Raw genomic sequence first — 190,716 nt, 5'->3', positions numbered from 1 at the left:
ATATCTCGTCGCCGAACCTAGCCGCTTCGAACATGAGGGGTTACTCCTGTTCGCCAGATACGGGACAACGTGCGACCCGGTCGAGTCGATCCATGATCATGGGCATCTCCCTGAAATGCACGGTGAGCGTTTCAATCCAATTGCCGTGTAATCTTCCGTGAAAGGTGTCAAGTAAATAGACCCGTGCGCCGCGCTGTCAACGATGCGAAAGCCAAGTATGGCAAGGGTTATGCGCGGTTTAGCGTGGTGTCATAGAGCCACGTCCCGGGAGTTTTCTGGGTTGTAGAGAGGGGAGGGGCTTTGCGCACGAAGTCTGAATTTTTTTGAGTTTCAGAGGCGCCTGTCAGAAAAGTCGTAGTTGTTGGAGGAGTTGCACTCAGCATCAGTAATGCATCATTCCTTATCAGCGTTTCGATGAAGGGGACCGAAGACTGGAGCAGTTCACACTACCCCGGCAGCCTCATCGGCTTTCTCGTCCCCTTCGCGTATCACCTCACAAGATTAGAGAAACTGCTCGGCATAGTGACAAGCCACCTGCCGCGTACTCACCTGCCTCAGCGCCGGCACCTCCTTGGCACACCGCTCGGTCGCATACGGGCAGCGTTTGTGAAACGCGCACCCATCCGGCGGGTTCAGCGGGTTGGGCAGCTCCCCGACGATGCGAATCTTCGGCTTCAACGGGTCTGGATGAATCGCCGGTGTCGCCGACAGCAGCGCCTGGGTATAGGGATGCAGCGGCTTGTTGTAGATGTCCTCCTTCGGCCCCATCTCCGCCGGCCGCCCCAGGTACATCACCAGTACCTGATCCGCCACATGCCGTACCACCGCCAGGTTGTGCGAGATGAACACGTAGGCAGTGTTGAACTCCTTCTGCAGATCCATGAACAGGTTCAGCACCTGCGCCTGAATCGACACGTCCAGCGCGGAGGTCGGTTCGTCGGCCACCAGCACCTTGGGCTGCAGCATCATCGCCCGGGCCAGGGCGATACGCTGGCGCTGGCCGCCAGAGAACATGTGAGGGTAGCGCTGGTAGTGCTCGGGGCGCAGGCCGACCTGCTCCATCATCTTCTGCACTTTGTCGCGGCGCTCGGCCTTGCTCAGCGAGGTGTTGATCAGCAGCGGTTCGGCCAGTTGGTCACCGATCTTCTGCCGTGGGTTGAGCGAGGCGTAGGGGCTCTGGAACACCATCTGCACATCGCGGCGCAGTTGTTTGCGCTCTGCCTTGCTGGCGCCCTTCACCTCGGTGCCGGCAATTTGCAGCGAGCCGGACGACGGTTCTTCGATCAGGGTCAGGGCGCGGGCCAGGGTCGACTTGCCGCAGCCCGACTCGCCGACCACGGCCAGGGTCTTGCCGGCCTCCAGTTCGAACGACACGCCATTGAGCGCGCGCACCAGCGCATGGCCCTTGAACAGCCCGCGGGAGACTTCGTAGTGCCGGGTCAGCTCCCGGGCAGATAGAACGACGGCCATCACGCCACCTCCTGATTCAGCGGGTAGAAGCAACGCACCAGGCTGTGGGCCTGTGGGTCGAGGGGCGGGCGCTGGCGCCGGCAATTGTCCTGTACATAGGGGCAGCGTGGTGACAGCAGGCAGCCGACCGGGCGGTCGTAGCGGCCGGGGACGATGCCAGGCAGTGTGGCCAGGCGCTCGGCGCCAATGCTGTGCTCGGGGATCGCGGCGAGCAGGGCTTCGCTGTAAGGGTGGGCGGGCACATCGAACAGTTCTGGCACCTGGCCCACTTCCACGGCTTGGCCGGCGTACATCACGCACACCCGCCTGGCGGTTTCGGCGACCACGGCGAGGTCGTGGGTGATCAGGATGAGCGCCATGTTGCGCTCCTTCTGCAGGTTGACCAGCAGTTCCATGATCTGTGCCTGGATGGTCACGTCGAGGGCCGTGGTCGGTTCGTCGGCGATCAGCAGCTTGGGCTCGCCGGCAATGGCCATGGCGATCGCCACACGTTGGCTCATGCCGCCTGACAGCTGGTGCGGGTAAGCGTCCAGGCGGCTTTCGGCGGCCGGAATCTCGACCTTCTTCAAGAGCTCCAGAGCACGCTGGCGTGCAGCCTTACCTTTCAGGCCCAAGTGCTGGCGCAGCACTTCCTCTATCTGGAAGCCCACGGTGTAGCTGGGGTTGAGCGCGGTCATCGGGTCCTGGAAGACCATGGCGATGTCCTTGCCCACCACCTTGCGCCGCTGACGGCCGCTGAGCTTGAGCATGTCGGTGCCGTCGAAGGTGAGGGCGTCGGCGGTGATGCGCCCGGGCGCATCGATCAGGCCCATCAGGGCCATCATGGTGACCGACTTGCCCGAGCCAGACTCGCCGACGATGGCCAGGATTTCGCCGGCATCCACCGCCAGGTCCAGGCCATCGACCACCGGTACCGCGTTGGCGTCGCCGAAGCGCACATTCAGGTTGTTGATCTGCAACAGTGACATGGCGTTCTCCTCAGGCGGCGTTCTTGAGTTTCGGGTCCAGCGCATCGCGCAGGCCGTCGCCCATCAGGTTGATTGCCAGCACACTGAGCAGGATGGTCAGGCCGGGCAGGCTTACCACCCACCAGGCGCGCTCGATGTAATCCCGGGCCGAAGCCAGCATGGTGCCCCACTCGGGGGTAGGCGGCTGCACGCCGAGGCCGAGGAAACCCAGCGCAGCGGCGTCGAGGATCGCCGAGGAAAAACTCAGGGTCGCCTGCACGATCAGCGGTGCCATGCAGTTGGGCAGCACGGTGACGAACATCAGTCGGGGCAAGCCGGCGCCGGCCAGGCGGGCAGCGGTGACGTAGTCGCGGTTCAGTTCGCCCATCACCGCGGCGCGGGTCAGGCGCACGTAGGACGGCAGGGAAACGATGGCGATGGCGATCACGGTGTTGATCAGGCCAGGGCCGAGGATGGCGACGATGGCCACGGCCAGCAACAGCGACGGCAGCGCCAGCATCACGTCCATCAGGCGCATGATCGACGGGCCGAGCAACTGCGGGAAAAAGCCGGCCAGCAGGCCAAGGAGAATGCCCGGGATCAGTGACATCACCACTGACGACAGGCCGATCAGCAGCGACAGCCGTGCACCTTGAATCAGCCGCGAAAGCAGATCACGGCCCAGTTCGTCGGTGCCCAGGATGAACTGCCAGGTGCCGCCTTCCAGCCACACCGGCGGGGTCAGCAGGAAGTCGCGGTACTGCTCGCTCGGGTCATGTGGGGCGACCCAAGGCGCGAACAGCGCGCAGAATACCACCAGGCACATGAAGGCCAGGCCCATGACCGCGCCTTTGTTGCGCGCGAAGGCTTGCCAGAATTCTTTGTACGGGGAGGGGTAGAGCAGGCTCTGGTCCACCGGGCTGGCCGGTGACACGGATTTTGTAATCGGGCTAGTCATGGCAAGGGCCTCAGCGCTGATGACGGATGCGTGGGTTGGCCAGGCCGTAGAGGATGTCCACGACGAAGTTGACCAGAATCACCAGGCAGGCGATCAACAGGATGCCGTTCTGGACCACGGGGTAGTCACGGGCACCGATGGCTTCGATCAGCCATTTGCCGATGCCCGGCCAGGAAAAGATGGTTTCGGTCAGCACCGCCCCGGCCAGCAGCGTGCCGACCTGCAGGCCGAACACCGTCAGCACCGGGATCAAGGCATTGCGCAGGCCATGGACGAACACCACACGGGCCGGCGACAGTCCTTTGGCGCGGGCGGTGCGGATGTAGTCTTCGCGCAGTACTTCGAGCATCGACGAGCGGGTCATGCGGGCGATCACCGCCAGCGGGATGGTGCCGAGCACGATGGCCGGCAGGATCAGGTGCATCACAGCGTCCTTGAACGCGCCTTCTTCATCGCTGAGCAGGGTGTCGATCAGCATGAAGCCGGTTTTCGGCTCGATGTCGTAGAGCAGGTCGATGCGCCCGGAAACCGGGGTCCAGCCAAGGCTCACGGAGAAGAACATGATCAGGATCAGGCCCCACCAGAAAATCGGCATCGAGTAGCCGGCCAGTGATATACCCATGACCCCGTGGTCGAACAGGGAACCGCGCTTGAGTGCGGCGATTACACCGGCCAGCAGGCCGACGACGCCGGCGAACAGCAGGGCGGCGAAGGCCAGTTCCAGGGTGGCCGGGAACAGGGTGAGGAACTCGCGCCACACGCTTTCGCGGGTGCGCAGCGATTCGCCAAGGTCACCCTGGGCAAGTTTGCCGACGTAGTCCAGGTACTGGACCGGCAGTGGCTTGTTCAGGCCCAGGCGTTCCATGGCCTGGGCATGCATTTCGGGGTCGACCCTGCGCTCGCCCATCATCACTTCCACCGGGTCGCCGGGGATCAGGCGTATGAGCGCGAAGGTCAGCAAGGTGATGCCGAAAAAGGTCGGTATCAGCAGGCCAAGGCGCCGGGCAATAAAACTCAACATTGTCGGGGTTACCTCATCAGGCCGTGGGGCGATCAGCCCGGTACGGCAGTGCCGCCGGTCCCCGTGTGGGTCGCCGGCGGTCGTTGTTGTTCTACTTCACCTTGGTGGTGGCGAAGTTATTGTTGGTCAGAGGGCTGATCACGTAGCCCTCCACGTTGTCACGCATGGCCGTGAACACCTTGGGGTGGGCCATGCTGATCCAGGGTTGGTCGTCATCGTACACCTTCAATGCCTCGCTATAGAGCCTTGCGCGCTCGTCGTTGTCGATCACCTCGCGGGCACGGGTGATCAGCTCCTGGAATTTCGAGTTGCACCAGCGCGCGTAGTTCTCACCGTTTTTGGCGGCCTCGCAACTGAGCAGCGGGCCAAGGAAATTGTCCGGGTCGCCGTTGTCGCCTGCCCAGCCGGTGGACACCAGGTCGGCTTCGCCCTGCTTGGCGCGGCGCAGCATCTCGGCCCATTCCATCACGCGAATATCCAGCTTCAGGCCGATCTGCTTGAGGTCGGCTTGCAGCATTTCGGCGGACAGGCGCGGGTTAGGGTTGGTCATGCCGCCGCCGTTGCGGGTGAACAGGGTGATTACCGTGCCCTCGGGTACACCGGCCTGCCTGAGCAGGGCGCGGGCTTTGTCGAGGTCGCGCGGTGGGTTCTGGTTGTGGGTGTTGTAGCCGATCATGGTGGGTGGGTAGGGGTTTACACCCACCAGTGCGTTGCCTTTGCCAAACAGTTGGTTGACATGGGTCTGGCGGTCGAAGGCCATGTTGATGGCTTTACGCACGCGCACGTCGTTGAGGTATTTGTGCTGGGTATTCATGGCGATGTAGCCGGTGACCAACGCTTCGGTCTCTGCGACCTTGAGCCTGGCGTCGGCCTTTATCGACGGCACATCCTCGGGTTTGGGGTACAACGCCACCTGGCACTCGTTGGCGCGCAGTTTCTGCAGGCGCACGTTGCTATCGGTAGCGATGGCGAATATCAGGGCGTCGGCTGGCGGCTTGCCGCGAAAGTAATCCGGGTTAGGTTTGAAGCGGACCTGCGCATCCTTGTTGTAGCGCTGGAAGATGAACGGGCCGGTGCCGATCGGCTTGCTGTTCAGCGCTGCGGTCTTGCCGGCCTTGAGCAACTGGTCGCCGTATTCGGCAGAGTAGATCGAGGTGAACCCCATCGCCATGTCCCGCAGGAACGGCGCTTCCGGGCGGGTGAGGGTGATCACCACCGTGTGGTCGTCGGTTTTGTCCACCGACTTGAGCAGTTGCTTGAAGGCCATGCTTTCGAAGTACGGGTAGCCGACGCTGGTCTTGTCGTGCCATGGATGGGCGGGGTCGAGCTGGCGGCGCAGGCTCCACAGCACATCGTCGGCGTTGAATTCACGGGTAGGGGTGAAGTACTCGGTGCTGTGGAACTTCACCCCCTGGCGCAGGTGAAACGTGTAGGTCAGGCCGTCGGCTGAAATGTCCCAACGCTCGGCCAGGGCCGGCTGGATATCGGTGGTGCCGGGCTTGAAGTCGACCAGGCGGTTGAACAGCGTTTCGGACGCGGCATCGAAAGTGACCCCAGTGGTGTACTGAACCACGTCGAACCCTTCCGGGCTGGCTTCGGTACACACCACCAGCGGCTTGGCGGCCAGATGCGTGGCGCTGCCCAGTATCAGCGCTGCCAGGGTAAGGCGCAGCATTGGCGTTTTCCTGAAAGCTATCTGCATAGGTTGAAGTCTCCCTGCGTGCATTGATTCCAGCGTAGCTGCCACGGCCCGCAGCGAAGCAGGCCGTGGCGCCCGCGCTCAGAGAATGTTGAACGGAATGGTGGTGACCACGCGGAACTCATCCAGGCTGCCATCGCCCTGGGCCTTGCTGGCGCGATGGGTGGTGTAGGTGGCGCGGATGCTGGTGTCTTTCAGCGGCCCGCTCTGCAGCGCGTAGCTGGTGCCGATACCCCACTCATAGTGGGTTTCGCCATCCAGGCCATTCACGTCGTAGGCAGTGCCGCGGTAGTGGGTGCCGTCGATACCCCAGCCGCGGGCGTTGTACAGGTTGAACTTCAGGCCTGGCACGCCATAGGGCGCCATGTTCAGCACATAGGAAATCTGCAGCGATTTCTCGTTGGGGCCGTTGAAGTCCGACAGCAGCGAGTTGGCCAGGAAGATGCCGTTGGTTTCGTGCAGGTAGTCGAAGTACTCATTGCCGTTGACCTGCTGCCAGGAGGCGCTGAGGGTGTGGGCCTGATGGGTCAGGCCCAGTGACAGGCTGTAGGTGTCGTTGTCGATCTTGCCCATTTTCTGGCTGCCGGCGTCGACGGTCTTGTAGTAGTTCAGGCCGGTGCTCAGGCTGAGCACTGCGCTGTCGCCGAGCACATGGTTGGCGCCGAAGTAGTACTGGTTCCAGAAGTCGTCGACCTTGGTGGCGTACAGGCTGGTACTCAGGCTCTTGAACGGCTGGTAGTTGATGCCGGCGGTGCTGGCGCGGTCGGTTTCCACGCCGGTGGCGCTGTACTCGCTGCGGAACTTGCTGAGGCTCTGTTCGGTACGTGGCGAGACGCGGTCGAAGGTGCCCAGGTCGAGGCTGAGGTTGTCGAATTCAGCGCTGTGCAGGAACGCGCCCTGGAAGCTCGAGGGCAGGGCGCGGTTGCCGATGTAGGCGATCATCGGCGTGTCCACCGACTGGCGGCCAAGGGTAAGGGTGGTGTTGGACACGCGCGCCTTGATATTGCCCAGGCCCAGTTTGCTCCACTGGCCGACGGGGTCGCCATCGCTGTGGGTGAGGGTGCGGTTGTTGGGGCCGGCGATGGCTTCGCGGCTCTGCTGCAGGGCGATGGCGTTGTAGCCGGCAGCCTCGACGGCGAAGCCCACGGTACCCTGGGTGAAGCCGGAGCTGTAATTGAGGATGGTGCCCTGGACCCAGTTTTCACGGCTGTGGGTGTCGTGGCGGGTGCCGTCGTTCTTGTAGTACTTCCACAGCGGGGCGCGTGCGGCACGTTCGCGGGCATACCAGTTGCGGGTGCTGCCGGACAGGCTTTGGCCGTCGATGAAGCCGCTGGCTTGCGCTTGCTCGCTGCTGCTTTTGAGGGTGAGCGGGAGGTAGTCCTGGCTCTGCGAATCTGCCTGGGCCACCGTGGAAAAGGCACCGATGGATAACGCCAGTGCGGTCAAGGTGAATACTTTCAAGGTTAAAGCTCCCTTTCTTTTCTAGTTATGGCCGGCCTTGTGGGCCGGGTGATTGCTGCGGTGTTGCCAGGGGTGCCGCGGGATCGCCGGGCAGAATCGGGGCGTTGTGTTGGCCGTTCTGGCCTCGTCGCGGGCAAGCCCGCTCCCACAGGTAGGGCGCAGTGTCCGAACCTGTCGAGATCCTGTGGGAGCGGGCTTGCCCGCGAAGAGGCCGGTACTGGCTAACGCTTAATCAACACTCACACCGGAAAAATCATTGCGCCCAAACGGGCTGACCTTGAACTGGGAAACCTTGACGCTAAGCGGCTGGCTCACGGTGGAATGCGCCACCGGCGTAATCGGTACCTGCTGCTTGAGCCGCTGCTGGGCCTGCTGGTACAGGGCGGTGCGTTGCGTACGGTCGGTCACTTGCTTGGCCTGCTTGACCAGGCTGTCGTACTGCGGGTCGCACCACTGCGAGTAGTTGTTGCTGCCGATGGCATCGCAGCTGTAGAGGGTGCCCAGCCAGTTGTCCGGGTCGCCGTTGTCACCGGTCCAGCCGATCAGGGCGATGTCGTGCTCACCGTTTTTCATACGCTTGAGGTATTCGCCCCATTCGTAGCTGACGATGCGCACCTTGAAACCGAGTTTGCTCCAGTCGGCCTGGAGCATTTCGGCCATCAGCTTGGCATTGGGGTTGTACGGGCGCTGCACCGGCATGGCCCACAGGGTGACCTCGGTGCCAGGTTTGACACCCGCCTGCTGGAGCAGCTGTCTGGCCTTTTCGGGCGCGTACGGGGCGTCCTTGATGCTGTCGTCATAGGACCACTGGGTTGGTGGCATGGCGTTGACCGCCCGTTGGCCGGCGTCCTGATACACCGCCTGGAGGATGGCTTTCTTGTTGACCGCCATGTCCATTGCCTGGCGCACTTCCAGGCGGTCGAAAGGTGGGTGCTGGGTGTTGTAGGCGATGTAGCCGAGGTTGAAGCCTGGTTGCTGGAGCACCTGCAGTGTGCTGTCGGCCTTGAGCGCCGGCAGGTCAGCCGGGCGGGGGTGCAGGGTGACCTGGCATTCGTTGCGGCGCAGCTTCTGGATGCGCACCGACGGGTCGGTATTGATCGAGAACACCAGGTTGTCGATCTTCACCTCGTTCGCTGCCCAATAGTCCTTGTTGCCCTTGTAGCGGATCTGCGAATCCTTCTGGTAGCGCTGGAACACGAACGGCCCGGTACCGATAGGCTGCTGATTGATGTCGCTGGGGCGTCCACTGGCCAGTAGCTGTTCGGCGTATTCAGCGGAGAGGATGGAGGCGAAACTCATGGCCAGGTTCTGGACGAACGCGGCATCGACGGTGTTCAGGGTGAACACCACGGTCAATGGGTCGGTCTTCTCGACGCGGGCGATGTTCTTGTCCAGGCCCATGCCGTTGAAATAGGGAAACTCGGTAGGGTAGGCCTGACGGAACCGATGACCCTTGTCGAGCATGCGGTTGAAGGTGAACAGCACATCGTCGGCGTTGAACGTGCGGCTCGGGCTGAAGGCCTTGTTGCTGTGGAACTTGACCCCTTCACGCAGGTGGAAGGTGTAGCGCAGGCCGTCGTCGGACACCTCCCAGTGCGTCGCCAGGGCCGGGTGCACGGCGGTGCCGCCACGTTCGAACTCGACCAGGCGGTTGTAGATGGGTTCGGCGGCGTCGTTGTCGGTGGCGCTGGTGTACTGGGCGGTGTCGAAGCCGGCGGGGCTGCCTTCAGAGCAGAACACCAGGTTGTTGGCCAGCAGGACCGGGGATTGGCTGACCAGGCCCAGAGCCAGCAGCGCGGAAAGGCGGGTAACGTGGCGCATGGCAAATCCTTTTTCATCTGTTCGCGCCGCCTCCGGGTACGAATGGCGGCAACAGTTCGCCGTCCCCGCAGCGTATGGCCGCAGGACGACATGAAGAGGTGGCGGGGGTGAAGGGCACCCGCGATTCAGCGGGTGCCTCAGTCAGCCTATTTGTCCACGCTGACGCCGTAGAAGGAATTCAGCGCGAACGGGCTGATCTTGAAGTCCTTCACCTTGGCGCTCATGGGCTGGTAGACAGTGGAGTGGGCGATCGGGGTGATCGGTACCTGCTCCTTGAGGATATGCTGCGCCTTCTGGTACAGCTCGGTGCGCTTGGCCTGGTCGGACGTGGCCTTGGCCTGCTTGATCAGGTCGTCGTAGGGCTTGTAGCACCACTTGGAGAAGTTGTTGCCATCGACGGCATCGCAACCGTAGAGGGTACCCAGCCAGTTGTCCGGGTCACCATTGTCACCGCTCCAGCCAATCAGCATGGCACCCTGTTCGCCACCTTTGGAGCGCTTGATGTACTCGCCCCATTCATAACTGACGATCTTCGCCTTGATACCGATCTTGGCCCAGTCGGACTGGAGCATTTCGGCCATCAGCTTGGCATTGGGGTTGTACGGGCGTTGCACGGGCATGGCCCACAGGGTGATTTCGGTGCCTTCCTTGATGCCGGCTTCCTTGAGCAGTTGCTTGGCTTTCTCGGGGTCGAAGGCGGCGTCCTTGATGCTGTCGTCATAGGACCACTGCGTGGGCGGCATGGCGTTGACCGCCAGCTGGCCGGCGCCCTGGTATACCGACTCGATGATCTTTTTCTTGTCCACGGCCATGTCCAGCGCCTGTCGGACTTTCAGCTGGGCCATGGGGTTGGCCTCGTTGCTGCCCTTGATCTTGTCCATCACGTTGTAGGCGATATAGCCGAGGTTGAAGCCGGCCTGCTGCGGCATTTGCAGGTTCTTGTCGGCTTTTAGCGGCTCGATGTCGGCCGGGCGTGGGAACAGGGTGACCTGGCACTCGTTCTTTTTAAGCTTCTGCATGCGCACCGAGGCGTCGGTGGTGATGGCAAAGATCAGGTTGTCGATCTTCACGTCCTCGGGCTTCCAGTAGTCCTTGTTGCCCTTGAAGCGGATCTGCGCGTCCTTCTGGTACTTGCTGAACACGAACGGGCCGGTGCCGATCGGCTTCTGGTTGATGTCGGCGGCCTTGCCGTTCTTGAGCAACTGGTCGGCGTATTCGGCGGACTGGATCGAGGCAAAGCTCATGGCCAGGTTCTGGATGAACGCGGCGTCCACCTCGTTGAGGGTGAACTTCACCGTGTGCTCGTCAAGCTTCTCCACCTTGGCAATGTTCTTGTCCATGCCCATGTCGGTGAAGTATGGAAACTCGGTGGGGTACGCCTTGCGGAACGGGTTGTCCTTGTCGAGCATGCGGTTGAAGGTGAACAGCACGTCGTCGGCGTTGAACGGGCGACTGGGCTTGAAGTAGTCGGTGGTGTGGAACTTGACCCCTTCACGCAGGTGGAAGGTGTAGGTCTTGCCGTCGTCGGACACTTCCCATTTGGTCGCCAGGCCCGGGATGACCGCAGTGCCGCCGCGCTCGAACTGGGTCAGGCGGTTGAACACGGTCTCTGCCGAGGCGTCGAAGTCGGTCCCGGTGGTGTACTGCCCCGGATCGAAGCCGGCTGGGCTGCCTTCGGAGCAGAACACCAGGTTGGATGCGGCAACGGCCGAAGGTGCGCCGCTGAGCAAGCCTGCACCCAGCAGGAACGGAATGACTGCGTGTTTGAGCATGGTGGCCTCATTGTTGTCATTTTTTGGATGAGGTGGCCTCGTGAGCCGACCTGCGGATACTTATGCAGGGGGTGTTCCCAATGCAACAGGTACAAGGATAGTTGGCGTCAGAAAAGTGGTACGACCGTACATGGATGTCGCATCGGTATAACTTTTGGCGAAGTTAAACGTTTGCGTAGGCAAAATGATGGCGTTTTGCGCGATGTTTCTAGGCAAGGATAAACGTAGGACGCACCTTGATGGTGCGTAAGAAAGGTCTGAAAATCGTGAAAATGGCGCGTTCACCTGTAGGAGCGGGTTTACCCGCGAACACGGGCGAAGCCCGTGCCATCCACCGCCGTGTCTTGCTCGCGGGCTCCCACAGATGATGCGTGGACGCCTTATGGCATCTGCACTTCGATCAGGCCATCGGCATTCATGCTCACTTCACTGGTGCCCGCCTCGATATCTGGCGCCGGTGCTGCTTCATCAGCCCCCATGGCCTTCATCGCCATCGGCGCGCTACGCAAGTACGGGCGCGGGTAGCCGCTGCTGTTGAGGTTCAGGCTCACCACTTTGTAGCCTTTGCCACCCAGCGCTTCAGTCGCCAGTTGCGCGCGTGCCTTGAAGGCATCGACCGCATCCTTGAGCAGAGCATCCTCGCTGGCCTTGCGCGTGGCCGGGGCGATGGAGAAGTCCATGCCAGCCATTTTCAGCTCTTGCAACAAATCGGCGGTAAGCTGGGACAAGGCCGGGAAGTTGGCGCTTTCAAGGCGCAGTTCGGCGCGTTCGCGCCAGCCGGTAATTTTCTGGCCCTTGCTGTCATACACCGGGTAGCTGTTGCGGCTGCCTTGGCTGATCTTCACGTCCTTGACCTGGCGTGACTGCTGCACGGCCTTGTTCATGGTTTCGGTAATCTGCTTGGCGAGCTTGCCCGGGTCGCTGTTCTGCGCTTCGCTGTACAGGGTCACGACCATCAGGTCGCGCGCCACTTCCTTGCTGACTTCGGCACGCAGCGATACCTGGTTGAAACGCGGTTCATCGGCGGCCAGTGCCGGCAGGCTGGCGAGCAGGCCGCAAGACATGATCAGGGCAGCGCCGCGACGTGGGATTTGCATGTGGTACTCCTTGGCATTTAAAGGCGTGGGGGCTGGTCATCCATTCCACGCATGGCCCATAAGACCGGCAACAGTGTAGTGGGTTCAAAAGTGCCATCATGAACCTGTGACAAAGTGTGGCGCTTTGCCGCATCGCTGCAGCGAGGCGCCAGGCTTCGGTATACTCCAGCCGATTTTTCTGGAGCACTCATCAGGAGAGCTCATGCTCGCCGCCGTACAACCGTTGTCCGCTACCCGCCAGAACCTCTGGCGCCTGACCGTCATTCGGGTCCTGGTCCTGGCTGCCCAGGCCGGCTCGGTGGGCGTTGCCTACTGGACCGAACTGCTGCCGTTGCCCTGGCTGTCACTGGCCGGCACCTTGGCCTTGTCTTCGTTGCTGTGTGCCTTCACGGCCCTGCGCCTGCGGCTGTCGCTGCCCGTCACCGAAATGGAGTACGCCCTGCAGCTGGCCTGTGACCTGCTGATCCACAGTGCCTTGCTGTATTACTCCGGCGGCTCGACCAACCCGTTCGTGTCGTATTACCTGGTGCCGCTGGCGATTGCCGCGGTGACCTTGCCGTGGCTGTATTCGCTGATCCTGTCGGGCATTGCGCTGACGGCCTACAGCTTGCTGCTGGTGCAGTTCTACCCGCTCGAAGGGCTGCCGATGGCGCGGGACAAGATGCAGGTCTACGGCATGTGGCTGAGCATTGCCCTGGCGGCGGCTGTGATCACCTTCTTTGCCGCGCGCATGGCCGAAGAGCTGCGCCGGCAGGAGCAGCTGCGTTCAGAGCGGCGTGAAGAAAGCCTGCGCGACGAGCAACTGCTGGCTGTGGCTACCCAGGCCGCCGGTGCCGCCCATGAACTGGGTACGCCGCTGGCGACCATGAGCGTGCTGATCAACGAAATGCGCCAGGACCACACCGACCCGCTGTTGCAGGAGGACCTGCAGATCCTCCAGGACCAGGTAAAGCTGTGCAAAGAGACCTTGCAACAGCTGGTGCGCGCAGCCGAAGCCAACCGGCGCCTGGCCATCGTGGAGCAGGATGTGACCGCCTGGCTGGACGAGGCGCTCAACCGCTGGCACCTGATGCGCCCGGAAGCCAGCTACCGCTTCCAGCGCCTGCGTGACGGCAAGGTTCCGCGTCTGGCGCCGCCGCCAGACCTGACCCAGGCGTTACTGAATCTGTTGAACAATGCCGCCGATGCCTGCCCTGATGATCTGGAGGTTCGCCTGGACTGGGACGCCCAGGACATCGTCATCAGTATCCACGACCATGGTCCTGGTGTACCGCCAGCCATTGCCGAAGCCATTGGCAAACCTTTTATTACCACCAAGGGCAAAGGCTTCGGCCTGGGCCTGTTCTTGAGCAAGGCCAGCGTGACCCGTGCGGGCGGCTCGGTGAAACTCTATAGTCATGAACAGGGTGGCACCCTGACCGAACTGCGCCTGCCCTATGGCAAGCGAGGAGATGAATGATGAGCGAAGAAAACCAGGTCGAAAGCGAAGAGCTGCCGCACCTGCTGCTGGTGGATGACGATGCCACCTTCACCCGGGTCATGGCCCGGGCCATGAGCCGTCGCGGTTTCCGTGTGAGCACTGCCAGTTCTGCCGAAGAAGGCTTGATTCTGGCCCAGCAGGACCTGCCGGACTACGCCACGCTGGACCTGAAGATGGATGGCGACTCCGGCCTGGTGCTGCTGCCCAAGCTGCTGGAACTGGACCCGGAAATGCGCGTGGTGATCCTGACCGGGTACTCGAGCATTGCCACCGCAGTGGAGGCGGTCAAGCGCGGTGCCTGCAACTACCTGTGCAAGCCGGCTGACGCCGATGATGTGTTGGCAGCACTGCTGTCGGAGCACACCGACCTGGATACCCTGGTGCCGGAAAACCCGATGTCGGTCGATCGCCTGCAGTGGGAACACATCCAGCGCGTGCTGAACGAGCATGAAGGTAATATCTCGGCTACCGCGCGGGCGCTGGGCATGCACCGACGGACGTTGCAGCGCAAGCTGCAGAAGCGGCCGGTTCGGCGCTGATTCTGTATTGATGATGTTGGCCTGTTCGCAGGGGCATCCGCTCCTGCAACTGTGAGCGCGGGCTTGCCCGCGAAGGGCTGCAAAGCAGCCCCCATCAAGGCGAGCACGATGAAGGTACTGTTGGTCATCCTTGCGCTGGTTGCAGGTAGCGCCAAGGCGGAGGACTGGCCTGACCCGCAGTGGCAGAACGACCCCGCCACCCTCGACTGGCAGGCCGTCGACGCTTACGCCTTTCCTGCACGCTACCCCTCGGAGCGCAGCGGCATCCGCACGGACGCTCTGCTGATCATCCGCGACGGGCGTATCCTCCACGAGCGCTACACCGCGCCCACCCGTGCCGCCACCGCGCACCTGACCTGGTCGGTAAGCAAGAGCGTACTGGCCACGATAATGGGCGTGGCCCAGGGCGAAGGCCGCTTCCAGCTGCAAGACCCGGTCAGCCGCTTCTATCCACCCATGCGCGCCCACCCAGGCGTGCGCGTGGCCGACCTGCTGCACTGGGCCAGTGGCCTCGAGTGGCAGGAAGACTACGAATACGCGCCGCTGAAGTCCTCGGTGGTGGCCATGCTGTATACCCGTGGCCGCGCAGACATGGCTGCCTACGCGGCGGCGCAGGGTGTTGCCGCCAGCCCCGGTCAGCGATTCCTCTACTCCAGCGGCGACAGCAACCTGCTGGCCGCCGCGCTGCGCGGCATGCTCGATGCCGGGCAGTACCCCGACTACCCCTGGCACGCACTGTTCACCCCGTTGGGTATCGGCAGTGCGGCGTGGGAGCGTGACCGGGCAGGCACCTACGTAGGCTCTTCCTATCTCTACCTCAGTGCCCGTGATTTGGCCCGAATTGGCCTGCTGATGCAGCGCGACGGGCGCTGGCAGGGCCGACAATTGCTGCCCAAGGCCTGGGTCGCCTTCAACCGCACCCCGTTTGCCCTGGCCCAAGCGCTGCCTGGCGAGGCCGTCCCTGGTGGCCATTGGTGGCTCAACCAGCCGCTGGCTGGCGCCGAACGGCCTTGGCCCAGTGCACCGGCAGACACTTTCGCCGCCCTTGGCCACTGGGGGCAGGCGTTATATGTGCTGCCTGAGCAAAAGCTGGTGATCGTGCGCTACGCCGATGACCGCGACGGCAGCTATCGACACGACGAACTGCTCAAGCGGGTGCTGGCGGTACTGGCCGGGGAGGGGGCATGAAGCGGCTATTGCTGCTGGCGCTGGCAGGGCTCCTGTTCTGGGCATGGCAGGAACGCCAGGCGCTGGCGGACTTCCCCGGCATACTCTCGGCCTACTCGGCCAAGGAATACTGTTCCTGCCGCTTTGTCATGGGCTTCGACAAGGTGTACTGCCAAGGGTACGTGAAGCAGTGGCTGCCACTGAGCCTGCTGGAGGAAAACAGCCAGCAGCGGCGAGTCACCGCTGAAGGCCTGGGGCGACGCAGCCAGGCGGCCTGGCAAGGCGCGCGTGAGGGCTGCCGCTTGCTGCCATGAATGCAGGCGGGTAAGGTTGGCGGCCTGGTTTCACGAGATCTGTCATGTTCAAGTTGCCCCGTCTGCTGCCTGCCTTATTGCTGGCTTTGTGCCTGCCCGCTCATGCCAATTGGCACCTGGATGGCGAATCCTCACGGCTGTCATTCATCACCGGCAAGAACGGCGACACCGCCGAAGTGCATCGCTTTCTGGTGTTGCATGGCACGGTCGATCGCAAGGGTATGGCCGGGTTGAGGATCGAGATGGACTCGGTGAGCAGTGGTATTCCGCTGCGTGACGAGCAAATGCGCGACAACCTGTTCGAGGTCGAGCGCTTCGCCGAGGCCACCGTGAAGGCGCAGATTGACCTGCAGCCGATCAATGACCTGGCCGACGGTGCACAGATCGAATTGCGCCTGCCGCTGACGGTCACCCTGCATGGCCAGTCGCACAGTTACAGTGTTCTGTTGCTGGCTACCCGCCTGGATGCGCGGCGCTTCCAGGTGGTGACCCTTGAGCCTCTGGTGCTGCGCGCCGAAGATTTTGGCTTGCTGCCGGGGCTGGAAAGCCTGCGCAAGTTCGCCAGGTTGAAGTCCATCAACCCGACGGTACCGGTTAGCGCGGTGCTGATCTTCACTGCGCGCTGACATGGCGGGGCCGGTCTTCCCCTGGCGTGATGGCAATCAGTTCGAACTGCTTATCGACGGCCCTGTGTTTTTTCCGCGCATGCTCCAGGCGATCATGCGTGCCGAGTTCCAGGTTGACCTGGAGCTGTACCTGGTCGAGGCCGGGGCCTGTGCCGATGCAGTGGTCGACGCGCTGGAGCAGGCTGCCCGGCGTGGCGTACGGGTGCGGTGCCTGTTTGATGACTACGGTTCATTGGCCTTCAACAGCGCGTTGCGTCAGCGCCTGCTGGACGCTGGCGTGTACTTGCGCTGGTATAACCGCCTGCGCTGGAAGCGTGGCCTGCGTAATCTCTACCGTGATCATCGCAAATTGCTGCTGGTTGACGAACGTTGGGCCGTGGTGGGGGGGGCGGGCGTTACCGACGAGTTCTGGACGCCCGGTGAGGCGACCAGCGAATGGCACGAAGTGATGGTGCAGATGCAGGGGCCGGTGGTGAGCGACTGGCAGTTGCTGTTTGACCGTCAGTGGCAAGCCAACAACCGCCGCACCGCCTGGCGCCCTGCTGAAGGCTTTGGTCTGCCGCGTCTGCCCAAGGTGCCTGCGCAGGGGCAGGGCATGGGCCGGGTCGCTTATGCCGACGCCCGCCAGCACCAGGACATCCTTCACGCGCTGGTACGGGCGCTGAACAGCGGAAAGAAACGGGTGTGGCTGGCCACGCCGTACTTCCTGCCGACCTGGAGCGTGCGCCGTTCATTGCGTCGGGCCGCCAGCAAGGGGCTCGACGTGCGTCTGTTGTTGACCGGTCCGCGCACCGATCACCCCTCGGTACGCTACGCCGGGCATCGGTACTACCCGCGTCTGTTGCGTGCGGGCGTGCGGATTTTCGAGTACCAGCCGTGCTTCCTGCACCTGAAGATGGCTGTGGTAGACGACTGGGTCAGCGTCGGTTCGTGCAACTTCGACCACTGGAACTTGCGCTTCAACCTTGAAGCCAACATCGAAGCGCTGGACCCGCCGTTGACAGCGGCGGTGGTGGCCAGCTTCGAGCGCGACTTCGCCCAGAGCGAAGAAGTCGACCTCGCCCACTGGCATGCGCGCCCTTTGTGGCGCAGGGTGAAGCAACGGATCTGGGGCTGGCTTGATCGGTTGGTGGTCAACTTCCTCGACCGCCGTGACTGACAGCGGCTATCGTGCAGTGACTATTCACAGTTAACCGAAGGAGTGGGCGAGATGACGGCGAAGAAAATTCTCATGCTGGTGGGCGACTACGTCGAAGATTACGAAGCGATGGTGCCGTTCCAGGCCTTGAGCATGGTGGGCCACACGGTGCATGCGGTGTGCCCGGAAAAGCTGGCGGGGCAGACCGTGCGTACCGCGATTCATGACTTTGAGGGTGAACAGACCTACAGCGAAAAGCCAGGGCACAATTTTGCCCTGAATTATGATTTCGTGCGGGTGCGGCCCGAGAGTTATGACGCGCTGCTGATCCCAGGTGGCCGCGCGCCGGAGTACCTGCGCCTGAATGAAAAGGTGTTGGACCTGGTGCGGGCGTTCGACCAGGCCGGCAAGCCGATTGCGGCGGTGTGCCATGGTGCCCAGCTGCTGGCGGCGGCAGGGGTGCTGGAGGGGCGTGAGTGCAGCGCGTACCCGGCATGTGCGCCAGAAGTGCGCCTGGCGGGTGGCACGTTCATCGACATCGCGGTGGACCAGGCGCATGTGGATGGCAACCTGGTGACCGCACCGGCATGGCCCGCGCACCCGGCCTGGCTGGCGGCGTTCCTTCAAGTGCTGGGCACGCGTATTGTCTGACAGGCTTGATTGAATGGGCAGCGGGTTGCTTCAGGCAACCTGCTCAACCCAGTCATTGAGGTTGTAGTAGTTGGTCACCCGGGCAATCTTGCCACAGTGAATATAGAAGAACGCCCCCGCCGGCAGCACATAGGTTTGGCCGTTTGCCGTCGGCAGCCCTTCGTCATCGGCCAGGTATTGGCCATGCACGGTGAACTCCGCCGCCGCGCGGCTGCCATCGGCGTTCTGCATCACCACGATGTCGGCCAGGCGCTCGCGGTAGCAGCGGTTCATCTTGTCCATGAACGCGGCGAACCTGGCCTTGCCCATCTGACGCTCGCCCTGATTGATGTCGTGGATCACGTCTTCGCTGAGCAGCGCCAGAAAGCCCGGCATGTCACCCGCGTTGAAGGCGGCGTAGTAAGCATTTACCAGTTCGGTTGCGGTCATGGAACATTTCCTGTCGTGTAGGGAAAAGGCGGGTCGTTACCTCGGATGATAGGGTTTCCCCTCAAGCCCGGCTTAGCCGAGCGCGTCATCCACATCGACAAAACGACCGCCAAACATGGAAATACGCCTGTTGCACGGTGCCGCTATCGCGCCTTACATCGATGACCTCGCTCGCCTGCGCCTTACTGTGTTCCGCGAGTTCCCCTACCTGTACGACGGCACCCCGGAGTACGAGGCCGACTACCTGGCCAACTACGCCCGCTCCGGGCGCAGCCTGGTTGTGCTGGCGCTGGACGACGGCAAGGTGGTCGGCGCCTCTACCGGCCTGCCGTTGGTGGATGTCGCGCCCGAATTCCAGCAGCCATTCCTGGCCCAGGGGCGCGATCCGGCCAGTGTGTACTACTTCGGCGAGTCGCTGGTGTTGCCGGCATACCGCGGACAGGGCCTGGGGGTTCGCTTCTTCATCGAGCGCGAGTCCTACGCACACAAACTGGCCGAGTTCGATTACTGCGCGTTCTGCGCGGTCGAGCGACCCGGTGCGCACCCGCGCCGGCCAGCCGAATACAAACCCCTGCACGGCTTCTGGCGCAACCGCGGCTTCCTGCACGACCCATCGCTGCGTACCACCTACGCCTGGCGCGACCTGGACGAGCAGGAAAGCTCCGACAAGCTGATGTCATTCTGGCTCAAGGCACTGCCGATATGATTCGCCTGGCGGCCTGCCAGTACGCCATCGAGCTGCACGAAACCTGGGACGCCTACGCCGACCACCTGCAAGGCCTGTGCGCCGAAGCGGTGGAGGCGGGGGCACGCTTGCTGCTATTGCCGGAGTACGCCGGGCTGGTGCTGAGCGGCCAGCTGAGTGCCGGGCAGCGGGAAGACCTGAAGGCTTCGATTGCCGGCATCCAGCCGCTGATCGAACCCTGGAAAGCGTTGTGCGAGAGCCTTGCCCGACGCTGGGGGATCTACTTGCAACCGGGCAGTGTGCCGGTGCTGGACAACGATGGGCGCTACCGCAACCGTGCCTGGCTGTTCGGCCCCCAAGGTGTGCTGGGTTATCAGGACAAACTGATGATGACCCGCTTCGAGCGCGAGCAGTGGGACATCGCTGCAGGCCAGGGGCTGCAGGTGTTCGAAACCGAACTGGGGCGCTTGGGCATTCTGATCTGCTACGACAACGAGTTCCCGATGCTGGCCCGCCGCCTGGCCGAGTGTGGTGCCGACCTGATCCTGGCGCCGAGTTGTACCGATACCGAGGCCGGTTACCATCGGGTGCGTATTGGCGCCCAGGCGCGCGCCCTGGAGAACCAGATTGCCGTGTTGCAGAGCCCTACGGTGGGGGTGGCGCCCTGGTCGCCGGCATTGGACGAGAATATCGGCCGGGCAGGCTTGTTCGTGCCGCCGGATCACGGGATGCCGGGGGATGGGGTGGTGGCGTTGAGCGAGCAGTTGAACCCGGACTGCAGCCAGTGGCTGGTGTGTGAGGTAGATCTGCAGGACGTGCGTCGGGTGAGGCGGGAAGGGCAGGTGTTTACCTGGCGGGACTGGCCGGAGCAGTTCGAAAGAGTCCTGTGATGACAGTGCGGCCTCTTCGCGGGCAAGGCCGCCCCACAGGTAACGCGTAGCCTTCTGGCTTGCGCTGTACGTGTGGGAGCGGGCTTGCCCGCGAAGCCGCCGCCGCAGTTACATCAGGTTACTTCACTTCGACGGCCAGGCTTTCGGCAATCTTGCTCTGCCACAGGGCAGGGCCAGTGATGTGTACCGACTCGCCGTTGCTGTCCACAGCAACGGTCACCGGCATGTCCTTGACCTCGAACTCGTAGATCGCTTCCATGCCCAGCTCGGCGAAGGCCAGTACCTTCGACTTGCGGATGGCCTGGGCGACCAGGTAGGCAGCGCCACCAACAGCCATCAGGTACACGGCCTTGTTGTCCTTGATCGCCTCGATGGCGGTCGGGCCACGCTCGGACTTGCCGATCATGCCCAGCAGGCCAGTCTGCTCAAGGATCTGGCGGGTGAACTTGTCCATACGGGTAGCAGTGGTCGGGCCGGCTGGGCCTACCACTTCGTCACCCACCGGGTCGACCGGGCCGACGTAGTAGATGAAGCGGCCTTTCAGGTCTACCGGCAGCTCTTCACCACGGTTGAGCATTTCAACCATGCGCTTGTGCGCGGCATCGCGGCCGGTCAGCATCTTGCCGTTGAGCAGGATGGTTTCGCCCGGCTTCCAGCTGGCCACTTCTTCCGGTGTAATGTCGTCGAGGTTGACGCGACGGGCGCTTGGGCCGGCTTCCCAGACGATTTCCGGGTAGGCGTCCAGCGACGGTGCTTCCAGTTCTGCCGGGCCGGTGCCATCAAGCACGAAGTGGGCGTGGCGGGTAGCGGCGCAGTTGGGGATCATGCACACCGGCAAGGACGCCGCGTGGGTCGGGTAATCCATGATCTTGACGTCGAGCACGGTGGTCAGGCCACCCAGGCCCTGGGCGCCGATGCCCAGCTGGTTGACCTTGTCGAACAGCTCCAGGCGGATTTCTTCCAGGCGGTTCTGTGGGCCACGGGCTTTCAGTTCGTGAATGTCGATGGACTCCATCAACACTTCCTTGGCCATGACCGCGGCCTTCTCGGCGGTACCGCCGATGCCGATGCCGAGCATGCCAGGCGGGCACCAGCCAGCACCCATGGTCGGCACGGTCTTCAGTACCCAGTCGACGATCGAGTCGGACGGGTTGAGCATGGCCATCTTCGACTTGTTTTCCGAGCCGCCGCCCTTGGCTGCGACATCGACTTCCACCTTGTCGCCGGGGACGATGGAGTAGTGGATCACTGCCGGGGTGTTGTCCTTGGTGTTCTTGCGGGCACCGGCCGGGTCGGCCAGGATCGAAGCGCGCAGGACGTTTTCAGGCAGGTTGTAGGCGCGACGCACACCTTCGTTGATCATGTCGTCGACGCTCATGGTGGCGCCGTCCCAGCGCACGTCCATGCCCACGCGGATGAACACGGTGACGATACCGGTGTCCTGGCAGATTGGACGATGGCCGGTGGCGCACATGCGCGAGTTGATCAGGATCTGGGCGATGGAATCGCGTGCAGCAGGCGATTCCTCACGCAGATAGGCCTCGTGCATGGCCTGGATGAAATCGACGGGGTGGTAGTACGAGATGAATTGCAGGGCGTCGGCGACGCTCTGAATCAGGTCGTCTTGCTTGATCACGGTCATGCAGCGCGCTCCTCTTAAAGACGGGAACATTCAAAAAGACGCTCGACATAGCCGACCAGCACGTCGAAGCGCCTTGCAAGGCGCCGGCAGGTCAGGCCGACGGAAAAAGGCGCGGCAGTATAGCGCGCATCCGTGCCCGGCACACCTGCGGCCGGTCTGGACCATGGTCGGCAGCGTGTAGGCATCTATTTTGCTGGTGTGCGCTGCTTGGCTTACAGTGAGCCTTGGATAGCAGGAGATGTACCGAACATGCCCGAAATTTGCGTGGGCGAGCGCCGCTGGGTGGTGCCCATTGGCAGCAACCTGCTCGATGCCCTCAACGAGGCGGGGCTGAATGTGCCTTACAGTTGCCGCGCCGGCAGTTGCCACGCCTGCCTGGTGCACTGCCTGGACGGGCAACCGGCAGACGCTTTGCCCGAGGCATTGGCGTTGGAGAAGCACGCCCAGGGCTGGCGCCTGGCTTGCCAGTGCCGGGTGGTCGAGGACCTGCGTGTGGCGCTATACGACCCCTTGCTGGGTGGTGTACCGGCACAGGTCTGTGCGTTGGACTGGTTTGGCGATGTATTGCGCCTGCGGTTGCGCCCCGATCGGGTGGTGCGTTACCAGGCGGGGCAGCACGTGGTGCTGTGGCTAGGCGCGGTTGCTCGGCCTTATTCCTTGGCCAGTCTGCCGGGTGAGGACGATTTTCTCGAGTTTCATATCGATTGTCAGCGGCCTGGTGCCTTTTGCGACAAGGCGCGTGGTCTGCAGGTCGGCGATCAGATGCGTTTGGGGGAGTTCAGAGGCGGAGCCCTTCATTACGACCCTGATTGGCAGGAGCGGCCGCTGTGGTTGCTGGCTGCGGGAACCGGGCTGGCGCCGCTCTGGGGTATCTTGCGCGAAGCGTTGCGCCGGGGGCATCGGGGCGAAATCCGGGTGGTGCATGTGGCGCGGGATCCGGCTGGGCACTATCTGGCGGACAAGCTGCTGAAGCTGCCCGGGGTGAGTGTCGAGCTGGTGCTGGTGGAGCATGTGGATGAAGCGTTGGCTGGGATGCGGCTGTTGTCGCGCCAGACGGTGGCGCTGCTGTGTGGGGCACCGGCGAGTGTCGAGCGGTTTGCCCGGCGGATGTTCATGGCAGGGGTACCGCGGGGGCAGGTGTTTGCTGATGTGTTCGTCGAGCATGCCTGAGGGTCGCCTTGAAGTGCGAAGGGCCGCAAAGCGGCCCCTCTTTCATGCGGCGCTGCGCTCGGCGACGGGTACCTCGGCCAGCCCCCGCCGATAGAGAACCAGGTAATACGACCCCAATCCGATCAACCAGCAGAACACTGCCGTCCACATATTGTGCGACAGGAAGTGCGCCCCCTGCATCATCCTGCCCACCGACAGTACCGACCCTGCTATCAAGGCCACTACAAATGCCACCCGCGCCAGGCGCGGCTTGCGATCACGCAGCATGAAGAACAAGGCGAACAGGCAGAAACCGGTCGCTGCATGCCCGCCCGGCCAGCACAGGCCAGGCTTGTCGGTAGGCGGCCGTGGTTCCAGCAGCTTGCTGTAGGTTTCGGTGCCGCCAAACTGGGTCAGGCTCCAAGGGCACTGCACCTGGGTGACTTTTTTCAGCGGTGTGACAAACGCCGTGGACAAGCCCAGTGCCAGCGCCAGGCAGCCCAGTTCACGGCGCCAGCCAAACAGGCGCTTCCAGAAAAAGCTCGCGGCAAAGGTCAGCAGCGATATCACCCCCAACAGGATCACCACTTGCTTGACCCGGTCATGCAGGATGTTTTCCAGCAGGTAACTGTGGCGGCCAATGAACTGCCCGGCAGCGGGGTCGAAGAACAGGTTGGCGACATCCATGTCGACTGAAGTCAGCTCCAGCAGGATCAAGGCCAGCGCAGTCGCCAGGGGAATTCCCAGGTACAGCCAATAGTTGATCGGGCGAGGGGAGGTGCGTTGCTGCATGACGGCTCCAGGGCGCGAAAAAGATCGGGTATTGTCGGCCGCCCGCTATCCTGTGTCCGTGAAGGATCAGTGAAAAAACCGTCAAGTGCGGTGAATTTTCCCCAGGGCTGGCACCGTGCAGGCATAGGCCTTAAGCTGCGCCTGCCGCGCACCACAGCGAAGAGCGCCGCACAGGAGAAACCGATGCGCATTCTTTTGGTTGAAGACAACCGCGATATCCTGGCCAACCTGGCCGATTACCTGGGCATGAAAGGCTACACCGTCGACTGTGCCCAGGATGGCCTGTCCGGGCTGCATTTGGCCGCCACCGAACACTACGACCTGATCGTACTCGACATCATGCTGCCAGGCATCGATGGCTACACCCTGTGCAAGCGCTTGCGCGAAGATGCCCGCCGTGACACGCCGGTGATCATGCTCACTGCCCGTGACCAGCTGGACGACCGCCTGCAGGGCTTCCGCTCTGGGGCTGACGACTACCTGCTCAAGCCATTTGCCCTGTCGGAGCTGGCGGCGCGCATCGAAGCGGTGCTGCGCCGTGCCCAGGGCGGTGGGCGCCGCACCCTGCAGGTGGCTGACCTGAGCTACGACCTCGATACCCTTGAGGTAACCCGCCAGGGGCGCCTGCTGAAGCTTAACCCGGTCGGCCTAAAGCTGCTGGCGGTACTGATGCAGAAAAGCCCGCACGTACTGCGCCGCGAGGTGCTGGAAGAAGCCTTGTGGGGCGATGACTGCCCCGATAGCGACAGCCTGCGCAGCCATGTGCATCAGCTGCGCCAGGTGATCGACAAACCGTTTGAAAAACCGTTGCTGCATACCGTCCATGGCGTCGGCTATCGCCTCGCCGAGGGCCGCGATGGAGTTTAAGCAAAGTCTTGCCCAGCGCATCATCATCGCTTTTGCCCTGATGAGCGCGCTGGTGGCCGGGGCCTTCGCATTCGGTATCGTCGGCACGGTGCACCTGGTCGAAGAGCGACTGATTTCCTCGGTACTGGGCGGTGACCTGCAGCGTCTGTTGCGTATGGACAGCGTCAGTGACTGGAGTCATCGGCCTCGCCCAGACCAGCTGTTCTATTTCAGTGGCGGGCGTGACGACTTCGAGCTGCCCAAGGACCTGCGGCACCTCGACCGCGGTTTCCACGAAGTGTTCCGAGACCAGCTGTCCTACCACGCCATGGTCGAGATTGTTGATGGTCGCCGCTATGTACTGCTGCAGGACCAGAGCGACTTCGAGGAGCGCGAGCGCGTACTGTTTGCCGTGGTTGTGGTGGGCTTTGTGCTCAGCCTGGTGTTGGCGGTCATCCTTGGCTGGCTGGTTGCACGTCGGGTAATGGCACCGGTCATCCGCCTGGCGCGTCAGGTGCGACACCGCGATCAACTACTGGGCCTGGCCCCGCCGCTGGCTCCGGATTATGCGGCAGACGAAGTCGGCCAGCTTGCAGTGGCTTTCGACGACACCCTGGGCCGCCTGCGTGATGCGCTGACCCGCGAGCGGCTGTTCACCAGCGACGTCAGCCACGAGCTGCGCACGCCTTTGATGGTGTTGGCGACCTCGTGTGAGCTTCTGATGGAAAACCCCGGCCTCGATGCCCGTGCGCGTAGCCAGGTGGAGCGCGTGGCGCGGGCCACCGAAGAAATGCGCGAGCTGGTCAAGACCTTCCTCATGTTGGCCCGCGCGCAGCGTGATGAGGGGGCAGTGGCGTCACGGGCGACCCTGCGCGAAGTGGCCGACGAGCTCATCGGGGTGTGGCGCGACACCATCGAACAGAAAGGCCTCACCCTGTATTTCGATGGCCGCGTGAGCGCTAGCCCTGTGCTGTACAACGCCACCTTCCTGCAGTCGGTGATGGGCAACCTGCTGCGCAATGCGGCGCACTACACCGACAGTGGGTATATCCGCCTGAGCCTGGAAGCCAACGGTTTCAGCGTAGAGGACAGCGGCGTGGGTATCCCCGAAGAGCAGCGTGAGGCCATGTTCAGGCCGTTCGTGCGCGGCGATGAACGGCGTGGCGAGGGCCTGGGGCTAGGGCTTTCGCTGGTGCAGCGGATCTGTGACGACCAGGGTTGGCGTGTCACCCTGACATCCACCTTGCCGCATGGCTGCCGCTTCCAGGTGGACCTGAGCAACACCGTGGCCAAAGGCGACCCGGACGCCCTGGCCGAATAATTTCTTGTATCAGGTCAAATGGTGTTCAACGTTTTTTTCACATTGGCATGACCTGATTCCAACGCTTGCATACCTAATGTGGGCGCAATGGAGTCAGGAGATGTCCAATGCGTAGCCCCATCAAGCTTGAATTTTCCGAGAAGTACGACAAAGACCATGCGCGCGAGTACTTTCTCAAGCACCAGGACGGCCTGGCGCGACGCCTTTCCCACAAGCGAGATGAGCAGTTGGCGCGCCGCGCCCTGGCATTGGCGGGCGAGCCTGGTTTGGTACTGGACCTGCCATGCGGAGCGGGCCGTTTCTGGCCGCTGTTGGCGGAAAAGCCCAATCGGGTAATCATCGGTGCCGACAACTCCGAGGCCATGATCGAGACCGCCTGTGCGGCGCAACCGCCAGAAGTGGTGGCACGGGTACGGCCTTTGCAGACTTCGGCATTTGCCATCGACCTGCCAGATAACGCCGTGGACAGCATTTTCTGCATGCGCCTGTTCCATCACATTGGCGAGTCGGCGCACAGAAAGACCATTCTTTCGGAATTTCAACGGGTTAGCCGTGATAGCGTGATCCTGTCACTGTGGGTGGATGGCAACTTCAAGGCCTGGCGCCGGAAAAAGCTGGAGCAGCGCCGTAGCGCCAAGGCCGAACAGGATAATTACCAGAACCGTTTCGTGTTACCTGCCGAAACGGTTGAAGAAGAATTCAGGGCCGCCGGCTTCAGAATCCAGGAACGCCTGGACTTTTTGCCGTTCTATGCCATGTGGCGGGTCTATGTATTGCGTAAGGGGTAGTGTTTGATGGCTGTAGCCCATAAAGGGGAAGCGCAGTTCGATTTTTACTGGCGCCAGCAAGGCGAGTGGGTCGAGGAGCCTAACCAGCGTCGCGGCGGCGAGAGTGGCGTGCAACGCCTTAACGATGCCGATGGCAAGCTGCTGTATGCCAAACGCCAGGTCGGGCATATCTACCGCAGCCTGTTGCACCCTTTTGGTCGGCCGACCGTGTTGCGTGAACTCGATGCGCTGAACAGTTTCGAGCAGTTGGGCGTGCGTGTACCGCGCATCGTCTTCTGTGGCGCACAGCGTGATGCCGAGCACCAGTGGCGCGCGCTGCTGGTCAGCGAAGCGCTGGACGGTTTTGTCGAACTCGACACCTGGCATGCCGAAGGTGCCCGCGAGCGTTACCCGCAGGTGGTGCATGAGCGCATGCTCAAGGACCTGGCGGACAACCTGGCGCGGATGCACCTGGGGCACTGGCAGCACGGCTGCCTGTATGGCAAGCACGTATTTATCAAGGTAATCGGCGAGGGCGAGCAGGCCCGCGTCGAAGTGGCGCTGCTGGACCTGGAAAAGTGCAGGCGGCGTATCAGCTGCCAGCGTGCGGCCGGCAATGACCTGCGTCAGCTACGCCGCCATTCGTCGCTCAATGACGCGGAATGGCAGACACTGCTCTACTTTTACAAGATGGCGTTTGGCAGCGCTGTCAAAGGGTTAGAGTAATGAAACTAGAAATTGCTCGAGCTTTGTTCCTGGTAGCGGGCCTGGCGGTGACCACCGTGGCGGTGGCTGCCTGGGAAGAGCCGAGGCCGACCGTGTTCAGCAAGGCTGAGATGGCAGACCAGTGCGCGTTGCCGCGGGATGCAAAACCGCAGCAGCAGGCCCAGAGCGAGCCGGACCAGGACCTTTTGCTGTTCCTGTTTGGCCTGCGTCAAGGGTTGCGGCCATTTGGATGAACCCTGCGTTAGCTGAAAAAGCCAGAGGCCTCGCGATTGCGGGGCCTTTGGCTTTTTGCGTCTGCGTTGCCGGCCTCTTCGCGGGCAAGCCCGCTCCCACAGGTCGGTTCAAGCGATTGCAGGTGCATTGGCGCTCGCCTTGTGCGCCAGCAGGGTGTAGACGCACGGCAACACAAACAAGGTAAACAGCGTGCCAATCGACATCCCGGTGGCAATCACCATACCGATGTCAAATCGGCTGACCGCTCCCGCCCCGGTTGCCAGAATCAGCGGCACCATGCCGAACACCATAGCCGCAGTGGTCATCAGCACCGGCCGCAGGCGAATGGCCGCTGCTTCCTCGATCGCTTCGCGCACACTCAGGCCACGCTCATCGCGTAGCTGATTGGCGAACTCGACGATCAGGATTCCGTGCTTGCTGATAAGCCCGATCAATGTCACCAGCCCGACCTGGGTGTAGATATTCATGCTCGACACACCCAGGAACAGCGGCAAAAGCGCGCCACAGATCGACAACGGCACGGTCACCAGAATCACCAACGGGTCGCGGAAGCTTTCGAACTGTGCAGCCAGCACGAGGAAAATGATCGCCAGCGCCAGGCCGAAGGTGACCCACAATGCGCTGCCTTCCTGCACATACTGGCGGGCCGCGCCGGCGTAGTCGAAGGCAAAGCCTTCCGGGGCCTCTTCGCGAGCGATGTCCTGCACGGTCTTCAGCGCTTCGCCCAGGCTGACCATGGGCACGCCCTGGATGATCGCAGCGTTCAGTTGCTGAAACTGGTTGAGCTGGCGTGGGCGAGCGCGGTCGGTGAGGGTGATCAGGGTCGACAGCGGCAGCAACTGGCCCTGGTCGTTCTTCACGTAGTAGTTGTTCAGCCAGCCGGGGTTGTCGCGGTAAGGCCGTTCAACCTGGGCGATCACCTTGTAACTGCGGCCTTCAAGGGTGAAACGGTTGATTTCCGCCTCGCCCAGCAGTGTCGCCAGGGTGCCGCCGAGGGTGTCCATCGACACCCCCATCTGCGCCGCCTTTGCCCGGTCGATGTCCACCACCACTTCGGGTTTGTCGAAGGCAAGATCGATATCGAGGAAGGCGAACTTGCCCGATGCCTGAGCGCGCGTCTTGATGCGCTGGGCCACGTCCAGCAGTGCCGGGTAGTCGCCAGCGGTATTGATCACAAACTGGAATGGCAAGCCCTCGCCAGTGCCGGGCAACGACGGCAGGTTGAAGCCGAAGATCTGCAGCCCGCTGATTTCCATGAGTTTGGCCTGCACCAGCGGCAGTAGCTCCATCTGTGTGCGTTCGCGCTCGTTCCAGGGCTTGAGCAAAAAACCACCGATACCAGTCTGCACGCCGTTGAAGCCGTTGATCTGAAACGACGAGTAATACTCGGGGAAGGCCTTGAACAGCGGTGTGAACTGGTCGGTGTAGGCGTTGAGGTAGTCGAGGTTGGCCGGTTGAGGCGAGCTGCTCATCATGAAAATCACCCCCTGGTCCTCGTTGGGCGCCAGTTCGTTCTGGGTGAATTTGAGCAGCACCGGGATCAGGCACAGGATGATCACGGCAAACACCAGCACCACCGGCCGGCTGTCGAGGGTGGCGTGCAGCACGCGCTGGTAGCGCCCTTTCAGGCGTTCGAACAGCTGGTCGAGGCGGTGGGCCAGGCCGCTCGGGTTCTGCTCCCGGCGCAGCAGCAGGGCGCACATCATTGGTGACAGCGTCAGGGCAACGATACCGGAAATGACCACCGCCCCGGCCAGCGTCAGGGCAAACTCCTTGAACAGCGCGCCGGTGAGCCCGGTGAGGAAGCCGATCGGTGCATACACGGCAGCAAGGGTGATGGTCATGGACACCACTGGCATGGCAATTTCGCGCGCGCCTTCCAGGGCTGCGTCGAACGGCGACTTGCCTTCTTCCATGTGCCGGTGAATGTTTTCCACCACCACAATGGCATCGTCCACCACCAGGCCGATGGCCAGCACCATGGCGAGCAGGGTCAGCAGGTTGAGCGAGTAGCCCATCATCTGCATGAAGAACAGTACACCGATCATCGACAGCGGTATGGTCACCACCGGAATCAGTACCGAGCGCAGGGCACCAAGGAACAGGAACACCACGACGATGACGATCAGCACCGCTTCGCCCAAGGTCTTGATCACTTCGTCGATCGAGGCCTGGATGAACCGCGTGGCGTCGTAGGCAATCGACACTTTCAATGCCGAGGGCAGCTGGCTTTCCAGCTCAGGCATGATGCGCCGCACTTCCTTGATGACATCCAGTGGGTTGGCGGCCGGGGTGGCCTTGATGCCGATATAGACCGACGGGGTGCCGTCGAACGAGCTGACCGTGTCGTAGTTTTCTGCGCCCATCTCGACCCGCGCCACATCCCCCAGCAGCACGCGGCTGTCACCGCTGGTCTTGAGCGGCAGGGCGGCGAACGCCTCGGCCGACTTCAGCTCGGTGCTGGCGTTGACGCTGGTGACCACGTATTCGCCCTTCACCTCGCCAGCGGCGGAAAGGAAGTTGTAGCGGCGTACGGCATTGGTCACATCGGTAGCCGAAAGGCCGAAGCCGGCCAGCTTCACCGGGTCCAGCCAAAGGCGCATGGCGAACACCTGGTTGCCGAGGATCTCCGCCTCGGCCATGCCCGGCAAAGTGGCCAGCTTGGGCTGGATAACACGTGACAGGTAGTCGGTGATCTGCGGGTTGCTCATTTCCTTGCTGTAGAAGCTGACGTACATCAGCGCCGAGGCGTCGGCAGCTTCCTTGCTCAGTACCGGGTCTTCTGAGTCCTGGGGAAGCTTGTTACGCACCTCATTGGCCTTGGCCAGCAGTTCGGTGAACAGCCGGTCGCTGTCGGCGCCAACGCGCGCGTAAATGGAAATGATCGAGAAGTTCTGCCGGCTCACCGAGGTCATGTAGTCAATCCCTTCGGCGCTGGCCAGGCTTTGCTGCAATGGCTGGGTGATATAGCCCTGAATGGTTTCGGCGTTGGCCCCGGGGTAGGCGGTGGTGACCGTGATCAGGGCGTTTTCCATTTGCGGGTACTGGCGGATCTGCAGCTTGTTCCAGGCTTGGAAGCCGAGCAGCAGAATCAGCAGGCTGACCACGCTGGCCAGCACCGGGCGGCGGATGAACGGGTCGGTGAACGCCATGCCAGCCTCCTGTCAGTCCTTGGCCGCCGCGCCCGGTTCGGGCTTGAGGGCGTTGTCCTGGCCAATGCGTATCGCGGCACCGGGTGTGAGTTTCAGCTGCCCGGCGGTGACCACCTGTTCCCCGGCCTGCAGGCCTTCGCTGACTACAACCACGCCGTCTCGGCGCTCGCCAGTCTTTACCGTGCGCTGTTCGGCGACCAGCTGGGGTTGGCCCTTGTCGTCGTACTCCGGCTTGCCGTCCTTGTCCTTTTTCGGTGAGGCGATATACACCGAGTTGCCATACAGGGTGTAGGTAATGGCGCTTTCCGGCACCACCACTTGTGGCTGCGGGTTGGGCAGCAGGATCAACAGGCTGGCGAACATGCCTGGCAGCAGTTTGCCGTCGGGGTTGGCCATGGTGGCACGTACCAGCAGGTTGCGCGTGGTTTCCTCGACCTTGGGGTTGATGGCGCTAAGGCTGGCGGGGAAGCGCTGGCCGGGGTAGGCGGCCACTTGCACCAGCACCTGCTGGCCCAGGCTCAGGCGTGGCAGGACCTGTTCCGGCACGTTGAAGTCTACGTACAGGCTGGACGTGTCTTGCAGGGTGGCGATCACAGCCCCGGCGGCCAGGTACTGGCCGATGTCCACCTGGCGGATGCCGATGGTGCCGCTGAAAGGCGCATTGATGCGTTTCTTGATCTTCTGCGCCTTAAGCTGCTCGACCACTGCCTGGTTGCGCCGGTACTGGGAGGAAAGGCGGTCGAACTCGCCGCGGGAGATGGCCGAATCGCCCACCAGCTGGCTGCCACGGCCGAAGTCGACCTTGGCCAGGCCCAGGTCGGCCAGGGCGGTACCGAGCAGGGCTGTTTCCTGATCGTCGTTGAGCTGCAAGAGCAGTTGCCCGGCCTTGACCTGCTGGCCTGAGTCGAAGTGCAGGGATTTGACGATGCCTTCCACCTCCAGGCTCAGATCCACACCCTGCAGCGCCTTGAGGCTGCCGACAGCGGGCAGGCGCTCTTGCCACGGGCGCTGTTCAGCCATGGCAGCCGCCACGGTGATAGGGGGCTTGGGGGCAGTGAACATCTGGATCTGCTGGTAGATCGAGAAGGCTTTGTAACCCCCCAGGGCCAGCACGATCAGCAGAACCACGGCCAACATGATGAGCATGCGGCGGCGCAGCATAGGTCCGGTTCCTTGGATGCAGTTGTTATTCGCTTCTACACGACAACGGGCGATCCTGCCCACGTGTGGATGGAGGAAGTATTGACTGTTTTTCCGGAGATGGGGGGGTGAAATGCCTGTGCCGGCCTCTTCGCGGCTAAAGCCGCTCCTACAGGGACTGTGTAGAACCCTGTGGGATCGGCTTTAGCTGCGTGAAGGCCAGTGAGTGCAACAGAACAATCAGACGAGATGCAGGTGGTTGTCCCAGAAGCCGGACGGCAGGTTCATCGGTTGCCCGACCAGTTCGGCCTTGCGGCAATCGTAGAACCGGCAGCGGCCCTGCCCGGAGGTGACGACAAAGCCGTCCTTCACCGCGCCAACGCCTGCGCAGTCGGGCATCGGGGCATCCAGCCGCACCGCGCCGCTGTCCAGGTCCCAGACGAACAGGCGGTTGGCCCGCGGTGCCGTCAGCGCCACCAGCCGCAGCTCGCTGTGGATGGCAACGCTTGCGGTGTATTGGGCCATGGCTTGCAGTTGCCGCTCTGGCACCGGGAAGGCCTTGAATGGCTCGCCCGGGCGCTTGATCGCCAGCAGCTCGGCAGTTTCATCGGCATCGCCCATGAACTGCTGGCAGGCGGCGATGGTGCCATCGCTGGCCACTGCCAGGTGTCGCACGCTGTTCATCTGCTGGGTCAGGGTTTCCTTGCTCAGCAGGGTGCCGTCGCGCTGCATCAGCACCAGGCTCGGTTGCATGGCGTCGAGGTTCATCTCGACACGGCTTTCGGCTTCGGTACGGATACCGCCGTTGGCCACGACCAGCGTTTCACCGTCAGGCAGCCAGGCAACCTCGTGCGGGCCGATACCGTGGGTCGGGATCTCACCGGTGTGCACCAGGCGTTCGCCTTCGAAACGGTACACGCCAAGCACACCGCGCCCGGGGTCGGTGGTGTCGTTCTCGGTGGCATACAGCCATTCGCCGCCTTTGTGCACGACGGCGTGGCCATAGAAGTGCCGGTTCGGCTGCGAGGTTACTGTTTGCAGCAGGCGCCCGTCACGCAGGTCGATCAGGTAGCTTTCGGTGCCTGGGCGGCGGGCGACGAACAGGGCGATGGGCAGCTCGGGGTGGTGGATGATGGCATGGCAACGCTGAGCGACCTGGGTGCTGAACACCTGTGTGCCGTCCAGGCGAAAACCTACGGCAAAGTGCTGGCCGTTGCCGTTGTCACGCGCCGAGAGCAGCAAGGGTTCGCTGCCTTTGTTGCGGAACAGGCTCCAGCCGCCCAAGGTGAGGGCACTGAGCAATACGCTACCGAGTTTGAGTGCCTGGCGTCGCAGCATGATCAGTCACCGTCGTTGGCATTGAAGCCCAGCTGGATGTTCAGCGCCTTGGCCAGATCGCCTTCGTGCAGGCGGTGGACGACGTTCAAGCTGTCGTAGATCTGGTTGAGGGTTTGCTGACCGGCGTCGTCGGCCAGCAGCTCACCGAGCGTTTTCTGGTTGTCGGCAAGCAACTTGAGCGAATTAGCGTAGGCGGCGTCGATCTTGTCCACCAGCGCTTTCTGATCGCTGGGCAACAGGCCGCGCAGGCCCTTGTTGTCTACCCCGACCCAGACAGCTTCGGCGGCCTTGAGGCTGGCCTGCAGGCTGTTCATCGAGTTGTGGCTGCGCCAGGCCTCGGCCTGCAGCGGCTGCGGGATGCCCTTGCTCTGACGGCCCATCGGTGCGCCGAGCTTTTTCTTCAGGGTGTCCAGGGCGGTCACCTGGGCGCGCAGCAGATCGGCGATAGCCTCGTGGGAGTCGGCGTAGCGCTGGTTGGGGAACTTGGTCAACTGCGAGAGCATGCCGTCGGTGCTGTTCCAACCTTTGAGAATCTCCTCTGCCAGGGCTTTCTGGTGTGCGCCGATGGCCACCAGCAGCGGGCAGTAGCGGGCTTTCTGTTCGGCAGTGGCGATGTCCGGCTTGCTGTCGAACAGGATGTACTCATAGGCCGACAAGCCACGTACCACTACGCTGGACTTGCCCAAAGCCTCAGCATCAACCGGCTTGTCGCCGTTGACCAGCTGCTCGACCTGACGGCCGACCAGGTTTTTCTTGTCAGGCCAGAATTGGACCTGCCAGGCGCGGTTGCCTTCAGCCAGCGGGCCGACCAGTAGCGGTTGCAGCTCGGCCCAGGCTTTTTGTGCATTGAGGAAGTCGGCGCGGGCTTTGTCCAGGCTTTCCTTGCCTTCGCAATACGCCAGGGCACTGGCAGCCAGCGTACGATCGGCCTCGACCCAGCGGCTGTAGGTAGGCAGGATCACCTGGTTGGCGATGGCGGCGGAGGTCACTGCTTGCGGGTCTTGTGGCGAGCAGGCACCGAGGGCGAGTGCGGCGAGGCTGGTGAACAACAGTTTGGGTCGGAACATGCCCGGCTCCTTTGCGCGTTTAAAGTGAGTTCAGGAACGCCAGCAACGCGGCGCGCTGCTCGGCATCGAAAGTGAGTACGAAATTGCGTGCCGCCTCGGCTTCGCCACCGTGCCACAGCACGGCTTCAAGCAGGTTGCGGGCGCGGCCGTCATGCAGGAACTGGCTATGGCCACTGACCGTTTCGCTCAGGCCGATGCCCCACAGTGGCGGCGTACGCCAGTCCTGGCCGTTGGCGGCGAATTCGGTGCGCTCGTCGGCCAGCCCCGGGCCCATGTCATGCAGCAGCAAGTCGCTATAGGGGCGGATGACCTGGTTGGCCAACGCGGGTTCGGTGGCGTCCGCGGCGGTGGTGAACTGCGGTGTGTGGCAACCTTGGCAACCCGCCTGGTAGAACAGGTTCTTGCCCGCCAGTACCTGTGGCGAGCCGACGTCGCGGCGGGCCGGCACCGCCAGGTTGCGGGTGTAGAACGTGACCAGGCGCAGGATGTTGTCGCTGACTTCTTTCTCGCCATCGGCACCGTCGCCGTTGGGCGCAGCCAGGCAGCCGGTTTGTGCCGGAGTGCAATCGTCGTTGGGCAGCAGGGTGCTGGTCAGGCCCATATCGCCGGCAAAGGCGTGCACGTTCTGCTGGTTGACGTTGGGCTGCCCGGCTTTCCAGCCGAAGCGGCCGATCACTGTTTTGCCCTGGGCGTCGTCCCATACACGGTTGGCCCGCCCGCGGATGCCATCGCGGTTACGGTCGTCCGGGTCTTCGTTGGCCAGCAGGTCGGCTTCGGGGATCGCTTCAAGCAGGCCCAGGCCGATCATCGGTGGTGCCACCCGCGCAGAAAAGCGCGTGTCGGGGTGCATCACTCCATAGCCGAGCTGGGTGATTTGCAGGGCTGGCTTGCGCAGCTCGACCTGATGGCCGTCCTTGAATGACACGGTTTCGCGGGTGTAGCTCACCCGCACCTTGCCTTCGGGCGCCACGCCGGGAATGGCCATGTCCTGCAACTGGGTACCGTAGACAGGTTCTGGCACCACGCCGAGGCGCTCGATCACTTTGGCCAGGTAGGGTTGGTCGGGGATCGACAGGCGTACCAGCATACCCACCGCGTTGCTGTCGCCCGGCTCTGGCGGGTGGCCACGGCCATCGCGCACGTGGCAGTTCTGACAGGCGTTGGTATTGAACAGCGGGCCCAGACCATCACGCGCGGTGGTGGTTGACGGCGCGATCACCCAGGGGTTGCGAAAGAAGCTGTTGCCAACGGCGAAGTCCAGGCGCAGCGCTGGCGAGAGGTTGGCCGAGGGCAGGGAATAGGCATTGCGGTCGCTGCGCTGCACGGTCGCCTGGCCACCCGACAACGTTTCGCCGGGCTCGGCGTGAGTGAAACGCGGGGCGTCGTCACAGGCGGCCAAGGCCAAGGCCAGCAGCAAGGGAAGGAGTCGGGACAGCGACAAGGACATCGAGAATCCTGGGCGTGAGCGAAAAACCGGCGTGCAGCTTAGCAGGCCCAGGATCATTGAATAAGAGCAATTTGCGTTTGCTTGATGAAATCGCTGCCAGCGCGGTTGCTCAGGCCATATAGAGCATGAAGTGTCGGTTGACCAGGTTGACGATCAGGTTCTTGTTGCCGCCACCGCGATTATCGCCGATGACTTCGATGACGTCTTCGCTGGTGTACTCCATGGAGGAGGCGGTAATGCACTTGACCGCGTCCATGTGTGCAGGTTGCCAGTAATCCTGGAATAACCAGATGTTGGTGTCGGCAGACGGGCCGAGGATCAGGCGCAAGGCCTTGTGGTTCTCAGTCGATCTGCCGATCCACGGGATGGCCAGCGAGCCATTCCAGACGTGCTGGGCGCCGACTGCCAGGCTGTTGCTGCGGTTTTCACCGTCGATCAGGGTCAGGGTATAAGGCGTGTTATTGGCGATGGAGCGCAAGTAGGTGACGTTGGCCATGTAGTGTTTCCTTTCAATGTTCAGTTTTCGGGCGTGGCAACGGGCTGGTCGGGGCGCGATAGACATAGGCCGCGAGCAAGGTGATTTCGTTGAACGGAGGGTCGAGCTCGGCGGGATGAAAGCGTCCGAGCAGCTGCATCCCTTGGTCAATGGCGACTGCCTCGAACATACGGCGGTCGGTTTCGTTGGGGTCGTACAGGTAGATCTTGCCGGGGCGGGCAACTACCCGGCACATTTCCTCGGCCACATGCCGGGTGATCGGAGCGCCCATCAGCGTCACGTGAGGGACTGCATGGTCGTCGAGGGGAAAGTCCGGAGCATCGTATTCGTATACGACAATGAGGTTGGGAATGTGCCCGCCAGCGAACGGCCCGTTGGAGATGAGCTGGCCAGCCTTGTTCAGGTTGTACGCATCGTTGAATCCGGTGATGAGGTCTTCCCCATTCATGCGCTGGACGATTCGGCCTTCGCCCCAGACATCAAGAATCTGCAGCACTGTGCCTCCTGTTAGCTTTGATCGAAGGCCTACAGGATGAGCATCTGCATGCACGCCAGGCAGCGGGAAGCGTTTTACCCGGCAGCAAACGAAAACGCCCGGCACAAGGCCGGGCGTTTTCGATGAAGCGCTACAGCAGGATCAGAACTCGTGATCCGCAGTGTCCGGGTTCAGGTTGGCAATGCCCAGCTTGCCCGCGGCCTGCTCGATCGAGCCGGTCTGCTTGACCAGGGCGGCGATGGCGTCACGCACGATCTGGTTGCCGGCAGCGTTGTCGGCGGCGATCAGCTGGTCGTAGTGCTCGCCTTTGAGGGCGTGGTCGACGATCACCTGAAGCTTGGCCTCAGTGGTTTCCAGATCGGCCTTGAGGGCTGCATCGGCGGCCGGGTCAACCTTGGCGACCAGCGACGACAGGCTAGGGCCGGTCAGCTTGGTGCCGTCCGGGCGGGTGTACTCGCCCAGGTAGACGTTGCGGATGCCCTTGGCGTCGTAGAAGTGCGAATAGTGAGTATTGTCGCTGAAGCAGTCTTGCTCGTCTTCTGGCGAGTTGGCTTCCAGCGAAACTTTCATGCGCTCGCCAGCCAGTTCGCCCAGCGACAGGCTGCCCATGCCGAACAGCATCTTGCGCAGGCCGTCGTTGACAGGCTCGGCTTCCAGCTTGGCGCGGTAGTTGTCGGCGACGTTCGGTGCCCAGTTGCCGACCATCTCTTCGAGGTCGGTGACCAGCAGGTCGGTAACCGCTTTGAGGTAGGCGCGGCGGCGGTCGTTGTGGCCGCCGGTAGCGCCCTGGCCTTCCAGGTAGTCGGATGCCGGGCGGTTGCCAGCGCCAGGGCCGGTGCCGTTCAGGTCCTGGCCCCAGAGCAGGAATTCGATGGCGTGATAGCCCGTGGCAACGTTGGCCTCGGAGCCAGCCAGCTCGTTCAGGCTAGCCAGTTTTTCGGGGGTAATGTCCTTGACGTCGACCTTCTCTTCGCCCACCTGGATCTCGGTGTTGGCGATGATGTTGGCGCTGGCCCCCGGGTTGCCCAAGGCGTGCTCGTAGCTCTTGTCGACGTAGTCGATCAGGCCTTCGTCCAGGGGCCAGGCGTTCACCTGACCTTCCCAGTCGTCGATGATGGTGTTGCCAAAGCGGAAGGTTTCGCTCTGCAGGTACGGTACGCGCGCGGCGAACCAGGCTTCCTTGGCGGCTTTCAGGGTTTCGTCGTTGGGCTTGGCCAGGAACGCGTCGACTGCGCTCTGCAGCGTCTTGGCAGTGCTCAGCGAGTCGCTGTACACGGCGTAGACCATGTCGGTGTAATGCTTGACCACGGCTTTGCCGGCGGCTTCGTCGACAGCCCCTGGCGCAACAGCGGTGGTGGCGGCAGCAGGTGCCTGGGCTTGCGGCGCGGCGGCTTTTTCGTCCTTGCCTTCACCGCAACCGGCGAGGGCGATGGCAATGGCCAGCAGACTGGCGGAGGCCAGAGGCATTCGAATCATTATTGGTTTTCCTGCATCGTGTGGTTGGACCAAAGGGGTGGACCGTGCGCCGTGGCACGCGAAACTACAACATCATGCGAAAGATTTGCATTTGCTGTAAAGGGGCGGGCGCGCAATTCATGTAAATCAGGGGGCACGGCCTGTAACCGGGCAGGTGGCCTCAGGACACCGAAACCCGGTTGCGTTGCGCTTGTTTGAGGAAGTGGGTCAGTTCACGGGCCGAAAGGGGCTTGCTGTAGTGGTAGCCCTGGCCCTCGTGGCAACCCTGGGCAACGATGTAGGTTTCCTGCTCGGCAGTCTCCACGCCCTCGGCGATGACCTGCATCCCCAGGCTCTTGCCCAGCTGGATGATGGCGCGAACGATGGTGGCGTCGTCATCATCGTCGAGCAGGTCCTGAACGAAGCTCTTGTCGATCTTGATCTTGTCCAGTGGCAGCGACTTCAGGTAGCTGAGGGACGAGTAGCCGGTGCCGAAGTCGTCGATGGCAATCAGCGCCCCGGAGCGGCGCAGGCTCAACAGGTGCTGGGCGGCGGTGCTGATGTCTTCCATCAGGCCGGTTTCGGTGACTTCCAGTTCCAGGCTGCGCGGTGGTAGGCGATAGGCTTGCAGCAGGTTGTTGACCACCCGTGGCAGCTCGCTGTGGTGCAGTTGCACGGTAGACAGGTTGACCGCCATGCGCAGGTCGCTGAAGCCTTGGTCGTGCCATTCGCGCAGTTGCCGGCAGGCCTGGTCAAGCACCCATTCGCCGATGCTGATGATGCTGCCGTTCTGCTCGGCCAGGGGGATGAACTGGTCGGGTGGCACCATGCCCAGTTCCGGGTGCTGCCAGCGCAGCAGGGCCTCTACGCCAACCACCCGGTGGTCGCGGTAGCTGATCTGTGGCTGATACACCAGGTAAAGCTGGTTGCGGGGCAGGGCTTCACGCAGGTCCTTTTCCAGTTCGCGACGGCGACGCATCTCGCTGTCGACGCTGGCGATATAGAACTGGTAGCGGTTGCGCGAGCGGGCCTTGGCCAGGGTCATGGTCTGTTCGGCTTTCTGCAGCAGTTTTTCGGTGCTGTCACCGTCTTCGGGGAACAGGGTGATGCCGATGGTCGCGCGCAGGCGGATTTGCTCGTGGTCGAGGTCGAACGGTACTTCCAGGTCATCAAGGATGCTTTGCGCCAGTTCGGCAGCCTCGTAGGGCTGCTCGATATTGGCCTGTACCAGGGCGAACTGGTCGCCGCCCAGCCGCGCCAGAGCGCCCAGGCGGCCGCTGTGGGCGCGTAGTCGATCGGCCAGGGCCAGCAGCAACTGGTCACCGACCTGGTAGCTGAACTGTTCGTTGATACCCTTGAAGTCGTCCAGGCCAACGCACAGCACTGCCACACGGTGCTGCAGACGGCCGCCGTCGACGAGGATCTTGTCCAGTTGCTGCTGCAGTTGCTGGCGGTTGGGCAGGCCGGTAAGGAAGTCGTACTGGGCCATGCGTTGCAGGCTGTTTTCCGCCTCGTGGCGCAGATGGGTGTTGCGCTCGATCGAGGCCAGCAACTGGTTGGCGGTGTTCACCCACAGGCCCAGTTCGTTTTTCTCGTGGCCCTTGAGCAGCGGTATCTGGTGCTGGCTGGGGCGGTCAGGGTTGATCTGGGTGAGGTGCTCGATGATCTTCGACAGCGGTTTGGTCAGCAGCCAGTGGTAGACCAGGTAAAGCACCAGGCCCATGGCCATGGCCCGCAGCACGCCGGATATGAAGATGATCACCGCGTTGATCAGGAAATCTTTGCCGTAGGAGGAGGTATCGAGGGTAATGCTGAGGTCGCCGTAGTATTCGCTGTAAGGGCCACGGCCGACCAGTTGCGTGGTGTAGGTGCGCTCCTGGCCGAGGATGAGGTCGGTGAGCCAGCGCATGGACATGTCCTGCAGCGGGCGGGACTTTTCTGCCAGCATGGTTTCGTTGGGGTGGCCAATGGAGGCCATGCGCACTGATTCGTCCTGGAACAGGCCTTCCATGACCTGCATGCCCATTTCACGGTCGAGGCTGTAAACCGCCTGGGTCGAGGGATCGCGGAACATGTCGAGGATGCGCTGGGCATCGTTGTCCACGGCCTGGCGGGTCTTGTAGGTGTCATAGACGATTTGCGCACAGCTGAGCACGACGCCAACCGCCAACGCCGACAGCAGCACGACCCTGAGCAACTTGACCGACAAGCTGTTCCGCAATTCCAGCTTCAATGGGGTTTCCTTAATCCATGCGCATGGCATCATTTTGCCATCAACGATGACGATACACTACCGGCCGACCGTTAGCAGTGTATCGGTTGCCTGACCCCGCAACTTGAATGCGCTGTATCAATCTTCCAGAGGTTTGATGTTAGCGCGCTATGCGGGCTGAGCAAGCAAAACCGTGCCAGCCTGTTTGCGGCAACACAGGCACAAAAAAACCCGGCACATGGCCGGGTTTCTCGTTCAAGGCCGAATGACTCAGGCCTTGAAGGTCTTGCCTTCGAACTGCTCGGCAACGAAGGCCCAGTTGACCAGGTTCCAGAACGCCTCGACGTACTTCGGACGCAGGTTGCGGTAGTCGATGTAGTAGGCGTGTTCCCAGACGTCGCAGGTCAGCAGCGGGGTGTCGCCGCTGGTCAGTGGGCAGCCGGCGCCGATGGTGCTGGCCAGGGCCAGGGAACCGTCAGCTTTCTTCACCAGCCAGCCCCAGCCGGAACCGAAGGTGCCAACCGAAGTCTTGGTGAACTCTTCCTTGAACTTGTCGAAGGAACCGAAAGCGGCGTTGATGGCGTCAGCCAGTGCACCGGTAGGCTGGCCGCCGCCGTTTGGCGACAGGCAGTTCCAGTAGAAGGTGTGGTTCCAGACTTGAGCGGCGTTGTTGAAGATGCCGCCCGAAGAGCTCTTGACGATCTCTTCCAGGGTCTTGCCTTCGAATTCGGTGCCTGGGACCAGGTTGTTCAGGTTCACGACATAGGTGTTGTGGTGCTTGTCGTGGTGATACTCCAGGGTTTCCTTGGAGATGTGCGGCTGCAGGGCATCATGGGCGTACGGCAGCGGCGGCAATTCAAAAGCCATGGTGGATCTCCTGATTCAGGTCTGTTTGCGGTTTGCGCAAGGCCGATCACGGGCGGCCCGATAAGCGTCGGCGAGTCTGTACTCTTTGCGACGCAAGGGCTGGATCATAGCACCGGGCCCGGCGCATAACCACGCAACAAACATAGGGAATAGAGGTTCCGGAGGGGTTGGTCTGTGCCGACCGGCGGCTCGGCGTTGCGCGGGTGTTGCCTGCAAGACCGCGTGCCGCTCGATCTTGCCGTTGATGAATATGCCGCGCCCCGAGGTCAGTTGAAGATCAATTGCGCCGCCACCGCGAACATCATCACCGCCACCATCAGGTCGAGCATGCGCCAGGTCGCCGGCCGCGCCAGCCACGGTGCCAGCCACGCCGCGCCAATGGCCAGGGTCGAGAACCACAGCAGCGAAGCGCTGGCCGCACCGGCCACGTAGGCGCCAGGGGCGGACTGTTGGGCGCCCAGCGAGCCGATCAGCAACACCGTATCGAGGTACACGTGCGGGTTCAGCAGGGTCACCGCCAGGGCGCTGAGCAGTACGGCGCGACGTGAGCGAACGCCCTGGCCTTGCTGGTGCTGCAGGCTCTGCTTGGAGCAGGCACTGCGCAGCGCCTTGGCGCCGTACCAGATCAGGAACACTGCGCCGCCCCAGCGGGCGATTGCCAGCAAGGTCGGGTTGTGTGCCAGCACGGTGGCCAGGCCGAATACCCCGGCGGCCACGAGGATGGCGTCACAGACGATGCACAGCGCTGCCACCGGCAGGTGATGCTCACGGCGCAGGCTCTGGGCGAGGACGAAGGCGTTCTGGGCGCCGATGGCCATGATCAGGCCGAAGGCCACCAGCATGCCATTGAGATAGCTTTGCCACATGGCAGGGCTCTCCAAAAAGGGTCACGGAAGATGCTGGCCATTGTGATGTTCGGCGCTGTATAAGAAAAACAAATAAAGCTGATCGCCCATTAGGAAAATCGATGTTCGACTACAAACTGCTGGCTGCCCTCGCGGCCGTGATCGAACAAGGCGGTTTCGAGCGTGCGGCGCAGGTGCTGGGCTTGTCGCAATCGGCCATTTCCCAGCGCATCAAGTTGCTTGAGGCGCGGGTCGGTCAGCCCGTGTTGGTACGTGCCTCGCCGCCCGGCACGACCGAAGTCGGTCGGCAGCTACTCAACCATGTGCAGCAGGTGCGCCTGCTTGAACGCGACCTGCAGCGCCAGGTACCGGCGCTGGATGAAGAGGGCATGCCGGAGCGCCTGCGTATCGCCCTCAACGCCGATAGCCTGGCCACCTGGTGGGCCGGCGCGGTGGGCAACTTCTGCGCACAACAGAACGTGCTGACCGACCTGGTGGTTGAGGACCAGGAAGTGGGCCTGAAACGCATGCGTGCCGGCGAAGTGGCGGCCTGCCTGTGTGGGAGCGAGCGGCCGGTAGCCGGCGCACGCAGTTTGCCACTGGGGGCCATGCGCTACCGGGCATTGGCCAGTCCCGTGTTCATGGCGCGGCACTTCCCCCAAGGTTTTGTCGCCAGCCGCCTGGCCCGTACGCCAGCGATCGTGTACGGCCCGGACGATTTCCTGCAGCATCGCTACCTGGCATCGCTGGGCATAGAGGGTGGTTTCCTGCACCACCTGTGCCCTTCATCCGAAGGCTTCCTGCGCATGACCGAGGCCGGGTTGGGATGGGGCCTGGTGCCCGAACTGCAGGCCCGGGAGCAACTGGCCAGTGGGCAATTGGTGGAAATCTGCCGCGATACCCCTATCGATGTGCCGCTGTACTGGCATCATTGGCGCAATGGCGGGCAATTGCTCGCGCAACTGACCGACCACCTGCGGCACACCGCACAGCATTGGCTGGTGCCCTTGTAGCCGTGGCTGGCGTCAGTTGCATCTGAAATCTGGCAAGACGGAGTGTTACATGCGAATTCTGGTCACCGGCGCGAGTGGCTTCATTGGCGGGCGTTTTGCGCGTTTCGCCCTGGAGCAAGGCCTGGACGTGCGCGTCAGCGGCCGCCGTGCCGAAGGGGTCGAGCATCTGGTCAAGCGTGGCGCACAGTTCATCCCGGGTGATCTGGGTGACGCCGAGCTGGCCCGGCGTTTGTGCCAGGGTGTCGAAGCCGTGGTGCATTGCGCTGGCGCGGTGGGTAACTGGGGGCGCTATCAGGATTTCTACCAAGGCAACGTGGTGGTGACCGAGAACGTGGTCGAGGGCTGCCTGAAAGAGCACGTACGGCGCCTGGTGCATCTGTCTTCGCCGTCGATTTACTTCAATGGCCGTTCGCGTCTGGACGTCCGTGAAGACCAGGTACCGCGTCGCTTCCACGATCACTATGGGCAAACCAAGTACCTGGCCGAGCAGAAAGTGTTCGGTGCCCAGGAGTTCGGCCTGGAAGTGCTGGCGCTGCGTCCGCGCTTCGTTACCGGTGCGGGCGATGCCAGTATCTTCCCGCGGCTGATGCAGATGCAGCGCAAAGGGCGTGTGGCGATCATCGGCAACGGCCTGAACAAGGTCGATTTCACCAGTGTGCACAACCTTAACGAGGCGCTGCTAAGTGCATTGTTCGCTGATGACCGGGCGCTGGGCCAGGCTTACAACATAAGCAACGGCCAGCCACTGCCGCTGTGGGACGTGGTCAACTACGTGATGCGCCAGATGCAGCTTTCCCAGGTGACCCGCTACCGTTCCTATGGCCTTGCCTATAGCCTGGCCGCGCTCAACGAGGCGGCCTGCATGTTATGGCCAGGGCGCCCGCAACCGACCTTGTCGCGCCTGGGGATGCAGGTGATGAGCCGTGATTTCACCCTGGATATCAGCCGTGCCCGGCAGTACCTGGACTACCAACCCAAGGTCAGCCTGTGGACGGCGCTGGATGAATTCTGCGGCTGGTGGAAGCATTTGCCGCCCGGCTGACAATGGTCATCAATGCGCCGCGCTGGCGGTTTATACTCGTGCCTCTTTGTGACTACCGCGGTTGAATGTATCCATGCGTAACCATGCTCACGATGACTTTGATGACGTGCCTGCCTTGCGGGCGGGCACCGTTGATGATGACGAACTGATGCCGGCGCATGTGATGCGCAGCCGCCAGAAAGCCGCCCGCGGGGCTAGCACGGCGCCGTTGTGGGCGTTGATCGGTGCCGCGTTCATCGCGTTGGCGGGCCTGGGTTGGTGGAGCTTTCAGCAGATCTCGCTGATGGAGCAGCAACTGGTGGCGACCCAGGAAAGCTTTGCCCGCATCAGTGAAGAGGCGGCTGGCCGCCTTCAGGCGATCAGTGGCAAGGTGGCGGCCAGTGAGTCTGGCGCCACTACCAGCAGTGAGGCATTGAAGCTACAGCTGCGCCAGTTGCAGCAGGGTGTTGCCGGGCAGACCGGCGACCTGGGCAAGCGTCTGGAGCAGGTGCTGGCCGATACCCGAGAACAGCAGAAGGCTGTGACCGAGCTGCAAAGCCAGTTGCAGGCGCAACTGAAGCTGGTGAATGGCGAGTTGGCGGCGCTGCGTTCGGGCCAGGTCGATGGTGGCAAGCTGGATGCCCAGTTCAAGAGCCTGAGCGAGCAGGTTGCCGCGCTGAAAGCCTCACAGGTGGATGGCGGCCAGCTGGACGGCCAGCTCAAGAGTTTGGGTAGCGAGGTGGCGGCCTTGAAGAAACAGGGCAACCCGAGCGCTGAGATTCAGAGCCTGCAGCAGGACATGCTGGTGTTGAAGAGCCAGGTCGACAACCGCCCGGCCGCGGCGTCATCCAGTGGTGCTTCGGTGCAGGAGTTCGATGCCTTCCGTGCGCAGATGACGCGTAACCTGAATACGCTGCAGAGCCAGATTCAGAACCTGCAGCAACAGATCAACGCTCGGCCGTGACGCCGCAGGGGAGGGCGTTGCCCTCCTATCGCGACACAAGGCCGCTCCCACTATGTACGGTGTACGCCGATTGAGCTGCGCCCCGGCAATCTTGATTACAACCGCGGGTAATCGATGTACCCCACCGGCCCCTTGCCATAGAAGGTTTCGGGATGTGCCTCGTTCAACGGCGCATCCGCTGCCAGCCGTGCCGGCAGGTCGGGGTTGGCGATGAATGGCACACCAAACGCCACGGCATCCGCTTTGCCACTGGCCAGGGCCGCGTTGGCACTGGCCTTGTCGAACCGCTCGTTGACGATGTACAGGCCACCGAATGCCTCTTTGATCAGCGGCCCGATGCTGTCGTCGGCTTCCCGCTCCCGCGAGCAGATGAAGGCGATGCCGCGCTTGCCCAGCTCTCGGGCCACATAGGTGAAGGTCTCGGCGCGGTCGGCGTCGCCCATGTCATGGGCGTCGGCTCGCGGTGCCAGGTGCACACCTACGCGCTGCGCGCCCCACACTTCAATGGCCGCATCGGTCACCTCCAGCAGCAGGCGCGCGCGGTTTTCCAGCGAGCCACCGTAACGGTCGGTGCGCTGGTTGGTGCTGCTTTGCAGGAATTGGTCGAGCAGGTAACCGTTGGCGCCATGGATCTCCACACCATCGAAACCGGCAGCCTTGGCATTTTCGGCACCGCTGCGGTAGGCCTCGACGATGTCGTTGATTTCTTCGGTTTCCAGCGCCCGCGGGGTAGGGTAGTCACTCAGCGGGCGCACCAGGCTCACATGGCCCTTGGGCTGGATCGCGCTGGGGGCCACAGGCAGTTCGCCATTCAGATAGCTGGGGTGGGAGATACGACCCACGTGCCACAGCTGCAGGAAGATGCGACCGCCCGCGGCATGTACGGCCTTTGTCACATTGTTCCAGCCACGTACCTGTTCATCGTTCCAGATGCCAGGGGTATCTGGGTAGCCGACGCCCATTGGGCTGACCGAAGTGGCCTCGCTGAGGATCAGCCCGGCGCTGGCACGTTGTACGTAGTATTCGGCCATCAGCGCATTGGGCACACGGCCCTCATCGGCACGGCAGCGGGTGAGCGGGGCCATGATGATACGGTTGGGCAGTTGCAGGTCGCCCAGTTTGATCGGATCGAAAAGCGTGGTCATTGTGGTTACCTGCCTTGTCAAAGTGCTTGGCGTAGTTGTTCGAGGAACGCCTGGATGGTGGCTTCGTCGCGTTTGAAGAAGTGCCATTGGCCAATCTTCTGGCTGCTGATCAGCCCGGCGCGCTGCAACGTGGCCAGGTGGGCAGAGACGGTCGACTGCGACAGGCCGCAGCGTTGGTCGATTTGCCCCGCACACACACCGTTTTCGGTGCTGTGGTACTGGTCCGGAAACTGGGTTGCCGGGTCTTTCAGCCAGCTGAGAATTTCTCGCCTGACCGGGTGGGCCAGTGCTTTTATGATTTCGTCGAGATCGAGTGGCATGGTTTGAGGCTCGTTGTAGCGGTATATCGCGATAAGCCGAAATATAATTCGCTGAATTCCGATATACAAATACGAAGGCGTTCTGAGCTGAGCACGAATCGATATATCGCGTTATAACGATATGCTGGGTGGCGATGCTAGACTGCGCTCATGAACTACCTCGCACACTTGCACCTGGGCGGCGCGGCGCCGCAACAACTGCTTGGCAGCCTGTATGGCGACTTTGTCAAAGGCTCCTTGGAAGGGCGCTTTCCGCCTGCGCTGGAGGCGGCCATCCGGCTGCACCGGCATATCGACAGTTACACTGACCAGCATCCGTTGGTGCTGGCGGCTCTGGCACGTTTTCCGCGCGAGCGGCGGCGCTTTGCCGGCATCGTCCTGGATGTGTTTTTCGACCATTGCCTGGCACGGCACTGGGGCAACTACGCCGATCAGCCGCTGGAGCAGTTCACTGGCGCGTTTTATCGGGTATTGCTGGCAGAGCCCGAGCTGCCTGGGCGGCTGGCGCGGATTGCGCCGTTCATGGCAGCGGATGACTGGCTAGGGGCGTATGGCGATTTCGACACGCTGGAGCAGGTGTTCAACGGCATTGCCCGGCGCTTGTCACGGCCTGAGGGGATGGCCGGGGTGATGGTGGAACTGGAGCGACTGTATGAGCCGCTGCTGGCGGATTTTCGCGAGTTCTACCCGCAGTTGCAGGCGTTTGCGGCGGTAGGGCGGATGTCTGACAGTTAGAGGTGTGTGGGTGATACTGGCCCCTTCGCGGGTAAACCCGCTCCTACGGGCAATGCGCTCGGTGTAGGAGCGGGTTCACCCGCGAAAGGGCCAGAACAGGCAGTACACGCATTCAGGCAGCCCGCGCCTGTCGACGTGGCGCCATCTCCACGTCTTCAACCCCAAACAGCGCCAGGTGAATCGCCTGTTGCGCCTGCAATGCCAGCACCGCACGTTCCTTGCCCACGCTACCTATTGGCTGCAGCAGGTGGATGCACACCTCGCCCCGCGGCTGGGCGAACAGGCGCATCAGGTGCGACACCAGGTCGTCCTCACCAATGAACGGCGCTACCGGGTCGATCTGGCCATCACGCCGGTACTGGATAGCGACTGGCTGCACTGCCACGCCACGGTCGATGGCACCTGCCAGCAGGCGGCCATGAAAGGTGCGCAACGAGCGGCCGCTGGTAGTGGTGCCTTCGGGGAATATCAGCAGCGGGCGGGCCAGCCCCAGTTGCCCGGCGATCTGTTCGCGCAGGCGCTGACTGTCGCCACCACCACGGCGAATGAACAGCGTGCCGGCCTTTTCCGCCAGCCAGCCGGCCACCGGCCAGTGGCGCACTTCGGCCTTGGACAGGAAAGACAGCGGCGTGAGCATGCCAAGCAGGGGGATGTCGGTCCAGGAAACATGGTTGCTGACCCACAGCATCGGTCGCTGTGGAAGTTCGCCAACTACCTTCACGTCGAAGGGCAGGGCGGCGACCAGGCGCTTCATGAACAGGCAGGTCCAGCGCTGGCGCCGTTCGATCGGCGCCTTGAAGCCCAAGCGTTCGCCCAAGGCGATAATGCTGGCCATCAGCATGCCCTGCGCCAGCACCAGCAGCAGTCGGATGAGGCGGGCCAGTACCCGCAACTTCGGCATCAGACCGCCGCCTTGAAGTGGCGGGCGTAGCGTGGGCACAACTCGTCGCGTTTGAGCAGGATGAACACGTCTGCCACCTGGAAGTCTTCGTCCCAGCATGGCTCGCCGCAAATCTTCGCGCCCAGGCGCATATAGGCCTTGAGCAGCGGTGGCATTTCGGCAATGACGTTATTGGGCAGGGCCAGTTTCGGCAGCGGGTTCTTCGGCTCGGCACGCAGGTGTTCGGTGCACAGGTAACGTTCACGCAGGCGCTGCATCACTGCATGGGCCTGCACGCCGCCGTCCTGCATGGGGATACTGGCACAGCCCATCAGATAGCTGTAGCGGCCCTCGTTGAGCACCTCGGCCAGTTCGCCCCAGAGCACGGCGATGGTACCGCCGTTGCGGTAGTCGGGGGCGACGCAGGTACGGCCCAGTTCGAGGATTGGGCCTTGCAACTGCAACAGGCCGTGCAGGCTGAATTCTTCTTCGCTGTAGAAACGGCCCAGGCTACTGGCGGCCTGGTGATCGAGCAGGCGGGTGGTGGCAACCAGTTCGCCGGTGCTCAGGTCGCGTACACCAATGTGGCGGCAGTGCACATCGTAGTCGTCCATGTCCAGGCCCTGCTCGGCACCTTTGAGCTTGGCCTTGAATTCTGCGCTGAATACGGTGTAGCGCAGAGCCTGGGCTTCTTGCAGCGCCGCGGCGCCAACCAGGCGTTCGGCTTGCAGACGGCGTTCGGTGCTGTAGTCGCCAGCGGTAGCGATCCGAGTCATTACGAGTCTCCATAAGCCAGCCAAGAAGGGTTGCGGCCGGTCGGCTTTGTTGTGCAAAGTCAGCCTAGGTAGACCCAGTGTCACCCCTGTGAATGTTTGGTGATGCTTGCGTGACACACCCTGAGCCTTAACTGAAAGCCCTCCAGCAAGGAGCTGTTCCATGGCCTGGTTGCAACGACTCAACGATCCGCTTCGCCTCGCGCCGACAGGCACCCTGGGCGAAACCTACGCCGCGCTGCTTGAGCGCCTCGGCCCGGTTGCCCCGTTCGAATTGGCGGTACTGGGTGGGCGTGCAATGGCCACCCCGGGCCTGGCCTTCCTGGTGGGTTACCAGGCTGCCCTTCGCGTGCTGTGGCCCAGTGCGCCGCACAGCCTTGGCGCCTTGTGTGCCACCGAGCGGCGCAGCGTGCGGCCGGCAGACATGCACACACGGCTGGACGCTCTGCGGCTGTCGGGCTGCAAAGACTTCGTTACCGCAGGCCTGGAGGCGGAGTGGTTGCTGGTGGCAGCGCGTAGCGAAGCGGCTGGCGCGGCGCCGCAATTGAGCCTGGCGGTGGTTTACCCCGGGGAGCCTGGGGTGACACTGGAGCCATTGCCGACCCTGCCGCTGATGCCGGAAGTCGGGCACGGCCGACTGCTGCTGGAGCAGGCATCGTGCGAGTTGCTGGCCGGTGACGGCTGGGATGCCTACGTGAAGCCGTTCCGTTCGCTGGAGGATTTGTATGTGCTCACGGCGCTGACCGCTTGGTTGTATGGCGTTGGGCAGGAGTGCGCTTGGCCGCAGGGGCTTCGCCTGCAGTTGCTTGGGCTGTTGGCCGGCTGCGCCGAGGGTAGCCGGCAGTGTGCCGATAGCACGGGTTGTCACTTGTTGCTGGGCGGGTTGTTTGCACAGTTCCAAGCGTTGCGGGGGGAGATCGATGCGGCGTTGGCGACAGGGCCGGGGCATTGGGCGCACATCTGGCAGCGTGACCAAGGGGTGATGGCGCTGGCGGCGTCGGCACGGGAGAAGCGGCTGAACAAGGCGTGGGTTGCTGCGGGATTGTCATGAATGGCTGACAGGTTTGTGTGAACCGATGAGCCGCGGCGTGGTACCTGTGGGGGCGGGGTTAGGTGCAAAGCGGCCGGTACTGGCAGCAGAAAACCTGAAAGACATGTCCTTTTATCGCGCTTGATCCCCGCAAATCCCAGCCGTTGACGTATCATTGGCCGCCTGACGGCAACCCCTCCAGGATCGCTTGCGCATGCTCGCCCTTCTTATCCAGACCCTGAACATCACGGCACCGGTTTTCGCCATGCTGTTCATGGGCGTCCTGCTCAAACGCATTCACTTGATCGACGACAACTTCAACCGCGTCGCCTCGCAGCTGGTATTCAACGTCTGCATGCCGGCGCTGCTCTTCCTCGGCATCTACCACGCCGACCTGGCCGCAGCGGTCAAGCCCGGTGTCATCCTGTATTTCATCGTCGCCACCCTGGCCGGTTTCGCCCTTGCCTGGGGCATGGCCATCTGGCGCAGCCCGATGGCCGACCGAGGCATCTATACCCAGGGCGCCTTCCGCGGCAACAATGGTGTGATCGGCCTGGCCCTGGCCGCCAGCCTGTACGGTGACTATGGTATTTCCCTGGGGGCGGTGCTCGCAGGCCTGGTCATCCTCATGTACAACTCGCTGTCAGCGGTGGTTCTGGCGGTGTACAGCCCGGACCTCAAGTCCGACCCGTGGAGCATCTGCAAGAGCATTTTCAGCAACCCGCTGATCATCAGCGTGCTGGTGGCCGCGCCGATGGCTTACGGCCAGGTGCCATTGCCCAACTGGCTGCTGACCTCAGGCGACTACCTGGCACAGATGACCCTGCCGCTGGCGCTGATCTGTATCGGTGGCACGCTGTCGCTGGCAGCGCTGCGTAACTGTGGCCGGCTGGCCATCGATGCCAGCCTCGTGAAAATGCTCTGGCTGCCGCTGCTCGGCACCCTTGGGGCCTGGTTGTGCGGGTTTCGCGGGGCGGAACTGGGCATCCTGTTCCTGTACATAGGCAGCCCGACCGCTGCGGCCAGCTACGTGATGGCGCGGGCGGCCAACGGCAATCATGAACTGGCCGCGTCGATCATCGTGATTACCACGCTAATGGCGGCGATCACCACCAACATTGGTATTTTCATCTTGCAGTGGGGCGGATGGATCTAGATCCTTGACTGCAAATAACAGCAACAACACTGCCTCACTGAGCTAAAGGACACTTCATGCAAGACCAGAGCACGCCCGAGCGGTTACAGCGCGGGCTGAAGAATCGCCATATCCAGCTGATCGCGCTGGGCGGGGCCATCGGTACCGGGTTGTTCCTGGGCATTGCCCAGACCATCCAGTTGGCCGGCCCCTCCGTGTTGCTGGGCTACGCCATCGCCGGCCTGATGGCCTTCCTGATCATGCGCCAGCTGGGTGAAATGGTGGTGGAAGAGCCGGTCGCCGGCAGCTTCAGCCACTTCGCCCACCAATACTGGAGCGAGTTCGCCGGCTTTGTCTCAGGCTGGAATTACTGGGTGGTGTACGTGCTGGTCGGCATGGCCGAGCTGACGGCAGTCGGTATCTACGTGCAGTACTGGTGGCCGGACTTCCCCACCTGGGCCACGGCGGCGATCTTCTTCGTGGTGATCAACCTGATCAACCTGACCCAGGTGAAGGTCTATGGCGAGATGGAGTTCTGGTTCGCCCTGGTCAAGGTAGTAGCCATCGTCAGCATGATCGGCTTTGGTGCCTGGTTGCTGGGCAGCGGTCATGGTGGCCCGGATGCCAGCGTGGCCAACCTGTGGCAGTACGGCGGCTTCTTCCCTAACGGCGTCACGGGTCTGGTAATGGCCCTGGCGGTGATCATGTTCTCGTTCGGTGGCCTGGAGTTGGTCGGCATCACGGCTGCCGAGGCTGACAACCCGCGCGAGAGCATCCCCAAGGCCACCAACCAGGTGGTGTACCGCATCCTGATTTTCTACATCGGTGCCTTGGCAGTGCTGTTGTCGCTGTACCCGTGGCAGAAGGTGGTGCAGGGCGGCAGCCCGTTCGTGATGATCTTCCACGAACTGGACAGCGACCTGGTGGCGACCATCCTCAATATCGTGGTGCTGACGGCTGCGCTCTCGGTGTACAACAGCTGTGTGTACGCCAATAGCCGTATGCTGTTCGGCCTGGCCAGCCAGGGCGATGCGCCGCGTCAGTTGCTGAAGGTGAGCCGTAGCGGCGTACCGCTGACTGCGCTGGCCGTGTCGGCTTTTGCGACCGGCCTGTGCGTGCTGATCAATTACCTGATGCCGGGCGGGGCCTTTGGCTTGCTGATGGCGTTGGCAGTGTCCGCGTTGGTGATCAACTGGGCGAGCATCAGCATTACCCACCTCAAATTCCGCAAGGCCAAGCTGGCCGCCGGGATCACCCCCTTCTACAAAAGCCTGGGGCACCCACTGACCAACTACCTGTGCCTGGCGTTCATCGTGCTGATCCTGGTGGTGATGTACCTGACGCCGCCGATTCGCATCTCGGTAATGCTGATCCCGGCATGGATCGCTGTGCTGTGGGTGGCCTTCAAGCTGAAGAAGGCTCGCCAGGCCAAGGGCTGATCGGGTTTGTTCGTAAGGGGTATGCCGTTAGGTTTTCGGCGCCTGTGAGATCGAGCGCCGCCCGCGCGGCGCTTCGCCGGTAAACCCGCTCCTACGTTTGTTTCGGGGCAGTCCGTTCTGTGCCAGGCGCGCGCGACCGCCTTGTTTGTACGACGCGATATCGAGGTATGCGCCAAAGCGTTCGCGCGCAAATCCCACAGGAATAATTGGCCCGAAACAAACGTAGGAGCGGGTTTACCCGCGAAGCGCCGCGCGGGCGGCGCTCGATCTCACAGGCGATGAAAGCCTAAAGGCATGCGTCTGCGGCCCTGACGCGTGCCCCTTCCATGCCCCTCAATGCTGCCTCCGCCAGGCACGCACAGTGGTGTACAGCAACACCGCAGCGAGCACCGGCAGTACATAGAACAGCATCAATCGCTCCAGGCGGCCAGCCAGCGGCATACCCATGGTAAAAGCCGCCACATGAAGGCCGTAGGCCAGGTACAGGCAAAGAAACACCAGGCCTTCGGCGCGAGTGATGCGGTAACCGGAATAGAACACTGGCAGGCTCAGGACAGCAACGCCGAGCATTACAGGCAGATCGAAAGACAGCGCGTTAGGCGAGATCGACAGGGGTTCCGGGGTGATCAGTGCGGTCAGGCCCAGTACGGCCAGCAGGTTGAACAGGTTGCTGCCGATCACCGTGCCCACGGCGATCTCCCGTTCGCCACGCAAGGCGGCGATCAGCGCAGCGGCCAGTTCCGGCATGGAGGTGCAGATGGCGACGACCGTCAGGCCGATAATACGCTCGGACAGGCCCAGGTCGGTGGCGACCTCGATGGCAGCTTCCAGTAGCAAGTGGCCCGCCAGGCTCAGCAGGCCAAGGCCGACCAGTATCTGCAGCAGCGTACCTGACCAGAAGCGCCCGGCCCCGGACCTGGCGGCGTCCGGGGCCGGGTAGGTGCGTGCGTAATGGCGCGACTGATGCCAGAGCATTGCCAGGTAACCGGCCAGCCCCAGCAATAGCAGTGCCCCTTCCACCCTACCCAGGTGGGCATTGGCGGACAGTGCATACACCAGCCCGCTGGCGACGATCATCAAGGGAAGATCCAGGCGCACCAGCTGACGAGACACCCGTAGCGGGATGATCAGCGCGGCCAGGCCGAGAATGACCAGCACGTTGAAGATGTTGCTGCCGATCACGCTGCCTACTGCCACATCCGGCGCGCCCTGGTAGGCAGCCTGCAGGCTTACGGTCAATTGTGGCGCGGTACTGCCGAAGGCCACCAGGCTCAGGCCTATGATCAGCGGGCGAACGTGCAGGCGTTGCGCCAGGCGCAAGGCGGAGCGCACCAATAGCTCGGCGCCACCGATCAGCAACAACAGGGCAACGCCCATTTGCAGCAGGCTAAAAGTGGGGAGGGTGGCCAGGTCGAAAATGGTCGGACTCCTGTCGCGTCAGTCGCTAAGCCCTTGTACGCGCACGCGCGCTGTTCCGCTACGGAGCATACCGATTTTTTCTGCTGCTGCGCGAGACAGGTCGATCAGGCGGCCGCGGGTGTGCGGGCCACGGTCGTTGATGCGTACCACCACACTGCGCTGGTTGGCCATGTTGGTCACCCGTACACGTGTGCCGAACGGCAGGCTGCGGTGTGCGGCGGTGAGGCCGTGCTGGTTGAACGGTTCGCCACTGGCGGTGCGTTTGCCATGGTGGCGCGAGCCGTAGTAGGAAGCGGTGCCCGTCTGGTCGTAGCCGCGCGGGTCGATGTCATGGCTGGCGCAGCCGGCCAGGAAAGAAAACAGGGCGAGGGTGCCGAGGGAACGTTTTAGCAAGTCAGGTGCTCTCCGGTGCGACCATTCGCGGGTAAACCCGCTCCTACAGGGAAAACGCTGGCTTGTGTAGGAGCGGCTTCAGCCGCGAACGAGGGCGAAGCCCTCGCAGCATTACAGGGGTAAAACCATCACCCTTCGAGCTTGGCCTTGAGCAATTGGTTCACCTGCCCCGGGTTGGCCTTGCCTTTGGAAGCTTTCATGGCCTGACCGACGAAGAAGCCGAACATCTTGCCGCGCTTGGCCTCATCGGCTGCGCGATATTGTTCGACCTGCTCGGCATTGGCTGCCAGCATTTCGTCGAGCATCTTGTCGATCGCACCCGTGTCGGTAACCTGTTTCAGGCCTTTGCTCTCGATGATGCTGTCGGCATCGCCTTCACCGGCGGCCATGGCCTCGAACACGGTCTTGGCAATCTTGCCGCTGATGGTGTTGTCACGAATGCGCAGCAGCATGCCGCCCAGTTGCGCAGCGCTGACCGGCGCCTGATCGATTTCGACACCCAGCTTGTTCAGCAGGCTACCCAGTTCGACCATGACCCAGTTGGCCGCCAGCTTGGCATCACCACCGATCTTCACCACTTCTTCGAAGTAGTCAGCCTGTTCGCGGCTGGAAGCCAACACGTTGGCGTCGTAGGCCGACAGACCGTACTGAGTCTGGAAGCGTTCGACCTTCTGTGGCGGCAGCTCCGGCAGGCCGGCGCGAATGGTTTCGAGGAAGCTCTCCTCGATGACCACCGGCAGCAGGTCGGGGTCGGGGAAGTAACGGTAGTCGTTAGCTTCCTCTTTGCTGCGCATGGAGCGGGTTTCGTCCTTGTTCGGGTCGTACAGGCGTGTTTCCTGCACGACTTTGCCACCGTCTTCGATCAGGTCGATCTGGCGCTGGATTTCGCTGTTGATCGCGCGCTCGATGAAACGGAACGAGTTGACGTTCTTGATTTCGCAGCGAGTGCCGAACTCGGTCTGGCCTTTCGGGCGGATCGATACGTTGCAGTCGCAGCGCAGCGAACCTTCGGCCATGTTGCCGTCGCAGATGCCCAGGTAGCGCACCAGCGCGTGGATTGCCTTGACGTAAGCCACGGCTTCCTTGGCGCTGCGCATGTCAGGCTCGGAGACGATTTCCAGCAGCGGGGTGCCGGCACGGTTCAGGTCGATGCCGGTGGAGCCGCTGAAGTCTTCGTGCAGGCTCTTGCCGGCGTCTTCTTCCAGGTGCGCGCGGGTTACGCCGATGCGCTTGATGGTGCCGTCTTCCAGCGCGATGTCCAGGTGGCCCTTGCCGACGATCGGCAGGTCCATCTGGCTGATCTGGTAGCCCTTGGGCAGGTCGGGGTAGAAGTAGTTCTTGCGTGCGAACACGTTGCGCTTGCCGATTTCGGCATCGATGGCCAGGCCGAACATGCACGCCATGCGCACGGCCTCCTCGTTCAGCACCGGCAGTACACCGGGCATGCCCAGGTCAACCAGGCTGGCCTGAGTATTCGGCTCGGAGCCAAAGGTGGTAGCGCTGCCGGAGAAGATCTTCGACTGGGTGGCGAGCTGAGTGTGGATTTCCAGCCCGATCACAACTTCCCATTGCATGTGTGAATTCCTCAGAAGCCGTTGGGGGCGCGGGTATGCCAGTCGGTCACCTGTTGGTAGCGGTGCGCGACGTTGAGCAGGCGGCCTTCCTGGAAGTAGGGCGCCAGCAGTTGCACGCCGACCGGCAGGTCGTCGACGAAGCCCGCAGGCATCGACAGGCCAGGCAGGCCCGCCAGGTTGGCGGTGATGGTGTAGACGTCTTCGAGATAGGCGGCAACCGGGTCGCTGCTCTTGGCGCCAAGCTTCCAGGCCGGGTTTGGCGTGGTCGGGCCGAGAATCAGGTCGACATCGTTGAAGGCGGCCATGAAATCGTTCTTGATCAGGCGGCGGATTTGCTGCGCCTTCACGTAATAGGCGTCGTAGTAGCCGGCCGACAGGGCGTAGGTACCGACCATGATGCGGCGCTGTACTTCAACGCCGAACCCTTCGCCGCGTGAGCGCTTGTACAGGTCGGTGAGGTCTTTCGGCTCTTCACAGCGGTAGCCGAAGCGTACGCCGTCGAAACGCGACAGGTTGGAAGAGGCTTCAGCCGGGGCGATCACGTAGTAGGCCGGAATGGCATGCTGCATGTTCGGCAGGCTGATTTCCTTGACCACTGCGCCGAGCTTTTCCAGCTCTTTGACGCTGGCCTGGACCAGGTCGGCGATGCGTGGGTCTAGACCGGCACCGAAGTACTCTTTCGGCAGGCCGATGCGCAGGCCCTGCAGCGAAGCGTTCAGGCTGGCGCTGTAGTCCGGCACCGGTTCTTCGATGCTGGTGGAGTCCTTGGCGTCGAAACCGGCCATACCTTGCAGCAGCAGCGCGCAGTCCTCGGCGGTGCGGGCCAGTGGGCCGCCCTGGTCGAGGCTGGAGGCGTAGGCGATCATGCCCCAGCGCGACACACGACCGTACGTCGGCTTGAGGCCGGTGAGGTTGGTCAGTGCCGCTGGCTGGCGGATCGAGCCGCCGGTGTCGGTGCCCGTGGTGGCGGGCAGCAGGCGCGCGGCCACAGCAGCGGCCGAACCACCGGACGACCCGCCCGGAACGTGCTCGAGGTTCCACGGGTTCTTCACCGCGCCGTAATGGCTGGATTCGTTGGCCGAACCCATGGCGAACTCGTCCATGTTGGTCTTGCCCAGGGTGACCATGCCGGCTTCGGCCAGCTTGGCGACCACGGTGGCGTCATAGGGCGCCTTGAAGTTGTCGAGCATCTTCGAGCCGCAGCTGGTGCGTACGCCGTTGGTGCAGAACAGGTCTTTGTGGGCGATCGGTGCACCCAGCAGCGCGCCGGTTTCGCCAGCGGCGCGACGGGCATCGGCGGCACGCGCCTGAGCCAGGGCCAGGTCGTCGGTGATGCTGATGAAGCTGTTGATCTGCGGGTCGAGCTGTTTGATGCGCGCCAGCAGGGCGCCGGTCAGCTCTTCGGAAGAAAACGATTTGTCGGCGAGTCCGCGGGCGATCTCGGCCAGGGTCAATTGATGCATGGCAGGCTCTATCCCTTACTCGATGACTTTGGGAACCAGGTACAGACCGCTTTCGGTCGACGGCGCGATGGCCTGGTAGGCATCGCGCTGGTTGCTTTCGGTGACTTGGTCAGGACGCAGGCGCTGGCTGGCCTCCAGCGGGTGGGCCAGGGGCTCGATGCCAGTGGTATCGACCGCTTGCATCTGGTCGACCAGGCCGAGAATGCTGTTCAGGGCGTCGGTAATGCGTGGCAGTTCGCCATCATTCAGGCCCAGGCGGGCCAGATGGGCGATCTTTTCCACGTCGCAGCGTTCAAGCGCCATGAGGATCTCCAAGGGAAACAAAGAACGGAATTTGGGTCCGCGGTGAGGAACATGTCAGCTTTCTGGCGGTCTAATGGCCGCGAAATTCTGCTGGCGTGCTCGGAAAAACAGCCAATTTAACATATTGGCTCCTTGCCCAAAATCCCTGCCATTGTTAGAGTTTGCCGCACTTTTTTACCCACGCTTTCCCCAGGGTCACTTTCCCATGTTCAAGAAACTGCGTGGCATGTTTTCCAGCGATCTTTCTATCGACCTGGGTACTGCCAACACCCTTATTTACGTGCGTGAGCGCGGTATCGTCCTGAATGAGCCCTCGGTTGTTGCCATCCGTACCCATGGCAACCAGAAAAGCGTCGTCGCCGTCGGTACCGAAGCCAAACGCATGCTGGGCCGTACGCCTGGCAACATTGCAGCCATTCGTCCGATGAAGGACGGCGTCATTGCCGACTTCAGCGTCTGCGAAAAAATGTTGCAATATTTTATCAACAAGGTTCACGAGAACAGCTTCCTGCAGCCGAGCCCGCGCGTGCTGATCTGCGTGCCGTGCAAGTCGACCCAGGTCGAGCGCCGCGCCATCCGTGAGTCGGCCCTCGGTGCGGGTGCCCGAGAAGTGTTCCTGATCGAAGAGCCAATGGCCGCTGCCATCGGTGCCGGCCTGCCGGTTGAAGAGGCCCGCGGTTCGATGGTCGTCGATATCGGTGGCGGTACCACTGAAATCGCCCTGATCTCGCTGAACGGCGTGGTCTATGCCGAGTCCGTCCGCGTTGGCGGTGACCGCTTCGACGAAGCCATCGTGACCTACGTGCGCCGCAACTACGGCAGCTTGATCGGCGAATCCACCGCCGAACGTATCAAGCAGGAAATCGGTACTGCCTACCCAGGTGGCGAAGTACGTGAAGTCGACGTGCGTGGTCGTAACCTGGCCGAAGGTGTACCGCGTGCCTTCACCCTGAACTCCAACGAAGTGCTCGAAGCGCTGCAGGAATCGCTGGCGACCATCGTCCAGGCGGTCAAGAGCGCCCTCGAGCAATCGCCGCCGGAGCTTGCCTCGGACATCGCCGAGCGCGGCCTGGTGCTGACCGGTGGTGGTGCGCTGCTGCGTGACCTCGACAAACTGCTGGCCCAGGAAACCGGCCTGCCGGTGATCGTCGCCGAGGACCCGCTGACCTGCGTCGCCCGTGGCGGCGGTCGCGCCCTGGAGATGATGGACAAGCACGCGATGGACCTGCTCTCCAGCGAGTGATCCCGCTCGCTGTTCACGAGCGCCCGGTTTACAGGTAGTACGTACAGTGCTACCTGTATGCGCTGGGCTGGCGCCCGTTTGGGCGCCGTATCCGTCAACCCGCAACCAGGCTGGTGCGTTGTTCCATGTCCAATGACCTCCTGAGTCGTCCACGAGGAACGGCCCATTAAACCGCTTTTCTCCAAGGGCCCTTCGCTGGGCGTTCGCCTGCTCGTTCTGGTGGTGATGTCGGTCGCGTTGATGGTTGTCGACGCGCGCTTCGACGTGCTCAAACCCGTGCGCAGCCAGATGGGCCTGGTGCTGATGGAGTCGTACTGGATCACCGATTTGCCACAGCGTGCCTGGCAAGGTGTGGCCGGCCAGTTCGGTAGCCGCACCGAGCTGATTGCCGAAAACGAGAAGCTCAAGACCGAAGCCCTGCTGCTGCAGGGGCGCCTGCAGAAGCTGGCGGCCCTGACCGAGCAGAACGTGCGGCTGCGCGAGCTGCTCAATTCTTCGGCGCTGGTCAACGAAAAGGTTGAAGTGGCCGAGCTGATCGGTGTCGACCCCAACCCGTTTACCCACCGCATTCTGATCAACAAGGGTGAGCGTGATGGTGTGTTCCTGGGCCAACCGGTGCTCGATGCCCGCGGCCTGATGGGCCAGGTCGTAGAGTTGATGCCCTATACCGCGCGGGTGCTGTTGCTGACCGATACCACCCACAGCATTCCGGTGCAGGTCAACCGCAACGGTCTGCGAGCCATCGCCAGCGGCACTGGCAACCCGGAGCGCCTGGAGCTGCGGCATGTGGCCGACACGGCCGACATCAAGGAAGGCGACCTGCTGGTCAGTTCCGGCATGGGGCAGCGCTTTCCTGCCGGCTATCCGGTGGCCACGGTCAACGAAGTGATCCACGATTCCGGCCAACCCTTTGCCATCGTCCGTGCCATCCCCACCGCGGCGCTTAACCGCAGCCGCTACATGTTGCTGGTGTTCAGTGACCGGCGTAGCCCGGAGCAGCGTGCCACCGATGCCGCCATTGCCCAGGAAGAGGCTGACCGAAAGGGGGCTGCACCTGCTGGCCAGCCGGCCGCTACCCGTGATCCGGTCGCACCCGCCGCTGGTACGCCTGCCGCGTCGGTCACACCGGCAGCACCGGCCACTCCGGTCGCGCAGCCTGCAGCCCCGTCTGCTGCACCTGCCATGCCGGCCGCACCCGTTCAACCCCGGAGGCAATGATGGCTGCATCACGCCGCAATAACGGCTGGGTCATCTGGCTTACGTTCGCCATCGGCCTGCTGCTCAGTGTTTCCCCCATGCCGCAGTTCATGGAAGTGTTCCGGCCCATGTGGCTGGCCTTGCTGGTGTCGTTCTGGACCCTTGCCGTGCCGAGCAAGGTCGGCATGACCACGGCATTCGTGCTGGGCCTTGCCGAGGACGTGCTGTATGGCACGCTGCTGGGGCAGAATGCGCTGGTCCTAACCCTCATCACCTTCTTGGTGCTATCCCTGCAGCAGCGTCTGCGCATGTTCCCCATGTGGCAGCAAAGCCTGGTCATTCTGGTGATCTTTGGTATCGCCCAGTTGATCCAGCTGTGGCTCAGTGCACTGACCGGCAACCGCCTGCCCACCCTGGCGCTGGTCTGGTCGGCGGTGATCAGTGCCTTGCTCTGGCCATGGGTCAGCTTTGCCTTGCGCGACCTGCGTCGACGCTTGCACATCAACTGACGGCAACGCGCCACTGACAGGGAGATGTCTGCATGACCCCGCTATACCTGGCTTCAGGCTCGCCCCGTCGTCGTGAACTGCTGACGCAGATCGGCGTGCCGTTCATTGTCATCAGTGCCCCCATCGATGAATCTCCGCTAGCCAGCGAAAGCGCCCCTGCCTACGTCGAACGCCTGGCCCGGGCAAAGGCCGCCGCCGGCCTGGCCCGTATCGACGGCCCGGCTGTAGTGCTCGGCGCAGACACTGCCGTGGTGCTCGATGGTCGTATTCTCGGCAAACCGGAAAACCGTGAAGATGCCTTGGCCATGCTGGCTGACCTGTCAGGCCGCGAGCATCAGGTGCTGACCGCTGTCGCCCTGGACGATGGCCAGCGTGTGCACAGTTTTTGCGTGACCAGCACAGTGCGCTTTCGCGCCATCAGCACCGATGAAGCGCAACGCTATTGGGCCAGCGGTGAGCCAGCTGACAAGGCTGGCGGCTATGCCGTCCAGGGGCTGGGTGCGGTCTTCGTCACCGGTCTTTCCGGCAGCTATTCGGCGGTGGTCGGCTTGCCGCTCTGTGAAACGGCCGATTTGCTTGGCCAGTTCGGCATCGCCTGCTGGCAATCGCTCGCGCATACGCCAGAGGTAACAAACCCGCAGTAGCCAGCAGTGCATACGCCATCCATCATTAGAAAGAACCTTTGACGAGAGCCTGCCATGAGTGAAGAGATCCTGATCAACATCACCCCGATGGAGTCACGTGTGGCGGTGGTTGAAAACGGGGTGCTGCAGGAAGTGCATGTCGAGCGCACCCAGCGCCGTGGCATCGTCGGCAATATCTACAAGGGCAAGGTGGTGCGTGTGCTGCCAGGCATGCAGGCGGCCTTCGTCGACATCGGCCTCGAGCGCGCAGCGTTTATCCATGCCTCGGAAATCTCCCAGCGCGAAGGTTCGGCGGTAGAGAACATCACCGCACTGGTACATGAAGGCCAGGCCCTGGTGGTGCAGGTGACCAAGGACCCGATCGGCACCAAGGGGGCGCGCCTGACCACCCAGCTATCGATCCCGTCGCGCTACCTGGTGTACATGCCACGCAGCAGTCATGTCGGTATTTCGCTGAAAATCGAGGACGAAGCCGAGCGTGAGCGCCTCAAGCAAGTGGTCAGCGACTGCATGGACAGCGAGAACATCAAGGATGCCGGCGGCTTCATCTTGCGCACCGCCGCCGAAGGCGCGCGTGCCGAGGAGATCTTGCAGGACATCCGTTACCTGCGCCGCCTGTGGGAGCAGATCGGCACCCAGATCAAGACCTGCGGCGCGCCCACGGTCATCTACGAAGACCTTGGCCTGGCCCTGCGTACCCTGCGCGACCTGGTCAATCCGAAGATCGAGAAGATCCGCATCGACTCGCGGGAAACCTTCCAGAAGACCACGCAGTTCGTTGGCGAGTTGATGCCGGAAATTGCCGACCGCCTCGAACATTACCCCGGCGAGCGCCCAATCTTTGACCTGTACGGTGTCGAAGACGAGATCCAGCGGGCTCTGGAGCGCAAGGTACCGTTGAAGTCCGGCGGTTACCTGGTGGTCGACCCGGCCGAAGCGATGACCACCATCGACGTCAACACCGGGGCTTTCGTCGGTCATCGCAACCTCGAAGAAACCATCTTCAAGACCAATCTCGAGGCCGCTACCGCCATCGCCCGGCAACTGCGCCTGCGCAACATTGGCGGCATCATCATCATCGACTTCATCGACATGGAGGACGAAGATCACCAGCGTCAGGTACTGCGTACCCTGGAAAAACAGCTGGAGCGCGATCACGCCAAGACCAACATCATCGGCATCACCGAGTTGGGCCTGGTGCAGATGACCCGCAAGCGTACGCGGGAAAGCCTGGAACAGGTGCTTTGCGAGCCGTGTCTGGCCTGTCAGGGCCGCGGCAAGCTGAAAACACCCGAGACCATCTGTTACGAAATATTCCGCGAGATCCTGCGTGAGGCCCGTGCCTATCAGGCTGAAGGCTACCGTGTGCTGGCCAACCAGAAGGTGGTCGACCGCCTGCTGGATGAAGAGTCAGGCAACGTGGCGGAACTGGAAGCCTTTATCGGTCGAACCATTCGCTTCCAGGTCGAGTCGATGTATTCGCAGGAACAATACGACGTGGTGCTGCTCTGAGGTCTTCTGAAACACGCCACTGCATTGTCGTGCTGGCAAAACCGGCACGACGGGCCATCATGGATAAACGACTTGGAGGGCCATGGCCATGGGACGTCTGAACCGCGTTCTTGTTGCTCTGACCCGCTGGGGGTTGGGCATATGTGCCCTGCTGGCCGTATTGGTGGCGCTGTATGTCAGCCTTGGTCGTGAACTGGTGCCGCTGGTAGCCGAGTACCGTGCCGACGTAGAAAGCAAGGCCGAGCAGGCGCTGGGCCTGCCCGTGCATGTCGGTGCCCTGGAAGGGCACTGGAGCGGACTGGCCCCTGTGCTGCGGGTGCGCGACCTGCAATTGGGCGAAGGCACCAAGGCGTTCCGGCTGGACGACGTCATGGTGGTGCCCGACATCTGGGCCAGCCTCACCGCCCGCGAAGTGCGCCTGGCGCGCATCCAGCTGGGCGGGCTGCAACTGATCCTTCGCGAGAACGAGCAGGGCGCCTGGAGCCTGGAAGGCCTGCCGAAGAAGGACGACGCGCCGCTGGACCCTGCCGACTTGCTGCAGCGCCTGCGCCAGCTGGGGCGCATCGACGTGTTCGACAGTCTGGTCACTCTGCACCCCTGGCAGCGCGACCCGCTGACCCTGACTTATGTGAGTGCCGGCCTGCAGGCCGGTGCCACCCGTCAGGCCTTGGATTTGCGTGCGACCCTGCCTGACGGCCAACCCCTGGCGTTGAGCCTGAACAGCCGTATGTCGGCCGACGCTTGGCGTGATGGCGAGGTAGACGCCTATGTCAGCCTGCCGCAAAGTGACTGGGCACATTGGTTGCCGCCCAAGGTGTTGGGGCAGTGGCATGCTGACACCCTGCGGGCGGGCGGTGAGTTCTGGATCGGCTGGGGCAAGGGGCAGTTGCAACGGGCCGTCGTAAGGCTCAATGCACCCAGGCTGGAGGGGGCCTATGCCGGGCGCAAGGCTGCCAACCTGAATAATCTGGCTTTGGGTGCCTGGTTCCAGCGCCGGGAGCAAGGCTTCGATGTGGTCGTCGACTCGTTGGCCATGGACCTCGGCAAGGCCCGCTGGGAGTCTCACCTGCAGTTGCAGCAGCGCCCTGGCCAGAACGCAGCCGATGAAAGCTGGCAGTTACAGGCCGACCGCCTCGACCTCACCCCGCTGACTCCGCTAATCGATGCCCTGGCCCCCCTGCCGGACAAGGTCAAGGATGTGGTCGATGGCTTGAAGGTGACCGGTGCGTTGCGCAATGTGCGCCTCGAGGCCAGGCCCAAGGCCGAGGGTGACCAGCGCCTGCAGTTCGCAGCCAACCTGGAGAAGGTAGGCTTCGATGCTTATCACAACGCCCCGGCGGCCGGTAACGTCAGTGGCAGCATCAGTGGTGACCTGGGCCACGGCGAACTGCGCCTGGATACCGATGCGTTCATGCTGCATCTGTACCCGATCTTCGCCAAGCCCTGGCATTACCAGAAGGCGAATGCGCGCTTGACCTGGACCTTGGACAAAGACGGTTTCACCCTGATTGCGCCCTACCTCAAGGTGCTGGGCGAGGAGGGCAAGATCGCCGGTGACTTCCTGATTCGCCTGTTGTTCGAGGAAGGCCGCGAGGACTACATGGACCTGCGCGTCGGCCTGACCGAAGGCGATGGCCGCTATACTGCCAAGTATCTGCCCGAGGTGCTCAGCCCGGCCCTCGACGAGTGGCTGCGCAGCGCGATCGTCAAAGGCGCTGTGGATGAAGGCTACTTCCAGTATCAGGGCTCGCTGAACCATGGCGCAGCGCCGCAAGCGCGCAGCATCAGCCTGTTCTTCAAGGTGCATGACGCCGCCCTGGACTTCCAGCCCGGTTGGCCACAGGTGCAGCACGTCGATGGCGATGTGTTCATCGAGGACAGTGGCGTGCGCATCAAGGCCCAGCGAGGCGTGCTGCTCGACACCAAGGTCAGCGATGTGAATGTCGATATCCCGCATGTCGAGGGTGGCCAGCACAGCCACCTCTACCTGGATGGCGATTTCGACGGTAGCTTGGGTGATGGCCTGAAGATTCTCAAGGAAGCGCCAATCGGCACGGGGGAGATTTTCGCCGGCTGGGAAGGTGAGGGGCCGCTGAAGGGCAAGGTCAAACTCGATATCCCACTGGCCCATGGGCAGCGCCCAAAGGTGCAGGTCGACTTCGCCACCAACGATGCGCGCCTGAAAGTGGCCCCGCCAAGCCTGGAGTTGAACCGCCTGAAGGGCGACTTCAGCTTCGACTTCGACAAGGGCCTGAGTGGCAAAGGCATCAGCCTGCAGGCCTTCGGCAAGCCGGTAACGGCGCAAATAACCGCTGAAGGTCAGGCTGGGCAGATGCAGACCCGCATCAATGCCAATGGCCAGGTATCGCTCAAGACACTCACTGACTGGCTGCAGTTCAAGCAGGCCTTGCCGGCCTCCGGTGAACTGCCCTATCAGTTGCAGCTCAGTCTGGGGAGCCGGGACAACCGCCTGAATGTCACTTCCAGCCTCAAGGGGCTGGCCATCGACCTGCCGGCTCCGTTCGGCAAAGCGGCAGCAGATACCCGTGACAGCCGTTTCAACATGAGCCTTCAGGGCCCGGAGCGGCAATTCAACGCTGCCTACGCCGACCTTGCCCGCTTTGCCTATGCTGCACCGGCTGAAACGTTGACTCAGGGCCGTGGCGAGCTAGTGCTGGGCACAGGCGACGCCCGGGTACCTGCCAGCCAGGGGCTGAGGGTGCGCGGGCGCCTGGAGACCCTGGACCTGGCCCCTTGGCAAGAGCAGGCGGGCCGGCTGGCTGGGGACGACCCCGGTGGCAGCGCGCGGCAGAACCTGCAAAGCGTCGACCTGAGCATCGGCCAGTTGAAAGCCTTCGGCATGGACCTGAACCAGGCCGTGATACGCCTGGCCCGGGGCGGCCCGGCCTGGGATTTGCGCCTCGACAGCAAGGAAGTCATCGGTAATGCGCGCGTACCGGATGCCAAGGGCGCGCCCATGGTCGTGCGCATGCAGACCTTGCGGCTGCCTGCCGCCAGCGCCGCTGAACAGCAGGCTGAAGACGGCCCCGACCCGCTTGCCTCGTTCGATCCGCGCAAAGTCCCGGCACTGGACCTGAGCATCGACAAGCTCTATCGCGGTGACGATCTTTACGGCAGCGCTGCGATCAAGCTGCGGCCGACCCCACGTGGCGTCACAGCCAGTGATATCGACCTCGACCTCAAGGGGTTGCGCATCGATGGCGGTGGTGGCTGGGAGGGTGAAACGGGCAAAACCAGCAGTTGGTACAAAGGGCGCCTTGACGGCAAGAACCTGGCGGATGTGCTCAGCGCCTGGGGCTTTGCCCCGACGGTGACCAGCCGCGATTTCCGCCTGGATGTGGATGGCCGCTGGCCGGGTTCGCCGGCCGCGGTGGGCCTGAAACGCTTCTCGGGCAGCATGGATGCAGCACTGCGCACCGGCCAGTTCGTCGAGGTCGAAGGCAGCGCACAGGCGCTGCGGGTGTTCGGCCTGCTCAACTTCAACTCGATTGGCCGGCGCCTGCGTCTGGACTTTTCCGACCTGTTTGACAAGGGCCTGGCCTATGACCGGGTCAAGGGCTTGCTGGTGGCCAGCAGTGGCGTGTACGTGACCCGCGAACCGATTACCGTGACCGGCCCGTCGAGCAACTTCGAGCTCGACGGCACGCTGGACATGGTCAGCGACCGGGTCGATGCTGACTTGCAGGTGAGCCTGCCGGTGACCAACAACCTGCCGCTGGCGGCGTTGATCGTCGGCGCGCCGGCGGTGGGCGGTGCGCTGTTCCTGGTCGATCGGCTGATCGGTGACCGCGTGTCACGCTTTGCCAGCGTGCACTACCGTGTCGAAGGGCCGTGGAAAGAGCCTAGAATCACCTTTGTGAAACCTTTCGAGAAATCCCGCTAGGAGTACCCATGAAGGCAGCGGTAATCCAGATGGTCAGCCAGGACGACGTGCAGACCAACCTGCAGCGTGCCGGTGCCCTGTTGGAGCAGGCCGCATTGGGCGGCGCACGGTTGGCGGTGCTGCCGGAAAACTTTGCCGCCATGGGGCGCAAGGACGCTGCTGCCATCGGCCGTGCCGAAGCTTTGGGGGAAGGGCCCATTCTGCCGTGGTTGAAACGCACCGCCCGCGACCTCAAGTTATGGATTGTTGCCGGTACTTTGCCCTTGCCACCGTTCGGCCAGCCCGATGCCAAGGCCCATGCGTGCTCGCTGCTGGTCGATGAACACGGCGAGGTGGCGGCAAGGTATGACAAGCTGCACTTGTTTGATGTGGACGTGGCCGACAACCGGGGCCGTTACCGCGAGTCGGATGACTACGCGCAGGGTGCTCAGGTGGTGGTGGCTGATACGCCGGTCGGGCGGCTGGGGCTGAGCGTGTGTTACGACCTGCGCTTTCCCGAACTGTACAGCGCGCTGCGCGCTGCCGGCGCGGAGGTGATCACCGCGCCAGCAGCTTTTACCGCAGTGACCGGCGCAGCACATTGGGAGGTGCTGGTGCGTGCCCGGGCCATCGAAACCCAGTGTTACCTGCTGGCTGCGGCACAGGGCGGCGCCCATCCTGGCCCACGGGAAACTCATGGCCATGCGGCGATCGTCGACCCTTGGGGGCGCATTCTCGCAGAACAGGCGCAAGGTGAAGCGGTACTGCTTGCCGAGCGCGACATTGAAGAACAAGCGTCCATTCGGGCGCGCATGCCGGTGGTATCGCACCGGCGCTTTTTTTCGCAGGGCGCGTTGCGACCTGCGCATACCTCGGAGTGACTATGAGCCAGATGTTATCCACCGTCAGTGAGCAGCTCCTGGCCCCAGGCGGCTTGACCCTGGACAGCCTGCAGAGCGTGCTGGGTGAGTTGGCTGGCCCCGGCATCGACGCCGCCGACCTGTATTTCCAGGGCCAGATCTCGGAAACCTGGGCGCTGGAAGACGGTATCGTCAAAGAGGGCAGCTTCAACCTCGACCAGGGCGTGGGCGTGCGTGCCCAGTCCGGCGAAAAAACCGGCTTCGCCTACAGCAACGCGATCAACCTTGAAGCGCTGACCTCGGCAGCCCGTGCCGCCCGTTCGATTTCCCGTGCCGGGCAAAACGGCACGGTGCAAGCCTTCCGCAGCCAGGAAGTGGCCGCCCTGTATACCGCGGACAACCCGCTGGACGTGCTCAGCCGTGCCGAAAAGGTCGAGCTGCTTAAGCGTGTCGATGCCGCCACCCGTGCCCTGGACCCGCGTATTCAGCAAGTCAGCGTGAGCATGGCCGGGGTCTGGGAACGCATTCTGATTGCCGCGGCCGATGGCAGCCTGGCTGCCGACGTACGCCCGCTGGTGCGCTTCAATGTCAGCGTCATCGTCGAGCAGAACGGCCGTCGTGAACGCGGTGGGCAGGGCGGTGGCGGGCGTACCGATTACCGCTACTTCACCGAAGAGCGGGTGATGGGCTATGCCCGCGAGGCCCTGCGCCAGGCCCTGGTGAATCTGGAAGCGATCCCGGCACCGGCCGGTACCTTGCCGGTAGTGCTGGGCTCGGGCTGGTCCGGCGTGCTGTTGCACGAGGCCGTCGGCCATGGCCTGGAAGGCGACTTCAACCGCAAGGGCAGTTCGGCGTTCAGTGGCCGCATTGGCGAGAAAGTGGCGTCGAGCCTGTGCACCATCGTCGACGATGGCACCCTTGAAGGCCGCCGTGGTTCTCTGAGCGTGGATGACGAAGGCACCCCGACCGAATGCACCACGCTGATCGAGAATGGCGTGCTCAAGGGGTACATGCAGGACAAGCTGAACGCGCGCCTGATGGGCATGGCTGTGACCGGCAACGGCCGCCGTGAATCCTACGCGCACCTGCCGATGCCACGCATGACCAACACCTACATGCGAGCCGGCGAAAGCGACCCACAGGAGATTATTGCGTCGGTGAAGAAGGGTATCTACTGCGCCAACCTCGGTGGTGGGCAGGTGGATATCACCAGCGGCAAGTTCGTGTTCTCCACCAGTGAGGCCTACCTGATCGAAGACGGCAAGATTACCGCGCCAGTGAAGGGCGCAACCCTGATCGGCAATGGTCCCGAGGCGATGAGCCGGGTTTCGATGGTCGGTAACGACCTGGCACTGGACAGCGGAGTAGGGACGTGCGGCAAGGACGGGCAGTCGGTGCCGGTTGGGGTCGGGCAGCCTACCTTGAAACTGGATGCGATTACCGTGGGCGGTACCGGGGCTTGATGGCTTCGGGAGCCATTGTAGGAGCGGGCACGCCCGCTCCCACAAGGCCCCAGTCCGTCAGCGCAACCCGCGCTGCAACTCGTCGAGGTCGCGGATGTACTTGAACACCTTGCGCGCGGCGGCAGGCGGCTTGTTCCGCGCCTTCTCGTGCTGGGCATGGCGCACCAGCGAGCGCAGCTGCTGGCGGTCGGTGTCGGGGTACTCATTGACGAAGCGCTCGAGGTCTTCGTCGTTACCGTCGATCAACCGGTCACGCCAGCGCTCCAGGCTGTGGAAACGTTCGTTGTACTGGCGAGTCGAGCTGTCCATCTGTTCGAGCAAGGCGTGGATGGCATCGAGGTCTTGCACGCGCATGAGCTTGCCGACGAACGACATGTGGCGTTTACGGGCGCCATGAGCGGTGTGCTTGCTGGCCTCGGCCAGTGCCTTGCGCAGCTCGTCGGTCAAAGGCAGGCGCGCCAAGGTATCGGCCTTGAGGGTGGTAAGCCGCTCGCCGAGTTCGACCAGCGCATGCAGTTCGCGCTTGATCTGGGTTTTGCTTTTTTCGCCGTCGAAGGCGTCGTCGTTTGAATCAACCATGGTGGCAGTCCGCTAGAAATCGCCGCCATGATAACCAGTCGGGGGCCGCTTGTCCGGCCCGGTCGTAGAATGACCCCAAGCCGTACGCAGAATTTGAGTGGAGAGAACCATGAGTGCAGTCCAGAGCGTAGGTCCGAAAGACCTGCCAGCATTGCAGGAACAGGTCGAGGCGATCATCGCCGAGGCGCGTCGGCAGGGGGCCAGTGCCTGCGAAGTGGCGGTGTCGCTGGAGCAAGGGCTGTCCACCACCGTGCGCCAGCGTGAGGTCGAAACGGTCGAGTTCAACCGCGACCAAGGCTTTGGTATCACCCTTTATGTTGGCCAGCGCAAAGGTTCGGCCAGCACCTCGGCCAGTGGTCCGGAGGCGATTCGCGAGACCGTCACTGCAGCGTTGGCAATTGCCAGGCATACCTCCGAGGATGAATGCTCGGGCTTGGCCGACGCAGCGCTGATGGCGCGTGAAATCCCGGATCTGGACCTGTACCACGACTGGGGTATCGAGCCCGAGAAGGCCATCGAAATGGCCCTGGCCTGCGAGGCAGCGGCGTTCGACGCCGACCCGCGCATCCTCAACGCCGATGGCACCACCCTCAATACCCACCAAGGCTGCCGCGTGTATGGCAACAGCCATGGATTCATCGGTGGTTACGCCTCGACCCGGCACAGCCTGAGCTGCGTGATGATTGCCGAAGGCGACGGGCAGATGCAGCGTGACTACTGGTACGACGTGAACCGCCAGGGCAACCTGCTGGCCGACCCGAGCAGCATCGGCGTGCGCGCTGCCCAGCGTGCCGCTAGCCGCCTTGGCGCCCGACCGGTGCCGACTTGCGAGGTACCGGTGCTGTTCTCGGCCGAATTGGCCGGTGGCCTGTTCGGCAGTTTCCTGTCGGCCATTTCCGGCGGCAACCTGTACCGCAAGTCGTCGTTCCTGGAGGGTACCATTGGCCAGCGCCTGTTCCCTTCCTGGCTGACCCTCGACGAACGCCCGCATATTCCGCGCGCGTTGGGCAGCGCCGCCTTCGACGGTGATGGCCTGGCCACCTATGCCAAACCGTTTGTCGACAAAGGCGAGCTGGTGTCGTACTTGCTGGGTACCTATTCGGGGCGCAAGCTGGGTTTGCCGAGTACGGCCAATTCTGGTGGTGTGCACAACCTGTTCGTCAGCCACGGTGTCGAAGATCAGGCCGCGCTGATTCGCCGCATGGGGCGCGGGCTGCTGGTGACCGAACTGATGGGGCATGGCTTGAACATGGTGACGGGTGACTATTCCCGTGGTGCGGCGGGGTTCTGGGTCGAGAATGGCGAGATTCAGCATGCCGTGCAGGAAGTCACCATCGCCGGAAACATGAAGGACATGTTCCAGCAGATTGTCGCGATCGGTAGCGATCTTGAAACCCGTAGCAACATTCATACGGGCTCGGTGCTGATCGAGCGGATGACCGTTGCTGGTAGCTGATCTTTAGCCTGCGCCGGCCCTTTCGCGGATCAATCCGCTCCTACACGGTGGTAGACGCACATCGGGGTTGGACACCGGCCGTTGTAGGAGCGGGTTTACCCGCGAAGAGGCCTACACAGCACTACACCTTTCTCTGCAAATCCGAAGACCCGGCCCCCGCGCCGGGTTTTTATTTCATCACCTTTTTCTTGAAGTGATTCTATTTATCACTTAATAATGAATATCATTATCCAGTAACCCGGCGATGATGTTCATGAAATCCGTCCTCCGCGAACTGCCCTACCTGGAAAACTGGCGCTGGCTCAGCCGGCGCATTCGCTGTGCGCTCGACCCCGACGAGCCGCGCCTGATCGAGCATTACCTGGCCGAAGGCCGCTATCTGGTGTGCTGCACCGAAACCTCGCCATGGACGGTGGCGCTGACAGCGTTTCGCCTGCTGCTGGATACCGCCTGCGATCGCATGCTCCCCTGGCATTGGCGTTGTCTGTGCCTGGACCAGGCCTGGCGTCCTCTGCTGGACCTGCGCAACCTCGACCGCCAGGAACAGAACCAACGCTGGCAACCCTACGCCCTGCAGCTGGCCAATTGCCGTCTGCTGCCTTCGATTTCTCCCGATGAACTGATGCAAGGATTTGATGATGAGTGATACCCGTATCGAGCGTGACAGCATGGGTGAACTGCAGGTGCCGGCCCAGGCCCTCTACGGCGCCCAGACCCAGCGCGCGGTCGACAACTTCCCGATCAGCGGCCAGCGTATGCCGGCCCAGTTCATTCGTGCCTTGTTGCTGGCCAAGGCCGCTGCGGCCAAGGCCAACGTCGAACTGGAGCAACTGTCTGCCGGGCAGGGCCAGGCTATCGTCAAGGCTGTCGAGCAATTGCTGGCCGAGGACTTCATCCAGCACTTCCCGGTGGATGTGTTCCAGACAGGCTCTGGCACCAGTTCGAACATGAACGCCAATGAGGTGATCGCCACCTTGGCTACCCATGTACTGGGTGAGGCGGTCAACGCCAATGACCACGTCAACTGTGGCCAGAGCAGCAATGACATCATTCCGACCACCATCCACGTCAGCGCCGCGCTGGCCCTGCACGAGCAGTTGCTGCCAGCCCTGGCGCACCTGGTACAGGTGATCGAGGTCAAGTCGGCACAAGTACATCAATTCGTGAAGACCGGTCGTACTCACCTGATGGACGCGATGCCCGTGCGCATGAGTCAGGTGCTGGATGGCTGGGCAGCGCAGATCAATGCTGCCAAGGCGCACATCGAAGGTGTGCTGCCGCGCTTGCAGGCGCTGGCCCAGGGCGGAACCGCCGTGGGTACCGGCATCAATGCCCATCCGCAGTTCGCTGTCGGTTTCGCTCGCCAGCTCAGTGGCCTGACCAAGATCGAGTTCACGCCCGGCCAGAACCTGTTCGCCCTGATCGGCTCGCAGGACACTGCCGTCGCTTTGTCTGGCCAGCTCAAGACCACCGCGGTGGCGTTGATGAAAATCGCCAACGATCTGCGCTGGATGAACTCCGGCCCGCTGGCCGGTCTGGGCGAAATCGAGCTGCAAGCTCTGCAGCCGGGCTCTTCGATCATGCCAGGCAAGGTCAACCCGGTGATCCCGGAGGCCACTGCCATGGTCGCCGCCCAAGTGATTGGCAACGACGCGACCATCGCCGTCGCAGGCCAAGCCGGTAACTTCGAGCTGAACGTGATGCTGCCGGTGATCGCCCGCAACCTGCTGGAAAGCATCGAGCTGATGGCCAATGTCAGCCGCTTGCTGGCCGACAAAGCCATCGCCAGCTTCAAGGTCAACGAAGACAAACTCAAGGAAGCGCTCGCGCGCAACCCGATTCTGGTCACGGCGTTGAATCCGATCATCGGCTACCTCAAGGCCGCCGAAATCGCCAAGACCGCCTACAAGCAGGGTCGTCCAATCATCGATGTGGCGCTGGAGCACACCGACCTGTCCCGCGACCAGCTTGAAGCGCTGCTGGACCCGGAAAAACTCACCGCCGGCGGTATCTGACACTGCGTCACCGCCCAGGAGACAACCATGCAGCACTGGAAACGCACCACGGAAACCGCCAACTGCCTATTCGAACAAGGCGAACTGGTGGACGCCCGGGAACACTACCTGCAAGCCTTGGCGTTGGCCCAGGTGCTGTTCGAGCGCTGGCATGACGTGGATGAAGCGGTGGCTGCATTCGTCATCGCCCACCACAACCTGGCTGACCTGCACCTGCGCCTTAACCAGCCGCATGAAAGTGCCGACTATCTGTGCGCTGCTCATCAGCGACTGCTGCAGGCCTGCCAGGAAGCGCGCCTGCCTCAGGCACTGCGTGATGCCGCCTTGCGCCACAGTGCGCGCACTTACACCGAGCTGCTGAGTTTCATTGCCGAGTATGGCCAGTACCCGCGTACCGAGCGCTTGCTCAACCGCCACAGCGCTGGTGCCAGCGAGCTCGCTGCCCAGCCGGATGTGGCACCCAGAACCCATGCCTACGGAATTCACTGACATGCCCCATACCTTGCCTGCATTGCCATACGCCTACGATGCGCTGGAACCACACATTGATGCCCAGACAATGGAAATCCACCACACCAAGCATCACCAGACCTACGTGAACGGCCTCAATGCCGCCCTCGAAGGTACCGAGTGGGCCGAATGGCCGGTGGAAAAACTGGTCGCTGCCGTCAAGCAACTGCCGGAGAACCTGCGTGGCGCTGTGACCAACCACGGTGGCGGTCACGCCAACCACAGCCTGTTTTGGACTGTCATGTCACCTCAGGGCGGTGGCGAGCCTGTGGGCCAGCTGGCGCAAGCCGTCACAGCACAACTTGGCGGCTTCGAGGCTTTCAAGGAGGCTTTCACCAAAGCCGCGTTGACCCGCTTCGGCAGCGGTTGGGCCTGGCTCAGCGTCACGCCGCAAAAAACGTTGGTGGTGGAGAGTAGCGGCAACCAGGACAGCCCGCTGATGCACGGCAATGCCCCGATCCTGGGCCTGGACGTGTGGGAGCACGCTTACTACCTCAAGTACCAGAACCGTCGTCCGGAATACATCGGTGCCTTCTACAACGTCATTGACTGGGTGGAAGTTGAACGTCGTTACCTTGAAGCCCTGAAGTGAGTCGGACCGGTATGCGCTCTGAGGTGATGTCTGTCAGCAGTGTGCGCCTGTTCCGCCTGGCGCTTGGGACTTTGCTTTTGCTGGCGGGCGCCGCGTTACTGGTGGCACGGGGCCTCGCCTGGCTAGACCTCGATCCGCGCATGCTGCGCGCCCTGGAGGGCGGTGCTTTATGCGCGCTGGGTACGGCATTGGGCGCAGTACCGGTACTGGTCATTCGCAATATGCCCGTGGCGCTGGCGGATACGCTGTTGGGCTTCGGTGCTGGCGTGATGCTGGCGGCCACCGCGTTTTCCCTGATCATGCCGGGCCTGGCGGCGGCTCAGTCTATTGGCTTCAGCCCTTGGGGGGCAGGTGGCCTGGTCAGTTTTGGCCTGATGTTCGGGGCGCTGTGCCTGTTCCTGGTCGACCTCAAGGTATCCTGGGCTTCGCCTGAAGCGTTGGTGGGCACAGCAAACCAGCCGGTGATTGCAGCGCGCATCTGGCTGTTCGTGATTGCCATCATTGCCCACAACATCCCCGAAGGTATGGCCATTGGTGTGTCGGCCGGGGGAGGTATGGCCGACGCCGACAGCCTGGCCATGGGCATTGCCTTGCAGGATGTGCCTGAGGGGCTGGTGATCGCGCTGGTGCTGGCAGGGGCGGGCATGCCGCGCTTCAAGGCCTTCCTGATCGGCGCAGCCTCAGGCTTGGTCGAGCCGGTGGCGGCGTTGATCTGTGCCTGGCTGGTGAATGTTGCCGAACTGCTGCTGCCGCTGGGGCTGGCCTGTGCAGCGGGGGCTATGTTGCTGGTGGTCACCCAGGAAATCATCCCCGAATCGCGAAGCAACGGCCATCATCGTCTGGCCAGTCTTGGGCTGTGTACAGGCTTCTGTCTGATGATGGTGATGGATACCGCGATGTCCTGATCTTGTGCAAGCGCAGGTTTGCGAGGCCTATTCGCCTTCGTCAAAGAAATTGTTGATCAGTTCGACCAGTGCATCCATGGCGTCGTTGTCCTGCTCACCCTCGGTATGCAGGTGCACCTGGGTGCCTTTGCCTGCGGCCAGCATCATCACCGCCATGATGCTCTTGCCATCCACCAGCTTGTCCGGGGCGCGACCCACCCGTACCTGGCAGGGGAAGCGGCCGGCCACACCGACGAACTTGGCTGCCGCCCGGGCATGCAGACCCAGCTTGTTGATGATGGTGATTTCGCGGGCGGGCATCTGGGGTGGATCCTTGGGCTAGAGGTCGCGATGACGGACCTGGACGTTTTTCAGGGTTTGCTGCAGCTGTTGACCAAGGCGCTCGGTGATGTACACCGAACGGTGATGGCCGCCAGTGCAGCCGATGGCAATGGTTACGTAGGCGCGGTTGCTGGCAGCGAAGCGGGGCAACCATTTGAGCAGGTAGCTGGAGATGTCGTTGTACATCTCTTCGACATCCGGTTGTGCGGCCAGGTAGTCGATCACGGGTTGATCGAGACCTGAGTGCTCACGCAGTTCTGGTTTCCAGTAGGGGTTGGGCAGGCAGCGCACGTCAAAAACCAGGTCGGCGTCGACCGGCATGCCCCGTTTGAACCCGAACGACTCGACCAGAAACGCTGTGCCAGGCTCGGGTTGGTTGAGCAGGCGCAGCTTGATCGAGTCACGCAACTGGTACAGGTTCAGGTTGGTGGTGTCGATCTTCAGGTCGGCCAGGTCGGCAATGGGGCCCAACAAATCGCTTTCCACGCGGATCGCTTCCGCGAGCGAGCGGTTGGCGTTGGTCAGGGGGTGCCGCCTGCGGGTTTCCGAGAAACGCTTGAGCAGGACCTCTTCATCGGCATCCAGGTACAACACGTCGCACTGGATGTGCCGTGCGCGGGCTTCTTCAAGCAGCTCGGGAAAACGCATCAGGTGGCTGGGCAGGTTGCGCGCGTCGATCGAAACCGCCACCTTGGGCTGCAGCAATTCGGTGTTGATCAGTGCATCTTCCGCCAACTGCGGCAATAGCCCGGCTGGCAGATTGTCGATGCAATAGAAACCGCTGTCTTCCAGGACATCGAGGGCGGTGCTCTTGCCGGAGCCGGACCGGCCGCTGACGATGATCAGGCGCATGTTCAGTGCTCGTTCTGTACGTCCAGGACAACCTGGAACAGGGCCTCGTTGCTGGTGGCCGCACGCAGTCGATCACGGACCTCCTTGCGATCGAGCATGCTGGCGATCTGACGCAGAAGTTCAAGGTGGGCATCGGTGGCCGCTTCGGGCACCAGCAGCACAAACAGCAGGTCCACCGGCGCGCCATCGATGGCGTCGTAATCGATAGGCGCTTCCAGGTGCAGCAGGGCGCTGACTGGCGCAGAGCATCCTTCAAGCCGGCAGTGCGGGATGGCGATGCCATTGCCAAAACCGGTAGAACCGAGCTTTTCACGGGCTACCAGTTTTTCGAAGACGTCCTGCATCTCCAGTTCTGGCACTTGGTCGGCGATGACAGTGGCGACCTTTTCCAGGGCGCGCTTCTTGCTGCCGCCCGGCACGTTCACGAGGGAACGGCCGGGGGTCAGGATGGTTTCAAGTCGGATCATGGATGAGGGGGATCAGCGGGCAGCTGCACCTTGCAGCAGGCTTTGCTGTTTTTCCTTGTGTTTTTTCAGTTGGCGGTCGAGCTTGTCGGCCAAGGCGTCGATCGCTGCATACATGTCTTCGTGTTCGGCGTTGGCTACCACTTCGCCGCCGGGAATCTGCAGGGTCGCCTCGACCTTCTGCTGAAGCTTCTCGACTTTCATGATTACCTGCACGTTGGTGATCTTGTCGAAGTGACTCTCCACGCGGGCGAGCTTTTCAAGCACGTAATCGCGCAGTGGCTGGGTGACTTCTACATGCTGTCCACTGATATTGACTTGCATACAGCTTCTCCTTTGTTGCCCGTGCATAAAGAGGCAGGTCTTGCACCTGCCACGAAAACGCTGTGGCACATCTCAGGGGCTACATCAGTCGCTTGCGTTCGCTCGACGGTGCGATGCCGAGGGACTCGCGGTACTTGGCGACGGTGCGACGGGCTACCTGGATGCCTTGTGCCTCCAGTAAACCAGCGATCTTGCTGTCACTCAATGGCTTTTTCTGATTTTCCGCCGCAACCAGTTTCTTGATGATCGCGCGGATCGCCGTGGACGAGCATTCTCCGCCTTCGGAGGTGCTGACATGGCTGGAGAAAAAGTATTTCAGTTCGTAGATGCCACGCGGGGTGTGCATGTATTTCTGCGTGGTAACCCGCGAGATGGTCGATTCGTGCATGCCTACGGCTTCGGCAATGTCATGCAGTACCAACGGCTTCATCGCTTCGTCGCCGTGGTCGAGGAAGCCGCGCTGGTGCTCGACGATCTGCGTGGCAACTTTCATCAGGGTTTCGTTACGGCTTTGCAGGCTCTTGATGAACCAGCGCGCTTCCTGCAGCTGGTTGCGCATGAAGGTGTTGTCGGCGCTGGTGTCGGCACGGCGCACGAAGCCGGCGTATTGTGGGTTGACGCGCAGGCGTGGGATGGCTTCCTGGTTCAGTTCTACCAGCCAACGGTCGCTGTCCTTGCGCACGATGACGTCGGGCACCACGTACTCGGGCTCGCTGGACTCGATCTGCGAACCAGGGCGCGGGTTAAGGCTTTGAACCAGTTCGATGACCTGGCGCAGCTCGTCTTCCTTGATTTTCATCCGCCGCATCAGCTGGCTGTAGTCACGGCTGCCGAGCAGGTCGATGAAATCGGTGACCAGGCGCTTGGCTTCGGTCATCCACGGGGTTGTAGCGGGCAGTTGGCGCAGTTGCAGCAACAGGCATTCGCCCAGATTGCGGGCGCCGACGCCAGCCGGCTCGAACTGCTGGATGCGGTGCAGTACTGCTTCGACCTCGTCCAGCTCGATATCCAGCTCCGGGTCGAAACCGGCGCAGATTTCTTCGAGTGTGTCTTCCAGGTAGCCCTGGCCGTTGATGCTGTCGATCAGGGTCACGGCAATCAAGCGGTCGGTGTCGGACATCGGCGCCAGGTTCAACTGCCACAGCAGGTGGCTTTGCAGGCTTTCGCCGGCCGATGTGCGCGTGGTGAAGTCCCATTCGTCATCATCGTTGCTCGGCAGGCTGCTGGCGCTGGTCTGGTAGATGTCTTCCCAGGCCGTATCGACCGGGAGCTCGTTGGGGATGCGCTCGCTCCACTCACCGTCTTCCAGGTTGTCGGCGCTGACGGTGCTTTCCTGGAAGCTGTTGTCCTGAACTTCGGCGGCCGGCTTGTTCTCGGCGTTGTCGGCCATCGGGTCGCTGTTGTCGAAGTCCTCGCCGTCTTCCTGACGTTCGAGCATCGGGTTCGACTCCAGCGCTTCCTGGATTTCCTGTTGAAGGTCCAGGGTAGAGAGCTGGAGCAGGCGGATGGCCTGTTGCAACTGAGGTGTCATCGTCAGTTGCTGGCCCATTTTTAGGACGAGCGATGGTTTCATGGCAGGGGCTTAATACCTTGTTCGCCGGCGCGCATGCGCCATCCACTACACGAGGGCGCCGAAGCGCCAGATCAAGCAAGTTTTATGCCTTAAATTGTAGCGTTTGCCTAGAGTACCGTAACAACTTTACCCGCAGTCTCAGGGCTGTTTGCCAGTACTTCAGGCGCGTGCCGGGTCAGAGGCGGAACTCGTGGCCCAGGTAAACTTCTTTGACCAAGTCGTTTGCCAGGATGGTTTCAGCGTCGCCTTCGGCGATCAATCGGCCATCGTTGACGATATAAGCGGTTTCGCAGATATCCAGGGTTTCACGCACGTTGTGGTCGGTAATCAGTACGCCGATACCTTTGGCCTTGAGGTGATGGATGATCTGCTTGATGTCGCCGACCGAAATCGGGTCGACACCGGCGAACGGTTCGTCCAGCAGGATGAACTTGGGTGCGGTCGCCAGGGCGCGCGCAATTTCGACGCGGCGGCGTTCACCACCGGACAGGCTCATGCCGAGGTTGTCCCGGATGTGGCTGATGTGGAACTCCTGCAGCAGGCTTTCCAGCTCTTTGCGGCGGCCGTCCCGGTCGAGGTCCTTGCGGGTCTCGAGGATGGCCATGATGTTGTCGGCGACCGACAGCTTGCGGAAAATCGAGGCTTCCTGCGGCAGGTAGCCGATACCGGCGCGAGCGCGGCCGTGCATGGGCTGGTGGCTGACATCGAGGTTGTCGATCAGTACGCGGCCCTGTTCGGCCTGGACCAGCCCGACAATCATGTAGAAGCAGGTGGTCTTGCCGGCGCCGTTGGGGCCGAGCAGGCCGACGATCTGGCCGCTGTCGATAGACAGGCTGACATCACGTACTACCTGCCGCCCCTTGTAGCTCTTTGCCAGGTGCTGGGCTTTGAGGGTTGCCATTTACTCGGCCTTCTTCTTGGGCTGGATCACCATGTCGATGCGCTGACGGGGTGTTGTCACATTGCCACCACGGCCGGCGGTCGCCACCTGGGTCTGAGTGTTGTAGACGATCTTTTCGCCTTCGGTGGTATTGCCTTCGCTCTCGACCTTGGCGCGGTCGGTGAGAATGACCAAGTCCTTCTGCGACTGGTACTGGATGGTTACGCCCCAGCCTTTCATCTTGTCCGGCTTGGCTGCGCTCTGCTGCTGCTCGAAGTAGGCCAGGTTGCCCACCGAGGTCACTACGTCGATATCGCCAGAGGCGGAGCGGGTAATGGTCACGGTGTTGCCTTTGATCATCATCGAACCCTGAGTGATGATCACGTCGCCGGTGTAAGTGGCCACGCCTTGTTTGTCATCCAGGTGAGCGTTGTCGGCCTGGATGCGGATAGGCTGGTCACGGTCGTTCGGCAGGGCGAGGGCGCTCGCGCTTCCCAGTGCTGCGCTCAGGCTGAGCAAAAGGGGGAGGGTTTTAACGAGCCTCATACTGTCCTCTTACGTTAGAGAGCAAGTCCATCTTGCCTTCTTTCAAATACGCTTTCATGCCTTTGCCCGTAGTGGTGCCTCCGGCGCCGTCGATTCTAACGGCTTGCTCGGTCTGCGCATATTGCTTCTGCGGGAACACGGTCATGCGTGAGCTGGTAATGATGGTTTCACGCTGCCTTTCATCGGTGCGGGCAATCCGTACCTTGTCGATCAGTTCGACCTCGGTACCGTCAGGATTGACCTCGGCGCGCGTGCTCTGCACATGCCACGGGTACTCGGTGCCGCGGTACAGGTGCAGGTCCGGTGTGGTCACCTGGGTGACTTCGCTGGTCTTGAGGTGTTCGATTCTGTCGGCGGTCATTTCGTATTGCAGCTTGCCGTCGGGCAGGAACTGCACGCTGTGGGCGTTGATCGCGTAGTAATCGATGGCGCTTTCGTCGACTTGGGCCACGGGCTTGTCGAGGAAGCTTTCCGGGCTGACATTCCAGTAGCCAATGGCTACCAACAGGGCGGCTATCGCCCCCAGCAGCACAATGTTTCGGGCTTTCTTGCTGAGCATGGGCAGCCTTACAGGTAGTTGGCGTTGGCAGCGTCCAGGGTGCCCTGGGCCTGCATGATCAATTCGCAGAATTCACGGGCCGCGCCTTCGCCGCCACGTGCCTGGGTCACGCCGTGGGCGTGCTGGCGTACGAACGGTGCGGCGTTGGCTACGGCCATGCCCAGAGCCACTCGGCGAATCACCGGCAGGTCGGGCAGGTCGTCGCCCAAGTAAGCCACTTGATCATAGCTTAGGCCCAGTTCGGCGAGCAGGCCGTCAAGCACCACCAATTTGTCCTCCCGGCCTTGGTAGAGGTGCGGGATGCCGAGGTTACTGGCCCGGCGTTCGACCACTGGGGTCTTGCGCCCGCTGATGATCGCGGTGGTCACGCCCGAGGCCATGAGCATCTTGATGCCCTGGCCGTCGAGGGTATTGAACGTCTTGAATTCGCTGCCATCCTCGAGGAAGTACAGGCGCCCGTCGGTGAGCACGCCGTCCACGTCGAAGACTGCCAGCTTGATGCCTTTGCCGCGTTGCATGAGGTCCTGGTTCATTCCATCGCTCCTTTACATTACGCCGGCGCGCAGCAGGTCATGCATGTTCAGGGCGCCGGTCGGGCGGTCTTCACGGTCCACCACCACCAGGGCGTTGATCTTGTGGTCTTCCATTATCTTCAGGGCTTCGGCGGCGAGCATGTCGGCACGCGCAGTCTTGCCATGAACGGTCATGACCTGGTCGATCAGGGTGGTGCGCACATCGATATTGCGGTCCAGGCTGCGGCGCAGGTCACCGTCGGTGAAGATCCCGGCCAGTTTGCCATCGGCTTCGACGATCACGGTCATGCCCAAACCTTTGTGGGACATTTCCAGCAGCGCGTCCTTGAGCAGGGTGCCGCGTGATACTTGAGGTAGATCGTCGCCGGCGTGCATCACGTTCTCGACCTTCAGCAGCAGGCGGCGGCCCAGCGCGCCTCCCGGGTGCGAGAAGGCGAAGTCCTCGGCGGTGAAGCCCCGGGCTTCGAGCAAGGCGATGGCCAAGGCGTCGCCCAGTACCAGCGCTGCCGTGGTGGAGGAGGTGGGGGCCAGGTTCAGCGGGCAGGCCTCTTGTGCGACACGTGCGTCAAGGTTGACCTCGGCGGCCTGGGCCAGCGGCGAGTCCGGGTTGCCGGTCAGGCTGATCAGCTTGATGCCAAGGCGTTTGATGAACGGCAGCAGGGTGACGATTTCGGCGGTGCTGCCGGAGTTCGACAGCGCAAGGATGACATCATCCCGGGTGATCATGCCCATGTCGCCATGGCTGGCTTCGGCCGGATGCACGAAAAACGCCGGTGTGCCGGTGCTGGCCAGGGTCGCGGCGATCTTGTTGCCGATGTGCCCGGACTTGCCCATGCCGACCACGACGACCCGGCCCTTGCTGGTCAGAATCAGTTCGCAGGCTTTGACGAAATTGTCGTCGATGCGCGCCAAAAGGGCCTCTACGGCCTCGAGTTCCAGGCGCAGAGTGCGTTGGGCGGATTGGATCAGCTCGCTGGATTGGCTCATGTCGAAAAAGCAATGCCTGATGAAAGGGCGACGATTATACGCGCAATGATGAAAACCCTCACCTCCTCGATTGTTGCAGTGAATACCACCAAAGCCTGTCCCTGGGCTGAACGACTGCTTGCCCGGCCTTGGGGCGGGGCTGTCAGCGGTGCTATAGTTCGCCGCTATTCGGCCTGTCAGGGGTGCGTGTGCCTTCCAGATGGAGGCCGGCGTCCATTAGGACGAGGCTGCATTAGCAAGGAGTCTAGATGAGTGTGGATAGCGCCTACGCGGTCGAGTTGAAGGGTGTAACCTTCAAACGTGGTTCGCGCAGCATTTTCAGCAACGTGGACATCAGCATCCCGCGCGGCAAGGTCACCGGCATCATGGGGCCATCGGGTTGCGGCAAGACGACGTTGCTCCGCCTGATGGGCGCACAGTTGCGTCCCGCGAGCGGTGAGGTATGGGTTGCCGGGCAGAACCTGCCGACGCTGTCGCGCAGCGACCTGTTCGACGCCCGCAAGCAGATGGGCGTGCTGTTCCAGAGCGGCGCGTTGTTCACCGACCTCGATGTGTTCGAGAACGTCGCGTTCCCGCTGCGCGTGCATACTCAGCTGTCGGACGAAATGATCCGTGACATCGTGTTGATGAAGCTGCAGGCCGTGGGCCTGCGCGGTGCCATCGACCTGATGCCCGACGAGCTGTCCGGTGGCATGAAGCGCCGTGTGGCACTGGCCCGGGCGATTGCCCTGGACCCGCAGATCCTCATGTACGACGAACCGTTCGTCGGCCAGGACCCGATCGCCATGGGGGTACTGGTCCGCCTGATTCGCCTGCTCAACGATGCCCTGGGCATCACCAGCATCGTGGTTTCCCATGACCTGGCAGAAACCGCCAGCATCGCCGACTACATTTACGTGGTAGGTGACGGCCAAGTGCTGGGCCAGGGGACGCCTGATGAGCTGATGGGTTCGGACAATCCACGGATCCGCCAATTCATGAAAGGCGACCCGGATGGCCCGGTTCCCTTCCACTTTCCCGCGCCTGACTACCGCGCCGACCTGCTGGGGGCGCGTTGATGCGCAGAAAATCCTTACTCGAACGTGTCCGCCTGCTGGGCCGCTCGGCAATCGACGTGCTGGCCGTGCTCGGGCGTTCGTGCCTGTTCCTGTTCCATGCGCTGGTTGGTCGCGGTGGTATTGGCGGCGGCTTCCAGCTGCTGACCAAGCAGTTGTACTCGGTGGGTGTGCTGTCGCTGGCGATCGTCGTCGTGTCCGGTGTGTTCATCGGCATGGTGCTGGCGCTGCAGGGCTACAGCATCCTGACCAAGTACGGCTCGGAGCAGGCGGTAGGGCAGATGGTCGCCCTGACCCTGCTGCGTGAACTTGGCCCGGTGGTAACGGCGTTGCTGTTTGCCGGGCGTGCCGGTTCCGCGTTGACCGCCGAAATCGGCAACATGAAGTCCACCGAGCAGTTGTCGAGCCTGGAAATGATCGGTGTCGACCCGCTCAAGTACATCGTTGCGCCACGCCTGTGGGCCGGTTTCATCTCGCTGCCGCTGTTGGCGCTGATCTTCAGCGTGGTCGGTATCTGGGGTGGCTCGTGGGTGGCGGTGGACTGGCTGGGTGTCTACGAGGGCTCGTTCTGGGCCAACATGCAGAACAGTGTTTCTTTCACTGACGACGTGCTCAACGGGCTGGTCAAGAGCCTGGTGTTTGCTTTCGTCTCGACCTGGATCGCCGTATTCCAGGGGTACGACTGTGAGCCCACCTCAGAAGGGATCAGTCGTGCAACCACCAAGACCGTGGTCTATGCCTCGTTGGCAGTGCTGGGTCTGGACTTTATTCTGACCGCCTTGATGTTTGGAGATTTCTGATGCAAAACCGCACCCTGGAAATCGGTGTCGGCCTGTTCCTCCTGGCCGGGATCCTGGCGCTGCTGCTGCTGGCCCTGCGTGTCAGCGGGCTGTCGGCCAGCCCGACCACTGATACCTATAAAGTTTATGCGTACTTCGACAATATCGCCGGTTTGACGGTCAGAGCTAAAGTGACCATGGCCGGTGTGACCATCGGCAAGGTCACCGCCATCGATCTGGACCGTGATTCCTACACCGGTCGGGTGACGTTGCAGCTGGACAAGTCGGTCGATAACCTGCCGACCGACTCCACTGCCTCGATCCTGACCGCCGGTTTGCTTGGTGAGAAGTACATCGGCATCAGCGTGGGCGGTGAAGACGATGTCCTCAAGGATGGTTCAACCATCCATGACACTCAGTCGGCACTGGTGCTGGAAGATCTGATTGGCAAGTTCCTGCTCAACTCTGTTGGCAAGGAACCGAAAGAAGCGCAACCGGCTAATTAAGGAGTACCCATGATTTCGATCCTGCGACGTGGCTTGCTGGTGCTGCTGGCGGCCTTCCCCCTGCTGGCCCTGGCTGTGCAGACACCGCACGAAGTGGTTCAAAGCACCACCAATGAACTGCTCGGCGACCTCAAGGCCAACAAGGAACAGTACAAGTCCAACCCCAACGCCTTCTATGACTCGCTCAACCGCATTCTCGGCCCGGTGGTGGATGCCGACGGTATCTCGCGTAGCATCATGACCGTGAAGTACTCGCGCAAGGCGACCCCGGAGCAGATGCAGCGCTTCCAGGAAAACTTCAAGCGCAGCCTGATGCAGTTCTATGGCAATGCCTTGCTCGAGTACAACAACCAGGGCATCACTGTCGACCCGGCTAAAGCCGATGACGGCAAGCGCGCCAGTGTCGGCATGAAGGTTACCGGCAACAACGGTGCCGTGTACCCCGTGCAGTACACCCTGGAGAACATTGGCGGCGAGTGGAAGGTGCGTAACGTGATCGTCAACGGCATCAACATCGGCAAGCTGTTCCGTGACCAGTTCGCCGATGCCATGCAGCGCAACGGCAATGACCTGGACAAGACCATCGACGGCTGGGCTGGCGAAGTGGCCAAGGCCAAGCAGGCTGCCGACAACTCGCCAGAGAAGACCGTCAAATGAGCGAGGCCGCTGTAAGCATGGCAGAGCCGGGCGTGCTGCGTCTGGCTGGCGTGCTGGATTACCGCAGCGGCCCGGCCTTGCGCAAGCAAGGCAAGGTGCTGATCGATGGCTCGCGCGAGCCGCGACTGGTGCTTGATTGCTCGGCTGTCGAGAAGTCGTCGAGTGTCGGCTTGTCGTTATTGCTTGCGTACATGCGTGATGCTCAGGCCACTGGCAAGGCGTGCGAAGTGCGTGGCATGCCTGACGACATGCGGGAAATTGCCGAGGTCTATGATCTCGATGAAGTGCTGGCAAGCTAGTGGCCCGGCACGGATGATGGCCCCTCGGTCAGCGAAGCCTTCGTTGGGCTTCGCAGGCGAGGGGCTTTTTTGTATGATGGCCGACCCGTGCGCATCGGGCGCCGATTGAGGTTGAGCATGCAGGCCGTAGAAGTTAAAAGCTTCCTTGAAGAGAAATTGCCGGGTTCCCGGGTCGAAGTTGAAGGCGAAGGCTGCAACTTCCAGTTGAACGTGATCAGCGACGAGTTGGCTGGCCTGAGTCCGGTCAAACGCCAGCAGGCGATCTATGCTCACCTGAATCCGTGGATCGCCAATGGCAGCATCCATGCGGTAACCATGAAATTTTTCAGCAGCGCAGCCTGGGCTGAGCGCACCTGAGCCAACTTGGCGGCGAGACTCCAATGGACAAACTGATTATTACTGGCGGCGCTCGCCTTGACGGCGAGATCCGCATTTCGGGCGCGAAAAACGCAGCCCTGCCGATTCTGGCAGCGACCCTGCTGGCCGATGGCCCGGTCACCGTGGGCAACCTGCCGCACCTGCACGACATCACCACCATGATCGAGCTGTTCGGGCGCATGGGCATCGAGCCTGTGATCGACGAAAAGCTGTCGGTGGAGATCGATCCACGCACCATCAAGACCCTGGTCGCGCCGTACGAGCTGGTCAAGACCATGCGCGCCTCGATCCTGGTGCTGGGCCCGATGGTTGCCCGTTTCGGCGAAGCCGAAGTGGCCCTGCCTGGCGGTTGCGCCATTGGCTCGCGCCCGGTCGATCTGCACATCCGTGGCCTTGAGGCCATGGGGGCGAAGATCGAAGTGGAGGGCGGCTACATCAAGGCCAAGGCGCCTGAAGGTGGCCTGCGTGGCGCGCACTTCTTCTTCGACACCGTCAGCGTGACCGGTACCGAGAACATCATGATGGCCGCTGCCTTGGCCAAGGGCCGCAGCGTGTTGCAGAACGCCGCGCGTGAGCCTGAAGTGGTCGATCTGGCCAACTTCATCAACGCCATGGGCGGGAACATTCAGGGCGCAGGTACCGACACCATCACCATCGACGGTGTCGAACGACTGGATTCGGCCAACTACCGCGTCATGCCGGACCGCATCGAGACCGGTACCTACCTGGTTGCCGCTGCCGTGACCGGTGGCCGCGTCAAGGTCAAGGACACCGACCCTACCATCCTTGAAGCCGTGCTTGAAAAACTCAAGGAAGCGGGTGCCGACATCAACACCGGCGAGGACTGGATCGAACTGGACATGCATGGCAAGCGGCCGAAAGCCGTGAACCTGCGTACTGCCCCGTATCCGGCGTTCCCGACTGACATGCAGGCGCAGTTCATCTCGCTGAACGCCATTGCCGAAGGCACTGGCGCGGTAATCGAGACCATCTTCGAAAACCGCTTCATGCATGTTTACGAAATGCACCGCATGGGCGCGCAGATCCAGGTCGAAGGCAACACCGCCATCGTCACTGGCGTCAAGGCGCTGAAGGGTGCCCCGGTCATGGCCACCGACCTGCGTGCTTCCGCCAGCCTGGTGCTGTCGGCGCTGGTTGCCGAAGGCGATACCCTGATCGATCGCATCTACCACATCGACCGTGGTTACGAGTGCATCGAGGAAAAACTGCAGATGCTCGGCGCGAAAATCCGCCGCGTACCGGGCTAGTACCCCGCGGGTGCAAGGACGCACCTTTTGAATTGAATGCGGCCAGGTCGATGACCTGGCCGGCAGCAGCCGCTTAAGGACCGACGTTCCAATGTTGACCATCGCGCTTTCCAAAGGCCGTATTCTCGACGATACCTTGCCGTTGCTCGCCGAGGCCGGCATCGTGCCGACCGAAAACCCGGACAAGAGTCGCAAACTGATCATCCCCACCACGCAGGACGATGTGCGCCTGCTGATCGTGCGTGCCACTGACGTGCCGACCTATGTCGAGCATGGTGCTGCCGACCTGGGTGTGGCCGGCAAGGACGTGCTGATGGAGTACGGCGGCCAGGGCCTGTATGAGCCTCTGGACCTGCAGATTGCTCAATGCAAGCTGATGACCGCGGGCGTAGTCGGCGCCGCCGAGCCCAAGGGCCGCCTGCGTGTGGCCACCAAGTTCGTCAACGTAGCCAAGCGTTACTATGCCGAACAAGGTCGCCAGGTCGACATCATCAAGCTGTATGGCTCGATGGAGCTGGCGCCGCTGATCAACCTTGCCGACAAGATCATCGACGTGGTCGACACCGGCAACACCCTGCGTGCCAACGGCCTGGAACCCCAGGAACTGATCGCCACGATCAGCTCGCGCCTGGTGGTCAACAAAGCCTCCATGAAAATGCAGCACGCCCGTATCCAGAGCCTGATCGACACGCTGCGTCAAGCGGTCGAATCGCGACACCGCGGTTGACTCCTGCGCGCGACCTTCGCTGTCGCGCCCGTCTATCCGCGTCATAGCCATTTTTCTCGGGTGCCCGCGCGGATGGACTGGTAGCTTGGGATTGTGCGAAAAGTCGCCGAGCGGCGATCATGCAAGAACGAAAACAGGCGAGGAACGGCCGGGGTCGCGCCCGACTTTGCTGGTTGCAAATGAGCATTCCAAGCCTGTTTTTAACGTAGCATGATCGTCGCGCAGGCACTTTTCGCACAATCCCCTAGGGCGCCTGAGCATTCGCTAATATTACGAGGCCCTCGCCATGACCGTGTCCACTGCAATTGCCCGTCTCAACGCCGCTGATCCGGATTTCGCCCGACATCTGGATCATCTGCTGAGCTGGGAAAGTGTGTCCGATGACGCGGTCAATCAGCGCGTGCTCGACATCATCAAGGCCGTGCGTGAACGCGGTGATGCGGCGCTGGTGGAATTCACCCAGCGCTTCGATGGTGTTGACGCCAAGTCGATTGACGACCTGATCCTCAATCGCGCGCGCCTGGAACTGGCGCTGACCCGTATTACACCGGTCCAGCGCGAGGCCCTGGAAAAGGCCGCCAACCGTGTGCGCATTTATCACGAGCGGCAGAAGCAGGATTCCTGGCAGTACACCGAGGCCGACGGCACCGTGCTCGGCCAGAAGGTCACCCCGCTGGACCGTGCTGGCCTGTATGTGCCGGGCGGCAAGGCGTCGTACCCGTCGTCGGTGCTGATGAACGCCATCCCGGCCAAGGTCGCGGGCGTGGCTGAAGTGGTGATGGTGGTACCGACCCCGCGTGGTGAGGTCAACGAGCTGGTGCTGGCGGCTGCCTGCATCGCCGGTGTCGACCGGGTGTTCACCGTCGGTGGTGCCCAGGCCGTGGCTGCGCTGGCCTACGGTACTGAAAGCGTGCCGCAGGTGGACAAGATCGTCGGCCCGGGCAACATCTACGTTGCCACCGCCAAACGCCACGTGTTCGGCCAGGTAGGCATTGACATGATCGCCGGCCCCTCGGAAATTCTCGTGGTGTGCGACGGTCAGACCGACCCGGACTGGATTGCCATGGACCTGTTCTCCCAGGCCGAGCACGACGAAGACGCCCAGGCCATCCTGGTCAGCCCGGATGCCGCCTTCCTCGATCGTGTGGCTGCCAGCATCGACAAGCTGATGCCGACCATGGAACGTGCCGATATCATCGAGAAGTCGATCAATGGCCGTGGTGCGCTGATCCAGGTGCGTGACATGCAGCAGGCCATGGACGTGGCCAACCGCATTGCACCGGAGCACCTGGAGCTGTCGGTGGCCGAACCGCAAGCCTGGCTGCCACACATTCGCCACGCTGGCGCGATCTTCATGGGCCGCCACACCAGCGAAGCGCTGGGCGATTACTGCGCTGGCCCTAACCACGTGCTGCCCACTTCAGGTACCGCGCGTTTTTCGTCGCCGCTGGGGGTGTATGACTTCCAGAAGCGTTCGTCGATCATCTTCTGCTCCGAACAGGGCGCGTCCGAACTGGGCCACACTGCCTCGGTCCTGGCCCGTGGCGAGTCGCTGACCGCCCACGCCCGCAGCGCTGAATACCGTATCCTGACCCAAGAGAAGGGGAACTGAGCATGAGTCGATTCTGGAGCCCCTTCGTCAAGGACCTGGTGCCTTACGTGCCGGGCGAGCAACCCAAGCTGGCCCGCCTGGTCAAGCTGAACACCAACGAAAACCCCTATGGCCCGTCGCCCAAGGCGCTGGAGGCCATGCGCGGCGAGCTGAACGATAACCTGCGCCTGTACCCGGACCCGAACGGTGACCGTCTCAAGCAAGCGGTGGCCGAGTACTACGGCGTGACCCCGGCGCAAGTGTTTGTCGGCAACGGCTCGGACGAGGTGCTGGCGCACATCTTCCACGGCCTGTTCCAGCACGATGCGCCCCTGCTGTTCCCGGACATCAGCTACAGCTTCTACCCGGTGTACTGCGGCCTGTACGGCATTGCCTTCGAACAGGTGGCGCTGGATGAGCAGTTCCAGATCCGCATTGAGGACTACAAAAAGCCCAACGCTGGCATCATCTTCCCCAACCCCAACGCGCCGACCGGTTGCCTGATGCCGTTGCAGGTGGTGGAGCAGCTGCTGCAGGCCAACCGTGATTCGGTGGTGGTGGTGGATGAGGCCTACATCGATTTCGGTGGTGAAACCGCGATCAGCCTGGTGGACCGCTACGATAACCTGCTGGTTACCCAGACGCTTTCGAAGTCGCGCTCGCTGGCGGGGCTGCGAGTGGGCCTGGCGGTGGGGCACCCGGACCTGATCGAGGCCTTGGAGCGGATCAAGAACAGCTTCAACTCCTATCCGCTTGACCGTGCAGCTATCGTCGGTGCGGCGGTGGCGTTCGAAGACCGTGAGTACTTCGAGGACACCTGCCGCAAGGTGATAGACAGCCGGGAGGTGTTGGTCGGTCAGCTGCAGGCCAAGGGCTTTGAGGTGCTGCCGTCGGCTGCCAACTTCATTTTCGCCCGCCACCCGCAGCAGGATGCCGGCGAGCTGGCGGCACGCCTGCGCGAGCAGGGCGTGATCGTGCGTCACTTCAAGCAGCCGCGTATTGCCCAGTTCCTGCGGATTACCATCGGTACGCCGGAAATGAACCAGGCACTGCTGGATGCGTTGAGCTGACGTGTAGGAGCGGGTTTACCCGCGAATACGGTAGCGGCGGCAACGGTGAACGGCGGGTGGAAACTGGCCAGCAGGCCCGGCTCATTCGCGGGTGAACCCGCTCCTACAACAGCCTGTGCGCGTCCATCGTAGGAGCGGGTTTACCCGCGAATACGGTAGCGGTGGCAACGGTGAACGGCGGGTGGAAACTGGCCAGCAGGCCCGGCCCATTCGCGGGTGAACCCGCTCCTACAACAGCCTGTGCGCGTCCATCGTAGGAGCGGGTTTACCCGCGAATACGGTAGCGGCGGCAACGGTGAACGGCGGGTGGAATCTGGCCAGCAGGCCCGGCCCATTCGCGGGTGAACCCGCTCCTACAACAGCCTGTGCGCGTCCAATGTAGGAGCGGGTTTACCCGCGAATACGGTAGCGGCGGCAGCGGCGAACGGCCGGTGGAAATTTGCCAGCAGGCCCGGCCCATTCGCGGGTGAACCCGCTCCTACAACAGCCTGTGCGCGTCCAATGTAGGAGCGGGTTTACCCGCGAATACGGTAGCGGCGGCAACGGTGAACGGCGGGTGGAAACTGGCCAGCAGGGCCGGCCCTTTCGCGGGTGAACCCGCTCCTACGGGGATCGCGCCAGCCCTTGAGAAACGACAGAACTGTTGCTTCTCAAGGGCTTAATAGCGGCGGTCTTCGATCACAAATGGCTTGGCTGCCGGCCTGTTGCGCACCGCCGCCGGTGTACCATCCAGCACCAGTACATAATCGTTCTGCTTGTCCATCCCCTCCGGATCGATCCATTGGTCGTCTCTGGCCGCAACCTGGGCAACCACATGGCCGTTCTTGATAATGGTCAGATAACCCTTGGCGTTACTGTTCCAGCGTAGCCGTCCTTTGTTTTCATCGGCCCGCGCCTTGCGCACGCCGGTATCACCCAGTAAAGGCGTGCCGTCCAATAGCCATTCCGGCTGCAGCTTGAGGCCCATGTGACGCAGCACCGTGGACGCTACCGAGGTCTGCGCGGGAAGCCCGTACAGGCCGCCGGGCCCAGGCATCTCCACAGGAATGCTCAGCTCGGTCAGTTCCTGATTCAACGGCTTATTGCTGGCGATGAAGATACTCTTTTCCTGCTCCGAAGCGCCGCTATGGCCTTTCCCCCAATAGTCCCGGCCATGGTTGGTGCTGACGAGTACCAGCCAGTCTTCCTGTGGGAACATGCGACGCCGCTGGTCTACCTTGTCCAATAGCCGCCCGATCTCGCTGTCGGCCTTGCGCAACGCCCGCGCATAGTGCTCACCATAACCCCTTTGATGGCCGATCTGGTCAGGTTCGTCCAGTTGAATGAACGTGAAGTCAGCGGGTGTGTCACCCAGGATCTGCAACGTACGCGCAATCACCTGTTCATCTGGCAAACCACTTTCGCGTACATCGGCGTCATGGGCGTCCTCCAGCAGAAATGCCGTGTTGATGGGTGACCAGTTGACGATGCTGGAGAGGTAGGCATTGGGGTAGGCCAGGCGTAGCCGCTTGAACAGGCTGGGAAACGCCGGGTTGACCCGTTGCGAGTCGTCGTCCGATTCAACGCCATGCTTGTTGCTCCACACGCCGGTCAGCAAAGTGATCCAGCCAGGGCCGCTCAACGTGAGCTGCTCGCTGGCTTTACCATTGATACCCCCGGCGTAAGCCTTGCCGTAGTAAAGCCGCTGCTCCAGGTTGGTTGCATCGCCCAGTTGCAAATACTGCTGCAGTTGCACGCCATCAAGGCCGATGAGCAAGGTCTTGGGGCGGCTCGGGTGTCGGGCCGGGTCACAGCCTGGCTGCAGGGCCAGGAACAGCAGTAACAGCAAACTCGCCATTCGCATGTGGGCGCATCCTTGAAAGCACGCAACGAGCGTTGCAACAAAGCGGCATGCCCACAACTGGCAGAAATACCAGGTGGTTTACGTCTTCGCCTGCAATCCAGTAAGCTGCGGCAATTCATCGGATGATTGGTTGAGTGACATGAATACAGAGCTGACCAAGCGTTCCCTGGTGGAGTTGGCGGTAGAGCGCATGCGCGAATGCATCGTGCTGGGCGATTGGCAGGTCGGCCAGCGCCTGCCTACCGAGCCAGAGCTTGCCTTGCAACTGGGCATTAGCCGTAACACGGTGCGTGAGGCCATGCGCGTGCTGGCGTTCAGTGGCCTGGTGGAAATTCGCCAGGGAGACGGCAGCTACCTGCGCACTGCCCAGGACCCGCTGCAGGCGGTGCACGCGATGTCCCGATGTACGCTCGAGCAGGCCCGCGAGACCCGCCATATCCTCGAGGCGGAGGCCATCGGCCTGGCGGCTTTGCGTCGTAACGATGCCGACCTGCAAGCGCTAAAGGATGCCCTGGAAGGCAGTGCCGGGCACTTTCACGGCGATGTCGATACCTATGTCGCCTGCGATCTGGTCTTCCACCAGCGGCTGGTCGATGCCGCCCACAACCCGGCATTGAGCGAGCTGTACCGTTACTTCTCCGGGGTCGTGGCTGCCGCTCTGCAACACAATATGGCCACCGTTCCGCGCTGCCAGGCCACGTTCGACTTGCATGGGCAGATCCTCGACGCCATCGAGCAACGTGACGCTGAACGGGCCAAGCGCCTGAGCCGTACCCTCATTGAATCCTGACACCGAGAAGGCCATGGCTGAATCCATCACCCGTAATACCCCATCGAACGAGCGGGATCTCGATGAGCTGCTGATCGACGCTGAAGCTGACGACGAACAGGTCCAGCAACAGGCTGTGGTGTTGCGGCGGCCCTGGCTGTTGCTGCTGGGCCTGGTGCTGGTGGCCTTGAACCTGCGCCCGGCATTGTCGAGCATGGCGCCGGTGCTGGGCCAAGTATCTGAAGGCTTGGGGCTGAATGCTTCGCAGGCGGGCTTGCTGACCACCTTGCCGGTGCTCTGCCTGGGCCTGTTTGCTCCCTTGGCGCCAGTGCTGGCGCGGCGCTTTGGCAGCGAGCGGGTGATTCTTGGGATCCTCGTCACCCTGGCGCTTGGCCTCGTGGTACGAAGTACCTTTGGGGCTGTCGGGGTGTTCCTCGGCAGCCTGATGGCAGGGGCCAGCATCGGCATTATCGGCGTATTGTTGCCAGGTATCGTCAAGCGCGACTTTCCGCAACACGCTGGCACGCTGACCGGTGTATACACCATGGCATTATGCTTGGGCGCGGCCATGGCCGCGGGTGCCACCGTGCCGTTGGCCCAGCATTTCGACGGCAGCTGGGCACTAGGGTTGGGCTTCTGGGTGCTGCCGGCTTTGCTGGCCATGCTGGTGTGGCTGCCACAGGCCCGTCAGGGGCATGGGCTGCACAGGGTGGCCTATCGCGTGCGAGGCTTGTGGCGTGACCCACTGGCCTGGCAGGTGACCCTGTATATAGGCCTGCAGTCATCACTGGCCTACATCGTGTTCGGTTGGTTGCCATCGATCCTGATCGGTCGCGGCCTCAGCCCTACCGAGGCAGGGCTGGTGCTGTCGGGGTCGGTAATCGTGCAGTTGATCAGCTCGCTCAGTGCCCCCTGGCTGGCCACCCGCGGCAAGGACCAGCGGCTGGCAATCGTGCTGGTCATGTCAGGTACGCTGGCGGGGCTGTTCGGTTGCCTGTATGCGCCACTTTCCGGGTTGTGGGGGTGGGCCATTGTGCTGGGCCTGGGGCAGGGCGGTACCTTTGCCCTGGCGCTGACCTTGATCGTGCTGCGCTCGAAAGATGCCCACGTGGCGGCGAACTTGTCGAGCATGGCCCAAGGGGTGGGTTATACCCTGGCCTCGATGGGGCCTTTCGCGGTGGGCCTGGTGCATGACCTGACCGGCGGCTGGGCGGCATTGGGTTGGATTTTTGCGGTACTGGGCGTTGGCGCCGTCGTGTTCGGGCTGGGTGCCGGGCGGGCACTGCAGGTGCAGGTGACCTGCGAAAAAGTCTGAGGCCTGTTTTTGCAGTACCGTCCTCTTGCCTGCCAAGAGGACGGGACTGGCATAAGCCATCGGGGCAGATTATCGTGCAGTTTTCGAACCTAGGACGGACAAGCCCACAATGAGCGATGCCAACCGCGCCCTGATTACCCGTTTCTACCAGGCTTTCCAGCGCCTGGATGCCGACGCCATGCTGGCCTGCTACAGCAGCGATATCGTTTTCAGCGACCCGGTGTTCGGCACCCTGCGCGGCAAGGACGCAGGCGATATGTGGCGGATGCTCACCACCCGCGCCAAGAACTTCACCCTGACATTCGACAGCATACGTGCAGATGAGCACAGTGGCAGCGCGCACTGGGTGGCTACCTACCTGTTCAGCCAGACCGGCCGTGTTGTGGTCAACGATATCCAGGCACGCTTTGTCATGCGTGATGGGCTGATTTGCCAGCATGACGATACCTTTGACCTGTGGCGCTGGTCGCGGCAAGCGTTGGGTGTTCCTGGAATGCTGCTGGGGTGGTCGCCGCTGATGCAGAACAAGGTCCGCCTGCAGGCATTCAAGGGGTTGCGCGCATTCCAGCAGGCCCAGGGTGAGTGAAGTCGTCGAACCTGCCGTTGGTAAGCCCTGGTTTGTCTATCTGGTAAGGGCAGCCAATGGCTCGTTGTATTGCGGCATCAGCGATGACCCGCAGCGTCGGTTCGCCGCGCATCAGAAAGGGCAGGGCGCCCGCTATTTCAAGACCAGCCCGGCCCAGGCGCTGGTGTACGTGGAGCAGTGGCCGGACAAGGGCGCGGCGCTGCGCCAGGAGCGGTTGGTGAAGCGGCTGCGCAAGTCAGCGAAGGAGGCACTGGTGGCCTCCTTTGGCGGCTTGGGGGAAATCAGTCCTTGCGGCGCTTCAGCTGATCCACCAAGGTTGTCGGCAGCCCCTTGATGATCAAGGTCCCCGCCGCTTCGTCATACTCCACCTTGTCCCCCAGCAAATGTGCCTCGAAGCTGATCGACAGCCCCTCGGCACGCCCGGTGAAACGGCGGAACTGGTTGAGGGTGCGTTTGTCAGCAGGAATTTCCGGCGACAGGCCGTAGTCCTTGTTGCGGATGTGGTCGTAGAACGCTTTGGGGCGGTCCTCGTCGATCAGGCTGGACAGCTCTTCAAGCGTCACCGGCTCGCCCAGCTTGGTCTGGGTGGTGGCGTACTCGACCAGGGTCTGGGTCTTTTCGCGGGCGGATTCTTCCGGCAGGTCTTCGCTTTCGACAAAATCGCTGAAGGCCTTGAGCAGGGTACGCGTTTCGCCCGGGCCGTCGACGCCTTCCTGGCAGCCGATGAAGTCGCGGAAGTAATCCGACACCTTCTTGCCGTTCTTGCCCTTGATGAACGAAATATACTGCCTGGAGTTCTGGTTGTTCTTCCATTCCGACAGGTTGATGCGTGCTGCCAGGTGCAGCTGGCCCAGGTCGAGATGACGGGAAGGGGTCACGTCGAGCTCGGCATTCACCGCCACGCCTTCGCTATGGTGCAGCAGGGCGATCGCCAGGTACTCGGTCATGCCTTGCTGATAGTGGGCAAACAGGATGTGGCCGCCGGTGGACAGGTTGGACTCTTCCATCAGCTTCTGCAGATGCTCGACAGCCACGCGGCTGAAGGCGGTGAAGTCCTTTTCCCCCTCCAGGTACTGCTTCAGCCAGCCGCTCAGCGGGTAGGCGCCCGATTCGCCGTGGAAAAAGCCCCAGGCCTTGCCTTGCTTGGCGTTATAGCTGTCATTGAGGTCGGCCAGGAGGTTTTCGATGGCATCGGAGGCAGCCAGTTCGGAGTCGCGAGCATGCAGCACGGCGGGGCTGCCATCGGGCTTTTTGTCGATCAGGTGAACGATGCAATGACGGATTGGCATGGAATTCTCGGCGAGCTGCAAAAGTTGCCAAGTTTAACCTAGACCTGAGGTGATGCAGTGGCCGTATGTTGGCAGATATGTCGGTTGTTCGTTTTTTGTTCAATTTTGTGTGTTTTCAGCTGAAACCCCCGAAAAACCTGCATTTAATCAAAGTGCGAAGCGGATATTTATCCATTCCTGTGGTAGTTTTGCGCGGTCTTGCGCCCCTCGTGTGCGCATTGCTGGCAGCATGCTGTCGTCGTGTCGAACCAAACGCCGATTTTCGTATCTACATACGCAATTGGCGCGGCCCTCCATTTCAAGGGGCTGGCCCGATAACGTCGTAGTCCGCTGCATAACCATCGAATTTGATAGGGAAGGAACACCACCATGGCATTGACCAAAGACCAACTGATTGCCGACATCGCCGAATCGATCGCCGCGCCAAAAGCCACCGCCAAGAACGCTCTGGAGCAACTGGGCCAGATCGTTGCCGACCAACTGGAAAACGGCGCTGAAATCACTCTGCCAGGCATCGGCAAGCTGAAAGTCTCCGAGCGTCCTGCCCGTACCGGCCGCAACCCTTCGACTGGCGCTGCCATCGAAATCGCTGCCAAGAAAGTCGTCAAGTTCGTTCCAGCCAAAGTGCTGACCGACGCTATCAACAAGTAATTGTTGTTTTGACGAAACCGCGCCCGGCTTGCCCGGGCGCGGTTTTTTCATGCCTGTGATTTACGCTGGGCGTGCCAGGCCTGGCGTGCGGCGTTGTCATGGAAGCTCCAGGCGACCATGCGGCTCTGTTTCTGACCCTGGCCCATCTCGATGATGCGCACGGCCTTGGCGCCGGACTTCTTCAACGCGGCCTCGATGCCCGGCAGGTTGCTGGCCTTGGACACCAGGCTGGTGAACCACAGCACCCGTTCGGCGTACTGCACGCTTTCGCCAATCAACTGGGTGACAAAGCGGATTTCGCCACCTTCGCACCACAGTTCATTGTTCTGGCCACCGAAGTTCAGCACCGGCAGCTTGCGTTTGGGGTCCTGTTTGCCGAGGTTCTTCCATTTGCGCTGGCTGCCGCGGGTGGCTTCGTCGCGTGAGGCATGGAAGGGCGGGTTGCACAGGGTCAGGTCAAAGCGTTCGCCCTCCTGCAGCAGGCCGCTGAGGATGTGCGCTCGGTTGGCCTGCTGGCGCAGGGTAATGGCTTTGCCCAGGCCATTGGCCTGGACGATAGCCTTGGCCGAGGCCAGAGCCACGGGGTCGATGTCTGAACCGAGGAAGCGCCAGCGGTAGTCGCTGTGGCCCAGCAGTGGATAGATGCAGTTGGCCCCCACGCCGACGTCCAGCGCACGCACTTGGGCGCCCCTTGGGACGTCGCCAGCATTGTCATCGGCCAACAGGTCGGCGGCTACGTGGATGTAGTCGGCACGGCCAGGAATGGGCGGGCACAGGTAATCGGCTGGGATGTCCCAGTGCTGGATGCCGTACTGGGCCTTGAGCAGTGCACGGTTGAACACGCGGACGGCTTCGGGGTTGGCAAAGTCGATGCTGGGCTTGCCGTGGGGGTTGGTGATGGTGAAACGGGCCAGGTCAGGGTGGGCCTTGATCAGGCTGGGGAAGTCGTAGCGACCCTGGTGGCGGTTGCGCGGGTGCAGGGTGGGTTTGTTCGGGGTCATGGCAGTGTCCAGCCCTATACGAGCGGTGGCTTGAAGAACCTGGGGCTGCTACGCAGCCCTTTCGCGACACAAGGCCGCTCCCACAGGGGGGGCGCCTTGAAGGTTGGCGCCGTCCTGTGGGAGCGGCCTTGTGTCGCGAAAGGGCCGTGCAGCGGCCCCAACGGTCTCTCTAGTGATTACAGCGCTGCAATCCGCGCATGCTGCTCGGTGAAGTTGGCCAGGGCCTGTTCGGACTCGGCCAGCTTGGCGCGTTCCTTCTCGATCACCGCAGGCGGGGCCTTGTCGACGAAGGCTGCGTTGGACAGCTTGCCGCCAACACGTTGCACTTCACCTTGCAGACGCTGGATTTCCTTGTTCAGGCGCGCCAGCTCGGCATCCTTGTCGATCAGCCCGGCCATTGGCACCAGCACTTGCAGGTCACCGACCAGGGCGGTAGCGGACAGCGGCGCTTCGTCGGCATCACCCAGTACGGTGAACGACTCGACCTTGGCCAGCTTCTTGAGCAGCGCTTCGTTTTCCTGCAGGCGGCGCTGGTCGTCGGCGTTGGCGTTCTTCAGGAACAGCGGCAGCGGCTTGCCGGGGCCGATGTTCATTTCGGCGCGAATATTACGCAGGCCGACCATCAACTCTTTCAGCCACTCGATGTCGCCTTCGGCGGCGGCGTCAATGCGCGCTTCGTTGGCCACTGGCCATGGCTGCAGCATGATGGTCTTGCCGTCGATGCCGGCCAGCGGCGCAATGCGCTGCCAGATTTCTTCGGTGATGAACGGCATGAACGGATGCGCAAGACGCAGTGCCACCTCCAGCACGCGCACCAAGGTGCGGCGGGTGCCACGGGCGCGCTCTACCGGGGCGTTTTCGTCCCACAGTACCGGTTTGGACAGCTCCAGGTACCAGTCGCAGTACTGGTTCCAGATGAACTCGTACAGCGCCTGGCTGGCCAGGTCGAAGCGGAACTGCTCCAGCTGGCGGGTTACTTCGGCTTCGGTACGCTGAAGTTGCGAGATGATCCAGCGATCTGCCAGCGACAGCTCGTAGGCTTCGCCGTTCTGGCCGCAGTCTTCACCCTTGTCCAGCACGTAGCGGGCTGCGTTCCAGATCTTGTTGCAGAAGTTGCGGTAGCCTTCGACGCGGCCCATGTCGAACTTGATGTCGCGGCCTGTCGAGGCCAGCGAGCAGAAGGTGAAGCGCAGGGCGTCGGTGCCGTAGCTGGCAATACCTTCGGGGAACTCGGCCTTGGTCTGCTTGGCGATCTTCTCGGCAAGCTTGGGCTGCATCATGCCGCTGGTGCGTTTTTCCAGCAGGGCGTCGAGGGTAATGCCGTCGACGATGTCCAGCGGGTCCAGCACGTTGCCCTTGGACTTGGACATCTTCTGGCCCTGGCCGTCACGTACCAGGCCGTGCACGTACACGGTCTTGAACGGTACCTGCGGGGTGCCGTCTTCGTTCTTGATCAGGTGCATGGTCAGCATGATCATGCGCGCAACCCAGAAGAAGATGATGTCGAAGCCAGTCACCAGCACGTCGGTGGAGTGGAACTTCTTGAGGAATTCGGTCTGCTCCGGCCAGCCCAGGGTGGAGAATGTCCACAGGCCCGAGCTGAACCAGGTGTCGAGTACGTCGTCATCCTGACGCAGGACCACGTCGGCGCCCAGCTTGTGCTTGGCGCGCACTTCTTCCTCGTTGCGGCCAACGTAGACCTGGCCGGCCTCGTCGTACCACGCAGGAATGCGGTGGCCCCACCACAGTTGGCGGCTGATGCACCAGTCCTGGATATCGCGCATCCAGGAGAAGTACATGTTCTCGTATTGCTTGGGCACGAACTGGATACGGCCATCTTCCACGGCGGCGATGGCAGGCTCTGCCAGCGGCTTGGTGGAAACGTACCACTGGTCGGTCAGCCACGGCTCGATGACCGTGCCGGAACGGTCGCCTTTCGGTACTTTCAGGGCGTGGTCGTCGATGCTGACCAGCAGGCCCTGGGCGTCCAGGTCGGCGACGATCTGCTTGCGCGCGACAAAGCGGTCAAGGTTGGCGTACTGGGCCGGCAGTTGGGTGTCGACCTGCTCGTTAACGCTGCCGTCGAGGTTGAAGGCCTGGGCGCTGGCCAGCACGAAGGCGTTCTTGTCGAAGATATTCAGCAGCGGCAGGTTATGACGCTTGCCGACTTCGTAGTCGTTGAAGTCGTGGGCCGGGGTGATCTTCACGCAACCGGTACCGAACTCGGGGTCGCAGTAGTCATCGGCGATGATCGGGATGCGACGGCCGACCAATGGCAGTTCGACGAATTTGCCGATCAGTGCCTGGTAGCGTTCGTCGTTCGGGTTGACGGCCACGGCAGCGTCACCCAGCAGGGTTTCCGGACGCGTGGTGGCAACTACCAGGTAGTCCTGGCCTTCGGCGGTCTTGGCGCCGTCGGCCAGCGGGTAGCGCAGGTTCCACAGGTGGCCTTTCTCGTCGTGGTTTTCCACTTCGAGGTCGGAGATGGCCGTGTGCAGCTTGGTGTCCCAGTTGACCAGGCGCTTGCCGCGGTAGATAAGGCCGTCTTCATGCAGGCGCACGAACGCTTCTTTAACCGCTTCGGAGAGGCCGTCGTCCATGGTGAAGCGCTCGCGGCTCCAGTCTACCGATGAGCCCAGGCGGCGAATCTGGCGGCTGATGTTGCCGCCGGACTGATCCTTCCATTCCCAGACTTTTTCCAGGAACTTTTCGCGGCCCAGGTCATGACGGTTCTGGCCTTTGGCTTCAAGTTGGCGCTCGACCAGCATCTGCGTGGCGATACCCGCGTGATCGGTACCCGGCTGCCACAGGGTGTCGCGGCCTTGCATGCGGCGGAAACGGATCAGGGCGTCCATGATCGCGTTGTTGAACCCGTGGCCCATGTGCAGGCTGCCGGTTACGTTCGGCGGCGGGATCATGATGGTGTAGGACTCGCCTGCACCTTGTGGAGCGAAATAGTTCTCGGACTCCCAGGTGTTGTACCAGGAAGTTTCGATGGCGTGCGGCTGGTAGGTCTTATCCATGCGCGGCGGGACCCTGTGCATTTATTCGGGAAAGCCGGGAAGTATAACCAAGCTGGGGGCCGCAGGCGACACCGTTGCCCGGTTCTACTCGGAACGCTTGATCAGCCGCTCGATCCGCGCATCCAGCCGGCGCTTGATTTCGTTCTCGATATGCGGGGTAAAGTCGTTGATCACGTCCTGCATGATCATCTGCGCTGCGGCGCGCAGCTCGCTTTCCAGGTGCAGCAGGGTGTCCTGGCGGCGGGTCTGCGGGTCGTCCTCGGGTTCGGCAGCTACAGGTTCGGCGGGCGCCGCGGGGTCGCTGGCGGCTTCGTCCAGCAGCAACGGAATCTGCTCTACCGTCTCGGTGAGCAGCGGCGGTTGCAGGTCGGCGTCGCCAAGCAGCTGACGGATCGACTCGAGGTCATCGAGCAGATGGGCGGAATCGGGCAAAGGGGAGGGCTTGTCCATCGTCGTTAAAGTCGCTGTAAGCGGTGGTCTTGCAGAGCATAGCCCTGTTCGCGGTAGAAACGGAATCGCTCACGGGCTGATTGGCGGATAGCCGGCTCTTCAACAACGATTTCGGCCACCCGCTCGAACTGCCCGACAAAGCCCGGCACGCTGGCGCCGAGGTTGATCAGCAGGCCGTGGTGCTCGCCGGCGTTGTCAGCCAGGCCCAGAACCACGTCAGCATCGGCATGCACCTCGGCGAGGTCGTGGGGCACGAAGGCCTCGCCCTTGAAGCGCCATAAGCGTTGGTCCAGTTCACTGCGCTGTGCTGCATCTTGGCAGTGCAGATAGACCCGATGGCCAAGGCGCCAGGCCTTCTCGCACAGCTTGCAGGCGAAATCGAGCCGCGCCGACAGCGAGTCGGTGGGCAGAATGTAGAAGTCGACTTTGCTCATGGTGGGAATCGCCGGCCGGTGGCGCGCAAGGCACCACCGGCTTCACGGCTTCAGGCGCCAGCGCGGTCCAGCAGGTACTGGGTCAACAGAGGTACCGGGCGGCCAGTGGCGCCCTTGTCCTTGCCGCCACTGACCCAGGCGGTGCCGGCGATGTCCATGTGCGCCCAGTTGTAGGCTTTGGCAAAGCGCGACAGGAAGCAACCCGCGGTGATCGTACCGGCCTTCGGCCCACCGATGTTGCCCATGTCGGCGAACGGGCTGTCCAGCTGCTCCTGGTATTCATCGAACAGCGGCAGCTGCCAGGCACGGTCGTCGGCGCGCTTGCCGGCATCGAGCAACTGCCCGACCAGGTCGTCGTTATTGCCCATCAGGCCGGAGGTGTGGCTGCCCAGGGCGACGATGCAGGCGCCGGTCAGGGTGGCGATGTCGATCACCGCCTGCGGCTTGAAGCGCTCGGCGTAGGTCAGGGTGTCGCACAGCACCAGGCGGCCTTCAGCGTCGGTGTTGAGGATTTCCACGGTCTGACCGCTCATGGTGGTGACGATGTCACCTGGGCGGGTGGCGCCGCCGCTTGGCATGTTCTCGGCGCAGGCCAGCAGGCACACCAGGTTGATCGGCAGCTGCAGCTCGAGCACTGCACGCAGGGTGCCGAACACGCTGGCGGCGCCGCACATGTCGTACTTCATTTCATCCATGCCGGCGCCTGGCTTGAGGCTGATGCCGCCGGTGTCGAAGGTAATGCCTTTACCCACCAGCACGAATGGCTTGTCGGCCTTTTTGCCGCCCTGGTAATTGAGCACGATCAGGCGTGGCGGCTGGTCGCTGCCCTGGCCCACGGCGTAGAACGCGCCCATGCCCAGGTCCTTGATCTTTTTCTCGTCCAGCACTTCAACCTTGAGGGCCTTGTGCGCCTTGCCCAGTTCCTTGGCCTGTTCGGCCAGGAAGCTTGGGTGGCAAAGGTTGGGTGGCAGGTTGCCGAGGTCACGGGTGAAGGCCATGCCGCTGGCGATGGCGCTGGCATGCTTGACCGCACGCTCGACTTCGGCCTGGCCGGCTTTGTCGGCCAGCAGGGTGACCTTTTTCAGCGCACGCGGCTCGGCTTTCTGGCTTTTGAAACGGTCGAACACATATTCGCCGTCCAGCAGGGTTTCGGCCAGCAGGCGGTATTTGCCGTAATGGGCGTCGCGGTTGCTGACCGCGATATCGTCCAGGGCCAGTACTGCGTCAGCGCCGTTCAGGCCCTTGAGCACGCCAGCGACACTGGCCACCAGTTTGCGCCAGGCGCGGTCGCCCAAGGCTTCTTCCTTGCCGCTACCCACCAGCAGCACGCGCTCGGCCTTCAGGCCCGGGAGGTTCTGTAGCAGCAGGGTCTGGCCCGGCTTGCCGGCCAGGTCGCCGCGCTTGAGCACGGCGCTGATGGCGCCTTCGCTGGCCTGGTCGACAGCCTTGGCAACAGCGCCGAGCTTGCGGTTTTCACCTACCGGAAGTACCAGTGTGGCGGTTTTTACGGATGCAGCAGCTACGCTTTTTACAACCAGTTCCATGTCAGGATCCCCGAATGATCGATACGAATGGCGCTGTGTGTTCCAGCGCTCTGGACGGGCCTGGCCGCGTCGTCGCGCACCAGCGGAAAAGCTGCCAGTTTGAGCCTGTGGCAAGCGTGCTGACAACCCCGTTGTGCACCTTCGTACGCGGCCAAGTGACAGGGGCGGTCAATCACAGGATAATGCGCGCACTTTACATGGAGGTTCGCCTTTGGCGAACCGGCATTGGTCTTGGATGTACTAAGTCATTGTTTGGCGCCATTGCATGGCAGTCCGCCCTGACAACCCAGGAGTGTCTGGTTTGATCGTCTTTCGTTATCTGTCCCGCGAGGTCCTGGTCACCTTGAGCGCCGTCAGCGCTGTGCTGTTGGTGATCATCATGAGCGGGCGCTTCATCAAGTACCTGGCCCAGGCTGCCCAGGGCGTGCTCGACCCTGGCGTGTTGTTCCTGATCATGGGCTTCCGCTTGCCAGGCTTCCTGCAACTGATCCTGCCTCTGGGGCTGTTCCTCGGCATCCTCCTGGCTTACGGGCGCCTGTACCTGGAAAGTGAGATGACCGTGCTGTCGGCCACTGGCATGAGCCAGCAGCGCCTGCTGGGCATGACCATGGCGCCGGCTGCCCTGGTTGCCCTGCTGGTGGCCTGGCTGAGCCTGAGCCTGGCCCCGCTGGGCGTGGCCCAGGTGCAGCAGATCATCAGCCAGCAGGATGCCCTGACCGAGTTCGACACCTTGGTGCCGGGCCGCTTCCAGACCTTGCGTGATGGCTCGCGGGTAACCTACACCGAGCAATTGTCGGATGACCGCATCAACCTGGGCGGGGTGTTCATCTCCGAGAAGCGCTTCAATCAGGACAAGACCAAGGACCGCGCCCCCTCGGTGCTGGTCGCCGAGAAGGGCCACCAGGAAATCCAGGCCGACGGCAACCGCTACCTGGTGCTGGAAAACGGTTACCGCTACGACGGCAACCCGGGCCAGGCCGACTACCGCGCCATCAAATATGACACCTACGGCGTGCTGCTGCCCAAGCCGGAAGTCGCCGAGGAAGTGACCGAGCGCGAAGCTATTCCCACCGTCGAACTGATCGGCAAGGAGGGCCTGCGTGAGCGCGCCGAGCTGCAATGGCGGCTGTCGCTGCCGATCCTGGTGTTCGTCGTCACCCTGCTGGCGGTGCCGCTGTCGCGGGTCAACCCGCGCCAGGGCCGTTTCCTCAAGCTGCTGCCGGCAATTCTTCTGTACATGGCCTACCTGACAATGCTGATTTCCGTACGCGGCGCCCTCGAGAAGGGCAAACTGCCGATCGCCCTGGGCATGTGGTGGGTACACGGCTTGTTCCTGCTGATTGGCCTTGGCCTGATGTATTGGGAGCCGCTGCGCCTCAAACGTGCCGCCCGCCGTGCGGAGGTGGCCCATGGCTAAGCTCGATCGCTACATCGGCCAGAGCGTGCTGCTGGCCATCCTGGCCGTGCTGGGGATCATCCTCGGCCTGGCTTCGCTTTTCGCCTTCATCGATGAGATGGGCGACCTGAGTGACACCTATACGGTGCTGGAGGCAGGCAACTTTGTCCTGCTTACCGCACCTCGGCGGCTGTATGAAATGCTGCCAATGGCCGCCCTGATCGGTTGCCTGATCGGCCTGGGCAGTCTGGCCAGCAGCAGCGAGCTGACCATCATGCGTGCGGCCGGCGTGTCCATCGGTCGTATCGTCTGGGCGGTGATGAAACCCATGCTGGTGCTGATGCTGGTGGGGCTGCTGATTGGCGAATATGTGGCACCGGTGACCGAGAACAAGGCTCAGGCCGACCGTTCCCTGGCCCAAGGTGGTGGTGAAGCACAAAGTTCCAAACGTGGCATGTGGCACCGCCAGGGCGAGGAGTATGTGCACATCAACGCCGTACAGCCCAATGGCCTGCTGCTGGGTGTGACGCGCTACCGCTTCGACAGCGAGCGCAAGATTGTCACCTCGAGCTTTGCCCGCCGTGCGCAGTACCAGAACGACCACTGGCTGCTCGCTGATGTGCGTACCACCTATTTCCGTGGCGACCACACCGAGGTGGTCAACGCGCCGGAGGAGCGCTGGGATGTTTCGCTCACCCCAGAACTGCTCAATACCGTGATCCTCGCGCCGGAGTCGCTTTCGATTACCGGCTTGTGGGACTACATCCACTACCTGTCTGACCAGGGCCTGAACAACTCCCGATATTGGCTGGCATTCTGGACCAAGGTGCTGCAGCCGATGGTAACGGCGGCCCTGGTGCTGATGGCGATTTCGTTCATCTTTGGCCCGCTGCGTTCGGTTACCCTTGGTCAGCGCGTGTTCACGGGTGTGCTGGTGGGCTTCGTGTTTCGCATTGGCCAGGACCTGCTCGGGCCTTCGAGCCAGGTATTCGGCTTCCCACCGCTGCTGGCGGTGGTGATACCGGCGGGCATCTGTGCCTTGGCCGGTGTGTGGTTGTTGCGCCGGGCAGGGTAATAGCCAGAGCTGCACAAGAAAGCCGACCTCAGGGTCGGCTTTTTCATGGCTGTTTATCTGGCCCGGCCCGTTCGCGGGTAAACCCGCGCCTACAGGTATCGCGCGGGCATCAGGAAAGGGCCCGAACCGGTAACGCCAATCCTCTGGCTCATTTCTTCTGTTTAGGTACCCGCACCAACTGGCTTTCCGAATAGATGTCATGCCAACCACGCTTGCGCTTGTCGATCAGCACCCAGAAAAAACCCAGCCCCAGGCACAGCCACGAGGCAATCGACACGACGAACCGCAAGAGCGCCTGCCACAGGCTGATGGCCGAGCCATCGGCATTCTGCACCCGAACGCCCCATACCTGCATACCCAGCGTCTGCCCACCGTGGGTCCAGAACTTGGCAAAGAAGCCGAACAGGGCAAACAGCAGTACCGTAGACAGCAATGGGTCGCCATCCAGTGCACCGGCCTCGGTCAGCTCGCGCATACGTGCTTCGCCGATGATCGACATCTGAATCATCTTGTAGGCGCCGGCGGTCACGATCAGCAGCGCGGTGCACAGTAGAAAGTCATAGAACATCGCTGCCAGGCGCCGGCCCAGGCCGACCGGCGGAAAATCTCCCTGGGGAGTGAGTAGAGGCTTGGACATGCAGGACGCTCCAAAAGACGAGCCCACTATTCTACGGGCAAAAAAAAGCCCCTGCACTTGGCAGGGGCTTTTCAAAGTCTGGCGCTGGATCAGACAGGTTGAACCTTGTCAGCCTGCATGCCTTTCTGGCCCTGGACTGCTTCGAAGGTGACTTGCTGGCCTTCTTTCAGGCTCTTGAAGCCGTTGCCTTCGATGGCGCGGAAGTGAACGAAAAGATCCGGACCGCTTTCTGGGGTGATGAAGCCGTAACCTTTTTCGTCATTGAACCACTTGACGGTACCCTTCTGACGCTCAGCCATTGTCTTATTTCCTATGAAACTTAAATTTTGATGACAGTTCTTTCGCACTTTTTTTGTAAGCGAAAGATTACTGGGCTGGGTTGCAGGAAAGTAAGAGACGTCGAACGGGTTGTAGCAAATCTCGGCTACTGGCCCAGGTCACGAACTGTTGCGACCCATGCAAACACAGTGCTGTGACTCTACGCCAACTGCCGAGCGAAAAACAAGCCCTTGGTCGTATGGAAAATTGACCGTTTGCCGACAACCGGCCGTTTGCGCGGAAACGGCATGGTGCCTGGCCTGGCGGTATGTTCAAAAGTTATTGGGGAGGTTCGAAAACGAATATCTCAAACCTGCCCCCAACCCTCACAAAGCAGTTTCAGCCACGGTAGTAACGTTGTGCTACGAAAGGCATTTTACTGACTTTCAAGGCAACCTTCTTGCCGCGCACGACAGCAAAAAGTGGCGTGTCGAGGGCGCTATGTTCACTATCGATATAACCCATTGCAACCGGTGCGCCGAGTGTCGGGCCAAATCCGCCGCTGCACACTTTGCCTACCGGTTTGTCGTTGGCATCTACTATATCCGCACCCTCACGTACTGGCGTGCGTTCTTGCGGCAACAGGCCGACACGTTTGCGCGCCACGCCATCGCGCTGTTGGGTGAAGATCGCCTCGGCGCCCGGGAAACCCGCAGCGCGTGCACCATCGGCACGGCGCACTTTGGAAATCGCCCACAGCAGGCTGGCTTCGATCGGCGTGGTCTCGCTGTTCATGTCGTGGCCATACAGGCACAGACCGGCTTCCAGGCGCAGCGAGTCACGAGCGCCCAAGCCTATCGGCTGGACTTCCGGCTCGGCCAGCAGGCGACGAGCGAGGGCCTCGGCTGCGTGGCCCGGTACCGAAATTTCGTAGCCGTCTTCGCCGGTGTAGCCCGAGCGGCTGACGAAGCAGTCCACCTCCAGCAGTGTTACTCGGCGGAACTGCATGAAGGTCATGCCGGCCACTTCTGGAGCCAGGCGTTCCAGCACCTTGACTGCAGCCGGGCCTTGCAGGGCGAGCAGGGCACGCTCCTCGAACAGCGGCTGCACCTCGCAACGGTTGCCAATGTGGGATTGCAGGTGAGCCAGGTCCTGCTCCTTGCAGGCGGCGTTGACTACCAGGAACAGGGTGTCGTCGCCCAGGTTGGCCACCATCAGGTCATCGAGAATGCCGCCTTGCTCATTGGTGAACATGGCATAACGCTGCATGCCCACCGGCAGGTCGATGATGTCCACCGGTACCAGGCTTTCCAGCGCCTTGGCGGCGTCAGCGCCACGCAGAACGATCTGGCCCATGTGCGAGACGTCGAACAGGCCGGCCTGCTCGCGGGTGTGCAGGTGTTCCTTGAGCACGCCCAGCGGGTACTGCACCGGCATGTCGTAGCCGGCGAACGGCACCATGCGTGCACCCAGTTCCAGGTGCAAGGCATGCAGTGGGGTCTTGAGCAGTGTTTCGGACATCGATGACTCCTTGCTGTCATTATTGGGTCAACATTCGATGATGTTGACGGCCAGGCCGCCACGGGCGGTCTCTTTGTATTTGCTTTTCATGTCGGCGCCGGTCTGGCGCATGGTGCGGATGACCTTGTCCAGCGACACGTAGTGCTGCCCGTCGCCGCGCAGGGCCATGCGTACCGCGTTGATGGCCTTCACCGAGCCCATGGCATTGCGCTCGATACAGGGCACCTGTACGAGGCCGCCGATCGGGTCGCAGGTCAGGCCCAGGTTGTGTTCCATGCCTATTTCGGCTGCGTTCTCCACCTGCTGCACGCTACCGCCCATCACTTCGCACAGCGCCCCGGCGGCCATCGAGCAGGCAACGCCGACCTCGCCCTGGCAGCCCACTTCGGCCCCGGAGATGGAGGCGTTCTCCTTGTACAGGATGCCGATGGCTGCGGCGGTGAGCAGAAAGCGCACCACCCCGTCCTCGCTGGCCCCCGGGACGAAGCGCATGTAGTAGTGAAGGACTGCCGGGACGATGCCCGCTGCGCCGTTGGTAGGGGCGGTGACCACACGACCGCCGTAGGCGTTTTCCTCGTTCACCGCCAAGGCGTAGAGGTTGACCCAGTCGAGCACAGACAGGGCGTCACGCAGGCTGGCTTCCGGGTGGCCGCTCAGTTGGCGGTACAGGGCCGGCGCGCGGCGTTTGACCTTGAGCCCTCCCGGTAATATGCCCTCATGCTGGCAACCTGCCGCGACGCAATCTTGCATCACCTGCCAGATGCGCAGCAGCCCGGCCCGGGTTTCTGCTTCTGGGCGCCAGGCGGTCTCGTTGGCCAGCATGACCTGGCTCACCGACAGGTCATGCGCGGTGCAGTGGCCGAGGAGCGCCTTGGCGGTCTTGAACGGATAGGCCAGCACCGTGGTGTCTTCGACGATGCGGTCATGGCCGGCAGCGTCCTCGTCGACCACGAAACCACCGCCTACCGAGTAATACTCGCGGCTTCGGATTTGCAGGCCTGCGTCGTCGAAGGCGCGAAATATCATGCCGTTGGGGTGGTAGTCCAACGGCTTGCGGATCATCGCCAGGTGCTGCTTTTCGATGAACGCAATGCTGTGTTCGCCCAGCAGGTTGATGCGTCCGCTGTCGCGGATGACCTGCAGGCGGGCGGGAATGCTGTCGGTGTCGATAATGTCCGGGTGTTCGCCTTCAAGGCCCAGCAGCACGGCTTTGTCACTGCCGTGGCCTTTGCCTGTGGCGCCCAGTGAGCCATACAGCTCGGCTTTGACGCTGGCGGTGCGGGCCAGCAGGCCGTCACGGCGCAGCCCTTCGGCAAACCGCGCAGCGGCGCGCATCGGGCCGACCGTGTGGGAGCTGGAGGGGCCGATGCCGATCTTGAACAGGTCGAAGACGCTCAGTGACATGTGGACCTCCTGCCAGGTTGTTGGGTGGACATTGAGCCCTGTAGGAGCGGGTTTACCCGCGAATGCGGCGGCAAATTCAAGATCGCATTCGCGGGTAAACCCGCTCCTACACAGAACCCGCCACCCAAGCCAGGTGGCGGGGAGGGCTATCAGGCGTCCTGATAGCTCTCGATCGACGGGCAGGCGCACACCAGGTTGCGGTCGCCGAACACGTTGTCGACCCGGCCGACCGGCGGCCAGTACTTGCCTTCCACCAGGCTCGCCAGGGGGTATACCGCCTGCTCGCGGCTGTAGCCATGGGTCCATTCGCCAACCAGCTCAGCCGCAGTGTGCGGTGCGTTTTTCAGCGGGTTGTCGTCCTTGTCCAGGCTACCGTCCTCCACCGCGCGGATTTCTTCGCGGATCTGGATCATTGCGTTGCAGAAGCGGTCCAGTTCTTCTTTGGACTCGCTTTCGGTCGGTTCGATCATCAGCGTGCCAGCCACCGGGAAGGACATGGTCGGGGCGTGGAAGCCGAAGTCGATCAACCGCTTGGCCACGTCGTCGACACTGATGCCGCTGGTGTCCTTCAGTGGGCGCAGGTCGAGAATGCACTCGTGAGCCACCAGGCCGTTACCGCCGGTATACAGAACAGGATAGTGCTCTTCCAGGCGGCGGGCGATGTAGTTGGCGTTGAGGATTGCCATCTGCGAGGCACGTTTGAGGCCGGCACCGCCCATCATGCGGATATACATCCATGTGATTGGCAGGATGCTGGCGCTACCGAACGGCGCAGCGCATACCGCGCCCTGGGTGTTTTCCAGCTGTGCATGGCCTGGCAGGAACGGCGCCAGGTGCGACTTGACGCCAATCGGGCCAACACCCGGGCCACCACCACCGTGCGGGATGCAGAAGGTCTTGTGCAGGTTCAGGTGGGAAACGTCGCCGCCGAACTTGCCTGGCGCGCACAGTCCGACCATGGCGTTCATGTTGGCGCCATCGATGTACACCTGGCCACCGTTGTCGTGGATGATCGCGCAGATTTCGCCGATCGCTTCCTCGAACACGCCGTGGGTCGACGGGTAGGTGATCATGATTGCAGCCAGGCGCTCGCGGTGCTCGATGGCTTTGGCGCGCAGGTCCTCAACATCGACGTTGCCACGGGCGTCACAGGCGGTAACCACGACACGCATGCCAGCCATGTGTGCGGTGGCCGGGTTGGTGCCATGGGCCGACGACGGGATCAGGCAGATATCGCGGTGGCCTTCACCACGGCTGCGGTGGTAGGCGCGGATCGCCAACAGCCCGGCGTATTCGCCCTGCGAGCCGGCGTTGGGCTGCAGCGACACGGCATCATAGCCAGTGGCCGCGCACAGCATGGCCTCCAGTTCGGTGGTCATCTGCAGGTAGCCCTGGCTCTGCTCGGCCGGGGCGAACGGGTGCAGGTTGCCGAACTCGGCCCAGGTGACCGGGATCATTTCGCTGGCGGCGTTCAGCTTCATGGTGCACGAGCCCAGCGGGATCATGCTGCGGTCCAGCGCCAGGTCCTTGTCGGCCAGGCGGCGCAGGTAGCGCATCAGCTCGGTTTCGCTGTGGTAGCGGTTGAACACCGGGTGTTCGAGGATGGCCGACTGGCGCAGCAGGGCGGCAGGCAGCAGGGAACCGGTGCTGGCGGCCAGTGCGGTGAAATCAGGCTGTGCCTGCTCGCCACCCAACAGCTGCCACAGCGACTCGACGTCAGCCTGAGTGCTGGTTTCGTCCAGAGACAGGCCCACATGGGCGGCATCGATCTGGCGCAGGTTGATGCCCTGGGCGCGTGCCTTGTCATGCAGGCTGGCGGTGGCAGTGCCGGTGGCCAGGGTCAGGGTATCGAAGGCGCTGGCGCCCACCACTTGTACGCCCAGCGCCTTCAGGCCGGCGGCGAGGATCGCGGTCAGGGCGTGGGTGCGTTCGGCAATGCGCTTGAGGCCGGCAGGGCCGTGGTACACGGCGAACATGCTGGCGATGTTGGCCAGCAGCACCTGGGCGGTGCAGATGTTGCTGGTGGCCTTTTCGCGGCGGATGTGCTGCTCGCGGGTCTGCATGGCCAGGCGCAGGGCGGTTTTGCCGAAGCGGTCGATCGACACGCCGACCAGGCGGCCAGGCATGTCGCGCTTGAACGCGTCGCGGGTGGCGAAGTAAGCCGCGTGCGGGCCACCGAAGCCCAGTGGCACGCCGAAGCGCTGGGCGCTGCCGATGGCTACATCGGCGTCGAATTCGCCCGGTGGGGTCAGCAGGGTCAGGGCCATCAGGTCTGCCGCTACGGCGACCAGGGCGTTGGCCGCGTGGAAGCGCTGCACGACCTCGCGGTAGTCGAACACTTCACCGTTGCTGGCCGGGTATTGCAGCAGGGCGCCGAAGAAGGCGCTGACATCGCCCAGCTCGCGCTCGTCGCCAACCACAACCTCGATACCCAGCGGCTCGGCACGGGTGCGCAGCACGTCGAGGGTTTGCGGGTGACAGTGCACGGAGGCGAAGAAGGCATGGCTGGACTTGTTCTTCGACAGGCGCTTGCAGAAGGTCATGGCCTCGGCCGCAGCAGTGGCTTCGTCGAGCAAGGAGGCGTTGGCGATCGGCAGGCCGGTGAGGTCGCTGATCAGGGTCTGGAAGTTCAGCAGCGCTTCCAGGCGGCCCTGGGAAATTTCTGGCTGATACGGGGTGTAGGCGGTGTACCAGGCCGGGTTTTCCAGCAGGTTGCGCAGGATCGGTGCCGGAGTGTGGGTGTTGTAGTAGCCTTGGCCGATGTAGCTTTTGAACAGCTGGTTCTTGCCAGCGATGGCCTTGAGCGCAGCGAGCGCGTCGGCCTCGCTCTGGCCGTCGTGCGAGCCAAGCACGCTGGTACCTTTGATGCTGTCGGGGATGACCGCAGCGGTCATGGCGTCCAGCGAGTCGAAGCCCAGTGCAGTGAGCATGGCCTGTTCGTCAGCGGCGCGCGGGCCTATGTGACGGGCGATGAATTCGTTGGCGGTGCCGAGGTTGATGGTCATGGCGGGATTCCTCAGGCGTCGTCGTTGGCTTTGAGCAGGCGGTCGTAGGCGTCCTGGTCGAGCAGAGCGGTTACGGCTTCTGCATCGGCAGGGATGAAGCGGAAGAACCAGCCTTCGCCCATCGGGTCTTCGTTGACCAGTTCCGGGCTGTCTTCGAGCTGGCCGTTGACCTCGACCACTTCACCCGTCAGTGGCATGTACACGCCGCTGGCGGCCTTGACCGATTCGACGGTGGACGCTTCGCTGCCTTTCTCATACTGCTGCAACTCTGGCAGTTGCACGAAAACCACGTCGCCAAGGGCATTCTGGGCGTAGGCGGTGATGCCCACGGTGACGCTGCCATCGGCTTCGACGCGCAGCCATTCGTGATCTTCAGTGAAACGCAACTCGCTCATGGGGAATCCTCGGGAAGCAGGGCGTTGGGGGCGCGGTGGCGCCGCGCTCTTAGGGTAGGATTCCCTTAGCAATAATGCGGCCAACCTATAAAACTTCTTATTTATCAATAGATTACGTAAATTTACGGAGAAGTCGTATTTATCGTGTGGAATGATATCGTTACAGGTGCCTCTGAGAGGAAAAGGGTTTGAGCATCAAACCCTTGTGCACCGACGGCGAGGAGGGTGTGTATCGTTTTCGCTACGACGTAGCGAAAACGATACATGTGGTGCCTGGACTGGCGAGGTGCCAATGGCCTTCGGTCATCTCACTTTCAGCAGATGATCCAGCGAAAACGCGCCGGCGCCTCGGGCAACCAGGAGCAGCAAGAGCCCTGCCCAGGTCAGGTGGGTGGGCCACGCATCGGGGTAGACGAACACTTCGATCACCAACGTCATGCCCAGCAGTGCCAGCGCCGATAGCCGGGTCATCAGCCCGAGCACCAGCAATAGCGGGAACAAGTGCTCAGCGTAGGCGGCCAGGTGCGCTGCAAGCCAGGGCGAGAGTAGCGGCAGCGCGTACTCGGTGCGGAACAGCTCATAGGTGCCGGGTGTAAGGGTGAGGAAACCCTCCACTTTGGTGCGTCCGGAAAGAAAGAATATCGAGGCGATCCCGAACCGGGCGACCAGGCACAACAGGTCATCGCTCAAACGCCGCTCGAGGCTCTGTGCAACGTGGTTCCAGGCGCGCCGCAGGCTGCTGGCCGGAGGTGTGAAATCGGCACTAGCCATGGTGGTGTTCTCCTGTGAAGGCGAGTGAGCGAAAAGCCTGGGCCGTCATCAGGCGCCCGAGCATCTCGGTGAAATCCAGGTCGGTTTCAGCGTGTCGCGCCAGGTCCGAGGCCTGCATCAGCGACTGTCCGGCAGCACAGGCCTTGAGAAACGCATGGCCACCTTTTCCCAGTGGCTGGTGGCATACGCCATCAGCGGTGCCGACAAACAGCACCCCTTCGCCCACCCATGGTTGGTCATCGGGCCAGGCAACCTGCTCGCGGGCGCAGCGCCACAGGGTGTACACAGGGTGCGCCTCGCACCAGTACCAGCGAGCACTGGCACGGGGGGGCAAGCAACCGTGATCAAGGTCGCTGGGGGTCATGCCTGCCAGGTCGACAAGGTTCAGGCACGTTTCGTACGGCGCGCTGAAGGCTTCTGTCCAATGCAGGTCCAGGCGGGCGACATCCGCCAGATACGGCACAGCGTGCTGTGACTGAATGTCTTCGAGGAAATCCGGGAAGGTTGCGCCATAGCAGATCAGCCGGGGATCGCTGGGGGGGAATTGCCGCGCGTAAACTGCCGCGGTCTCATCCATCCAGGCGCGCCCGACGAGTGTGCACACGCTCGGAAAGTTTGCGCGCAGCGCATCCACGCAGCCGGCCAGCACCGTGTTGCGATAAACCGCGAACGCCGCTTGTTCGGTCACTCCCGAAAGCTCGGGAGCAGGACGGGAATAGAGTGCCTCGATGAACGCTTGCTGGAACTGACCAAGGGAAAGGTTCATGGCAATACACCCGGGCAAGTCATGATCGACTGTGCGATGGACCGTTCAGCAAGCAGCTCGGTGAACGGGGGAAGCTTGTCGTCACGTTCAATGAGTGTCGGGCGCGGGCCGACACGGGAAACCAGTTGGCGGTACAGCACCCACACAGGCTCGGCCACCAGCGCATCATGAGAGTCGATCAACAGGCTGCCTTGGTCATCATCGCTGTGCCCGGCCAGATGAACTTCTGTGATGGCTTGCGCTGGAAAGCGGTCCAGGTAGGCAGTTGCCGAAAACCCCAGATTGTGAGCACTTACATAGACGTTGTTGATGTCCAGCAGCAGGCCACAACCGGTGCGACGTGTCAGTTCGTCAAGAAAGTCGATCTCGTCCCAGTCATGGCCCTGCAGCTGCAAGTAATGACTGGGGTTTTCGATGGATATACGCCGGCCCAATACCTCCTGGCATCGCTGGATGTTTTCAGCGATGCGCTGCAGGGCTTCGTTGCTGCGAGGAAATGGCAGCAGGTCTGGATGGTAGTGCCCCTGCCAGGTGGACCAGGCCAGGTGCTCTGATACAAGTACCGGTTCGATCTGATCGCACAGTGCGCGCAGACGCTGCAAATGGTCCTGATCGGGGGGCGCGTCAGCCGCAAGCGAAAGTGCTACACCATGCAATGAGACCGGGTGAAGTGCTGCGATTCGGTTCAGCCAGGCAAGGCGAGGGCCACCGACCATGTAGTTCTCCGGGTGAACCTCAAACCAGAGCCCTTCGAGATTGCACGCCAGCGCCTGGTCGTAGTGCTCGGCCTTCAGGCTGATTCCGGCGCCCATTCGTGCGTCTGCGTTCATGGTCGGTTTCCCCTGATCAAGACTTTTGAGGTGTCAGCGAGCCCATGCCGGCAGGTGTCTTGATCGATGTGCAGGTGCCGGCGGGGACGTTTTTCCAGTGCATGCCGTCGTAGTCCTTCTTCGCACTGCCGGCGCAACTGGTGCCGGCGCCGGCCTTGCAATCGTTCTTTCCTGCCATGGCGACGCCGTAGCATTTCTCCATGGCAGCGCCACTGCCTGCGGGTTGCGTGCTGTCGGCCGCCATGGCAACGCCTGCAAGCGAGGCGAGAGCGAGTGCTGCAGTGGTGAGGGCGAGGGTTTTCATGGGTCAATCTCCTGAGAATGTGGCCGTGGTCTTTACCGGCGGCTCATGGAGTAATTCGTGCCTTGCGTAAAACGGGTTACAGCCTTGGAAGAAATTTTTTCAGGGCGTGTCTTCACGACCTGATGTTGAAGCCAAGGGCATGGCATATTTGCAGCACCTGCGTGCCACACGCCGGGAGCGGATGAAGCAAGTCAATTGTATTCAGGGTGTAACCCAGGCGACCCATGCAGCGAACTAACTCACAGGATGAGCTCGAGGCTCGCGAGGCCCGGTTGAAAGCACTGTTGCTTCGGGGGCTGACAGGCGACCAGCTGGCCTATCAGGATTTTCTTGGCACGCTTGCGCTGCATGTACGTGCGTTTCTGCGCAGCCGTCTGAGCAGGCGCCCGGCCGAGATAGAGGACATGGTGCAGGATGTGCTGCTGGCGGTGCATAACGCGCGCCACACGTACCAGCCGCAGCAGCCGTTGACCGCCTGGGTGCAGGCGATCGCCCGTTACAAGCTGGCGGATCATCTGCGAAGTGTTTCACGTCGCGACGCCCGGCATGATGTGCTGGACGATGATGCGCAACTGTTTGCCGTCTCGGAGGTTGAATCAGCCGAGGCCAGCCGAGACCTGACCAAGCTGCTCAAGCAACTGCCAGAGCGGCAACGACTGCCGATTGTTCATGTCAAGCTGGAGGGGTTGTCCGTCGAGGAGACGGCACAACTTACCGGGCTTTCCAGTTCAGCGGTAAAGGTTGGGATACATCGAGGTCTGAAAGCGCTATCCAGGCTGATTGGAGGAGCCAACAACCATGAAGACTGACGATTTGATCGCCTTGCTGGCTGCAGGCGAAGGGCCAGTGCCGCGCCACGCCGTTTGCAATCGGATGGCAGTGGCTGTGCTGGGCGGGCTGACCGCCGCACTGCTGCTGACAATTACCCTTTACGGTGTACGCAGTGATATCACAGAGGTCGCACAAACCCCGTTGTTCTGGGGCAAAGTCGCCTTTCCAACCAGCTTGGCGTTGATCGGGCTGTGGTTGACGAGCCGCTTGGCCAGGCCAGGAGGGAAGGGCGCTGCAGGCTGGAAGATGCTTGGCTTGCCACTGCTGCTGGTCTGGTGCGGGGCGGCGGTGAGTATCGCCGGGGCGCCTGTGGAGGCGCGCGCCGACCTGTTGTTCGGGCGCACATGGCGTACCTGCGCACTGAATATCGCGTTGCTGTCGGTGCCGGCCTTTGTCACCGTGTTCTGGGCGCTGAAAGGCCTGGCGCCCACCCGGTTACGGCTGGCAGGTGCTGCCGGTGGCCTGCTGGCGGGCTCGAGCGCAACGGTGGCCTACTGCCTGCATTGTCCGGAAATGGGCGTGCCGTTCTGGGGTGTGTGGTATGTCCTCGGCATGCTCGTGCCGACGGTTTTCGGGGCCTGGTGGGGCCCCCGCATGCTGCGTTGGTAGGCTGTACCGGCAGGCCCCACGCAACTCAGAACGACGTGCTGATTGCCTGCCCTGGCTTCACAGGTTCGTGACCTCGCTTAACCCGCAACAAACCAGGGCAGTGCCAGGTACAGCTTGATCACGATGACATTGATGATGTCGATGAAGAACGCCCCCACCATCGGCACCACCAGGAAGGCAAGGTGCGAGGCACCATAGCGTTGTGTCACCGCCTGCATGTTGGCGATGGCTGTCGGTGTTGCACCCAGGCCGAAGCCACAGTGGCCGGCAGCCAGGACTGCTGCATCGTAGTTGCGCCCCATTACCTTGAACGTCACGAAGATTGCGAACAGCGCCATGACCAGTGTCTGCGCGGCCAACAAGGTAAAGAAGGGTAACGCCAGGGCTGCCAGGTCCCACAACTTGAGCGACATCAAGGCAATGGCCAGGAACAGGGACAAACTCACATTGCCCAGTACCGACACTTCCCGTTCGAATACTTTGTAAACGCCTAAAGCCCGAAGCCCATTGCGCAACACTACACCGACGAAGAGTACGCAAACGAAGGTCGGTAGTTCGAATGCTGTGCCTTTCAACAAGCCATTAAGTAATGTGCCCGTCAGTAAGCTGACCGCAATAAGTGCCAAGGTTTCTATAAATGAAAACGATGTGATCAGGCGCTCTTTGTCGGGTTGTTCGAAGCCCTTGGGTAACTGCGGTGCTTCTTCTTGCACGCCAGGTGTTTCGACCCGTTTGATCAGCAACCGGGCGACTGGCCCACCGATCAAACCGCCCAACACCAGGCCGAAAGTGGCAGAGGCCATTGCCAGTTCCGAAGCCGAAGCCAGGCCGAACCGCTCAGTGAAGGTCGCGCCCCAGGCAGCGCCTGTACCGTGGCCACCCGACAAGCTGATCGAACCGGCCAGCAGGCCCATCAGCGGGTCGAGCCCCAGTGCGGTTGCCAGGCCGATGCCCATGGCGTTCTGAACCATTAGCAAACCCGTCACCACCAGAAGGAATACGGCGACCACGCGTCCACCCTTCTTCAGGCTTGCGAAGTCTGCACTCAAGCCGATGGTAGCGAAGAATGCCAGCATCAACGGTGTTTGCAACGAGGTATCGAATTGGACGTGTACATCGAAACTGCGCAATGCCAGGAGTAACAGGGCAACGACCAGGCCGCCTGCAACAGGCTCCGGGATATTGTATGCGCGCAGGAAACCAATGCGTGCAACCAGGCCGCGTCCCAGTAGCAGTACCAACGAGGCGGCTACCAGTGTCCCGTAAAAATCGAGTTCGAACATCAGGGTACTCTTCGTTCAGGGTGACAAGCAAAATTGCAATGTCGCCATTCTACGGGGAGCACTCCAGTCACATGTGGCTGAGCGGCTAGGAAAAGTCCGATTCAATTATGGGTTTTGACCACAGCTGTCATGGTTTCCCGGGTATTCCATATTTACGCAGCCTCTGCGCGATAGCCGTGTGCGAAGTTTGCAAGCGCCCGGCCAGTTGCCGTGTTGACGGGTAGCTGGCATACAAGCGCTGTAACAGCTCGCGCTCGAAATCACCTACAGCCTGTTCCAGGCTGGCCACTTCGCCATCTTGCCCGCGTGCCACCGAGGTGCCGGCGATGTCCAGGTCGCCGATATCCACCAGGTTGCCCTCGCAGATAGCCGCGGCGCGAAAGATCACGTTCTGCAATTGGCGCACATTGCCCGGCCAAGGGTTGGCCAGCAGTGCCGAATGGGTGGAGGGGGTCAGCCGACAGGCTGGGCGCTGGATCTGCGTGCACGCCTGCTGCATGAAGAAGTGCGCCAGCATCAGGATGTCCTGGCCACGGTCGCGAAGCGGCGGTACCTCCAGGTTAAGCACGTTCAGGCGGTAGAACAGGTCCTCGCGAAAGCTGCCTTCGGCGACCATGCGCTCCAGATCGCGGTGGGTGGCGCTGATGATGCGCACATCCACCTTCACTTCACGGTCGCCACCCACCCGGCGGAAGCTGCCATCGCTGAGAAAGCGCAGCAGCTTGGCCTGCAGGTAGGGCGACATTTCACCAATTTCATCGAGAAACACGGTGCCCTGGTTGGCCAGTTCCATCAGCCCAGGCTTGCCACCCCGTTGCGCGCCGGTAAAGGCCCCGGGCGCGTAGCCGAACAGCTCGCTTTCGGCCAGGCTCTCGGGCAGCGCGGCGCAGTTCAGCGCCAGGAACGGGGCCGCATGGCGGCTGCTGACGGCATGGCAGGCGCGGGCTACCAGTTCCTTGCCGGTGCCGGTCTCGCCATGCACCAGCAGCGGCGCATCGAGCGCAGCCACGCGTAAGGCGCGGGCCTTGAGGGTGCGGATGGCCGGCGACTCGCCCAGCAAGGCATCGAAGCCTTCGGCGTGGTCGTGGTGCAGGGCCGACAGGCGTTCGCCCATACGCGAAGGTGGGTACAGCGTCAGCAGGCCACCGGCGTTGGTAATCGGCATGGCGTCCAGCAGCAGGCTATGGCCGTTCAGCTGCATTTCGCGCATGGGCAGGTGGAAGTTGTTGTCCAGCAGCGCCTGCAGCAGCGCGGGGTCGCCAAACAGCTCACCCACCGAGCGGCCGGCAGATTCGCGGCCGCACAGTTCGATCAGCGCCGGGTTGGCCAACAGCACCAGGCCTGCGCTGTCCACCGCCAGCACCGGGTCGCTCATGGCGGCCAGCAGGGCATCGAGCTGCAGGTGGCGGCGCTGGCCGGGGAGGATGTCGACCACGTCCACCGATTGCACGCCGTGTACTTCGAACAGCGCGTCGTGCAGTTCTTCAAGTACGGCGGGGCTGAGGGTGGGGGCGTCGATGTAGACGTTTGGCGGGACCATCTCCACGGCGTCCAGGTTGAGGTTGCGGGCACCGAGCAGGGCGAGGACTTCCTGGGTGATGCCGACGCGGTCGATGAAGCTGACGTGGATGCGCATGGGGTTCGAACAGTTGGCAACGGAGGCCGCCAGTATGCCCTGAGACGGGGTTCAGGCCCAAGGTCGGCGGTTGCGCATTCGCGGGCGTGCCCGCTCCCGCAGGGTTGCTGCTGTAGGGGCGGGCTTGCTCGCGAAAAGGGTCACTCCAGATGTTCAGGTTTGATCGGGTCGCCCGATTTCACATCGAGCTTTTCGCGAATGTCCGCAAACATATGGTCATAGAGCTTGTGCGGCGAACTCAGGGTCTCGAATTTCTTCGGCGGCGCCAGATACGACTGCGCCTTGCGGGTCAGCAGCATGAGGAAGCTGGGCAAGGCCTGGTCCTTGGCCAGGAAGAACTTTTCTTCCACCGTCTTGCCTTCGATGCTGCCATGCATGTGGAACTGAATGCCTCTGCCTTCCTTGGGGTCCGACACAGCTTCGTACTCGATGTTCAGGTCATAGCTGTGGTCGGCGTTGTTCAGCGCAGAGCGCTCGATGTGTACATGACCAGGCTGATACTGGGCCATGGCTATCTCCTTTGGAAGGTCGAAAATGGCGGGCCGCGTAAGCCCGCCGACTGCATTCAACGGTAGCTGATCCCCGGCTTCTCGGTGGATACCCGAGTGCCGGCTTTGCCTTTGACGATGCCTTCGATGTTCTCCAGCGAACTGATCACCGCCACCTTGCCGGTGTTGCGGGCAAAGTCGCAGGCGGCCTGCACCTTCGGCCCCATGGAGCCGGCGGCAAACCCCAGCGTTTCCAACGCGTCCGGGTGGGCCTGGGCGATGGCCTTCTGCGTCGGTTTGCCCCAGTCAATGTAGGCTGCATCGACGTCGGTGGCGATAATCAGAAGGTCGGCTTCCAATTGCTCGGCCAGCAGCGCCGAGCACAGGTCTTTGTCGATCACCGCCTCGATGCCTTTGAGCTTGCCGTTTTCATCGTACAGGGTGGGGATGCCGCCACCGCCTGCGCAAATCACGATGCTGCTTTTTTCCAGCAGCCACTTGATCGGGCGAATTTCGAAGATGCGCTTGGGTTTCGGGCTGGCTACCACGCGGCGGTACTTGTCGCCGTCGGCCTTGACCACCCAGCCCTTTTCCTTGGCCAGGCGCTCGGCCTCTTCCTTGCTGTAGACCGGGCCGATGAACTTGGTCGGGTCCTTGAAGGCCGGGTCGTTGGCATCCACTTCCACTTGGGTGAGCAAGGTGGCGAATGGCACCTCGAAGGCCAGCAGGTTGCCCAGTTCCTGTTCGATCATGTAACCGATCATGCCCTCGGTCTCGGCACCCAGCACGTCCAGCGGGTAGGCCTCGTCTGGCTTGTACGACAGGGCCTGAAGCGACAGCAGACCCACTTGCGGGCCGTTGCCGTGGGCGATGACCAGCTCGTTGCCAGGGTGAATCTTGGCGATCTGTTCGGTGGCGGTGCGGATATTGGCGCGCTGGTTGTCAGCGGTCATGGGCTCGCCGCGACGAAGCAGGGCGTTGCCGCCCAATGCAACAACGATACGCATGTGGAATGTCCTTTAGCGAAAGAATGAATGGACTGTCGCTGCACGGAGGCTGCTGAGTTCGCTGTGGGAGCGGGCATGCCCGCGAAGAGGCCAGACCTGACATCATCGATGATGCGGCTGACGCCTTCGCGGGCACGCCCGCTCCCACAGGGACTGCGGGCTACCTATAGATCAGCCAGGGTCGATACCAGGATCGCCTTGATCGTGTGCATGCGGTTTTCCGCCTGCTCGAAGGCGATGCACGCTGGCGATTCGAACACGTCATCGGTCACTTCGATGCCGTTGGCCAGGTCCGGGTATTGTTCGGCGATCTGCTTGCCTACCTTGGTGTCGGAGTTGTGGAATGCCGGCAGGCAGTGCATGAACTTGGTCCGAGGATTTCCGGTGGACTTCATCAGTTCGGCATTCACCTGATAAGGCTTGAGCTGCTTGATGCGCTCACCCCAGGCTTCGATCGGCTCGCCCATCGATACCCACACGTCGGTATGCACAAAGTCGACACCCTTGACCGCGGCTTTCGGGTCTTCGGTGAGGGTAATGCGTGCGCCGCTTTCTTCAGCATACTGCTTGCAGCGCTCGACCAGGTCGTCATGTGGCCACAGTGCCTTGGGCGCGGCGATGCGCACATCCATGCCAAGCTTGGCGCCGATCAGCAGCAGCGAGTTGCCCATGTTGTTGCGGGCATCGCCCAGGTAGGCGTAGCTGATGTCGTGCAGCGGCTTGTCGCTGTGCTCACGCATGGTCAGCACGTCGGCGATCATCTGGGTGGGGTGATATTCGTCGGTCAGGCCGTTGAACACCGGTACGCCGGCGAACTTGGCCAGCTCTTCGACGATTTCCTGCTTGAAGCCACGGTACTCGATGGCGTCATACATGCGCCCGAGCACACGGGCGGTGTCCTTCATGCTTTCCTTGTGGCCGATCTGCGAGGAGTTGGGGTCGATGTAGGTGACGTTGGCGCCTTGGTCATAGGCTGCGACTTCGAAGGCACAACGGGTACGGGTGGAGGTTTTTTCGAAGATCAGGGCGATGTTGTTGCCCTTCAGGTGCTGCTGCTCGGTGCCCGTGTACTTGGCGCGCTTGAGGTCGCGGGACAGGTCCAGCAGGTAGCGCAACTCGCGGGTGGTGTGGTGTTCCAGGCTGAGCAAGTTGCGGTTGTGAATGTTGAACGCCATGACAGTTTCTCCTTGAGTTCGGTGATGTCCCGGCCGCCACTTCATGGGTGCGGCCGGGCGTAATGGTCGTTAGTAGTCGATCGGGTCGCGCACGATAGGGCAGGTCATGCAGTGGCCGCCGCCACGGCCCCGGCCCAGTTCGCCGGCGCTGATGGTGATGACCTCGATGCCGGCCTTGCGCAGCAGGGTGTTGGTGTAGGTGTTGCGGTCGTAGCCAATGACCACGCCCGGCTCGATGGCCACCACGTTGTTACCGTCATCCCACTGTTCGCGCTCGGCGGCGAAGCTGTTGCCGCCGGTCTCGACCACGCGCAGCTTGACACCCAGTTGCTCGCCCACCACTTCGATGAACGACTTGTTGATGCGGCGTACATCCATTCCGTAAGGCTTGCTTTCGTCCGGGCGGATGATGAATGGCACAATCTCTTTCACCACTTCCGGGAAGACCGTGACCAGGTCGCGGTCGCAGAAGCTGAAGACAGTGTCCAGGTGCATGGCGGCGCGGGACTTTGGCAGGCCGGCGACGATCACTTCCTTGACGGCGCCCTTGGCAAACAGGTTTTGCGCGAGCTGGCCGATGGCCTGGCGCGAGGTGCGCTCACCCATGCCGATGAGCACGATGCCATTGCCGATCGGCATCACATCACCGCCTTCGAGGGTGGCATTGCCATGGTCCTTGTCCGGGTCGCCATACCACACCTGGAAGTCGGCCTCGGTGAACGCCTTGTGGAACTTGTAGATGGCGGTGGTCAGCAGGGTTTCCTGGCGACGCGCCGGCCAGTACATCGGGTTCAGCGTCACGCCGCCGTAGATCCAGCAGGTGGTGTCGCGGGTGAACTGGGTGTTGGGCAGGGGTGGCAGGATGAAGCTGGAGTGGCCCAGGTAGTCGTTGTACATCTTCACGACTTCGGCGCCTTCGCTCTGCGGCAGGTCCTGGCCTGCCACGCCGCCGATCAGGAATTCGGCCAGGTGGCGTGGCTCCAGGCCTTCGAGCCAGCTGCGCACTTCGTTGGTCAGGCCTACACCGACGGTATCAGGGGTGATCTTGCGGTCGAGGATCCACTTGAGCGCCTCTTTGTTCTGCACGATATCGGTCAGCAGGTTGTGCATCTCCAGCACATCCACGCCACGCTCGCGCATCTTGGTGACGAAGTCGAAATGGTCACGCTTGGCCTGGTCGACCCAGATCACATCGTCGAACAGCAGTTCGTCACAGTTGCTCGGCGTCAGGCGCTTGTGCGCCAGGCCCGGGGCGCAAACCATCACTTTGCGCAGTTTGCCGGCTTCGGAGTGGACACCGTACTTCTGTTTTTCAGCGGACATGGTTTCATTCCTCCAATTGAGCGAAGACGTGGGTCAAAGGGTCAGGAAGCCGTCATACAGGCCAAAGGCTGCCACCAGGGCGCCAATGACCACGGCTGCGAAGATCAGTTTTTCCACGTTGGTGAAGACCGGTTTGCCCACCTCACGCTTGGCCTTGGCGAACAGGATGGCGCCAGGTGCGTAGAGCAGGGCAGAGAGCAGCAGGTATTTCACGCCGCCGGCGTACAGCAGCCAGATGGCGTACAACAGGGCGATGCCACCGATGATCAGGTCCTTCTTGCGTTCGGCCAGGGCCTGTTCGTAGGTTTCGCTGCGCAGTGCCAGCAAGAACGCATAGGCTGCCGACCACAGGTAGGGCACCAGGATCATCGAGGTGGCGAGGTAGATCAGAGACAGGTAGGTGCTGCTTGAGAACAGCGTGATGACCAGAAAGATCTGCACCATGGCGTTGGTCAGCCACAGGGCGTTGGCCGGTACCTGTTTGGCGTTCTCGCGGCGCAGGAACTCCGGCATGGTGTGGTCCTTGGCTGCGGCGAACATGATCTCGGCGCACAACAGCACCCACGACAGCAGCGCCCCGAGCAGCGAGATGACCAGGCCGACGCTGATCAGCACCGCCCCCCAGTGGCCGACCACATGCTCCAGCACGGCAGCCATCGATGGGTTCTGCAGCTTGGCCAGTTCCGGTTGAGTCATGATGCCCAGCGACAGCACGTTGACCAACACCAGGAACAGCAGCACGGTCACGAAGCCGATCACCGTTGCCTTGCCCACGTCGGTGCGTTTTTCCGCCCGCGCCGAGAAGATGCTCGCGCCCTCGATGCCGATGAATACCCACACGGTAACCAGCATCATGTTGCGCACTTGGTTCATGACGCTGCCAAGCTCTGGCGTGCCTACGGCCCAGATATCGGCGGTGAAGATGTCGAGCCTGAAGGCGAACAGGCAGATCAGGGCGAACAGCACCAGCGGCACCACTTTGGCCACAGTGGTGACCAGGTTGATGAAGGCTGCCTCCTTGATGCCGCGCAGTACCAGAAAGTGCACCGCCCACAACAGGATCGATGCGCCAATGATGGCGGCTGGGGTGTTGCCTTCACCGAAGATCGGGAAGAAGTAACCCAGGGTGCTGAACAGCAGTACGAAGTAGCCGACGTTGCCCAGCCAGGCACTGATCCAGTAGCCCCAGGCCGAGGAAAAGCCCATGTAGTCGCCGAAGCCGGCCTTGGCATAGGCATACACCCCGCCATCCAGGTCAGGCTTGCGGTTGGCCAGGGTCTGGAACACGAAAGCCAGGGTCAGCATGCCGACCGCGGTGATCCCCCAACCGATCAGCACGGCCCCAACCCCTGCGCTGGCGGCCATGTTTTGCGGCAGCGAGAAGATCCCGCCGCCAATCATCGAACCGACGACAAGTGCAACTAATGCGCCGAGCTTTAGTTTTCCGGATGAATCAGACATTTAACAACTCCTGCCAGGAGAAAGTTGACGACAGAATAGATCCGACGCCGTTGCCTTGACCTGACTTACGTCAGTTTAAGGCGACGTGAAGGTAGGAAATTTCCTTCACGGGTGCTCCTGGAGAGTGCCGACAGCTTGAGCTGCAGGCCTTGTGTGCTGGCACCTCCATGTCCTTCTAGAGCAAACGCTCTGTTCAGCCTGCGAAGCTTGAAACTAGCCGCTTTTGCCGCTTTAGCAAATTTTTCACAAGAATTTCGAGTTTTATCAGTTTCTTTTCTAGTTGCTGGACTGCTGCTAGTTTTGAGGGAGCAGGTACATAGACAAAGCAGTTATTAGTGATATAGGTTGGGCGCACGGCTTCAGTATAAGTAACGGTATTTATATAGCCAGCAAGGCTGTTTCAAACGCATGACAGGCTGGAAGAAAGGGAGGCTCATGAGCGAACCGGGACAGAAGCTGCGCCTGGGCGCGCTGATCGCGCTGGTGGTCGGGTCGATGATTGGCGGCGGGATCTTCTCGCTACCGCAGAACATGGCCGCGCGTGCTGATGTGGGTGCAGTGCTGATCGGCTGGGGGATCACCGCAGTCGGCATGTTGGCCCTGGCTTTCGTGTTCCAGACCCTGGCCAACCGCAAGCCGGAACTGGACTCAGGGGTATATGCCTACGCCAAGGCCGGCTTTGGCGAGTACATGGGCTTTTCCTCGGCCTGGGGCTACTGGATCAGCGCCTGGCTGGGCAATGTCGGCTACTTCGTACTGCTGTTCAGCACCCTGGGTTTCTACTTCCCGGTGTTCGGCGAAGGCAACACGCCCATCGCCATCGGTTGTGCCTCGTTGCTGCTGTGGTCGGTGCACTTCCTGGTACTGCGCGGCATCAAGGAGGCGGCCTTCATCAACCAGGTCACCACCGTGGCCAAAGTGGTGCCTTTGCTGATTTTCGTGGTGATCGCGGCATTTGCCTTCCGCGCCGATATCTTCACCCGGGATATCTGGGGCTTGAGCAACCCACAATTCGGCAGCGTGCTGGAGCAGGTGCGCAACATGATGCTGGTGACCGTATTCGTGTTCATCGGCATAGAGGGCGCCAGCGTGTATTCCGGGCGTGCCCAGCGTCGGTCAGACGTGGGCAAGGCCACGGTCATCGGTTTTCTGGGTGTGCTGGCGCTGCTGGTGCTGGTCAACGTGTTGTCGCTGGGCATCATGACCCAACCGGAACTGGCCGGGCTGCAGAACCCCTCCCTGGCCTCGGTGCTGGAGCATATCGTCGGCCCCTGGGGCGCCTTGCTGATCAGCCTCGGCCTGGCGGTCTCGCTGCTTGGCGCCTTGCTTTCATGGGCGTTGTTGTGTGCCGAAATCCTCTACGCCACGGCGCGGGACAAGACCATGCCGCGCTTTCTGGCCAAGGAAAACGCCAACCATGTGCCGGCTAACGCCCTGTGGCTGACCAACTGCATGATTCAGGGTTTCCTGCTGATTACGCTGTTCTCCGCCGGTACGTACACCAGTCTGATCTACCTGGCCTCGTCGATGATCCTGGTGCCCTACCTGTGGTCTGCGGCGTATGCCGTGCTGCTGGCGATGCGCGCAGAAACCTATGCCGGGCAGCCGAGGTTGCGGCGCAAGGACTTGCTGGTGGCGCTGGTTGCCCTGCTGTATGCCGTGTGGCTGCTGTATGCCGGCGGGCTCAAGTACCTGCTGCTTTCGGCGCTGCTGTACGCCCCTGGCGTCATCTTGTTCGCGAGGGCCAAGCATGAGCAGGGGCAGACGTTGTTCACGGCCTGGGAAAAGCTGATTTTCGCCGCCGTGCTGGTGGGTGCCGCGCTGGCGGCCTACGCCTTGTATTCAGGGCTGCTGAGCTTGTGACGGGGCAGGGCAGGCGTGTTCCGGGCGTGACCAGATCCACAGGTTGCCCAGGGTCATGCCGGCGATTGCCAGGAATACCGGCCAGTGGTGTTCCAGAAAGGTCAGCATCAGGCCCGCGCACAGCAGCATGCTGATGGTTGCGCTGACCTTGGCCCGGCGCTGGATCACCTTGCCGTTGCGCCAGTTATGCAGAATTGGCCCGAACAGCCGGTGGTTCTCCAGCCATGCCGACAGGCGCGGTGAGCTGCGCGTGGCGGCCCAGGCGGCCAGCAGGATGAACTCGGTGGTCGGCAAGCCAGGAATCACAATGGCGACCAGGCCCACCCCGAGGCTCACGTAGGCCAGGATTCCATACAACAGGCGGGCGAGTTTCGAGCGGGCTGGTCGGGTCATGTTCTCACTGCATAAAACGGTTCGGCCACCGGAGGGGTGGCCGGCTTCGGCGTATCAGACCAGCGCGGCATCAGCAGCGTAGGCGTGCTTGAGCAGCTCGGTGAAGCGCTCGAAAGCGGCCACTGCACCGCGCTCGGCAGCCGCTTCCTCTTCCGGCGAGAGCGCCAGGCCATCGAGGATGCGGGTGAACTGCTTCCAGCCTTCGGCACGGCCACCGGCGGGCTCCCCCAGGTGACGGGCACCGAAGCTGTCGGACAGTTCCAGGGCCACGGCACGCTTGATCAGAAACGCAGCGCCCAGTTTGGAGCCTTCGGAGACGAAGATCCAGCCCATTGCCTCGCCCAGGCTCAGCTTGCCCACGGCACCCGGTACGGCGGCCGGTACTTCGGTGTCGAGGTCGGCAAGGTCCAGGCGGGCCTGGTCGGCACGGCAGCGCTCAGCCAGATCAGGGACGATGGCGATCAGCTGAGGGTCGTTGTACAGGGCCTGCAGCTCGGACTGGAACAGGTACTGCGCGACGACGAAGCGGGCGAAGCTTTCGCGGCTGTCGAAAGGCGCGTGGGATTTGACCAGGGCATCCAGTTCGGCGTGCGGAGCGTGGGTGATCTGGTTCAGGCGCTGGGAGCGCAGGGATGGGCGTTCGGTCATGGGGCAGTCCTTGGAAAGAGGGCGTCTAGATACAAGACGAAACAGCGGGAGCGGGACAGTAAAAAAAGCCGGTATTTGGTTTGCCAGTACCGGCCTCTTCGCGGGTAAACCCGCTCCTACAGGCGCATCACTGGCTCAAGGCATGCGCAGTGCCTGTAGGAGCGGGTTTACCCGCGAAGGGGCCGGCACTGACGGAACACATCGACTAGTGGCAGCTCAGGTCAGATATCCCAAACCACATTGATACCGAAATTGCGCCCCGGCATGGTCAGGCGGTCGATGTTGGCTGGCTGGGTCACAGCCGCCTCACCCTGGCCGTCGTAGCTGCGCACCGAATCCCACTGCCAGTACTTCTTGTCGGTAAGGTTGTATAGCCCGGCGTTGATGGTGACGTCGTCGGTGACCTTGTAGTAGCCGGTCAGGTCCAGCACACCGTAGCCCGGGGTGCGGAACTTCGAGGTAGAACCGTCAGGCGAATAAAAGGTGCTGTCGTCGACACGGGTCTTGCGCTTGACCAGCGTCCAGCTCAGCAAGCCACCGTAGTTCTGCTGCTCGTAGCCCAGGCCGAATACGCCCTTGAGCGGGTTGACACTGTTCAGCGGTTGACCGGTGTCATCGTTACGACCATAGGTGTAGGCAATCGAGGTTTGGGTATAGAGACCCTGCGGTGCGCCGAAGTGGTCGAGGTTCAGGCGGCCCTTGAATTCGGCACCCTTGATGGTGGCGTGCTTGATGTTGTTGGCCTGGAAGGTCTGTTCCAGGTTGGCGCTTTGCACGGCATCTTCGTCGATGAAATCACGATACTTGTTGTAGAACACTGCCACGTCGAAGTTGCCGGCGTCGAAGTTGCCTCGTAGGCCGGTTTCGTAGCTTTTGCTCTTTTCAGGCTCAAGGTTCGGGTTGCCCTCCACGCGGTAGCCTTGGTCCAGGTTCTGGAAGCGGCCATACATGGCTTTGGCGGTCGGCGTGCGGAAGCCCTCTGCATATTGGCCGTACCAGGTGTAATTGTCGTTGAAGGCGTAGGTCAGGCCGAACTTGGGCGAGACGCGGTGCCACTTCTTGTCCGAATCGTCCTGGGAGGTAGGCGCCGTACCGCTGGACTCCAGGCCACGCAGGAATGCCTCGGTGAATTTGGGCTCCATACGGGTGTAGTCGTAGCGCGCGCCGGGCATGAAGGTCCAGTTGTTCCAGCGGATTTCATCCTGCGCGAACAGGCTGTAGGTATTCACGGTCGGGTCCGGGAAGTCGCTGACCAGAACCTGGCCGTCTGCCGGGCGTTCGGCGCCGGCGGCTGAACAACCGGATCCTACGGTCAAGCAGGTACCGGTACCGCTGCGCGAACCGGTGACCTTTTCGTGCTTGAGCGTTGTGCCGTAGGTCAGCAGGTGGTCGGTGGCGCCGATGCTGAAGGCTTTGTCCAGCTGGGCGTCGAACACCCACTGGCGGTCCTTGTAGGTGGTATCGCGGGTGCGCAGCACTTGGCGGCCAGGCGGCACGTAAACTTCCTCGGTGTGCTGGTCGGTCTTGGCAATCTGGTAGTTCAGGCTCCACTTGACGTGGTCGGCGACCAGCGAGTCCAGGCCGAACTCATGGTTAATGCCGAAGCGCTCGCGGGTGATGGTGTCGTTGCCATTACGCGCCTTGTAGTAGCCCATGCCACCAAAGCCGGGGATGAACGGCCCACCCACCGCGCTGAGGATGTTCTGGTCGCGGTCATCTTTGTAGCGCTCGTAGGTGAACCCCAGGCGCGCGTCGTCGGCGTAGTTCCAGCCCAGCTTGGCCAGCACGTTGGTGGTGCGCACGTCCATCGGGTTGGCTTCGGTGCGCGACAGGCCGTCGCCACTGTGGCTGCCGTGGGTTTCGGTCTCGTGGCCGTTGCGCTGGCTCAGGTGCAGCAGGCCGTCGAAATCACCCTGGCGGCCGGCGACGGTGGCGGAGGTCAGCCAGCTTTCGTCGGCCGAGCTGTAGCCGGTTTTCAGGCGTGCACCCACGTCTTTACCGGGCTTGATGATGTCGTCCGGGTCGAGGGTGAAGTAGCTCACCGCACCGCCGATGGCGTTGCTGCCATACAACACCGAGGCCGGGCCGCGGAGGATTTCCACACGCTTGACGATTTCCGGGTCGACGTAGTTGCGCTGGGTCTGGGCGTAAGGGCCGTAGAAGAAGCTGTCGGGGATCGACACGCCGTCGACTTGGGTGAGGATCCGCTCGCCGTCGATACCACGGATGTTGTAGCCGTTCAGCCCGCTGCGTTGGCCGGTTCCGGATACCGACACCCCCGGCTCGTAGCGCACCAGATCCTGGATATTGTTCACGTTCTGCCGGTCCAGTTGCTCACGGGTCTGCACGCTGACAGTGCTCGGCACCTGGCTGACGTCCTGTGCGCTGCGGGTGGCGCTGACGGTCACCTGCTGCAGGGCGATCACGTTGCTTGCGGTTTGGCGCTCCAGTACCACATTGCCGTTGCTGATCTTGCGAAAGCTCAGCCCGGTGCCCCGCAACAGGCGCTTGAGGGCAGCATCTGGCGGCAGAGAACCTTGTACGCCTGGCGAAGCCACGCCGTCGGCCAGCTCGGCGCTGAAGCCGACCTGCCAGCCGGTGACCTGGCTGAAGGCGTTGATCGCCGACACCAGCGGCTGCTGGCCGATGCTGAAGCGGTAGTCGCCCATGCGCGGGCTGCTGGCCTGGGCCGGCTCGGCGGCCAGCGCCGGCAGGCTGCAGGCGCCGCTGGCGAGCAGAGCAAGGGTCAACAGGGACAGTTGTCCTGTACGGCGGGGAAGGTTGGACGAGCGGGTAGGACCAGTGGACATCGGAAGCGCTCCCAGACGCGCGGGCTGTTATAGGTGATGGCTGTTCTTGCTTTAAACAAGAATCAGTTGCATTGGCTATAACGAGACGGACGGGCGAGTGCGATCGCGTAAAAATAATTCAGGGGTTAGTTCAGGATGACCAGCGCCGGGTATTCATGCAGTTGTGCCGAGGTGATGTGGGCCAGTGCGCGCAGGGTTTCCAGCGGCTGGTCGAGGCGATAGTTACCGGTGACGGCAACGTTCTTCAGTTGCGCATTGCGGTTGATGATCCAGCCCGGGTAGTAGCGTTGCACTTCGGCCAGTACCTGGCTCAACGGGCAGTTCTCGAACACCAGACGGCCGTCGATCCAGGCCAGGTCCTTGTGCATGTCGGGGCGCTGGCGCTGGCCAAAGCCCTGGGGGCCGACGCTGATGCTGTCGCCGGCAGTCAAGCGGATGCGCTGGTCACGATCCCCCTGCAGGTCGACATCACCGCGTTGCACCCGTACCTGGGCCTCGCCGTCAAGGTAGCGCACGGCAAAGTCGGTGTCGCGCACCTGTGCGCGCAACGGCCCGGCTTCAACCTCCAGCGGCAACTGAGCGCCCTCGGGGACCTGGAAGTAAGCCTCGCCCTGTAGCAGGCGGGCGACCTGGCGGCCGTCCTGGCGTTCGCTGGCAAACGCTGAATTGGTGTTGAGCAGCACTTTTGCGCCGTCTTCCAGTTGCAGGCGCTGGCGCTCGCCGACCACAGTAAGGTGGTCGGCCTGCAGGCGCATGGGCAGGTTACCGACGGTGAACAGCCCGACCAGCAGCATCGCCGCGGTGGCCAGGGGTTTCCAGTGACTGCGCAGGCGCCCGCGTAATGAGCGGCGTTGCCGCTGGTGCATGTGCGTGGCCACCTGATGCAACGGCGCACCGTTCCACAGTGCCTCAGCCTCGACATAGGCCTCGGCGTTTTCTGGCGCGGCGCTCAGCCAGGCTTCAAAGGCCTGGGTGTCCTCGGCATCTGCGCATTGCAGGCGCACCAGCCAGTCCAGCGCCTCGTCCATGGCACGAGCACGGGCAATAGGCCTGGCAGGTGACGGGCGAGGGGCGGGGCTGTCGGTCACGGTGAATCCTTGAATGGTTTTTTGCGAATGATCAAGACTAAGGCGGGGTGTGGCAAGGGCTTTGCGTTGCCGTTCGCCTGCGGTCAGCTTACTTGAGTCGTTCGGCAACACCCATGCAGATTGCCATGATCAGTTTCAGTTCCTTTTGTACCGTGCTGGGCGAAACACTCAGTTGTTCGGCGATTTCCAGATAGGTGGCGCCATGCAGGCGGCTTAGGATGAAAATGCGTTGTTGGCGCTCGCTCAGTTGATTGAGGCTGACGCTGAGGTGCTTGAGCAACTGCTCGGCGTGCGCGGCATCCTCGCTGCTGGTGGCGGGCGCGGCGACACTGTGCAGCACTTCGTCGGGCACGTCGTCGACCAGCATGCGTGCCTGCACCCGGCGTGCACGCAGGTGGTCCAACGCCAGGTTGCGCGCGGTCTGAAACACAAACGGCTCGATGTGCTCGATGGGCCGCTCGCCCAGCGCGCGGGACACCCGCAGGTAGGTTTCCTGCAGCAGGTCTTCGGCCGTGCTGGGGTTACCAACCATGCGCTGCAGGGTACGCAGCAGGGTGAGGCGCTGAACGAGGAAGACGGAATTGAACCGGGACTGACTCACGGGGGGACCTGGCCGACGAAAGGTTAATGATAATGCTTATCATCCGTGCTGCAGGTCAAGTGTGGAATTATCAGGAAAAGGTAAAGATTGTAGTCGCGGGATGCCGTGTGCTTTTTTGTGGGAGCGGCCTGCAACCTTGAGCCTGCCCCAACCATTCATCGGTCACGGTGCGTTATACCTTGGTCGACGACCACGTTTGCCACGAGGCCTGAGCAACCCTTGTGGGAGCGGCCTTGTGTCGCGATAGGGCCGCAAAGCGGCCCCAGCAATCTATGCATGATGCGGAGATCCTGGGGCCGCTGCACGGCCCTTTCGCGACGCAAGGCCGCTCCCACAGGGATCGCGCCAGCTTTTAGAAATTGAGCAGGACAGTTGCCCCCATACGGGTCGCGTCAGCCAGCCCGGTGCAGCGCCAGGCAGTTATCCAGCATCCGGTTGCTGAACCCCCACTCGTTGTCATACCAGGCCAGCACCTTGAGCATTCGCCCGGTGGCCCGGGTATGGTTGGCATCGAAGATCGACGACAGCGGGTTGTGGTTGAAATCGCAGGAAACCAATGGCAGGGCGTTGTAGCCCAATACCTTGGAATGCTTGCTGGCCTCGAGGAACAGCTGGTTGACCTGCTCGGCCGTGGCCTCGCGCTTGAGGTTGACGGTGAGGTCCACCAACGACACGTTGATGACGGGCACCCGCACCGCCATGCCGGTCAGCTTGCCGGCCAGCTCCGGCAGCACCAGGCCCACGGCCTCGGCGGCACCGGTCTTGCTCGGGATCATCGACTGGGTGGCTGAACGCGCGCGGTACGGGTCGCTGTGGTAAACGTCAGTCAGCACCTGGTCGTTGGTGTAGGCGTGAATGGTGGTCATCAGGCCTTGCTCGATGCCGAACTCCCGGTGCAGCACCTGGGCGATCGGCGCCAGGCAGTTGGTGGTGCAGGAAGCATTGGAAATGACCTGGTGCGAGGCCCGCAGGATGTCGTGGTTGACCCCGTACACCACAGTGGCATCGGCACCCTTGGCCGGAGCCGAGACAATCACCTTGCCCGCCCCGGCGGCCAGGTGCGCAGCGGCTTTGGCGCGGTCGGTGAACAGCCCGGTGCACTCGAACACCACGTCGATCGCCTCGGCCTTCCAGGGCAGTTCGGCCGGATTGCGAATGGCACTGACCGCAATACGGTCCCCGTTGACCGTCAGGCTTTCGTGGTCGGCCTCGACGGTCGCGTCGAAGGTGCCGTGGACACTGTCGTACTTGAGCAGGTGGGCGTTCATGGTGCTGTCGCCCAGGTCGTTGATGGCGACGACCTGCAGGTCCTGGCGGTAGCCTTGGGTATACAGTGCGCGCAGGACGTTGCGCCCGATTCGGCCGAATCCATTGATGGCGATGCGAAGGGTCATGGCAGTACCTCTGGCAGTTCGAGTGAAACCTGTGGCACAAAGGAGCTTCACTGAAACGGTTTTGTTGTTGGAATTACAAGATTATTCACTGGCTGATAGAAAACAAGCCTTTTTAGTGGCAGTATTTTGTTTAAATATACAACGAGTGGTTGGGCAACGTGCCTCCACCGATGCAGCGGGCTCCTAACCATGAGCCTAGGCCGCAATCGTTTGGAGGGGAAATGCCCGGTAAACCGCCCTTACAATTAGCCTGGAGTCCAGTACATGCATCCGCGCATCCTTGAGGTCACCCAGCGGCTGGTCGAACGCAGCCGCGCCACCCGCGAACGCTACCTGCAACTGATTCGCGGTGCGGCCAGTGAAGGCCCCATGCGTGCCAGCCTGCAGTGCGCCAACTTCGCCCACGGCGTGGCCGGTTGCGGCAGCGAAGACAAGCAGACTCTGCGCCTGATGAACGCGGCCAACGTGGCAATCGTCTCGGCCTACAACGACATGTTGTCTGCCCACCAGCCTTACTTGCACTTCCCCGAGCAGATCAAGCAGGCCCTGCGCGAGGTCGGCTCGGTCGGCCAGTTCGCCGGTGGCGTGCCGGCCATGTGCGACGGGGTGACCCAGGGTGAGCCGGGCATGGAGCTGGCGATTGCCAGCCGTGAAGTGATCGCGATGTCCACGGCGGTAGCGCTGTCGCACAACATGTTCGACGCAGCACTCATGCTGGGCATCTGCGACAAGATCGTCCCCGGCCTGATGATGGGCGCGCTGCGCTTTGGCCACCTGCCGACCATCTTCGTCCCGGGTGGGCCAATGGTTTCCGGCATCTCCAACAAGCAGAAGGCCGATGTGCGCCAGCGCTATGCCGAAGGCAAGGCCAGCCGCGAAGAGCTGTTGGAGTCCGAGATGAATTCCTACCACAGCCCCGGCACCTGCACCTTCTACGGCACCGCCAACACCAACCAGCTGGTGATGGAAGTGATGGGGCTGCACCTGCCGGGCGCCTCGTTCGTCAACCCGTACACGCCGCTGCGTGACGCACTCACCGCCGAGGCTGCGCAGCAGGTGACGCGCATGACCAAGGCCAGCGGCAGCTTCATGCCGCTGGGCGAAATCGTCGACGAGAAGGCGCTGGTCAATTCCATCGTCGCGCTGCACGCTACTGGCGGCTCGACCAACCACACCCTGCACATCCCGGCGATTGCCCAGGCTGCCGGTATCCAGCTGACCTGGCAGGACATGGCCGACCTCTCCGAAGTGGTGCCGACCCTGTCGCACGTGTACCCCAACGGCAAGGCCGACATCAACCACTTCCAGGCTGCCGGCGGCATGGCCTTCCTGATTCGTGAACTGCTCGATGCCGGCCTGCTGCACGAAGATGTCAACACCGTGGCCGGCCATGGCCTGCGCCGCTACACCCAGGAACCCTTCCTCGACAATGGCAAGCTGGTGTGGCGCGAAGGGCCGCAACACAGCTTGGACGAAAGCATCCTGCGCCCGGTGTCGCGACCATTCTCGGCCGAAGGCGGCCTGCGGGTGATGGAGGGCAACCTGGGCCGTGGCGTGATGAAAGTGTCTGCCGTTGCCCCCGAGCACCAGGTGGTCGAGGCCCCGGCGCGGGTGTTCCAGGACCAGCAGTCGCTGGCCGACGCGTTCAAGGCCGGTGAGCTGGAGCGTGACTTTGTCGCGGTGGTGCGCTTCCAGGGCCCGCGTTGCAATGGCATGCCGGAACTGCACAAACTCACCCCGTTCCTCGGTGTATTGCAGGACCGTGGCTACAAGGTGGCGCTGGTTACCGACGGGCGTATGTCCGGTGCCTCGGGCAAGATCCCCGCGGCCATTCACGTTTGCCCGGAGGCTTACGACGGCGGCCCGCTGGCGCGGGTGCGCGATGGTGATATCGTGCGGGTCGACGGAGTCGAAGGCACGTTGCGGATCATGGTGTCGGCCGAAGAACTGGCCAGCCGTGAGCTGCCGCCGGCCCCCCAGGGTAACGACCTGGGGTGTGGGCGCGAGCTGTTCGGCTTCATGCGCATGGCGTTCAGCCCGGCAGAGCAGGGCGCCAGTGCCTTTACCTCAGCCCTGGAGCACCTCAAATGAAGCACCTGCTGGTTGGTGATATTGGCGGCACCAATGCCCGTTTTGCGTTGTGGCGTGACAACCAGCTGCATGAAGTAAATGTTTTCGCCACCGCGGACTACACCAACCCCGAGCAGGCCATCGAGGCCTACCTGGAAAGCCAAGGTATCGCCCGTGGTGGCCTGGCGGCGGTGTGCCTGGCGGTGGCCGGCCCGGTCGATGGCGATGAATTTCGCTTCACCAACAACCACTGGCGCCTGAGTCGCACGGCATTTTGCAAGACCTTGCAGGTCGAGCGACTGTTGCTGATCAATGATTTCACCGCTATGGCGCTGGGCATGACGCGTCTGCGCGAAGGCGAGTTCCGCGAGGTGTGCCCCGGCCAGGCCGACCCCTTGAGGCCGGCACTGGTGATCGGGCCAGGTACTGGCCTGGGTGTGGGCTCGCTGCTGCGTCAGGGCGAACAGCATTGGAAGGCCCTGCCGGGTGAAGGCGGGCATGTTGACCTGCCGGTAGGCAATGCTCGCGAAGCGGCAATCCACCAGCAGATCCACAGTCAGATCGGCCATGTCAGCGCCGAGGCCGTGCTCAGTGGGGGGGGGCTGGTGCGGCTGTACCAGGCGATCTGTGCGCTGGACGGCGACACGCCCAGGCACAAGACCCCGGCGCATATCACCGACGCCGCACTGGGCGGTGAGCCACGGGCGCTGGCGGTGGTCGAGCAGTTCTGTCGTTTCCTTGGGCGAGTGGCGGGTAACAATGTGCTGACGCTGGGCGCGCGAGGCGGGGTCTATATTGTGGGCGGTGTGATTCCGCGCTTTGCCGAGCTGTTCCTGCGTAGCGGGTTCGCCGCGAGTTTTGCCGACAAGGGGTGTATGAGTGGTTATTTTACCGGGGTGCCGGTGTGGCTGGTGACGGCGGAATTTTCCGGGTTGGAGGGGGCAGGGGTAGCGTTGCAGCAGGCGTTGGATCACTGATGGGGCCGCTTTGCGGCGCCAATGGCACTACCCGACAGCAGGCAAAAAGACCTGCAATCAACAAGAGGAAGGACCACCTTGAGCACTGCCGGCAAATCGATCCTGATGGTCGACGACGACCAGGAAATCCGTGAACTGCTGCAAACCTACCTGAGCCGCTCCGGCTTCCAGGTACATGCCGAGGCTGACGGCAAGGGCTTTCGCCACGCGCTGGAAACCACGCCCTGCGACCTGGTCATTCTTGACGTCATGTTGCCCGACGAAGACGGCTTCAGCTTGTGCCGCTGGGTACGCCAGCACCCACGCCAGGCGCGCGTACCTATCATCATGCTCACCGCCAGCTCCGACGAGGCCGACCGGGTCATCGGCCTGGAGCTGGGCGCAGACGACTATCTGGGCAAGCCGTTCAGCCCCCGCGAACTGCAAGCGCGAATCAAGGCTTTGTTGCGCCGCACCGAGTTCGGCCAGGCGGCGCCGGGCAGTGCGGTGCTGGCCTTCGACGACTGGCGCCTGGACACGGTCAGTCACCGCCTGTTCCACCGTGATGGAGAGGAGGTGATCCTCTCCGGCGCCGATTTTGCCCTGCTCAAACTGTTCCTCGATCACCCGCAGCAAATCCTCGACCGCGACACCATCGGCAACGCCACCCGTGGCCGCGAACCGATGCCGCTGGACCGTATCGTCGACATGGCGGTCAGCCGTCTGCGCCAGCGCCTGCGCGATACCGACAAACCTCCCCGGCTGATCCGCACCGTGCGTGGCAGTGGCTACTTGTTGGCGGCGCATGTCTGCTGTGCGCCCTGAGCGGCGCTGGCGTCTGCTGCCGCGCTCCTTGCTGGGGCGCATGCTGCTGCTGACCTTGCTGGTTGTCCTGCTGGCCCAGGGGTTGTCCAGCATCATCTGGGTGTCCCAGCTGCGCGCCAGCCAGCTTCAGGGGCTGCGTGCCAGCGCCAGCAGCCTGGCCCATTCCATGAGTGCCAGCGTCAGTTACTTCCGCTCGCTGCCGGTGGCCTATCGGCCGCTGGTGCTCGACCAATTGCGCAGCATGGGTGGCACGCGTTTCTTCGTGTCGCTCAACGCCACGCCGCTGGACATGCAGGCACTGCCCGTCACCCCTCGCAAGCAGGCGGTGATCGATGAATTCCAGCAGGTGCTGCACGAGCGCCTGGGTTCGCAGATGGAAATTTCCGTGGAGTTTGTCGGGCCTGACGACCTGCGCATCTTCAACAGCGGCCTCAAACTCGACGAGCTGCCGCGCTCATGGGCCCATTATTCGCTGACCCTGGAGCCGTTGAAACCCCCGGTACTGGTCACGCAGATCCGCTTGGGCGAGGGCGAATGGTTGTACATCGCCTCACTGTTGCCCGAACCGTACACGGGGCTGGAAGCCGAACGCCTGCCGCGCCAGCAGATCGGCTTCATCGTGCTGACCACGGCCTTGCTGTTGCTGTTCATCGGCTTGCTGGTGCATTGGCAAAGCTGGCCACTGAAGCGCCTGGCGCGGGCCGCCCGAGAGATGTCGCTGGGTGCCGATGTGGCGCCAGTGGCTGAAGCTGGCGGCAGCGAAGTGGTCGAGGTGAGCCGGGCATTCAACAGCATGCGCGAGCGTATCAGCCGTTACCTGACCGAACGCAGCCAGCTGTTCAGCGCCATTTCCCACGACCTGCGCACGCCGATCACGCGCCTGCGCCTGCGCGTCGAACTGCTGGAAGACGAGCGATTGCAGGCCAAGTTCAGCCAGGACCTGGACGAGCTGGAGTTGCTGGTCAAAGGCGCCTTGCAGTGCGTGAAGGACACCGACATCCACGAAAACATCGAGCCGGTCGACCTTAACCAGGTGCTGGAGATTCTGGCCGAGCCTTACCTGGGCGATGGTCGCATCACCGTCGAGGGCCAGGCGTTGGCGCCTTACCCGGGCAAGCCGCTGGCGTTGCGTCGTTGCATCGGCAACCTGATCGATAACGCCATCAAATACGGCGAGCGGGCGCGGCTGCGCATCATCGACGGTACAGAGGGCTTTGTGTTGCAAGTGGACGACCAGGGGCCCGGGGTGCCGCAACAGCAGCTGGAACAGGTGTTCGAGCCGCATTTCCGGCTGTCCGGGCAGCAGCAGGGGTATGGGCTGGGGTTGGGCATTGCGCGCAACATCGCCCATAGCCATGGGGGCGAGGTGAGCTTGCTGAACCTGCGTGAGGGCGGGCTGCGGGTGACCCTGTATCTGCCGCGGGGTATGGATTGAGTTTTTGGGGTGCCTGTGCGGGCCTCTTCGCGGGTGAACCCGCTCCTGCGACGCAAACCTGACGCGATCGTTGTAGGCGCGGGTTCACCCGCGAAGAGGCCCGCACAGGCACCCAAAATGTCACTGCCCGGTGACAATCCCGTCGTCCTTCGTGACATCCGCCATGACCCCGCTGGCTAGAATTCGCAAACGACTGGCAAGGATCAAGCTGGCCCATGATTTCCCTCAACCTGTCCGCTCACAGCTGGCTCAATGCCCCGGCCCACACCGCCTGGCGCCTGGCCGAAGCGCAGCGCCTGCTGGCATTCGCCAAAGCCGCGAAACTGCCCGACGGCTTTGGTAACCTGGATGCCAAAGGCCAGCTCACGCCCAGCGCCTGCGCCGAAACCATGAATACCGCGCGAATGACCCACTGCTTCGCCCTGGCCCATCTGCAGGGCATTCCCGGCAGCCTGGCCTATGCCGAACACGGTGTGGCTGCCCTGCGTGGGGCCATGCAGGACGCCAGCTACGGTGGCTGGTTCGCCCATCCCGGCGGCCAGGAAGACAGCGGCAAGGCCGCCTACCTGCATGCCTTCGTCGCCCTTGCCGCCAGCTCTGCAGTGGTGGCCGGTGCAGCCGATGCCCAGCTGTTGCTGGCCGATGCAACCGAGGTGATCGAAACGCACTTCTGGAGCGAAGCCAAGGGTGCCCTTCGAGAGACCTTCTCTCGCGCATGGCAACTGCCTGAGCCATACCGTGGCGCCAACAGCAACATGCACGCGACCGAGGCATTCCTGGCCCTGGCCGATGCCACCGGCAACAACCTTTGGCTGCAACGCGCGTTGCGCATTGCTGAGCGCATTATCCATACCCATGCCGCCGCCAACGGTTATCGGGTCATCGAACATTTCGACGCCCATTGGCAGCCGCTGCCGGATTACAACCGCGAGCACCCCGCTGACCACTTCCGGCCCTATGGCACTACGCCCGGGCATGCCATGGAATGGGCACGGCTACTGTTGCACCTGGAAGCCAGCCTGCAACGGGCCGGGTTGCTCGCCCCGCAGTGGCTTCCAGACAGTGCCTGCAGATTGTTCGATGCCGCCTGCCAGCATGCCTGGAACGTCGATGGCGCTGCAGGTTTCGTCTACACCCTGGACTGGGCCAATCGCCCGGTGGTGCATGCACGCCTGCACTGGGTGCACGCCGAAGCTTGTGCCGCCGCAGCAGCCTTGTTGCAGCGCACCGGCGAAGCCCAGTACGAGCAGTGGTACCGCAACTGCTGGGGCTTTATCGCCAACCATTTCATCGACCCTGTCGCTGGCAGCTGGCACCACGAACTCGATGCCCGCAACCGGCCAGCGGGGACTCTCTGGCCGGGCAAGCCCGACCTCTACCACGCCTACCAGGCGCTGCTGCTGCCAGGCTTGCCGCTGGCACCCAGCCTGGCCAGCAACCTGGCCAGCTCCAGCTATGTAACCAGATGATGACATTAACGCATCGCTTCGTTACCTGACGAGGCGGGCACGCTGTTTAGACTTCATGCTACGCAAGCGATCGACTTGCACGGCATAACAACAAGAAAGGTGCTCCGATGAATTCCACGCTCCGTCTCGCTGCCGCAATCTCTCTGGCTTCTTTACTTCCTTTGGGGGCTTCGGCTGCCGAATCCAAAGGCAGTGTCGAGGTCGTGCACTGGTGGACCTCTGGCGGTGAAAAGGCGGCGGTCGATGTGCTCAAGGCGCAGGTCGAGAAAGACGGCTTCACCTGGAAGGACGGCGCTGTTGCCGGTGGTGGTGGTGCCACGGCCATGACCGTACTGAAAAGCCGCGCCGTCGCAGGCAACCCGCCCGGTGTCGCGCAGATCAAAGGCCCCGACATCCAGGACTGGGCGGCCACCGGCTTGCTCGACGCCGATGTGCTCAAGGATGTGGCCAAGGCCGAAAAGTGGGACTCGCTGCTCGACAAGAAAGTGGCCGACACCGTGAAGTACGACGGTGACTACGTTGCCGTACCGGTGAACATCCACCGCATCAACTGGTTGTGGATCAACCCCGAGGTGTTCAAAAAAGCCGGCATCGACAAGGCGCCTACCACCCTCGACGAATTCTACGCCGCCGCCGACAAGCTCAAGGCGGCCGGCTTCATCCCGCTGGCTCATGGTGGCCAGCCGTGGCAGGACAGCACCGTGTTCGAAAGCGTGGTGCTGGCGGTGATGGGCGCCGACGGCTACAAGAAGGCCATGGTCGACCTCGACAGCGCAACGCTGACCGGGCCGCAGATGGTCAAGGCGCTGACCGAGCTGAAGAAGGTCGCCACCTACATGGACCCGGACGGCAAGGGCCAGGACTGGAACCTGGAAGCCGCCAAGGTCATCAACGGCAAGGCCGGCATGCAGATCATGGGCGACTGGGCCAAGAGCGAATGGACCCTGGCGAAGAAAACCGCCGGCAAGGATTACCAGTGCGTGCCGTTCCCCGGTACCGACAAGGCCTTCCTGTACAACATCGACTCGCTGGTGGTGTTCAAACAGAACAACGCCGGCACCTCTGCCGGGCAGCAGGACATCGCGCGCAAAGTGCTGGGGGAGGACTTCCAGAAGGTCTTCAGCACCAACAAAGGGTCGATCCCGGTGCGTAACGACATGCTCGCCGACATGGGCAAGCACGGTTTCGATGCCTGCGCGCAAACCTCCGCCAAGGACTTCCTTGCCGATGCCAAGACCGGCGGCCTGCAGCCGAGCATGGCGCACAACATGGCCACCACGCTGGCTGTGCAGGGTGCGTTCTTCGATGTGGTGACCAACTACATCAACGACCCCAAGGCCGACCCGGCCGATGCGGCGAAGAAGCTGGCGGCGGCGATCAAGGCTGCCCAGTAACGGCTGTTCGCGGGCACGCCCGCTCCCAGATGGGCCCTGCTCACCCCTGTTCCTGGTCATGACGCCGGACCTGTGGGAGCGGGCTTGCCCGCGAAGCGGTGCGTAGCACCGCCACTACCTCGGGATCCAAGACATGACTACGACCACCGCCCAACTGCGGGCCTCACCCCTGGACGCGCTTCAGCGCTGGCTGCCCAAGCTGGTGCTGGCACCCAGCATGTTCATCGTCCTGGTGGGCTTCTACGGCTACATCCTCTGGACCTTCGTGCTGTCCTTCACCACCTCGACCTTTCTGCCTACCTACAAGTGGGCGGGCCTTGCGCAATACGCCCGTCTGTTCGACAACGACCGCTGGTGGGTGGCGAGCAAGAACCTGCTTCTGTTTGGCGGCCTGTTCATCGCCATCAGCCTGGCCATCGGTGTGTTGCTGGCAGTGTTGCTCGACCAGCGCATCCGTCGCGAGGGCTTCATCCGCACTATCTACCTGTACCCCATGGCACTGTCGATGATCGTCACCGGCACGGCCTGGAAGTGGCTGCTCAACCCCGGCATGGGCCTGGACAAGCTGCTGCGCGACTGGGGCTGGGAGGGTTTTCGCCTGGACTGGCTGATCGATCCCGACCGGGTGGTGTATTGCCTGGTGATCGCGGCCGTGTGGCAGGCTTCGGGCTTCATCATGGCCATGTTCCTTGCCGGCTTGCGTGGCGTTGACCCGTCGATCATCCGCGCTGCGCAGATGGATGGTGCCAGCCTGCCGCGTATCTACTGGACCGTGGTGCTGCCCAGCCTGCGCCCGGTGTTCTTCAGCGCGCTGATGATCCTCTCGCACATTGCCATCAAGAGCTTCGACCTGGTGGCGGCAATGACGGCTGGCGGCCCGGGTTACTCCTCCGACCTGCCGGCAATGTTCATGTACTCGTTCACCTTCAGCCGCGGCCAGATGGGCATGGGCTCGGCCAGCGCCATCCTGATGCTCGGGGCAATCCTGGCGATCCTCGTGCCTTACCTGTACTCGGAGCTGCGGAGCAAACGCCATGCATAGTCCTGTCGACAAGCCGGTGCTCAGCCTCAGCCGCATGGCCATCCATGCCGTGTTGCTGATCGCCGTGCTGCTGTATCTGGTACCGCTGGTGGTGATGCTGCTGACCAGCTTCAAGACCCCCGAAGACATCAGCACCGGCAACCTGCTGAGCTGGCCTGCAGTGATTACCGGCATAGGCTGGGTCAAGGCCTGGGGAGCGGTCAGCGGTTACTTCTGGAACTCGATCATGATCACCGTGCCCGCGGTGCTGATCTCCACCGCGATTGGTGCACTGAACGGCTATGTGCTGTCAATGTGGCGCTTCCGAGGTTCGCAACTGTTCTTCGGCCTGCTGCTGTTCGGCTGTTTCCTGCCGTTCCAGACTGTGCTGCTGCCGGCCTCGTTCACCCTCGGCAAGCTTGGCCTGGCCAGCACCACCGGTGGCCTGGTGCTGGTGCATGTGGTCTACGGCTTGGCCTTCACCACGCTGTTCTTCCGCAACTTCTACGTGAGCATCCCCGACGCATTGGTCAAGGCCGCACGGTTGGACGGCGCCGGGTTCTTCACCATCTTCCGCCGCATCATCCTGCCGATGTCCACGCCGATCATCATGGTCTGCCTGATCTGGCAGTTCACCCAGATCTGGAACGACTTCCTGTTCGGCGTGGTGTTTTCCAGCGGCGACTCGCAACCGATTACCGTAGCCCTGAACAATCTGGTCAATACCAGTACCGGGGCCAAGGAATACAACGTCGACATGGCGGCAGCGATGATCGCTGGCCTGCCAACCCTGCTGGTCTACGTGGTGGCAGGCAAATATTTCGTGCGCGGGCTGACGGCCGGCGCGGTCAAGGGGTAAGCCATGGCAACGCTCGAACTTCGCAATGTGAACAAGACCTACGGCAGCGGCCTGCCGGATACCCTCAAGGACATCCAGCTGTCGATCAAGGACGGCGAGTTCCTGATCCTGGTGGGCCCGTCGGGCTGCGGCAAGTCGACCCTGATGAACTGTATCGCCGGCCTGGAGCAGATCACCGGCGGCGCCATCCTCATCGACGAGCAGGACGTCAGTGGCATGAGCCCCAAGGACCGCGATATCGCCATGGTGTTCCAGTCCTATGCGCTATACCCCACCATGAGCGTGCGCGAGAACATCGAATTCGGCCTGAAGATCCGCAAGCTGCCCCAGGCCGCCATCGATGAGGAAGTGGCGCGGGTGGCCAAGTTGCTGCAGATCGAACACTTGCTGGCGCGCAAGCCGGCGCAGCTGTCCGGCGGCCAGCAGCAGCGCGTGGCCATGGGACGGGCACTGGCGCGGCGACCCAAGATCTACCTGTTCGATGAACCCCTGTCCAACCTCGATGCCAAGCTGCGGGTCGAAATGCGCACCGAAATGAAGTTGATGCACCAGCGCCTGAAGACCACCACGGTGTACGTCACCCATGACCAGATCGAGGCCATGACCCTGGGCGACAAGGTGGCGGTGATGAAGGACGGCATCATCCAGCAGTTCGGCACCCCGCAGCAGATCTACAACGACCCGGCCAACCAGTTCGTGGCCAGCTTCATCGGTTCGCCACCAATGAACTTCATTCCGGTGCGTCTGGCCAGGCAGGACGGCCGCTTGCTGGCGTTGCTCGACAGCGGCCAGGCGCGCTGCGAGCTGCCCCTGGGGGGGGCTACTGACGCGCTTGAGGGGCGCGAGATCATCCTCGGCATCCGCCCTGAGCAGATTGCCCTGGGCGCTGCTGACGGCAATGGTTTGCCGGCTATCCGCGCCGAGGTGCAGGTCACAGAGCCCACCGGGCCGGACCTGCTGGTGTTCGTCACGCTCAACCAGACCAAGGTGTGCTGCCGCCTGGCGCCAGATGTGGCGTGCCGGGTGGGTGACACCCTCAACCTGCAATTCGACCCGGCCCGGGTGCTGCTGTTCGACGCTGCCAATGGCGAGCGCCTGCACCTGGCCGGCACTGGCGCAACCGCAAAGGACAACGTGGCTCACTTCAAAGGCCGTTGAATCGTCTACACCATCAATAAGAAAAAGAGGACGCAAAGGGATGGAACAGCGCAAACGCATCAAGACACTGGGATCGCTGGCCCTGCTTGCAATTGTAGGTAGCAGCGGTACACAGGCTGCCGAGGCTTTTTCCAGCGAATCCAAATGGATGACCGGCGACTGGGGCGGCACCCGGACCGAGCTGCTGGACAAGGGCTATGACTTCACCCTCGATTATGTGGGCGAGGTGGCTGGCAACCTGCATGGCGGCTACAACGACGACAAGACCGCACGCTACAGCGACCAGTTCGCCCTCGGCGCGCATCTGGACTTGCAGAAGATACTGGGCTGGCATGATGCCGAGTTCAAGCTGGCAATCACCGAGCGAAGCGGTCGCAACCTGTCCAACGACCGCATCAGCGACCCGCGCGCCGGGCAGTTCAGCTCGGTGCAGGAGGTGTGGGGCCGTGGCCAGACCTGGCGCCTGACCCAGATGTGGATCAAGCAGAAGTACTTCGACGGCGCGCTTGACGTGAAATTTGGCCGTTTTGGCGAGGGGGAGGACTTCAACAGCTTCCCTTGCGACTTCCAGAACCTGGCCTTCTGCGGCTCGCAGGTGGGCAACTGGGTGGGCGGTATCTGGTACAACTGGCCGGTCAGCCAGTGGGCGCTGCGGGTGAAGTACAACATCACCCCGGCGTTCTTCGTGCAGGTCGGGGCCTTCGAGCAGAACCCCTCCAACCTGGAAACCGGCAACGGCTTCAAGCTGAGCGGTAGCGGTACCAAGGGTGCGATCCTGCCGGTGGAAGCGGTGTGGTCGCCCAAGGTCAATGGTCTGCCGGGCGAGTACCGCCTGGGTTACTACTACAGCACGGCCAAGGCTGACGATGTGTACGACGACGTCAACGGCAACCCGCAGGCGCTGACCGGTGAGGCCTTCAAGTCGCATTCCAGCAAGCACGGATGGTGGGTGGTGGCGCAGCAGCAGGTCACTGCCCATGGCGGCGACGTCAACCGGGGCCTCAGCCTGTTCGCCAACTTCACCGTGCACGACAAGGCCACCAACGTGGTCGACAACTACCAGCAGGTGGGGCTGGTCTACAAAGGCGCTTTCGACGCTCGGCCCAAGGATGATATCGGCTTCGGCGTGGCGCGAATTCATGTGAATGACGACGTGAAGAAGCGCGCCGAACTGCTCAACGCACAGAGCGGCATCAACGATTACGACAACCCTGGTTTCGTACCGCTGCAGCGTACCGAATACAACGCAGAGCTCTACTACGGCTTCCACGTCACCAACTGGCTGACCGTGAGGTCCAACCTGCAGTACATCAAGAGCCCTGGCGGGGTGGACGAGGTGGATAACGCGCTGGTCGCTGGCTTGAAGATTCAGTCGTCATTCTGAGGCAACTTGTTGTAAATTTACGCCAATCCATTTTCGGTTCCCGGCACCCACTGGTCTGCAGTGGGTGTTGGGGATAGGCCGAGACAGCGCTATCTCAAACAACAAGAGCTCTGAACCATGCCCGAACATCCGCTCCATCGCTTCTTCTCCTCGCAGCGGCCCCGGCCGACATTCGAGTGGGAGCGTTATCAGCAGCGCGATGTCCTGATCATCGATCACCCCCGTTGCCAGGCGGTGTTCAGCCGCCAGGGCGCGCAGTTGTTGCACTTTCAACCAGCGGGTGAACGGCCGTGGCTGTGGTGCGCCGAACAGTGGCCGCAGGTTGGGGCGATCCGGGGTGGTGTGCCGGTGTGCTGGCCCTGGTATGGCCGTCATCCCAGCGAAGACCTGTGGCCGGCCCACGGTTGGGCGCGGCTGCTGGACTGGAAGCTGGTGGACAGCCGTGAGGACGAGGATGGCGTGACCCTGAAATGGCGACTGGACCTGTGCGATTGGCAGGTCGACCTGCACGCCCGGCTGGGTAGCCGCATGGAACTGAGCCTGAGCACCGAGCATCAGGACAGCGAACCCTGCCAGTTGAGCCATGCACTGCTGGCGTACTGGCGCATCAGTGACGTGTCCGAGATAGCGCTGTCTGGGTTGGAAGATATTGAGGGCTACGACCGCCTCAACCGTCAGGCTTGCCGTGAAGATGGCGCGCTGAAGCTCAAGGGCGGCTGCCAGAAGGTCTACCCCGGTACGCCACGGGTGCAATTGCAGGACCCGGCCTGGCAGCGCGAGCTGTGCATCGATACCGGTGACAGCGACGACACCGTGGTCTGGCACCCTGGCAATCGCCCGCTGATGGGGGTGACTGGCCGCGAGTCGCAGCGTTTTGTCTGCGTCGAGGCGACCAGCGGCAGTGGTGAAGGCCTGAGCCTGGCGCCTGGGCAGCGTGCGCACCTGCGTTTGCAGGCGCACCGGCTCAGTTGAGTTCGTCGTCCTCGATCGGGTAGCGGCTGGCGTTGAGGCTTTCCTTGATCTTGCGCAGGTGGGGCTGGAAGTCCACGCCGCGGCGCAGGGTCATGCCGGTGGCCAGTACATCGAGCACGGTCAGCTGGATGATCCGCGAGGTCATCGGCATGTAGATGTCGGTATCTTCCGGCAGTGGGATGTGCAGGCTCAGGCTGCAGGCATTGGCCAGTGGCGAGCCCGCGGCGGTCAGGCCTAGCACCGAAGCGCCGTTTTCACGTGCCAGGCGCGCCACTTCGACCAGTTCGCGGGTGCGCCCGGTGTAGGAAATGATCACGAACAGGTCGCCGGTGTGGGCGACCGAGGCCAGCATGCGCTGCATCAGCACATCGGCGTGGGCCGACACGGCCAGGTTGAAGCGGAAGAACTTGTGCTGCGCATCCAGGGCCACCGGGGCCGAGGCACCGAGGCCGAAGAAGTGGATCTGCCGGGCCTGGATCATCATGTCCACAGCGCGGCTGACCTGTTGCGGGTCCAGTTGCTGGCAGGCGCTGTCAAGCGAGGCGATGGCGCTGGCGAAGATCTTCTGGGTATAGGCGGCCGGATCATCGTCGGCCTCCACTGCGCGGCTGACATACGCAGCACCACTGGCCAGGCTCTGCGCCAGTTGCAGCTTGAGCTCGGGGTAGCCGCTGACGCCGAACGAGCGGCAGAAGCGGTTGACGGTCGGTTCGCTGACCTTGGCCGCCTGGGCCAGCGCAGCGATGCTGAAACGGGTGGCTTGTTGCGGGTTGAGCAGGATGACTTCGGCGACTTTGCGTTCGGCCTTGTTCAGCTCGTCGAGGCGGCCCTGGATCTGTTCCAGGAGGTTTCGCACGCGGTCCATGGGTGTGTCCTTGGGTCGGGAAGACAGCCGGCTGTGGGAGCAGCAGGCTTTTTGCACGGTCGTCTATCGTACTGTCGGTGCGGTTGGCGTACCACTTGTCTGTAACACTTGTGTGTAATGTTGTGGTTTTTACTACATTATCCCTTGAAAACCGTGTGTGAAAGCGGTATTCCTAGACCAACTTTAGGAAAGAACCAACATCATGGCTGCAATCAGTGTCGAACCTTGCACCTTTGCCCTGTTTGGCGCCCTCGGCGACCTGGCATTGCGCAAGCTGTTTCCTGCGCTCTACCAGCTCGACCGGGCCAACCTGTTGCACCCGGACACTCGCCTGCTGGCCCTCGCCCGTGAGGTCGGCAGTGCGCAGGAGCACCTGGACAGCATCGAAGCCCACCTGCGCCGGCACGTGTCCGAGGCAGATATCGAGCCTGCCGCGCTGGGTCGCTTCCTCGCCCGCCTGAATTATCAGCATCTGGACTTCCTTCAGCCCGAGGGCTATCAGGCCCTGGCCGAGCAATTGCCGGGCGAGCTGCCGCTGATCGCCTACTTCGCCACGGCGGCGGCGGTGTATGGGGCCATCTGCGAAAACCTCGACAAGGTCGGGCTGGCTGCGCGCACCCGGGTAGTGCTCGAGAAACCGATTGGCCACGACCTGGAGTCGTCGCGCCGGGTCAACGATGCCGTGGCGCGGTTTTTCCCTGAAAGCCGGGTTTACCGCATTGACCACTACCTGGGCAAAGAGACGGTGCAGAACCTGATTGCCCTGCGCTTCGCCAATAGCCTGTTCGAAACCCAGTGGAACCAGAACTCCATCTCCCATGTGGAGATTACCGTCGCGGAAAAGGTCGGCATCGAAGGCCGTTGGGGTTATTTCGACAAGGCCGGCCAACTGCGTGACATGATCCAGAACCACCTGCTGCAGTTGCTGTGCCTGATCGCCATGGACCCGCCCAGCGAACTGTCCGCCGATGCCATCCGCGACGAGAAGGTGAAAGTGCTCAAGGCCCTGGCACCGATCACTGGTGACGGTTTGAGCACCAGTGTGGTGCGCGGCCAGTACATTGCCGGCTACAGCGAAGGCAAGCCGGTACCTGGTTACCTGGAAGAAGACAACGCCAACGCCCAGAGCGACACCGAAACCTTCGTCGCCCTGCGCGCCGACATCCGTAACTGGCGCTGGTCGGGCGTGCCGTTCTACCTGCGAACCGGCAAGCGCATGCCGCAAAAACTGTCGCAGATCGTCATTCACTTCAAGGAAACGCCGCATTACATCTTCGCCCCGGAACAGCGTTTGCAGATCGGTAACAAGCTGATCATCCGCCTGCAACCGGACGAAGGCATTTCTTTACGGGTGATGACCAAGGAGCAGGGCCTGGACAAGGGCATGCAACTGCGCAGTGGCCCATTGCAGCTGAATTTTTCCGATGCCTGGCGCAGTGCAAGAATTCCGGATGCCTACGAGCGGCTGTTGCTCGAAGTGATGCGCGGCAACCAGAACCTGTTCGTGCGCAAGGACGAAATCGAGTATGCCTGGAAGTGGTGCGACCAGTTGATCGCCGGCTGGCGTAATGCGGGCGACGCGCCCAAGCCATACGCGGCGGGCTCCTGGGGGCCGATGAGCTCGATTGCACTGATCACACGCGATGGGAGGGCGTGGTATGGGGATATCTGAATTGAAACTGCCAGCGGCCGTGAAGGCTCATGAACTGGCGGATGCCAAGGCACTGTCCGTGTCCTTGGCTCATGATGTGGCTGAGCGCCTGCGCGCCGCGATTGCCGCCAAGGGGCAGGCCTGTTTGGTGTTGTCTGGCGGCCGCAGCCCGGTGCCGTTCCTGGAGAAGCTGGCCAGCGAGCAGCTGGACTGGGCCAAGGTCATCGTCAGCCTGGCGGATGAGCGCTGGGTGCCAGTGGAGCACGCTGACAGCAATGCCGGCCTGCTGGCCCGCCACCTGTTGAAGGGCGCAGCGGCCAAGGCCCGCTTCGTTGGCCTGTACCAGCAGGCGGAGAACCTTGATGCAGCTGCGCTCAAAGCTGACCAGGCCTTGGCCGAGCTACCGCCGATCGACGTGCTGGTGCTGGGTATGGGCGATGATGGCCATACCGCCTCGCTGTTCCCCGCCAGTCCTAACCTGGAAGCAGGCCTGGACCCGGCCGGCCCACGCCGCTGCCTGCCATTGCTGGCGCCAAGCGTGCCGCACCAGCGCCTGTCGATGACCCGTTCGCTGCTGGCCAGCGCGGCCTCCATCGCGCTGTCTGTGCAAGGCCAGAGCAAACTCGCTACCCTGCGCGCCGCGCTGGCGGGCAATGACCTTACTGAAATGCCGATTCGCGCTTTTCTTCACGACCCCCTGGACATCTACTGGTGCCCATGAGCCAAGGATCCACAGTCATGACCACCCTTGAACGCCCACAGCCCAAGCTCTCGATGGCTGATAAAGCCGCGCGGATCGACGCCATTTGCAAAAAGGCGCGCATCCTGCCGGTGATCACCATTGCTCGTGAGGAAGACATCCTGCCGCTGGCTGACGCCCTGGCCGCTGGCGGTATCCGTACCTTGGAAGTGACCCTGCGCTCACAGCATGGCCTCAAGGCCATTCAAGTGCTGCGTGAGCAGCGCCCGGAGCTGTGTGTCGGTGCCGGTACCGTGCTCGACCGCAGCATGTTCGCGGCGGTTGAAGCTGCGGGCGCGCAGTTCGTCGTTACCCCTGGCATTACCCAGGACATTCTCGAGGCTGGCGTGGACAGTGAAATCCCGCTGTTGCCGGGCATCAGCACGCCGTCCGAAATCATGATGGGCTATGCCCTGGGCTACCGCCGGTTCAAGTTGTTCCCGGCGGAAATCAGCGGCGGCGTAGCGGCGATCAAGGCCTTTGGTGGCCCGTTCGGCGATATTCGTTTTTGTCCTACCGGTGGTGTAAACCCGGCCAACGTGCGCAACTACATGGCACTGCCAAACGTGATGTGCGTGGGGGGAACCTGGATGCTCGACAGCAGCTGGATCAAGAACGGTGACTGGGCGCGGATCGAAGCGTGCAGTGCCGAGGCGATGGCACTGTTGGACGCCAACTGAAAACAGTTGTGTGCTTTACGGCTTGTGGGGCGCTTGGTCGGCGCCCCTTTTTTTTATCCGTTGATTTCGTTGTCTGCTTTGCCACCTGACGGCTGACGTGCCGGCCCTCAATACGTGATCACGCCCCCATAAACACTTCCTGGTGAGGAAACATGAGCGCCTAGGCGCAGAACTCAACAGTTAATAGTCTCACGCCTTCAACTATTGTTCAGAGGTGTGCGATGACAGGCTTCGAGCGTTTGTCACCCGATGCGTTCCCCGTTTTAAACGGTTCATACCTGATTGAAAGGTACCTGCTCAGCACGGACGAATTTCATCCTGGATGTTGGATAGAAGGTGAAACCGTCTACGGTGGGTTTGGGTTTCCTTCAGGAAAAAAGAAGGTATTGACCCGCCCGGTTTTCGCCTACTTCGACTACGTGGGCACTTATAAAACATTAAGTGCTGGAGACTGTGAAATTGATCTGTCCCGTGCCAGTGGGCATGAGGTCTGGTTTGCACATGATGCCGAAGGCTTTTCTGCGCCGAGTGGAATCGGGCTGGTAAGCGTAAAGTCAGATCTGCTCTCCGGCTGCTCTGCCGAAGAGTGGCGGCCGTTATCATCGGTTGGGCATACCGTGCGCGTAGCGGGAGCTGAATGCTATGTGGCCTACCAGTTGAAGCAGGTCTATGCGCATTGGGTAAAACAGGGCGATGCCCAGTGCTCTGAGCTGTTCAAGGTACAGCCCGTGCGTGTGCAAGGCGACAACAAAGGCGTTTTCTTCCTTTCTTCCGTGGCCACAGACCTGATGTGGGTAGGACATGGTTCGGATAACACCAAAGCGCCAATATCACGACAGGCGTTATATCACCTGATATTCAATCTTGCTTATGGCGCAGCGGGTGACGCCGGCTGGAGTTTTAATGATCAGGCGGCCAGCAACCGCTTCCTGCAATATTGAGTGGATGAGGTCATATTCAATGAGCGATTTGATGAATGAAATCAGCCGGTACCCCCTGAAAAGAGGGTCTTTCGAAATCGAGCAGTACCTGATAGGTGATCAGTTGCATGCCGGTTGCTGGGTGGATGCCGATACCACCTACGGTGATGTCAGGTGTGGTAACTATGACTGGGCCACTTACACGCGGCCAGTCTTTGCTTATCTGCAACATGTGGCCACGATACGATCCAATGTGCAAACGGAACACGAGCGCGAAGTGGTAGTTTGCGAGGGCTTCAGCAAGAGTTTCTCCAAAGGCGTCGAGTTCAAGGTAGGCTTCTCTGCTGACTTCGGCCCGGCGAATGCGAACGCTGAACTCACTGCCATGTTTTCGGTTTCTGAAACGGTGAGCGGTTCGGAGTCAACCAAGCGCTCATTGAGAGTGAAGGGCGATGGGACCATCATGGTGTATCAAGTGCACATGGTCTACGCTCACCACATGACATCCGCTGGCGTGCTTGCTGGATACGTACCCTATACCAAGAGCTCAGATATATTCAATGACGATGGGCGGCTGGTGCGGCAGGACATCACGATGCTTTCATCGGTGGTTTGCGATCAGCTTGTTCCGGTCAGGAATGAAAAATCAATAAAGCCTCTGACCTGGAGTCAGGTTAACCAAGCGGTCTTGTTCAATCAATTTGAGAAAGCGCCAGGCGCCAGACGCTGGACTTTTGATTTCTCGGTATTTTGATTAACGTCGCAATGAAAAAAGCCCGCTTTAAACCAGCGGGCTTTCTGCCTGTAGTGGTTTGATCAAGCCGCTTTTGCTTCCTGCTGGCTCAGCGAGCGATTCAGTGCGCTGAACAGGGCCTTGAAGCTGGCCGTGGTGATGTTCTCATCGATACCCACGCCATGTACCGGGCGGCCACCGGCCACGCGCAGTTCGATGTAGGCCGCGGCCTTGGCGTTGGTGCCAGCACCAATCGCATGCTCGTTGTAGTCCATGATCTCCACGGCAATCGGCAGGCCGGCCACCAGTGCTTCCAGGGCGCCGTTGCCCTTGCCGCGCCAGTGCAGGGTGGTTTCGCCTTCACCGGCAACTTCCACTTCCACAGCGCTGTGGCCGTTTTCTTCCTGCAGGCGATGGCTGACCAGTGCGTATGGCGCGTTGGCCTGGAGGTATTCCTTGTGCAACAGGCTGTAGATCTGCTGGGCGGTCATTTCCAGGCCCAGGCGGTCAGTCTCACCCTGCACCACCTGGCTGAATTCGATCTGCATGCGACGCGGCAGGCTGATGCCATATTCCTGCTCGAGCAGGTAGGTGATACCGCCTTTGCCCGACTGGCTGTTGACGCGGATTACCGCTTCGTAGCTGCGGCCGATGTCGGCCGGGTCGATCGGCAGGTAAGGCACCTCCCACAGTTCCCCATCCTGCTGCTTGGCGAAGCCCTTGCGGATGGCGTCCTGGTGCGAGCCGGAGAACGCGGTATGGACCAGGTCGCCCACATACGGGTGACGTGGGTGCACCGGCAACTGGTTGCACTCTTCGACCACCTTGCGCACACCGTCGATGTCGGAGAAGTCCAGCAACGGGTCGATGCCCTGGGTGTAGAGGTTCAGTGCCAAGGTCACCAGGTCGACGTTACCGGTACGCTCGCCGTTGCCGAACAGGCAGCCTTCGGCACGGTCGGCACCGGCCATGAGGCCCAGTTCGGTGGCAGCGATGCCGGTGCCGCGGTCGTTGTGGCAGTGCAGGCTGATGATCACGCTGTCGCGGCGGCTGACGTTGCGGCAGAACCACTCGATCTGGTCGGCGTAGATATTTGGCGTGGACACTTCCACGGTGGCCGGCAGGTTGAGGATGATCTTGTGTTCAGGGGTAGGGTTCCACACCTCGATGACCGCGTCGCAGACTTCCTTGGCGAACTCCATTTCAGTGGCGCTGAAGGTTTCTGGCGAGTACTGGAAGGTCCACTGGGTTTCCGGCTGCTGGGCGGCGTACTTGACGAACAGCTTGGCCGCGTTCACCGCGATGTCCTTCACGCCTTGCTTGTCCTGATTGAAGACGATGCGGCGGAACGACGGGCTGGTGGCGTTGTACAGGTGGACGATGGCCTTCTTCGCACCGCGCAGCGATTCGAAGGTGCGGGCAATCAGGTCTTCACGTGCCTGGGTGAGCACCTGGATGGTGGTGTCATCCGGGATGTGGCCGTCCTGGATCAGGGTGCGCACAAAGTCGAAATCGGTTTGCGAGGCAGACGGGAACGAGGCTTCGATCTCCTTCACGCCAACCTGCACCAAGGTCTTCCAGAAGCGCAGTTTCTTCTCCGAGTCCATCGGCTCTATCAGCGACTGGTTGCCGTCACGCAGGTCGGAACTGCACCAGATAGGTGCCTGGGTGATGGTCTTCGACGGCCAGGTACGGTCAGGCAGGTCGATGGTCGGGAAAGCGCGGTATTTCTTCGAAGGGTCTTTGAGCATGGTCATGGAAGCAATCCTTTTGTGTGCGGCCGAGATCGGGCCTGCCGAGCGATAACGATATGAAGAGGCGAGGCGACGCGATTCAGCCTGGTAGTCGGGCGCTGACCAGGCAGAGGCTGCGATGTTGTCGGAGCAGGATGAGGGTGCTGAAGGTTTTCATGCCTTCAAACTTAACCAGTGGGGTGGGGGATGGCAAGCGTTCGGGGAAAATTGAGAGAAATGCTTAAAAAAAGCCATTAGGCGAGATTTTATGGCTTGATTGGGCTGAGTGCTTCGTTGCTTTTGCGCGGTATTTTTCGATGGCGCAACACAATGGAAGAAATGCCAGCGGTGCTGGCCCATTCGTGGGTAACCCCGCGCCTACAGGTACGCCGCCCCTTGTAGGAGCGGGTTGCCCGCGAATGGGCCGGCCCAGGCGGCGCACCGTTCAGGGCTGGAACGCCCCAATGAAAATCGCCGGGTCTACCCGCGCATCGTTCAGGCTGACGTTCCAGTGCATGTGCGGCCCGGTAGCCCGGCCGGTCGAGCCCACGCGCCCGACCACCTCGCCACGACGCAGTTGCTGGCCCACCTGCACATCGATTTTCGACATGTGGCAGAACATGCTGATAAAGCCCTGCCCATGGTCGACGAACACCGTGCGGCCGTTGAAGAAATAGTCCCCCACCAGAATCACTTTTCCGTTGGCGGGTGTCTTGATCGGCGTGCCTGCCGGCACCGCAAAATCCAGCCCCGCATGCGGGTTGCGTTCTTCGCCGTTGAAGAAGCGGCGCACGCCGAACTTGCTCGACAGCGGGCCGTTGACCGGCTTGTCGAGAACCAGGTTGCTCGGCAGGTTAGGGCTGAAGCTGCGGTAGGCCTTGATCTGCTCGGCCAGTTCGCGGTCGATGCGCTTGAGGTCGGCCGGGTTCGGGTTGACCTGGCGCGTGTTCTTCAGGGTGATGCGCTGCTCAGGGTACTTCTTGCTGCCTACGCTGAAAGGCAGGGTGCGCCGGCCCTGGTTCAGCACTGCGGTGCCGGGCTTCTGGGTCAGCGGGATGCCGACGATGGCCAGCCAGTTGTCCTGCTCCTTCACCACCAGCACCGGTTTGCCGTCGAAACGGGCGCTGGGTGCGTTGGCGGCGGGGCCCAGGTCGACGACTGCCACACCGCCGGGTACCGGTTTGTTCAGTGTGCGGGTGATGTAGCTGGCCTGGGCGCCGCCGGCCAGCAGCAACAGGGAAAGGGCAAGCAGGGGCGCGAGCACGCGGGGCATGTGTCAGTCCAGTAGTGAGAGGGTGACCGGGGTCAGGTGGTTGTCTTCGACCCGCACCAGCAGCTCGCCTTCGTTCAGGCGGGCGGTCAGGCGTTGGCCGTTGCGGGTCTGTTCCGCGCTGCGAATGGCCTGGCCTTGTTCATCCAGCAAAATGCTGTATCCGCGGGCCAGGGTGGCCAGCGGACTGACCACCTGCAGTGTCTGCAACTGGGCCTGGAACCGCTGGCGACGGTCCTTGAGCACCTCACGCATGGCCCGTGGCAGGCGCTCGGCCAGGCTGTCCAGGCGCTGGTTCAGCAGTTTCAGGTTACGCCCCGGATGCTGCGCGGCCAGGCGGGCGTCCAGGCGTGCCAGGCGTTCGCGGCGCTGGTTGATGTTGAGCATGAACGCGCGACGCAGGCGCATGTCCAGGTCGTCCAGGCGTTGAGCCTGCTGGCGCAAACGCTCGCCTGGATGACGCAGGCGACGGGTGAGTGACTCCAGGCGCAGGCGGTCGTGGGTCAGGCGGTTCTGCATGCGCAGCAGCAGGCGCCGTTGCAGGCCATCCAGGCGTTGCCGAAGGCCGCTGTTGTCAGGGGCCAGCAGCTCGGCGGCAGCCGACGGGGTGGGCGCGCGCACGTCAGCCACGAAGTCGCTGATCGACACGTCGGTTTCATGGCCCACGGCGCTGACAATTGGCGTGACGCAGGCGGCCACGGCACGCGCCACAGCTTCCTCGTTGAAACACCACAGGTCTTCCAGCGAACCACCACCACGCGCCAGAATCAGCGCATCGAAGCCGAGGCTGTCGGCCAGGCGGATGGCGCGTACGATCTGCGCGATGGCTTCGCGGCCCTGTACAGCCGTAGGGATCAGGTTCAGCTCCACCTGCGGGGCACGGCGGCCGAACACACTGATGATGTCGCGGATCACCGCGCCAGTGGGCGAGGTGATGATGCCGATGCGCTGCGGGTGAGCCGGCAGTGGCTTCTTTCGTTCGGTGCTGAACAGTCCCTCGGCACCGAGCTTATCCTTCAGGGCCTCGAAAGCCAGGCGCAGCGCGCCATCACCGGCTGGCTCGACGGTGTCGAGAATCAGCTGGTAGTCGCCACGTCCCTCGAACAGCGAAACCTTGCCGCGCACCCGCACCGCCAGGCCGTCTCGCAGCGCCTGGCGTACCCGCGTGGCGTTCTGCCGGAACAACGCGCAACGCACCTGGGCGCCGCTGTCCTTGAGGGTGAAGTACATGTGGCCGGACGCCGGGCGGGCGAGGTTGGAGATTTCGCCTTCCACCCACACGCTGCGGAAAACGTCTTCCAGCAGCACGCGGGCGCGGCCGTTGAGTTGGCTGACGGTAAGGACCTCGCGGTCCAGCCCGAGTCGTTCGAAAGGGTCTTTGATCATGGCAGGCATCATAAATGACATCGGCCCCGGTTGTCTGTCTTGCCCCTACTGTCAGCCTTGACCCCATCCTTGTGGGAGCGGCCTTGCGTCGCGAAAGGGCCGCAACGCGGCCCCGGCACTTCATGCGGCGAAGCTGAAAACCTGGGGCCGCATCGCAGCCCTTTCGCGACGCAAGGCCGCTCCCACAAGACCGCAACCGGTGCCTTCAGCCCTGCATCGTCGCCACGAACTGCCGCACCAGTTGCCCCGCATCACGGCGACAGGCCAGTGCCACCGCGCTCTGGCAATCACCCTCCAGCGCTACGAAGCTGACTGAAGCCGGGGCAATCTCGCACATGCACCGCGGCAACAACGCCACCCCAAACCCAGCCTGTATCAGCTGCAACTGCGTAGTCTTGCGCGACAGTACCTGCGCCGCCTGCGGGAAGAACCCTGCCCCCATGCACAACGAGGCCGACAGGTAGCTCAAGCCACCGCGATCCCGGTGCGGGATGGAAATGAAGCGTTCTTCCTTCAATTGCTCCAGTTGCACGTGCCGAGTACCCGCCAAGGGGTGCCCAGCGGCGACCGCCAGCAACAAGGGCTCGTCGAACAGTTCATGCAGCACCACGCCTTCATGCTGGCGCAGCACCGGCAAGCGCAACAGGCCGATATCCAGCCGTCCGGCAGCAATGTCTTCCAGTTGTGCCTCCGACGACTGCTGCGCAATCTCCAGCGAAACCCCTGGGTTGTGCTTCAGGTAGTTCCCCAGGCGAGCCAGAAGCCCGCCGGTCAGCGGCACGGTGCTGGAATGGTTCAGGCGCAAGCTGCCTTGCAACCCTTGGCCAATGTCACGGGTAACCCGCTCGGCCTGTGCCAGGTCAGCCAGCAAGCGTCGCGCCCGTTCAAGAAAGGCCTGACCGGCCAGCGTCAGGCGAGGCAGGCGCGCCGTGCGTTCGAACAGCGGCGTGTCCAGTTGTTGCTCCAGCTCCTTGATCTGCCGGCTAAGGGCCGACTGGGCGACGTACAGTCGCTCGGCGGCGCTGCTGAAACTGCCGCACTCGGCGATCTCCACGAAGTAACGCAGCTGTCGGATTGACGTCATGTCATGCCTTTTCGAGATGGCTTTTGGGATAAAGGCATATTAGTCGGCATGGCTCATGGCTGGCTAACCTTTGCCTGTCTTCCCAGGAACTGCTGCCATGCTTGCCCAACTGTCGTTTTCCGGCCTTGACTGGCTGCCGATCCTGTTCGCCATTGCCGCGGCCTACATCGTCTTCGGCATCGCCGGCTTCGGTACTGCACTGGTGGCGGGGCCGGTGCTGATCCACTTCATGCCGTTGTCACGCATCATCCCGTTGCTGGTGCTGCTGGATTTCGTGGCCGCGTTCGGCAACCTGCTGCCGTCGCGCCGGGATGTGGTACGCAGTGAATTGCTGCGGCTGCTGCCCTTCATGGCCTTGGGTTGTACGTTGGGCGTGGTGTTCTTGCTGCAACTGAAGTCCGACCTGTTGCTGCTGTTGATGGGGGTATTCGTGACTGCCTATGCACTTTACGGGCTGGCAGTGAAAGTGAGGCCAGCCAGCCTGTCCGGCGTCTGGGCGGTGCCGATGGGCACGGCAGGCGGGTTGTTCGGGGCTTTGTTCGGCAGCGGCGGGTTTCTTTATGCCCTTTACCTGAGCGCACGGCTGGAGGTGAAGGAACAGGTACGCGCCACCCAGAGCGCGCTGATCAGCTGCAGTACGATAGTGCGTCTGTCGCTGTTCCTGATCGCCGGTGTCTATGCCGACCAAAGCCTGCTGCTGCTCGCCGCCTGCCTGCTGCCTGTCATGTTCATTGGCCTTTGGGTAGGGCGTCGGTTGACCCACCGGTTATCCCGCGAAGCCTTCGTACGCCTGGTGACCTGGCTGGTGCTGGCCAGTGGGCTGGCGTTGATTGGTCGCTACCTGAGCGCCTGAGCGGTAGAATTGCGTCATTACCGGCGTTTCTCAGGCTTGTCCCGTTCATGAACACCCAGAGCATCATCGTTCCAAAGCTGTCTACCGTCCCGGTGCATGAAGCCCGTGCCCGCGCCATCCTGCGCTGGCTGGTGCGCGAAAAGGTCGTCGAGGAGCAGCTGACCACCTGTGGCCGCACCGGTAACCGCATGGGCCATGCCCTGGCGGCAGGGGCGCGCAAAGTGGCCCTGCACCCGGAAAAACTGCCCTTCGGCGAACCGGTCAACGGCCTGGAAGTGATGCTCAAGCGCTGCATCTATACCCCCACCGAAGGCTTCCTCGAAGAAGCCGGTTGCCCGGAGTGCCGGCGCGAGGTAGGCGAGCCGTTGTTCGAAAGCCTGGAAGAGTGGATGCCGGCAGTGAGCGACAACTTTACCTGCCCACTGTGCGGCTTCGAAGATGACATCAATGGCTTCATTTACCTGCAGCCATGTGCCTTTTCCAACCTGGGGTTCATCTTCAACAACTGGGGCGAGGCCGGGTTCACCCAGGCCTTTCTCGACAGCTTCGCCGACTGGCTCGACCAGCCGGTGGCCGTGGTGCAGGTAAAACTGCCACAAGCCTGACCGAAGGCCCTTATTTTGCATTGAGCGGCGCGCCATGCATGAGTATAATGGCGCGCTTCCATTTTTCCCGCCCGGGAGCCCCCGCGATGCTGCGTATCAGCCAAGAAGCCCTGACCTTCGACGATATCCTCCTTGTACCTGGCTATTCCGAGGTACTGCCCAATGAAGTCAGTCTCAAGACCCGTTTGACCCGTGGCATCGAGCTGAACATTCCGCTGGTTTCCGCTGCCATGGATACCGTGACCGAAGCGCGTCTGGCCATTGCCATGGCTCAGGAAGGCGGTATCGGCATCATCCACAAGAACATGACCATCGAACAACAGGCCGGCGAAGTGCGCAAGGTCAAGAAGTTCGAGGCTGGCGTGGTCAAGGACCCGATCACCATCGACGCCGATGCCACTGTGCGCGACCTGTTCGAGCTGACCCGCCTGAACAACATCTCCGGCGTGCCGGTACTGGCGAACGGCGACCTGGTCGGCATCGTCACCTCCCGTGACGTGCGCTTCGAAAATCGCCTGGACGCCAAGGTTCGCGACGTGATGACGCCGAAAGAGCGCCTGGTCACCGTCCGCGAAGGCGCCGATAAAAACGAAGTTCGCGAGCTGCTGCACAAGCATCGCCTGGAAAAAGTCCTGATCGTTGACGACAAGTTCAACCTCAAGGGCATGATGACCGTCAAGGACATCGAAAAAGCCAAGGCTTACCCGCTGGCCAGCAAGGACGACCAAGGTCGCCTGCGCGTCGGCGCCGCCGTCGGCACCGGCAAGGACACCGGCGAGCGCGTTGCTGCGCTGGTGGCAGCTGGCGTTGATGTCGTCGTCGTCGACACTGCCCACGGCCACTCCAAAGGTGTGATCGACCGCGTACGCTGGGTGAAACAAACCTACCCGCAAGTGCAGGTGATCGGCGGCAACATCGCCACCGGCGCTGCCGCCAAGGCCCTGGCCGAAGCGGGTGCCGATGCGGTCAAGGTCGGTATCGGCCCTGGCTCTATCTGCACCACCCGGATCGTTGCTGGTGTCGGCGTGCCGCAAATCAGCGCCATCGCCAACGTTGCCGCAGCACTGGAAGGCACTGGCGTGCCACTGATCGCTGACGGCGGTATCCGCTTCTCCGGTGACCTGTCCAAGGCCATCGTTGCCGGTGCGTCCTGCGTGATGATGGGTTCGATGTTCGCCGGTACCGAAGAGGCCCCGGGTGAAGTCGAGCTGTTCCAGGGCCGTTCCTACAAGGCCTACCGCGGCATGGGCTCGCTGGGTGCCATGGCACAGGCGCAAGGCTCGTCCGACCGTTACTTCCAGGACTCCTCGGCCGGCGCCGAGAAGCTGGTACCGGAAGGCATCGAAGGCCGCGTTCCTTACAAAGGCGCCCTGGCCGCGATCATCCACCAGCTGATGGGCGGCCTGCGTTCGTCCATGGGCTACACCGGCAGCGCAACCATCGAAGAAATGCGCACCAAGCCGGAGTTCGTGCGCATCACCGGTGCCGGCATGGCCGAATCCCACGTGCACGACGTGCAAATCACCAAAGAAGCCCCTAACTACCGCGTAGGCTGAGGCTTCCAGCTACAACATAAAGCGGGGCTGTCATGACAGCCCCGCGTCGTTTCCGATTTCCACTGACGAGATTGAGTCATGGCCCTCGACATTCACGCTCACCGCATCCTGATCCTCGATTTCGGTTCCCAGTACACCCAGCTGATCGCCCGCCGCGTGCGCGAAATCGGCGTGTACTGCGAACTGCACCCGTTCGACATGGACGATGAAGCGATCCGCGAATTCAACCCGCGCGGCATCATCCTTGCCGGCGGCCCCGAGTCGGTCCACGAAGCCAACAGCCCGCGCGCTCCGCAAGCCGTATTTGACCTGAATGTGCCTGTGCTGGGTATTTGCTACGGCATGCAGACCATGGCCGAGCAGATGGGCGGCAAGGTAGAAGGTTCCGACCTGCGTGAGTTCGGTTATGCCCGCGTGGACGTTGTCGGCAAGAGCCGCCTGCTCGACGGCATCGAAGACCACGTTGACGACGACGGCGTGCTGGGCCTGGACGTGTGGATGAGCCACGGTGACAAGGTCACCCAGATGCCTGGCAACTTCAACATTCTGGCCAGCACCCCAAGCTGCCCGATCGCTGGAATGTACGACGACGTCCGCGGCTACTACGGCGTGCAGTTCCACCCTGAAGTGACCCACACCAAGCAAGGGGGTCGCATCCTGTCCCGCTTCGTGCAGGACATCTGCGGCTGTGAAGCCCTGTGGACGGCGTCCAACATCGTCGAAGACGCCATCGCCCAGGTGCGTGCGCAAGTCGGTTCGGCCAACGTCCTGCTGGGCCTGTCCGGCGGCGTTGACAGCTCGGTGGTTGCCGCGCTGCTGCACCGCGCCATCGGCGACCAGTTGACCTGCGTATTCGTCGACAACGGCCTGCTGCGCCTGCACGAAGGTGACCAGGTGATGGCCATGTTCAAAGAGAACATGGGCGTCAAGGTGATCCGCGCCGACGCTGAAAAGCAGTTCCTCGACAACCTGGCCGGCGAAGCCGACCCTGAGAAGAAGCGCAAGATCATCGGCCGCACCTTCATCGACGTGTTCGATGCCGAAGCCAGCAAGCTGGAGAACATCCAGTTCCTCGCCCAGGGCACCATCTACCCGGACGTGATCGAGTCGGCTGGCGCCAAGAGCGGCAAGGCTCACGTGATCAAGTCGCACCACAACGTTGGTGGCCTGCCGGAGGAGATGAACCTCAAGCTGGTCGAGCCGCTGCGTGAGCTGTTCAAGGACGAAGTGCGCAAGATCGGCCTGGAGCTGGGCCTGCCGTACGACATGGTCTACCGCCACCCGTTCCCGGGCCCGGGCCTGGGCGTGCGTATCCTTGGTGAAGTGAAGAAGGAATACGCCGACATCCTGCGTCGCGCCGACCACATCTTCATCGAAGAGCTGCGCAAGGCCGACTGGTACCACAAGACCAGCCAGGCGTTCGTGGTGTTCCAGCCGGTCAAGTCGGTCGGCGTCGTCGGCGACGGCCGTCGCTACGCCTGGGTCGTGGCCCTGCGTGCCGTCGAGACCGTGGACTTCATGACCGCGCGTTGGGCACACCTGCCGTACGAGCTGCTGGAAACCGTCAGCGGTCGTATCATCAACGAAATCGACGGTATCTCGCGCGTTACCTACGATGTGTCGAGCAAGCCGCCGGCGACCATCGAGTGGGAATAAGCCGGCACATGGCAATAGCCAGTGTCAGATGACCTGTAACACACAAAGGCCCGCGTAATCGCGGGCCTTTGTCATTCTGAGGTCTATCGGCTCCTCACGTTCATCTGCCCCGCTGCGTGCAATATCACAGCGAGTAGAACGGGTCGCTTTCAGGCGCCTGGTCGTGCAGCGCTTGGGCGAGGTCCTGTATGTGTTCTGACCACGCCACTGTCTTTACCCATTGCACGGGCATACCGGATACCCCGTACAACGCCCCGGCTAGTTGCCCCGCCACGGCTGCCACACTGTCGGCATCGTCTGCCAGGTTTGCGGCCAGAAGCACTGCGTCCCTGAAGTTGTCGGTATTCCACACCGCCCACAGTGCAGCTTCCAAGGTGTCGATGACATACCCTGAAGAGCGGATCTGATCGCGGCTTTTTTCCTTGTATTCGCCAGCGTTGATGATGGTGGCGCGGGCTTGCAGCGGGCGGACCATAGGGCGGCACATTTCATCCTTGTCCGCGCCGTTCAGGGCGAGGTGCAGCTGCGCACCCAGCAGTTCGCAACAACTTAGTGCTTCGGGCGCCCGGTGGGTGGTCCGACTCTGACTTTGAGCTTCGCGCCAGGTGGACGGTAGCATGTGGCGCCTGAATATGGCGGTCGGGGCGAGTCGGATGATCGAGCCATTACCGGCCGTGTTCGGGTCTGTGTTGCCTGACCAGTCCAAGCCTTGCCGTAGCCATCCTTCCAAGGCAAGGCGGGTTGCATTGCCGATGTCGAAGCAGACACCGTTAGCGCTGTTTTCCCCTTGCTTGTACCACCTGCACAGACGCTCAAGATAATCGGCATGGTCAAATCGCATGCACGCCAGGTACGAGTCCGCCAGGCAAAGCGCCATGCTCGTATCATCGGTCCACTCACCTGGCTTGAGCCTGAACGGCCCGCCGCCGACCATGTCATCGACATGCTTGGCATCACGGGGCAAGAACTCCAGCGTGGTGCCTACGGCATCGCCAATGGCCAACCCCAGCAATGCCCCCTTGGCTCTGTCGAGCGATTGATCGGGGGTGAGTGTGCAGGCGCGCGAATTTTGCCATTGCGGGTGTACGTACCCACGGCTTGCGGATTCGCGTGGGGTGGGCGCTGGCAGCAAGTGGTTGTACCGGTAGGCATATTCGGTAACGGCGAGGGTGGAGCTGTGCAGGTCGATCATAGTACTTCTTCTAATAAGAGACGAGTCGTGGGGCCTTGTTCAATCCGATTCAGTACTCTGAAAGAGGTACCTGGCGGGTACAGTACCTCCGCTTCGGGAATTTGCGTGAGGAAACTGATGTCCTTGCCGGATACGCCGCGTACGACCATCTGGGTATTGCCCGAAAACGGTGTTGTAGCGGATGAGCTGAAGAATGCCATGTCGGTCTCTACTGCACCCATTTGCATCCGATTGAGCACATGCTGCGGAAGATCCGTTCCACGATAGGTTTCAGCGCCTAAGTAGCGAGGCAAGCGTGCCAGGCCTTCGGTTGCATGCTCGGCAAAGGCCTTGATACCAGGCGTAGCAGTGCCTTCGCGCAATGCTTGGTTATACGCCTTGTACACATCGTTGGTAGAGTAGCCGTAAAGTGCGCCTATTTGATCGTCGCTGAGCAGTCTCGAAAGCTCCGGGGCCCGTATGTCTGCCCGAGCGCGGCCTTCGGCAATCCATCGCTCTGCCATGTCCTTGCCCACTGCATCGCGCAGGCTCATGAGCTTCTTCGGCGCCGCTGCAACGGTTTTTTCCGTGGCTTGCGTCGCTGGCGGCAGCTCTGGCTCCGCTTTCTTAAGCGGCGTTGCGGTTTTCATCTGCAGCTCAGGTTCGATCAGCAGCCTGTTCTGGTTTTTTGCCAGCCAGTTGGCCAACTGCTTGTTGGAAATCTCGGCCTGAAGCTTGGCGCTGCGGCTGGCGATGCTTTCCATGCTGCTCATCACGCCGGCTTTCATCTGCCCGCGGGTCAGGTAGGTCACGATCGCCATCAGCAAAAGCATCACGAGTTGCTCTTGTCCGCGTGCCAGTTGCCTTGCAGCTTGTTCGGTACGTTCTTGAACCAGCGCGGCCGAGCCGCCCGAAGGGTCGAGACCCGAGGGTTTCAGGCCGTCTTCGGCAGTCCACGCGGTTGCAAGCCCCTCTTGCATCGAGGCCAGGCAGGCGGGAAGCCCTTGATAGAAATACTCCGCGATGGCGGCCAGGCCCAATGCCATCAGGATCAGGTTACCGACCTGCAGGCCGATACCGCTGCCTGCGACCACCCCAGGTGCCGCGCCCACGCCAAAGGCAAGAGAACCTACCGCGCCGCCTATAGCGCCGCCTAGCGCGACGCTGCCGCCGAGAATCATCACCACTTCCTGCACGAGCTTGAGCAGCACGGGCAAAATCTGGTCGATGTTGATGGATGCCCATTTGCGGGACAGATTTGACTGCATCATGGGATAGGACAGCGCCATCGCCTGCCGGACGTTGTCGATCCGGTGCCCGCCTACAGCGCCATAGGCCTGGCTGGCGCCATCGCTTACACGGCGGGTGAAGCCGTCCCAGCTGTCATGGGCACTGCGCAACCCGCTGCTGACGCTCTGATTCAGGGCGCTGAACTTCTGGTCCAGGTTGCGTTCGATGTCGTCCCAGCTAGGGACGTAAGCTGATAAGTCCATTTACCATTGCATTCCTTTAGAGAAAGCCCGGTGAGTGTGCTGGCTGAAGGCGATTCATTCCCATGCACCGCCCTGGCAGTCAAGCCAACTGCCAAATAAGCTGATGGTTGCATTGCGAGGCATTTTCTCATCTGAGGTGCCTCTGGCAATGGTGTCAATTTGATGTCGGCGCTGTCGATTGGTTCCGCTGCGCCTGCCGTCCAGCCAATGCCGTGGCTAAAGCGGACGATGCTTGGATACTTCACTTAATATTTCCCATTTGCAGGTGTATCGTATTCGCCCCTCATCGTCAGCGCCTTGCTGGCAGACTGATTGCGCAGAACACGAGGTACCCGCACCGATGTCCTTCACCCGTCGACAAATGCTCAAGGGCCTGACCGGCCTGGTTGTGGTTGGCCTGGGCGCCGGTGGCGCGGCGCGTTACTGGCTGGGCAAGGTCGAAGACGACAGCGCAGGGCACGATTATGAGCTGATCGCAGCACCCCTGGACGTCGAGCTGGTGCCGGGCTTCAAGACCGAGGCCTGGGCCTTCGGCCCATCGGCCCCGGGCACCGAGCTGCGCGTGCGCCAGGGCACTTGGCTGCGGGTACGCTTTATCAACCATCTGCCGGTCGAAACCACTATCCATTGGCACGGCATTCGCCTGCCGCTGGAAATGGACGGCGTACCCTATGTGTCGCAGTTGCCGGTCAAGCCGGGTGAGTACTTCGATTACAAATTCCGCGTGCCGGACGCCGGCAGTTACTGGTACCACCCGCACGTCAGCAGCTCCGAGGAGCTAGGCCGCGGTCTGGTCGGGCCGCTGATCGTCGAGGAACGTGAACCCACCGGTTTCCAGCATGAGCGTACGCTGAGCCTGAAGAACTGGCATGTGGACGAGCAGGGCGCATGGCTGCCTTTCAGCATCCCGCGCGAGGCCGCGCGCAACGGCACTGCCGGGCGGTTGATCACCATCAACGGCCAGGCTGACTCGATCACCGAGCTGCCGGCCGGCCAGGTGGTGCGGGTGCGCGTGCTGAACCTGGACAATACCTGGACCTACCGCCTCAACCTCAAGGGCAACTGCGAGGCGAGAATCTATGCCCTCGACGGCAACCCGGTGACCCCGCGTGCGCTCGACGAATACTGGCTAGGCCCTGGCATGCGTATCTGCCTGGCCATCCGCATTCCTGAGGCGGGAGAGGAAATTTCCCTGCGCGACGGTTTCGTGCGCCTGGGCACCCTGCGTTCGGTGAACAGCAACGACGCGCCGAGTGAGTGGCCACCCGCGCTGCCACCCAATCCGATCGCCGAGCCGGACCTGGAGAATGCCGAAAAGCTGAACTTCAATTTCGAGTGGGCGGCCGGCGTCTCTGTCACCGCTGATCCGGCCAAACCGTCGAGCATGTGGCAGATCAACGGCCAGGCCTGGGATATTACCGACAAGACCTGTGCCGACCGCCCCATCGCCACGTTGCAGAAGGGCAAGAGCTACATCTTCGAGCTTAAGAACATGACCCAGTACCAGCACCCGATCCACTTGCATGGCATGAGCTTCAAGGTGATCGCCTCCAACCGTCACGACATCAAGGAACCGTGGTTCACCGACACCTACTTGCTGGGCAAGAACGAGCGCGCCCAGGTAGCACTGGTGGCGGATAACCCTGGGACCTGGATGTTTCACTGCCACGTCATCGACCACATGGAAACCGGCCTGATGGCCGCGATTGCGGTGGTCTGATGCGCCCGCAGATCATCGATCGCAGTCGCGATCAGGAGTTCATGCGCCTGGCGCTGGCCTTGGCCGCCGAAGGCGCGGCGCTGGGCGAGGTGCCGGTGGGGGCGGTGCTGGTACAGCATGGGCAGGTGATCGGCCAGGGTTTCAATCGGCCGATCATCGACAGCGACCCCAGCGCGCATGCCGAGATGGTGGCGATCAGGGCAGCAGCCAGGTCGGCCAGCAACTACCGGCTACCCGGCAGCACCCTGTATGTGACCCTGGAACCGTGCAGCATGTGTGCGGGGCTGATCGTGCATTCGCGGGTGATGCGCGTGGTGTTTGGCGCGCTGGAGCCCAAGGCGGGGATCGTGCAGAGCCAGGGGCAGTTCTTTGGCCAAGGCTTTCTCAATCACCGGGTGATGGTGGAGGGCGGGGTGCTGGCGCAAGAGTGCGGGCAGATCCTCAGCGACTTCTTCAAGGCACGCCGGGCCAAGGCTTGAGCTGCACCGGCCTCTTCGCGGGCAAGTCCGCCCCTACAGGTTCTGCGCAAATCTTGTAGGCGCGGGTTTGCCCGCGAAGAGGCCTACTGGCTTACATCGGCGACGACTTATCCGCTGGCTTGTCCTTGTTGACCCCGGGCACATGCAGGTTGCCCTCGGCCACCTGGCCTTCGAGCTGCGGCTGGGTCACCCAGGTGAGGATGTCGTAGTAACGACGGATGTTGGCCACGAAATGCACCGGTTCGCCCCCACGGGCATAGCCGTACTTGGTCTGCCGGTACCACTGCTTCTGAGCCAGCCGCGGCAGCATCTTCTTCACGTCCAGCCACTTGTTCGGGTTGAGCTTTTCGCGCTTGGCCAGGGTACGGGCGTCTTCCAGGTGGCCGCTGCCGACGTTGTAGGCCGCCAGGGCAAACCAGGTGCGATCCGGTTCCTGAATGCTGTCGTCAAGCTCTTCCTTGATCTTCATGAAGTACTTGGCGCCGCCCTGGATGCTCTGCCTCGGGTCCAGGCGGTTGGACACGCCCATGGCCTGGGCGGTGCGCTGGGTCAGCATCATCAGGCCGCGCACGCCGGTCTTGGAGGTGACTTCCGGCTGCCACATCGATTCCTGGTAGCCGATGGCGGCCAGCAGGCGCCAGTCGACCTGTTCGACCTTGGCGTAGCTCTTGAAGTGCTTCTCGTACTTGGGCAGGCGCTGCTGCAGGTGCTGGGCGAAGGTGTAGGCGCCGACATAGCCAAGCACGTCGACATGGCCGTAGTAGCGGTCCTTCAAGCGTTGAAGGGTGCCGTTTTTCTGTGCCTTGTCGAGAAATTCGTTGATTTCGTTGAGCAGGCTGTTGTCTTCGCCTGCTGCCACTGCCCAGCGCTGGTCGCGGGTGTCGCCCAAATCGAAGGCGACCCGCACGTTGGGGAAATACACCTGGTTCATCGCCAGTTCGTTGGAGTCCACCAGGGTCAAGTCGATCTGACCTTCGTCCACCATGCGCAGCAGGTCGACCACTTCGACGGCGTCGGATTCCTCATATTGCAAGGCAGGGTACTGCTTTTTCAGCTCGGCCAACTGGTCAGCATGGCTGCTGCCCTTGAGCACCATGATCTTCTTGCCGACCAAACCCTGGGCGCCGGTGGGGCGCGGGCGGCCGTTGCGGTAGATGACCTGCGGGGTCACCTCCAGGTAGGGATGGGAGTATTTCACCTGGGTTTTGCGCCGTTCACTGCTGACCAGGCCGGCGGCAGCCAGTACCGGGCCGGAGGGCTTGCCGAGGGAGTCGTAGAGCTCGTCCAGGTTGTCGGCGGTCTCGATCTGCAGCTTTACGCCGAGATCGTCGGCGAAATGCTGGACCAGTTCGTACTCGAAGCCAGTTTCGCCGTTACGGTCCTGGAAGTAGGTTGCAGGGCTGTTGCGTGTGATCACGCGCAGCACGCCATCCTCCTTCACGCGCTCGAGGGTGCTGGGTTTTTCAACGCAGGCACCTAGCAGCAGAAAGAGTCCGGTTGCGAGAAGCCATTTGGCGCAACGCTGGCGCAAAGCAGTGTGGGCGAACATAGGTTGCAGTATACGCAAAGGACTGGCCCAACCATATCTCGACAACGGTTAGCTTGTCTGGTAGCGGGTTGTGTGGTTGGGGAGAGGGAGGGGGAGGGGATTGCATCAAGGCTACCAGGTGCCCGGCTTGAGATATTCAGCGCCTGTGAGATCGAGCGCCGCAGGTGTCCGCCTTAAAATATTCAGCGCCTATGAGATCGAGCGCCGCCCGCGCGGCGCTTCGCGGGTAAACCCGCTCCTACGTTTGTTTCGGGCCAGTCCATCCTGTGCCTGGCGCGCGCGACCGCCTTGTTGGTACGACGTGATATCGAGATAGGCACCAAGGCGTTCGCGCGCAAATCCCACAGGCATAATTGGCCCGAAACAAACGTAGGAGCGGGTTTACCCGCGAAGCGCCGCGCGGGCGGCGCTCGATCTCACAGGCGCAGAATGTCTTAAGGCGGACACCTGCGGCGCTCGATCTCATAGGCGCAGAATGTCTTAAGGCGGACACCTGCGGCGCTCGATCTCACAGGCGCAGAATGTCTTAAGGCGGACACCTGCGGCGCTCGATCTCACAGGCGCAGAATGTCTTAAGGCGGACACCTGCGGCGCTCGATCTCCCAGGCGCAGAATGTCTTGAGGCGGACACCTGCGGCGCTCGATCTCACAGGCGCTGAATGTCTCGAGGCGGACACCTGGCGGCGCTCGATCTCACAGGCGCTGAATGTGTCGAACCGGACACCCGGCGGCGCTCGATCTCGTCTCAAGCCGGACACCGCTGAAAACTGACCCCGAAGTCCGGTTCCGCCGCCCGGCAGGCGTGGCTTAGAGCAGGTGCCGAAAGCCATCGAATTAGGCTAGAATGCACGGCCTCTAAGCACACCCCTTCCTGAGGCTGTCCCGACGATGTTGATCCTGCGCGGCGCTCCTGCCCTTTCTGCCTTTCGCCACGGTAAATTACTCGAGCAACTGAGCCAGAAAGTCCCCGCTGTTACTGGTTTGTATGCCGAATTTGCCCACTTCGCCGATGTTGACGGCGAGCTGACCGCCGACCAGCAGCAGGTGCTGGGCCGTCTGCTCAAGTACGGCCCGAGCGTGCCGGTACAGGAGCCGACGGGTCGTCTGTTCCTGGTGGTACCGCGCCTGGGCACCATTTCGCCATGGGCCAGCAAGGCCAGCGACATCGCCCACAACTGCGGCCTGCAGTCGATCCAGCGCCTGGAGCGCGGCATCGCCTACTACGTGGCCGGCACCCTGAGCGACGCTGACGCCGCCCTGATCGCCGCCGAACTGCACGACCGCATGACCCAGCGTGTGCTCAGCCAGCTGGAGCAGGCCGCTGACCTGTTCAGCCACGCCCAGCCCAAGCCAATGACCTCGGTCGACATCCTGGCCGGCGGCCGTGACGCCCTGGCCAAGGCCAACATCGACCTGGGCCTGGCCCTGGCCGAAGACGAGATCGACTACCTGGTCAATGCCTTCCAGGGCCTCAAGCGCAACCCGAACGACATCGAACTGATGATGTTCGCCCAGGCCAACTCCGAGCACTGCCGCCACAAGATCTTCAACGCCAGTTGGGATATCGACGGCCAGGCCCAGGAAAAAAGCCTGTTCGGCATGATCAAGAACACCTACCAGATGCACAACGAAGGTGTGCTGTCGGCGTACAAGGACAACGCCTCGGTGATCGTCGGCAACGTTGCCGGCCGCTTCTTCCCGAACCCTGAGACCCGCCAGTACGGCGCGGTGCAGGAGCCGGTGCACATCCTGATGAAGGTGGAAACGCATAACCACCCGACCGCCATCGCCCCGTTCTCCGGCGCCTCCACCGGCTCCGGTGGCGAAATCCGCGACGAAGGTGCGACCGGCCGTGGCGCCAAGCCCAAGGCCGGCCTGACCGGCTTCACCGTGTCCAACCTGCGCATTCCGGGCTTCGAACAGCCTTGGGAGCAGGCCTATGGCAAGCCCGAGCGTATCGTCGACGCCCTCGACATCATGATCGAAGGCCCTCTTGGCGGCGCTGCGTTCAACAACGAATTCGGCCGCCCGGCCCTGACCGGTTACTTCCGTACCTTCGAGCAAGCCATCAACACCCCGCACGGTGAAGAAGTGCGCGGCTACCACAAGCCGATCATGCTCGCCGGCGGTATGGGCAACATCCGTGAAGACCATGTGCAGAAGGGCGAAATCACTGTCGGCGCCAAGCTGATCGTGCTCGGTGGCCCGGCCATGCTGATCGGCCTGGGCGGCGGCGCTGCTTCGTCGGTGGCTACCGGTGCCAGTTCGGCTGACCTGGATTTCGCTTCGGTACAGCGCGAAAACCCGGAAATGGAGCGCCGTTGCCAGGAGGTCATCGACCGTTGCTGGCAGCTGGGCGACAACAACCCGATCGCCTTCATCCACGACGTGGGCGCTGGCGGTATTTCCAACGCCTTCCCTGAGCTGGTCAACGACGGTGGCCGCGGTGGCCGCTTCGAGCTGCGCAACGTGCCCAACGACGAGCCGGGCATGGCCCCGCACGAAATCTGGAGCAACGAATCGCAAGAGCGTTACGTGCTGGCCGTCAGCGCGGTCGACTTCGAGCGCTTCAAGGCCATCTGCGAGCGCGAACGTTGCCCGTTTGCCGTGGTTGGTGAAGCCACTGAAGAACCGCACCTGACCGTCAGCGACAGCCACTTCGGCAACACCCCGGTGGACATGCCGCTGGACGTGCTGCTGGGCAAGCCGCCGCGCATGCACCGTTCGGTTACCCGCGAAGCCGAGCTGGGCGATGACTTCGACCCGAGCGAACTGGACCTGGACAGCGCCGTCCAGCGCGTGCTGAACCACCCGGCCGTGGCCAGCAAGAGCTTCCTGATCACCATTGGCGACCGCACCATCACCGGCCTGGTTGCCCGCGACCAGATGGTCGGCCCGTGGCAGGTTCCGGTGGCTGACTGCGCCGTTACCGCCACCAGCTTCGACGTCTACACCGGTGAAGCCATGGCCATGGGCGAGCGTACGCCGCTGGCGCTGCTGGATGCCCCGGCGTCCGGCCGCATGGCCATCGGTGAAACCCTGACCAACCTGGCGGCTTCGCGCATCGAAAAGCTGTCCGACATCAAACTGTCGGCCAACTGGATGTCCGCTGCTGGCCACCCAGGTGAAGACGCACGCCTGTACGACACCGTGAAGGCTGTCGGCATGGAGCTGTGCCCGGAGCTGGGCATCACTATTCCGGTCGGCAAAGACTCGATGTCGATGAAGACCAAGTGGAGCGACGAGGGCGTCGAGAAGAGCGTCACCTCGCCGATGTCGCTGATCATCACCGGCTTCGCCCCGGTCACCGACATCCGTAAGACCCTGACCCCGCAACTGCGCATGGACAAGGGCGAGACCGACCTGATCCTGATCGACCTGGGCCGCGGCAAGAACCGCATGGGCGCCTCGATCCTGGCCCAGACCTACGGCAAGATCGCTGCCCAGGCACCGGACGTCGACGACGCCGAAGACCTCAAGGCCTTCTTCGCCGTGATCCAGGGCCTGAACGCCGACGGCCACCTGCTGGCCTACCACGACCGTTCCGACGGCGGCCTGGTTACCACCGTGCTGGAAATGGCCTTCGCTGGCCACTGCGGCCTCGACCTGCAACTCGACCCACTGACCGACAGCAAGGGCGAAGTGCCGGCCATCCTCTTCAACGAAGAGCTGGGTGCGGTGATCCAGGTTCGCCAGGATGCTACCCCGGACGTGCTGGCACAGTTCAGCGCTGCTGGCCTGGGTGAAGAGTGCGTCGCGGTGATCGGCAAGCCAGTCAACAACGCTGAAGTGACCATCAGCCTGAACGGCGAAGTGCTGTTCGACGATGACCGTCGCATGCTGCAGCGCCAGTGGGCTGAAACCAGCTACCAGATCCAGCGCCTGCGCGACAACGCCGACTGCGCTGACCAGGAGTTCGACCTGCTGCTCGAGGAAGACAACCCGGGTCTGTCGGTGAAGCTGGGCTTCGACGTCAACGACGACATCGCGGCGCCTTACATCAAGAAAGGCGTGCGCCCGCAAGTGGCCATCCTGCGCGAGCAGGGTGTCAACGGCCAGGTCGAGATGGCTGCTGCCTTCGACCGCGCCGGCTTCGCCGCCATCGACGTGCACATGAGCGATATTCTCGCTGGCCGTGTCGACTTCGAAGCCTTCAAGGGCCTGGTCGCCTGTGGCGGCTTCTCGTACGGTGACGTGCTGGGCGCTGGCGAAGGCTGGGCCAAGTCGGCGCTGTTCAACGCCCGTGCCCGTGACGCCTTCCAGGCCTTCTTCGAGCGTACCGACAGCTTCGCCCTGGGCGTGTGCAACGGTTGCCAGATGATGTCCAACCTGCACGAGCTGATCCCGGGCACCGAGTACTGGCCGCACTTCGTGCGCAACCGCTCGGAGCAGTTCGAGGCACGCGTGGCCATGGTCGAAGTGCAGAAGTCCAACTCGATCTTCCTGCAGGGCATGGCCGGTTCGCGCATGCCGATCGCCATCGCCCACGGCGAAGGCCATGCCGAGTTCGCCAGCGAAGAAGCACTGCTGGCCGCTGACGTGTCCGGTTGCGTGGCCCTGCGCTACGTCGACAACCACGGCAAGGTCACCGAAGCCTACCCGGCCAACCCGAACGGCTCGCCGCGTGGTATCACCGGCCTGACCAGCCGCGACGGCCGCGTGACCATCATGATGCCGCACCCGGAGCGTATGTTCCGCGCTGTGCAAAACTCCTGGCGCCCGGACGAGTGGCAGGAAGATGCCGCGCTGATGCGTATGTTCCGCAACGCGCGGGTGTGGGTGAACTAAGGCGTGTACAAGCTCGCCTTCTTCGTCCCCGCCAGCCATGTCGAAGTGGTCAAGGCCGCTGTGTTCGCCGCTGGCGGCGGGCGCATCGGTGACTATGAGCACTGCGCCTGGCAAACCCTTGGCCAGGGCCAGTTCCGCCCGTTGGACGGCAGCCAGCCGTTCCTCGGGCAAACCGGCCAGGTCGAGGTGGTGGAAGAGTGGAAGGTGGAGCTGGTGGTGGCTGACGAGCTGGTGGCCCAGGTCGTCGCTGCGCTCAAGCAGAGCCACCCGTACGAGACGCCAGCCTATGAAGTCTGGCGGCTCGCCGAGTTCTAGAACGCATCACGGCTATTCGCGGGCACGCCCGCTCCCACAGGGATATCACAATCTTCAGAACCTGTGATATCCCTGTGGGAGCGGGCGTGCCCGCGAAAGGGCTCTACAATCCAGCCACAATCTCCTTGCCTGGCTCCGGCCGCTTCAACATTCCACAAGCCAGCAACCCCACCTCGAACAGCACCCACATCGGCACTGCCAGCATCGTCTGCGAAAACACATCCGGCGGTGTCAGGATCATCCCCACCACAAAGCACCCGACGACCACGTAGGGCCTGCTGCGCCGCAATGTGGCCACATCGGCCAACCCTGCCCAGACCACGATGAACGTCGCCACCGGGATCTCGAACGCCAGCCCGAAGGCCAGAAACAGCGCCAGGATAAAGTCCAGGTACTGGCTGATATCGGTCATCATCGCCACGCCGTCCGGCGTCACGCTGGCAAAGAAACCGAACATCATCGGGAACACCAGAAAGAACGCGAACGCCATGCCGGCATAGAACAAAACGATGCTCGATACCAGCAGCGGCAGGGCAATGCGCCGTTCACGGCGGTACAGCCCCGGCGCCAGAAAGCCCCAGGCCTGATGCAGCAGCAGCGGCATGGCCAGGAACAGGGCGCACATCGCGGTCAGCTTGAACGGTGCCAGAAAGGGCGAGGTGACGCTGGTGGCGATCATGCTCGCGCCTTCCGGCAAAAAGCGCCGTAGCGGCTCGGATATGAGCGTGTACAGCGTCTGGGCAAAGGGGAACAGGCCGGCGAACACCAATGCCACCAGCGCCAGGCAACGCACCAGGCGTTTGCGCAGGTCGCGCAGGTGTTCGGTCAGGGGCATGCTCGCGGCAGGGTCCATGGCAATACTCATGAAGCATTTTCCTTGGGCAGCACGGCCGTGGCCGCATCATTGGCCGGTTCCGCGTTCAGGCTGATGCCCTGGCGGATCTCCTGTTCCAGGCGTTGCAGAGGTGCCTGGTCGAGGTTGGGCATCTCGATTTCGCGCTCCACCTGCGTGCGCAAGGCGTGCATGGCCCGGCGCGCCTGGCCCAGGCCGCGGCCGAGGGTCCGGGCTGCCACCGGCAGGCGCTCGGGGCCCAGCACCAGCAGCGCGACGACGCCGATCAGCAGCAACTCGCTGAAGCCTACCTCGAACATCAGGCCTGGCGGTCCGCTTGAGATTGCTGGGCAACTTGGCCGTTCAGCGGGCACTGTTGCTGCACGTGCGCCTGGTCAGCGGCGCTGGCGTCATTGTCACCACCCATGGACTTGCGAAAACCCTGGATCGCCTCGCCCACATCGCTACCCAGCCCCTTCAGGCGCTTGGTACCAAACAGCAAGAACACGATCAGCAGTACGATCACCAGTTGCCAGATTCCAATGCCACCCATAGCGACCACTCCTGTAAGGTCATGAAAAGGAAGGGCAATCCTGCCTTGCCTAGATGACGAGCACATGACGAACGGGCACTGCCATCTACCTGAAACACCCCGCGTGTTGACTGGCGTTTTTATTCCGCGAGCGAGGCACGCACCGATGGGTGGAAGGCAACAGCAGGGTGCGGCCCTGTTGATGGTGATGGTGGTGCTGGCAATGCTGGCGGCGGGCATGGCCTGGCTGGTGGAAGATGGCCGGCGTCAGGTCGACGAAGTGCGCCTGCTGCACCAGCGAGTGCAGGTGCGGGCCATGGAGCAGGCCGGCCTGGCCTATGCCGGGCAGGCCCTGCGTGACCCCGCCTGGCGGCTCAGTCCGCTGTTCTGGCAAGCCTTGCGCGGGCAGCCGCTTAACTACGATTTTGGCGCTGGCCAGGCGCAGTTGCGGGTACGCGACCAGCACACCTGCTTCAACGTCAATGCGTTGCTGGGGGCCGATGGCGAACGCGCCGAGCGCCAGTTGCGTTACTTGCTGGGCAATGACATGGCGGCCGAACGCCTGGTCGATGCCCTGGCCGACTGGCTCGATGGCGACAGTGATGCCCGCCTGCAGGGCGCCGAGAGCGCCCAGTACCTGCGTCAGCAACCGCCACGGCTGGCGGCTGACCAGCCGATGCTCGACACCAGCGAGCTGAACCTGTTGCTGGAGCCGGACGCCAGCCGCCAGGCGCGTTACCCGATGCTGTGCGCCTTGCCCCAGACCACGGGTTGGCGGCTCAACGCCAACGCGCTGGGGTTGGAGCATCTGCCCCTGCTGGAGGCGCTGTATGAAGGGCGTTACTCGCGTTCGTTGCTCAGCCGCATTGTCAGCGGCAGGCCGGCGTCGGGGTATGTGGACGCGGCTGCACTGCGTCAGGCGCTGGGGGCGGTGGATGACGAAACGTTCGAACGGTTGAGCGAAGGGCTGCTGCTCAACAGCGGGCATTTTCTGTTGCAGCTGTCGTTCGAGGAAGAGGGGCGGGTGATGCGCAGCGAGTTCCAGGTGGAGGCGCTGGGGGTGGTGCAATGGCATGCCCGGGTGCCCGCGCAGCAAGTGCGGGTGCGTAGCCGGGAGCCAATAGCCTGGTAACGTTCACTGACCTCTAAGCGGGCAAGCCCGCCCCTACGCTGGTTCTGAAACCAGTGAGCACCCTGTAGGAGCGGGCTTGTCCGCGAAGAGGCCGGTACAGCCAGCAAACGCTGGCTGACCGGCACGGGATCAAACGGTCCCGATCTCCCCACCATCAATACGCTGGATCACCACCGTCGAAGCCCGCGGCCGCACGGTAGCCCCAGCCGGCGTCGCATCGGTCGCCTTGTCGGTATACGGCCAGTTGTCCGGGTGTTGAATGTTGACGAACAGCGTCTTGTTATCCGGGGTAAAGGTAATACCGGTCACCTCGCAACCATTTGGCCCGACAAAGAAGCGCCGCAGGTCCACCTGGTTCTGTGCGTTCACCGGCACCTGCTTGCCGCTGGCATCCACCAGGTCGGTAGGGATCACCGCCAGCAACTGGTCGTTGGTGTAGTCGGTCAAGGTGGTTTCGCCGTTGTCGGTCTCAAACCACAGCACGCCGCGGCTATCGAAGCTCATGCCGTCGGGGCTGGCGAACTGGTTCAGTTCGGTCAGGCCGGAGCGGTTGATGTCGGCGGTGCCGGCAGCGTTGGCGCCGAACACGAAGATGTCCCAGGTAAAGCTCAGCTGGTCGTCGCTGTCGTGCCAGCGAATGATGTGGCCGTGTCGGTTCGGGCCGCGTGGGTTCGCTGCATCGACCTTGTCCGGGGTGCGTGCACTGTTGTTGGTCAGGGTCAGGTATACGTCGCCGTTCAGCGGGTTGACCGTGGTCCATTCCGGGCGGTCCATCGGCGTTGCGCCCACGGCATCGCCAGCACCACGGGTGTTGAGGATGATGCCCGGCAGGTCACCATACAGCGCGCCCAGGGTGATGCCGCCGGTGGTGGCGGTGGCTACGTCCAGCAGCAGCCATACGCCGGTGCCGTCGGCATTGAAGCGGGCCACGTAGAGTTTGCCTTGGTCGAGGTACTTGGCGCCGGTGGCCAGGCGGTCGGCCGGGTTGGCATCAGCGGCGTCCCACACGGCGGTAGACACCCACTTGTACAGGTACTCGTTGTTCGAGTCGTCACCCATGTACCACACCAGCGGCTTGCCGGCGACGGGCAGGCCGGGGGCGCAGCCCTCGTGGCGGAAGCGGCCCAGCGCAGTGCGTTTGGTGGCCAGGGTGCTGTTGTTGTACGGATCGATCTCGACGATGTAGCCGTAGGTGCTGGCTTCGTTGCGGTAGTCGTCGGTGGCGCTGGCGCCTTTGACGGTAACGTCGAAGCGGGCGAATTCGTCGTCCACTTCGCTGGCGTCACCGGCAGCGGTTTCCCACTTGTACTGGCCGCTGGAGGTGCCCACGCCAATGCGGCGCTGGTCCTCGGGGCGGGTGCCCTTGTTGACGAAGATGCCCGGCCAGTTCTCTTCGCAGGTCAGGTAGGTGCCCCACGGGGTATAGCCGTTGCCGCAGTTGTTGTTGGTGCCACGGCAGTGGGTGCCAGCAGTGGAGTATTTGGTCTTGACGTGGTCGGTGCCACGCAGCGGGCCGGTGATCTCCATGCGTGAAGCCGTGGTGAAGCGACGGTTCAGCGGGTCGTTGTCGACCACTTGCCAACGGCCGTTGATCTTCTGCAGGCGTACAACGCCAGCACCGTGAGCGTTGATTTCCTTGCGCACTTCTTCAACCGGGCGCTTGCCGTTGACATCGGTAGTGGGGCCGGCCGGGTGCAGGGCGGCAGTGTCGATGTACTCGAAATTGATTGCCAGCAGGCCGTCTTCCGAGCTGCCGTTGATGGGGAAGAAGTGCATGCCGTCGTGGTGCATGCCCATGGCGTTGGCCTGGTCGGTCGAGGTGTTGCTGCCGTCGGACTTCCACGGGTTGCCGTTGCTGTTCAGTGGCGTCCCCCAGGGCGCCAGCACGTAGGCGCTGTAGCCGGCGGCGACTACACAGGCGTCGGTGCGCGAGCCTGGGATGGACTGAAAGCCCAGTGCCAGTTTCGGCACTTCCGGCTCGGTGACTGGCGGTTCGGTCACCGGGGGCTCGGTGACCGGATCATCGTGATCGGAACCACCACCGTCGAAGCAGCCTGTCAGGCCGGTACCGGCGATCATGGCGATGGCGGCGCCCAGGCTGCCGCGCATGACGCTGCGGCGGCTCAGGTAGGCGTCCATGACGTTGGCCATCGGCAGGTTGCCGCTTTGGTTCCGGTCCAGGTTGTCGCCGGTATCTCGACTCATCAGGGTGTCCTTGTGTTGGCTGAGTTGGAGGAAACCGCGACTTTAAGGCGCAAGTGTGATGATTCCTTGGCAGAAATGTTAACGAGCTTTTAAAACTGCCAGTTCTTAGATTTGTGGTCTACAGATCAAATTGGAATTGCTGTCGGATTTCTGCCATCAAACTGTAATGCCAACGCCGCAACATCCGGGTCCCTGAATGGACGTGGATAAGGATGGCGGATGCGATGGCGAGCAGTGTGCACAGGCGCGAAGTGATCGGCTGGATGGGTATCGGTGCCTTGGCACCGCTGCTCGGCGCCTGCACAGCCTTCCCAGGGCAGCAGGGCGGCAACGCCCAGCTCGACTTGCTGTACGTCGCCGATACCCTCGATGCCCGCCAGCCTGGCCAGGCGGTGGTACCGGCTACCCGGTTGGGGCCGGTCAGCCATTTGGGCCGCGCGCCCTGGATGACTGGCCGCAGTGCCAGTATCGCCTACCCGCAACTGGCGCCGCTGCTGGATGCCAGCCAGGCAACGACAGCGCAACTGGGCGGTTATGCGGTGCTCGCGGCGTTGCTGGAACAACTGCGTGGCGAGGCCGGTGCGGGCAACAGCCTGACCCTGGAGAACGGCCAGGGCTGGAATGGCAGTGGCCTGGCGTACCTGACCCAGGGCGAAAGTGGTGTGCAAGGCAGCCAACTGCTGGGCATCGAAGCGCGGGTCAGCAGCGATGAGCGTGTGCTGTGGCCACAACGCAGCACGGGCCTGTATCGCCAGGCCAGCGCCGTTACCCTCGGCGCCGGGCTGGCTGACACACAACGCCAGGCACTGGGTGTGCAAGCCCTGCACGTTTTCGAGCGCGGCGGTGCCCGTATCGCAGTGGTCGGCGTGACCGACCCGTACGCCCAGGATCAGAAAGCCTCACTTAAACAGTGGTACCAGTCTCTGCTGCCGGTATTCGAACAAGCCCGGCGCGAGGCTGACCTGGTGGTGGCCATGGCCGATGCAGGCACGGGCCCCGGCCTGTGGCTGGCTGAACGGGTGCCGCAAATCGACGTGCTGTTGTGCGCCCGTGGTCAGGACCTGTGGCCCGCGCCGGTCGAGGTCACCCAGGCCAGCGGTCGCCGCGTACCGGTGCTGTTTGCCGGCTGCCGGGGCAGCGGTGCCTTCCGCCTGCGCTGCCAGCGTGTGGCCGGCCAGTGGCAGTTCGACGGGCGTTTTTTCCCGGCCTTTGAACAGCAACTGGCGCCTGCCGCGCAGCTGCGTGTCGCGCCACTGCAGGCGCAACTGCACCAGCAACGGGCCGGCCATGCGGCCTGGCTCGACCAGCCGCTGGCCCGCGCGCCCCAGGCCTTGTGGCGCCGCGATACCCGTGGCGGCAGCTGGGACCGCCTGCTGCATCAAGCCTTGGCCGACGATAGCAGCATGCCCGTGTTGCTGCCGGGCCTGCGTTATGACTACCCGCTGGCAGCAGGGGCGCCCATTACCCGCGAACACCTGATCAGCCTTACCGGTGGCTACCCGGCGCCAGTGGTCGAGGCACCGGCCAGGCAGGTCGAACAAGTGCTGGAAAACGCCGCTGAACAATTGTTCGGTGACCCGCTGCTGCTGGACAACAGCCAGGACCTGCCGCGCTGGCAGGGCCAGGCCTGGAGCGTCAGCTACAGCCCACAAGGCAAGCGCATCACGGGGCTGGAGCCGGTGCAGGGCCTGTGCCGCACCTTTGGCCTGCAATTCGAAAGCCAGGCCGGCGAGCCACTGTGGCAGCGGGTCGAAGCCTGGCTGGCCCGTCAGCCTGACAACTGGCAACTGGCGCCGCTGCAACTGCCCGAAGTGCGTTACGTGCAGGGGCACCCAGGCTGGCATCCACGGCAGTTGGCCTCGTGATGCTCACCTCGCGTCTGCTCACCGGCGCTGGCCTGACCCTGGCCGGCTGGCTGTCTGCGCAGTGTGTGCTGCAGTTGAGCCGGCAGCCACACCCGGCCACCGCGTCTGCGGTGGCCGACAGCCTGCTGCCCGGGCTGATGGTCGGTCATTGGCAGGCGCCGCCCGACGACGGCGCCATCACCATTACCCGTCTGCCGCTGCAATACCTCGGCGGCCTCAAGGCCCAGCCATTGGCCGCCAGTGTGGTGGTGCTGCGCTACGGCGAGCAAGTGCGCACCCTGGCCCGCGGTCAACGCCTGGCGCCAGGGATCGTGCTGCAGGACATCGACAGCGATGGCCTGATTTTCAACAACCAGGGGCGGCGTGAGCGCCTGCCCTGGCCGCCACGCCCCGCCGTGACCGGCTTCAAGCGGCAAGGATGAACGATGCCTGTTAGATACTGCATGGCGGCTGCGCTGAGCCTGGCCTTGTCCATGGCCTATGCCCAAGAGCCGGTGTTCGATGACAACGGTACGCCGATGTACGAAGTGAATTTCGTCGATACCGAACTCGGCGAGTTCATCGACAGCGTGTCGCGTATCACCGGCACCACCTTCATCGTCGACCCCCGGGTCAAGGGCAAGGTCACCGTGCGCACTGTCGACCTGCACGACGCCGACGCTATCTACGACATCTTCCTGGCCCAACTGCGCGCCCAGGGCTATGCCACCGTCGACCTGCCCAACGGCAGCGTGAAAATCGTGCCCGACCAGGCCGCGCGCCTGGAGCCGGTGCCGGTAGAGGCGGGCGGGCAGCAGGGTGAGGGCAGCGACAGCGTGGCCACCCGCGTATTCAGCGTGCGCAACGCCGCCAGCGAACAGGTACTGGGCATCCTCAAACCGCTGATCGACCCGCGGGTTGGGGTGATTACACCGTACCCGGCGGCGCACCAGTTGGTGGTGACTGACTGGCGCAGCAACCTCGAACGCATCGCCAGCCTGCTGCGCCAGCTCGACCGCCCTCAAGAGGCACCGGGCAGCGGCAGCACCCAGGTGATCTACCTGCGCCATGCCAATGCTGGTGAAGTGGTCAAGGTGCTGCGAGGGCTCAGCCAGGAAGGGGCGGTGCCGGCTGAAGGCGCGGGCGAGGCAGAGGGCAAGGACCGGCCGGTGATGCCAGCCTCCGGTGGCCCGGGTATCCGCCTGGAATACGAAGAAGGGACCAATGCCGTGGTCATGGTCGGCCCCGACAGCGAGCTGGCAGCGTACCGGGCCATTGTCGAGCAACTGGACATTCGCCGTGCCCAGGTGGTGGTCGAAGCGATCATCGCCGAGGTGTCCGACAGCAGCGCCCAGGAGCTGGGCGTGCAGTGGCTGTTCGCCGACGAGAAGTTCGGTGCCGGTATCGTCAACTTCGGCAGTAACGGGGTGAATATCGCCAGCATTGCCGGGGCCGCCGCGAGTGGCGACAGCGAGGCCCTGGGTGACCTGTTGTCCACCACCACCGGTGCCACGGCGGGCATTGGCCATTTCGGCGGGGGCTTCAACTTCGCCATGCTGATCAACGCGCTGAAGGGCAAGAGCGGCTTCAACCTGCTGTCCACGCCCACCTTGCTGACCCTGGACAACGCCGAGGCATCGATCCTGGTTGGCCAGGAAGTGCCCTTCGTCACCGGCTCCGTGACGCAGAACAACGCCAACCCGTACCAGACCATCGAGCGCAAGGAAGTCGGGGTGAAGCTGCGCATCAAGCCGCAGATCAATATCGACAACAGCGTGCGCCTGGACATCGTTCAGGAGGTGTCGTCGATTGCCGACACCAGCTCGGCCAGCGACGTGATCACCAACAAGCGCGAGATCAAGACCAAGGTCATGGTCGAGGACAACGGCCTGGTGATACTTGGCGGCCTGATCAGCGACGAGTTGAGTACCAGCAACCAGCGTGTGCCGCTGCTCGGCGACATTCCTTATCTTGGCCGGTTGTTCCGCTCCGATGCCACCAGGAACGCCAAGCAGAACCTGATGGTGTTCATCCGCCCGCGCATTCTGCGCGACGGCCCGAGCCTGGCGGGCCTCAGTGAAGACAAGTACCGCACCCTGCAGCAGACCACACCGCTGCAATTGCCGGACCTTGCAGAGGGCACGCGGCTGTTGCAGGTATTCCCCGCCAGCCGCGCACGCCTGGAAGGCGGTGACTGGTGATGCTGCCCTATCGCCAGGCACGGCAGAGCGGAGTGGCCATGGCCCCGGCAGAGCAGGGCTGGCAGCTATGGCTGCGGCCCGACGCCGACAATGCCCAGTTGCAGGAGTTGCTGCGTGTGCATGGCCAGCCAAGCCTGCTCGAATACCTGGAACCTGCGCTGTTCGACGAGCGCCTTGGCCAGCTGTACCAAGCCGGCGATGCCGCCACCGAAGCGCTGATCGAAGGCATTGGCGACCAGGTCGACCTGGATAGCCTGATGAGCGAGATGCCGCGCATCGAAGACCTGCTTGAAAGCGACGACGAAGCCCCGGTGATCCGCCTGATCAACGGCCTGTTCGGCCAGGCGCTGCGGCTGCGCGCCTCGGACATCCATATCGAGACCTTCGAGCAGAGCCTGGTGGTGCGTTTGCGGGTCGATGGCCACCTGCGTGAGGTGCTGCGCCCTCCACGTGCGTTGTCGGCCATGCTGGTATCACGGATCAAGGTCATGGCCCGCCTGGACATCGCTGAAAAGCGTCAGCCCCAGGACGGCCGCATCACCTTGCGCGCGGCGGGGCGCGAAGTGGACGTACGGGTCTCGACCTTGCCCGGCATCCACGGCGAGCGGGTGGTGATGCGCGTGCTCGACAAGCAGGCCAGCCTGCTGGCGCTGGATAACCTGGGCATGCCGGCAGCGGTATTGCAGGGCATGCGCAGTTGCCTGGCGCGGCCCAACGGCATCGTGTTGTCCACCGGGCCGACCGGTTCGGGCAAGACCACGACCCTGTACGCCAGCCTGAACAGCCTCAACGATGGCAGCCGCAACATCCTCACCGTCGAGGACCCGGTGGAGTACGCCATCGCCGGCATTGGCCAAACCGCCATCAACCCGCGTGCCGGGCTGACGTTTGCCAGTGGCCTGCGCGCCATCCTGCGTCAGGACCCTGACGTGATCATGCTCGGCGAAATCCGCGATCAGGAGACTGCGCAGATCGCCGTGCAGGCCAGCCTCACCGGCCACCTGGTGCTGTCGACCTTGCACACCAACAGCGCGGTAGGCGCAGTGACCCGCCTGCGCGACATGGGCATCGAGCCCTTCCTGATCGCCTCGTGCCTGCGCGGCGTCCTGGCCCAGCGCCTGGTGCGGCGTTTGTGCAGCTGTGCCGTGGCGCAACCGCTACAGGCTGCCGAGCGCGAGCTGTGGCCTGAGCTTGCGGCGCTGGGCAGCACTTATCACGCCGTGGGTTGCGAGCAGTGCCAGGGCAGCGGTTATATCGGGCGACTGGGGCTGTACGAATTCATCGAGCTGGACGCTGGGCTCATCGGCCTGTTGTACGACGGCGCCAGTGAGCTGGCCATGCAGGACTATCTGGCTGACCGGCGCCAAAGCCTGGTGACGATGGCCAGCGATTGCCTGGCCCGCGGTGAGACCAGCCTGGCCGAAGTGCTGCGCGTGGTGCAGGGCTAAGGCATGCCGACCTATCGCTACCAGGCCGTTGACCTCGCCGGCAAATCGCACAAGGCCAGCCTGCAGGCTGACAGTGAACGCCACGCCCGCCAGCTGCTGCGCGAGCAGGGCCTGTTCGCCCGCCAGTTGCAGCGCCATGACGCCGGCAGCCGACAACCCCGACGCCAGCGCCTGAGCCGCGCCCAGTTGTGTGAGCTGACCCGTCAGCTGGCCACCTTGACCGGGGCCGGCATTCCCTTGGTCGATGCCCTTGCCACCCTTGAACGGCAACTGCGTCAACCCGCTTTGCACAGTGTGCTGGTGGCCTTGCGCGGCACACTGGCCGAAGGCCTGGGCCTGGCCCGCAGCCTGGCCCGGCAGGGTGCACCGTTCACTGGCCTTTACTGCGCGCTGGTCGAGGCCGGCGAACGTTCCGGGCACCTGGCCCAGGTGCTGACCCGCTTGGCCGACCACCTGGAGCAGGTGCAACGCCAGCAACACAAGGCCCGCACAGCGCTGATCTACCCCGCTGTGCTGATGGGTGTGTCGCTGGCAGTGGTGATGGGCCTGATGACGTTCGTCGTGCCCAAACTCACCGAGCAATTCGCCCACGCCGGGCAAAGCCTGCCGCTGATCACCTCGCTGCTGATCGGCCTGAGCCAGGGGCTGGTGCATGCCGGGCCCTGGTTGTTAGGGGGGGCGCTGTTGCTCGGGGGGCTGGGCAGCTGGCTGCTGCGCAAACCGCACTGGTGCCTGCGTCGCGACCAGCTGCTGCTGCGCCTGCCGCGTATTGGCGGCCTGCTGCAGGTGCTGGAGAGCGCGCGCCTGGCGCGCAGCCTGGCGATTCTCTGTGGCAGTGGCGTGGCCCTGCTCGAAGCCTTGCAAGTGGCCACCGAAACCATCGGCAACCGGCGTATCCGCCTGGCCATGGAGCAGGTGCGCCAACACGTGCAGGGCGGCACCAGCCTGCACCGTGCGCTGGATGCCAGCCAGCAATTCCCGCCGCTGCTGGTGAACATGGTCGGCAGCGGCGAGGCCAGCGGCACCCTCGCGGACATGCTCGAGCGCGTGGCCGACGACCAGGAGCGCGGCTTTGCCCGCCAGGTCGATACCGCCATGGCGCTGTTCGAACCCCTGATGATCCTGGTGATGGGCGCCGTGGTGCTGTTCATCGTGCTGGCGGTGCTGCTGCCGATCATGCAACTCAACCAGGGCCTGCAATTGTGACGACAAGGAGTATTGCCATGCAGCATCGACGTAACCGCCAACGCGGCTTCACCCTCATGGAGATCATGGTGGTGATCTTCATCATCGGCCTGCTGATCGCCGTGGTGGCGCCCAGCGTGCTGGGCAACCAGGACAAGGCCATGAAGCAGAAGGTGATGGCCGACCTGGCCACTCTGGAGCAGGCGCTGGACATGTACCGGCTGGACAACCTGCGCTTCCCCAGCAGTGAACAGGGCCTGGCCGCGCTGGTGAAAAAGCCGGCTCAGGAGCCAGTGCCTCGGGCCTGGCGCAGTGATGGCTACGTACGTCGCCTGCCGGAGGACCCGTGGGGCACCCCGTACCAGTACCGCATGCCCGGCGAACATGGCCGGGTCGATGTGTACTCGCTGGGTGCCGATGGCCTGCCGGGTGGCGAAGGCCAGGATGCCGACCTGGGTAACTGGGCGCTGTAACGGTGCGTCATCAGCGCGGCTTCAGCCTGATCGAACTGTTGGTGGTACTGGCCATTGCCGGGCTGATGACCGGGCTGGCGGTGGCCGGCCTTGGCAACGGCCAGGCCAGTGTCGAGCAGGCCCTGCAACGCCTGGCGGTCGAGGTCCGCGGCCAGGCCGCGCTGGCCCGGCATGCGGGGCAACTGCGCGGGTTGCGCTGGAATGGCCAGCGCCCAGAGTTCGTCCGCCGCGAGGGCAATGCCTGGGTGGTCGAAGCGGTCCCGCTCGGCGACTGGCCCAAGGGCCTGCACCCGGACTGGCCGGCCAGCCCGCAACCGCGCGTACTGTTCACGCCGCATGGCTGGGCGCAGGCGGGTAGCGTGCGCTGGCGCTGGGCCGATGGCAGTCAGCAATGGGCCTGGAGCCGCACCGATGGCATGTGGGTCGTGCCATGAAGCAAGCACAGCGTGGTTTCACTCTGCTGGAGGTGACCGTAGCCCTGGCAATCGCTGCTGTGCTGGCGGTGATCACCAGCCAGGTGCTGCGCCAGCGGCTGGCAGTGCAGGACAACCTGCAACAGCACCGTCTTGGCCTGTTGTGCGCGCGTGAGCTGCAAGCCCGCTTTGCCGTCGAGCAGTACTGGCCTGCCGAAAACCAGGTATCCGGCGAGCTCGGCCAAGGTGGCCAATTGTGTCACTGGCAACTGCAGCTGCGCCGCACCGGCGTGCGCGACCTGCGCCGTGGCGAACTGCAATTGTTCGCCGACCGCGACCAGCGCCTGCCACTGGGCCAGTACACCGTGTTTCTGGAGCGCCCATGAAACACCGCCAAACCGGCCTGACCCTGATCGAACTGATGGTCGCCCTGGCCCTGACGGCCGTGCTCGGCATCATGCTGGCCGCCCTGGTCAACGGCTGGCTGAAGGTGCGCGAACGCTTGCAGGACACCATTCGGCAAACCTCGGTGCTGGACTTTTGCCTGGCCCTGGAGCGGCGCTTCGACAGCCCGGTGCTGCGCCGTGTCTACGACCAGCGTCTGCCGCTGGCCAGCCGTTGGCTGGACTGGCAGCCCGCCAGCAACCAGTTGCTGTGGGTCGCCAGCACCGGCCTGCCGGCAGCCGAAGGTGGCTCGCGCCTGCAACGCCAGCGCCTGCGGTTCGAGGCCCGCGAGCAACGCCTGCTGCTGGAAAGCTCGGCGGACTTGTACGCCGCTGTCGCCCCGCGCTGGGTACAGCGCGAACGACTCGACCAGGTCAGCGCCATGAACGTTCTGTACTACCAGGGCGGCCGCTGGCTGGCCTGGCCTTCTGACCAACCGGTGCACCCAGGCCGTGGTGTGCGTCTGGAACTGCTGCGTGATGGAGCCCCCTATGTCTGCACCTTCGCCCTTCCATGGGGGCGCTCATGAAATTTGAATGGCGGCGGCGTATGCCGGCCCAGGCGTGGCTGCTGGTGCGCCCGGGTACTGCCTGGCATTGGGCGCTGGTCCAGGACGGTATTTTGCAAAGCCAGGGGCAGGGCGAGCCACCGGCCAACCCGCAGGCCCATGTTGCGCTGGTCCTGCCTGCCGAGGCGTGCAGCCATTTTCGCGTGCCGGCCCCGCCCGGGCTCAAGCGCGAAGAGTGGCCTTTGCTGCTTGAGGATCGCTTGCTGCAGGCCCCGCATGAGGTGGCCTGTGCCTGCCTGGCCCGTGAACCCGGGTACCTTCGTCTGCTGGTAGTGGCGCGTCAGCAGCTGGATGACTGGCGTGGCCAATGTGCCGAATGGGGCTTGCAGACGGTGCGTTGCTGGGCGGAGCTGCAGCTGCTGCCATCACCCGAGCCAGGATGCGCCTGGCAATGGCAACGCACCCCCGGGCTGTCCTTCTACAAAGGCTTGGCCGAAGACGGACAGGAGCACTGGCTGGCATGGCCTGATGCCTTGGGTGGCGTGCCGCAGCCACCGTGGGCAGGGCTGCACAAGACGTCGCTGAGCGGCAATTGGCCAACCGTATTTGCGCCGCTCGACACATTGCCTGGCCTGTTCGACCGCGCCCGCAAGGTGTGCTCGTTGCCGGCGGCCTCCCGCCAGCAGCAGCGGCTGCTGGCAGCTTGCCTGGTGCTGGCCACCGTTTGGGGTGGCCTGTGGGTGAGCCAGCAATGGCGTCAGGCGCAACTCTGGCGCAACCAGGTCGTTGCCGTGACCGGCGAGCAGGCCAGCCCTCGGCACGCGGCACAGGCCCTCAAGCGCCTGCGCGAGAGCGTACTGCAGCAGCAACTGCGTACACGTCAGCTAGACGACCTGCAGGCTCGCTTGCAGACCTGGCTGCGTGCCAACCCCGGCTTGCGCCTGCAAGCGGTGCGCTTCGATGGTCAGCGTTGGCACCTGCGCCTGGAGGGCGAGGGCAGTGCGCCGCCATGGCGTGATATGGCGGCTGCCGCTGGCGCCACAGTGCAGGTTCAAGAAGGCCAAGTGATCTTCGACCTGGGAGCAGCCTCATGAACCGGGACTGGCTACAGCGTCATCGCTTCACGTTCGCCTGGGGACTGATCGCCCTGCTGCTGGCCTTCCTGGCCCTGCGCGAAGGCGTTGCGCAATGGCGCGTGCTTGGCCAGTGGCGTGTGCTGGCCGAACAGGCGGCCAGCCTGCAAGGCGGGCCCGGTTTGAACCTGGAGCGGCTACGTCAGTCGGCCCAGGCCCGTGGGGTTGAACTGACCGAAGTCGATACGCAAGGCAAGGCCTGGCAACTGCGCGGGCAGGTGGCCGATGAGCGCATGCTGCAAGGCTGGGTGCAGAGCCTGCGTGCAGAAGGCACACTGCCGTTGCAATGGGGGCTGGAGCAGCAGGGCAAGGGTTTGCGATTTGATCTGGTGGTGCAGCCATGAGCCGCAGTGCAGCAATGGCCTGGGTGTTACTGGTATTCGTGCTCACGCTGTTTATCGAGCTTCCGGCCAATTGGGTGGTGCGTGCGTTCGGCCTGCCGGTACGTGATGTCGGTGGAAGCCTCTGGCAAGGGCAGGCACAACAATGGGGGCCGGTCGGGCCTTTGCGCTGGACGCTGCAGCCCTGGCGCTTGCAGGCGAATGCGCAAGTGGGGTTCCAGGGGCAGGCCTGGCAGTTGCGTGCAGAAGGCTGGCCCTGGCGTTGGCGGTTGGAGGCATCAGCCAAGGGGCCTTTGGCGACGGTCTCGACGGTTTACCGCCTGGCCGGCCAGTGGCAGGGTGTGTTGAGGATGCAGGGGGCAGGGCGGCAATGCCAGGCCAGTGAAGGCCGCGTGATCGTAACCGACCTTGCGCTGAGCGACCCTTGGTCCCTAGGCCTTGGGCACGGCTGGCTGGAAATGGATTGCCGCAGTGGCTGGCACCTGCGCGGGCAGTTGGCGCAGCAAGGGCAACATCAACTGGCCGTGGATGCCGACCTGCCAGGACGCCAGGCGCAGGTGGTGTTCCAGCTGCAGCCTGAAGCGCAGTTGACGCCATTGTTGCGTGGGGCCCAATGGCTTGGGCCGCAGGCCTTGGCGGGGCAGCGAGACCTTCGTTGGTAAGCTACAACGTGGCGCGGCCTCCTGTAGATACGCTGCGAGCGGTCGAGCTTTTCTGAGGTGCTCGGGGCTGAAGCGCTTGGTCGTATCGATGGTGCATACCCGCGAAGCAGGCGGCGCGTTGCGTGGCACCGGCTGCGCCGGTGTTCGCGGGTGAACCCGCTCCTACAACGGCCTGTGCCCAACCGCCGATTTGTGA

At 62.6% G+C, this 190,716-nt stretch carries 178 protein-coding genes; 93 read left to right on the top strand and 85 right to left on the bottom strand.

Annotation, left to right across the window (positions count from 1 at the left end):
* Positions 1-501: 501 nt before the first annotated feature.
* The 9 genes from ACK59Z_RS03935 to ACK59Z_RS03895 form a co-directional block, all read right to left on the bottom strand.
* Complete coding sequence (locus ACK59Z_RS03935; protein ID WP_003255261.1) at positions 502-1,470, bottom strand: peptide ABC transporter ATP-binding protein; 969 nt, start codon at positions 1,468-1,470, stop codon at positions 502-504.
* Positions 1,470-2,438, bottom strand: coding sequence for an ABC transporter ATP-binding protein (locus ACK59Z_RS03930; protein ID WP_003255260.1), 969 nt, complete (start codon positions 2,436-2,438; stop codon positions 1,470-1,472). The genes ACK59Z_RS03935 and ACK59Z_RS03930 overlap by 1 nt, the downstream gene beginning before the upstream one ends.
* A 10-nt stretch (positions 2,439-2,448) precedes the next feature.
* Positions 2,449-3,375: an ABC transporter permease subunit gene (locus ACK59Z_RS03925; protein ID WP_003255259.1), complete on the bottom strand. Its 927-nt coding sequence runs from the start codon at positions 3,373-3,375 to the stop codon at positions 2,449-2,451.
* A 10-nt stretch (positions 3,376-3,385) separates the two neighbouring features.
* Positions 3,386-4,396 carry an ABC transporter permease subunit gene (locus tag ACK59Z_RS03920; protein ID WP_003255257.1) on the bottom strand — a complete coding sequence of 337 codons (1,011 nt, stop codon included), beginning with the start codon at positions 4,394-4,396 and terminating at the stop codon, positions 3,386-3,388.
* 91 nt (positions 4,397-4,487) lie between these two features.
* Entirely contained in the window at positions 4,488-6,098 is a 1,611-nt protein-coding gene (locus ACK59Z_RS03915; RefSeq protein WP_108192179.1) for an ABC transporter substrate-binding protein, read from the bottom strand.
* A gap of 78 nt (positions 6,099-6,176) precedes the next feature.
* Positions 6,177-7,556 (bottom strand): OprD family porin, encoded by a 1,380-nt coding sequence (locus ACK59Z_RS03910; RefSeq protein ID WP_108192178.1) that lies wholly within the window; start codon positions 7,554-7,556, stop codon positions 6,177-6,179.
* A 228-nt stretch (positions 7,557-7,784) separates the two neighbouring features.
* Entirely contained in the window at positions 7,785-9,377 is a 1,593-nt protein-coding gene (locus tag ACK59Z_RS03905) for an ABC transporter substrate-binding protein (protein WP_003255252.1), read from the bottom strand.
* A 146-nt stretch (positions 9,378-9,523) separates the two neighbouring features.
* Positions 9,524-11,149 (bottom strand): ABC transporter substrate-binding protein, encoded by a 1,626-nt coding sequence (locus tag ACK59Z_RS03900; RefSeq protein ID WP_012051277.1) that lies wholly within the window; start codon positions 11,147-11,149, stop codon positions 9,524-9,526.
* Positions 11,150-11,529: 380 nt separating this feature from the next.
* A complete protein-coding gene (locus tag ACK59Z_RS03895; RefSeq protein WP_003255248.1) occupies positions 11,530-12,246 on the bottom strand; it encodes an SIMPL domain-containing protein in 717 nt (238 codons plus the stop codon).
* 202 nt (positions 12,247-12,448) lie between these two features.
* On the opposite strand from ACK59Z_RS03895, the gene ACK59Z_RS03890 reads away from it, so the two are divergent.
* From ACK59Z_RS03890 to ACK59Z_RS03860, 7 genes are all read left to right on the top strand, one after another.
* Complete coding sequence (locus tag ACK59Z_RS03890; RefSeq protein WP_014589781.1) at positions 12,449-13,705, top strand: ATP-binding protein; 1,257 nt, start codon at positions 12,449-12,451, stop codon at positions 13,703-13,705.
* Positions 13,705-14,265 (top strand): response regulator transcription factor, encoded by a 561-nt coding sequence (locus ACK59Z_RS03885; RefSeq protein ID WP_003255244.1) that lies wholly within the window; start codon positions 13,705-13,707, stop codon positions 14,263-14,265. Before ACK59Z_RS03890 ends, ACK59Z_RS03885 begins: the two co-directional genes overlap by 1 nt.
* Positions 14,266-14,373: 108 nt before the next feature.
* Positions 14,374-15,453 carry a serine hydrolase gene (locus ACK59Z_RS03880; protein ID WP_108192177.1) on the top strand — a complete coding sequence of 360 codons (1,080 nt, stop codon included), beginning with the start codon at positions 14,374-14,376 and terminating at the stop codon, positions 15,451-15,453.
* Entirely contained in the window at positions 15,450-15,746 is a 297-nt protein-coding gene (locus tag ACK59Z_RS03875; RefSeq protein WP_012051281.1) for a hypothetical protein, read from the top strand. The genes ACK59Z_RS03880 and ACK59Z_RS03875 overlap by 4 nt, the downstream gene beginning before the upstream one ends.
* Positions 15,747-15,790: 44 nt before the next feature.
* A complete protein-coding gene (locus ACK59Z_RS03870) occupies positions 15,791-16,372 on the top strand; it encodes a YceI family protein (RefSeq protein WP_019750533.1) in 582 nt (193 codons plus the stop codon).
* A gap of 1 nt (position 16,373) precedes the next feature.
* Entirely contained in the window at positions 16,374-17,531 is a 1,158-nt protein-coding gene (locus tag ACK59Z_RS03865) for a phospholipase D-like domain-containing protein (RefSeq protein WP_409292436.1), read from the top strand.
* A 51-nt stretch (positions 17,532-17,582) separates the two neighbouring features.
* Positions 17,583-18,161 carry a DJ-1/PfpI family protein gene (locus ACK59Z_RS03860; protein ID WP_003255238.1) on the top strand — a complete coding sequence of 193 codons (579 nt, stop codon included), beginning with the start codon at positions 17,583-17,585 and terminating at the stop codon, positions 18,159-18,161.
* 30 nt (positions 18,162-18,191) lie between these two features.
* On the opposite strand, the gene ACK59Z_RS03855 is transcribed toward ACK59Z_RS03860, so the two are convergent.
* Positions 18,192-18,590: a nuclear transport factor 2 family protein gene (locus ACK59Z_RS03855; RefSeq protein WP_003255237.1), complete on the bottom strand. Its 399-nt coding sequence runs from the start codon at positions 18,588-18,590 to the stop codon at positions 18,192-18,194.
* 115 nt (positions 18,591-18,705) lie between these two features.
* Between ACK59Z_RS03855 and ACK59Z_RS03850 the strand changes: the two genes are divergently transcribed.
* On the top strand, positions 18,706-19,296 hold the full coding sequence (locus ACK59Z_RS03850; protein ID WP_003255235.1) for a GNAT family N-acetyltransferase: 591 nt from the start codon (positions 18,706-18,708) through the stop codon (positions 19,294-19,296).
* Positions 19,293-20,165, top strand: coding sequence for a carbon-nitrogen hydrolase family protein (locus tag ACK59Z_RS03845; RefSeq protein ID WP_108192176.1), 873 nt, complete (start codon positions 19,293-19,295; stop codon positions 20,163-20,165). Before ACK59Z_RS03850 ends, ACK59Z_RS03845 begins: the two co-directional genes overlap by 4 nt.
* A gap of 118 nt (positions 20,166-20,283) precedes the next feature.
* Here ACK59Z_RS03845 and ACK59Z_RS03840 read toward each other — a convergent pair whose 3' ends face one another.
* The gene (locus ACK59Z_RS03840; RefSeq protein ID WP_003255232.1) at positions 20,284-21,807 is read right to left on the bottom strand and encodes a fumarate hydratase; all 1,524 of its coding nucleotides are present in this window, start codon (positions 21,805-21,807) and stop codon (positions 20,284-20,286) included.
* 249 nt (positions 21,808-22,056) lie between these two features.
* Between ACK59Z_RS03840 and ACK59Z_RS03835 the strand changes: the two genes are divergently transcribed.
* The gene (locus ACK59Z_RS03835) at positions 22,057-22,977 is read left to right on the top strand and encodes an iron-sulfur-binding ferredoxin reductase (RefSeq protein WP_108192175.1); all 921 of its coding nucleotides are present in this window, start codon (positions 22,057-22,059) and stop codon (positions 22,975-22,977) included.
* Positions 22,978-23,019: 42 nt separating this feature from the next.
* Here ACK59Z_RS03835 and ACK59Z_RS03830 read toward each other — a convergent pair whose 3' ends face one another.
* Positions 23,020-23,748: a phosphatase PAP2 family protein gene (locus tag ACK59Z_RS03830; RefSeq protein ID WP_012051287.1), complete on the bottom strand. Its 729-nt coding sequence runs from the start codon at positions 23,746-23,748 to the stop codon at positions 23,020-23,022.
* Positions 23,749-23,931: 183 nt separating this feature from the next.
* Between ACK59Z_RS03830 and colR the strand changes: the two genes are divergently transcribed.
* The 5 genes from colR (at position 23,932) to ACK59Z_RS03805 (ending at position 27,641) form a co-directional block, all read left to right on the top strand.
* Positions 23,932-24,615: a two-component system response regulator ColR gene (gene colR, locus ACK59Z_RS03825; RefSeq protein WP_003255215.1), complete on the top strand. Its 684-nt coding sequence runs from the start codon at positions 23,932-23,934 to the stop codon at positions 24,613-24,615.
* Positions 24,605-25,915 carry a HAMP domain-containing sensor histidine kinase gene (locus ACK59Z_RS03820; protein ID WP_003255212.1) on the top strand — a complete coding sequence of 437 codons (1,311 nt, stop codon included), beginning with the start codon at positions 24,605-24,607 and terminating at the stop codon, positions 25,913-25,915. Before colR ends, ACK59Z_RS03820 begins: the two co-directional genes overlap by 11 nt.
* A gap of 107 nt (positions 25,916-26,022) precedes the next feature.
* The gene (locus ACK59Z_RS03815) at positions 26,023-26,703 is read left to right on the top strand and encodes a class I SAM-dependent methyltransferase (protein WP_010952107.1); all 681 of its coding nucleotides are present in this window, start codon (positions 26,023-26,025) and stop codon (positions 26,701-26,703) included.
* Positions 26,704-26,709: 6 nt separating this feature from the next.
* The gene (locus tag ACK59Z_RS03810; protein ID WP_004574440.1) at positions 26,710-27,408 is read left to right on the top strand and encodes a lipopolysaccharide kinase InaA family protein; all 699 of its coding nucleotides are present in this window, start codon (positions 26,710-26,712) and stop codon (positions 27,406-27,408) included.
* Positions 27,408-27,641 (top strand): hypothetical protein, encoded by a 234-nt coding sequence (locus tag ACK59Z_RS03805; protein ID WP_003255207.1) that lies wholly within the window; start codon positions 27,408-27,410, stop codon positions 27,639-27,641. Before ACK59Z_RS03810 ends, ACK59Z_RS03805 begins: the two co-directional genes overlap by 1 nt.
* Positions 27,642-27,749: 108 nt before the next feature.
* On the opposite strand, the gene ACK59Z_RS03800 is transcribed toward ACK59Z_RS03805, so the two are convergent.
* The 11 genes from ACK59Z_RS03800 to ACK59Z_RS03750 all read right to left on the bottom strand — a co-directional run bounded on the left by ACK59Z_RS03800 (position 27,750) and on the right by ACK59Z_RS03750 (position 42,178).
* Positions 27,750-30,794: a multidrug efflux RND transporter permease subunit gene (locus tag ACK59Z_RS03800; RefSeq protein WP_108192173.1), complete on the bottom strand. Its 3,045-nt coding sequence runs from the start codon at positions 30,792-30,794 to the stop codon at positions 27,750-27,752.
* A gap of 12 nt (positions 30,795-30,806) precedes the next feature.
* Positions 30,807-31,955, bottom strand: coding sequence for an efflux RND transporter periplasmic adaptor subunit (locus ACK59Z_RS03795; RefSeq protein WP_108192172.1), 1,149 nt, complete (start codon positions 31,953-31,955; stop codon positions 30,807-30,809).
* A gap of 219 nt (positions 31,956-32,174) precedes the next feature.
* Complete coding sequence (locus ACK59Z_RS03790; RefSeq protein WP_004574444.1) at positions 32,175-33,272, bottom strand: DUF1513 domain-containing protein; 1,098 nt, start codon at positions 33,270-33,272, stop codon at positions 32,175-32,177.
* A 2-nt stretch (positions 33,273-33,274) separates the two neighbouring features.
* Positions 33,275-34,339, bottom strand: a complete 1,065-nt coding sequence (locus ACK59Z_RS03785; RefSeq protein WP_108192171.1) for an imelysin family protein — start codon at positions 34,337-34,339, stop codon at positions 33,275-33,277.
* Between the two features lie 19 nt (positions 34,340-34,358).
* Positions 34,359-35,786 (bottom strand): di-heme oxidoredictase family protein, encoded by a 1,428-nt coding sequence (locus ACK59Z_RS03780; RefSeq protein WP_108192170.1) that lies wholly within the window; start codon positions 35,784-35,786, stop codon positions 34,359-34,361.
* Positions 35,787-35,895: 109 nt separating this feature from the next.
* Positions 35,896-36,282: a hypothetical protein gene (locus ACK59Z_RS03775; RefSeq protein WP_019750542.1), complete on the bottom strand. Its 387-nt coding sequence runs from the start codon at positions 36,280-36,282 to the stop codon at positions 35,896-35,898.
* A gap of 13 nt (positions 36,283-36,295) precedes the next feature.
* On the bottom strand, positions 36,296-36,778 hold the full coding sequence (locus tag ACK59Z_RS03770) for a hypothetical protein (protein ID WP_003255196.1): 483 nt from the start codon (positions 36,776-36,778) through the stop codon (positions 36,296-36,298).
* Positions 36,779-36,919: 141 nt separating this feature from the next.
* Positions 36,920-38,254: an imelysin family protein gene (locus tag ACK59Z_RS03765; RefSeq protein WP_108192169.1), complete on the bottom strand. Its 1,335-nt coding sequence runs from the start codon at positions 38,252-38,254 to the stop codon at positions 36,920-36,922.
* 160 nt (positions 38,255-38,414) lie between these two features.
* The gene (locus tag ACK59Z_RS03760) at positions 38,415-40,466 is read right to left on the bottom strand and encodes a bifunctional diguanylate cyclase/phosphodiesterase (protein ID WP_003255193.1); all 2,052 of its coding nucleotides are present in this window, start codon (positions 40,464-40,466) and stop codon (positions 38,415-38,417) included.
* 249 nt (positions 40,467-40,715) lie between these two features.
* On the bottom strand, positions 40,716-41,312 hold the full coding sequence (locus tag ACK59Z_RS03755) for a superoxide dismutase (protein WP_003255187.1): 597 nt from the start codon (positions 41,310-41,312) through the stop codon (positions 40,716-40,718).
* Between the two features lie 266 nt (positions 41,313-41,578).
* Positions 41,579-42,178, bottom strand: a complete 600-nt coding sequence (locus ACK59Z_RS03750; RefSeq protein WP_003255185.1) for a LysE/ArgO family amino acid transporter — start codon at positions 42,176-42,178, stop codon at positions 41,579-41,581.
* Positions 42,179-42,279: 101 nt separating this feature from the next.
* Here ACK59Z_RS03750 and ACK59Z_RS03745 point away from each other — a divergent pair, with 101 nt between their 5' ends.
* The 3 genes from ACK59Z_RS03745 (at position 42,280) to ACK59Z_RS03735 (ending at position 45,155) form a co-directional block, all read left to right on the top strand.
* Positions 42,280-43,170: a LysR family transcriptional regulator ArgP gene (locus tag ACK59Z_RS03745; protein WP_003255184.1), complete on the top strand. Its 891-nt coding sequence runs from the start codon at positions 42,280-42,282 to the stop codon at positions 43,168-43,170.
* A 49-nt stretch (positions 43,171-43,219) separates the two neighbouring features.
* The gene (locus ACK59Z_RS03740) at positions 43,220-44,212 is read left to right on the top strand and encodes an NAD(P)-dependent oxidoreductase (protein ID WP_108192168.1); all 993 of its coding nucleotides are present in this window, start codon (positions 43,220-43,222) and stop codon (positions 44,210-44,212) included.
* A gap of 73 nt (positions 44,213-44,285) precedes the next feature.
* Complete coding sequence (locus ACK59Z_RS03735) at positions 44,286-45,155, top strand: hypothetical protein (RefSeq protein ID WP_003255181.1); 870 nt, start codon at positions 44,286-44,288, stop codon at positions 45,153-45,155.
* A gap of 95 nt (positions 45,156-45,250) precedes the next feature.
* On the opposite strand, the gene ACK59Z_RS03730 is transcribed toward ACK59Z_RS03735, so the two are convergent.
* Together ACK59Z_RS03730 and ACK59Z_RS03725 are read right to left on the bottom strand one after the other, a co-directional pair.
* Positions 45,251-46,300: an alkene reductase gene (locus ACK59Z_RS03730; protein ID WP_108192167.1), complete on the bottom strand. Its 1,050-nt coding sequence runs from the start codon at positions 46,298-46,300 to the stop codon at positions 45,251-45,253.
* A gap of 17 nt (positions 46,301-46,317) precedes the next feature.
* Complete coding sequence (locus ACK59Z_RS03725; protein WP_003255178.1) at positions 46,318-46,620, bottom strand: helix-turn-helix transcriptional regulator; 303 nt, start codon at positions 46,618-46,620, stop codon at positions 46,318-46,320.
* A 150-nt stretch (positions 46,621-46,770) separates the two neighbouring features.
* Between ACK59Z_RS03725 and ACK59Z_RS03720 the strand changes: the two genes are divergently transcribed.
* Positions 46,771-47,355 carry an ACP phosphodiesterase gene (locus ACK59Z_RS03720; RefSeq protein WP_108192166.1) on the top strand — a complete coding sequence of 195 codons (585 nt, stop codon included), beginning with the start codon at positions 46,771-46,773 and terminating at the stop codon, positions 47,353-47,355.
* Positions 47,356-47,467: 112 nt separating this feature from the next.
* Here the strand turns inward: ACK59Z_RS03720 and ACK59Z_RS03715 are convergent, their stop codons facing one another.
* Together ACK59Z_RS03715 and olsB are read right to left on the bottom strand one after the other, a co-directional pair.
* Positions 47,468-48,256, bottom strand: coding sequence for a lysophospholipid acyltransferase family protein (locus tag ACK59Z_RS03715; RefSeq protein ID WP_108192165.1), 789 nt, complete (start codon positions 48,254-48,256; stop codon positions 47,468-47,470).
* Positions 48,256-49,011, bottom strand: coding sequence for an L-ornithine N(alpha)-acyltransferase (gene olsB, locus ACK59Z_RS03710; RefSeq protein ID WP_003255175.1), 756 nt, complete (start codon positions 49,009-49,011; stop codon positions 48,256-48,258). The genes ACK59Z_RS03715 and olsB overlap by 1 nt, the downstream gene beginning before the upstream one ends.
* Positions 49,012-49,171: 160 nt before the next feature.
* Between olsB and ACK59Z_RS03705 the strand changes: the two genes are divergently transcribed.
* From ACK59Z_RS03705 to ACK59Z_RS03695, 3 genes are all read left to right on the top strand, one after another.
* On the top strand, positions 49,172-50,059 hold the full coding sequence (locus tag ACK59Z_RS03705) for a hypothetical protein (protein ID WP_019750549.1): 888 nt from the start codon (positions 49,172-49,174) through the stop codon (positions 50,057-50,059).
* A gap of 193 nt (positions 50,060-50,252) precedes the next feature.
* Complete coding sequence (locus tag ACK59Z_RS03700) at positions 50,253-51,194, top strand: AEC family transporter (protein WP_003255173.1); 942 nt, start codon at positions 50,253-50,255, stop codon at positions 51,192-51,194.
* 56 nt (positions 51,195-51,250) lie between these two features.
* Positions 51,251-52,612, top strand: a complete 1,362-nt coding sequence (locus ACK59Z_RS03695) for an amino acid permease (RefSeq protein WP_003255172.1) — start codon at positions 51,251-51,253, stop codon at positions 52,610-52,612.
* Between the two features lie 333 nt (positions 52,613-52,945).
* Here the strand turns inward: ACK59Z_RS03695 and ACK59Z_RS03690 are convergent, their stop codons facing one another.
* The 5 genes from ACK59Z_RS03690 to gatC all read right to left on the bottom strand — a co-directional run bounded on the left by ACK59Z_RS03690 (position 52,946) and on the right by gatC (position 57,764).
* Positions 52,946-53,989: a calcium/sodium antiporter gene (locus ACK59Z_RS03690; RefSeq protein ID WP_019750550.1), complete on the bottom strand. Its 1,044-nt coding sequence runs from the start codon at positions 53,987-53,989 to the stop codon at positions 52,946-52,948.
* A 60-nt stretch (positions 53,990-54,049) separates the two neighbouring features.
* Complete coding sequence (locus ACK59Z_RS03685) at positions 54,050-54,424, bottom strand: septal ring lytic transglycosylase RlpA family protein (RefSeq protein ID WP_003255170.1); 375 nt, start codon at positions 54,422-54,424, stop codon at positions 54,050-54,052.
* 128 nt (positions 54,425-54,552) lie between these two features.
* Complete coding sequence (gene gatB / locus ACK59Z_RS03680; RefSeq protein ID WP_108192164.1) at positions 54,553-55,998, bottom strand: Asp-tRNA(Asn)/Glu-tRNA(Gln) amidotransferase subunit GatB; 1,446 nt, start codon at positions 55,996-55,998, stop codon at positions 54,553-54,555.
* A gap of 11 nt (positions 55,999-56,009) precedes the next feature.
* Positions 56,010-57,461, bottom strand: coding sequence for an Asp-tRNA(Asn)/Glu-tRNA(Gln) amidotransferase subunit GatA (gene gatA / locus ACK59Z_RS03675; protein ID WP_108192163.1), 1,452 nt, complete (start codon positions 57,459-57,461; stop codon positions 56,010-56,012).
* A 15-nt stretch (positions 57,462-57,476) separates the two neighbouring features.
* Entirely contained in the window at positions 57,477-57,764 is a 288-nt protein-coding gene (gene gatC / locus ACK59Z_RS03670; protein WP_003255165.1) for an Asp-tRNA(Asn)/Glu-tRNA(Gln) amidotransferase subunit GatC, read from the bottom strand.
* A gap of 205 nt (positions 57,765-57,969) precedes the next feature.
* Between gatC and mreB the strand changes: the two genes are divergently transcribed.
* The 8 genes from mreB to tldD all read left to right on the top strand — a co-directional run bounded on the left by mreB (position 57,970) and on the right by tldD (position 69,075).
* The gene (gene mreB, locus ACK59Z_RS03665) at positions 57,970-59,007 is read left to right on the top strand and encodes a rod shape-determining protein MreB (RefSeq protein ID WP_003255163.1); all 1,038 of its coding nucleotides are present in this window, start codon (positions 57,970-57,972) and stop codon (positions 59,005-59,007) included.
* Between the two features lie 165 nt (positions 59,008-59,172).
* The gene (gene mreC, locus ACK59Z_RS03660; protein WP_108192162.1) at positions 59,173-60,225 is read left to right on the top strand and encodes a rod shape-determining protein MreC; all 1,053 of its coding nucleotides are present in this window, start codon (positions 59,173-59,175) and stop codon (positions 60,223-60,225) included.
* Complete coding sequence (mreD, locus tag ACK59Z_RS03655; RefSeq protein WP_108192161.1) at positions 60,225-60,713, top strand: rod shape-determining protein MreD; 489 nt, start codon at positions 60,225-60,227, stop codon at positions 60,711-60,713. Before mreC ends, mreD begins: the two co-directional genes overlap by 1 nt.
* Before the next feature lie 32 nt (positions 60,714-60,745).
* Positions 60,746-61,357: a nucleoside triphosphate pyrophosphatase gene (locus ACK59Z_RS03650; protein WP_019750552.1), complete on the top strand. Its 612-nt coding sequence runs from the start codon at positions 60,746-60,748 to the stop codon at positions 61,355-61,357.
* A 54-nt stretch (positions 61,358-61,411) separates the two neighbouring features.
* Complete coding sequence (rng, locus tag ACK59Z_RS03645) at positions 61,412-62,869, top strand: ribonuclease G (protein WP_003255158.1); 1,458 nt, start codon at positions 61,412-61,414, stop codon at positions 62,867-62,869.
* Positions 62,870-62,951: 82 nt separating this feature from the next.
* Entirely contained in the window at positions 62,952-66,773 is a 3,822-nt protein-coding gene (locus ACK59Z_RS03640; protein ID WP_108192160.1) for a YhdP family protein, read from the top strand.
* Positions 66,774-66,781: 8 nt separating this feature from the next.
* On the top strand, positions 66,782-67,633 hold the full coding sequence (locus ACK59Z_RS03635; protein WP_108192159.1) for a carbon-nitrogen hydrolase family protein: 852 nt from the start codon (positions 66,782-66,784) through the stop codon (positions 67,631-67,633).
* A 2-nt stretch (positions 67,634-67,635) separates the two neighbouring features.
* Positions 67,636-69,075, top strand: coding sequence for a metalloprotease TldD (gene tldD, locus ACK59Z_RS03630; RefSeq protein ID WP_003255154.1), 1,440 nt, complete (start codon positions 67,636-67,638; stop codon positions 69,073-69,075).
* Between the two features lie 57 nt (positions 69,076-69,132).
* Here tldD and yjgA read toward each other — a convergent pair whose 3' ends face one another.
* Positions 69,133-69,654: a ribosome biogenesis factor YjgA gene (gene yjgA, locus ACK59Z_RS03625; RefSeq protein ID WP_003255152.1), complete on the bottom strand. Its 522-nt coding sequence runs from the start codon at positions 69,652-69,654 to the stop codon at positions 69,133-69,135.
* 109 nt (positions 69,655-69,763) lie between these two features.
* Between yjgA and pmbA the strand changes: the two genes are divergently transcribed.
* The 6 genes from pmbA to ACK59Z_RS03595 all read left to right on the top strand — a co-directional run bounded on the left by pmbA (position 69,764) and on the right by ACK59Z_RS03595 (position 75,132).
* The gene (pmbA, locus tag ACK59Z_RS03620; protein ID WP_003255150.1) at positions 69,764-71,110 is read left to right on the top strand and encodes a metalloprotease PmbA; all 1,347 of its coding nucleotides are present in this window, start codon (positions 69,764-69,766) and stop codon (positions 71,108-71,110) included.
* 244 nt (positions 71,111-71,354) lie between these two features.
* Positions 71,355-71,756 carry a hypothetical protein gene (locus tag ACK59Z_RS03615; protein ID WP_012051310.1) on the top strand — a complete coding sequence of 134 codons (402 nt, stop codon included), beginning with the start codon at positions 71,355-71,357 and terminating at the stop codon, positions 71,754-71,756.
* Positions 71,749-73,125: a lyase family protein gene (locus tag ACK59Z_RS03610; protein WP_047604996.1), complete on the top strand. Its 1,377-nt coding sequence runs from the start codon at positions 71,749-71,751 to the stop codon at positions 73,123-73,125. The genes ACK59Z_RS03615 and ACK59Z_RS03610 overlap by 8 nt, the downstream gene beginning before the upstream one ends.
* Before the next feature lie 27 nt (positions 73,126-73,152).
* Entirely contained in the window at positions 73,153-73,614 is a 462-nt protein-coding gene (locus ACK59Z_RS03605; RefSeq protein WP_409292423.1) for a hypothetical protein, read from the top strand.
* A gap of 1 nt (position 73,615) precedes the next feature.
* The gene (locus ACK59Z_RS03600; protein WP_003255144.1) at positions 73,616-74,227 is read left to right on the top strand and encodes a superoxide dismutase; all 612 of its coding nucleotides are present in this window, start codon (positions 73,616-73,618) and stop codon (positions 74,225-74,227) included.
* An 11-nt stretch (positions 74,228-74,238) separates the two neighbouring features.
* Positions 74,239-75,132 (top strand): ZIP family metal transporter, encoded by an 894-nt coding sequence (locus ACK59Z_RS03595; RefSeq protein WP_003255142.1) that lies wholly within the window; start codon positions 74,239-74,241, stop codon positions 75,130-75,132.
* A 27-nt stretch (positions 75,133-75,159) separates the two neighbouring features.
* Here the strand turns inward: ACK59Z_RS03595 and ACK59Z_RS03590 are convergent, their stop codons facing one another.
* The 10 genes from ACK59Z_RS03590 to ACK59Z_RS03545 all read right to left on the bottom strand — a co-directional run bounded on the left by ACK59Z_RS03590 (position 75,160) and on the right by ACK59Z_RS03545 (position 82,171).
* Positions 75,160-75,432, bottom strand: coding sequence for an HPr family phosphocarrier protein (locus ACK59Z_RS03590; RefSeq protein ID WP_003255140.1), 273 nt, complete (start codon positions 75,430-75,432; stop codon positions 75,160-75,162).
* An 18-nt stretch (positions 75,433-75,450) separates the two neighbouring features.
* Entirely contained in the window at positions 75,451-76,305 is an 855-nt protein-coding gene (gene rapZ, locus ACK59Z_RS03585; RefSeq protein ID WP_070096578.1) for an RNase adapter RapZ, read from the bottom strand.
* 2 nt (positions 76,306-76,307) lie between these two features.
* Positions 76,308-76,772 (bottom strand): PTS IIA-like nitrogen regulatory protein PtsN, encoded by a 465-nt coding sequence (gene ptsN, locus ACK59Z_RS03580; RefSeq protein WP_003255137.1) that lies wholly within the window; start codon positions 76,770-76,772, stop codon positions 76,308-76,310.
* A gap of 12 nt (positions 76,773-76,784) precedes the next feature.
* Positions 76,785-77,093, bottom strand: coding sequence for a ribosome hibernation-promoting factor, HPF/YfiA family (hpf, locus tag ACK59Z_RS03575; protein ID WP_003255135.1), 309 nt, complete (start codon positions 77,091-77,093; stop codon positions 76,785-76,787).
* Between the two features lie 79 nt (positions 77,094-77,172).
* Complete coding sequence (locus ACK59Z_RS03570; RefSeq protein ID WP_003255133.1) at positions 77,173-78,666, bottom strand: RNA polymerase factor sigma-54; 1,494 nt, start codon at positions 78,664-78,666, stop codon at positions 77,173-77,175.
* A gap of 175 nt (positions 78,667-78,841) precedes the next feature.
* A complete protein-coding gene (lptB, locus tag ACK59Z_RS03565) occupies positions 78,842-79,567 on the bottom strand; it encodes an LPS export ABC transporter ATP-binding protein (protein ID WP_003255132.1) in 726 nt (241 codons plus the stop codon).
* Positions 79,568-80,092, bottom strand: coding sequence for a lipopolysaccharide transport periplasmic protein LptA (lptA, locus tag ACK59Z_RS03560; RefSeq protein WP_003255131.1), 525 nt, complete (start codon positions 80,090-80,092; stop codon positions 79,568-79,570).
* Positions 80,079-80,651, bottom strand: coding sequence for an LPS export ABC transporter periplasmic protein LptC (gene lptC / locus ACK59Z_RS03555; RefSeq protein WP_003255130.1), 573 nt, complete (start codon positions 80,649-80,651; stop codon positions 80,079-80,081). The genes lptA and lptC overlap by 14 nt, the downstream gene beginning before the upstream one ends.
* 8 nt (positions 80,652-80,659) lie before the next feature.
* Positions 80,660-81,184: an HAD family hydrolase gene (locus ACK59Z_RS03550; protein WP_003255129.1), complete on the bottom strand. Its 525-nt coding sequence runs from the start codon at positions 81,182-81,184 to the stop codon at positions 80,660-80,662.
* Between the two features lie 12 nt (positions 81,185-81,196).
* Positions 81,197-82,171, bottom strand: a complete 975-nt coding sequence (locus tag ACK59Z_RS03545; protein ID WP_108192157.1) for a KpsF/GutQ family sugar-phosphate isomerase — start codon at positions 82,169-82,171, stop codon at positions 81,197-81,199.
* Positions 82,172-82,419: 248 nt separating this feature from the next.
* On the opposite strand from ACK59Z_RS03545, the gene ACK59Z_RS03540 reads away from it, so the two are divergent.
* The 10 genes from ACK59Z_RS03540 (at position 82,420) to hisC (ending at position 90,501) form a co-directional block, all read left to right on the top strand.
* A complete protein-coding gene (locus tag ACK59Z_RS03540) occupies positions 82,420-83,229 on the top strand; it encodes an ATP-binding cassette domain-containing protein (RefSeq protein ID WP_003255127.1) in 810 nt (269 codons plus the stop codon).
* Positions 83,229-84,026, top strand: coding sequence for a lipid asymmetry maintenance ABC transporter permease subunit MlaE (mlaE, locus tag ACK59Z_RS03535; RefSeq protein ID WP_003255125.1), 798 nt, complete (start codon positions 83,229-83,231; stop codon positions 84,024-84,026). The genes ACK59Z_RS03540 and mlaE overlap by 1 nt, the downstream gene beginning before the upstream one ends.
* A complete protein-coding gene (gene mlaD / locus ACK59Z_RS03530) occupies positions 84,026-84,511 on the top strand; it encodes an outer membrane lipid asymmetry maintenance protein MlaD (protein ID WP_003255124.1) in 486 nt (161 codons plus the stop codon). Before mlaE ends, mlaD begins: the two co-directional genes overlap by 1 nt.
* 9 nt (positions 84,512-84,520) lie before the next feature.
* Positions 84,521-85,168, top strand: coding sequence for a phospholipid-binding protein MlaC (locus tag ACK59Z_RS03525; protein WP_003255123.1), 648 nt, complete (start codon positions 84,521-84,523; stop codon positions 85,166-85,168).
* Entirely contained in the window at positions 85,165-85,467 is a 303-nt protein-coding gene (locus ACK59Z_RS03520; protein WP_003255122.1) for a lipid asymmetry maintenance protein MlaB, read from the top strand. The genes ACK59Z_RS03525 and ACK59Z_RS03520 overlap by 4 nt, the downstream gene beginning before the upstream one ends.
* Positions 85,468-85,584: 117 nt before the next feature.
* Positions 85,585-85,824, top strand: a complete 240-nt coding sequence (locus ACK59Z_RS03515) for a BolA family protein (protein WP_003255121.1) — start codon at positions 85,585-85,587, stop codon at positions 85,822-85,824.
* Between the two features lie 23 nt (positions 85,825-85,847).
* Positions 85,848-87,113 carry a UDP-N-acetylglucosamine 1-carboxyvinyltransferase gene (gene murA, locus ACK59Z_RS03510; RefSeq protein WP_003255119.1) on the top strand — a complete coding sequence of 422 codons (1,266 nt, stop codon included), beginning with the start codon at positions 85,848-85,850 and terminating at the stop codon, positions 87,111-87,113.
* A gap of 91 nt (positions 87,114-87,204) precedes the next feature.
* Complete coding sequence (gene hisG / locus ACK59Z_RS03505; protein WP_003255118.1) at positions 87,205-87,840, top strand: ATP phosphoribosyltransferase; 636 nt, start codon at positions 87,205-87,207, stop codon at positions 87,838-87,840.
* A 286-nt stretch (positions 87,841-88,126) separates the two neighbouring features.
* On the top strand, positions 88,127-89,452 hold the full coding sequence (gene hisD, locus ACK59Z_RS03500; RefSeq protein ID WP_019750561.1) for a histidinol dehydrogenase: 1,326 nt from the start codon (positions 88,127-88,129) through the stop codon (positions 89,450-89,452).
* A 2-nt stretch (positions 89,453-89,454) separates the two neighbouring features.
* A complete protein-coding gene (gene hisC, locus ACK59Z_RS03495; RefSeq protein WP_004574500.1) occupies positions 89,455-90,501 on the top strand; it encodes a histidinol-phosphate transaminase in 1,047 nt (348 codons plus the stop codon).
* A gap of 658 nt (positions 90,502-91,159) precedes the next feature.
* Here the strand turns inward: hisC and ACK59Z_RS03490 are convergent.
* Positions 91,160-92,344, bottom strand: coding sequence for an alkaline phosphatase family protein (locus ACK59Z_RS03490; RefSeq protein WP_108192156.1), 1,185 nt, complete (start codon positions 92,342-92,344; stop codon positions 91,160-91,162).
* Between the two features lie 139 nt (positions 92,345-92,483).
* Here ACK59Z_RS03490 and ACK59Z_RS03485 point away from each other — a divergent pair, with 139 nt between their 5' ends.
* The 4 genes from ACK59Z_RS03485 (at position 92,484) to ACK59Z_RS03470 (ending at position 95,348) form a co-directional block, all read left to right on the top strand.
* Positions 92,484-93,134, top strand: a complete 651-nt coding sequence (locus ACK59Z_RS03485; protein WP_019750563.1) for a FadR/GntR family transcriptional regulator — start codon at positions 92,484-92,486, stop codon at positions 93,132-93,134.
* A gap of 13 nt (positions 93,135-93,147) precedes the next feature.
* Positions 93,148-94,428 carry a CynX/NimT family MFS transporter gene (locus ACK59Z_RS03480; protein ID WP_409292418.1) on the top strand — a complete coding sequence of 427 codons (1,281 nt, stop codon included), beginning with the start codon at positions 93,148-93,150 and terminating at the stop codon, positions 94,426-94,428.
* 109 nt (positions 94,429-94,537) lie between these two features.
* A complete protein-coding gene (locus tag ACK59Z_RS03475) occupies positions 94,538-95,014 on the top strand; it encodes a nuclear transport factor 2 family protein (protein ID WP_003255111.1) in 477 nt (158 codons plus the stop codon).
* Positions 95,007-95,348 (top strand): GIY-YIG nuclease family protein, encoded by a 342-nt coding sequence (locus tag ACK59Z_RS03470; RefSeq protein WP_003255109.1) that lies wholly within the window; start codon positions 95,007-95,009, stop codon positions 95,346-95,348. The genes ACK59Z_RS03475 and ACK59Z_RS03470 overlap by 8 nt, the downstream gene beginning before the upstream one ends.
* On the opposite strand, the gene yejK is transcribed toward ACK59Z_RS03470, so the two are convergent.
* On the bottom strand, positions 95,296-96,303 hold the full coding sequence (yejK, locus tag ACK59Z_RS03465) for a nucleoid-associated protein YejK (RefSeq protein ID WP_003255108.1): 1,008 nt from the start codon (positions 96,301-96,303) through the stop codon (positions 95,296-95,298). The genes ACK59Z_RS03470 and yejK overlap by 53 nt on opposite strands.
* Positions 96,304-96,672: 369 nt before the next feature.
* Between yejK and ACK59Z_RS03460 the strand changes: the two genes are divergently transcribed.
* On the top strand, positions 96,673-96,954 hold the full coding sequence (locus ACK59Z_RS03460) for an HU family DNA-binding protein (RefSeq protein WP_003255106.1): 282 nt from the start codon (positions 96,673-96,675) through the stop codon (positions 96,952-96,954).
* A gap of 47 nt (positions 96,955-97,001) precedes the next feature.
* On the opposite strand, the gene rlmF is transcribed toward ACK59Z_RS03460, so the two are convergent.
* From rlmF to ACK59Z_RS03435, 5 genes are all read right to left on the bottom strand, one after another.
* Positions 97,002-97,955 carry a 23S rRNA (adenine(1618)-N(6))-methyltransferase RlmF gene (rlmF, locus tag ACK59Z_RS03455; RefSeq protein WP_003255105.1) on the bottom strand — a complete coding sequence of 318 codons (954 nt, stop codon included), beginning with the start codon at positions 97,953-97,955 and terminating at the stop codon, positions 97,002-97,004.
* Between the two features lie 176 nt (positions 97,956-98,131).
* The gene (locus ACK59Z_RS03450; RefSeq protein WP_003255103.1) at positions 98,132-100,978 is read right to left on the bottom strand and encodes a valine--tRNA ligase; all 2,847 of its coding nucleotides are present in this window, start codon (positions 100,976-100,978) and stop codon (positions 98,132-98,134) included.
* An 84-nt stretch (positions 100,979-101,062) separates the two neighbouring features.
* The gene (locus ACK59Z_RS03445) at positions 101,063-101,428 is read right to left on the bottom strand and encodes a hypothetical protein (RefSeq protein WP_003255102.1); all 366 of its coding nucleotides are present in this window, start codon (positions 101,426-101,428) and stop codon (positions 101,063-101,065) included.
* A gap of 5 nt (positions 101,429-101,433) precedes the next feature.
* Entirely contained in the window at positions 101,434-101,862 is a 429-nt protein-coding gene (locus tag ACK59Z_RS03440) for a DNA polymerase III subunit chi (RefSeq protein ID WP_003255100.1), read from the bottom strand.
* A 50-nt stretch (positions 101,863-101,912) separates the two neighbouring features.
* Positions 101,913-103,406: a leucyl aminopeptidase gene (locus tag ACK59Z_RS03435; protein ID WP_004575656.1), complete on the bottom strand. Its 1,494-nt coding sequence runs from the start codon at positions 103,404-103,406 to the stop codon at positions 101,913-101,915.
* A 301-nt stretch (positions 103,407-103,707) separates the two neighbouring features.
* On the opposite strand from ACK59Z_RS03435, the gene lptF reads away from it, so the two are divergent.
* Positions 103,708-104,823 (top strand): LPS export ABC transporter permease LptF, encoded by a 1,116-nt coding sequence (gene lptF, locus ACK59Z_RS03430; protein ID WP_003255096.1) that lies wholly within the window; start codon positions 103,708-103,710, stop codon positions 104,821-104,823.
* Positions 104,816-105,877, top strand: a complete 1,062-nt coding sequence (gene lptG, locus ACK59Z_RS03425; RefSeq protein WP_003255095.1) for an LPS export ABC transporter permease LptG — start codon at positions 104,816-104,818, stop codon at positions 105,875-105,877. The genes lptF and lptG overlap by 8 nt, the downstream gene beginning before the upstream one ends.
* 148 nt (positions 105,878-106,025) lie before the next feature.
* Here lptG and ACK59Z_RS03420 read toward each other — a convergent pair whose 3' ends face one another.
* The 10 genes from ACK59Z_RS03420 to ACK59Z_RS03375 form a co-directional block, all read right to left on the bottom strand.
* The gene (locus ACK59Z_RS03420) at positions 106,026-106,514 is read right to left on the bottom strand and encodes an RDD family protein (RefSeq protein ID WP_003255094.1); all 489 of its coding nucleotides are present in this window, start codon (positions 106,512-106,514) and stop codon (positions 106,026-106,028) included.
* 89 nt (positions 106,515-106,603) lie between these two features.
* Positions 106,604-106,813, bottom strand: coding sequence for a cold-shock protein (locus tag ACK59Z_RS03415; protein ID WP_014589840.1), 210 nt, complete (start codon positions 106,811-106,813; stop codon positions 106,604-106,606).
* Positions 106,814-107,171: 358 nt separating this feature from the next.
* Positions 107,172-108,293, bottom strand: coding sequence for a glycine cleavage system aminomethyltransferase GcvT (gcvT, locus tag ACK59Z_RS03410; protein WP_409292413.1), 1,122 nt, complete (start codon positions 108,291-108,293; stop codon positions 107,172-107,174).
* Positions 108,294-108,320: 27 nt separating this feature from the next.
* On the bottom strand, positions 108,321-109,697 hold the full coding sequence (locus tag ACK59Z_RS03405) for an L-serine ammonia-lyase (protein WP_004575653.1): 1,377 nt from the start codon (positions 109,695-109,697) through the stop codon (positions 108,321-108,323).
* A 149-nt stretch (positions 109,698-109,846) separates the two neighbouring features.
* The gene (gene gcvP, locus ACK59Z_RS03400; RefSeq protein ID WP_409292411.1) at positions 109,847-112,702 is read right to left on the bottom strand and encodes an aminomethyl-transferring glycine dehydrogenase; all 2,856 of its coding nucleotides are present in this window, start codon (positions 112,700-112,702) and stop codon (positions 109,847-109,849) included.
* Positions 112,703-112,713: 11 nt separating this feature from the next.
* Complete coding sequence (gene gcvH, locus ACK59Z_RS03395; protein WP_003255087.1) at positions 112,714-113,097, bottom strand: glycine cleavage system protein GcvH; 384 nt, start codon at positions 113,095-113,097, stop codon at positions 112,714-112,716.
* A gap of 303 nt (positions 113,098-113,400) precedes the next feature.
* Entirely contained in the window at positions 113,401-113,868 is a 468-nt protein-coding gene (locus ACK59Z_RS03390; protein WP_014589844.1) for a DoxX family protein, read from the bottom strand.
* Positions 113,861-114,634 (bottom strand): DNA-binding domain-containing protein, encoded by a 774-nt coding sequence (locus ACK59Z_RS03385; RefSeq protein ID WP_409292409.1) that lies wholly within the window; start codon positions 114,632-114,634, stop codon positions 113,861-113,863. The genes ACK59Z_RS03390 and ACK59Z_RS03385 overlap by 8 nt, the downstream gene beginning before the upstream one ends.
* On the bottom strand, positions 114,631-115,464 hold the full coding sequence (locus ACK59Z_RS03380) for a DUF692 domain-containing protein (RefSeq protein ID WP_181318745.1): 834 nt from the start codon (positions 115,462-115,464) through the stop codon (positions 114,631-114,633). Before ACK59Z_RS03380 ends, ACK59Z_RS03385 begins: the two co-directional genes overlap by 4 nt.
* A 16-nt stretch (positions 115,465-115,480) precedes the next feature.
* Entirely contained in the window at positions 115,481-115,768 is a 288-nt protein-coding gene (locus ACK59Z_RS03375) for a DUF2282 domain-containing protein (protein WP_003255083.1), read from the bottom strand.
* 224 nt (positions 115,769-115,992) lie between these two features.
* Here ACK59Z_RS03375 and ACK59Z_RS03370 point away from each other — a divergent pair, with 224 nt between their 5' ends.
* Positions 115,993-116,577, top strand: a complete 585-nt coding sequence (locus ACK59Z_RS03370; protein ID WP_003255081.1) for a sigma-70 family RNA polymerase sigma factor — start codon at positions 115,993-115,995, stop codon at positions 116,575-116,577.
* On the top strand, positions 116,567-117,208 hold the full coding sequence (locus tag ACK59Z_RS03365) for a DUF1109 domain-containing protein (RefSeq protein WP_409292406.1): 642 nt from the start codon (positions 116,567-116,569) through the stop codon (positions 117,206-117,208). Before ACK59Z_RS03370 ends, ACK59Z_RS03365 begins: the two co-directional genes overlap by 11 nt.
* A 77-nt stretch (positions 117,209-117,285) precedes the next feature.
* On the opposite strand, the gene gltS is transcribed toward ACK59Z_RS03365, so the two are convergent.
* The 7 genes from gltS to arcD (ACK59Z_RS03330) form a co-directional block, all read right to left on the bottom strand.
* Positions 117,286-118,491, bottom strand: coding sequence for a sodium/glutamate symporter (gene gltS / locus ACK59Z_RS03360; protein ID WP_014860118.1), 1,206 nt, complete (start codon positions 118,489-118,491; stop codon positions 117,286-117,288).
* 127 nt (positions 118,492-118,618) lie between these two features.
* Positions 118,619-120,127, bottom strand: a complete 1,509-nt coding sequence (locus ACK59Z_RS03355; RefSeq protein ID WP_003255078.1) for a sigma-54-dependent transcriptional regulator — start codon at positions 120,125-120,127, stop codon at positions 118,619-118,621.
* Positions 120,128-120,267: 140 nt separating this feature from the next.
* On the bottom strand, positions 120,268-120,636 hold the full coding sequence (locus ACK59Z_RS03350) for a DUF5064 family protein (protein ID WP_003255077.1): 369 nt from the start codon (positions 120,634-120,636) through the stop codon (positions 120,268-120,270).
* Between the two features lie 56 nt (positions 120,637-120,692).
* On the bottom strand, positions 120,693-121,622 hold the full coding sequence (arcC, locus tag ACK59Z_RS03345; RefSeq protein ID WP_108190467.1) for a carbamate kinase: 930 nt from the start codon (positions 121,620-121,622) through the stop codon (positions 120,693-120,695).
* 164 nt (positions 121,623-121,786) lie between these two features.
* Positions 121,787-122,797, bottom strand: coding sequence for an ornithine carbamoyltransferase (locus ACK59Z_RS03340; RefSeq protein ID WP_003255074.1), 1,011 nt, complete (start codon positions 122,795-122,797; stop codon positions 121,787-121,789).
* Between the two features lie 69 nt (positions 122,798-122,866).
* A complete protein-coding gene (arcA, locus tag ACK59Z_RS03335; RefSeq protein WP_003255072.1) occupies positions 122,867-124,120 on the bottom strand; it encodes an arginine deiminase in 1,254 nt (417 codons plus the stop codon).
* Positions 124,121-124,153: 33 nt separating this feature from the next.
* On the bottom strand, positions 124,154-125,581 hold the full coding sequence (gene arcD, locus ACK59Z_RS03330) for an arginine-ornithine antiporter (RefSeq protein ID WP_003255071.1): 1,428 nt from the start codon (positions 125,579-125,581) through the stop codon (positions 124,154-124,156).
* A 435-nt stretch (positions 125,582-126,016) separates the two neighbouring features.
* On the opposite strand from arcD (ACK59Z_RS03330), the gene arcD (ACK59Z_RS03325) reads away from it, so the two are divergent.
* Positions 126,017-127,444, top strand: coding sequence for an arginine-ornithine antiporter (arcD, locus tag ACK59Z_RS03325; protein WP_003255067.1), 1,428 nt, complete (start codon positions 126,017-126,019; stop codon positions 127,442-127,444).
* Here arcD (ACK59Z_RS03325) and ACK59Z_RS03320 read toward each other — a convergent pair.
* The 6 genes from ACK59Z_RS03320 to gap all read right to left on the bottom strand — a co-directional run bounded on the left by ACK59Z_RS03320 (position 127,424) and on the right by gap (position 134,378).
* Entirely contained in the window at positions 127,424-127,837 is a 414-nt protein-coding gene (locus ACK59Z_RS03320; RefSeq protein ID WP_003255065.1) for a YbaN family protein, read from the bottom strand. The two genes, arcD (ACK59Z_RS03325) and ACK59Z_RS03320, sit on opposite strands and share 21 nt — an antisense overlap.
* 54 nt (positions 127,838-127,891) lie before the next feature.
* Complete coding sequence (locus ACK59Z_RS03315) at positions 127,892-128,485, bottom strand: biliverdin-producing heme oxygenase (RefSeq protein WP_003255063.1); 594 nt, start codon at positions 128,483-128,485, stop codon at positions 127,892-127,894.
* A 221-nt stretch (positions 128,486-128,706) separates the two neighbouring features.
* Positions 128,707-131,295: a TonB-dependent receptor gene (locus ACK59Z_RS03310; protein ID WP_012051345.1), complete on the bottom strand. Its 2,589-nt coding sequence runs from the start codon at positions 131,293-131,295 to the stop codon at positions 128,707-128,709.
* Between the two features lie 125 nt (positions 131,296-131,420).
* Positions 131,421-132,383: a FecR domain-containing protein gene (locus ACK59Z_RS03305; protein WP_108190466.1), complete on the bottom strand. Its 963-nt coding sequence runs from the start codon at positions 132,381-132,383 to the stop codon at positions 131,421-131,423.
* Between the two features lie 88 nt (positions 132,384-132,471).
* A complete protein-coding gene (locus ACK59Z_RS03300; protein ID WP_003255059.1) occupies positions 132,472-132,984 on the bottom strand; it encodes an RNA polymerase sigma factor in 513 nt (170 codons plus the stop codon).
* Between the two features lie 392 nt (positions 132,985-133,376).
* Positions 133,377-134,378, bottom strand: a complete 1,002-nt coding sequence (gap, locus tag ACK59Z_RS03295) for a type I glyceraldehyde-3-phosphate dehydrogenase (RefSeq protein WP_108191523.1) — start codon at positions 134,376-134,378, stop codon at positions 133,377-133,379.
* A 264-nt stretch (positions 134,379-134,642) separates the two neighbouring features.
* Here gap and edd point away from each other — a divergent pair, with 264 nt between their 5' ends.
* The 11 genes from edd (at position 134,643) to ACK59Z_RS03240 (ending at position 147,921) form a co-directional block, all read left to right on the top strand.
* Complete coding sequence (edd, locus tag ACK59Z_RS03290; protein ID WP_003255057.1) at positions 134,643-136,469, top strand: phosphogluconate dehydratase; 1,827 nt, start codon at positions 134,643-134,645, stop codon at positions 136,467-136,469.
* Complete coding sequence (locus tag ACK59Z_RS03285) at positions 136,466-137,425, top strand: glucokinase (protein ID WP_108191522.1); 960 nt, start codon at positions 136,466-136,468, stop codon at positions 137,423-137,425. The genes edd and ACK59Z_RS03285 overlap by 4 nt, the downstream gene beginning before the upstream one ends.
* A gap of 78 nt (positions 137,426-137,503) precedes the next feature.
* Entirely contained in the window at positions 137,504-138,229 is a 726-nt protein-coding gene (gltR, locus tag ACK59Z_RS03280; protein ID WP_108191521.1) for a two-component system response regulator GltR, read from the top strand.
* Positions 138,210-139,664: an ATP-binding protein gene (locus tag ACK59Z_RS03275; protein ID WP_409292402.1), complete on the top strand. Its 1,455-nt coding sequence runs from the start codon at positions 138,210-138,212 to the stop codon at positions 139,662-139,664. The genes gltR and ACK59Z_RS03275 overlap by 20 nt, the downstream gene beginning before the upstream one ends.
* 215 nt (positions 139,665-139,879) lie before the next feature.
* Entirely contained in the window at positions 139,880-141,133 is a 1,254-nt protein-coding gene (locus ACK59Z_RS03270; RefSeq protein ID WP_409292400.1) for an AGE family epimerase/isomerase, read from the top strand.
* Between the two features lie 107 nt (positions 141,134-141,240).
* Positions 141,241-142,527: an ABC transporter substrate-binding protein gene (locus ACK59Z_RS03265; RefSeq protein WP_003255052.1), complete on the top strand. Its 1,287-nt coding sequence runs from the start codon at positions 141,241-141,243 to the stop codon at positions 142,525-142,527.
* Positions 142,528-142,660: 133 nt separating this feature from the next.
* Complete coding sequence (locus ACK59Z_RS03260; protein ID WP_003255050.1) at positions 142,661-143,569, top strand: carbohydrate ABC transporter permease; 909 nt, start codon at positions 142,661-142,663, stop codon at positions 143,567-143,569.
* Positions 143,562-144,407 carry a carbohydrate ABC transporter permease gene (locus ACK59Z_RS03255; protein WP_003255048.1) on the top strand — a complete coding sequence of 282 codons (846 nt, stop codon included), beginning with the start codon at positions 143,562-143,564 and terminating at the stop codon, positions 144,405-144,407. The genes ACK59Z_RS03260 and ACK59Z_RS03255 overlap by 8 nt, the downstream gene beginning before the upstream one ends.
* Positions 144,408-144,410: 3 nt before the next feature.
* Positions 144,411-145,565, top strand: coding sequence for an ABC transporter ATP-binding protein (locus tag ACK59Z_RS03250; RefSeq protein ID WP_409292397.1), 1,155 nt, complete (start codon positions 144,411-144,413; stop codon positions 145,563-145,565).
* Positions 145,566-145,605: 40 nt separating this feature from the next.
* A complete protein-coding gene (locus tag ACK59Z_RS03245) occupies positions 145,606-146,949 on the top strand; it encodes a carbohydrate porin (protein ID WP_409292396.1) in 1,344 nt (447 codons plus the stop codon).
* A gap of 117 nt (positions 146,950-147,066) precedes the next feature.
* On the top strand, positions 147,067-147,921 hold the full coding sequence (locus tag ACK59Z_RS03240; protein WP_409292395.1) for a D-hexose-6-phosphate mutarotase: 855 nt from the start codon (positions 147,067-147,069) through the stop codon (positions 147,919-147,921).
* Here the strand turns inward: ACK59Z_RS03240 and hexR are convergent.
* On the bottom strand, positions 147,914-148,777 hold the full coding sequence (hexR, locus tag ACK59Z_RS03235) for a DNA-binding transcriptional regulator HexR (RefSeq protein WP_169774905.1): 864 nt from the start codon (positions 148,775-148,777) through the stop codon (positions 147,914-147,916). The genes ACK59Z_RS03240 and hexR overlap by 8 nt on opposite strands.
* A gap of 211 nt (positions 148,778-148,988) precedes the next feature.
* On the opposite strand from hexR, the gene zwf reads away from it, so the two are divergent.
* The 5 genes from zwf (at position 148,989) to ACK59Z_RS03210 (ending at position 153,530) form a co-directional block, all read left to right on the top strand.
* Positions 148,989-150,458 (top strand): glucose-6-phosphate dehydrogenase, encoded by a 1,470-nt coding sequence (gene zwf / locus ACK59Z_RS03230; RefSeq protein ID WP_409292394.1) that lies wholly within the window; start codon positions 148,989-148,991, stop codon positions 150,456-150,458.
* Positions 150,445-151,158: a 6-phosphogluconolactonase gene (gene pgl, locus ACK59Z_RS03225; protein ID WP_409292393.1), complete on the top strand. Its 714-nt coding sequence runs from the start codon at positions 150,445-150,447 to the stop codon at positions 151,156-151,158. The genes zwf and pgl overlap by 14 nt, the downstream gene beginning before the upstream one ends.
* 17 nt (positions 151,159-151,175) lie before the next feature.
* Positions 151,176-151,856 carry a bifunctional 4-hydroxy-2-oxoglutarate aldolase/2-dehydro-3-deoxy-phosphogluconate aldolase gene (locus ACK59Z_RS03220; protein WP_003255037.1) on the top strand — a complete coding sequence of 227 codons (681 nt, stop codon included), beginning with the start codon at positions 151,176-151,178 and terminating at the stop codon, positions 151,854-151,856.
* Positions 151,857-152,077: 221 nt separating this feature from the next.
* A complete protein-coding gene (locus tag ACK59Z_RS03215; protein WP_014755483.1) occupies positions 152,078-152,797 on the top strand; it encodes a monalysin family beta-barrel pore-forming toxin in 720 nt (239 codons plus the stop codon).
* A gap of 19 nt (positions 152,798-152,816) precedes the next feature.
* On the top strand, positions 152,817-153,530 hold the full coding sequence (locus ACK59Z_RS03210) for a monalysin family beta-barrel pore-forming toxin (protein ID WP_258229844.1): 714 nt from the start codon (positions 152,817-152,819) through the stop codon (positions 153,528-153,530).
* A 62-nt stretch (positions 153,531-153,592) separates the two neighbouring features.
* On the opposite strand, the gene leuA is transcribed toward ACK59Z_RS03210, so the two are convergent.
* The 4 genes from leuA to ACK59Z_RS03190 form a co-directional block, all read right to left on the bottom strand.
* A complete protein-coding gene (gene leuA, locus ACK59Z_RS03205) occupies positions 153,593-155,266 on the bottom strand; it encodes a 2-isopropylmalate synthase (RefSeq protein ID WP_003255035.1) in 1,674 nt (557 codons plus the stop codon).
* A gap of 421 nt (positions 155,267-155,687) precedes the next feature.
* Positions 155,688-156,515, bottom strand: coding sequence for a M23 family metallopeptidase (locus ACK59Z_RS03200; protein ID WP_108191516.1), 828 nt, complete (start codon positions 156,513-156,515; stop codon positions 155,688-155,690).
* A 3-nt stretch (positions 156,516-156,518) separates the two neighbouring features.
* On the bottom strand, positions 156,519-157,898 hold the full coding sequence (xseA, locus tag ACK59Z_RS03195; protein ID WP_409292392.1) for an exodeoxyribonuclease VII large subunit: 1,380 nt from the start codon (positions 157,896-157,898) through the stop codon (positions 156,519-156,521).
* A 205-nt stretch (positions 157,899-158,103) separates the two neighbouring features.
* Complete coding sequence (locus tag ACK59Z_RS03190; RefSeq protein WP_108191515.1) at positions 158,104-158,982, bottom strand: LysR family transcriptional regulator; 879 nt, start codon at positions 158,980-158,982, stop codon at positions 158,104-158,106.
* 97 nt (positions 158,983-159,079) lie between these two features.
* Between ACK59Z_RS03190 and ACK59Z_RS03185 the strand changes: the two genes are divergently transcribed.
* From ACK59Z_RS03185 to guaA, 4 genes are all read left to right on the top strand, one after another.
* Positions 159,080-159,835, top strand: a complete 756-nt coding sequence (locus tag ACK59Z_RS03185) for a sulfite exporter TauE/SafE family protein (RefSeq protein WP_108191514.1) — start codon at positions 159,080-159,082, stop codon at positions 159,833-159,835.
* 47 nt (positions 159,836-159,882) lie between these two features.
* Positions 159,883-160,440, top strand: a complete 558-nt coding sequence (locus tag ACK59Z_RS03180; RefSeq protein WP_003255027.1) for a hypothetical protein — start codon at positions 159,883-159,885, stop codon at positions 160,438-160,440.
* An 86-nt stretch (positions 160,441-160,526) separates the two neighbouring features.
* Entirely contained in the window at positions 160,527-161,996 is a 1,470-nt protein-coding gene (guaB, locus tag ACK59Z_RS03175; RefSeq protein WP_108191513.1) for an IMP dehydrogenase, read from the top strand.
* Between the two features lie 78 nt (positions 161,997-162,074).
* Positions 162,075-163,652: a glutamine-hydrolyzing GMP synthase gene (gene guaA / locus ACK59Z_RS03170; protein ID WP_003255024.1), complete on the top strand. Its 1,578-nt coding sequence runs from the start codon at positions 162,075-162,077 to the stop codon at positions 163,650-163,652.
* A 124-nt stretch (positions 163,653-163,776) separates the two neighbouring features.
* Here guaA and tri1 read toward each other — a convergent pair whose 3' ends face one another.
* The gene (gene tri1 / locus ACK59Z_RS03165; RefSeq protein ID WP_012051362.1) at positions 163,777-164,844 is read right to left on the bottom strand and encodes an ADP-ribosylarginine hydrolase Tri1; all 1,068 of its coding nucleotides are present in this window, start codon (positions 164,842-164,844) and stop codon (positions 163,777-163,779) included.
* Positions 164,841-166,316, bottom strand: coding sequence for a DUF6861 domain-containing protein (locus ACK59Z_RS03160; protein ID WP_012051363.1), 1,476 nt, complete (start codon positions 166,314-166,316; stop codon positions 164,841-164,843). Before ACK59Z_RS03160 ends, tri1 begins: the two co-directional genes overlap by 4 nt.
* 340 nt (positions 166,317-166,656) lie before the next feature.
* On the opposite strand from ACK59Z_RS03160, the gene ACK59Z_RS03155 reads away from it, so the two are divergent.
* Together ACK59Z_RS03155 and tadA are read left to right on the top strand one after the other, a co-directional pair.
* The gene (locus ACK59Z_RS03155; protein WP_108191511.1) at positions 166,657-168,036 is read left to right on the top strand and encodes a multicopper oxidase family protein; all 1,380 of its coding nucleotides are present in this window, start codon (positions 166,657-166,659) and stop codon (positions 168,034-168,036) included.
* Positions 168,036-168,515 (top strand): tRNA adenosine(34) deaminase TadA, encoded by a 480-nt coding sequence (gene tadA / locus ACK59Z_RS03150; protein ID WP_012051365.1) that lies wholly within the window; start codon positions 168,036-168,038, stop codon positions 168,513-168,515. Before ACK59Z_RS03155 ends, tadA begins: the two co-directional genes overlap by 1 nt.
* Positions 168,516-168,606: 91 nt before the next feature.
* Here the strand turns inward: tadA and mltF are convergent, their stop codons facing one another.
* Positions 168,607-170,064, bottom strand: coding sequence for a membrane-bound lytic murein transglycosylase MltF (mltF, locus tag ACK59Z_RS03145; RefSeq protein ID WP_003255019.1), 1,458 nt, complete (start codon positions 170,062-170,064; stop codon positions 168,607-168,609).
* An 888-nt stretch (positions 170,065-170,952) separates the two neighbouring features.
* On the opposite strand from mltF, the gene purL reads away from it, so the two are divergent.
* Positions 170,953-174,852 (top strand): phosphoribosylformylglycinamidine synthase, encoded by a 3,900-nt coding sequence (gene purL, locus ACK59Z_RS03140; protein ID WP_409292391.1) that lies wholly within the window; start codon positions 170,953-170,955, stop codon positions 174,850-174,852.
* Between the two features lie 3 nt (positions 174,853-174,855).
* Complete coding sequence (locus tag ACK59Z_RS03135) at positions 174,856-175,167, top strand: NIF3 1 (protein ID WP_003255016.1); 312 nt, start codon at positions 174,856-174,858, stop codon at positions 175,165-175,167.
* 103 nt (positions 175,168-175,270) lie between these two features.
* Here the strand turns inward: ACK59Z_RS03135 and tatC are convergent, their stop codons facing one another.
* From tatC to tatA, 3 genes are read right to left on the bottom strand one after another with little or no spacing between them, the layout of a single operon-like run.
* Complete coding sequence (tatC, locus tag ACK59Z_RS03130; RefSeq protein WP_003255015.1) at positions 175,271-176,032, bottom strand: twin-arginine translocase subunit TatC; 762 nt, start codon at positions 176,030-176,032, stop codon at positions 175,271-175,273.
* Complete coding sequence (tatB, locus tag ACK59Z_RS03125) at positions 176,029-176,319, bottom strand: Sec-independent protein translocase protein TatB (RefSeq protein ID WP_003255013.1); 291 nt, start codon at positions 176,317-176,319, stop codon at positions 176,029-176,031. The genes tatC and tatB overlap by 4 nt, the downstream gene beginning before the upstream one ends.
* Positions 176,319-176,552 (bottom strand): twin-arginine translocase TatA/TatE family subunit, encoded by a 234-nt coding sequence (gene tatA / locus ACK59Z_RS03120; RefSeq protein WP_003255011.1) that lies wholly within the window; start codon positions 176,550-176,552, stop codon positions 176,319-176,321. The genes tatB and tatA overlap by 1 nt, the downstream gene beginning before the upstream one ends.
* Before the next feature lie 145 nt (positions 176,553-176,697).
* On the opposite strand from tatA, the gene gspK reads away from it, so the two are divergent.
* Entirely contained in the window at positions 176,698-177,663 is a 966-nt protein-coding gene (gspK, locus tag ACK59Z_RS03115; protein WP_108191907.1) for a type II secretion system minor pseudopilin GspK, read from the top strand.
* A 129-nt stretch (positions 177,664-177,792) separates the two neighbouring features.
* On the opposite strand, the gene ACK59Z_RS03110 is transcribed toward gspK, so the two are convergent.
* The gene (locus ACK59Z_RS03110; RefSeq protein ID WP_409292389.1) at positions 177,793-179,868 is read right to left on the bottom strand and encodes a PhoX family protein; all 2,076 of its coding nucleotides are present in this window, start codon (positions 179,866-179,868) and stop codon (positions 177,793-177,795) included.
* A gap of 224 nt (positions 179,869-180,092) precedes the next feature.
* Here ACK59Z_RS03110 and ACK59Z_RS03105 point away from each other — a divergent pair, with 224 nt between their 5' ends.
* Genes ACK59Z_RS03105 through ACK59Z_RS03050 form a run of 12 tightly spaced genes read left to right on the top strand, consistent with a single transcriptional unit; the run spans position 180,093 to position 190,520 of the window.
* Complete coding sequence (locus ACK59Z_RS03105) at positions 180,093-181,733, top strand: lipoprotein UxpA (protein WP_108191906.1); 1,641 nt, start codon at positions 180,093-180,095, stop codon at positions 181,731-181,733.
* On the top strand, positions 181,733-182,155 hold the full coding sequence (locus ACK59Z_RS03100; protein WP_003255004.1) for a hypothetical protein: 423 nt from the start codon (positions 181,733-181,735) through the stop codon (positions 182,153-182,155). The genes ACK59Z_RS03105 and ACK59Z_RS03100 overlap by 1 nt, the downstream gene beginning before the upstream one ends.
* A 21-nt stretch (positions 182,156-182,176) precedes the next feature.
* Entirely contained in the window at positions 182,177-183,913 is a 1,737-nt protein-coding gene (gene gspD, locus ACK59Z_RS03095; RefSeq protein ID WP_108191905.1) for a type II secretion system secretin GspD, read from the top strand.
* Positions 183,913-185,361, top strand: coding sequence for a GspE/PulE family protein (locus tag ACK59Z_RS03090; protein WP_409292440.1), 1,449 nt, complete (start codon positions 183,913-183,915; stop codon positions 185,359-185,361). Before gspD ends, ACK59Z_RS03090 begins: the two co-directional genes overlap by 1 nt.
* Before the next feature lie 3 nt (positions 185,362-185,364).
* A complete protein-coding gene (gspF, locus tag ACK59Z_RS03085) occupies positions 185,365-186,567 on the top strand; it encodes a type II secretion system inner membrane protein GspF (protein ID WP_108191903.1) in 1,203 nt (400 codons plus the stop codon).
* A 17-nt stretch (positions 186,568-186,584) separates the two neighbouring features.
* Positions 186,585-187,019: a type II secretion system major pseudopilin GspG gene (gene gspG, locus ACK59Z_RS03080; RefSeq protein ID WP_004575677.1), complete on the top strand. Its 435-nt coding sequence runs from the start codon at positions 186,585-186,587 to the stop codon at positions 187,017-187,019.
* 2 nt (positions 187,020-187,021) lie between these two features.
* Positions 187,022-187,453, top strand: a complete 432-nt coding sequence (gspH, locus tag ACK59Z_RS03075) for a type II secretion system minor pseudopilin GspH (protein WP_003254996.1) — start codon at positions 187,022-187,024, stop codon at positions 187,451-187,453.
* On the top strand, positions 187,450-187,818 hold the full coding sequence (locus ACK59Z_RS03070) for a type II secretion system protein GspI (RefSeq protein WP_409292386.1): 369 nt from the start codon (positions 187,450-187,452) through the stop codon (positions 187,816-187,818). The genes gspH and ACK59Z_RS03070 overlap by 4 nt, the downstream gene beginning before the upstream one ends.
* Positions 187,815-188,405 carry a type II secretion system protein gene (locus ACK59Z_RS03065; protein WP_003254994.1) on the top strand — a complete coding sequence of 197 codons (591 nt, stop codon included), beginning with the start codon at positions 187,815-187,817 and terminating at the stop codon, positions 188,403-188,405. The genes ACK59Z_RS03070 and ACK59Z_RS03065 overlap by 4 nt, the downstream gene beginning before the upstream one ends.
* Positions 188,402-189,478 carry a type II secretion system protein GspL gene (locus ACK59Z_RS03060; RefSeq protein ID WP_409292384.1) on the top strand — a complete coding sequence of 359 codons (1,077 nt, stop codon included), beginning with the start codon at positions 188,402-188,404 and terminating at the stop codon, positions 189,476-189,478. Before ACK59Z_RS03065 ends, ACK59Z_RS03060 begins: the two co-directional genes overlap by 4 nt.
* Positions 189,475-189,861: a type II secretion system protein GspM gene (gene gspM / locus ACK59Z_RS03055; RefSeq protein ID WP_108191901.1), complete on the top strand. Its 387-nt coding sequence runs from the start codon at positions 189,475-189,477 to the stop codon at positions 189,859-189,861. The genes ACK59Z_RS03060 and gspM overlap by 4 nt, the downstream gene beginning before the upstream one ends.
* Entirely contained in the window at positions 189,858-190,520 is a 663-nt protein-coding gene (locus tag ACK59Z_RS03050; protein ID WP_108191900.1) for a general secretion pathway protein GspN, read from the top strand. The genes gspM and ACK59Z_RS03050 overlap by 4 nt, the downstream gene beginning before the upstream one ends.
* Positions 190,521-190,716: the final 196 nt, after the last annotated feature.

The organism is Pseudomonas sp. KCJK9058 (assembly GCF_046230975.1).
GTDB lineage: Bacteria > Pseudomonadota > Gammaproteobacteria > Pseudomonadales > Pseudomonadaceae > Aquipseudomonas > Aquipseudomonas alloputida.
The sequence above is the reverse complement of the archived record's forward strand: the minus strand, read 5'-3'. Positions and strand labels throughout refer to the sequence as shown.

Coding starts and splice junctions, on each gene's coding strand:
- ACK59Z_RS03935 (WP_003255261.1), bottom strand. CDS start 1,470: ATGGCCGTCGTTCTATCTGCCCGGGAGCTGACCCGGCACTACGAAGTC.
- ACK59Z_RS03930 (WP_003255260.1), bottom strand. CDS start 2,438: ATGTCACTGTTGCAGATCAACAACCTGAATGTGCGCTTCGGCGACGCC.
- ACK59Z_RS03925 (WP_003255259.1), bottom strand. CDS start 3,375: ATGACTAGCCCGATTACAAAATCCGTGTCACCGGCCAGCCCGGTGGAC.
- ACK59Z_RS03920 (WP_003255257.1), bottom strand. CDS start 4,396: ATGTTGAGTTTTATTGCCCGGCGCCTTGGCCTGCTGATACCGACCTTT.
- ACK59Z_RS03915 (WP_108192179.1), bottom strand. CDS start 6,098: ATGCAGATAGCTTTCAGGAAAACGCCAATGCTGCGCCTTACCCTGGCA.
- ACK59Z_RS03905 (WP_003255252.1), bottom strand. CDS start 9,377: ATGCGCCACGTTACCCGCCTTTCCGCGCTGCTGGCTCTGGGCCTGGTC.
- ACK59Z_RS03900 (WP_012051277.1), bottom strand. CDS start 11,149: ATGCTCAAACACGCAGTCATTCCGTTCCTGCTGGGTGCAGGCTTGCTC.
- ACK59Z_RS03895 (WP_003255248.1), bottom strand. CDS start 12,246: ATGCAAATCCCACGTCGCGGCGCTGCCCTGATCATGTCTTGCGGCCTG.
- ACK59Z_RS03890 (WP_014589781.1), top strand. CDS start 12,449: ATGCTCGCCGCCGTACAACCGTTGTCCGCTACCCGCCAGAACCTCTGG.
- ACK59Z_RS03885 (WP_003255244.1), top strand. CDS start 13,705: ATGAGCGAAGAAAACCAGGTCGAAAGCGAAGAGCTGCCGCACCTGCTG.
- ACK59Z_RS03880 (WP_108192177.1), top strand. CDS start 14,374: ATGAAGGTACTGTTGGTCATCCTTGCGCTGGTTGCAGGTAGCGCCAAG.
- ACK59Z_RS03875 (WP_012051281.1), top strand. CDS start 15,450: ATGAAGCGGCTATTGCTGCTGGCGCTGGCAGGGCTCCTGTTCTGGGCA.
- ACK59Z_RS03870 (WP_019750533.1), top strand. CDS start 15,791: ATGTTCAAGTTGCCCCGTCTGCTGCCTGCCTTATTGCTGGCTTTGTGC.
- ACK59Z_RS03865 (WP_409292436.1), top strand. CDS start 16,374: ATGGCGGGGCCGGTCTTCCCCTGGCGTGATGGCAATCAGTTCGAACTG.
- ACK59Z_RS03860 (WP_003255238.1), top strand. CDS start 17,583: ATGACGGCGAAGAAAATTCTCATGCTGGTGGGCGACTACGTCGAAGAT.
- ACK59Z_RS03855 (WP_003255237.1), bottom strand. CDS start 18,590: ATGACCGCAACCGAACTGGTAAATGCTTACTACGCCGCCTTCAACGCG.
- ACK59Z_RS03850 (WP_003255235.1), top strand. CDS start 18,706: ATGGAAATACGCCTGTTGCACGGTGCCGCTATCGCGCCTTACATCGAT.
- ACK59Z_RS03845 (WP_108192176.1), top strand. CDS start 19,293: ATGATTCGCCTGGCGGCCTGCCAGTACGCCATCGAGCTGCACGAAACC.
- ACK59Z_RS03840 (WP_003255232.1), bottom strand. CDS start 21,807: ATGACCGTGATCAAGCAAGACGACCTGATTCAGAGCGTCGCCGACGCC.
- ACK59Z_RS03835 (WP_108192175.1), top strand. CDS start 22,057: ATGCCCGAAATTTGCGTGGGCGAGCGCCGCTGGGTGGTGCCCATTGGC.
- ACK59Z_RS03830 (WP_012051287.1), bottom strand. CDS start 23,748: ATGCAGCAACGCACCTCCCCTCGCCCGATCAACTATTGGCTGTACCTG.
- colR (WP_003255215.1), top strand. CDS start 23,932: ATGCGCATTCTTTTGGTTGAAGACAACCGCGATATCCTGGCCAACCTG.
- ACK59Z_RS03820 (WP_003255212.1), top strand. CDS start 24,605: ATGGAGTTTAAGCAAAGTCTTGCCCAGCGCATCATCATCGCTTTTGCC.
- ACK59Z_RS03815 (WP_010952107.1), top strand. CDS start 26,023: ATGCGTAGCCCCATCAAGCTTGAATTTTCCGAGAAGTACGACAAAGAC.
- ACK59Z_RS03810 (WP_004574440.1), top strand. CDS start 26,710: ATGGCTGTAGCCCATAAAGGGGAAGCGCAGTTCGATTTTTACTGGCGC.
- ACK59Z_RS03805 (WP_003255207.1), top strand. CDS start 27,408: ATGAAACTAGAAATTGCTCGAGCTTTGTTCCTGGTAGCGGGCCTGGCG.
- ACK59Z_RS03800 (WP_108192173.1), bottom strand. CDS start 30,794: ATGGCGTTCACCGACCCGTTCATCCGCCGCCCGGTGCTGGCCAGCGTG.
- ACK59Z_RS03795 (WP_108192172.1), bottom strand. CDS start 31,955: ATGCTGCGCCGCCGCATGCTCATCATGTTGGCCGTGGTTCTGCTGATC.
- ACK59Z_RS03790 (WP_004574444.1), bottom strand. CDS start 33,272: ATGCTGCGACGCCAGGCACTCAAACTCGGTAGCGTATTGCTCAGTGCC.
- ACK59Z_RS03785 (WP_108192171.1), bottom strand. CDS start 34,339: ATGTTCCGACCCAAACTGTTGTTCACCAGCCTCGCCGCACTCGCCCTC.
- ACK59Z_RS03780 (WP_108192170.1), bottom strand. CDS start 35,786: ATGTCCTTGTCGCTGTCCCGACTCCTTCCCTTGCTGCTGGCCTTGGCC.
- ACK59Z_RS03775 (WP_019750542.1), bottom strand. CDS start 36,282: ATGGCCAACGTCACCTACTTGCGCTCCATCGCCAATAACACGCCTTAT.
- ACK59Z_RS03765 (WP_108192169.1), bottom strand. CDS start 38,254: ATGATTCGAATGCCTCTGGCCTCCGCCAGTCTGCTGGCCATTGCCATC.
- ACK59Z_RS03755 (WP_003255187.1), bottom strand. CDS start 41,312: ATGGCTTTTGAATTGCCGCCGCTGCCGTACGCCCATGATGCCCTGCAG.
- ACK59Z_RS03750 (WP_003255185.1), bottom strand. CDS start 42,178: ATGTGGCAAAGCTATCTCAATGGCATGCTGGTGGCCTTCGGCCTGATC.
- ACK59Z_RS03745 (WP_003255184.1), top strand. CDS start 42,280: ATGTTCGACTACAAACTGCTGGCTGCCCTCGCGGCCGTGATCGAACAA.
- ACK59Z_RS03740 (WP_108192168.1), top strand. CDS start 43,220: ATGCGAATTCTGGTCACCGGCGCGAGTGGCTTCATTGGCGGGCGTTTT.
- ACK59Z_RS03735 (WP_003255181.1), top strand. CDS start 44,286: ATGCGTAACCATGCTCACGATGACTTTGATGACGTGCCTGCCTTGCGG.
- ACK59Z_RS03730 (WP_108192167.1), bottom strand. CDS start 46,300: ATGACCACGCTTTTCGATCCGATCAAACTGGGCGACCTGCAACTGCCC.
- ACK59Z_RS03725 (WP_003255178.1), bottom strand. CDS start 46,620: ATGCCACTCGATCTCGACGAAATCATAAAAGCACTGGCCCACCCGGTC.
- ACK59Z_RS03720 (WP_108192166.1), top strand. CDS start 46,771: ATGAACTACCTCGCACACTTGCACCTGGGCGGCGCGGCGCCGCAACAA.
- ACK59Z_RS03715 (WP_108192165.1), bottom strand. CDS start 48,256: ATGCCGAAGTTGCGGGTACTGGCCCGCCTCATCCGACTGCTGCTGGTG.
- olsB (WP_003255175.1), bottom strand. CDS start 49,011: ATGACTCGGATCGCTACCGCTGGCGACTACAGCACCGAACGCCGTCTG.
- ACK59Z_RS03705 (WP_019750549.1), top strand. CDS start 49,172: ATGGCCTGGTTGCAACGACTCAACGATCCGCTTCGCCTCGCGCCGACA.
- ACK59Z_RS03700 (WP_003255173.1), top strand. CDS start 50,253: ATGCTCGCCCTTCTTATCCAGACCCTGAACATCACGGCACCGGTTTTC.
- ACK59Z_RS03695 (WP_003255172.1), top strand. CDS start 51,251: ATGCAAGACCAGAGCACGCCCGAGCGGTTACAGCGCGGGCTGAAGAAT.
- ACK59Z_RS03690 (WP_019750550.1), bottom strand. CDS start 53,989: ATGGGCGTTGCCCTGTTGTTGCTGATCGGTGGCGCCGAGCTATTGGTG.
- gatB (WP_108192164.1), bottom strand. CDS start 55,998: ATGCAATGGGAAGTTGTGATCGGGCTGGAAATCCACACTCAGCTCGCC.
- gatA (WP_108192163.1), bottom strand. CDS start 57,461: ATGCATCAATTGACCCTGGCCGAGATCGCCCGCGGACTCGCCGACAAA.
- gatC (WP_003255165.1), bottom strand. CDS start 57,764: ATGGCGCTTGAACGCTGCGACGTGGAAAAGATCGCCCATCTGGCCCGC.
- mreB (WP_003255163.1), top strand. CDS start 57,970: ATGTTCAAGAAACTGCGTGGCATGTTTTCCAGCGATCTTTCTATCGAC.
- mreD (WP_108192161.1), top strand. CDS start 60,225: ATGGCTGCATCACGCCGCAATAACGGCTGGGTCATCTGGCTTACGTTC.
- ACK59Z_RS03650 (WP_019750552.1), top strand. CDS start 60,746: ATGACCCCGCTATACCTGGCTTCAGGCTCGCCCCGTCGTCGTGAACTG.
- rng (WP_003255158.1), top strand. CDS start 61,412: ATGAGTGAAGAGATCCTGATCAACATCACCCCGATGGAGTCACGTGTG.
- ACK59Z_RS03640 (WP_108192160.1), top strand. CDS start 62,952: ATGGCCATGGGACGTCTGAACCGCGTTCTTGTTGCTCTGACCCGCTGG.
- ACK59Z_RS03635 (WP_108192159.1), top strand. CDS start 66,782: ATGAAGGCAGCGGTAATCCAGATGGTCAGCCAGGACGACGTGCAGACC.
- tldD (WP_003255154.1), top strand. CDS start 67,636: ATGAGCCAGATGTTATCCACCGTCAGTGAGCAGCTCCTGGCCCCAGGC.
- yjgA (WP_003255152.1), bottom strand. CDS start 69,654: ATGGTTGATTCAAACGACGACGCCTTCGACGGCGAAAAAAGCAAAACC.
- pmbA (WP_003255150.1), top strand. CDS start 69,764: ATGAGTGCAGTCCAGAGCGTAGGTCCGAAAGACCTGCCAGCATTGCAG.
- ACK59Z_RS03615 (WP_012051310.1), top strand. CDS start 71,355: ATGATGTTCATGAAATCCGTCCTCCGCGAACTGCCCTACCTGGAAAAC.
- ACK59Z_RS03610 (WP_047604996.1), top strand. CDS start 71,749: ATGAGTGATACCCGTATCGAGCGTGACAGCATGGGTGAACTGCAGGTG.
- ACK59Z_RS03605 (WP_409292423.1), top strand. CDS start 73,153: ATGCAGCACTGGAAACGCACCACGGAAACCGCCAACTGCCTATTCGAA.
- ACK59Z_RS03600 (WP_003255144.1), top strand. CDS start 73,616: ATGCCCCATACCTTGCCTGCATTGCCATACGCCTACGATGCGCTGGAA.
- ACK59Z_RS03595 (WP_003255142.1), top strand. CDS start 74,239: ATGCGCTCTGAGGTGATGTCTGTCAGCAGTGTGCGCCTGTTCCGCCTG.
- ACK59Z_RS03590 (WP_003255140.1), bottom strand. CDS start 75,432: ATGCCCGCCCGCGAAATCACCATCATCAACAAGCTGGGTCTGCATGCC.
- rapZ (WP_070096578.1), bottom strand. CDS start 76,305: ATGCGCCTGATCATCGTCAGCGGCCGGTCCGGCTCCGGCAAGAGCACC.
- ptsN (WP_003255137.1), bottom strand. CDS start 76,772: ATGATCCGACTTGAAACCATCCTGACCCCCGGCCGTTCCCTCGTGAAC.
- hpf (WP_003255135.1), bottom strand. CDS start 77,093: ATGCAAGTCAATATCAGTGGACAGCATGTAGAAGTCACCCAGCCACTG.
- ACK59Z_RS03570 (WP_003255133.1), bottom strand. CDS start 78,666: ATGAAACCATCGCTCGTCCTAAAAATGGGCCAGCAACTGACGATGACA.
- lptB (WP_003255132.1), bottom strand. CDS start 79,567: ATGGCAACCCTCAAAGCCCAGCACCTGGCAAAGAGCTACAAGGGGCGG.
- lptA (WP_003255131.1), bottom strand. CDS start 80,092: ATGAGGCTCGTTAAAACCCTCCCCCTTTTGCTCAGCCTGAGCGCAGCA.
- lptC (WP_003255130.1), bottom strand. CDS start 80,651: ATGCTCAGCAAGAAAGCCCGAAACATTGTGCTGCTGGGGGCGATAGCC.
- ACK59Z_RS03550 (WP_003255129.1), bottom strand. CDS start 81,184: ATGAACCAGGACCTCATGCAACGCGGCAAAGGCATCAAGCTGGCAGTC.
- ACK59Z_RS03545 (WP_108192157.1), bottom strand. CDS start 82,171: ATGAGCCAATCCAGCGAGCTGATCCAATCCGCCCAACGCACTCTGCGC.
- ACK59Z_RS03540 (WP_003255127.1), top strand. CDS start 82,420: ATGAGTGTGGATAGCGCCTACGCGGTCGAGTTGAAGGGTGTAACCTTC.
- mlaE (WP_003255125.1), top strand. CDS start 83,229: ATGCGCAGAAAATCCTTACTCGAACGTGTCCGCCTGCTGGGCCGCTCG.
- mlaD (WP_003255124.1), top strand. CDS start 84,026: ATGCAAAACCGCACCCTGGAAATCGGTGTCGGCCTGTTCCTCCTGGCC.
- ACK59Z_RS03525 (WP_003255123.1), top strand. CDS start 84,521: ATGATTTCGATCCTGCGACGTGGCTTGCTGGTGCTGCTGGCGGCCTTC.
- ACK59Z_RS03520 (WP_003255122.1), top strand. CDS start 85,165: ATGAGCGAGGCCGCTGTAAGCATGGCAGAGCCGGGCGTGCTGCGTCTG.
- ACK59Z_RS03515 (WP_003255121.1), top strand. CDS start 85,585: ATGCAGGCCGTAGAAGTTAAAAGCTTCCTTGAAGAGAAATTGCCGGGT.
- murA (WP_003255119.1), top strand. CDS start 85,848: ATGGACAAACTGATTATTACTGGCGGCGCTCGCCTTGACGGCGAGATC.
- hisG (WP_003255118.1), top strand. CDS start 87,205: ATGTTGACCATCGCGCTTTCCAAAGGCCGTATTCTCGACGATACCTTG.
- hisD (WP_019750561.1), top strand. CDS start 88,127: ATGACCGTGTCCACTGCAATTGCCCGTCTCAACGCCGCTGATCCGGAT.
- hisC (WP_004574500.1), top strand. CDS start 89,455: ATGAGTCGATTCTGGAGCCCCTTCGTCAAGGACCTGGTGCCTTACGTG.
- ACK59Z_RS03490 (WP_108192156.1), bottom strand. CDS start 92,344: ATGCGAATGGCGAGTTTGCTGTTACTGCTGTTCCTGGCCCTGCAGCCA.
- ACK59Z_RS03485 (WP_019750563.1), top strand. CDS start 92,484: ATGAATACAGAGCTGACCAAGCGTTCCCTGGTGGAGTTGGCGGTAGAG.
- ACK59Z_RS03480 (WP_409292418.1), top strand. CDS start 93,148: ATGGCTGAATCCATCACCCGTAATACCCCATCGAACGAGCGGGATCTC.
- ACK59Z_RS03475 (WP_003255111.1), top strand. CDS start 94,538: ATGAGCGATGCCAACCGCGCCCTGATTACCCGTTTCTACCAGGCTTTC.
- yejK (WP_003255108.1), bottom strand. CDS start 96,303: ATGCCAATCCGTCATTGCATCGTTCACCTGATCGACAAAAAGCCCGAT.
- ACK59Z_RS03460 (WP_003255106.1), top strand. CDS start 96,673: ATGGCATTGACCAAAGACCAACTGATTGCCGACATCGCCGAATCGATC.
- rlmF (WP_003255105.1), bottom strand. CDS start 97,955: ATGACCCCGAACAAACCCACCCTGCACCCGCGCAACCGCCACCAGGGT.
- ACK59Z_RS03450 (WP_003255103.1), bottom strand. CDS start 100,978: ATGGATAAGACCTACCAGCCGCACGCCATCGAAACTTCCTGGTACAAC.
- ACK59Z_RS03445 (WP_003255102.1), bottom strand. CDS start 101,428: ATGGACAAGCCCTCCCCTTTGCCCGATTCCGCCCATCTGCTCGATGAC.
- ACK59Z_RS03440 (WP_003255100.1), bottom strand. CDS start 101,862: ATGAGCAAAGTCGACTTCTACATTCTGCCCACCGACTCGCTGTCGGCG.
- ACK59Z_RS03435 (WP_004575656.1), bottom strand. CDS start 103,406: ATGGAACTGGTTGTAAAAAGCGTAGCTGCTGCATCCGTAAAAACCGCC.
- lptG (WP_003255095.1), top strand. CDS start 104,816: ATGGCTAAGCTCGATCGCTACATCGGCCAGAGCGTGCTGCTGGCCATC.
- ACK59Z_RS03420 (WP_003255094.1), bottom strand. CDS start 106,514: ATGTCCAAGCCTCTACTCACTCCCCAGGGAGATTTTCCGCCGGTCGGC.
- ACK59Z_RS03415 (WP_014589840.1), bottom strand. CDS start 106,813: ATGGCTGAGCGTCAGAAGGGTACCGTCAAGTGGTTCAATGACGAAAAA.
- gcvT (WP_409292413.1), bottom strand. CDS start 108,293: ATGTCCGAAACACTGCTCAAGACCCCACTGCATGCCTTGCACCTGGAA.
- ACK59Z_RS03405 (WP_004575653.1), bottom strand. CDS start 109,697: ATGTCACTGAGCGTCTTCGACCTGTTCAAGATCGGCATCGGCCCCTCC.
- gcvP (WP_409292411.1), bottom strand. CDS start 112,702: ATGACCATCAACCTCGGCACCGCCAACGAATTCATCGCCCGTCACATA.
- gcvH (WP_003255087.1), bottom strand. CDS start 113,097: ATGAGCGAGTTGCGTTTCACTGAAGATCACGAATGGCTGCGCGTCGAA.
- ACK59Z_RS03390 (WP_014589844.1), bottom strand. CDS start 113,868: ATGGCTAGTGCCGATTTCACACCTCCGGCCAGCAGCCTGCGGCGCGCC.
- ACK59Z_RS03385 (WP_409292409.1), bottom strand. CDS start 114,634: ATGAACCTTTCCCTTGGTCAGTTCCAGCAAGCGTTCATCGAGGCACTC.
- ACK59Z_RS03380 (WP_181318745.1), bottom strand. CDS start 115,464: ATGAACGCAGACGCACGAATGGGCGCCGGAATCAGCCTGAAGGCCGAG.
- ACK59Z_RS03375 (WP_003255083.1), bottom strand. CDS start 115,768: ATGAAAACCCTCGCCCTCACCACTGCAGCACTCGCTCTCGCCTCGCTT.
- ACK59Z_RS03370 (WP_003255081.1), top strand. CDS start 115,993: ATGCAGCGAACTAACTCACAGGATGAGCTCGAGGCTCGCGAGGCCCGG.
- ACK59Z_RS03365 (WP_409292406.1), top strand. CDS start 116,567: ATGAAGACTGACGATTTGATCGCCTTGCTGGCTGCAGGCGAAGGGCCA.
- gltS (WP_014860118.1), bottom strand. CDS start 118,491: ATGTTCGAACTCGATTTTTACGGGACACTGGTAGCCGCCTCGTTGGTA.
- ACK59Z_RS03355 (WP_003255078.1), bottom strand. CDS start 120,127: ATGCGCATCCACGTCAGCTTCATCGACCGCGTCGGCATCACCCAGGAA.
- ACK59Z_RS03350 (WP_003255077.1), bottom strand. CDS start 120,636: ATGGCCCAGTATCAGCCTGGTCATGTACACATCGAGCGCTCTGCGCTG.
- arcC (WP_108190467.1), bottom strand. CDS start 121,622: ATGCGTATCGTTGTTGCATTGGGCGGCAACGCCCTGCTTCGTCGCGGC.
- ACK59Z_RS03340 (WP_003255074.1), bottom strand. CDS start 122,797: ATGGCGTTCAACATTCACAACCGCAACTTGCTCAGCCTGGAACACCAC.
- arcA (WP_003255072.1), bottom strand. CDS start 124,120: ATGTCCGCTGAAAAACAGAAGTACGGTGTCCACTCCGAAGCCGGCAAA.
- arcD (WP_003255071.1), bottom strand. CDS start 125,581: ATGTCTGATTCATCCGGAAAACTAAAGCTCGGCGCATTAGTTGCACTT.
- arcD (WP_003255067.1), top strand. CDS start 126,017: ATGAGCGAACCGGGACAGAAGCTGCGCCTGGGCGCGCTGATCGCGCTG.
- ACK59Z_RS03320 (WP_003255065.1), bottom strand. CDS start 127,837: ATGACCCGACCAGCCCGCTCGAAACTCGCCCGCCTGTTGTATGGAATC.
- ACK59Z_RS03315 (WP_003255063.1), bottom strand. CDS start 128,485: ATGACCGAACGCCCATCCCTGCGCTCCCAGCGCCTGAACCAGATCACC.
- ACK59Z_RS03310 (WP_012051345.1), bottom strand. CDS start 131,295: ATGTCCACTGGTCCTACCCGCTCGTCCAACCTTCCCCGCCGTACAGGA.
- gap (WP_108191523.1), bottom strand. CDS start 134,378: ATGACCCTTCGCATCGCCATCAATGGATTCGGCCGAATCGGGCGCAAC.
- edd (WP_003255057.1), top strand. CDS start 134,643: ATGCATCCGCGCATCCTTGAGGTCACCCAGCGGCTGGTCGAACGCAGC.
- ACK59Z_RS03285 (WP_108191522.1), top strand. CDS start 136,466: ATGAAGCACCTGCTGGTTGGTGATATTGGCGGCACCAATGCCCGTTTT.
- ACK59Z_RS03275 (WP_409292402.1), top strand. CDS start 138,210: ATGTCTGCTGTGCGCCCTGAGCGGCGCTGGCGTCTGCTGCCGCGCTCC.
- ACK59Z_RS03270 (WP_409292400.1), top strand. CDS start 139,880: ATGATTTCCCTCAACCTGTCCGCTCACAGCTGGCTCAATGCCCCGGCC.
- ACK59Z_RS03265 (WP_003255052.1), top strand. CDS start 141,241: ATGAATTCCACGCTCCGTCTCGCTGCCGCAATCTCTCTGGCTTCTTTA.
- ACK59Z_RS03260 (WP_003255050.1), top strand. CDS start 142,661: ATGACTACGACCACCGCCCAACTGCGGGCCTCACCCCTGGACGCGCTT.
- ACK59Z_RS03255 (WP_003255048.1), top strand. CDS start 143,562: ATGCATAGTCCTGTCGACAAGCCGGTGCTCAGCCTCAGCCGCATGGCC.
- ACK59Z_RS03250 (WP_409292397.1), top strand. CDS start 144,411: ATGGCAACGCTCGAACTTCGCAATGTGAACAAGACCTACGGCAGCGGC.
- ACK59Z_RS03245 (WP_409292396.1), top strand. CDS start 145,606: ATGGAACAGCGCAAACGCATCAAGACACTGGGATCGCTGGCCCTGCTT.
- ACK59Z_RS03240 (WP_409292395.1), top strand. CDS start 147,067: ATGCCCGAACATCCGCTCCATCGCTTCTTCTCCTCGCAGCGGCCCCGG.
- zwf (WP_409292394.1), top strand. CDS start 148,989: ATGGCTGCAATCAGTGTCGAACCTTGCACCTTTGCCCTGTTTGGCGCC.
- pgl (WP_409292393.1), top strand. CDS start 150,445: ATGGGGATATCTGAATTGAAACTGCCAGCGGCCGTGAAGGCTCATGAA.
- ACK59Z_RS03220 (WP_003255037.1), top strand. CDS start 151,176: ATGACCACCCTTGAACGCCCACAGCCCAAGCTCTCGATGGCTGATAAA.
- ACK59Z_RS03215 (WP_014755483.1), top strand. CDS start 152,078: ATGACAGGCTTCGAGCGTTTGTCACCCGATGCGTTCCCCGTTTTAAAC.
- ACK59Z_RS03210 (WP_258229844.1), top strand. CDS start 152,817: ATGAGCGATTTGATGAATGAAATCAGCCGGTACCCCCTGAAAAGAGGG.
- leuA (WP_003255035.1), bottom strand. CDS start 155,266: ATGACCATGCTCAAAGACCCTTCGAAGAAATACCGCGCTTTCCCGACC.
- ACK59Z_RS03200 (WP_108191516.1), bottom strand. CDS start 156,515: ATGCCCCGCGTGCTCGCGCCCCTGCTTGCCCTTTCCCTGTTGCTGCTG.
- xseA (WP_409292392.1), bottom strand. CDS start 157,898: ATGATCAAAGACCCTTTCGAACGACTCGGGCTGGACCGCGAGGTCCTT.
- ACK59Z_RS03190 (WP_108191515.1), bottom strand. CDS start 158,982: ATGACGTCAATCCGACAGCTGCGTTACTTCGTGGAGATCGCCGAGTGC.
- ACK59Z_RS03185 (WP_108191514.1), top strand. CDS start 159,080: ATGCTTGCCCAACTGTCGTTTTCCGGCCTTGACTGGCTGCCGATCCTG.
- ACK59Z_RS03180 (WP_003255027.1), top strand. CDS start 159,883: ATGAACACCCAGAGCATCATCGTTCCAAAGCTGTCTACCGTCCCGGTG.
- guaB (WP_108191513.1), top strand. CDS start 160,527: ATGCTGCGTATCAGCCAAGAAGCCCTGACCTTCGACGATATCCTCCTT.
- guaA (WP_003255024.1), top strand. CDS start 162,075: ATGGCCCTCGACATTCACGCTCACCGCATCCTGATCCTCGATTTCGGT.
- tri1 (WP_012051362.1), bottom strand. CDS start 164,844: ATGATCGACCTGCACAGCTCCACCCTCGCCGTTACCGAATATGCCTAC.
- ACK59Z_RS03160 (WP_012051363.1), bottom strand. CDS start 166,316: ATGGACTTATCAGCTTACGTCCCTAGCTGGGACGACATCGAACGCAAC.
- ACK59Z_RS03155 (WP_108191511.1), top strand. CDS start 166,657: ATGTCCTTCACCCGTCGACAAATGCTCAAGGGCCTGACCGGCCTGGTT.
- tadA (WP_012051365.1), top strand. CDS start 168,036: ATGCGCCCGCAGATCATCGATCGCAGTCGCGATCAGGAGTTCATGCGC.
- mltF (WP_003255019.1), bottom strand. CDS start 170,064: ATGTTCGCCCACACTGCTTTGCGCCAGCGTTGCGCCAAATGGCTTCTC.
- purL (WP_409292391.1), top strand. CDS start 170,953: ATGTTGATCCTGCGCGGCGCTCCTGCCCTTTCTGCCTTTCGCCACGGT.
- tatC (WP_003255015.1), bottom strand. CDS start 176,032: ATGAGTATTGCCATGGACCCTGCCGCGAGCATGCCCCTGACCGAACAC.
- tatB (WP_003255013.1), bottom strand. CDS start 176,319: ATGTTCGAGGTAGGCTTCAGCGAGTTGCTGCTGATCGGCGTCGTCGCG.
- tatA (WP_003255011.1), bottom strand. CDS start 176,552: ATGGGTGGCATTGGAATCTGGCAACTGGTGATCGTACTGCTGATCGTG.
- gspK (WP_108191907.1), top strand. CDS start 176,698: ATGGGTGGAAGGCAACAGCAGGGTGCGGCCCTGTTGATGGTGATGGTG.
- ACK59Z_RS03110 (WP_409292389.1), bottom strand. CDS start 179,868: ATGAGTCGAGATACCGGCGACAACCTGGACCGGAACCAAAGCGGCAAC.
- ACK59Z_RS03105 (WP_108191906.1), top strand. CDS start 180,093: ATGGCGAGCAGTGTGCACAGGCGCGAAGTGATCGGCTGGATGGGTATC.
- ACK59Z_RS03100 (WP_003255004.1), top strand. CDS start 181,733: ATGCTCACCTCGCGTCTGCTCACCGGCGCTGGCCTGACCCTGGCCGGC.
- gspD (WP_108191905.1), top strand. CDS start 182,177: ATGGCGGCTGCGCTGAGCCTGGCCTTGTCCATGGCCTATGCCCAAGAG.
- ACK59Z_RS03090 (WP_409292440.1), top strand. CDS start 183,913: ATGCTGCCCTATCGCCAGGCACGGCAGAGCGGAGTGGCCATGGCCCCG.
- gspF (WP_108191903.1), top strand. CDS start 185,365: ATGCCGACCTATCGCTACCAGGCCGTTGACCTCGCCGGCAAATCGCAC.
- gspG (WP_004575677.1), top strand. CDS start 186,585: ATGCAGCATCGACGTAACCGCCAACGCGGCTTCACCCTCATGGAGATC.
- ACK59Z_RS03070 (WP_409292386.1), top strand. CDS start 187,450: ATGAAGCAAGCACAGCGTGGTTTCACTCTGCTGGAGGTGACCGTAGCC.
- ACK59Z_RS03065 (WP_003254994.1), top strand. CDS start 187,815: ATGAAACACCGCCAAACCGGCCTGACCCTGATCGAACTGATGGTCGCC.
- ACK59Z_RS03060 (WP_409292384.1), top strand. CDS start 188,402: ATGAAATTTGAATGGCGGCGGCGTATGCCGGCCCAGGCGTGGCTGCTG.
- gspM (WP_108191901.1), top strand. CDS start 189,475: ATGAACCGGGACTGGCTACAGCGTCATCGCTTCACGTTCGCCTGGGGA.
- ACK59Z_RS03050 (WP_108191900.1), top strand. CDS start 189,858: ATGAGCCGCAGTGCAGCAATGGCCTGGGTGTTACTGGTATTCGTGCTC.